Source organism: Pseudomonas vranovensis, assembly GCF_040438935.1.
Taxonomy (GTDB): Bacteria; Pseudomonadota; Gammaproteobacteria; order Pseudomonadales; family Pseudomonadaceae; genus Aquipseudomonas; species Aquipseudomonas vranovensis.
The window spans coordinates 288,409-519,094 of sequence record NZ_CP159259.1 but is presented as its reverse complement, the minus strand read 5'-3'; the positions used below and the strand labels follow the sequence as shown (position 1 = coordinate 519,094).

Here is a 230,686-nt window from a genome sequence, read left to right as displayed (position 1 = left end):
TCACAACCAACCCCCACGCGCAGCCGTGTTGCACGAGATCATTCGCTACCAGGGTGACCAGGAACTGGAACGTACGATCGCCGCCCTTTGGTGGTCGGCGCTGGCGGCGGGATTGAGCATGGGCCTGTCGATGATGGCCATGGGACTTTTCTATGCACGCCTGCCCGAAGGAGACAGCAGCCAAGTGATTGCCAGCCTGGGCTACAGCGCCGGGTTTCTCGCGGTAATCCTGGCCCGCCAGCAACTGTTCACCGAAAACACCCTGACCGCCGTGCTGCCAGTCATGACCGACCCTACGCTGAACAATCTCGGACGTCTGCTGCGCTTATGGACCGTGGTGCTGTTCGGCAACCTCGCCGGTACCATACTGGTCTCCTACGTGATGCTATACCTGCCCATTTTCGACAGTAAGACCGACGCGGCCTTTCTCGACATCGGTCACAAGGTGATGGAGAACAATCTGCAGCAGATGTTTGCCAAAGGCATTATCTCGGGTTGGATGATCGCCACCATGGTCTGGATGATCCCCTCTATGGAGCACGCAAAAATCTGGATCATCCTGATGATCACCTACCTCATGGCGCTGGGTGACTTTACCCATATCGTCGTCGGCTCGGTGGAGGTCTCGTACCTGGCCTGGGCTGGAGAAGTCAGTTGGCCGGCCTTCTGGCTGGACTTCGCCGCCCCCACCCTCGTCGGCAACATTATCGGCGGCAGTTTCATCTTTGCGCTGATCAGCCATGCCCAGGTCCGCAGCGACAGCGGCAAGCCTCCCTCCCAGTTACCCGCCCTGGACAAGGACAAAAAACCGCGCCAACACCCACAGCGCTAGCGCGTTTCTACAAGTCCTTCATGGCCATGACCCGCTCGCCGGCACCTTCTTGTAGCTGACGCTGCAGTTTGGGTAGCCACCAGGCCGGGCCGCCATGGGGGTGTTCCAGACTCACCCGCTCGCCCATCTGGGGCGTGCTGAGCGGCACCTGCGCGGCATTGGCCAAAGCGAGGATGCGGTCGAAAGGTTCGTGCCAGCTGTGGGTGGACAGATCGAAAGTACCGTTGTGCACCGGCAGCAGCCAGCGCCCACCTAGGTCCTGGTGGGCCTGCAGGCTTTGTTCGGGCTGCATATGGACGTTGGGCCAGTCGCGGTTGTAGGCACCGGTTTCGATCAAGGTCACATCAAAAGGCCCATAGCGCTCGCCAATCTGCTTGAACCCGTCGAAGTACCCGGTATCGCCGCTGAAGAACAGCCGTAGGTTGTCATCAAGGATGACCCACGACGCCCATAGCCTGGTGTTACTGTCGAACAAACCGCGCCCGGAAAAGTGCTGTGCTGGCGTGGCCACGAAACGAATACCCTCGATCCGGGTTTCCTGCCACCAGTCCAACTGTTGCACCTTGGTTGCTGGCACCCCCCAATCGATCAGCAGGTCACCAACCCCCAGCGGCGAGATGAAGTACTCGGCACGGTCGGCCAGTTGCCGGATGGCGTGCTCATCGAGGTGATCATAGTGGTCATGGGAAAGGATCACTGCTGTCAACGGCGGCAGTTCATCGAGCGTGAGCGGCGGCTGGTGGAATCGTTGCGGCCCGGCCCATTGCACCGGCGAGGCGCGCTCGGCAAACACCGGGTCGGTGATAAAAAAACGTTCGCGCAGCTTGAGCAGTACCGTGGAATGCCCGAGCCGCCACACACTGCGATCAGGGGCTTCGAACAGTTGCTGGCGGCTCAAGGGCTGTACGGCAATCTCCACATCCGGGCGGGTATCCGCCGGCTTGCTGAGGAACAGAAACTTGAAACCGATGCGCAGCTTTTTGAGCGCACTGTCCTGGGGCAACTGACGCAGGTTGTGGTAGCGCCCATCCTGGCGTTGCGCCGGTTCACCAGCGTGCGGGGTCAGAGGGGCCATGAGCAGAAGCACTCCAAGGATGAGGGTAAGTTTCATGGTACCCCAAGGTGGATGCATCAACTATGAAATGGCCTGTAAGGCCATTTTTCAGTAGCGTGCGATTGTTCAACAATGTTCACCGCTTCTATGCGATAAACGGCGTCTCGGGACAGGCCAGCAACCATGATGGATAACAACAGCGGCAAGGGCCTTTCATTTGTAAGAAGGATATACCCACCGCGCATTATCGGCCTGGGCATCGGCATGCTCGGCGTAATGGCCGGTATCTCGACCCTGGACAAGCCTCAGTGGGTCTGGTGGTTGTTGCTGGCGAACGGGCTGCTCTGGCCGCACCTGGCGTATCAGCTTGCCCGACGCGCCCCGGTTCCCTATCACGCTGAATACCGCAACCTGCTGGCCGACTCGCTGATGGGGGGATTCTGGGCCGCGAACCTGCACTTCAATCCCCTGCCCAGCGTCACCATCCTCTCGATGATGGCGATGAACAATTTCGCTGCCGGTGGCCAACGCCTGTTTCTCAAGGGGTTGCTCGCCCAGTGCCTGGGTGCCGGCCTGTCTATATCGCTATTCGGTGCCGGACTTGAGCTGCAGGCGACCTCCCTGCAGGTTTACGCCTGCCTGCCCATGCTGACCCTCTACCCCATGGCGGTCGGCTGGGTCTGTTATCGCCTGGCCATGAAGCTGTCCGAGCACAAGCGCCGTCTCAGCGCCCTGAGCCGCACCGACAGCCTGACTGGCCTGCTCAATCACGGTGCATGGAAAGACCTGTTGCAACTGAAGTTCCAAATCTGCCAGCAACAGCGCTGTGGCGCTGTTATCGCGATCATCGACATCGACCACTTCAAATCCATCAATGACACCTACGGCCATGTCGTAGGCGACTGCGTGCTGAGCCAACTCAGCAGCGAACTCAAGCGCAATCTGCGTGAGCATGACCTGGCCGGTCGCTATGGTGGCGACGAGTTCTGCTTGATTCTGCCCGACACCAGCCTGGAACACGCCCGCCTGAGCATGGAGCGTCTGCGCGAACACGTCGGTAGCTACCGTAATCCGCAATTGCCGGCCCTGCGCATCAGCCTCAGCATCGGCCTTGCCAGCTATCACGAAAACCTGATCTCCCCGGAAGCCTGGTTGAACGAAGCCGACAAAGCTTTGTACACGGCGAAAAATAGCGGACGCGATCAAGTCAATTTTGCCCAGTTGGACCTCGCCCCCTTGAAGCTGGCCTATCCTGAGTGAACGTTCGCCCCTGCGGCACGGCCGCCAGGGTGCAACTCACCAAGGAGCAGCGCGTGTATGGACAGGATTGCCGAGGATTCACCGACCAGCCCACCCCCTCACCTGCAAACGCGCAAACTCATCGCCGGTATTGCTGTGCTGTTTGCCCTGGCCTGCTTGATTGCCCTCGGTGCCCTGTTCAACATTGCCCTCTCGTTGAACACCAGCGAACGTGAAAAAAGCAGTTTCTATGCACACAAGGCGCTCGAACAACGGCTTGAAGCGTCTCGGCAGTTTCTCTCCAGCTACGCGGTATGGGATGCCGCCTACGACCACCTCAATGGCGCCCCCGACCTGACCTGGGCTTATGAAGAGAAGAACGTCGGTGACTCGCTGTACACCGCCAGCGGATTTGAAGGGGTGTTTGTGGTCGATGACCAACACACCAAGTACGCCTTGCTCAAGGGCCAGCTCCGTCATGCCCCCGCCAGCACCTATATAGAAGAACCATTGGCCCCCATCATTGCCCAGGCGCGAAGCGTTGCCACCGAGCGACAGCAAACCACCCAGTATGTGCTGTTCAATGGCTGGCCGGCGGTAGTGGTGGCCGCCGCCATTCGCCCCGATGACGAGCAACTGAGCATTGATCCGCGCACCACCTCGGTGATGATGTTCGTCGACCAACTGACCCCCGAAAAACTCGACAATCTCGGCGCCGGGGCTGGCCTGAGTGGCATGCACATCGAAAAAGCAGGCGCCTTGGCAGACGATCAATCCAGCCTGGCACTGGGTGAAACCGGGTACCGCCTGGTGTGGGCCACGCCGCGTCCCGGCGACCAACTGCTCTGGGCTGTGCTGCCCCCCTTGCTGGGGGCAATGCTGGTACTGGGACTGCTGATGATCTACTTCTTTCGCTATGCATTGCGCACCGCTCGGGAAATCGACAGCTCCCTGCAAAGCCTGCAATCGAGCAATCTGGCCCTGGAGGCCAGCGAGCAGCGCTTTCGTGCGGTGGCCGAGGCCGCGTCGGACTGGATCTGGGAAACCGATAGTTTCCAGCGCCTGAGCTATCTTTCCCAGCGCTTCGTCACCGTGACTGGTTATAAGAGCGAAGACTGGCTGGGCCAACCGATCGATCAGTTGCTCAGTTGCGAGACCACCCCTCTGACGCTCTGGCTGGATAGCCAGGCTGAACCTGATCCGCAGCAGATGGCCAATCTTCGCTGCGCCTACCGCGATCAGAATGGACAGCTCTGTTTTTGTCGGGTCTCGGCGCGCTCGATCATGCTCGACGGCAAACTGGCCGGCTTTCGTGGTACCGCCAGCGATATTACGGATGAGGTGGCTGCCCATGCCCGTATCCAGCACTTGTCGATGCACGATGCGCTCACAGGCCTTGCCAACCGCAACAAGCTTTCGCGCTTTCTGGAACAGGCGCTGCTCAAGGGCCAGAAAGCCCCACCCTTGACGCTGTTGCTGTTGGACCTGGACAGCTTCAAGCCGATCAACGACTCGCTCGGCCATGCCGCCGGGGACGCCGTATTGCTGGAGGTTGCCGTGCGTCTGCGCGATTCGACCCGCGATGGAGACCTGGTAGCACGCCTGGGTGGCGACGAATTCGTCCTGGTGATGAACGGCATGGACAGCCGCAATGAAATCGACCGTTTCTGTGCCCGCATGATCGACAACCTGCACCAGCCAATCCACTACGAGGAACAGGCCCTGCATATCGGTGCAAGCCTTGGCGTCGCCCAGACTCGCTTGCAAGGCTTCGACGCCGATGAACTGATACGCTGCGCCGATATTGCTTTGTACCAGGCCAAGGCCGATGGCAAGAACACCTGGCGCTATTTCTCACCGGAGATGAACGAACAAATCCAGTACCGTCGACAACTGGAAAACGACTTGCGCAAGGCACTCAAGAACAATGAATTCGTCCTGCACTTTCAGCCACGCTATCGTCTGGAGACGCTGGAAATCGTCTCGGTCGAAGCCTTGGTACGCTGGCAGCATCCCATTGAGGGACTACTGGGCCCGGACACGTTCATTCCACTGGCCGAACAGACCGACCTCATTGTGCCGCTGGGCCGCTGGGTGCTGCGCGAAGCCTGCGAAACAGCACGCAACTGGCCAAATCATCTACTGGTGTCGGTCAACCTCTCGCCGGCGCAGTTCTCCCGCAGCGATGTGGTCAATGACGTCTACACCATCCTCGTCGAAACCGGCTTCCCGGCGCAGCGCCTGGAGCTGGAGATCACTGAGAACGTCATGCTCAACGATATCGAGGGCGCCCTGGGCACCATGACGGCGCTCAAGGAACTGGGCGTGCGCCTGAACATGGATGACTTCGGTACCGGCTATTCTTCGCTGGGCTACCTGCGCACCTATCCCTTCGACAGCATCAAGATCGACAAGCGCTTCATCGCGGGCCTGAGTACTGAAAGCAATGACCGCGCCGTGGTCCAGGCCATCATCAACCTGGGCAAGGCCATGGGCCTGACGGTCACCGCCGAAGGCGTGGAAACCGAGCAGCAACTCGAGGCCCTGGGCAAGGAAAAGTGCCATGAGGTCCAGGGCTACTACCTGAGCAAGCCGGTCGACAAACTGGCCTTCGAGCAACTGCTGCTCAACCACAACAGCAGCCGCTCCGGCGCCTCCTAGCTCGCCACCAGCCCCAGGCGCTTGCGTACCAGGATCAACAGGTTGCCGGCAACATCGTCAAAGCCCTTGTTCTGCGCGACGATCTGTACGCCCTCCAGCAGCAAGGTCAGTTCAAAGGCCGCCAGTTGCGGCGCCTCCAGACCACTTTCTTCACACAGGCGAATCAACCGCGCCGCTTGCCGACGCTTGTGTGCTTCGATCAATGTCCGAGCCGGGCTGTCGCAAATCGGCAGCTCTGCCAGGGTGTTGGTATAGGCGCAGCCGCGGTGCGACGACAGTACCGGTTCCTGCACCAGAAACTCGGCAAAGCCCAGAATCTGAAGCGCCGGCTGCCCGGCAAAGCGCTCGGCCAGATCGGCCCAAACACTGTCGTACTCCTCCATCAGCAACTGCAACCAGGCCAGCACCAGAACATCCTTGGATTCAAAGTGCCGATACACGGTCATCTTGGTGCTTTCAGCCTTGGCGGCAATGGCATCGACCGTGACGCGGCTGATGCCCTCATTGAAAAACAGCTCGTGGGCGGCGTCGAGGACACGCTCGCGAGGTGGCAGACGGGCGATTCGTTGCGAACGCATGGACAGGCTCCCGGTTGACTGCGATACCAATCGGTATCACTCTATACCCATGAGTATCTTTCGATACCAATCGGTATTCTATCGTCAACCGTCACAGTAGCGGGAGTCCAGGATGAAGGTTTCTGAGTACGTGCAATACGATGCCATTGGCCTGGCTGACCTGATTGCCCGGGGCCACGTCAGCAGCAATGAAGTCATCCAGGCGGCGCACCAGGCAATCGAGGCGGTCGAGCCCAGAGTCAATGCCCTCGCCGAGCACTGGCAGGATGAACCCCTCCCCGCTCGCAGCGACGGATCACTGCATGGCGTTCCCTTCCTGATAAAGGACCTGGCCATCAGCATGCAAGGGCGGCCCCATGAGTTCGGCAGCCGTCTGGCCCAAGGCACGTACAGCGAAGCGGACTCCTTTCTGATGCAGCGCTTTCGCCGCGCAGGCCTGGTCACCCTGGGCCGTACGACAACGCCGGAGCTGGCAATCAGCACCACCACCGAGTCACTACTTTGCGGCCCGACCCGCAACCCCTGGGACTTGAGCCGCAGCGCTGGTGGCTCCAGCGGCGGCTCGGCGGCGGCAGTCGCCAGCGGCATGGTCGCGGCGGCACACGCCACCGACGGTGGCGGTTCGATCCGGGTTCCGGCGGCGGCCTGTGGCTTGTTTGGCCTCAAGCCCAGCCGAGGCCTGATCTCCATGGGGCCTTATCTGGATGAGGCGTGGAATGGTCTGGCCGTCCAAGGTGTACTCAGCCGCTCGGTGCGTGACAGCGCGCTGCTGCTCGACTGCATGGCCGGGAACGAGCCCGGTGATCCCGTCCCGCTCCCTTCCTCCTCCGGTCACTACTTGAGCGCTGTTGCCCAGGCGCCCCAGTCGTTGCGCATCGCCGTGCAACAGCACCCGCTCAATGGCAAGCGCAGCAACGACGCAATGCTTCTGGCCCTGGACGCCTTGATTGCAACCCTGGAGGGGCTGGGCCATCACTGCGAGCTGATCGAGCCAGACATGGGAGTGGGTTGGGATGCGTTCGTGAAGATGAATGCCTGCTTCTGGGCCAGCAATACCGCGGCCTGGCTCGAAGCGCTGAGCAGCGAAACCGGTCGCCCGCTCAACTGCAACTGGCTGGAGCCCGCCACCCTGGCCGTGCATGAATACGGCAAAGCCTTGCGCGCCACAGATCTGTTGGTTGCCATGGACCAACGCAACCATGTCAGCCGAAACATGGCCGGCTTCTACCAGCGCTTTGACATGCTGCTCAGCCCCAGCCTTGCCGATTTCCCCCCCATGATCGGCGCCTACAACGCCGGGCAGGAACAACTTGACGGCCTCGGCTGGATGCACCGGGTGTTCGACCACTCGCCCTTCACTGCCTTGGCCAACATTTGCGGCACAGCGTCTATGTCGGTGCCGCTGTTCCAGGACCCGGCCAGCGGTTTGCCGATCGGCATGCAGTTCAGCGCTGGCGCAGCCGGTGAAGAGCTGCTGTTGAGCCTGGCCGGTCAACTGGAGCAGGTACTGCCCTGGGCCGCGAGGCGCCCAGCAGTGTGGGCGACCTAGAACAGCCCTTAGGCCCGCAGTTGTCGCTGCGCGGCAATCTCCGGCAAGTCGCTCCGGCGCAGGTACACCCGCAGGGGTTCACTAATGTTCAGACGCTCATCGACATTCTGCGCCAGGAGGATCTCGATGAGCGCTCGGCTCAAGGTCATGACGTCGCCGTTTCCGGTCTGCCAGACAAATTCGCTGCTGGGGGTGATGCTGTCATCGGCGACGTCCATGCCGAAGGCGTCTTCGCTGAAGCGCACAATGTGCTTGCCAAGCTTGCGGTGAAATCCGACGAAACCCTTGAGCTGGTCGGCAGCGGTGCAGATGTCCTGGGATGTGATATGCATGTCAAACCTCACTTTTGCATCCACAAGGATGCGGGGCGAAAGGGATTGGCACGCAGGGCGGGAGGGTAGCTCTCTAGCGGAGCGACTCGAAGGCCAAGGGTAATGGAAATTGTTCCGCTACGGTTACGGATTTTTCACCCGATACGGGGTTGATCGCTAGACTCAATCCACACCCTGTTATTGCACCGTGGATGATTCATGAGCACTGCCGTCACTTCCGATATCGCCACCATTGGTCGTATCAATGCCGTACCCGCCATCTTGCAGGTGATTTGCGAAACCACCGGGTTACGCTTTGCTGCAGTGGCCCGGGTTACAGAAACCCGCTGGACCGCCTGCGCAGTCCTCGACACCCTGGAGTTTGGCCTGAAGGTTGGCGGCGAGCTGGACCTGACTACCACGCTATGCCACGAAATACGCAGCAGTCACCAGACCATCGTGATCGACAAGGCCAGCGAGGACGAGCTCTATTGCAATCATCACACACCTCGCATCTACAAATTCGAGAGCTACATCTCAGTACCTGTGTTCCGCGCCGACGGCAGTTTCTTCGGCACCATCTGCGCCCTTGACCCATTGCCTGCAGCCCTCAAGGGCAGCGCCATCCAGCCGATGATGGAGTCTTTTGCACGGTTGCTGTCGATTCAGATCGAAAGTGAAGAAAACACTCAGAAGACCGAAGAGGCCCTGCAGAAGGAGCGCGCGACGGCTGAAGTCCGCGAACAGTTTATCGCGGTGCTGGGCCACGACCTGCGCAACCCGCTGTTCGCCATCACCGCCGGGGCGGAGCTGTTGACCCAGCGCCTGGAAGAAGAAAAGAGCCGGGCCATTGCCCAGCACATCCTCACCTGCGGTCGTCGCGCCACACAGTTGGTTCGCGACGTACTGGACTTTGCCCGCGGACGCCTGGGCAATGGCATTGTGGTCGCTATCAAGCCCTGCCCGGACCTGGCGGATGCACTCCAGCATGTCACCTCGGAGTTGCAGAGGGTTCACCCGCATCGGCAGATAATCCAGCACATCGGTGATCTCGACGGCATAGATTGCGATCGTGAACGGGTCTCCCAACTGCTTTCCAACCTGCTTGCCAATGCTCTGACCCACGGCGACGCGACGCAACCGGTGGACATCAGTGCACAGGTGCGTGATCGGGTTTTCGTGCTCGGCGTACACAACTTCGGCAAGCCTATTGCTGCCCCTGTGTTGGGGCAACTGTTCCAACCCTTCTCCCGTCCGATCAGCGATACCCCCCAAACCGGCCTGGGCCTTGGCCTGTACATTGCCAACCAGATCGCCCTGGCTCATGGTGGGCGCATGGAAGTGATCTCAAGCCAGGAGGCCGGAACCCTCTTCAGCTTCCGCTTGCCACTGGATCGAGTCGAGGCTCAAGCAAAGCTGCCAGCCAATCCATAAACGCGCGCAGCCGGGGCGACACGTGTTGTTGCCGGGCAAACAGCAACGACACCGGCAAAGATGGCGCAACATAATCCGCCAGCAGTGCCACCAGCTCACCCCGTTCCAGATAACCCTGCAACCCTGCCGCCGGGGCCTGGATCAGTCCGAGCCCGGCAAGGCAGGCGCTCTCGTAGGCCTCTGTGCTGTTGACAGTAATCGCTCCGGCCATGGGTTGAACCTGCAGGGTGCCCGACTGCAGGTATTCGAAGCCTGCACTGCGGCTGCCAAGGTTCCTCACGTAATGGATCAACTGGTGCCGATGCAGGTCGGCCAGGCAGGTCGGCGTGCCATGACGTTGCAGGTAACCCGGGCTTGCACAGTTGATCTGCGCCAGGCTGCCCAAGGGCCGGGCAATCAGGTCAAGGTCACTCAAGGTACCGATGCGCAGTACGCAGTCGAACCCTTCGCGCAACAAGTCGACCTGTCGATCCGTGCAACTGATCTCAAGCGCCACCCCCGGATGACGCGACATGAATATCGGCAAGTTGGGCAGCACGATGCGCCGTGCCATCAACGTCGGCAGGTCGACCCGCAAACGCCCGGTGAGCGTTGCTGTGTCGCTATGGAAAAGCCCCTCGATCTCGTCCATGCGCGACAACAGGTCTTTGCTACGCTCGTACAGGCGCAGGCCGTCCTGGGTCGCCTGCACCCGCCGCGTGGTGCGGTTGAGCAAGCGCGTACCGAGCAGTGTTTCAAGGGCTCGGATCTGTTCCGAAACCGTTGAACGCGGCAACCCCAGGTTCTCTCCGGCCAGCGTGAAGCTCGACAGCTCACTGACCCGGACAAAGGTTCGCAGCAACTCCAACTTGTTCATGGCCGCAGGCTCGATTGTTCGCTGATGCCGATCAGTATTTCCGAAATCTGCGGATTTATCTGCACCCGAGCGACCAATAGACTTTCCTCGACTTCTTCCTATACCGCTGCGAGGTTACAGAACATGACGCGCAAAATCGCATTGATTACCGGTGCCAGCCGGGGACTGGGTAAAAACACCGCAGTACACCTGGCCGCCCAGGGTATCGACATCATCGGCACCTACCACAGCAAGGCGCAGGAAGCCCAGGAACTGGTCCAGACTCTGGAGCAACAGGGCGTTCGCGCCGCCATGCTGCAACTGGACGTCAGCAACAGTGCAAGCTTTGCCGTATTTGTCGAACAGCTGCGCCACACCCTCGAATCGGCCTTCGGCCGCGAGCAGCTGGATTTTCTGGTGAACAATGCCGGCATCGGCATCAACGCTCCCTTTAGTGAAACCACTGAGACGCAGTTCGACCAGCTGTGCAATATCCAGCTAAAAGGCCCGTTCTTCCTTACCCAACAACTGCTCCCGCTGATTGCCGACCAGGGCCGGGTCGTGAATATCTCCACTGGGCTGACTCGCTTCGCTCTCCCTGGCTACGCCGCTTATGCCGTCATGAAGGGTGCCATGGAGGTACTGACCCGTTATCAGGCCAAGGAGCTGGGCGCGCGCGGGATCCGCGTCAACATCCTCGCACCCGGAGCCATCGAAACAGATTTTGGCGGTGGCGTGGTGCGCGACAACTCAGACGTCAACGACTTCATCGCCAGCAACACCGCCCTGGGACGGGTCGGCCTGCCGGACGACATCGGCGCTGCCATCGCCCTGTTGCTGAGCGATGGCGCAGGCTGGATCACCGGCCAACGGCTGGAAGTGTCCGGCGGCATGTTCCTCTGAGTCAGCGCTGGTCTTCATGCACCTGGACGCTGGCCGTCATGCCGGCGCTCAGCGGCATGTCCTCGGGAATCTGATCCAGCTTGATCCGCACAGGGATACGCTGTGCCAGGCGCACCCAGTTGAAGGTCGGCTCGACTTCGGCAAGCAACTGGCTGTCGGGATTGGTGTTTCGATCGGTGATCCCGCGACTGATGCTCTCGACATGTCCCTGCATGGGCTCTCCGGCGCTCATCAACCAGACCTTGACCGGGTCGCCGACGCGGATGCGCGGCAACTTGGTCTCTTCAAAATAGGCCTGAACATAGAAGGTCGAGTCGTCGATCAAGGCCATGACCGGCTGCCCGGCATTGACGAAGTTGCCCTCGGCCAAGCGCAAGTTGGTGATATGACCATCACGTGGCGCCTTGACCTGGCTGCGGGCCAGGTTGATGGCTGCTTCCGTGACTTCGGCCTGCGCTTCACGCAATTGGCCCCGGGCCACCGCGGCGTTGATCTGGGCGTTTTCACGTAACTCGGCGCTGATTGCCTGCGGCCCCAGGGCCAGGCGTCGGGAGGCTTCGTGTTCACGCAGGCGCAGTTGATGCTGGCGGGTCTCGGCCACGGCATTGGCCTTTTCAAGGGCGGCTTCAAAACGGTCGCGGTCGATCGACATGAGCAAGTCCCCCTTCTTTACCTGCTGGTTGTCCTGGACCTTGAGTTCGCGCACCCAGCCCGACACGTCGGGGGCGATGATCACCACGTCAGCGCGAATTTTCGCATCGCGGGTCCAGGGAGTGAGCATGTAGTACTGCCAGAGCTTCCAGCCGGCAAATACTGCCACTGCCACCAGGCACAGCGTCACTGCGATACGTACCAATGCACGCATGGTCCACACTCCTTACAAAGGCCCCAACCCGAGCGTTACCCCGGTCAAGACACAAACGAACAGCGCGCAATCGAACAAGGCTTCATGCCAGATCCATCGCCCCAACGGCGTCAGGCGCAACAGCAACCGCACCGCAGCGGTCACTGCCAACGCCAATACCACATAAATCAGAAACGGGCTGAGCAGTACGCCGCCCAATGCCCACTCACGCAAACCCATGGATTTCCTCCTGGCGTCGACACCATTTGCCCCAACTGCGCTGCAGCTGCAACACCGCGCCCACCGCCAGACGCAGTGGATCGCTGGGAGGCTGGCGTTGCAGGGCCTTGATAAACTGTTCGCTGGCCGCATCCAGGCGCTGACCCCGACCCGGTGCCGGCCCACGCGCCAACACCGCTTCCAATTGCTGCAGATACTCCCGCTCGGCAGCGGCCAGCGGCGCCTGGGCCACGGCCAGGCAATGGCGCAGGTGCAGCAGCTCATCACCGATATCCAATCCATGCACACCATCGTCCCAACGGCTGCGGTCCTGCTCCGGCAGCGCGGTGTAATGCCGTGCCAGTTGCAACAGGCGGTCGGCCATCCGGCCACCGAACCAGGTTTCGGCCCCGCGCAGATCCCGCCGGGTCAACCGCACCAGATCGTTCTGGGTGGCAGCCCGCAACCGCCGGCCATGCCACGCTGGGTTACGCAGCACCAGCAGCTTGAACGCCAGCACCGCAGCCCCCACACCGATCAACATGGCCTGGGCACTGTTGAGGAAGGTCGCCACCTCGAAGCTCATGGCGTTGAGCGGTGCCACCAGCACAATGAAGTGCAGGCAATACGAGGTGGCCGTGGCGCCGATGCGCGGATTGGCCATGCCCAACGCTCCAAAGAACAAAGGCACGCCCATGGCCATGCACAACATGGGAAAACCGTTCCACTGGGGCAACAGAATCTGCCCCACAAAAAACGCTACCGGGATTGCCAGCAGAATCCCGCGCAAAAAGCTCATGCCGATCTGCGCACCGTTCTCGCGGCTGGCGAACAAACTGCAGACGACACAGGTGAGCACCAACCCGCCTGGAGCCGCAGTCCAGGCAGTGGCCAGCCAGAAGCTGGCCATGGCCAGAAATGCAAGCGCACTGCGCGATCCGAACAACAATGCCAGCGGCACATCGCGGTGCGCGGCGAGGCTATCAGGTACATCCAGCGGTGCCTTGCCCTCTTCCACCGCGCGCAGCGCCAGGGTCGCCGCCATGGCGGTATCCAGCAGCAAGGTCAGGCGTGCCAGGCAATAGTGTTCGGCCGTATTGATGGTGTCATCGTGGGCCGCGTCCCAAACGCGCTGACGCAGCAACAGCAAACTCGCCTGGTCAGGTGTGGCCAGGGCGGCCCGGACCTCATCGAGCCAGGGTTGCAGGTGCAAGGTCTGGGCCTGGTCCAGTTGCTGCCACTGGCGACGCACCGAACGGGCAATGCGCAACAGCACCAGCAGCTTCTGACTCAAGCCCCGAATGGCCCGGCCCCGCTCCCGTCCCAGTCGCCCTTCAAACCAGGCGTGTTCGCGCTGGGCATCCACGGCAACGATACGTCCGAGAATCTCCAGAAGCCCTTTACGGGCCTGCTCCTCGCCCGTCAGGGTCGCACTGGCTGCCTGTAGACCATTGATCCAGGCCTGCCGCGCCTGCCCGCCCAATTGCTGCTCGACCCGCATTGGCCAGAGCAAGGCGCTGCTGGCCGTGGCACAGACAATGCCCAGGCAGATCTCGGTACAACGCGCCACGGCCTGGTCGAACACCAGCAGCGGATGGCTGATCGCCGGCAAGGCAATGATCGCCACGGTGTAGCCGGCCAGTACGAATGAATAAGACCAGGCGCTGCGCAGCAACGTCGAGCAAGCGGTACACAGTGCCAGCCACAAGGCCAGGGCCAGCAGGAACAACCAGGGCGTCTGGGCGAACAGTCCCATGAACACCACTGACATGATGGTGCCAACCAGGGTACCGAACAGCCGCGCCAAGCCCTTCTGCAGAACCATGCCCGACAGCGGTTGGGCAACGATGAAGGCGGTCATCAATGCCCACGCCGGTTGCTCAAGCCCCCAACGCAATGCCAGCCACAAGGCCAGGCCGCCACCGAGCACGGTCTTGAGGGCAAATTGCACTGCGAGTCTGTTCGGCGCCAGCAGGGCCTGCAACGTGATGGGCACGGGATGAACCTTGGAAAACGATGATCTAAAGATAGTCAGGATGGTGCGGAAAGGTTGAAGCTTAATAATTAGCTAGCTAACCATCAAGCTCTACAGGAGCGGGCTTGCCCCGCGATGCGATGGATGAGTGAAATCAGGCGAAATGACTATCGCGGGGCAAGCCCGTTCCTACAGGCAAAAAAATGGGCGACCGAAGTCGCCCTAAATGCCTTGCGTGCCCGTGAATCTGGAAGAATCAGCGCTGTTTGCGCTTGGTCGAGTCCTTCCAGATGAAAATTCCGAATCCAACGAAGAACAGCAACATCAGGCCGACCGTAATTACTCCAGCGATAACCACATTATCGAAGAACATGTCGGCCTCCATTTGCCTGCACCTGTCTGATGGGCTCAAGGTATCGAATGGACGGCGGGAAGAAATTGACCGAGGTCAATGGCACCCGGGGCCGGGCGCAGGAGGGGGGTGCAGGCTTGACCTGCATCAAGCTTTCAACGCTTCTTGGGTTTGCCCTTGGGCTTCTTCTTGACCTTGCCCAGTGGCATGGCCTGTTCAAACGCCTGGCGTACTTCATTCAGGCGTTTTTCATTGAGGTCGTGGACGCGTCGGGCGCGTTCGGCACCGAGGTCGATCAGGTTGTCATCTTGGCTCATGGTCTGGCTCAGGAAGCGGACGGTGATTCCATAATAATGAAGGCTGCAACCGGGTCTGACCAGTACGGGCGCATCGTTTCAGACTTCGATGTCCACCAGCTGGCCCTGACGGGGCTCATCATCGATCAATGGCGCGACCGGCACCGTGTTGTCGGCATTGACCTCATCGCCTGGTACAGGCTGATAATCCGCTTGCTCCCCATTCGGCTGATGCCGGCGCTGCTTGCGCTGTTGCTCCTCACGCAGCAGCAGCGCCGCTTGGTGCGGATCGCGGTGCTTGAGGTCGATGGCGCCGTCACTGGAACTCGGCTGGGCAGGCACCACTGGCTTGATATCCGGCGTCGGCTTGACCGGGTCCAGTTGCGACGTCACGGGGGCAGCACTGAGCGGAATGAGGGGCGGCAGCATGATGGTGATCTCCTGTCGCCAATGTGTCGGCCGCAGCGCGGTATTCTTGAGCCGATGGTGATGAATGTGGGCAGGCAGAGCGCACTGCCCTCAAGCGCCTAAGGTGCCGATCATCACCTTATGGAAACACATTGATTGATGTCAGCTACACACATAAGGCGTGGGCGACATGGGGTAGACAGCGCAGATTTTCTTACCGCTCGCCCATGTTGAGTTCATCGTCATCCCAAGCACCAGCGTATAGAATTTGCCCTGCGCGTCGACCACTGCATAAAATTCTTTTGATAACGCCTTGTCCACAAACATTTGCGCCGAGGTCATTCCTCGTGTGGGATTGAATGCAGAGACCTGGGTAACCCTGCCATCAGAAACCGCATTCTTCCACGCATCGTTGGCTTGCCGGGTGCCGTCCAGGACACGTGTCGATCCCGTACCAATATGACCTATATATCGAATGCCGTTCAGGTTGAACCTCGTGATCCAGCAACCCGACATTTTGCCTGTCAGAACATCATGGCCGGTATCACGGATGCACGTTACTTTACCGGGGACGTAAGGAAGCCACTTGAAGATCCTGTGCACATTGTCCTGGGCACCCTCATTCATTTCAATTGATCTAGGGCCTGTCCCCAGAAAACCTGAACGCACAGAAACACCGATATTATAAGAACTATTCACCGCCTCCAGAAAGTGCTCGGGAAAACTGGGGTTATCCGGCATGAAGTTATCCTGAAAATACTCCCCCGGCTTTTTAAGGTACCGACCCACCAACACTTTTTCAATCATACTTCACCGCCCTCAAATTGAGCTTATTTAATATTCTCTACGCCTGCCATCACCCCTTACACTCCATTGGTGCGGCGACGCAAAATAGAATTATCCGATCACTCAATCGTAAATATTCCAGCGACAGGTTGCAATGACGCACCTTGCTTGAATCTGCGCACTGCCTAGGTGACCAGGCATATGACCATCGTGCGCTGCAGCCTTTGAAGTACGGCCTTTCCCAGGGGGTTACGCGTTTGAAAATTGTAATTTTACTGCGACCAACACAGCGTATCCATAGGTATGCGAATTTATTAACCCACCTAAATGTAGAATTTTCCTACAGCCATTGTAGAACTATTCCCAAGCCTTTAACCCGATGGCATCACCCTCCCCTCAGCGTCACACCGACTTGCCCCCCCAACGCTGCAGAACAGCGTTCCATTTCGTCATCCGCAAGTTAATTAACCATACAGTATGATTAAAAAAGACCATTAAACAAACTTCGCGACGGACACATTGCCCGCAACCGGCGCCCACAAACAATAACGGCACGGTGCACTTGCGTCGCGTGCCTGTAAAGCTGCCGTTCATTGTTGATACGTGAATTATCGGTGGCGGCCTTGTCGGCCACCGCATAACGGCTGCCAAGCCTGAATGATTACGGGAAACTGTGGCTGTTGAGATCGCCGTCGCGAAACGCGCGCAAAGTGTCCGGGGGAAAGCCCTCAGGGACAATCAGCAGGTCGAAGTCCCCAAAAATGGCATTGATAAGGACCTCATCGTTTTATGGGGCCACAGGCTGAAATGCTAGACTCTTTGGTCTGAACAGCTCCTATCCGTTAAGATAGTCGGCTTTTTCATGGCGGGAGTAAGGCAGTATGGCGCAGCAGTATCAACCGGGGCAACGCTGGATCAGCGACAGCGAAGCCGAGCTAGGTCTAGGGACCGTTCTGGCACAGGACGGCCGCTTGTTGACCGTGCTCTACCCGGCCACTGGCGACACCCGCCAGTACTCCCTGCGCAATGCGCCCCTGACCCGGGTGCGCTTCTCGCCTGGCGACCAGATCACGCATTTCGAAGGCTGGAAACTGACTGTCCGCGAAGTCGACGATGTCGAGGGCCTGCTGGTCTACCACGGCCTCGATGCAGAGAATCAGGCCCGTACCTTGCCTGAAACCCAGCTATCGAACTTCATTCAGTTCCGCCTGGCCAGCGACCGTCTGTTCGCCGGACAGATCGACCCGCTGCCATGGTTCTCGCTGCGCTACAACACCCTGGAACATACCAGCCGCCAGTTGCAATCGTCGCTTTGGGGCCTGGGCGGCACACGCGCCCAGCCTATCGCTCACCAACTGCACATTGCCCGCGAAGTTGCGGACCGGATCGCCCCACGCGTATTGCTGGCCGACGAAGTAGGCCTGGGCAAAACCATTGAAGCGGGCCTGGTGATTCACCGCCAACTGCTGACCGGCCGCGCCAGCCGTGTGCTGATCCTGGTTCCCGAGAACCTGCAGCACCAGTGGCTGGTAGAGATGCGCCGCCGATTCAACCTGCAGGTTGCCCTGTTCGATGCCGAACGCTTCATCGAAAGCGACGCCAGCAACCCCTTCGAGGATGCCCAGTTGGCGCTGGTTGCCCTGGAGTGGCTGACCGAAGATGAAAAGGCTCAGGACGCATTGTTCGCAGCGGGCTGGGATTTGCTGGTTGTGGACGAAGCGCACCACCTGGTCTGGCATGAAGACCAGGTCAGCCCCGAGTACGGCCTGGTCGAGCAACTGGCCCAGGTCATCCCTGGCGTACTGCTACTAACTGCCACCCCCGAGCAGCTGGGCCAGGACAGCCACTTTGCCCGTCTACGCCTGCTCGATCCCAACCGTTTCCACGACCTGGCCGCCTTCCGCGCCGAGAGCGAGCACTATCGCCCGGTCGCCGAAGCCGTTCAGGAGCTGCTCGATGAAGGTCGCCTGTCGGACAAGGCGCACGCCACCATCCAGGGCTTCCTGGGTGCCGAAGGTGAGGCGTTGCTGGCTGCGGTCAGCGATGGCGACAGCCAGGCCAGCGCTCGGCTGATTCGCGAACTGCTCGACCGCCACGGTACCGGCCGCGTGCTGTTCCGTAACACCCGCGCCGCAGTCCAGGGCTTCCCGGAGCGCAACCTGCACCCGTATCCGCTGGCAAACCCGGACCAATATATGGAGCTACCGCTGGGCGAACACGCCGAGCTGTACCCGGAAGTAGCCTTCCAGGCCCAGGGCGAGATGGCCGATGACGAGCGCTGGTGGCGCTTCGACCCGCGCGTCGACTGGCTGATCGATACCCTGAAGATGCTCAAGCGGGTCAAGGTCCTGGTGATCTGCGCCCATGCCGAAACCGCCATGGACCTGGAAGACGCACTGCGCGTGCGCTCCGGCATCCCCGCAACGGTGTTTCATGAGGGTATGAGCATCCTGGAGCGCGATCGCGCCGCCGCCTACTTCGCTGACGAAGAGTTCGGCGCCCAGGTGCTGATCTGCTCCGAAATCGGCAGCGAAGGCCGCAACTTCCAGTTCTCCCATCACCTGGTGCTGTTCGACCTGCCGGCCCACCCGGACCTGCTCGAGCAGCGTATCGGCCGCTTGGACCGGATTGGCCAGAAGCACATCATCGAACTGCATGTGCCATACCTGCAGAACAGCCCGCAAGAGCGCCTGTTCCAATGGTACGACCAGGCATTGAATGCCTTCCTGGCCACCTGCCCGACTGGCAACGCCCTGCAGCATCAGTTCGGCCCACGCCTGCTGCCACTGCTTGAAAGCGGTGACGACGGCGAGTGGCAAGCACTGGTCGATGAAGCCCGTGCCGAGCGCGAGCGTCTGGAAGCCGAACTGCACAGCGGTCGCGACCGCTTGCTGGAGCTCAACTCCGGCGGTGCTGGTGAAGGCCAGGCGTTGGTCGAGGCGATCCTCGAGCAAGACGACCAGTTTGCCCTGCCGATCTATATGGAGACCCTGTTCGACGCGTTTGGCATCGACAGCGAAGACCACTCGGAAAACGCCCTGATCCTCAAGCCGAGTGAAAAAATGCTCGACGCCAGCTTCCCGCTGGGTGACGACGAAGGCGTGACCATCACCTACGACCGCAACCAGGCGCTGTCTCGTGAAGACATGCAATTCATCACCTGGGAGCACCCAATGGTGCAAGGCGGCATGGACCTGGTGCTGTCTGGCTCGATGGGCAACACCGCCGTGGCACTGATCAAGAACAAGGCGCTGAAGCCGGGTACCGTGCTGCTCGAACTGCTGTATGTCAGCGAAGTGGTGGCACCACGCGCCCTGCAACTGGGCCGTTACTTGCCACCGGCCGCGTTGCGCTGCCTGCTCGACACCAATGGCAACGACTTGGCTTCACGAGTGTCGTTCGAGACGCTCAATGACCAGCTCGAAAGCGTGCCCAAGGCCAGCGCCAACAAGTTCATCCAGGCCCAGCGCGATGTGCTGACGCCACGGATCAACAGCGGTGAAGCCAAGATCATGCCGCGCCACGCCGAGCGGGTTGCCGAGGCCCAACGTCGACTGGCTGCCGAAACCGACGAGGAACTGGCTCGTCTGACCGCCTTGCAAGCAGTGAACCCGAGCGTGCGCGACACCGAAATCGACGCCCTGCGCAAGCAACGCGAACAAGGCCTGGCAATGCTGGAAAAAGCCGCCCTGCGCCTTGAAGCGATTCGGGTGTTGGTCGCAGGTTAAACCTTGTTGACTTCATCGCCGGCGTTGCCGGTGATGAAGTCTGTCAGGCCTCTACCAGCTTCCCGGCCTCCTCTGCGCTCCCCAGCACCATCCCCTCCCGCATCCGCTGCGCATCACGACCGAAACACCGCGACGCCATCAGCAAAAACACCAGCGTCAGCATCAGTGCCACCGGAATCAAATACATTGCATCGTGCAGGCCTTCAGCCTTGAACGCCTCGCTCATCTGCACCTCCCCCGCTGCCAGCATGGCCGCCTGGGCGAAGTGATCCGACAACGCCCCCACCACCACCGGCCCCAACCCGCCGCCGAGCAGATACAGCCCGGCAAAGAACAAGGCCATGGCCGTGGCGCGCAGGCGTGGCTGCACCACATCCTGGATAGCCGTGTAGACGCAGGTATAAAAGTTGTAGGCAAACAACCACCCCACGCCGAACACTGCGACAAACAGACCGATATCGATACGCCCGGCATGCAGCGCCCAGGCCGTGGCCACGGTCGAAACCAGCATGCTGAAAGCGCCAAACAGCAACCGGCCAGTGGGAAAGCGTTGATGAACCTTGTCGGCGACCCACCCCCCCAGGGTCAATCCCACCAGCCCAGTCAGGCCGACGATCACGCCAGTGGCCACGGCCGCCTGCTGCAATGACAGCAAAAAATAGCGCTGCAGCATCGGCACCATGAAGGAGTTGCAGGCGTAGGTGGCGAAGTTGAAAGTCAGCCCTGCCAGCACCAGCCAGCAAAACGTCGGCACACTCAGCACCCGACGCAACGGCCGATCAACCGGCGCCTGCGAGATGGTCACCACTTCGGCAGCGCCACGGGCCGGTTCGCGAATCATGAACATGAACACCGCCAGCAGCAGCCCAGGCACCGCCGCGATAAAAAACGGCGCACGCCAGCTATCGAAAGCCTGGACCATCGCGCCGATGGTGAAGAACGCCAGCAACAGCCCCAAAGGCAGGCCAAGCATGAACAAGCCCATTGCCCGTGCGCGGCGCTCGGCGGGGAACAGGTCACCGATCAGCGAATTGGCCGCGGGGGCATAGCTGGCTTCACCAATCCCCACGCCCATGCGTACCAGCAGAAAGCTCCAAAAGCTGCCCACCATACCGTTGACCGCGGTCAGTCCGCTCCACACCGCCAGGCCCCAGCCCATGAGCTTGCTGCGCGATCCGTTATCGGCCATGCGCCCCAGCGGCAAACCAGCAATGGCATACACCAGCGTAAACGCGGTGCCGATCAGGCCGATCTGGAAGTCGCTCAGGTTCCACTCCAGGCGGATCGGCTCGATGATGATGGCGGGAATGGTGCGATCAAAGAAATTGAACAGGTTGGCCAGAAACAGCAGAAACAGGATGCGCCAGGCATTGTCCGCTTGAGTGGAGCGCTGCATCGATCAGTCCCTCGTTATTATTGTGTTCGGGGCGTTGCACATGCCGAACTGAATCTAGAGGGCCATCGTTTAACTGTCTGCCACCATTGACCAGGGTGATACCGGTTAATGGGAACGATTGGCAGCGTTAGAACGCATCGCTATGAATTCAATGCCCAAATGGTAGAAGTCAAAGTGCCATTAATCAGGATGGGTTAATTCCCGCTTTCTATACTGCAGCAGAACGGTCTCCAGACTCTTTTGGGGGACGAGTGAAAACTCGACAAAGAGGCATGCTATGGAGTGGCTGGGGCTACAGATGCTCGCCGAGCTGCCGGTAAGCAGTCAGATCCTTCTTGAGTGCAGGTACAACCCCTATCTGGTGACGCTTGCCCTGCTGGTCGCTGGCGCTGGCAGCTTCGCCACCCTGAGCATGGCTGAACGCCTGAACCCTGTAGACCAGCCCGCCGCCCAGCGACAATGGCGACTGCTGGGTGCCTGCTGCCTGGCCGGGGGTGTCTGGGCCCTGCATTTCATCAGCATGCTGGCCTTCCAGACCTCGATCGAGGTGCACTACGACTACGCCCTCACCGGGCTTTCACTGATGGTCATGTTGCTGGCCGGCTGGCTGGCCATGAACACGCTGGGGCATCGCAACTTGCGACCGCGTCATTTCCTGCAGGCATCCGTGTGCATCGGCCTGGGCATTTGCGCCATGCATTACATCGGCATGGCGGCCATGCGCTCCAACGCCCAGCAGTTCTATCGCCCGGACATGTTCATCACCTCTATTGCCGTGGCCATCGCTACCAGCCTGCTGGCCCTGGTGCTGGCGCGTTACTTTCGCTACGGCAGTGGCATGCTCCACCAACTGCTCAAGTACGGCGCCAGCCTGTTGATGGCCGGAGGCATTTTCGCCACGCACTTCACCGGCATGGCCGCCATGACCCTGGTCATTCCCAATGACGCCAGCGTTACCCTGGCGGCCGGCGACAACAGTCTGCAGTTGAGCCTGACCATTGCCTTCATCACCCTACTGATCAGTGCCAGCAGCATCAGCGCGGCGTTATCCGACCAGAAGCTGCAGGGCAAGGAGCATGACCTGCGCCGGGTCAACCTGTTGCTCAGTCAGTTGGATCAGGCCCGGGTATCGTTGCAGCAAGCGGCCCATTACGATGCCTTGACCAACCTGATCAACCGCCGCGGCTTCAACCAGGTTTTTGCCGAGCGACTGGTCGAACAAACCACCAACGAGGGCATGCTGGCGGTCATGTTCCTCGACATCGACCACTTCAAGCGCATCAACGACAGCCTTGGTCATGACGCTGGCGACGAACTGCTCAAGGTCATTGCCGGCTATATCAAGGCGGCGACCAGGAGCCAGGATGTAGTGGCGCGTTTTGGCGGTGACGAGTTCTGCATTCTCACCGCGCTACACAACCGGGACGAAGCCCGCCACCTGGCCCAGCGCATCATGCAGAAGATGAAAGAGCCTATCGACCTGGCCGGACGGCGCATGGTCATGACCACCAGTATCGGTATCAGCGTGTTCCCCGACGATGGCCGTACGTGCGAAGAACTGCTCAAGAATGCGGACCTGGCGCTGTATCAATCCAAAGGCTGTGGGCGCAACAACCTCAATTTCTTCAACAACACCCTCAAGGCCCGGGCCACCCTTGAGCTGCAACTGGAGGAAGAGCTGCGTGTTGCACTGCTCGAAGAGCGTGGGCTACGCATCCACTACCAACCGATTTTTGATCTGCACACCGGGCAAGTGGCAAAGCTCGAGGCGCTGGTTCGCTGGCAGCATCCGCAGCATGGCCTGCTCAGCCCGGAGCGTTTCATTGGTATTGCCGAAGCCAACGGTCTGATAACCGAGCTCGACCTCTGGGTGCTGCGCCATGCCTGCGAGGATCTGGCCCATTTGAGCCGCAATGGCTATAGCGGGCTGAAGGTTACCGTCAATTGTTCAGCCCTGACCCTGGGGCGCCAAGAGCTGGCCAGGGAGGTCGAAGATGCCCTGCAACACGTCGGCCTCGCCCCGAGGCAACTGGAGCTGGAAGTCACCGAAAATGCCCTGATGGGCAACATTCACAGCACCATTTCGATGCTCAAGGAAATCCGCGCCCTGGGAGTGTCGCTGTCGATCGATGACTTCGGCACGGGATACTCCTCCCTGGCCTACCTCAAGCGCCTGCCCCTGGACACCCTGAAGATCGATCGTTCGTTCATACAGGATGTGCCACGCAGCCGACAGGACATGGAAATCGTCCAGGCAATCATCATCATGGCCCATACCCTGCACCTGCAGGTGGTCACCGAAGGCGTGGAAACCCTGGAGCAGTACCAGTTCCTCGCCCAGCAAGGCTGCGATTTTGTCCAGGGTTACCTGCTCAGCCGCCCGGTACCACTGGGCGAGCTGCGGGCCATTTTCGGCAAGTTTGACCAGCGCGAGCCGGTGTTAGCCAGCTTCAATCCTTACGTCGGTACAGATCAATCAATGTCGCCGGATCTTTTTGCAGATAGCCCTGACTACCGTGCAAGCGCATCATCTGCGCGGCCAGGCCACTGAGGGGCGTCGCCGAGCCTTGCTCTCGGGAAAATTTCACTGCTGTGTCCAGATCCTTGAGCAACGTGCGCACGTGCCATTTGACCGGTTCAAAGCGGCTCTGGGCCATTTGCGGTGCCAGAATCTGCAAGGGCTTGGAATCGGCGAAGCCTCCGGCCAGGGCCTCGGCGATCAGGCTGGCGTCGACACCGGACTGTTCGGCCAACGCCACCACCTCAGCAATGACCAGGGCGTTGCACGCAACGATCATCTGGTTGCAGGCCTTGGTCACCTGCCCTGCCCCCACCGGCCCCATGTGCGTGACCCGCTGGCCCAGCGTCAGCAACACCGGGCGCACCCTTTCAAGGTCTGCCGCGTTGCCCCCTACCATAATTGCCAGGCTGCCTGCCTCAGCCCCCGGCGTACCACCGGACACAGGTGCATCCAGCCAGCTCATGCCACTGAGCGCGGCAAGCTCTGCTGCCATTTCCCGGGTCGCCGTCGGTTCCAGGCTGGAAAAGTCCACCAGCAACTGCCCGGCCTTGCCACCCTTGGCCACGCCTTCAGCGCCAAACACTACATCGCGCACCACAGCCGTATCGGCCAGGCACAGCAACACCATTTCGGTGTCCTGACACAACTCGGCCGGCGTCTCGACCTGGCGGGCGCCCGCCTTGACCAGCTCGGCACACTTGTCTGGCGAGCGGTTCCATACCGTCAGCCGATACCCCGCTGCCAACAATCGCCGACACATCGGCAATCCCATCAGGCCGATTCCGGCAAACCCCAGTGAAGGACGTGCAGTGCTCATGTACAGCTCCAGGCAGATTAAAGAAGTTGAGTGATTGGACGATTCAGTTGCAGGCGTGACAGGGAAACTCCTATATGGCTCTAGGGTAACCCCCTATCGCTCACGCCAAATACGCACTGATACAGTCGCGAAACTTTCCAAGTGATGGCCCTATGATATCCACTAGAGCAGCCATCCACCTGCAGGCAAATGGCGCAAAATGACCTCCAAGAATACTTCTGCCAACGCGGTTTCCGAGCTGACGTCATCCCTTCCCGCGCTCAGCAGTTCAGGGGCAAGCGAGTTCCATGCGCCACGGGCGCCCAACCCACAGCAGTACCTCTACTTCACCGAGACAGACATTCAGCGCATCCTCGACAACCTTGACGGCCTGCGCGACCTGGTGTTTCCACCCAGTGTTCATCTCGAAGACCAGAGCCAACTCCGTCTGGACCAGCAGTTTCCTTCGGTCTGCCTGATTGGCCTGGGCCGCTGTGGCTCGAACATCGCCTTGGATGTTGCAGAACTTGTATACAACGCCAGGACCTTCTACCTCAACGAATTCAATAATCAAGACCCTGTCGGTAGCGAACCCCGCTACAGCCCGGCGCGCTGGATCCGCAACAATCTGCGCCTGGTGCAGAACAAAGCCAGCAAACCAGTATTCCTGGTCGAACCGCTGGTCATGCTTGGCGATCTGGACAAGGACATTGCAGGGCGCATCCGCTTTTCGGGCAAGGGTGAAAAGAACAGCTTCATCCGTGACTACAGCAAAATGAAGATCATGGACCTCTCGGAAGTCCATGCCGGGGGCGCAGGTAACGCGCCAATCCTGGGCCAGTACCTGGCCAAGATCATCCTCAACAAGGAGACCCACCGATTCTCCAGCGCCGACTGGAAATTGATCCACTCCTACCTGATCGACTCCTGCGGGATCAAGGCCAACCAGTCGAGGTTGTACTTCTATATCTTCAGCGCCGGTGGCGGCACAGGATCGGGCATGGCCTCGGAGTTCGGTCTGGCCCAGCAATACTCGTACATGAACAAGACCTTCGACACCAAGCCTGCTGATGAGAACGACGGCAAAAGCGGGCACTCGTTCGTGTTCGAGCCAATCTTCACCAGTGGCATCTGCGTGCTGCCGAACATTTCCGATCACCGCAGTGAAATGTCGGAAGCACTGCACATCAACGCCGGTCGATTACTGTGCAAGTACCTGTCGGAGGAATGGGACTTCTCCTACAACTTCGATAACGAAGACAGCAGCGAAGCCAGCGTCATGGGCCGTATCCGCCCCTGGAACGCGATGATGCTGATCTCCAACGACATCATGCGCTATGCCGAAGAGAACGATGACGGCAACATCCAGAACATTGATGTCAATGCCATGGAGAAACACGCTAACCAGTACATCTCCCAGCAGATCTTCAACATTCTCACCGCCCAGGCGGTGACCACCGACTACGACCAGAACTACTTCCGCCGGGCAGGCATCGACCTGGGCGAAACCATCCGCCTGGACGCCAATGATCTGTTCATGAGCCTGGCGGGCCCGGTGGCCATCGCCTACGCAGAATCCGTGGTACCGGAGCGGACGGCCCCTGGGTCGGACAAATTCAAGGTGTTCGAGAAAGACCAGCCACCGCTGAACATCGATGACCTGTTCTTCCGTTCCATCGACCTGCCGCATTTCAACAAGGTGACCCAGGCTATCGAGGGCATCAGCCTGCTGCCCATCGAATCCAAGCGCTACCGTGCGGCACTGGAGCAGTACAAGGCCTCGGGCTATGACGCTGCAGCCTTGCATGACCTGCACTTTTTCAAGAATTGCTCGTCGGTGGTCTCGATTGTCTCGCTGCCAAAGGACTACAAGCTGTCATACATGGACTTGAACCGGCTCAAGACCCACCTCAACAGCCTGTTCCCCAACACCACCCTCAAGCGCTATGCCCTGGTCATCGGTGCATCGGCAAACCTGTCGTTGACCACCCTGATTGCCAAGAGCCCGTGCCTGTCGGACGACTTCCTGACCTTGATCGTGGCGTTCATCAAGCGCTGCTTTGCCCGCAATCCGTACCGTTTCGACGATACCCTGGACAATGCCATCCTCGAATTCATCACCAGTGAAGCCTTCGATGAAGGCCGCATCGATGAACTGCTCAATGAATACGAAAACCCGGCGAAGATTCTCGATACCAACTGGTACGCGATCAAGCCGATGTACGAGAAAAAATACCGCGAACTGATCAACGACAAGAGCAAGTTCGTCTCGATCAATGACATTCGCCTGTCACGGGAATGCGTGAAGAAAGCGGTGAAGTACCTGCGCGAAATCTTCCGCCATCGCATCGGCAAGACACGAGTGATTTCGTTGAACAGCCACACCGGGAAGGTCGATTACTGATAGACCGCATCGCGGGGCCAACCCGCTCCTGTCCGCCAGGAGCAGGCTGGCCCCGCGGTAAACTGTTACCTGCACCACGGACTGTTACCAACGGTCACCCCGCCTGAACAGTCTCGCGCACCAAAACCGCCTGCCTGTGCGTTTTCACGCACCAAATCAGGGCGCGCTTACTCAGGTTTCTTTACCTGAATCACGATGAACGGTGAAACCACGACTGCCCAGATCTCTGGATCGCGGCTCTGAAGGTCTAGCGCCTGCTCTGCAGTAACCGGGCCCACCGTGCCAGCATTACGCCATGCAGCCACGGTTTCGCTACGGTTCTCGGCCATTGCCTGTGCAACTTCAATCAGGTCCAGGGACGTGTCGACCCAAATCAGGTCACCTTTGGCCCAAAAACGCTCCAGGGCTTTCCACTCGATTACTGCCGTCTCGCCGAGCAGCTTGGCATAGAGGGTGCTTGGTTGATCAGTCATGGGTTCCTGCCTGAAATAATTCGACTACTGTGAGAAGTCGGTATTTTTGCAGAAAAACCCGGTTTCAAATAAATAATTGAGCGAAAACAACTGGAAAGCGGCAGTTTTCCGCGCGAATTTGGCTGGAAATAGCCGCTTTGCTGTACGTTTCTGTCAATTAAGCGACATGCTTCGAATTTGCCTCGGCGGGCCTGCTTTTCAAGCGACAAAGCGGCGCTCTACACTGTACCGGTACAGTTGCCAGGGCAAAATCGGGGCAATCCGGGACCGTGACGAGGCGTGGCCTCCCATGGAACCTGATCCGGTCCTCATGCGCTGGCCGCCAGGACTATAAAAATTACAACAGAATGAGTGGAGCATTATGAGTAAGGCTACTAAGCAGATTTCCAAGCTGTTTGCCGCAATGGTTCTGGCCGGGGTTGCCAGCCATTCGTTTGCAGCCGATACCATCAAGATCGGCATCGCCGGCCCGAAAACCGGCCCGGTCACTCAGTACGGCGACATGCAGTTCATTGGTGCCAAACAGGCCATCAAAGACATCAACGCCAAGGGCGGCGTCGGTGGCAAAATGCTTGAAGCCAAGGAATACGATGATGCGTGCGACCCTAAACAGGCCGTGGCAGTCGCCAACAAAGTGGTCAACGACGGCGTCAAGTTCGTAGTCGGCCACCTGTGCTCCAGCTCCACCCAACCGGCGTCCGACATCTATGAAGATGAAGGCGTGATCATGATCACCCCGGCTGCCACCAGCCCTGAAATCACCGCCCGTGGCTACAAGCTGATCTTCCGCACCATCGGCCTGGACAGCGCCCAGGGCCCGGCTGCCGGCAACTACATTGCCGATCATGTCAAACCCAAAGTGGTCGCGGTACTGCACGACAAACAGCAGTACGGTGAAGGCATCGCCACCGCGGTCAAGCAGACCCTGGAAGGCAAAGGCACCAAGGTTGCCGTCTTCGAAGGCCTGAACGCCGGTGACAAGGACTTCTCGTCCATCATCCAGAAGCTCAAGCAGAACAACGTCGACTTCGTCTACTACGGCGGCTACCACCCAGAGCTGGGCCTGATCCTGCGCCAGGCCAAGGAAAAAGGCCTGAACGCCAAGTTCATGGGCCCTGAAGGCGTCGGCAACGACTCCATCTCGCAAATCGCCCAGAACGCCTCCGAAGGCCTGCTGGTAACCCTGCCCAAGTCCTTCGACGCGGCCCCCGAGAACAAGGCCATCGTCGATGCCATCAAGGCAGACGGCAAAGATCCAAGCGGTCCGTTCGTGTTCCCGGCCTACTCCGCCGTTCAGCTGATCGCCGATGGCATCAAGGCCGCCGGTAGCAGCGACGACGCAGAAAAAGTCGCGGCAGAAATCCACAAAGGCACCTTCAAGACCCCGACTGGCGACCTGTCGTTCGACGACAAGGGCGACCTGAAAGACTTCAAATTCGTGGTCTACGAATGGCATTTCGGCAAACCTAAAACCGAAGTTTCTCCTCAGTAATCCCGTCTGACTACATGACTACTAAGCCCACTGTGCGAGCAGTGGGCTTTGTTTTACGAGGTTCATGGGCCTGATTCCCGCGATCCGGGAGCAGGTTCACCTGAAAATCTTAAAACCGTCACCAGCGGTTCGCTGACAGTGCCTGTGTCGAAGTGGCTCAAGACCACAAGACCGCGCCGGGGATACCCCCACCAGTGAAATGCGTACCAGGTTTTTAGGAGCGCTGTAATGCCTGAGATCTATCACTTCTTCCAACAGCTGGTTAATGGCCTGACCATTGGCAGCACCTATGCCTTGATAGCCATTGGCTACACAATGGTTTACGGCATCATTGGAATGATCAACTTCGCCCATGGCGAGGTCTACATGATTGGTTCCTACGTGGCCTTCATTGCCCTTGCCGGGCTGGCCATGATGGGTATCGATTCACTGCCGATACTGATGACCGTCGCCTTCGTCGCCACGATCTTCGTCACCAGTGCCTATGGCTACAGTATCGAACGGGTCGCCTACCGGCCGCTGCGCAACAGCAACCGGTTGATCCCACTGATTTCTGCCATTGGTATGTCGATTTTCCTGCAGAACACCGTATTGCTATCCCAGGACTCCAAGGACAAGTCCATCCCCAACCTGATCCCAGGGAGCATCTCCTTCGGACCGGGCGGCGCAGAGGAAGTGCTGATCTCCTACATGCAGATCCTGGTCTTCGTCGTCACCCTGGTGGCCATGACCGGACTGACCCTGTTCATCTCGCGTTCGCGTCTGGGCCGGGCCTGTCGGGCCTGCGCAGAAGACATCAAGATGGCCAACCTGCTTGGCATCAACACCAACAACATCATCGCCCTGACCTTCGTCATCGGCGCTGCCCTGGCAGCCGTGGCGGCCGTATTGCTGAGCATGCAGTACGGGGTGATCAACCCCAACGCCGGTTTCCTGGTAGGCCTGAAGGCATTTACCGCGGCGGTACTGGGTGGCATCGGCAGTATTCCGGGCGCCATGCTCGGCGGGCTGGTGCTGGGGGTGGCTGAAGCCTTTGGCGCCGACATCTTCGGTGACCAGTACAAGGACGTCGTAGCCTTCGGCCTTTTGGTTCTGGTGCTGTTGTTCCGTCCGACCGGCATTCTCGGCCGTCCGGAGGTTGAGAAAGTATGAACAAGAATCTCAAACAGGCGTTCTTCGCCGCCTTGCTGGTCTGGGCCGTGGCGTTTCCGGTGCTGGGCCTCAAGCTCAGCATCGATGGCATCCGACTGATCGTCCACAGCCAGGGGGCCTTCACCCTTACGATCATCGCCGTGTGTTCGGTGCTGATGTTCCTGCGGGTGCTGTTCGACAAACAGTGGAGCGCAGTGATGCGCACCCGCTCGGACCGCAAGCTGATCTCGCCGGCCGTGAGCAACTTCCTGACCCTGCCCAAGACCCAGCGCTGGATCATCCTGGGCCTCATCATGGTTGCGCTGGTGTGGCCGTTCTTCGGTTCGCGCGGCGCGGTCGACATCGCCACCCTGATCCTGATCTACGTGCTGCTGGGCCTGGGCCTGAACATCGTGGTGGGCCTGGCAGGGCTGCTCGACCTGGGCTATGTCGGCTTCTACGCCGTCGGCGCCTACAGCTATGCCCTGCTGTCGCACTACTTTGGCTGGGGCTTCTGGATCTGCCTGCCGATCGCCGGCATGATGGCGGCCACCTTCGGCTTCCTGCTCGGTTTCCCGGTACTGCGTCTGCGCGGTGACTACCTGGCCATCGTGACCCTCGGCTTCGGTGAGATCATCCGCCTGTTCCTGCGCAACCTCACCGGGTTGACCGGTGGCCCTAACGGCATCAGCAACATCGAGAAGCCGAGCTTCTTCGGCCTGACCTTCGAGCGCCGCGCGGCCGAGGGGATGCAGACCTTCCACGAGTTCTTCGGCCTGCCGTACAACTCGATCAACAAGGTCATCTTCCTCTACCTGGTTGCCCTGTTGCTGGCCTTGCTCGCGCTGTTCGTGATCAACCGCCTGCTGCGCATGCCGATCGGTCGCGCCTGGGAAGCACTGCGTGAAGACGAGATCGCCTGCCGCGCACTGGGCCTGAACCCAACCGTGATCAAGCTCTCGGCGTTCACCCTGGGTGCCTGCTTCGCCGGTTTCGCCGGGAGCTTCTTTGCAGCACGCCAGGGCCTGGTGACCCCGGAGTCGTTCACCTTCATCGAATCGGCGATCATCCTCGCCATCGTCGTGCTTGGCGGCATGGGCTCCCAGTTGGGCGTGATTCTCGCGGCCATCGTGATGATCCTGCTGCCCGAACTCATGCGTGAATTCAGCGAATACCGCATGCTGATGTTCGGGGCAATGATGGTGTTGATGATGATCTGGCGTCCGCAAGGCCTGCTGCCTATGCAACGTCCTCACATGGAGCTGCGTCGATGAGCCGCGAAATTCTGCAAGTCAGCGGCCTGAGCATGCGCTTCGGCGGCTTGTTGGCGGTCAACGGCGTGGCCCTGACCGTCAAGGAAAAGGAAGTGGTGGCCTTGATCGGCCCCAACGGGGCCGGCAAGACCACGGTATTCAACTGCCTGACCGGCTTCTACAAGCCGAGCGCTGGCACCATCCTGCTCGATGGGCAACCGATCCAGGGTTTGGCTGGTCACGAGATTGCGCGCAAGGGTGTGGTACGGACTTTCCAGAACGTGCGCCTGTTCAAGGACATGACCGCACTGGAAAACCTACTGATTGCCCAGCACCGCCACCTCAATACCAACTTCTTCGCTGGCCTGTTCAAGACGCCGTCGTTCCGTCGCAGCGAGCGCGAAGCCATGGATTACGCGCAGTTCTGGCTGGACAAGGTCAACCTCACCGAGTTTGCCAACCGTACCGCCGGGACCCTGGCCTACGGTCAGCAACGACGCCTGGAAATCGCCCGCTGCATGATGACCCGCCCGCGGATCCTCATGCTCGACGAGCCCGCCGCCGGCCTGAACCCGAAGGAAACCGAAGACCTCAAGGCCCTGATCAGCCTGTTGCGTGAAGAACACAACGTCACGGTGCTGCTGATCGAGCACGACATGAAACTGGTCATGAGCATCTCCGACCATATCGTGGTCATCAACCAGGGCACGCCCCTGGCTGACGGAACGCCGGAACAGATCCGTGACAACCCTGAAGTGATCAAAGCCTACCTGGGGGAAGCGTAAATGCTGCAGTTTGAAAACGTTTCCACCTTCTACGGCAAGATCCAGGCGCTGCACAGCGTCAATGTCGAGATCCGCCAGGGCGAGATCGTCACGTTGATCGGTGCCAACGGCGCGGGCAAATCCACCTTGCTGATGACCCTCTGTGGCTCGCCCCAGGCCCACAGCGGCAGCATCAAGTACCTGGGTGAAGAGCTGGTCGGCCAACCGTCCTCGCACATCATGCGCAAGAGCATTGCCGTGGTACCCGAAGGACGCCGGGTGTTCGCCCGCCTGACGGTGGAAGAAAACCTGGCCATGGGTGGCTTTTTTACCGACAAGGGCGACTTCCAGGAACAGATGGATAAAGTCCTGCACCTGTTCCCGCGCCTGAAGGAGCGTTTCACCCAGCGTGGCGGCACCATGTCCGGCGGCGAGCAGCAGATGCTGGCCATCGGCCGGGCGCTGATGAGCAAACCCAAGCTGCTGTTGCTTGACGAACCGTCACTGGGCCTGGCGCCGATCATCATCCAGCAGATCTTCGACATCATCGAACAACTGCGCCGTGATGGCGTAACGGTGTTCCTGGTTGAGCAGAACGCCAACCAGGCCTTGAAGATCGCCGACCGTGCCTATGTACTGGAAAACGGCCGGGTGGTGATGCAAGGCACGGGGGAATCCCTGCTGACCGACCCGAAAGTGCGCGACGCCTACCTGGGCGGTTGACCCGCTGTTGGAGCGGGCTTGTGCCGCGATAGCAAGGTGACTGATCAATTGTTATCGCGGGGCAAGCCCGCTCCTACGTTTTTGAACCAGTGCAACAGGTAGTCGGCCAGCACCTGGACCCGCTTGGGCATCGCCCCTTGATAGGGATGCACAAGGAACAGTGGCACGCTGCGCGTCTGATAGTCATGCAGTAGCCAGAGCAATCGCCCTTCTGCCAGTTCCCCATGCACCATGTAGGAAGGCAATCTGGCAATCCCCGCCCCCAGCAACGCGGCTTTCTTCAGCAAGCTGTAGTGATTGCTGGCGAAACTGCCAGCAACTTGCACCCGCACCAGTTCGTGATGCTGGTGATACAACCATTCCTCGCGACCACTGTAGTGACTGTTGAGCAAGCAGCGATGGCTGCTCAACTGCGCAGGCGTGTACGGCTGCCCATGGCGCTCGACATAGGCCGGGCTGGCACAGGTCAGCTCCTGCATGGCCAGCACAGGTCGTGCAACCAGTCGTGCATCGTCCTGGACCTCGGTACGAATGGCCAGGTCGAAGCCGGCCGCCAGCAAGTCACGGTAGCCATTGTTCAATTCGAGTTCCACTTGAAGGTCGGGGTAGACCGAAGCGAACTCCAGTAGCAGCCCTTCAAAAAAGGTCTCCCCCAGCGACACCGGCACAGTGATGCGCACCGGGCCTGCCAGTTCGTCCCTGAGCATCGACAGGGTCTGGCGCGCACTGTCCATTTGACGCACCAGCGCCTGGGCCTGGGGCAACAACATGGCCCCCGCGGCAGTCAGGCTCAGGCGGCGAGTAGTGCGGTGCAACAGCTTGACCGAATAACTGGCCTCCAGCGCACGGATGCGCTTGGACAGCTGTCCTTTGCTCCACCCCAGTTGCTGCGCAGCCTGGGTGAAGCTGCCGGCTTCCATCAACACGGCAAAGGCCGCCAGATCGTCCAGGTCGCTCATGGATTGTTTCCAAATGAAAACCAAAGGTTGCCCATTAGCACGCTTATCTGCAGAAAAATCCACCCTAGACTTGAGCCTTCCCCTCACAACCTGCAAGGAACAGCTCCATGAAAATCCTGTTGATCGGCGCCAGCGGCACAATTGGTTCAGCGGTAGCCAAGGAACTGGAACAACGTCATCAAGTGGTTCGTATCGGTCGCAGCAGCGGTGACCACCAGGTGGATATCAGCGACAGCACATCGATTCGCCACCTGTTCGAGCAGACCGGTCGCTTCGATGCCCTGGTCTGCGCAGCCGGCAACGTGACGTTTGCCCCGCTGGCTGAAATGACCGAAGACCAGTTCGCCCTGGGCCTTGGCGACAAGCTCATGGGCCAGGTCAACCTGTTGCTGATTGGGCGGGAATTCATCAACGATGGTGGTTCGTTCACCTTCACCACCGGCGTCACCAGCCATGACCCCATCCGTACCGGTGCCTCGGCGAGCCTGGTGAACGGTGCCATCGATGCCTTCGTCAAGGCGGCGGCCATCGAATTGCCGCGCGGGTTGCGGGTCAACTCCATCAGCCCCAATGTGCTGGTCGAGGCGATGCCGGCCTACGCACCGTATTTTCGTGGGTTCAAACCCGTACCGGCAGCCGAGGTGGCACTGGCCTACGCCAAGAGCGTCGAAGGCCTGCAGACCGGCCAGACCTATCATGTCGGCTGAGGCCTTGTGATCGGCGTCCAGCCTGCGTAACGTGGCGGCACCTTTTGGTAGAGACTCTGGAGTTTGCTCGATGCGTGCCGCCCCTTCGCTATTGCTTGTCGCCTTGTTGCCGTTGTTTGCCGGCTGCCAGATGCTGGCCGATACACCGCAGGCCGCCTCAGGCGTTGGCATGACTCGGATGCAGGGCGAGTTGAGCGCACAAGGTGGCCAGTTGCTGTTCAAGCCCTGCACGGAAAACCGCCATTTTGCCGTGTTCGATGCAGGCAACACCGGCATCCTGCAGGAAGCAGCAGACCTGGCAGACGAGCCGGGTACGCTGTTCGCCGATATCAACGGCACGCTGTCTACCAGCCAGAAAACCGGCAACGACGGCCAATTGAACGTGCAACGGTTGTACCGGGTCGAGCACTCCAACAGTGCCTGCAGCGACCCCAACTTCAAGCGCCTGACCCTGCGGGCCAGCGGTCACGAACCAGACTGGAACCTCAAGGCCAGTGGCAAGGGCATGGTCCTGGACCGCCCCGGCCAGCCCTCCCTCGCGGTGCCTTACCTGGAAGAGCAACTGCCTGATGGCCGCTTCAGCCTCAGCACCGAAGCCAACGGCCAGCGCGTGGAACTCTGGGTAGCCCCACAACGCTGTGTCGATATTGCCACCGGTGGCGTGCAGCACTTGATGGCCGAGTTGCGCGTCGATGGCCAGACCCTGCGCGGCTGCGCTTATTACGGCGGCGCACGCAACGACTGATCATCGGCGCACGCGTTTCTCCTGCCTGCAACGGCGGCGAACAGCTTATACTTGGCGGTTTGTGTAAAGCCGCCGGCCGTTCATGGCCGGGATACTGGACCCTGCCATGTTACGAATCACCGAACTGAAGCTGCCACTGGATCATCCTGATGAAGCCCTGCGCGAGGCCATTGTGCAACGCCTGGGGATCAGCGACGAGCAGTTGCTGGACTTCACCCTGTTCAAGCGCAGCTATGACGCGCGCAAGAAGAACAGCGAACTGCTGTTCATCTACACCATCGACCTGAACGTCAGCAACGAAACCGAGCTGCTGGAGAAGTTCGCCGACGACCACAACATCAATGTCGCGCCGGACGTCAGCTACAAGGTGGTTGGCCAGGCACCTGCCGACCTGCAGGAACGCCCGATCGTGGTCGGCTTCGGACCGTGCGGGATCTTCGCCGGCCTGCTGCTGGCACAGATGGGCTTCAAGCCGATCATCCTCGAACGCGGCAAGGAAGTTCGCCAGCGCACCAAGGACACCTGGGGCCTGTGGCGCAAGAGCGTGCTCAACCCCGAGTCGAACGTGCAGTTCGGTGAAGGCGGCGCAGGCACCTTCTCCGACGGCAAGCTCTACAGCCAGATCAAAGACCCGCACCATCATGGTCGCAAGGTGCTGCACGAGTTCGTCAAGGCCGGGGCGCCAGAGGAGATCCTCTACGTCAACAAGCCACACATTGGTACCTTCCGCCTCACCGGCATGGTTGAGAACATGCGCCATGAGATCCACGCGCTGGGCGGCGAAGTACGCTTTGAACAGAAAGTCACCGACCTGCTGATGGACGATGGCCAACTCAATGGCGTGGTGCTGCAAAGCGGTGAACAACTGCACTCGCGCCATGTAGTGATGGCCCTGGGTCACAGCGCCCGCGACACCTTCCGCATGCTGCATGCCCGTGGCGTGTTCATGGAGGCCAAGCCGTTCTCCATCGGCTTTCGTATCGAGCACCCACAGTCGCTGATCGACCAGGCGCGCCTGGGCAAGTATGCCGGGCACCCGAAGCTGGGCGCGGCAGACTACAAGCTGGTTCACCACGCCAAGAACGGACGCTCCGTGTACAGTTTCTGCATGTGTCCGGGCGGCACTGTGGTGGCGGCCACCAGCGAGCCAGGCCGGGTAGTCACCAACGGCATGAGCCAGTACTCGCGCAACGAGCGCAATGCCAACTCGGGCATCGTCGTCGGTATCACTCCAGAGCAAGACTTCCCAGGCGGTCCACTGGCCGGTATCGAACTGCAGGAAAAACTCGAAGCCCACGCCTACGTGCTCGGTGGCAGCAACTACCAGGCACCGGCCCAACTGGTCGGCGACTTTGTCGCTGGCAGGCCGTCTACCGCCCTGGGCAGTGTCGAGCCATCGTACAAGCCCGGCGTCAACCTCGGCGACCTGGCTCCGAGCCTACCGGACTTTGCCATCGAAGCCATACGTGAGGCCTTGCCTGCCTTCGATCGGCAGATCAAAGGTTACAACCTGCACGATGCCGTGCTGACAGGCATTGAAACCCGCACGTCCTCACCGCTGCGCATCACCCGTGATGCAAACCTGCAGAGCCTCAACCTCAAGGGCCTGTTCCCGGCCGGTGAAGGTGCTGGCTATGCGGGTGGGATCCTCTCGGCGGGTGTTGACGGGATTCGCATTGCCGAGGCCGTGGCGCGCAGCATGCTGGGCCTGCAGCAGTAAGGCCACATCACGGGGCAAGCCCCATCGGTACAAACAATACCGGTGAGGCTTGCCCCACGATGATTTCAGATTCCTTCACACAAGATCGTCTCGGGCAACGCCTCGCCCCGCTCGACGCACGCCGTCACCGCCTCGATAACCTCCTGCAACTGATACCCCTGTTTCGTCAGCCAGTCCTGGTCGTAATAGCTGGTGGCATAGCGATCACCGCCATCACAGAGTATCGCCACGATCGAGCCCGCCTCCCCGGCAGTGCGCATCTGCCGTGCCGCGATCAACGCGCCAATCAGGTTGGTGCCGCTTGATCCACCCACTCGCCGCCCCAGACGCTTGGCGAGGTAGTGCATGGCTGCCAGCGACAGTGCATCCGGCACCTTGACCATCGCGTCGATGACATGAGGCAGGAACGATGCCTCTACCCGTGGACGGCCAATGCCTTCTATCCGTGAGCCGCAATCAAGCTGCAAGGAGCGATCACCGCTCTTGTAGCTGTCGAAAAATACCGAGCGCTCGGCATCGGCACACAGTACCCGGGTGGTGTGCTGGCGATAACGCACATAGCGCCCCAGGGTTGCCGTGGTGCCCCCCGTACCCGGGCTGGAAATCAGCCAGCTCGGCTCGGGATGGCGCTCGAAACGCATCTGGCTGTAGATCGACTCGGCAATATTGTTGTTGGCACGCCAGTCGGTGGCGCGCTCGGCGTAGGTGAACTGGTCCATGAAATGCCCACCACTTTCCCGCGCCAGGCGTTCGGATTCGGCATAGATCTGCGTCGGATCATCCACCAGGTGACTCTGGCCGCCATAGAAGGCGATCTGGGTGATCTTTTCCTGAGAGGTACTGGCGGGTACCACGGCAATGAAGGGCAAACCGAGCAAGCGCGCGAAGTAGGCTTCAGAAATCGCCGTCGAACCACTGGAGGCTTCGATCACAGGCGCACCGGGGCGCAACCAGCCATTGCACAAGGCGTAGAGAAACAACGAACGGGCCAGGCGATGCTTGAGGCTGCCCGTGGGATGACTGGACTCGTCCTTGAAATACAAGTCGACATCGGCAAACCCGGGCAGCGGCAGCGGGATCAGGTGGGTATCGGCACTGCGCTGAAAGTCAGCCTCGATGATACGGATGGCTTCGCGTGCCCAGAGTCGGTGATCAGTCATGGTCCAGTCCCCGAAAAGATCGAAATGCAGGCGATCATGGTAGGAAACCCCAGCGAAAGCCAACAGATACAGCCGCAGTAAATATTCCGATACAACTGCTAGGCTGCATGAGGCAAGATGGCCATCACTTATAACAAAAACGAATATATTTTTTGTTTTAAAGCATATCTTCTCACGGTAGGGTGTCGCCCTATTGAACCCTCAGGATGGAGATCACCCTTGCTGCGTAGCACTTTCACACGTTTCTTTCAGTTGGAAGCTGCCAGCGGTCTATTACTGATTGCTGCAGCTGCCCTGGCCCTGATCATCAACAACTCGCCGTTATCGTACCTGTACAACGGCCTGCTGGATGTCCCCGTGGTCGCCCAGATTGGCGCACTGAAAATCGCCAAGCCGTTGCTGCTGTGGATCAATGACGGCTTGATGGCGCTGTTCTTCCTGCTGATCGGCCTTGAGGTCAAGCGCGAGGTGGTCGAAGGTCACCTGTCCAAGCCGTCGCAGATCGTTCTGCCAGGGGCTGCTGCCATCGGCGGTATGGTCGTCCCGGCCCTGATCTACTGGTTCCTGAACAAGGACGACCCGAGCGCTACCGCTGGCTGGGCGATTCCAATGGCCACCGACATCGCCTTTGCCCTGGGTGTACTGGCCCTGCTGGGCAAGCGTGTACCCGTGTCACTGAAGCTGTTCCTGATGACCCTGGCCATCATTGATGACCTGGGTGCAATCGTTGTTATTGCCCTCTTCTATTCGGGCGAGTTGTCGAGCTTGTCGCTGATGCTGGCGGGTGCCTGCCTGCTGGCCCTGGTCGGCATGAACCGGATGGGAGTGGTCAAGCTGGGGCCTTACATGGTGATTGGCCTGATTCTCTGGGTCTGCGTGCTCAAGAGTGGTGTCCATGCCACCCTTGCCGGTGTCACCCTGGCCCTGTGTATCCCCTTGCGAACCCGCAATGCCGAACCCTCCCCCTTGTTGACGCTGGAGCACGCCCTGCACCCGTGGGTGGCCTACGGCATTCTGCCTTTGTTTGCCTTCGCCAACGCCGGTGTATCGCTGGCCGGCGTCACACTCGAAAGTTTCACCCACCACGTGCCGATGGGCATCGCCGTGGGCTTGTTGCTGGGCAAGACCCTCGGGGTATTCGGCCTGACCTGGCTGTCAGTCAAGCTGGGCATCGCCGCCCTCCCCGCCAATGCGAATTGGGGCCAGGTGCTGGGTGTGGCGATCCTGTGTGGTATCGGCTTCACCATGAGCCTGTTCGTAGGCTCGCTGGCGTTCGTGCCTGGCAGCAGCGATTACGCCGGTATGGACCGCATGGGTATTCTCACCGGCTCCATTCTCGCCGCGCTGATCGGCTACACCATCACCGCGCTGGCCAGCCGCAAAGCTTCCACCGCCTGAGCAAGAACAAGGCAATAAAAAACCCCGACCGGCATTGCCGAGTCGGGGTTTTTTATTGCTGTTCGGGTATCAGTGCGAAACCCGGCTGGTGCCATCGACGGTCATGATGCGCACACGCTCACCCACGCGGAAAATCTCGTTCTCCTGCACTGCCTGCACATAGGCTCGCATGCTGCCGTCGTCTTCACGTACGGTGATTTCCACACCCTGGGTGCGGGTCAGGCCCTCTTCAGCGGCCGAACCTGCAAGGCCACCGGCCACGGCACCGATGACAGCAGCAACGATGCTGCCGCGCCCGCCACCAATGGCACTACCGGCCACACCGCCGACAACGGCGCCGGCACCGCCACCGATTGGCGTCTTGGTGCCTTCGATCTTGACGGGCCGCAGGGATTCGATGGTGCCCATACGTACGGTCTGAACACGGCGGGCTTCGTCGCGCGAGTAGCTATCGCCGGTCAGGCTCGAGGCGCAGCCAGTGAGCAGCATCGACATCGTGGTGAAGCTGGCCAACAGCAAAACAGATTTACGCATAGGATGGTCTCCAAAAGTCAGGTGTTCATTAGACTCCGCGCGTTGACGACTGTCACGACCGATGCGGGGTAAAATTGCTTCCATTCAGCTTCCATACAGCCTGTGTCATCGATGCGGTCTGTAGAAACGTCTAGCGCAAGGATAGTCATGGATTACTTCATCGTCGTCGTCACGACCGTGGCAGGGCTGTATTTTCACTGGTGGTTGTATGTGCGCATCCGGCGCTGGATGGATCGCGACCTGGCGCTGTCGATGGCCGGTAAGGATGAGCGCAAGAAAGCCTACATGCTTGAATGCTTGGACAAAGCGCGCGCGCAAAAGGTCAAGCGCGCTGAGCTGGCGGCCTGGCTGGAACGCGAGGCCGCGGGATATACCGATTAAGGTGCCAGGCGCTCGCGCAGCCAGGCGCCATCTTGCAGGCGGTAATTGAGGCGGTCATGCAGGCGGCTGGCGCGCCCCTGCCAGAACTCGATGCGCTCGGGCAGCAAGCGGTAGCCACCCCAGTGTTCCGGACAATGCGGCTGCGTATCACTGAAGCGTTGCTCGGTGGCCTTGACCAGACCCTCGAGTTCCTCGCGACCCGCAATCACCCGACTCTGCGGTGATGCCCAGGCCCCCAGGCGGCTGCCCAACGGGCGCACCTGATAATACTCATCCGACTCCTTGGCACTGACCTTGACCACCTTGCCTTCGATGCGCACCTGACGCTCAAGGGCTGGCCAGAAGAAGGTCATGGCCGCATGGGGGTTGGCCAGCAGTTGCTGCCCCTTGGCGCTCTCGTAATTGGTGAAGAAGGTGAAGCCTTTGTCATCCAGGCCTTTGAGCAACAAGACCCGGCAGTGCGGGCGACCGTCAGCGTCGACCGTCGCCACGGTCATGGCATTGGCTTCTACCGGCGGCAGCTCGGTTTTCACCGCGTCGTCGAACCAGTGGCGAAACAACGCGAAGGGTTCGTCCGGGGCCTGAGCTTCTGCCAGGCCATCACGGGTGTAATCGCGGCGCATATCGGCCAGGGTCTGGGTCATTGCTGCGTTCCTTGACGATCAGTTGGTCTTCGCAGGGCTGGTGTTGGCGGCCACTTTTTTCGCTGTCGGTGCAGGCTTTTTAGCCGCAGGCTTGGCAACGGGGGCTTTCTTCTTTGCGGCAGCGGTCTTGGCCGGGGCTTTCTTGGCCGTGCTGGCTGCTTTCGCTGGTGCCTTGGACGCAGGTTTCACAGCCGCCTTGACCGGCGCCTTGGCATCCTGCACAGCGACCAGTGCTGCCGGGCTCGGGGTTGGCTGTTTGTACTTGGCGAGCAAGGCAATCATGGTGTTTTGTGGGGTCAGTACCAGTTCTACGCGACGGTTCAAGGCTCGGCCTTCAACACTGTCGTTGGCTGCACGAGGCATTTCCGAGCCCATGCCCCGCAAATTCAGACGATCACGTTCCAGACCGCTGAGACGGAAGATCGCGGCAATCGACTGCGCACGTTCCTGGCTGAGTTTCTGATTGAGCGCTGCGGCGCCGCTGGTGTCGGCATGGCCCAGGACCAGCACGGCGGTCTGTTTGTCGGTCTCGATGGCTTTGGCCACCCGGGTGATTGGCCCCAAGGTTACCGGCAGGAGCATGGCCGGGCGATCAGGATTGTAGGAAGAGTCCACCGGCACCGTGACCACCAGTACGTCTTCACGACGCTCGACTTCGAACTTGCTGTCCTTGATGGCCTCGCGCAGTCGCGGCTCGTAGCTGTCCAGCCAGGCCTGGGTGGCCTTGTGGTCGATCTTCGGCACGACAGGGGTGTTGTTCTTGGCGCTCTCGCCGAACGGCCACCACCAGCGGCTGGAGTTTTCCGACTTGGCATCGGCCTTGGCGACCTTTTCGGTTACCACTTCCTTCACTTCCTTGTCGGCGACCTTGTCCGAACCGAATGGCCACCAGTTGAGCCCGCCATCTACCGCGCCATTCTGAGAGTGCTGCGCGCAACCGGTCATGGCCAGGCACAGGGCGAGAGCTAAGGTTTTATGTGAAGACATCAGCGATACACCATGAAAATGAAAGAAATTCTGCTCAAAAGTGTTGAGCATTGGAATCCAGAATAGCCAAAGGGTTCAGGTAACACCGGGGTTAACCGATCAAAGGCAACTGCCCAAGACCCGTACCAGCTTCTGCGCTCGCGGGTCCATCAGTACATAAGGCCCCAGGGTATTGGTTACAAAACCGAAGGCGACATCGTGTTCAGGGTCGGCAAACCCGACCGACCCGCCCGCGCCTGGATGACCAAAGGCTTTGCTGCCCAGACCGAAGGTGGCATTGGCTACCGTCGGCTGGTCGAGCATGCAGCCCAGGCCGAAACGGGTGCGGGTCAACAGGGTTTTGTCATCACCCAGGCTGTGTTCGCGGGTCAGCTCATCCAGCAACTCGGACTCAAGCAGGCTGCCGTCGAGCAAGCCGGCATAGAACCCTGCCAGGCTGCGGGCATTGCCATGACCGTTGGCCGCAGGCTGCTGCATCCGCCGCCACTCGGGCTTATTGGTGCTGGTCAGCATCCCTGGCGGGTTGGTGAAGGCACGGGTAGACAGTGCCTCCGGCTCGCGCAGGGTAACCTGCAGCAAGCGCTGGGCCGCTTCATCGCCCATGTTGCCCTTGCCCCTGGCAATATGCGCCACCCGGTGGAACTGCTCATCGGCCAGGCCAATGTGAAAATCCAGGCCCAGGGGCCGTGCCGTGCGGGCAACAATGGACTCACCCGGCTCACGTCCGTCGGCGCGGCGAATCAACTCACCGATCAGCCAACCGTAGGTGATCGCCGCATAACCGTGAGCGCTCCCGGGTGTCCACCAGGGCGTTTCAGCGGCCAGGGTGTCGACCATGGTCTGCCAATCATAGAAGGACTCGGCACTCAACAACTGACGAATGGCCGGCAACCCGGCCTGGTGGCAGAGCAGCTGGCGCAAGGTGATCGCCTGCTTGCCGGCTTGGGCAAACTCTGGCCAGTAACGGGCAACCGGAGCGTCCAGCGACAGCTTGCCCTCACCTACCAATTGCAGGGCGGTAACCGCCGCAAAGGCCTTGGTGCAGGAAAACAGATTGGCGATGGTATCGCTATGCCAGGCCTCGGCACCGTCCTTGTCGGCGGTACCCGCCCAGAGATCAACGACCGTCTCGCCACCCACCTGGATACACAGCGCCGCACCACGTTCCTGAGGATCGTCGAACAACGCCGCGAAGGCTTCGCGCACTGCTTCGAACTTAAGCTCGTAATGACCCTGAATCTGCACCCAGCCGCTCCCGAATACACCAAAACCCAAAATGGCGTGCATTGTTTCAGCCTGCGGCGGATTTGGGAACAGACAGCGGTCAGGCAGTTGCCTGCCCAGAAAGCAGTGCGGCCCGGCGCACGCAGGTGCGCCGGGTCGACAAGCAGGGATTACGGGGCTGTTGCTGCCTTTTCGGGCGCTGCGAGCTTGCCGATCTGCGCCTGCGCCTGCAGGTTGCTTTTACGCACACTCTCGACAAAACCCTGGAACGGTACATCGGTAATGCCCACCAGGCCGAAGTGTCCGTTTTCCCCATCCAGCAAACGCCCGCTGGCCGGTTGATCCAGGTACTGGAACCAGTGCACCCCGACAATCGTTGGCTCAGCCAGTGCGGCCTTGACGAAGGCAGCATAGGAAGGCCCCCGCGCCTCCTCCTTGGCCACCTCCATCGGCCCTGGCCAGAACGGGCCGCGATCACGCGAGCCAAACTGGAACTCGGAGACCAGCACCGGCTTGTCCAGCGCATTGAGTTGGCTGAAATCGTAACCGTCCTGGGGCTTGGGTGTGTAGAAGTTGAAGCTCAGAACATCGCAGAACTCGGCACAGGCAGCCACCGCTTCCGGCGTACTGACCGCATAGCGCCCGCCCAGCAGCAAGTGATTGGGTGCATGCCACTTCAAGGAGTCGGATATGGTCTTGAAGTAGGTTTGGGCAAATACCTTCTGGAAGTATTTGAAGTCGGCCTCGATCTCCGGGTACTCCGGGCTTGGCAAGGGCGGCTCGAAACCTGGGTCTTCCATAAGTTCCCAGGCCGGCAGGTCGATACCCCAGGCCTTGGACAACCCCGCCTGGTTACGGTACTTGTCGCGCAACTGCTTGAGGAAGGCACGCTTGGCCGGCACATCGGTGGTCAGGCGCAGCGTCCCGTAGGCCAGGGCATAGCGCGCCTTGGGATCATCGCCCGGCGCGGCCCAGGCCAGTTCGTTGTCGGCGAAATAACCGATCAACCAGGGGTCGTCGCGGTGGTCTCGCGCGGCAATGGCTACCGCACGTTCCGTGGCCATGGCAAAGCGAGGGTCGAACGGGTCGGGCATACGGCCCCACCAATCCATGCCCGTGCTGATGCTGGTGTAGTCACCAACGATCGACAGCGGCAAGGTATAGGCGATGCGATCAGCCTGCCCCACGGCGGAATCGCTCCAGTTGCCCAGGGTGTTGAACCCCCAACCCTGCAGGCGATCAAGGGTATGACCCTGCCAGCGCTGCTTGTCCACGACTGACGCCGGGCAGTCCACTGCCGGCGCTGTGTCGGTTGCAGCAGCCGGGGTGCAGGCCTTGCCATGGGTGCGCTCAAGGTTGGCGGCATAGAAGTCGTACCAGCGCCCCTGGTTGAAACCGCGCCCGCTGGACGAGCCGTTGCCGTCGTTGTTGTCACCTTCACCATAGAACTGCGCCAGCGGCTCGCCCTCCTGTGGCAAGGTGGTGAACATCGACTCGCGCCCAGCCACATAGGTGCGCCCACCGTCGGGGGCGACCGCATTGACGCCCAGCGAATAGAACGGATGGCCCTCAGGAGTGACCAGGTACCATCGCCCGTCCTGCTTTTCGGTGCGGAAGAAACCCTTGGCCTCGAAGCGTACGCCGGTGGTCACGCCACCGAACTTGTCGTGGGGCAATTGGCTGCGCTCGGCCATCCAGCCCTTGAGTTGCTGCTGTTCGCGAGCCGCCGCTGCCTTGAGCTGGTCGTCGCTGACAATCTTTTCCGGCCAGCGCGCCCGGGTGGACTGGCCGTAGCCATCGATCAAGCCGGTATAGACGGCCTTTTGCACTTGCTCATCGTCCTGGGTTCCAACGCGCTCGATCATCAGGCTCTGGGCAACGTTGGGCTTGTTCATCGACAAGGTCACCGACACCACTTGCTTGAGGTCCACCTCGCCCGCGCTGCTGGTCAACAACCAACGCTGGCCTTCATGTACCCACGGCATCGGTGGCCCGGCACGCATGCCCTGGCTCAGCGCTGAGGTCGCCTTCAACGGCACCAACACCGTCTGCGCTGGGCCAGCCGGCAAGTCGATACGACTGGTGAGCGTCTTGCCGTCGCTACTCAGTACCGTGACATCTACCGTGAGTGGCCAGTCCATGCCGCTTTGCAGGCGCAAGGTCATGGCCGTAGCACTGGACCAGTCCCAGGCGCCCGATTGCGGGCTCAGTTTCAGGCTGGGCCGCTCGACGGGGTTGAATACCACCCGGCGCAATACCTCACCCTCGGCCGTCTGCTCTGCATTGTATTGCGGCAAACTGGCATCCTCGGTCGCCACATTGACCACGGCGGCCGGGCGCACGAAGCTGAACAGCGTCTGTTGCCCGGCCAGCAACGGGGTGCTGAACAACAGGGCGAAGACAGCGGGCAAGGTACGGCGAATCATAGGGCTGGAGCTCTCCTTGAGGGCCCTTGCGGGCCTTGAACTGAGTCATAGACAACGCCCCGGCGTATTTCTCTGCGGGGGTCAGGAAATTTCCCGTCGAAACGGCGGCAGAGCGTTGAGAATAGCTTTGCCGTAGCGCTGGGTGACGACGCGTCGATCCAGCAGGGTGATGGTGCCGCGATCCTCTTCGGTACGCAGCAGGCGACCGCAGGCCTGGATCAGACGCAACGAGGCGTCCGGCACGGCGATCTCCATGAACGGGTTGCCGCCACGCGCCTCGATCCACTCGGCCAGGGCAGCCTCGACCGGATCATCGGGCACCGCGAACGGAATCTTGGCAATCACCACATGCTCGCAATAGGCGCCTGGCAGGTCGACACCCTCGGCAAAACTGGCAAGGCCGAACAACACGCTGGTGTCACCGCCATCGACCCGCGCCTTGTGCTTGTTCAAGGTTTCCTGCTTGGACAGGTTGCCCTGAATGAACACTTGCTTGCGCCAGTCCCGGTCCAGGCCGTCGAACACGTCCTGCATCTGTTTGCGTGAAGAGAACAGCACCAGCGTACCGCGCGAGCCTTCGACCAGCGCCGGCAGGTCACGAATGATCGCTGCGGTATGGGCGGCGGCGTCCCGCGGATCGGCACGCAGGTCCGGCACCCGCAGAACACCTGCATCAGTATGATGGAACGGGCTGGGCACGACGCTGGTCACGGCGTCCTTGGGCAGGCCGGCACGCATGCGGAAGCGATCGAACTTACCCAGCGCCGTCAGCGTTGCCGAGGTCACCAACGCGCCATGGGCGACGTTCCAGAGGTTGCGGCGCAGCATCTCGGCCGCCAGGATCGGGCTGGCGTTGACCTCGATATCGAACAGCGCGCCACTCTCGGCCAGGGTCAGCCAGCGCGCCATGGGCGGGCTGTCTTCCGGGTCTTCGGCGGTGAAGGCGGTCCACAGCTCCCAGTTGCCCTGGGCACGCATCAGCAGACTGCCAAACAGCGGATACCACTCTTCAGCCTGATGGCTGGCAATGCCGATGCTCACCTCCGCATCCATGCCCTCCTTGAGCAAGTCGGTCAGGCGGGTGAACAGGTCGGTCAAGCGTGAGAAACCCTTCTTCAGCTCGATGCCCATCTCGCGCATATGCTCGGGCACTACCCCGCCCTCGAAGCGATGGCGCGGCCGTTCACGGCCTTCCATGTCTTCGCCGGGACGGAAGTCAGCCACCTGCTCACAGGCACTGAACATGAACTGCTGCTGGGCCTTGATCTCCCGGGCCAGCTCCGGCACCTGCTCGATCCACTTGCCCAGATCGCCCGGCAACGGGTGCTGGGCCAGCAGTTTGGTCAGGTTCTTGGCAGTCTGCTCCAGCCAATCGGCGGTGGAACGCAGGCGGGTGTAGTGGGCGAAATGGCCGATGGCCTTGTCGGGCAGGTGGTGGCCTTCGTCGAATACATAGATGGTATCGCGCGGATCAGGCAGCACCGCACCGCCGCCCAGGGCCAGGTCGGCCAGGACCATGTCGTGGTTGGTGACAATGACATCGACTTTGCCCATGCCTTCACGGGCCTTGTAGAAGGTGCACTGGCCGAAGTTAGGACAGTGGCGACCGGTACACTGGCTATGATCGGTGGTCAGCCGGGCCCAGTCCTGGTCTTCGAGGGCCTGGGGCCAGCTGTCGCGGTCACCGTCCCAACGGTTGCCGGCAAGCTTCTCGATCATGCTGGTGAACAGCTTCTGGCTGGCCTCGTCGACTTCGATCCTGAAGCCTTCCTCTTCGAACAACTGAGCGGTGGCCGATTGTGCATGGCCCTCCTGCAGCAACAGGTCGAGCTTGGACAGGCACAGGTAGCGGCCACGCCCCTTGGCCAGGGCGAAGCTGAAGTTCAGGCCGCTGTTGCGCATCAGGTCGGGCAGGTCCTTGAAAACGATCTGCTCCTGCAAGGCGACCGTCGCCGTGGCGATCACCAGGCGTTTGCCAGCGGCTTTGGCAGCGGGGATCGAAGCCAGGCTATAGGCGACCGTCTTGCCGGTACCGGTGCCGGCCTCGACCGCCACAATGGCGGGTTCACCAACACGGCGACCTTCGTCATCGCAGTCGATATTGCCAAGGACCTTTGCCACTTCGGCGATCATCAGGCGTTGGCCATAGCGAGGCTTGAGGCTCTTGGCTTCGAGAAAACGCGAATAGGCGCCCTGAATCGTGGTTTTGAGTTCGGTGCTGATCATGGTGTCGGGGCGCCCGGAGGGCTGGATAAATTTTCAGTGTTTCGATTGGGTCGCTATCATACCCCGCTATTGCCCTTTGCGCCGAATGGAGATCCCGATGGCCGCCTTTGCCCTTCCTTATAGCCTGCACGTCCTGGCCGCCCTGGTGTGGGTCGGCGGGATGTTCTTCGCCTGGTTGATCCTGCGGCCTGCGGCGGTTGCAGCCCTTGATGGCCCCGCTCGCCTGCGTTTATGGGCAGCAGTATTTCAGCGTTTTTTCGTGTGGGTCTGGGTGGCGATCGCTGTGCTGGTCATTAGCGGCGTGGGCATGCTGCACATGCGTTTTGCCGGCTTCGACGGGGCGCCACGCTATGTTCAGGTAATGATGGGCGGAGCGATCGCGATGATTGCGCTGTTCATTCGTATCCAGTCATTGCTGCTGCCGGAGCTGCGTAAAGCGGTCAAGGCAGAAGACTGGCCGACCGGTGCTACGGTTCTTGGGAAAATCCGCCGGGTGGTGGGTTTCAACCTGCTGCTGGGGATCGCCGTGGTCGTGGTCGCCACTGCCCGCCTGCCAATCTGACGGCGCCAGGAGCACCGGTGCGACGTCTCGACGTGCCCTGCGATTGCAATTGGACTGCAGGATTGCAATCGCGGGACAAGCCCGCTCCTACGGTTTAGCGTGGACGGGGGGCGGAATCGAAAGCACATGAAAGATCCCGACCAAGAGGATCTGCAACCGATCGAACCAGCGATGGCTGCGGTCACGCAGGCGGCCGTTATAGGCCAGCACTTCCAGTAGGTGCAGCCCCAACAATCCGATCCCGACGGCGCTGATCAGTTTGTTGAAGGGGAACGCCTGGGGAATCAGCAGATTCACCAGCACTACCCACCAGAACACCACCGTCAGCGCCTTGCCCAACCCCAAAAAAACCTTCATGGATGCCCCCTGCCATTAGTTCAGGTGCAGTTCCACCCTGCGGTTCTGTGCCCGCCCCTCCTCGGTGTTGTTGTCTGCAATCGGCTCGCTCTCACCCCGGCCCTGGCTGGTGACTTTAGCCGGAGACAACCCCTGGCTGATCAAGTACTCGGCAACGCTGCTGGCTCGCCGCTCGGAAAGCGTCTGGTTGTAAGCGTCAGCCCCCTGGCTGTCGGTGTGCCCGATCACTTTGACGCTGACCACGCTGGCGGCGTTCAGCTTGTTTGTCAGCGCCTGCAATTGCGTATGGGCGCTGCTGGTCAGTTCTGCAGAGTCGAATGCGAACATCACCGCGCCCTGGTCATTGAGGGTAATCACCTCGGGCACAGGGGCAGGCTCGGCTTTTTCGGCGACCGGATACTGTGGCAATGGGCAACCGTTATGGCTGACCGGAGTATTGGCCGGGGTATCCGGACAGTTATCACGGCGATCGAATACGCCGTCCTCATCTTCGTCACCGTCCTGGGCATAGCAGATCAGCCCACCGGCGATCGCGCCAGCGGCACCGGCCCCCGCGGCCCATGCAGAACTTTCAATAGCCCCCAGTCCACCGCCGACAAGTCCGCCGAGCAGGCTGCAGATTGGCCAGGTCCTTTGATTGAGTGGTGCGCTGCCATCACTGTGAGTAGCGCAACCGGAAAGCAGGCTTGCCGCCACCAGCACTGATACCGCGGCCTTGGAGAGAACACTCATGGGAATTGCTCCTGTGTCACCGGTCGCTACCGGTCACACAGGAGTAAAGACCGGCCCGCGGCACTTCTCAAGCCGCAGGCCGTCGCGCGTCAGCGCTCGATGCGAATTTCCACCCGCCGATTCATCGCCCGGCCTTCAGCGGTAGCGTTGTCCGCTTCCGGACGGCTCTCACCGGCGCCTTGAACCGAAACGAAACTGGCTTGCGGTACGCCGCTGCTCACCAGGTAATCGGTGACCGATTGGGCACGGCGTTCAGACAGTTTCTGGTTGTAGGCATCACGACCGACACTGTCGGTATGCCCGGTCACACTCAACCTGGCGCTTGCCGCTTCGTTTTTCAGGCGAGTCGCAATGGTGTTCAAGCGCTCCTTGTCGGCTGCGGTCAGTTTCGCCGAGTCGAATTCGAAGTGAACATCACGAATCACGATCACTTCTTCCTTGACCACTACTACTTCTTCAACCACGGCAGGCTCAGGTGGGCATCCATTGGCATCGACCTGAACGCCACGAGGCGTACCCGGACACTTGTCACGGCTGTCCGGTACACCATCACCATCTTCATCACCATCGCCATGGGCCCAGCAGTAACCTGCTGCCATACCCGCACCCAGCAAGGCCCCCCAGCCAGCCCAACTCGAGCTTTCTATAGCGCCCAAGGCTGCGCCGCCCACACCCCCGACCGCCGCGCATTTCGGCCAGTCGGTTTTTTGCAAACCTGCACAACCAGTCAACACGCTGGTAAGCAGAACCAGAGGTAAAGCTGTGCGTACTATGCTCATTTGTTGCATCTCCTGGGATTCGGTGCAAAACCGATGCTCATGGGAGTAAAGACCCGCCAATCCATCTCCGCCAGCAATAAGCCATGATGCCGCCATCAGTCACTATGCGCGGGGGCCCGGGACCGTTAGTCTTGACGCATCTGACCGAGGATTCCCGATGATTGACGGATTTTCCCAGCGCACGCCGCAACAGGCCCTGGCCGCGCTGCTTGAACGACATGCGCCACAGCGCCTGCTGCTGGTGGGTTCGCGCTTCCCTGCCCTGGAGGCCTTTGCCCAGGCCCACCCGCAGGTCGAGATCGCCCAGGCAGCCCCTGGACCGTTGCCCGCCGAGCTGGCGGCGCAACGCTTCGACCTGGCCCTGCTGGTCGATTGCCTGGAGCACCTGCCCAAGCGCAACGGCCTGCAATTGCTGGGCGGTATCCGCAATCTCAATGCCAGTCGCGTGGCCGTGCTGGCGGACCTCGAAGCCTGCCAGTGGCAAGACACCGACTTTTTCGCCCTGGCCCTGCAGGCCAATGAAAAATTTCAGCGTGGTGAACAGGTTCTGAGCCTGTTCACCTATGATCTACGTGAATACAAACAGGTACCGGACTGGCTCAACGCCAAGTTCTGGGCCAACCCGGAAAATTTTGGCAAGTACTGGTGGTGAAACAATGAGTGTCTCGGTTTGTCCCTGCGGCAGCGGTAACCTGCTCGACGCCTGTTGTGGACATTTCCATGCCGGCCAGCCGGCACCCGACGCGCAAGCCCTGATGCGCTCGCGCTACAGCGCCTACGTATTGGGATTGATCGACTACCTGGTAGCAACCACCCTGCCCGCGCAGCAGGCAGGACTGGATCGCGACAGCATCATGGCCTGGAGCACCCAGAGCACCTGGTTGGGCCTGGAGGTCGAAGGTGCCGAAGTGTTCGGCGGCCAGCCTGAACATGCCTTTGTCACCTTCACAGCGCGCTGGCACGACAATGATGGTGAACACAGTCACCGTGAGCGCTCGGCTTTCGTGCAAAACCACGGCCGCTGGTACTTCATCGACCCCACCGTAGGCCTCAAGGCCGGACGCAACGACCCCTGCCCCTGTGCCAGCGGGCAGAAATTCAAGAAATGCTGCTCCAGCTACCTGGGTAACTGAGGTTGATGGCCCGTCTGTTGTTGCTCAGCCTCCTGATACTGCAACTGACGGGCTGTGCCAGTTGGCTGGGCGATGATTACCGTGACCCCGAGGTCCACCTGGTCAAGGTCGAGGCGGTCAAGATGCGCCTGCTGGAGCAGGAGTTCGTTCTTCATGTGCGCGTCGACAACCCCAATGACGAGCGCCTGTTCATCCGCAGCCTGAGCTACACAGTGCACTTGAACGAACTGTTGCTGGCCGAGGGGGAATCGAGCTTGTGGCGCAGTGTGGGCGGGCACGCCCGGCGCACCTTCAAGATTCCGGTGCGCACCAACCTCTGGGCGCAGGTCAAGCCCCTGGCCAAACTGCTCAAGAATACCGATCAGCCGCTGCACTATCGTCTCGATGGCGAGCTCAGCAGCGGATTAATCTTCACCCGTGACCTGCACTTGTCGCGCAGTGGTGAGATAATTCCCGGCGATCTTTTACCGGAGTAACCCGCAATGACCCAACAACCCCATGTTCATGGCCCAGACTGCAACCACGATCATGATCATCACGACCATGACCACGGCCATGTTCACGGCCCGCACTGTAACCACGCCCCCCAGGAGCCAGTGCGCAATACCCTGAAGGACGTCGGTCGAAACGACCCATGCCCGTGCGGCAGCAACAAGAAATTCAAGAAGTGCCACGGGGCCTGATCACAGCCCTGTAACAGCGGTCGCCGCCTGTGGTATGCATAGGCGCGACCGCTGCGCGCCGGCGCAGCAGCCAGTCATTCGACGGAGCGTGCCATGATCGACCTGTATTACTGGACCACCCCCAACGGCCACAAGATCACCCTGTTTCTCGAAGAAACTGGCCTGGCCTACACGCTGCACCCGATCAATATCGGCAAAGGTGAACAGTTCGCCGCCGACTTCCTCAAGATCGCCCCCAACAACCGCATTCCTGCCATCGTCGATCACCAACCAATGGACGGCCAGCCGCCACTGTCACTGTTCGAGTCCGGGGCCATCCTTTTGTACCTGGCCGAGAAAACCGGCCGCTTCATTGCCCACGACCTGCGCGGCCGCCAGGAGACCCTGCAGTGGCTGTTCTGGCAAATGGGCGGCCTGGGCCCGATGGCCGGGCAAAATCATCACTTCAATCGCTTTGCCCCGGAAAAGATCCCCTATGCAATCAAGCGCTATGTGGATGAGACGGCTCGCCTGTACGGGGTGCTCAACAAACGCCTGATGGACAGACCGTTCGTCGCCGGGAACGAGTACAGCATCGCCGACATGGCGATCTATCCCTGGATCGTTTCGCACACCTGGCAAGGGCAGAACCTCGACGACTTCCCGGCCCTCAAGGAGTGGTTCGAGCGGATTCAGGCGCGTCCTGCCACCCAACGGGCCTATGCCCTGGTCGAGCAGGTCAACCCGCCGCAACCCTGACACCGCCGTGATCGACGCGAGGCTTTGAAAATAAAGGCTTCGCCCCCGCTTGCATGGTGTGGTCGGGCTCACTAACGTAGCGCCTTTTAGTCGCCACGCCCTGCAGGAGCCCATCCATGGCCGCGCCAGCCTTTCCCCCTTCCCCCCCCCCGGTTCGGCGTAGCCGCAGCGATGTTCGGCTTGCTTGCCCTGGGCGGCTGCCAGATGGGCGGCTATCGCGACAGCGTGCCACCGAGTACGGGTGTGCAGCCGCTCAAAGGCCTGGCGCAGAATGTCTCGGTGCGGCGCAATGCCCAAGGCATGCCGCTGATTGAAAGCAGCAACTTCCACGATGCCCTGTTCGCCCTGGGCTACGTACATGCCAGTGACCGCATCGGGCAAATGGTCGGCATGCGCCTGCTGGCCCAGGGTCGTCTGGCCGAGATGGCCGGCGCCGACGTGCTGGAGGTCGACCGCCTGATGCGCGCTGCCAACCTCAAGCAAACGGCCAACCAGCTCTACGCCGATGCTTCGCCTCGCCTCAAGCGCTTCTTTGAAGTCTATGCCCGCGGCGTCAACGCCTACCTGTTCCGTTACCGCGACCGCCTGCCAGCCCCCCTGGCCCAATATGGCTACCGCCCCGAGTACTGGAAACCGGAAGACTCGGCGCTGATCTTCTGCCTGTACAACTTCAGCCAGTCGGTCAACCTGCAGGAAGAACTGGCCGCCTTGACCCTGGCGCAGAAGGTCGGCAGCGACAAACTGCCCTGGCTGTTGCCCAGCTACCCTGACGAACCCTTGCCGATGGCCGAGGCCGACAAGCTCAAGGGCTTGAGCCTCTCCAGCCAATTGAGCGCCCTGGCACCACTGGCTGCGGCCAGTCAGCAACTGGCGGCCCTGAACCTGTTGGGTACGGCCGGCTCCAGCAACTGGGCCATAGCCCCGCAACGCAGCCGCAGCGGCAAGAGCCTGCTGGCCAGCGACACTCTCGGTGCCTGGGCCATGACCCCTGTGCAGATCCGTGCGCCCAAGTACCAGGCTGCCGGCGTCACCCTCGCCGGTCTGCCGCTGGTGCTCTCGGGTTACAACGGCAAGCTGGCCTGGAGCACCAGTGCAGTCATGGCCGATAATCAGGACCTGTTCCTGGAACGCCTCAAGCGCGAAGGCAGTCGTCTGATGTACCAGGCCGACGGCAAGTGGCTACCGACGCTGGCCCGCAATGAAACTTTCTTTATCAGGGGCCAGCGCCCGCAGCGTGAAACCCTGTTCGACACCCGCCACGGCGCCTTGCTCGGCAGCACACAGAACGCCAGCCTCGGTCTGGCCCTGCAAGTACCGCAGCTCAAGGGTGACATGAGCATGGATGCGTTCTTCAACCTGTCGCGGGCACAGAACGTCGAGCGAGCCTTCGACAACACCCGGGAGATCGGCGCCGCCGCGCTGAACTTCGTCTTTGCCGACGCCAGCAACATAGGCTGGCAAGTCAGCGGACGTTTCCCCAACCGCCGCGAAGGCCAGGGACTGTTGCCTTCACCAGGCTGGGACGGCCGCTACGACTGGGATGGCTACGCCGACCCGATGCTGCATCCCTACGATCAGGACCCACTGCAGGGCTGGCTCGGCAATGCCAATCAGCGCAGCGTGCCCAAAGGCTACGGCATGCAGTTGTCCAATAGCTGGTACTACCCCGAACGCGCCGAGCGTCTGGGGCAATTGGCGGGTAACGGCAAACACGACAGTCGTAGCCTGATTACCATGCAGAACGACCAGACTTCGCTGTTCGCCGGCAAGCTCAAGGCAATGTTCGAGGCACCGGGCATGGCGCAATCGCTCAAGCAGGCCATCGACAGCCTGCCCATCGACCAACGGGCCAAGGCCCGGGAAGCCTATACCCGTTTGATGGCGTTCGATGGCCGACTGAGCACCACCTCGGCCGATGCAACCTTGTATGAACTGTTCCTGCAGGAAAGCGCGAAGTTGACCTTCCTGGATGAACTGGGCCCGGAGTCCTCGGCCACCTGGCAGGCCTTTGTCGCAAATGCACGCCTGTCGTATTCGGCGCAGGCCGACCACCTGCTGGGCCGGGAAGACAGTCCTTTCTGGGACGATGTGCATACGGCGCAAAAAGAAGACAAACCTGCGATCCTCGCTCGTAGCCTGGCGGCTGCCGTCAACGCCGGCGAAGCGCAACTGGGTAACGACCGCCGCGCCTGGCAATGGGGCAAGCTGCACCAGTACCGCTGGCCTGCACCGACCTTCCATGGCCTGGGTGATGAAGTCAAACGTGGCCCGCAAGCCACCGGTGGCGATCACAGCACCCTGAACCTTGCTCCGTATGCCTGGGGCCAGGACTTCAACGCCCAATTGCCGCCGTCGCTGCGCATGGTGGTCGACTTCGGCCAGGTCGAACCGCTGCAACTGCAAACCAGCAGCGGGCAGTCCGGCAATCCGGCCAGTGCGTATTTCGCCGATGGCCTCGATGCCTGGTTCCAGGGCCGCTACATGAGCCTGCCCCTGCAACCGCAGAACTTCGACCGGGCCTACGGCAGCAAACGCCTGACCCTGGTACCGGGCAAGTAAACCTTACCTGCCCGCGCAGCCGGTGCAATGCCGGCTGCGCTGATCCATATCAACTGCCCCCGCCCGCAATTGCCTTACAACGAAACTGGGGCGAAGTTCGCCCCGGTTCTGCCTGATGATCTCTGAAAACGATTGCACACCTGCGCCCAAGGATCGCTCCAGGCCGGGTGAATAAAGGAATATTGCAATGGCTTGTGCCCTTTCACGTCTGGCGCTATACGCCGCGACGTTGTTGTTGATCCCAACCCTTCACGCCAGCGACGCAGCGCCGGCAACAACCCCACCTGAACCGGTCGACAACACCCAGCTCGAACGCGGCAAGTACGTGGCACAACTGGGCGACTGCATCGCCTGCCACACCGCCCCCAAGGGCCCACTCATGGCCGGTGGCCTGCAGTTGAAAACGCCCATGGGCATTATCTACTCCAGCAACATTACGCCCGACCCGGACACCGGCATTGGCCGCTACAGCTTCGAGCAGTTCGACACGGCCATGCGCGAGGGTGTGAGGGCGGACGGCACCCACCTCTATCCGGCCATGCCTTATCCGTCCTACGCAAAAATGACCGAAGAGGATATGCGCGCACTCTTTGCCTACCTGATGCACGACGTTCCACCGATCAGCCGCTCCAACCAGTCTGCCAACATGAGCTGGCCGTTCAACATGCGTTGGGGCCTGGCGTTCTGGAACTGGGCCTTCCTCGACACCCAGCCGTTTGAAGCCGACCCCGACCAGGACCCTGTGATCAATCGCGGGGCTTACCTGGTACAGGGCCTGGGACATTGCGGTGCCTGCCACACACCTCGGGGCATTGCCTTCCAGGAAAAAGCCCTGAGCGATGCCGGCAGCAGCGGCAAGCACTTTCTCGCCGGCGAAACCGTAGAGCACTGGCGTGCCTTGAGCCTGCGCAACTTGTGGACGGTACCGGACACCGTGCAATTGCTCAAAACCGGACAAAATCGCTTTGCCACCGTTTCGGGCAACATGGCTGAAGTCATCCATCACAGTACCCAGCACTTCAGCGATGCCGACCTCGTCGCCATCGCCAGCTACCTCAAATCCTTGCCGCCGGGAGAGCATGACTTGCCCATGCCGGCCGTAGCGCTGACACCGGCCATGCCGCCGGATGACCTGTACAGCAGCCGTGGCGGCCTGGGCTACACACAGTTCTGCAGCGACTGTCACCGCACCGACGGTGCAGGCGTCAAAGGCATGTTTCCACCGCTTGCCGGCAACCCCAGCGTGACCTCGAACGACCCGACTTCCTTGCTGCATATCACCCTCACCGGCTGGAAAACTGCGCAGACCGCAACCCACTCACGGGTCTACACCATGCCCGGCTTCGCTCGCCTGTCGGATCAGGAAATCGCCGAGATACTCACCTTCGTACGTGGGCACTGGGGCAACGACAGCCCGGCCGTCACCGCCCAGCAGGTGAAGAAACTGCGTGGCCAGCTCAACCCGCAAACGACTGATTCAACCGCGTTCCAGACGCCACGCCTGGCCGACCTGCTGGCAGCCCCGAACGCCGAGCAAGTCGTGCGCGGTATGCGCCTGCACCTGCAGACCAAGGCACTGTTGCCCGACAACGTCGGCAACGCCCTGAACTGCACAAGCTGCCACCTGAACGCCGGTACCGTGGCCGACGGCTCGCCCTTTGTCGGCGTGTCGGCCTTCTTCCCCGGCTACGCGCCGCGCGCCGGCAAAGTGATTACCCTGGAGGAACGTATCAACGGCTGCTTCCGTCGCTCCATGAACGGCACGCCGATCCCGCCTCAATCGGCCGACATGCAGGCCATGGTGGCGTACTTCGAGTGGATGAAGAACAACACCCAGCCTGGCGACAAGGTGGCCGGACGCGGTGTCGGCAAGATCGACCCGGCTATCAAGCCAGACCTCGCCAATGGCCAGCAGGTGTACGTCAAGCAATGCGCGGTATGTCACGGCAGCAATGGTGAAGGTCTGGCACGCGACGATGGCAGCCTGGTGTTCCCGCCATTGTGGGGAGAACAGTCGTTCAACATCGGTGCCGGCATGGCGCGCACCTACACGGCAGCGGCCTTCGTCAAACGCAACATGCCGATCGGCTTCCACGAACGCTTCCCGCTGGGCCAGGGCGGCTTGAGTGATCAGGAGGCGGTGGATGTCGCCGCGTGGTTCTCGCAACAGCCCCGGCCTGACTTCCCCGACAAGGCCAAGGACTGGCCCAACGGCGGCAAGCCGGTGGATGCTCGTTACTGATCCGTAGCAGCGGGCTCGCTCCGCGATGGCAATCTACCTGAACGATTGCTATCACGGGGCAAGCCCGCGCCTACAAGTAAGGGACTGCGCGCCTGGAAACTTTATGCTTATATCAACCTTTCCAGGACCGACTCACTAGGACCGTTATGCATCACTCGACCCACGACATTCTGGCGCCGGTTCCAGGCATCGCCCGCCAGATTCACAGCTTTCATTTCGGCCCACGAGGTGCCGGCAAAATTTATATCCAGGCATCACTGCACGCAGACGAGCTGCCCGGCATGCTGGTGGCCTGGCATCTCAAGCAGCGCCTGGCAGAGCTCGAAGCAAAGGGCATGCTGCGCCGCGAAATCGTATTGGTTCCGATTGCCAACCCGGTGGGCCTGGAGCAGGTACTGATGGACGTGCCGCTCGGCCGTTTCGAGCTGCAAAGCGGAGAAAACTTCAACCGCAACTTTGTCGACCTGAGCGACGCTATCGGTGATCAGATCGAGGCCCACTTGAGCCAGGATCCTGCGCACAACGTGGCCTTGATTCGCGAGTACCTGCGGCGCGCCCTGGATGCCCATCCTGCACACACGCCCCTGCAATCCCAGCGCCTGACACTGCAACGATTGGCCTGCGATGCGGAGATGGTGCTGGACCTGCACTGTGATTTCGACGCCGTCGCGCACCTGTACACCACGCCAGAGGCCTGGCCGCAGGTCGAACCCCTGGCGCGCTACCTCGGCACCCAGGCCAGCCTGCTGGCCACCGACTCGGGCGGGCAGTCGTTCGACGAGTGTTTCACCCTGGTCTGGTGGCAGCTGCACCAACGCTTTGGCAAACAGTTTCCCATTCCCCAGGGCAGCTTTTCGGTCACGGTCGAACTGCGTGGTCAGGGCGATGTGAACCACCCGCTGGCAAAACAGGACTGCACGGCGATTCTCGATTACCTGATGCATTACGGCGCTATCGAAGCCGAAGCTGCCCAGATGCCTGCGTTGCTCTACCCGGCAACGCCATTGGCAGGCGTCGAGCCGGTTGCAACGCCTTTGGGCGGGCTACTGGTGTTTCATGTCGAACCTGGCCAGTACCTGGAGGCAGGCCAGCTGATCGCAGAAGTGATTGACCCGCTCAATGACCGCGTGACACCGGTGAGCAATGCCCAGCCTGGCCTGCTGTACGCACGCTCACTGCGCCGCATGGCCACCGCGGGCATGGTCATCGCCCACGTTGCCGGTCGGCAGGCTTACCGCAGCGGCTATCTGCTATCGCCTTGAAGCGGTAAACCTGGAGCTCGGCTCAGGCCACAGGCGCGGGAGGCGGCTCGTCAGGCAGGGTCGGTTCGCCCGGCTCCATAGGCGGAACCTCACCGGGTTGCGGCGTCTCGGGGGTGTCTGGGTCAGGTTGACCAGGCACACCACCGGCGTGGGCGATGTGCGGATGCGGATGAGCCATCAACGACCAGGCCAGCACGCCGACATGGTTGGGCTGCAACACGGCCAGCTTGGCGCTGATGGTAGGGTCGAGTTTCATGGGGCAGCTCCTGGGTGAAGTGCGCCAGGCCTGTTGCCTGGCGAAACAGTTCACTGCATTGGAGTCTGCCTGCGGCAAGGAATTCCCTCGGCTTGTCGGCTCAGGTGCGTGGCAGGGTGACGCCGCGCTGGCCCTGGTACTTGCCGCCACGGTCCTTATAGGACACTTCACACTCTTCGTCGGATTCGAGGAACAGCATCTGGGCGACACCCTCGTTGGCGTAGATTTTCGCCGGCAAGGTGGTGGTGTTGGAGAACTCCAGGGTCACATGGCCTTCCCACTCCGGCTCCAGCGGGGTGACGTTGACGATGATGCCGCAGCGTGCATAGGTGCTTTTACCCAGGCAGATGGTCAGCACATTGCGCGGAATGCGGAAGTACTCGACGGTCCGGGCCAGGGCGAAGGAGTTGGGAGGGATGATGCAGACATCGCTCTTGACGTCGACAAAGCTGCCAGCGTCGAAATTCTTTGGATCGACGGTTGCCGAGTTGATGTTGGTGAAGACCTTGAACTCGTCGGCGCAGCGCACATCGTAGCCGTAGCTGGAAACACCGAAGGAGATCAGCCGGTTGTCGCTCTCACCGCGCACCTGGCGCTCGACGAACGGCTCGATCATGCCGTGTTCCTGCGCCATGCGGCGAATCCACTTGTCCGATTTGATGCTCATGGCGGGTGTCCTGAAGTAACGAGGTGAAGAAATTCTGTGGCGCATCTTACCGGGCCGGGCGCCGGGTTCAAAGTTTCATCCACTGCAAGGCAGCGAATCCCCGCCCGGCGGGGCTTGTAGCTAGCCCACCAACACCGTCAGTCATGATTTGCGCGAAAGCTGAACAAGACCATTGGCACGTTCTGGAAAAAGGGTTAAGGTGACGCCACTGTGCTGCACGTGTCACTGAGAATATCTACCTGATGCAAGATCTCGATCAACCCATCTTCATGAATTTTCTGCCTCTTTGCACTCAGTCTCGGCCAGGGCGTTTCCTGAGCCGTAGTTAACTTTGTCCAAGGAGACAGACCATGTCCAATCGCCAAACCGGTACCGTTAAGTGGTTCAACGATGAAAAAGGCTTCGGCTTCATCACCCCACAATCCGGTGACGACCTGTTCGTACACTTCAAAGCCATCAAGGCTGACGGCTTCAAGAGCCTGAAAGAAGGCCAGCAGGTTTCTTTCATCGCTACCCGCGGTCAGAAAGGCATGCAGGCTGAAGAAGTAGAAGTTATCTAACTTCCGCTTTACAGCTTGAAAAAAGCCCCGCCCTCAACAGGCGGGGCTTTTTTATGCCCGGTTTTTTTCGCCGGGCGAGCCCGCTCCTACGGTAGGAGCGGGCTCGCCCGGCGATGAGCCTCAATCCTCGCTGATGGTGATGCTCGGCATTGCCGGCGCAGCCGCTTCCTGCAATACAATCCGTGCGCCCACCTGGCGAGCCAACTCCTGGTATACCATGGCAATCTGGCTTTCCGGTTCGGCAATGGCTGTCGGCTTGCCGCTGTCAGCCTGTTCGCGAATCAGCATCGACAGCGGCAACGAGGCCAGCAGTTCAACGCCATATTGCGCCGCAAGCTTCTCGCCCCCACCCTCACCGAACAGATGCTCGGCATGACCACAGTTCGAGCAGATGTGGACCGCCATGTTCTCGACCACACCCAGCACCGGAATATTGACCTTGCGGAACATCTCGACCCCTTTCTTGGCATCTAGCAGCGCCAGGTCCTGGGGGGTGGTGACGATCACCGAACCTGCAACCGGCACTTTCTGCGCCAGGGTCAACTGGATGTCACCCGTGCCTGGCGGCATGTCGATCACCAGGTAGTCGAGGTTGTCCCAGGCGGTCTGGGTCACCAGTTGCAGCAAGGCACCGGACACCATCGGACCGCGCCAGACCATCGGCGTGTTGTCATCGGTCAGGAACGCCATCGACATTACTTCTACGCCATGGGCCTTGAGCGGCACGAACCACTTCTGGTCACGGATCTGCGGGCGAGTGCGCTCGGGTATACCGAACATCACACCCTGGCTCGGACCGTAGATGTCCGCATCCAGAATGCCCACGCGGGCGCCTTCACGCGCCAGCGCCAACGCCAGGTTAGCGGCGGTAGTGGATTTGCCCACCCCCCCCTTGCCCGAGGCCACGGCAATGATGTTCTTGACGTTGGCCAGGCCAGGAATCTGGGCCTGGGCCTTGTGCTCGGCAATCACGCAACTGATCTCGACCTTCGCTGCGGCGACGCCGTCGATACCCTCGACGGCCGTTTGCAGGACCTGGGCCCAGCCATTCTTGAACAGACCGGCGGCATAACCGAGCTGTAGCTGAACATTGACCCGGTCGCCCTGGATGTCGATGGCCTGCACACAACCGGCGCTGACCGGGTCCTGGTTCAGATAAGGGTCGGTGTACTGGCGAAGAACGGCTTCGACGGCTGCGCGAGTGACGGCACTCATGGAGACTCCCGTGATAAAGACTGAGTAAAACAGGCGACTATGCTAACCCGCGAAACATCCATAGATACGTACATGGGGTGAAATAAATTTCCCGGCGTTTTATAGTGGCCGATCACCGTTTCATCTCAAGTAGCCGAAAAAAGTAGCCGAGCCCCCATGTCCGAGCCCCGTCAGATTCTCGTCACCAGCGCCCTGCCCTATGCCAATGGTTCGATCCACCTTGGCCATATGCTCGAGTACATCCAGACAGACATGTGGGTGCGCTTTCAGAAGCATCGCGGCAACCAGTGCGTGTATGTCTGTGCAGACGACGCCCATGGGTCGGCCATCATGCTGCGCGCCGAGAAGGAGGGCATCACCCCGGAGCAACTGATTGCCGCCGTCCAGGCCGAGCACAGTGGGGATTTCGCCGACTTCCTGGTGGATTTCGACAATTTCCACTCGACCCACGCCGAAGAAAACCGCGAGCTGTCGAGCCAGATCTACCTCAAGCTGCGTGATGCCGGGCACATTGCCACCCGCTCGATCACCCAGTACTTCGACCCGGACAAGAAAATGTTCCTGGCCGACCGTTTCATCAAGGGCACCTGCCCCAAGTGTGCCGCCGACGACCAGTACGGCGACAACTGCGAAAAATGCGGTGCCACCTACGCGCCCACCGAGCTGAAGAACCCGAAGTCGGCGATTTCCGGTGCCACCCCGGTGCTCAAGGACTCCCAGCACTTCTTCTTCAAGCTGCCTGACTTCCAGGCCATGCTTCAACAGTGGACCCGCAGCGGCACCTTGCAAGACGCCGTGGCCAACAAGATCGCCGAGTGGCTGGATGCTGGCCTGCAGGAATGGGACATCTCCCGTGACGCCCCGTACTTCGGCTTCGAGATCCCTGACGAGCCCGGCAAGTACTTCTATGTCTGGCTGGATGCGCCGATCGGCTACATGGCCAGCTTCAAGAACCTGTGTGACCGCCGCCCGGAGCTGGACTTCGACGCGTTCTGGAACAAGGACTCCAAGGCCGAGCTCTACCACTTCATCGGCAAGGACATCGTCAACTTCCACGCCCTGTTCTGGCCTGCCATGCTCGAAGGCGCCGGCTACCGCAAGCCGACCGGCATCAACGTCCACGGCTACCTGACCGTCAACGGCTCGAAGATGTCCAAGTCGCGCGGCACGTTCATCAAGGCCCGTACCTACCTGGACCACCTGTCGCCGGAATACCTGCGCTACTACTACGCGGCCAAGCTTGGCCGTGGCGTCGATGACCTGGACCTGAACCTGGAAGACTTCGTCCAGAAGGTCAACTCCGACCTGGTCGGCAAGGTGGTCAACATCGCCAGCCGCTGCGCCGGTTTCATCCACAAGGGCAACGACGGCGTGATGGTCGACGGCGACGCCGCGCCAGAGCTGACCGAAGCCTTCCTCGCTGCAGCGCCAAGCATTGCCGAGGCCTATGAAGGCCGCGACTTTGCCCGTGCCATGCGCGAGATCATGGGCCTGGCCGACCGCGCCAATGCCTGGATCGCCGACAAGGCCCCGTGGTCGTTGGCCAAGCAGGAAGGCAAGCAGGACGAAGTCCAGGCCATCTGCGCCCAAGGCATCAACCTGTTCCGCCAACTGGTGATTTTCCTCAAGCCGGTACTGCCACTGCTGGCTGCCGACGCCGAGGCTTTCCTCAACGTGGCGCCACTGACCTGGGCCGATCACCAGACCCGCCTGACCAACCACAAGCTGAACCCGTTCAAGGCCCTGATGAGCCGCATCGACCCGGTCAAGGTCGAGGCCATGGTTGCCGCGTCCAAAGAAGACCTGGCCGCCAGCCAGACCAGCGTCGTGACCGGCAACGGCGAGCTGGCCAAAGACCCGCTGTCGGCGGAGATCGATTTCGACACCTTCGCGGCTGTCGACCTGCGTGTGGCGCTGATCCTCAAGGCTGAAGCCGTGGAAGGCGCCGACAAGCTGCTGCGCCTGACCCTGGATATCGGTGACGAGCAGCGCAACGTGTTCTCCGGCATCAAGTCGGCCTACCCGGACCCGGCCAAGCTCGAAGGTCGCCTGACCATGATGATCGCCAACCTCAAACCGCGCAAAATGCGCTTCGGCATCTCCGAAGGCATGGTGATGGCCGCAGGCCCGGGCGGCGAAGAGATCTACCTGCTCAGCCCCGACAGCGGTGCCAAGCCAGGCCAGCGCATCAAGTAAACCCCACGCCCCGGACGTTTGCGTCCGGGGCGTTCTCTTCCTCGCGTCATTGCCGGATAATGGCGAACAGCCCTGGCATTCGGCACTTCCATGAGCGAACTCATCCTGGCCCTGATCAGCGCCGCGCTGATCAACAACCTGGTCCTGCACCAGGCGCTGGCCATCGACCCGCTGCTGCAACCCTCGGTCGATAACGACCGACGCAGGGTACATGCCCTGGGCCTGGCAACCCTCGCGCTACTGGCACTTGCCACCTGCCTGGGCCAGCTTATCTACCGACTTGCCCTGCAACCCCTGCAGCTCGAGTACCTTCGCCTGTTCGTATTCCTGCCCCTGTGCGTAGTGCTGATCGAGCCATTGCTGGGGTTGTTGTCGCGCGCTCTGCCTGCCCTGCCCTTCGACGGCTTGATGCCGTTGCTGCTGGGCAATACAGGGCTCCTGGGATTGACCCTCCAGATCACTCAGGGTGGTTACGCAGTGATGCAGACGCTGGCTTGGGGCTTGGGTGGAGGGCTGGGCTTCTGGCTGGCGCTGAGCCTGTTCGACGACCTGCGCCAGCGTAGCGACCATAACGCAATACCCTTGGCCTTTCGCGGCCTGCCCATCGAGTTGATCGGGGCAGGCGTGATGGCCTTGGCGTTTCTCGGCTTCAATGGATTATTCACATCATGAGTCTGATTCAACGCATCGACGCCCTGCTGCCGCAAACCCAGTGCGGAAAGTGCGGCCACCCTGGCTGCAAGCCTTATGCAGAGGGGTTGGCCAAGGGCGAAGCGATCAATAAGTGTCCACCCGGTGGTAGCGAAACCATCGCTGCACTGGCCAGCCTGCTGCAGGTTCCGGTCATTGCCCTGGACCCTGAGCGCGGCACTGCGCCGGCGCAAGTCGCCTACATCCGCGAAGCAGAGTGCATTGGCTGCACCAAATGCATCCAGGCCTGTCCAGTGGATGCCATCGTCGGCGCAGCCAAACTGATGCACACGGTTATCAGCGCCGAATGCACCGGTTGCGACCTGTGCGTGGCACCTTGTCCGGTGGACTGCATTGACCTGCTGCCACTGACCGCTACCAGCAACATCGTGGCGATTGTCGGCGGGTTGGACCCTGACGCCGACACCCTGGCGACGCGTACCCGTAAACGCAACCAGGCTCGGCGCCGCTTCGAGCTGCGCAACAGCCGGCTGGAGCGCGAAGAGGCGCGCAAACAGGCAGAGCGCACGGCCCGTAGCCAGCGCACCGCGGCGCCAGGCACTGCCAGCCCCGGCGCGACAGCCGATGACCCGATCAAAGCCGCCATCGAGCGGGTCAAGGCGCAGAAGGCAGCCGCAGCCGATGCCGCCCTGAAACAAGCCAAGATTGCTGCCGCCATGAGCAGGGCCCAACTGAGCAAGGCACGGGCTGCCTTTGGCGCTACGCCAAACGATGCCCAGCAGGCCCAGCTGACTGAACTGGAGCAAGCGGCCGAACACGCCCAGGCACGTCTACACGCCCTGCAACCGGTCGCCGATCATGCCAGCCACTGACTCCAGCGATCGCCTGCGCAGCACGATGTCGCTGGTGCTGCTGGCGTGCATGCCGGGCGTGCTGACGTTGCTCTGGCAACATGGCTGGGGGATGCTGTTCAACCTTGTGTTGTGCGCAGGCTCGGCGCTGGCCAGCGAGGCCATTTCACTCAAGCTGCAACAACGCCCGGTGCGGTCTTCGCTCAATGACGGGAGCGCTCTGGTCAGCGCCTGCCTGCTGGCTGTTGCCTTGCCCGCCTATGCCCCCTGGTGGGTGCCGGTCATCGCCAGCGCCAGCGCCATTGCCCTGGGCAAGCAGCTTTACGGCGGCGTTGGCAGGAACCCGTTCAACCCGGCGATGCTCGGCTATGCCGTGGTGCTGCTCACCTTTGCACAGTCCATGACCCAGTGGCCCGGCGTACAGCTGCTGGACCTGGCCTCAAGCCTGCACTATGTGTTTGCCTGGAGCGGCACCGAACAACCCGACGCCTGGGCCCAGGCCACGGTCCTCGATGCCCTGCGCAACAACCGCAGCCTGACCCTGGACGAGCTGTTCGCCAGTCACCCTGGCTTTGGTCATTTCGGCGGCCAGGGCAGTGAGTGGGCCAACCTGGCGTTTCTGCTCGGTGGCTTGCTGTTACTGCAACGCAAGGTGTTCACCTGGCATGCACCGGTTGGCCTGCTGGCGAGCCTTTTCGTCATGAGCCTGGTGTTCTGGAATGGTTCGGGCTCAGACTCCAATGGCTCACCACTGCTGCATTTGCTCAGTGGCTCGACCATGCTGGCAGCATTTTTCATCGCCACCGAGCCGGTCTCCGGGCCCAAGTCAGCACAGGCCCGATTGATGTTCGGGATCGGAATTGGGGTATTGATCTACCTGATACGGACCTGGGGCAGCTACCCCGACGGCACCGCCTTTGCCGTGCTGTTGATGAACCTTTGTGTGCCGGCGCTCGAGCGCTGGGCCGAACGTCGGCAGGCGGTTCCCTCTTGAACCTGTCTGCAACAGGCAAGTGGATACTGCTGGTGCTCATTGCCGCATTGAGCATCGGCAGCGTCATCATCTGGCATCGCCTGGGCACTGATGCCATCGACCAGGCACAACAACAGCTCAAGGCGCAAACCTGGCTCAGCGTGCTGCCGCAAACTCTCTACGACAATCACCCCTTGCAGGCGCCCTTGGCACTGGACACCGCCCCCCTCGCCCACAGCCGGTTACTGGCAGGCTATCGCGCCACATTGGCGGGCCAGCCCAGCGCTGTGGTGCTGCACAGTCTGGCACAGGGGTATGGCGGCCCCCTTGAACTGCTGATCGCCATTGATTCACAAGGACGCCTGATCGGCAGCAAGGTACTGCGCCAGCAAGAGACGCCAGGCCTTGGCGCCGCCGTGGCAGCACCAGACAACCACTGGCTGCAGGGCTTTGTCGGGAACAGCCGGCAGACGACTCCCGACGCCGCCTGGTCGCTCAAGCGCGACAACGGTCAATTCGATCAGTTGGCGGGGGCTACCATCACCTCCCGCGCCGTCATTCATGCCGTGCACGACGCCTTGCGCTACTTCGACGAGCATCGGCAGGTGTTACTGGGAGAGCGCAGCAATGAATAAGCAATGGCTTGCCGCCGTAAGCCTGGCGCCGCTGCTGGGCGCCACTCAGACGCTACACAACGCTGGCGCCATTGCCGGCCTGAGTGTCCTGGTGATCACCCTGCACCACCTGGCAATGAGCCCACTGCACCGCTGGCTCGACGGCCCCGGCAGGCTGATTGCCAGCGTACTGCTATCGGCGGGGTTGACCACCTGCCTGGAGCTTGGGCTTCGTACCTGGGCCCTGCCGTTGTACCTGGCGCTTGGCCCTTATCCGGCACTGATCGCCGTACAATGCCTGGTGTTTGAACACGCCCGTGGCGACACCCAGACCTTGCGGCAATCAGCCATCGTGTTGCTCGGTTTTGCTGCCCTGGCCTTGGGCCTGGGTGCTGGCCGCGAGTTTCTGGCGCAATGGGCAGGAATTCGCCTGGCCGCCCTGCTGCCTGGGGCGCTGATATTGATGGGCCTGCTACTGGCCCTGTACAACCGGGTTTGCCATGGGCGAGCCCCCTTACGTCGTCAAGGAAACCTTTGACCCCATGAATGCTGCCAAACGCCTGGAAATCTTTCGCAGGCTGCACGAAGACAACCCTGAGCCCAAGACAGAACTGGCCTATACCACGCCGTTCGAGCTGCTGATCGCGGTGATTCTTTCAGCCCAGGCCACGGACGTCAGTGTCAACAAGGCCACGGCCAAGTTGTACCCTGTCGCCAACACCCCCGAAGCCATTCATGCGCTGGGGGTCGACGGACTGTCGGCGTACATCAAGACCATCGGGCTTTACAACAGCAAGGCCCGCAACGTTATCGAAACCTGTCGCCTGTTGATTGAAAAACACGCAAGCCAGGTGCCGGAAACCCGCGAAGCACTCGAAGCGCTGCCCGGCGTAGGCCGCAAGACTGCCAACGTGGTACTCAACACAGCGTTCCGGCAAGTGGCGATGGCAGTGGACACGCATATTTTCCGGGTCAGCAACCGTACAGGCATTGCGCCCGGCAAAACGGTGCTTGAAGTCGAGAAGGCATTGATGAAGTTCGTACCCAAGGCCTACCTGCTCGACGCACACCATTGGTTGATCCTGCACGGGCGCTATGTATGCCAGGCGCGCAAACCGCGCTGCGGTAGCTGCCGGATCGAGGACTTGTGCGAATACAAGCAGAAAACCTCTGACGATTGAGAAGATAGTGAAATATGTACCAGGTCGATTGAAAAAATCTTTTTTACCAGCTCAAGGATTCTCGCTATAAGGTGCGCCAATGGCCCTCTTGGCTTGGAGTGACTTATGAGCACCGATAAAGAAGACCTGGATGTAGATGAAGATTTCACGCCGGCAGAGGCCGATGACGTGGAACCCGTTGTTGAAGTGGCAAAGACCAACCTCAGCAAACGTCGCACCATCGACAATCTGCTGGAAGAACGTCGCTTGCAGAAGCAACTCGCCGAGTTCGACTTCGACCTCTGACGCCACGCCATCCTCGGTCCGGGTGACTCACCCGGACACTCGAGCATTCAGTACCCGCTCAAACACAAAAGCCTCCGCAAGGAGGCTTTGTCGTTCCTGGAGCGTCAGACCAGACCGTTGCGTTGAGCCAGCTCGATCAGGTCTACCAGTGACCGCGCATTGAGCTTGAGTAGCAGCCGGGTCTTGTAGGTACTGACCGTTTTGTTGCTCAAGAACATGCCGTCGGCAATTTCCTTGTTGGTTTTACCACGGGCCAATTGCTGCAACACCATCATCTCTCGCCCTGACAGTCGCTCTACCATGTCGGCCTCGGTCGCCCCGCCCAGGTTGGAACGTACAGAATGCAGCGCCTGGTTCGGAAAATAGCTGTAGCCGGACAGCACCGCCTTGATGGCACTGAGCAGTTCCGTCAGGTCCTGCTGCTTGCAAACATAGCCGGCAGCGCCGGCCTGCATGCAGCGCATTGAGAAATGCCCGGGAGCTTGCGACGTCAGTACGAGAACCTTGACCCCTGGACAGGTGGAGTTGAGCCGGGCGATGACCTCAAGACCATCGAGCTTGGGAATGCCGATATCCAGAATGACGATATCCGGGCCATGCTCGCGCGCCAGTTGCAGCGCATCTACACCATTGTCTGTCTCCGCGATGACCTCATAGCCATGTCGCTCCATCAACATGCGTACAGCCAGGCGAATGACAGGGTGATCATCCACGATCAGCACTTTATTCATGGGCAAATCCAATTGTTTGCTGTTCGATATTTTGTCCCCGCACAATAGCCTAGTTACAGGACAAACTGTATTACGCTAATAACAGATAAATGCATACAAAGACACAACCTACAAATGCGGCAGACAATTCCTACAGATGTAACTACCACACACGGCACCAGAGTAGAGCCGCCCGCGCCAGTAGAGATAAATCTCTAAACCACACAACAAGGTAGCAGCACTATATATAAGCACCCCATCAACAACGCGATAGCCGGCGCAGGAAAAATCAACTTCACACGTTTGATAAATACCAAACACAAACAGTTAACAACCTGCAGACTCCCTTTAAAGCACAATCATTTCCCCTGACAGAAACGCAACCCCCTACCCGGCGCGCACTGCCCATAGTACATAACCTTGAACTTGACTCAGTCGAAGGGAGCAAAGGCCATGAGCAGAAGCGAGCCGCGTAGCCCGTTGACGATCATCGCGATTTTCGCGGGCATTATTGAGGCGTCTGCGCTGGCCTCACTACCGTTCCTGGGGGAGGACAGCCAGGGAATCTATACATGGTTTCTAGTCGGCTTTCCTTTCTTCCTCACCGTGCTGTTCTTTCTTACCCTGAACTTCAATTACAAATCCCTGTGTTCGCCAGACCTGCTTGAGACAGCCACATCGACTCCGCCACTGGCGGACCCGGAAGATCCCTCTGCCGTCAAGTCACAACCCGTGAAGAAAAATACAGACATTGTTGAAAACCCTGCCAAGCACGCCCCGGAACCGGCCGAACGCAATGAAATACCAGCAACTACGGTCACCATCAGCTTGAAGGGTGCAGGCGCCCAGCAAAGGCTCGACGCCTTTGTTGCCCAGGCGCTGCGTGAGCCCGGAGGGCCTTGCGACACCTGGATAATCTGCAATCTGGAAGCCGGTACTCAAATCACCTTGGTGTCCCAAGTGATCAGCCAATAAAAAACCCCGGACCAGGCCGGGGTTCTTTTGGATCAAGGCGTCGTTCAGATCAACGAGCGGCCCTTGTTGGCGGCAATACGCATGCGCAGGGCGTTGAGCTTGATGAAGCCCGCTGCGTCGGCCTGGTTGTAAGCGCCGCCATCTTCTTCGAAGGTGGCGATGTTGGCGTCGAACAACGAGTCATCGGACTTGCGACCGGTAACGATCACATTGCCCTTGTACAGCTTCAGACGAACCACGCCGTTCACGTTGACCTGCGAGGCGTCGATCATCTGCTGCAGCATCAGACGCTCCGGGCTCCACCAGTAGCCGGTGTAGATCAGGCTGGCGTACTTGACCATCAGCTCATCCTTGAGGTGAGCCACTTCGCGGTCCAGGGTGATCGACTCGATCGCCCGGTGGGCGCGCAGCATGATGGTGCCGCCCGGGGTTTCGTAGCAACCACGGGACTTCATGCCGACATAACGGTTCTCGACGATGTCCAGGCGACCGATACCGTTCTCGCCGCCGATGCGGTTCAAGGTAGCCAGTACGGTGGCCGGAGTCATCTCGACGCCGTCCAGGGCGACGATGTCACCGTTGCGGTAGGTCAGTTCCAGGTAGGTTGGAACGTCTGGCGCGGTTTCTGGCGACTTGGTCCAGCGCCACATGTCTTCTTCGTGCTCGGTCCAGGTATCCTCCAGCACGCCGCCTTCATAGGAGATGTGCAGCAGGTTGGCGTCCATCGAGTACGGCGACTTCTTCTTGCCGTGGCGCTCGATCGGGATGCCGTGCTTCTCGGCATAGTCCATGAGCTTCTCGCGGGACAGCAGGTCCCACTCGCGCCATGGAGCAATGACCTTGACCCCTGGCTTGAGCGCATAGGCACCCAGTTCGAAACGCACCTGGTCGTTGCCCTTGCCGGTGGCGCCATGGGAAATGGCGTCGGCGCCGGTTTCGTTGGCGATTTCAATCAGGCGCTTGGCGATCAGCGGACGGGCGATGGAAGTACCCAGCAGGTACTCGCCTTCATAGACGGTGTTGGCGCGGAACATCGGGAACACGAAGTCTCGGACGAACTCTTCGCGCAGGTCATCGATGTAGATTTCCTTCACGCCCATGGCCTGAGCCTTGGCGCGGGCCGGTTCGACCTCTTCGCCCTGACCCAGGTCAGCGGTGAAAGTCACCACTTCACAGTTGTAGGTATCCTGCAGCCACTTGAGAATCACCGAAGTATCAAGGCCGCCGGAATACGCCAGTACGACCTTTTTTACGTCCGCCATGCCATCACTCCACGGGGTTGTACGGAAAGCCGTCGATTCTACCGGCCTTGCGGCAAAATTTACAGTGGGGCGACAGCTTGTGACGACAAAGCGACAGGAACTGTCGAGAGCGCGACGGACGGTCGCAGCTCAGGACTTGACCGAGGGCTTGGTGGTTTCGGCCTGGACTGCCGGCGCCTGGGTTGCCGCAGGCGTCTCGGATGCATTTTCCATCGGCTTTTCCACGGGCGCCACACGGTCCAGCTGGATGTTGACCCGACGGTTACGCGCCCGATTGGCCGAGGAATTGTTCTTGGCCAGTGGGTAGCGTTCGCCATGAAAGCGAACGGTCATTTGGTCTTCAGCAATACCATGAGCCTTGAAGTACTCCATGACTGCCAGCGCCCGGCGCCTTGAGAGGTCGCGATTGGTCAGGCGATTGCCACTGTTGTCCGAGTGACCGTCGAGTTCGATATGGTTGACCGTAGGGTCGGCCTTGATAAAGTCCAGGATTACGTCCAGACGGGCCTTGGCATCGACGTCCAGGTCAATGCCACCACCGGGAAAACCGACACGCGCCTGGCGCACCTGATCGAAATTCATGGGTAGCAGCTTGGCGGCGCACACCTGATAGTCGCCGTATGCCTTGCTGAATTTCACCGGCAACAGGCGCACTTCTATTGCCCGACCGGCTTCACCTGCATAATTGCGCACCACGGTACTGCGTCCGTCGAGCAAGCCGTTGATCAGGCGACTGGCCTGGCCCTGGGAGCTGATGAAGAGCACGCCGCTGCGGGCCATGCGCACCGCCCCCAGGTTGATATCCGCACGACCTGGCTGCCAGGGCGCGGCGGCTGCAAACAGGGTCGCGGAGCCGCTGCCCAGTGCGTTGGTGCTCGAACGCAATTGAAACGTGGCCTGCTCGCCGGCACGGCGCACGAATTCACCACTGCCGAAATCGGCAATCGGCTGGACCAGCCGGCACTCGAACTGATCGCCTTCGACCTTCCACTCGATATTCTCCAGACGGGTCTGGAACGTGAGTGCCGTCGCGGGCAAGCAGGCAAACACACTGAGCAAGGCAAGATAACGCTGGCGCACGGGAGGCTCCACAGATTTTCACGGTATACCTGCAGGCTATCGGTCAGGTGCGGCAAAACTTGATAGAAAGTGCTCGAACCCGGCTTTTCCGGTAGCATTCAGCTTGAGTTCGACCCGCCTGGAATCCCCAATGTCCGACCGCCTGACCCTCCTGCGTCCCGATGACTGGCACATCCATCTTCGCGATGGCGCCGTGCTGCCCCATACCGTCGGCGACGTTGCGCGCACCTTTGCCCGCGCAATCATCATGCCCAACCTGGTACCACCGGTACGCAATGCCGCCGAAGCCGGCGCCTATCGCGAGCGCATCCTCGCCGCCCGTCCGGCCGGCAGCCGCTTCGAGCCGCTGATGGTGCTGTACCTCACCGACCGTACCCAGCCCGAGGAAATCCGCGCGGCCAAGGCCAGCGGTTTCGTGCATGCCGCCAAGCTCTACCCGGCCGGTGCGACCACCAACTCCGACTCCGGTGTCACCAATGTCGATAACATTTTCGCCGCACTCGAGGCCATGGCCGAGGTCGGCATGCCACTGCTGGTACACGGTGAAGTGACCCGCGGCGAGGTCGACGTATTCGACCGCGAGAAACTGTTCATCGACGAACACATGCGCCGTATCGTCGAGCGATTCCCGACCTTGAAAGTGGTGTTCGAACACATCACCACCAGCGATGCCGTACAGTTCGTCAACGAGGCCCCGGTCAATGTTGGCGCGACCATCACGGCCCAGCACCTGCTGTACAACCGCAACCACATGCTGGTTGGCGGTATTCGCCCGCACTTCTACTGCCTGCCGATCCTCAAGCGCAACACCCACCAGGTGGCCTTGCTGGACGCCGCCACCAGCGGCAGCAGCAAGTTCTTCCTGGGCACCGACTCGGCACCGCACGCCCGTCACGCCAAGGAAGCGGCCTGCGGTTGCGCCGGCTGCTACACCGCCTATGCGGCGATCGAGCTGTACGCCGAAGCGTTCGAGCAACGCAACGCCCTCGACAAGCTCGAAGGCTTTGCCAGCAAGCATGGCCCCGACTTCTACGGCCTGGCGCGCAACACCGACACCATTACCCTGGTTCGCGAAAGCTGGACCGCCCCAAGCAGCTTGCCGTTCGGCGAGCAAACCGTTATCCCGCTGCGCGCCGGTGAGCAACTGCGCTGGCGCCTGCTGGAGGAAACTGCGTGAGTGAAGATCTGTACGATGACCAGGACGGTCCAAGTGGTGGCCCCCGTCACCCAATGGCGGAACGTTTTCGCGGTTACCTGCCGGTAGTAATCGATGTGGAGACCGGTGGCTTCAACAGCGCCACCGATGCCCTGCTGGAAATCGCCGCCGTGACCATCGGCATGGACGAGAAAGGATTCCTGTTCCCGGAGCACACCTACTTCTTCCGCGTCGAACCGTTTGAAGGGGCAAATATCGAGCAGGCGGCGCTGGAGTTCACCGGTATCAAGCTCGATCATCCGTTGCGCATGGCCGTGAGCGAAGAGTCGGCCCTGACCGACATCTTCCGTGGCGTGCGCAAGGCGCTGAAGGCCAATGGCTGCAAGCGGGCGATCCTGGTCGGGCACAACAGCAGCTTCGACCTGGGCTTCCTCAATGCTGCCGTGGCGCGCAACGACATGAAACGCAACCCGTTTCATCCGTTCTCGAGCTTCGACACCGCGACCCTCGCCGGCCTCGCCTACGGCCAGACCGTACTGGCCCGTGCGTGCCAGAGCGCCGACATCGATTTCGACGGGCGTGAAGCCCACTCGGCGCGCTACGACACCGAGAAGACCGCCGAGCTATTCTGCGGCATCGTCAATCGCTGGAAGGAAATGGGCGGCTGGCAAGACTTCAACGACTGAAGCCCACTCCTCGCGGCACAAAAAAAACCGGCCATTGAGGCCGGTTTTTTTGTGGCTCGCTATTACAGCTTGCCAGCGTTCTCGCTCAGGTATGCAGCAACGCCTTCAGGCGAAGCGGTCATGCCCTTGTCGCCTTTCTTCCAGTTGGCAGGGCAGACTTCGCCGTGCTCTTCGTGGAATTGCAGGGCGTCGACCAGACGCAGCAGCTCGTCCATGTTACGGCCCAGCGGCAGGTCGTTGATGATCTGCGAACGAACGACACCCTTGTCGTCGATCAGGAACGCGCCACGGAAAGCGACGCCGCCTTCGGACTCTACGTCGTAGGCCTTGGCGATTTCGTGCTTCATGTCGGCAGCCATGATGTACTGGACCTGACCGATGCCACCGGCATTGATCGGGGTGTTGCGCCAGGCGTTGTGGGTGAAGTGCGAGTCGATCGACACGGCGATCACTTCAACGTTGCGGTCGCGGAACTCGGACATGCGGTGATCCAGAGCGATCAGCTCGGACGGGCAGACGAAGGTGAAGTCCAGTGGGTAGAAGAACACCAGGCCGTACTTGCCCTTGATGGCCGAAGCCAGGTTGAAGCTGTCGACGATTTCGCCATTGCCCAGCACGGCTGGAACGGTGAAGTCCGGGGCTTGTTTGCCAACGAGTACGCTCATTCGATATCTCCTGATGGTTTGAAACACGTTGCCAGGCAAGCTCCAGCCGACCTGACCACGCAAAGACCGGCCATGATACACGGCCAGGCGCTGCACGCCGAATTTCAGGCAACCTGATTCGAATCCTGCCGTCGGTCGCCCTGGCACGTCTCGTTCCGAATGAGCTTTGACAAGCATTCTCATTAACATTAAGCTTCTTCGCATTGAGCCTTTACCAGTGATGGTCTGCCCTATGTATGTGTGTCTTTGTGTTGGTGTAACCGACGGACAGATCCGCGATGCGATCTATGAAGGATGCTGCAGCTACAAGGACGTCAGAGCCGCTACGAATGTGGCGAGCCAGTGCGGCAAATGCGCCTGCCTGGCCAAGCAGGTAGTGCGTGAAACCTTGACCGAATTGCAGGTCAGCCAGGCCGCACTGCCCTACCCTGTGGAATTTACCGCCGCGTAAAAACAGCCCATTTGAAGAACCGGACCCAGCGTCCGGTTTTTTTATGCCTTTAATTCAACAAGTTAGGGTTAAAACGCGGAACACAAACATTCTTATTCCGATTAATTTTCACTTATTATTCAATAACTTAGGTTTGACAGCCGAAGTTGCGAAGCTCAAACTCCTGCTTATAGGCACACTTACAGGGCAGGACCCCATCATGAAAGGCGACGTTAGCGTCATCCAGCATCTCAACAAGATCCTCGGAAACGAGCTGGTCGCAATCAACCAATACTTCCTGCATGCCCGCATGTATGAAGACTGGGGTCTGGAGAAGCTCGGCAAGCACGAATACAAAGAATCCATCGACGAAATGAAGCACGCTGACAAACTGATCAAGCGCATTCTGTTTCTCGAAGGCATTCCCAACGTCCAGGACCTGGGCAAGCTGCTGATTGGTGAACACACCAAGGAAATGCTCGAGTGCGACCTGAAGATCGAGCAAAAAGGCCTGGTGGACCTCAAGGCCGCCATCGCCCACTGTGAAACCGTTGGCGACTTCGGCAGCCGTGAAATGCTCGAAGACATCCTCGAGTCCGAGGAAGAGCACATCGACTGGCTGGAAACCCAGTTGAGCCTGATTGACAAGGTCGGCCTGGAAAACTACCTGCAGTCGCAGATGGGCGAATAAACCATCCCATAAAAAAAGCCCCGCAATGCGGGGCTTTTTTTTACCAAACCTGTACTCAGGCCTTGGCCACCTCAGCCTTGGCTGCAGCTTCCTTGATCAGGGTCTGCAGTTCGCCGTTGGCAAACATCTCGGCCATGATGTCGGAACCGCCGACCAGTTCACCGGCAACCCACAGCTGTGGGAAGGTCGGCCAGTTGGCATACTTTGGCAGGTTGGCGCGGATTTCCGGATTCTGCAGGATATCCACGTAAGCGAATTTCTCGCCACAACCCATCACGGCTTGCGCCGCCTTGGCCGAAAAACCGCACTGCGGGGCATTCGGCGAGCCTTTCATGTAAAGCAGAATGGTGTTGTTGGCAATCTGCTCTTTGATTGTTTCGATGATATCCATGAAGCACCTCGCGGCTGAACTTTCCGACCTGGTTGTCGGCACGGTGACGCATTGTATCGGAAAGCCAAGCATGACGCTCGGCCTTGCCGATATCAGGCCGCAACCACTTGCACCGGCACGCCATTGAGCGCCGCATTACCCGACACGGCATCGAGTTGACGCTCGTCTGTCAGGTCGTTGGCGCTGGCGCCCGGCTGATGCTGTGCAATCTCCATGCGCACGCCGGCACGGGCATGGCCAAAACCATGAGGCAGGCTTACCACCCCAGGCATCATGTCTGCGCAGGCCTGCACCTCGACCTCGATGCTGCCGACCCGTGAACTGACTCGGACCCGCTGTCCATCCTGCAACTGTCGGGTATTCAGGTCCTCGGGATTCATGAGCAACTGATGGCGCGGCTTGCCTTTCACCAGGCGGTGATAGTTGTGCATCCAGGAGTTGTTGCTGCGTACATGTCGGCGACCAATCAATAGCAGTTGCTCCGACGGCGCCGGTGGCAAGCCGGCAAAGCGTTGCAGGTCGATGAGAATCTCCGGCGGCGCCGCCTGGATGCGCTGGCTGGCCGTTTTCAAGCGCGTCGCCAGGTTAGGCTGCAGCGGCCCCAGATCAATGCCGTGAGGGTGCTGGTCAAGCGTGTCGACCGACAGATTGAACGGTGTGCCTTCACCATAGCGCCCGCCTCGCAAGCCGAAGTCGATCATCTGCGCGGGTGGCAAAGTGGGCTTCAAAGGCTTGTCGCTGAGCCTGGCGAACGCCTTGGCCAGACCGACAAAGATTTCCCAGTCGTGCAACGCACCTTCAGGTTTGGGCAGGATCGCCCGATTGAAGCGACTGACATTGCGCACGGCAAAAAGGTTGAACGTGGTGTCGTAGTGATCGTTCTCCAGTGCCGAGGTGGATGGCAGGATCAAATCTGCGTAACGGGTGGTTTCGTTGATGTAGAGGTCAATACTGAGCATGAACTCAAGTCCGTCAAGGGCACGCTCCAACTGCCGGCCGTTGGGAGTGGACAGCACCGGATTGCCAGCGACTGTCACCAAGGCGCGAACCTGTCCCTCACCCTCGCACAGCATCTCTTCGGCCAGTGCCGCCACCGGCAGTTCGCCACCGTATTCCGGCAAACCGGAAACCCGGCTCTGCCAGGCATTGAAGTGCCCGCCACTCGTGCTGGCCACCAAGTCGACCGCAGGTTGTGTACACAAGGCGCCGCCGACCCGGTCCAGGTTGCCACTGACCAGGTTGATCAGTTGCACCAGCCAGTGGCAGAGCGTGCCGAAGGCCTGGGTCGAAATGCCCATGCGCCCATAGCAGACTGCCTTGTCGGCGGCGGCAAAGTCCCGGGCCAGTTGGCGGATGACTGCAGCATCGACCCCACACAATGGCGCCATTGCTTCGGCCGTGAAGGGTGCAATCGCCTGGCGCACTTCATCTAGCCCGTCGACCGGCAGCACCGTCGGACGCTCCAGGCCTTCACTGAACACGGTATTGAGCAGCCCGCACAGCAATGCCGCATCGCCACCAGGCCGGATGAACACATGCTGGTCGGCCACGGCCGCGGTTTCACTGCGACGCGGGTCGACCACCACCAGTTTGCCGCCACGGGCCTGGATGGCTTTCAAGCGCTTCTCGACGTCTGGCACGGTCATGATGCTGCCATTGGACGCCAGCGGGTTGCCGCCCAGGATCAGCATGAAATCGGTATGGTCAATGTCCGGGATCGGCAACAACAGCCCATGGCCATACATCAGGTAGCTGGTCAGGTGATGCGGCAACTGGTCGACCGAAGTCGCCGAAAACCGATTGCGGGTCTTGAGCAAGCCGAGGAAGTAGTTGCTGTGGGTCATCAGCCCATAGTTGTGCACGCTGGGGTTGCCCTGGTACACCGCCACGGCATTCTGCCCGTGGGCCTGCTGGATGGCCCAGAGCTTGTGCGCCGCGAGTTCGAACGCTTCGTCCCAACTGATCGCCTGCCAACTTTCGCCCACGCGCTTGTGCGGCGCATGCAGGCGATCAGGGTCGTTCTGGATGTCTTGAAGGGCCACAGCCTTGGGGCAGATATGGCCTCGGCTGAAGCTGTCCAGAGGGTCACCCTTGATCGAACTGATCCGCGGCCCGGTGTCCGCTTCGTGGGTGATTTCGATGGTCAGGCCACAAATGGCTTCGCACAGGTGGCAGGCACGGTGATGCACGGTCTTGTTCATGAGCACCTCTTTCGGGTGTCTGGTGATGCGCCTGACTATGAGCCTGGGGTGCGGTGACCACCAGCGAGTTTTGCCCCGTGAATCTCGCACCATCAGGCGCAGCGATTAGCTCGGGTGTTTGCAAAGGCGCCAGCGGGCAGTGTAAAACCCTTACGCAGTAATAAAAAAATCAGCCGCCCAATGGGTTACGGCACTGGCTGCGCTACAGCCGGTGAACGCCCCACTTGGTATGACGCGACATTTAATTATAGTATTGCGTCTCCCCCTAATTCGTCGCCCCGTGCGGCTTTCGCCGCAGGTCACTTCCGTTGTTTCTGAAAACCGGCACTGTTGATCTGCGGTCTGTTGCAAAAGGTAGTCAAACATGAGCGCTAGGCACTTTCTCTCCCTGATGGATTTCACTCCCGACGAACTGCTGAGTGTGATCCGTCGAGGCATCGAGCTGAAGGACCTGCGTAACCGCGGCGTACTGTTCGAGCCCCTGAAGAACCGCGTGCTGGGCATGATTTTCGAGAAGTCCTCGACCCGCACCCGGCTGTCGTTCGAGGCAGGCATGATCCAGCTCGGTGGCCAGGCCATCTTCCTGTCCCCGCGCGACACCCAGCTGGGCCGTGGCGAGCCGATCGGCGACTGCGCCATCGTCATGTCGCGCATGCTCGACGCGGTGATGATCCGCACCTTTGCCCACAGCACCCTGACCGAATTCGCCGCCAACTCCCGTGTACCGGTGATAAACGGCCTGTCCGATGATCTGCACCCCTGCCAGCTGCTGGCCGACATGCAGACCTTCCTTGAACACCGCGGCTCGATCCAGGGCAAGACAGTGGCCTGGATCGGCGACGGCAACAACATGTGCAACAGCTATATAGAAGCTGCCCTCCAGTTCGACTTCCAGTTGCGCATCGCCTGCCCGGCCGAGTACGAGCCCAATCCGGAATTCGTGGCCAAGGCCGGTGACCGCGTGCAGATCTTCCGCGAGCCCAAGGATGCCGTGCAGGGTGCCCACCTGGTGAGCACCGATGTCTGGACTTCCATGGGCCAGGAAGAGGAAACTGCACGGCGTCTGGCCTTGTTCGCGCCTTACCAGGTAACCCGCGAACTGCTCGACCTGGCAGCACCCGATGCCCTGTTCATGCACTGCCTGCCCGCACACCGCGGCGAGGAGATCAGCCTGGACCTGCTCGACGACCCGCGTTCGGTCGCCTGGGACCAGGCCGAAAACCGCTTGCATGCACAGAAGGCGCTTCTCGAATTTCTTGTTGAACCGGCCTATCACCACGCATGAGTCAGCCTTTACTGCTTAACCTGCGCAACCTCGCCTGCGGCTATGGCGAGGCGCGCATCGTCCAGAACCTCAACCTGCACCTCAACGCAGGCGACATCGGTTGCCTGCTGGGTTCCTCGGGCTGCGGCAAGACCACCACCCTGCGTGCTATCGCGGGTTTCGAGCCTGTACACGAAGGCGAAATCCAGCTGGCGGGCGAAGTCATCTCCAAGGCCGGGTTCACCCTGGCACCGGAGAAGCGCCGTATCGGCATGGTGTTCCAGGACTACGCACTGTTTCCACACCTGACGGTGGCGGAGAATATTGCCTTCGGTATCGGCAAGCACCCGCAACAGCAGCAGGTGGTTGCAGAAATGCTTGAGCTGGTAAAGCTCGGCGGCCTTGGCAAACGCTACCCCCATGAGCTTTCCGGAGGCCAGCAACAACGCGTTGCCCTGGCCCGAGCCCTGGCGCCCGAGCCGCAATTGCTGCTGCTCGACGAGCCCTTCTCCAATCTCGACGTAGAGCTGCGCAGACGCCTGAGCCACGAGGTTCGCGACATTCTCAAGAGCCGCGGCACCAGCGCCATTCTGGTCACTCACGACCAGGAAGAGGCCTTTGCCGTCAGCGATCACGTCGGCGTCTTCAAAGAAGGTCGCCTGGAGCAGTGGGACACCCCCTACAACCTCTATCACGAGCCGCTGACCCCCTTCGTGGCCAGCTTCATCGGCCAGGGTTATTTCATTCGCGGCCAACTGACCAGCCCGGAATCGGTACGTACCGAGTTGGGCGAACTGCGAGGCAACCGCGCCTACACCTTTACCCCGGGGAGTGCGGTGGACGTGCTGCTGCGCCCGGACGACATCATTCATGCCCCGCACAGTGCCCTTAAGGCGCTGATCGTGGGCAAGAGCTTCCTCGGCGCCTCCACCTTGTATCGCCTGCAACTGTCCACCGGCAGCCAACTCGAGGCGATTTTCGCGAGCCATATCGACCACCAGGTCGGGGCAGAGGTCGGTATCGAAGTGGCGGCCGATCACCTGGTACTGTTTGCGGTACCAGGTAGCGTGGCGGCGCAGTTGCCGGTACCCGAGAACGGCGTTCGCCGGTACAGCTCGGCGGTTTGACAACGCCTTCGCGGGCGAGCCCGCTCCTAACGCAGGAGCGGGCTCGCCCCGCGGCTACCCACTCGGATTGTCAGCATACGGACGTCAGGCGCGGGCGATCTCGGCAAATGTCGCCTGGGTGTGTTCAGCCAGTACCCTCGAAGACAACTCCACTTCCAGCCCACGCCGGCCAGCGCTGACAAAAATGGTTTCAAACGTTTCGGCAGATTGATCAATGAAGGTACGCAGGCGTTTCTTCTGACCCAGCGGACTGATACCGCCCAATAGATAGCCGGTGGAACGCTGGGCTGCCGCCGGATCGGCCATCTCGCACTTCTTGACGCCTGCCGCGTGGGCAAGCCCCTTCAGATCAAGACTACCCACCACCGGCACAACGGCCACCAGCAGCTCGCCCTTTTCACTGCTGGCCAACAGCGTCTTGAACACCCGCGAAGGCTCAAGGTCGAGCTTCTCGGCAGCCTCCAAACCATAAGAGGCCGCTTTGGGGTCGTGTTCGTAGCTGTGGATACGATGTTCAGCGCGAACCTTTTTCAGCAGATCCAGGGCGGGGGTCATGCAAAGCTCCAAACAAAAAGTGAATGCCGTTTCGCTGGCTACTTTAGGACAAAAATCCGTGTCCCAGCCACCGCGTCATGTCTGCACGAGCGTTACGCACCCGGTGACATTTCAACACCATCAGCAAGACCAATAGTCAGTTTATGAATGCCTGTTCACTTTCGACCTTTGACATAAGCGTTTCTTGTCTATATTTTTTCGATTCTGAATATAGCCATGCCCCGATTAGGTGCATTTCTGCAGCCGACCCGACCGAAATGGGGATTTCTGTCGGGTTTTTGTCGAGCGCCCACCGCGTCTCACAACAACAAGAACCGAGGGAACGAATGACGACTGCTCAACGACAACCTACGCTGTCCAGCCAATGCATGGCCGAGTTTCTCGGCACCGCCCTGCTGATTTTCTTCGGTACCGGTTGCGTCGCTGCCCTCAAGGTGGCCGGCGCCAGCTTTGGCCTGTGGGAGATCAGCATCATCTGGGGTGTTGGCGTGAGCATGGCGATCTACCTGACCGCCGGGGTATCCGGCGCCCACCTGAACCCGGCGGTGAGCATTGCACTGTGCCTTTTTGCCGGTTTCGAGAAGCACAAACTGCCCTTCTACATCGTTGCCCAGATCGCCGGGGCCTTCTGCGCTGCCGCACTGGTCTATACGCTCTATAGCAACCTGTTCTTCGATTACGAACAAGCCCACGAAATGATCCGTGGCAGCCAGGCCAGCCTGGAGCTTGCCTCCGTTTTCTCGACGTACCCGCACCCGGCGCTGTCCACTGGCCAGGCCTTTCTGGTCGAAATGATAATCACCGCCGTGCTGATGGCGGTGATCATGGCCCTGACCGACGACAACAACGGCCTGCCCCGCGGCGCCATGGCCCCCTTGCTGATCGGCCTGCTGATCGCGGTGATCGGCAGCGCCATGGGCCCGCTGACCGGCTTTGCCATGAACCCGGCCCGGGATTTCGGTCCCAAGCTGATGACATTCCTCGCTGGATGGGGCGAAGTCGCCTTTACTGGCGGACGTGACATTCCCTATTTCCTGATTCCGATCTTTGCGCCGATCATAGGAGCGAGCCTTGGTGCCGCCCTGTATCGCGGCGTGATTGCTCGCAACCTGCCGGTTGCCCCGAGCGAGACCGCCCAGACCGACGCCAACCCTCAGGGCAAGACCCAGGCATCCTGATGCCGCCCCGGCGAGCCAGGCTCGCCCTGCCCTGATATCTACCTTATTTGAGTGCAAGGCCAACGTTATGACAGACAGCCAGAACAAGAACTACATCATTGCCCTGGACCAGGGCACGACCAGTTCGCGGGCCATCATTTTCGATCGCGATGCCAACGTGGTGGGCACCTCGCAGCGAGAATTCGCACAGCACTACCCGCAAGCTGGCTGGGTCGAACACGACCCGATGGAAATCTTCGCCACCCAGAGCGCGACCATGGTCGAGGCCCTGGCCCAGGCTGGCCTGAGCCATGACCAGGTGGCCGCCATCGGAATCACCAACCAACGTGAAACCACCGTGGTCTGGGACAAGGAAACCGGCCGCCCGGTGTACAACGCCATCGTCTGGCAGTGCCGACGCAGCACCGAGATCTGCGAGCAGCTCAAGCGCGACGGCCTGCAGGACTACATCCGCGAAACCACGGGCCTGGTCACCGACCCGTACTTCTCCGGCACCAAGCTCAAGTGGGTGCTGGACAACGTCGAGGGCGCCCGTGAGCGTGCCGAGCGTGGCGAACTGCTGTTCGGCACCGTCGACAGCTGGCTGATCTGGAAATTTTCCGGCGGCAAGGTGCATGTCACCGACTACACCAACGCCTCGCGCACCATGCTCTTCAACATCCATACCCTGGAATGGGATGAGAAGATGCTGCAGGTGCTGGATATTCCTCGGCAGATGCTGCCAGAAGTACGCAGCTCCTCCGAGGTCTATGGCCACACCAAGAGCGGCATTGCCATCGCAGGTATTGCCGGCGACCAGCAGGCCGCTTTATTCGGCCAGATGTGCGTAGAGCCGGGCCAGGCCAAGAACACTTATGGCACCGGTTGCTTCCTGCTGATGAACACCGGCGACAAGGCGGTGAAATCGTCCCACGGCCTGCTGACCACCATTGCCTGCGGCCCGCGCGGTGAAGTGGCCTATGCCCTGGAAGGTGCGGTGTTCAATGGCGGATCCACGGTGCAATGGCTGCGTGATGAACTGAAGATCGTCAACGACGCCCACGACACCGAATACTTCGCCAGCAAGGTCAAAGACAGCAACGGCGTTTACCTGGTACCAGCCTTCACCGGCCTAGGCGCGCCCTACTGGGACCCCTACGCCCGTGGCGCCCTGTTCGGCCTGACCCGTGGCGTGAAAGTCGACCACATCATTCGCGCCGCCCTGGAGTCGATTGCCTTCCAGACCCGCGATGTACTCGACGCCATGCAACAGGACTGCGGCCAGCGCCTGAGCGAACTGCGCGTGGATGGTGGCGCGGTCGCCAACAACTTCCTCATGCAGTTCCAGGCCGACATCCTCGGCACCTGTGTCGAGCGTCCGCAAATGCGTGAAACCACCGCCCTGGGTGCAGCCTACCTGGCCGGTCTTGCCTGTGGTTTCTGGAGTGGCCTGGACGAGTTGCGCGGCAAAGCGATCATCGAGCGCGAGTTCACCCCGCAGCTCGAAGAAGCGCAGAAAGAGAAGCTGTATGCCGGCTGGCTGAAGGCGGTGGACCGCACCCGGGACTGGGAGCCGCACGAGGACTGATTGACCGACAACGGCATCGCGGGGCAAGCCCGCTCCCACACGCTTGGTGGGAGCGGGCTTGCCCCGCGATGCTGGTCGTCAGCGAAATCCTGCGGCATCATGGCGCAATTTGCCCGGCTGCCCCAAAGGACCGCCCATGAACCTGCCCCCTCGCCAACAACAAATCCTCGAACTGGTCCGCGAACGCGGTTACGTCAGTATCGAAGAAATGGCGCAGCTATTTGTCGTTACCCCGCAAACCATCCGCCGTGATATCAACCAACTGGCCGAAGTGAACCTGCTACGCCGCTATCACGGTGGCGCAGCCTATGACTCCAGCATCGAAAACACCGCCTATGCCATGCGCGCCGATCAGATGCGCGACGAAAAGCAACGTATTGCTGAAGCCATCGCTGCACAGATCCCGGATCACGCCTCGCTGTTCATCAACATCGGTACCACCACCGAGTCCATTGCTCGCGCCCTGCTCAATCACAATCACCTGAAAATCATTACCAACAACCTGCATGTGGCCTCGATCCTCAGTGCCAAGGACGATTTCGAGGTGCTACTGGCAGGTGGCAATGTGCGTCGTGACGGGGGTGTGGTAGGCCAGGCCAGCGTCGATTTCATCAACCAGTTCAAAGTCGACTTTGCCCTGGTTGGCATCAGTGGTATCGACGAGGACGGCAGCCTGCTCGATTTTGACTACCAGGAAGTCCGGGTTTCCCAGGCGATCATCGCCAATGCCCGCCAGGTCATCCTCGCCGCCGACTCCAGCAAGTTCGGCCGCAATGCCATGGTACGCCTGGGGTCGATCAGCCTGATCGACTGCCTGGTGACCGACCAGGCTCCCGTGCCTGCACTCACCCAATTGCTCAACCAATACAAGATCCGCCTGGACGTGGTTTGAGCCCTTCAACGCTGCCGCCGCAATGGCGGCAGCAGCAATGTTCGTTATTTTTCATTTAATTGTCATCCGATCAGTATTTTCTATGGAAAGCGACTGGCAGCCAGCATTCTGTTGCGCTAGTATTTTCGCAAATGAACATTAATGTTCAAATTCGATGCTAGAAAGTTTTAAGGAAGCCGCCCGTGCCCCATCCCAGTCAGTCATCGCCTGCCCTTGCCGATCTCTATGACCTCGCCGTAATCGGTGGTGGCATCAATGGCGTGGGCATTGCCGCCGATGCAGCCGGACGCGGCCTGTCGGTGTTCCTTTGCGAAAAGGACGACCTTGCCAGCCACACGTCGTCCGCCAGCAGCAAGCTGATCCACGGCGGCCTGCGCTACCTGGAGCACTATGAGTTCCGCCTGGTACGCGAAGCCCTGGCCGAACGTGAGGTGCTGCTGGCCAAGGCACCGCATATCGTCAAGCCGATGCGTTTCGTGCTGCCACATCGCCCGCACCTGCGTCCAGCCTGGATGATTCGCGCCGGCCTGTTTCTCTATGACAACCTGGGCAAGCGCAAGCAACTGGGCGCTTCGCGCAGCCTGCGCTTTGGCCCGGGCAACCCGCTCAAGCCTGCTATCACCCGCGGTTTCGAGTATGCCGATTGCGCCGTTGATGACGCCCGACTCGTGGTGCTCAATGCCATGGCAGCCCGCGAGAAAGGTGCGCACATCCGTACCCGCACTCGTTGCGTCAATGCACGCCGGATCGATGGCGTGTGGCATGTGCAGTTGGAAAATGCCGACGGCAGCCTGCACTCGATCAAAGCCCGGGCGCTGGTCAATGCGGCCGGCCCATGGGTAGCCAAGTTCATTCAGGACGATCTCAAACTCGATGCGCCCTACGGCATTCGTCTGATCCAGGGCAGCCACCTGATCGTGCCCAAGCTCTACGAGGGCGAACATGCCTACATCCTGCAGAACGAAGACCAGCGGATCGTCTTCGCCATTCCATACCTGGAACGTTTCACCCTGATCGGCACCACCGACCGTGAGTACACCGGTGACCCGGCCAAAGTGGCGATCACCGAGGCAGAAACCGATTACCTGCTCAAGGTGGTCAATGCGCACTTCAATCACCCACTCAGCCGCGCCGACATCCTGCATACCTATGCCGGTGTTCGACCGCTGTGCAACGACGAATCCGACAACCCGTCGGCAGTGACCCGCGACTACACCCTGGCGCTCTCTGCCAGCACGGGTGAAGCGCCGCTGCTGTCGGTGTTCGGTGGCAAGTTGACCACCTACCGCAAGCTGGCTGAATCGGCCATGAGCGAGCTGGCGCCCTTCTTCACCCAGATGCGTGGCAGCTGGACCGCTACCGCTCCGCTGCCGGGTGGCGAAGCGATGACTACCCCACAAGCGCTGGCCGATGCAATCCTGGCACGCTGCGGCTGGCTGCCAGCCGAGATTGCCAAGCGTTGGGCGCTGACCTACGGCAGTCGCGTATGGCGCCTGCTCGAAGGCGTTCAAGGCCCCGAGGACCTTGGCGATGCCATCGGCGGCGGGCTGTTCACTCGCGAGGTGGATTACCTGCGCAGCGAAGAATGGGCCGTGAGCGCTGACGACATCCTCTGGCGCCGTACCAAGCTTGGGCTGTTCACCACGGCAAGCGAACAACAGGCACTGCGGGACTACCTGCAGCGCCTGGAACTGCATCGCGCCGCCTGATCGCACAGAACCTGTGGGACTCCCACAGGCGTGGCATTCGGTTTTCCGAATGCCACTCCCCGCCGCATTCGGCCAACCGGACGAATCACCCCATCAGGAAATCTTCAAAAAAGATTAATGCCCCGCTTTTTCAAGGCTTTATGATCAAAGTCAGGGCTTGGCACGAGTCATGCTCTACACTCAGTACCCGAATGCGCAAACCGCTTTATTGCAGTGTTCGCTGAACGAAGAGCCCGCCAACGGCTCCATAAAAAAAACAATGTCGAGGAAATTTTGATGCGTATCGTTCCCCACCTGTTGGGCGCAGCCATCACGGCTGCTGTGATCAGCATGCCAGTCACCGCTGCAGAGCTGACAGGCACCCTGAAGAAAATCAACGACTCCGGCACCATTACCCTGGGGCACCGCGACGCCTCCATTCCGTTCTCCTACATCGCCGACGCTTCGGGCAAACCCGTCGGTTACTCCCATGACATCCAGCTGGCAATCGTCGAGGCCCTGAAAAAGGACCTGAACAAGCCAGACCTGAAGGTCAAGTACAACCTCGTCACCTCCCAGACCCGCATTCCACTGGTACAGAACGGCACCGTTGACGTCGAGTGCGGCTCGACCACCAACAACGTCGAGCGCCAGCAGCAGGTCGACTTCTCGGTCGGTATCTTCGAGATCGGTACTCGCCTGCTGTCCAAGAAAGACTCCTCCTACAAGGACTTCCCAGACCTGGCTGGCAAGAACGTGGTCACCACTGCAGGCACCACGTCCGAGCGTATCCTCAAGTCGATGAACGCCGACAAGCAGATGAAGATGAACGTCATCTCTGCCAAGGACCATGGCGAATCCTTCCAGATGCTCGAATCCGGTCGTGCCGTTGCCTTCATGATGGACGACGCCCTGCTGGCTGGCGAAATGGCCAAGGCCAAGAAGCCGACCGACTGGGCCGTGACCGGTACCCCGCAATCCTATGAAATCTATGGCTGCATGGTCCGCAAGGGCGACGAGCCGTTCAAGAAGGCAGTCGATGACGCCATCATCGCGCTGTACAAGTCGGGCGAGATCAACAAGATCTACAACAAGTGGTTCCAGTCGCCAATCCCGCCAAAGGGCCTGAACCTGATGTTCCCAATGAGCGAAGAGCTCAAGGCGTTGATCGCCAATCCTACCGACAAAGCTGCAGACGAAAAGAAGTCCTGATCCCCAGCTAGTTAGTGTCTAACCTTTCATCCGAGGGCGTGCAGCGCCCTCGGATGCTCGAAGGTGCCCGTGAAACAACTGATCTGAGGGGAGATCCCGATGAATTACAACTGGGACTGGGGCGTATTCTTCAAGTCCACCGGCGTCGGTAGCGAAACCTACCTGGACTGGTACATCACCGGCCTGGGCTGGACCATCGGCATTGCCGTTGCAGCCTGGATCATCGCATTGCTGCTGGGTTCGGTACTCGGCGTCATGCGGACTGTCCCGAACCGTCTGGTATCGGGTATTGCCACGGCCTACGTGGAACTCTTTCGTAACGTACCGCTGCTGGTGCAGCTGTTCATCTGGTACTTCCTGGTGCCCGACCTGCTGCCAGAAGGCTTGCAGGAGTGGTTCAAGCAAGACCTCAACCCGACCACCTCGGCATTCATCAGCGTAGTGGTCTGCCTGGGCCTGTTCACCGCCGCCCGTGTCTGCGAACAAGTGCGTACCGGTATCCAGGCGCTGCCCCGCGGCCAGGAAGCCGCAGCCCGCGCCATGGGTTTCAGCCTGCCACAGATCTATTGGAACGTGCTGCTGCCGCAAGCCTACCGGATCATCATTCCGCCGCTGACCTCCGAATTCCTGAACGTGTTCAAGAACTCCTCGGTGGCCTCGCTGATCGGCCTGATGGAGTTGCTGGCGCAGACCAAGCAGACCGCCGAATTCTCGGCCAACCTGTTTGAAGCCTTCACCCTGGCGACCCTGATCTACTTCACCCTGAACATGGGCCTGATGCTGCTGATGCGCATGGTCGAGAAGAAAGTCGCCGTACCCGGCCTGATCTCCGTGGGGGGTAAATAATGGACTTCAGTGGAATCATTCCTGCCCTGCCGGGCCTGTGGAACGGCATGGTAATGACCCTGCAACTGATGGTCATGGGCGTGGTCGGTGGTATCGCGCTGGGTACCATGCTGGCACTGATGCGGCTGTCGTCGAGCAAGCTCCTGGCAAACCTTGCCGGTGCCTACGTCAACTACTTCCGCTCCATCCCGCTGCTGCTGGTCATCACCTGGTTCTACCTGGCGGTGCCGTTCGTGCTGCGCTGGATCACCGGCGAAGACACCCCGGTGGGGGCATTCACCTCCTGCGTCGTGGCCTTCATGATGTTCGAGGCGGCGTACTTCTGCGAAATCGTCCGTGCCGGTGTGCAGTCGATCTCCAAAGGCCAGATGGGCGCAGCCCAGGCCCTGGGCATGACCTACGGCCAGACCATGCGCCTGATCATCCTGCCCCAGGCGTTTCGCAAGATGACCCCGTTGCTGCTGCAGCAGAGCATCATCTTGTTCCAGGACACCTCGCTGGTCTACACCGTCGGCCTGGTGGACTTCCTCAACTCCGCACGTGCCAACGGCGACATCATCGGACGCTCGAACGAGTTCCTGGTCTTCGCCGGCATCGTGTACTTCGTCATCAGCTTCTCCGCTTCCTTCCTGGTCAAGCGTCTGCAGAAAAGGATAACCGTATGATTTCCATCAAGAACGTCAACAAGTGGTACGGCGACTTCCAGGTTCTGACCGACTGCAACACCGAGGTCAAAAAAGGTGAAGTGGTGGTGGTCTGCGGTCCGTCCGGTTCCGGCAAGTCGACACTGATCAAGTGCGTCAACGCTCTGGAGCCCTTCCAGAAGGGTGACATCGTCGTCGACGGCACCTCGATCGCCGACCCGAAAACAAACCTGCCCAAGCTGCGCTCGCGAGTCGGTATGGTGTTCCAGCACTTCGAACTGTTCCCGCACCTGACCATCACCGAAAACCTGACCATTGCCCAGCGCAAGGTACTGGGCCGCAGTGAAGCCGAAGCAACCAAGAAGGGCCTGGCCCTGCTTGAGCGCGTCGGCCTCAGCAACCAGGCAAAGAAACACCCGGGCCAACTCTCCGGTGGCCAGCAGCAACGCGTCGCGATTGCCCGCGCACTGGCCATGGACCCGATCGTCATGCTGTTCGACGAACCGACCTCGGCCCTCGACCCGGAAATGGTCAGCGAAGTACTGGACGTAATGGTCCAACTGGCCAACGAAGGCATGACCATGATGTGCGTGACCCACGAAATGGGCTTTGCTCGCAAGGTTGCCAACCGCGTCATTTTCATGGACAAGGGCAACATCATCGAGGACTGCACCAAGGAAGAGTTCTTCGGTGACCCGCACGCCCGTGATGAGCGTACCCAGCACTTCCTCAGCAAAATCCTGCAGCACTGAGGTGTTAACGCTGCCTGTCCGGCAAACGCCGGACAGGCAGCGCTGTTAGTTACAGGGCCACTGTGATGAAATGCGATCCCACGCTCTTTCGCCCAGCCAAGCCTGCCCTTGCCGTGAAACCCCGTTTGATCCGCCAACTGCTGATTCCGCCCCTGATCGTCCTGTTGATGATTGGCCTGGGCGTGGCTGGCTTCATGATCAGCGAACACAACGGCATCCGCACCTTGAGCGAATCCGGCGAGCGCCAGCTCGAGCTGCACGCACGCGGGGTCGAGAGCGAAATCAGCAAGTACACCTACCTGCCCAGCCTGCTGGAACTGGAAGACAGCGTCTCCAGCCTGCTGACCGAAACCGATGGCGAGAGTCGCCAGACGGTCAATGAATACCTCGAAGGCCTGAACCGGCGCAGCCGCAGCCGGGCTATCTTCGTGCTCGACACCACGGGCCGGGTGCAGGCCACCAGCAACTGGCGCGATGTCGACAGTTTCCTGGGTGAAGACCTGTCGTTCCGTGCCTATTTCCAGGATGCCGTGCGCGGCCAGCCCGGGCGTTTCTATGGCATTGGCAGCACCAATGGCGAGCCTGGCTACTACCTGGCCCATGGCCTGGAAGAACACGGCAAGATCATTGGCGTGGCGGTGATCAAGGTGCGCCTGGAGGCGATGGAAGAACGCTGGCAACGCGCACGCCTGGAGGCCTTCGTCAGCGACGAGAACGGCATCATCATCCTTTCCAGCGACCCGGCGCGGCGCCTCAAGTCAGTCCGCCCGCTGAGCCCGGAGACCAAGGAGCGCCTGGCCCGCAGCCTTCAGTATTACTGGTGGCCGCTCAACGAGCTGCAACCCTTGTCACGGGAAAAATACGCCGACGGCATCGAGAAGCTGAGCTTCCCGGCCAACGCCGAACTGGGGGATGGTAGCCACGAAGTGGCCTACCTGGCACAAACACGGCGGCTGAATGACACGCCCTGGCATTTCACCCTGCTCACACCGCTGCAAGACCTGCGCCGCGAGTCGACCATCCAGGGCATGCTGGTCGCCGTGGCGTTTGCCTTGCTGGCGATCCTGCTGATTGCCTGGAACGAGCGGCGCAAGGTGATCGCCACACGCCTGGCTGCCCGTGAAGCCCTGGAAGAAGCCAACAGCCAGTTGGAGCGCAAGATTACCGAGCGCACCGCCGACCTGCGGGCCAGCAACGAACGCCTCATCGGCCAGATCCGCGAACGGCGGCATGCCGAGCAAACCCTGCGCTACGCCCAGGACGAACTGGTCCAGGCCGGCAAGCTTGCAGCCATCGGCCAGATGTCCACCAGCATCGCCCATGAGCTGAACCAGCCATTGGCGGCCTTGCGCACCCTCTCGGGCAACACCGTGCGTTTCCTCGAGCGCGGAGCCCTGGAAACCGCCAGCACCAACCTGCGCACCATGAACGACTTGATCGACCGCATGGGCCGCATCACTGCCAGCCTGCGTTCATTTGCCCGGCGCGGCGACGACAGCGGCCAGGCATCGCTGGCCAAGGCCGTGGAGGCCTGCCTGCAGGTGCTGGGCAACCGCATTGCGGGGTGTCACCTGAAACTGCACAGCCACTTCGAAGACCAGCAACTGGCCATCGACCAGACGCGTCTCGAACAAATCCTGGTCAACCTGATCGGCAACGCGCTCGATGCCATGGCCGCCCAGCCCCTGCCCCAGCTCTGGCTGGAAGGCGAACTGCAGGGCGACAAATACCGCCTGCGGGTGCGCGACAACGGCCACGGCATCGATGACGAAGCGCGCAAGCACCTGTTCGAGCCCTTTTTCACCACCAAACCGGGAGAGCACGGCCTGGGCCTGGGACTGACCCTGTCCGCCAGCCTCGCGGCCGCGGCCAAGGGCAACCTGAGTGTCGAACACCCCGCCGGCGGCGGTACTGCGTTCGTCCTCACCCTGCCATTGGTCAATGCCCCCACAGAATCTGCCGAGTCCTTATGAACCAAGCGCCCCTTACCGTCCTGATTGTCGAAGACGACCCGCATGTGCTGCTCGGCTGCCAACAAGCCCTGGCGCTGGAAGACATCGCTTGCGAAGGTGTCGGCAGCGCCGAAGAGGCCCTGCAACGCATTGGTGATGACTTCGCCGGGATTGTGGTCAGTGATATTCGCCTGCCCGGCATTGATGGCCTGGAGCTGCTCGGTCGCCTCAAGGCACGCGACAGCAGCCTGCCGGTAGTGCTGATCACCGGTCACGGTGATATCGACATGGCCGTCGGCGCCATGCGTAATGGTGCCTACGACTTCATGGAAAAACCCTTCGCCCCGGAGCGCCTGGTCGAAGTGGTACGCCGCGCCCTGGAACAACGCGGGCTGTCGCGCGAAGTCTTCGCACTGCGCCGCCAACTGGCCGAGCAAAGCACCCTGGAAGGCCGGATCATCGGCCGTTCGCCGGTCATGCAGAACCTGCGCGAGTTGATTGCCAATGTGGCCGACACCTCCGCCAACGTGCTGATCGAAGGTGAAACCGGCACCGGCAAAGAGCTGGTTGCCCGTTGCCTGCACGAATTCAGCCGCCGCCAGGCGCAGCCGTTCGTGGCGCTGAATTGCGGCGGCCTACCGGAGAACCTGTTTGAAAGCGAGATCTTCGGTCACGAGGCCAATGCGTTCACCGGTGCCGGCAAGCGCCGCATCGGCAAGATCGAACATGCCAATGGCGGCACGCTGTTCCTCGATGAAGTCGAAAGCATGCCGATCAACCTGCAGATCAAACTGCTGCGGGTCCTGCAGGAACGCACCCTGGAACGCCTGGGGTCGAACCAGAGCATTCCCGTCGATTGCCGGGTGATCGCCGCGACCAAGTCCGACCTCGATGCACTGGGCCAAAACGGGCAGTTTCGCAGCGACCTGTATTACCGCCTGAACGTGGTCACCCTGGAACTGCCACCGCTGCGCGAACGCCGCGAAGACATCCTGCAATTGTTCGAGCATTTTCTGCAGCTGGCATCCCTGCGCTTCGATCGGGAAGCTCCGCAACTGGACAGCCAGACCCTGTCGCGGCTGATGGCCCACGACTGGCCGGGCAACGTGCGCGAGCTGCGCAACGTTGCCGAACGCTACGCCCTGGGCCTGCCGGCCTTCAAGAAAGCCGGTACCACCTCCAACCAGAGCCTGGGTTTTGCCGAGGCGGTCGAAGCGTTCGAGCGCAACCTGCTCAGCGACGCCTTGCAGCGCACCGGGGGCAACCTCAGCCAGGCCAGCCAGGAGTTGGGCATGGCCAAGACCACCCTCTTCGACAAAGTGAAAAAATATGGCCTGGGATAACCTGCCACACCAACAGGAACGCATGTGGACCTGATACTCAAAGCCTGCCTGGGCGCAGCCGTGGTGGTGATCCTTGCCGCGTTGGCCAAAACCCGCAACTACTACATTGCGGGATTGGTCCCGCTGTTCCCGACCTTCGCCCTGATTGCCCACTACATCGTCGGCAAGGGCCGTTCGCTTGACGACCTGAAGACCACCATTCTGTTCGGCATGTGGTCGATCATTCCGTATTTCGTTTACCTGGCAGCCCTGTACCTGCTGGTCGACCGCTTGCGCCTGGAGGCTTCACTGGCCCTGGCGGCAGTGGCCTGGCTGATCGCGGCGACCGTACTGGTCAGCCTCTGGGTGCGCCTGCACTAAAGCTGGGCCCAATGGCTCATGTCTTCGCGATGGGCCTTCAGGTACGGCAGCACGGCAGCCAGCAAGGGCGCCTTGAATTGCTCCTGGAAACGGTGCGCCAACCCCGGAATCAAGCGCAATTGGCTACCCCGGATATGGGCAGCCAGATGCACCCCATGCATGACGGGGAGCAACGGGTCGGCCGTGCCATGCACCACAAGGGTCGGCAGGCGCAGGTTGTCGAGCAGGTCGACACGGCTCGGCTCGGCGAGGATCGCCATGATCTGGCGCTTGACCCCCTCGGGGTTGAACGCCCGGTCATAGGCCTGCGCCGCCTGCTCCAGCAATGCCTGGCGATCATCCTTGACCTGGGGGCTGCCCAGCGCAGCCAGCAAGTCGGCCTGTTGCTCCAGTGCCACTTCGCGATTGGGCGCCCCGCGCCTGGCCAACAACTGCACCAGCGCAGGGCTCGGTGCCGGCAGGCCCACGGCGCCGGAACTGGACATGATCAACGTCAGGCTCTCCACCCGCTGCGGCGCCATTGCTGCCAGGTGCTGGGCGATCATGCCGCCCATGCTCACGCCAAGCACATGAAAACGCTCAACCCGCAGGGCATTCATCAGACCCAGGCCATCGTCGGCCATGTCGGTCAAGGTATACGGCGCGCCCACCGACAGGCCCAGCTTGTAGCGCAGCAATTCATAGGTGAGGTTGGCGTTCCGCGGCGCCTGGTTCCAGGACGACAGTCCAACGTCGCGGTTGTCATAGCGAATTACCCTGAAGCCCTGTTGGCACAAAGCGACCAGCACCTCATCCGGCCAGTGGATCAATTGCCCCCCCAGGCCCATGACCAACAACAAGGCAGGGTCCGAGTCACGTCCAATGCTCTGGTAGGCCAGGCTGACCTGCTCCAGGCGCGCCTGCTGCACCGGCGCGTTGACGTCACAACGCGCCGCCGTCGCGACTTGAGTGCATAAAATCAAGAAAAAGAACAAAAAAGCCCGCATGAGTGAAACACCAGAATGCAAATCCCCAGTAGAGCGCGAGTCTGATGAAATTCATTCAAGCGCGCTGCCACAGTTGCATGACAATTTGATGAATCTGGCCAAGCGGTCACCTCACTAACTATGTACCGCCTGCGCCACCAGGATCTGCCGCCCAATGGGATTGCCACTCTCGGCACTACCCCATTTCGGGAAGTCTTTTTATGCGCGCCCCATCTGAAACCCACGTACCGAATGTCCCTTCCCCGGTCGTATTGACCAGCGCCACCCCCTTCGACCTCGAGCGGTCGAACGACGCCACCCGACGCTGGACACACCATTTCGATACCTTCAATGACCTGCTTGCCCGCGCGCCGGGGGTGTACCAGGCGCTGCGCAGCGTGTTGCACAACCAGCTGAGCACTGACCCTGATATCACCGGCCTGCGGTTTCATGCTTCAGCCACGTTCATCAATCTCATCGCACTCGCAACCTTTACCCGCCACCACCCTCAAGCCCCCGCCGAACTGAATGCACAGGCCCAGGTCGTCGGCGTCGACGTCCAGCACCCGATCCTGAGGCTCTCTGCTACGCAACTACTGGACAAACTCGCCGCCCTGGATTTGCCGGCCATTGTCAGCCGGCAATGGCATGACTATTGGGCAGCGCGTGCCAAAGGTACGGCCGTCAGCCGACTCAGCCACGCCCGACACCACTATCAGGAATACGAGCGCGCAAGCCGGGACGCCACCCTGGCAAGGCGTGACGGCGATGAGCAGGCGCTCGGCCCGGGCAATGATGACCATGCCCCAGCAGGCTTTGACACCTTGTTCGAGAACCTTCTGCAGGCTCGGCTCCAAGCCCTGGAACACAATCCCGGCGACGACCTCCAAACGCATGCCGAGCTGGCCCTGGCCATCGTCCATCGAGTCGATGCCAGGCAATACAGCCCGAGCGTTCTGAGCACACCGCCGGCCCTCGAACACGAAGAAGACGAACCGCCCCCGGGCCGCTCGTTGTTCGACTTTGGCAGCCTGGATATCGACATGCCCTACGCCGTTCGTCGGCAACAGATCAACCTGCAGTACCAGCTGCTCACCGCCCTGAGCGACGACAAACTACAGGCGTTCAAGCGTGAGCACGCCGCACTGGAGGGGGTCTGTGCTGACGCCGAGCGGGCCATCGATCTGTACCTTCAGACATCACCCCTGCCCCCCGTCGCCAGTGAGGTGCTCCTCAAGGCCCACTATGAAGGCTTGCATGCCCATGCCCGCATCCAACACCTGCTGGGACAGATCAACGACGAACACCTGCGCTGGGTCGAGGGTCTGGTCGGCGCTCCTGAGTCCTTTCCACCAGCGGGTTCGGCAGTTATCGCCGCACATCCGCAACTGCACCTCAAAGGTATCAACACCGTCTTGCGCAACTGCGTGGTGATCACCCTGCGCGATCCGCAGCCATCATCGGGCCTGTTGCTGTACTGGCCTGGCGAATCGGGCGGACTGCTGCATTGCACCAATCTGGACGAACTGGCGCGCTGTTTCGACATTACCGACTCGAGCGATCAGTCATTGAACCTCGTCACGCTCAGCGGCAATGTACTGGCGCAGATCCTTGCGTATCACCTGGAGCGCGGTACACCTGAAGCCCTGCCCGTCGAGGCCACCAACGATGCGTGGGAGCGTGCGGCTGAAACACTGGCGCACGCCTGGACAGTGCCTCGCCACGCGGCCCGCGACTTTGCGTTCAAACAGTTGCAAGAGCAGGCGCACAGTGAAGCCTTGAGCGCGGTTTTTCCTTCTTGGCTGGTAAACCTGCAGGCACCTGATCGGCTTGCCCTCAAGACCAGCACACTCGACTACATCGCCGCCATGCGTCGCGCCCAGGCGCTGATCGCCCGCGACCTGCCCAACCGCCTTCTGTTCTGCCGCCAACACATCAGCGAATACCTGAAGCGGGACTTTCCCACTTACGATGGCAAACCGATTGGCCTGGACCTGCCGCAGAACACCGCCTGGAAAAAAGATTTCATCGCGGGCAGCGGTGCACCTGGCGTGCCGGTCAAACCAGTACTGGTAGCCAGCACGGAACGCGAAACCGTGAGGCTGGAAACCCTGCTGCTGGAGCACATCGACGATGAGGTAAAAGACCGCCTGCACTTCATGGCGTTGCGCCTGCAAACTGCCGACAAGGCGCTTGAGCAAACCTTGCGTGATCGCATCGACAAGGATTACCTGGTGAGCATGGCCAGCAAACTTGACCTTGCGCAGCAGTATGAAGAGAAGATCCGTGCTGCCTACGCGGGGATCGACGAAAGCCCCTTCGCTCGCGAGCTCCGTCGCGAGGTACTTGGCGATCCGCTGCGCCTGATGCTGAAGATGCACTGCGCCATGGCCACGGCCAAAGGCGATCTGGACGATAAGGCCCAGGTCATCCTGAATATCGCAATCGACGCCGACAACGCCGCAGCCTACAGACATGAAGGGCACGATATCCGTCTGATTCCCGCCATGCTCACCGCCGGTGGTGCCGATACAAACCTGCACGGCACGGTCCTTTCTGGCGTGACCTTTATCAGCGACCTGCACAGCGGCCTCACGTTACTGTATCGCCCTGAACACCCCACACGCCCTGTGCGCCAGTACCCCAGCCTCGAAGCAGCCCGCATCGACCTTTACCGGCTTGCCAAGCAAACCGGAGAAATCGAGTACCTCGCCGAACGTGCCTTGCAGGGTAATCCCGACGCACACCGCGCCCGACTGCGCGAGGCAATCAGGCTCAAGTTCGACGGCATCATTGGCCTTGGTACTGCCTGGCCCGCTACCACCTCACTTGCCCAGCACTTGCTGGATGCCCAACTGGGCCGAATGCTGGAGGCCCATCGCGCAACGTCGCGCTCGAACGACCAGCTATGGCTGGAAAATTTCGCTTACCAGAGCGGCATGGTGTTCAACCACATCAAGATGGCCCTCGGCTTTTTGCCTGTGATCGGCACCGTCATTGGCATCTATGACTTCTTCGAGGCCAGCGCCAACGCCGCCACTGCATTGATAAACGGCCAGATCGGCAGGGCACTGGACGAATTGGAGTACGCACTGTTGGCGTTCATTGACGCCGCGCTGGACCTACTGCCCGGTGCAATGGCCAACCCAACTGCAGCCTGCCAACTCACCCGCCAGCGTCAATTGCACAAGCTGCACGCCGGCCCTGCATCGGGTTTCAGGCCTGGGGCGGCGAGCGCCCGCCAGCGCCTGGCTCGTTTTGATGGCTATGAGTATCAAGTGCCACTGTCATTGGACGGGATTGAGCCAGGAACCCAAGGCAAATACCGCGGTATCTACCAGCACCCTGACGGCGATTTCATTCTGGTCGAGGATCGTCCCTGCCAAGTGCAGTGGCTCGAGACGGAGCACACCTGGCGCTTGCGTGGAACCCCGCTCAAGACCTGGAGAAAAAACATCGCGATGGATGAAAATGGCCAGTGGGATACCCACTTCGCCCTCTACGGAGTGCACCTGATGGGCGGTGGCGCGGGGGGTGGCCAGGTAATCGGACACCTGGCCGAGCGACTGGACCCCTACTGGCCGGCGGCAATTCGCGACCAGTTGCCACGCTTTCTGGTAGACAGCGCCCATCGGCGCCGGCGCATGCTGGAATCGCAATCCCTGGTGGACGAGCGTACGTTTCAAGCGTCTCTGCAACGCACGAACACTCAATACGAGACATTCGACAACGCCACGCCTGAGGCACAGATGGCTGCAATGCCTCAAATGAAACAACGCTTTCGTGCTGACATAGACGCGGCCAGAACGTCATACAGCGCTTGGGATGAACGGCTGAAAGCCGAAATACACGGCTTGAAACACACCTGCACGACCCAGAAATCACGTGTGGCCAGAGCCCTGTGCAACCGACTGATCGGTCTGATGGACCTGACAACGACCCAGGCCCAGCATCACCTGTACAACCAACTGGCAATCTCCTTGCAACTTGAGGACCTGACCGATCTGGTGGATCGAGCCCCACTGCTGCAGATAATGCGCATACACGCGCTCCACGTCATCGACTGCAAAGCACAACTGCTCGACCTGAAGAAAAAACTGGATCACTGGCTCCTGCTCACCAGCCCTCCCCCACAACCTTCGTTGAGACGAGACGCTGCAGTGTTCAAGAGCAAACTGACCGCCTTGAAAAAAAACCTGGTGGATGAAGACGCAACGTGGCAAAACACCGACCCGGACCCCGATCAATTCCTTGAAAAGGCGGCTGAAATACAGAGCCGATTCGAGGAAGGGCTACTCACCCTCGGCGAAGCCTTCCCGCCCGCGAAACAGTACCTGAGGGAAGTCAAAGATTTTGAGTTACTCAAACTGGCCGGTCAGCGCAGGGAACGTTACCTGAACCAAATTTATTTCGTTTTTCACAACACCCGCCACCTGATAGTCGCAGCGCAGAACTACACAAACACCTCTGTGTTGGCTGAGTTCTATATCAATCGACTGAGCACCATCGAAGACGACGTGCATCAGATGCACAGTACATTGCTCGGGCTACAGGAAGTGCCTACCAATGCAGCCCAGCGTCGTGAAATCCATTCCCAGGCCCGGCAAGTCTTCCGTCAATACAAGCTTGATCTGCAAAGCACCTATGCCAGTCTTCCGGAGCTGTTTGATGCGCCTTACTTGAAGCGGCTGTATGAACATCTCGACCTGCTCATCGACCAGGCCGACAAGTCCATTCAACGCCTGCCGGGGCAACGACGGGCAAAGCAAGGCACTCATACGCTTAAACTGTTTCAGGTCGAAAACGGCAACCTCTACATTGGCGACTACTTTCCGGCGGGAGGAACAACTGGCGAGCAGATTGTCGTGCACAACGCCGAGGGCGGCGCGGTCAGTACGTTCGAGCCTTCGGGGAAGCGTTGGAGAAAGCAGGCCGCGCGGCCAACGATTCGTCCACATGAACTGCGTGACCTCAAGCAGACGGCAAGTCAGCTGCTCGCAGACCTGGAAAACTTCCGTAACCGCACCCGTGGGTACATGGGGCCCAATACAGTGCCTGCTGACCTTGAAGACATCATGAATCTCAAGGCCGTGGAACTGGAGAGCTGCGCCGAACGACTCGAACTCCTTGGCGGCAGCCTCGCGGACACCGCCGACCTGCGAACCCAGGCTACACAACTGCGTCAGCAAGGTACCCAGTTACGAATCGACCAGATCAAGCTCAGTCATCGACCGAATGAAGGGCAGTTGATGTATCTGCACGAACGCCAGCAGATCGGTATCCAGGCAGTGGGAGAACGGCAGCGACTCAAAGATCGTGACTTTCTTCAAGAGTACGAGGTTCGCGACCTGACTGTGCCCAGCCGCCCCGTGATGTGGTATGCCCACTTTCATTACCGTGGCCTTGATACGCCGTTCGAGAACTTCAGTGCGGCGCATCTCAAGCGCCTTGAGGACCGCTATTTGCGTACCGACGAAGTCTGGCGAGGGTCGATCAGACACGATACAGCCAAGACGTATTTTGCGTCCCGCTAAGAAGCACCAACGGCGAACCCTTGGGTTCGCCGTTGTTTTTTTTACGCCAGTTCGCTGCGTAGCTGCCGCGCCGCGGCCACCATGTTCACCAGTGCGGCTTCTGTCTCCGGCCAGGCACGGGTCTTGAGGCCACAGTCGGGGTTGACCCACAGGCGTTCGGCCGGGATACGCCTGACCGCCTTGCTCATCAGCTTGACCATCTCTGTGGTATCCGGCACCCGCGGGGAATGGATGTCGTACACACCTGGGCCGATATCATTGGGGTATTCGAACGCTTCGAAGGCCTCCAACAGTTCCATGTCCGAACGCGAAGTCTCGATGGTGATCACGTCGGCATCCATGGCCGCGATGGCCTCGATCACATCATTGAACTCGCTGTAGCACATGTGGGTGTGGATCTGGGTTTCGTCGCGCACGCCACTTGAGCACAGGCGGAAGGCATGCACGGCCCAGTCCAGGTACTGCTGCCATTGTGCGCCGCGCAGGGGCAAGCCTTCGCGGAACGCCGCTTCATCGATCTGCACGATCTTGATTCCGGCCGCTTCCAGGTCTTGCACTTCGTCGCGAATGGCCAGGGCCAGTTGTTCGGCCTGGACCTTGCGCGACACATCCTCGCGTGGGAAGGACCACATCAGCATGGTCACCGGCCCCGTCAGCATGCCTTTCATGACCTTGCTGGTCAGGCCCTGGGCGTACTCTATCCAGGCCACGGTCATGGCCTGCGGACGGCTCAGGTCGCCGTAGATGATCGCAGGCTTCACGCAGCGCGAACCGTAGCTTTGCACCCAGCCGAAGCGGGTAAAGATGTAGCCGTCGAGCTGCTCGGCAAAGTACTCGACCATGTCGTTGCGCTCGGCCTCGCCGTGCACCAGTACATCCAGTCCCAGGCGCTCCTGTATCTGCACGGCATGGCGAATCTCGCTGTGCATGGCATCGGTGTAGTCATTGGCCGACAGCTTGCCTTGCTTGAATGCCTGCCGCGCCAGGCGGATGGCCGAGGTCTGCGGGAACGATCCAATCGTGGTGGTCGGGAACGCCGGCAGTTGCAAGCGCTGGCGCTGAGCGTCGATACGCTGGGTGAAGGGCGAGTGGCGCTGGCTGTCGGCGGCAGTAACCGCTGCCAGGCGAGCCTGGACCTGGGGCTTGTGAATACGGGGCGACTCGGCACGGCTTTTCTGTACCGCGCGACTGCTGGCCAGAGCGCTTTGCACCCGTGGCAGGTGCGGCGCATCCAGGGCCTTGGCCAGTACCGCGATCTCTTCGCATTTCTGCACGGCAAAGGCCAGCCAGCTTTTCAGCTCGGCATCCAGTTTGTCTTCGCGGGCCAGGTCTACCGGGCTGTGCAACAGCGAGCAGGAACCGGCGACCCACAAGTTGGCACCGAAACGCTGGCGGGCCTGCTGCAGTTGCTCGAGGGCCGTGTCGAGTTCGCAGCGCCAGACGTTACGCCCGTTGACCACACCCAGCGACAGCACTTTGTAGCTAGGCAGGCGGTCGAGCACTATCGGCAGTTGCTCCGGGGCCCGCACCAGGTCGACATGCAGACCATCCACCGGCAGGCCGACTGCCAGGCCAAGGTTGTCTTCCAAGCCGCTGAAATAAGTGGCGACCAGCTTCTTGAGTGGCGAGTACTGGAGAATGTGATAGGCACGCTCAAAGGCGTTTTTCCATGCCTGGGGCAGGTCCAGGCCGAGGATCGGCTCGTCGATCTGTACCCACTCCACGCCCTGGCGGGACAGACGGCTGAGGATTTCACCATAGACCGGCAGCAAGCGCTCCAGCAGGTCGAGCTTGTCGAACTCACCGCCCTTGGCCTTGCCCAGCCACAGGTAGGTCAGTGGGCCGATCAGCACCGGTTTTACCGTGTGACCCAGCGCCTGAGCTTCGGCGACTTCCTCGAACAGTTGTTCCCAACTGAGCAGGAAGCGCTGATCGGCGCTGAACTCCGGGACCAGGTAGTGGTAATTGGTGTCGAACCACTTGGTCAGCTCCTGGGCATATTGCGCCTGGCCGTGCTCACCGCCGCAGCAGCTCGTGGTCGCGCCACGGGCCATAGCGAACAGGGTATCCAGCGTCGGCAGGCCATTGCTGCCCAGGGTCTTGGCGAAACGCTCGGGGATTGCGCCAAAGGCCAGCGAGTGCGTCAGCACCTGGTCGTACCAGGCGAAGTCGCCCACCGGCAACAGGTCGATACCGGCGTCCTTCTGCAACTGCCAATGACGAGCACGCAGCTCACGGCCCACCGCGTGCAGACCGGCCAGGTCGAGGTCGCCTTTCCAGTAGGCCTCCTGGGCTTTTTTCAATTCGCGGTCAGCGCCAATGCGCGGAAATCCAAGGTTGTGGGCCAGTGCCATGACAATCGTGCTCCCTGTAAAAGATGGCGCCATTGTCGACAGCAAGACCATCATGAGACAAACTCAATAAATTCGTGTTCATCTCAAAATTTACTCATGGAGCACCCGGTGCTGGAAATTCGTCACCTGAAAACCCTGCATGCCCTGCGTGAAGCCGACAGCCTGGTTGAGGCCGCCGAACGCTTGCACCTGACCCAATCGGCGTTGTCCCACCAGTTCAAGGAACTGGAAGAGCGCCTGGGCATGCAATTATTCATGCGCAAGACCAAGCCGCTCCGCTTCACCAGCGCCGGCCTGCGCCTGCTGCAACTGGCCGACGCCACCCTGCCGCTGCTGCGCGGCGCCGAGCGGGACATCGCCCGCCTGGCCGGTGGCACTGCCGGGCGCCTGCACATGGCCATCGAATGCCATAGCTGCTTCCAGTGGCTGATGCCGACCATCGACCAGTTTCGCGACGCCTGGCCTGAGGTAGAGCTGGACCTGGCTTCGGGTTTTGCCTTCGCCCCGCTCCCCGCCCTGGCCCGCGGTGACCTGGACCTTGTGGTGACGTCCGACCCGCTGGAGCTGACCGGACTGACCTATGTACCGTTGTTCACCTACGAGGCCATGCTCGCGGTGGCCAACCAGCACCCGCTGGCAAGCAAGCCCTACATCGTGCCGGAGGACCTGGCCTGCGAGACACTGATCACCTACCCGGTGGAGCGTGACCGCCTGGATATCTTCACCCGTTTCCTGGAGCCTGCCGACGTGGAGCCGGCCCAGGTTCGCACAGCCGAGTTGACGGTGATGATGATGCAATTGGTCGCGAGCGGACGTGGCGTGTGCGGCATGCCGCACTGGGCATTGCACGAGTACAGCTCGCGCGGTTACGTCAAGGGCAAGCGCCTGGGCGACAAAGGCCTGTTCGCCACCCTCTATGCCGCGGTACGCACCGACATGCTCGATGCGCCGTACATGCGCGACTTTTTGCTGACCGCCAAGGACACCTCGTTCTCCACCCTCGACGGCGTCAGCGCTGTGCGTTGAGGCTCACGCCAGTTTGCGCTGCTCCTGTACCAGGCGCAGCGCAAGGCCCGCCAGCACGAAACCCATCACATAACGCTGTACCATCAACCACAACGGATAGCGGACGAACCAGGCCGACAGGCCGGCAGCGAACAAGGCGATCAACAGGTTCACCGAGAAACTCACGGTGATCTGGGTCAGCCCCAGCGTCAGGCTCTGAGCCAGCAACGAACCATGCTCCGGGGAGATGAACTGCGGCAGGATCGACAGGTAGAACATCGCCACCTTGGGGTTCAGCACACTGGTCAGAAAACCCATCATCACCAGCTTGGCCGGAGAATCCGGGCTCAGCTCACGCGCCTCGAACGGCGAACGCGCCCCAGGCTTCACCGCTTGCCAGGCCATCCAAAGCAGGTAGGCGGCGCCCGCCCACTTGAGCAGGTCGTAGCCCAGCGGTACCGCCATGAACAACGCCGTCAGCCCTACCGCCGCTGCCGTCATGTGTACCAGAAACCCGGCGACCACACCCACCAGCGAAGTGATCCCGGCCATGCGCCCCTGGCAGATCGAACGCGAAATCAGGTAGATCATGTTCGGCCCGGGGGTCAGGACCATCAGCAGCGCTGCACCGGTAAACAACAGCCATTCGTGGACGGGGATCATCAGCATTCCTTTGCAATGTCGGGTTCAGGCAGTTTGGCTAGTTAATCGCCGGTACAGGGGGAGAATCAGGTCCCGCGTCAATGGCGCCAACTCAAGGGTCAGTTGCTTGCGCGCCGATACCCACACCACCTCTTCGATCTCGGCAGCAGGCTCGACCGGCATCGCGGTATGTACCAGGAACAGCTCGGCCCTGACCTCGAAACCCGGCTCGTTGGCTGCTGGTGCGCTGAACTGGCCGAGGTACTCGGCATCTTGCTGGTCGATCTGCAGCCCCAGCTCTTCAAACAGCTCACGGGCCAGCGCACTGACCGGATGTTCATCAGCCTCGATCTTGCCACCGGGCTGCATGAAGGCCTGGGTACCGCGCTTGCGCACCAGCAGGGTGCGGCCCTGGGGGTCGAGCAGCAGGGCGGCGGCGATGCGGATGATTTTGCTCATGGAGGGTCTCGTGACGGAAAAAGCGCGCAAGGATCACATGTCGCCGCTGGCGGCACAATCCTGCGGGGCGCCTGACGAACGTACCTTGCAAGCTCGCCCGCTTGGCCGCATAAACAGACCATGAACCTGCCCGCACTCAAGCACCCGGAACTGGACGCCTTCCACCCTGCTGTCCGCACCTGGTTCCAGCGCCGCTTCCCGACCGTGACTGCCGCCCAGGCCCGGGCCTGGCCACTGATTCGTGACGGCCAGTCATTACTGGTGGCAGCCCCTACCGGCTCGGGCAAGACCCTCACGGCCTTCCTGGCAATCCTTGACGAACTGTTCCAGCAGGGCCTGGCCAAGGGCGAGTTGCCGGACCAGACCCAGGTGGTCTATGTCTCGCCGCTCAAGGCGCTGTCCAACGACATCCAGATCAACCTGCAAGCACCTCTGGCCGGCATCAACGAGGCCCTGGTCGAACACGGCCATGCCCCCCTGCAGATCCGCACGGCCGTGCGCAGCGGCGACACCCCGCAGAAAGAACGCACGGCCATGCGCCGTAAAGCGCCACATATCCTGGTCACCACACCCGAATCGCTGTATGTACTGCTCGGTTCCGACTCTGGCCGCCTGGGCCTTGCCAGTGTGCACACGGTGATCGTCGATGAGATCCATGCCCTGGCCGGCAACAAGCGCGGCAGCCATTTGAGCCTGAGCCTTGAACGCCTGCAGGCGCTGTGCGAACGCCCGCTGCGACGCATCGGCCTGTCGGCCACCCAGCGCCCGGTAGAGCGGGTTGCGGCGTTTCTGGTGGGCAAGGAACGTGACTGCGCCATTGTCGATATCGGTCACGCCCGGGCCCGCGACCTGGCCCTTGAGGTGCCGCCGGTGCCCTTGGGCGCGGTGATGGCGACCGATGTCTGGGAGCTGGTCTATGACCGCCTCGCGCAGCTTGCCCGGGAACACCGTACTACCCTGGTGTTCGTCAATACCCGGCGCCTGGCCGAACGCCTGACCCGCCACCTGAGCGAGCGCCTGGGCCAGCACGCAGTAGCCGCGCACCATGGCAGCCTGGCCAAAGAGCACCGCCTGGACGCCGAGCAGCGCCTCAAGCGGGGCGAGTTGCAGGTGCTGGTCGCTACCGCATCGCTTGAACTCGGGATCGATATTGGAGAAGTCGAGCTGGTCTGCCAGATGGGCTCGCCGGGCTCCATTGCGGCCTTTCTGCAGCGTGTCGGTCGCGCGGGGCATCAGGTCGACGGGACGCCCAAGGGACGCTTGTTTCCGCTCTCCAGGGACGACCTGATCGAGTGCGCGGCCCTGCTCGATTGCGTGCGGCGGGGCGAGCTGGACCTGCTGCACATTCCCCGGGCTCCGCTGGATGTATTGGCCCAGCAGATCGTGGCCGAAGTCAGCTGCCAGCCTTGGGATGAACAGGCGTTGTACCAGTGTCTGTGCCAGGCACTGCCCTACGCCGACCTGGACCAGGGCCACTACCAGGCCCTGCTGCGCATGCTTGCCGAAGGTTTCAATGGGCGCCAGGGGGTGCGCAGCGCCTACCTCCATCGCGATGCAGTCAACGCCAACCTGCGCGGCCGGCGCGGCAGCCAGCTGACCGCGCTGACCAGTGGCGGCACCATTCCCGACAATGCCGACTACGCCGTGCTGCTCGAACCCCAGGGGCTGAACATCGGCAGTGTCAATGAAGATTTCGCAGTGGAAAGCATCGCCGGCGACATCTTCCAGCTGGGCAACGCGTCATACCGCATTCTGCGGGTGGAGAGCGGTAAGGTACGGGTCGAGGACGCCCGGGGGCTGCCACCGAGCATTCCCTTCTGGCTGGGCGAGGCACCCGGTCGCAGCGATGAGCTGTCGTTCGGCGTGGCACGCCTGCAAGACGACATCGACCGACGCCTGGGGGAATCCGGTGGCCAACTGCAACCCCTGCTCGACTGGCTGCAGAGCGACATCGGCCTGGCCATGGACAGCGCCGAGCAACTGCTCGATTATCTGGCCCGCACGCGCGAGGTCCTGGGCGCTCTGCCCTCGCAGCAAACCCTGATCATGGAGCGCTTCTTCGACGAGTCCGGCGGGACCCAGTTGATCATTCACAGCCCCTTTGGCAGCCGGATCAACCGCGCCTGGGGCCTGGCGCTGCGCAAACGCTTTTGCCGCGCCTTCAACTTCGAACTGCAGGCCGCCGCCAGCGAAGACGCCATCGTGCTGTCACTGTCGGCCAGCCACAGCTTTGCCCTGGACGAGGTGTGGCGCTACCTGTCGAGCAACAATGCCGAGTCGATCCTGATCCAGGCCCTGCTCGACGCGCCGTTGTTCGGTGTGCGCTGGCGCTGGAACGCCGGTGTCGCCCTGGCCTTGCCGCGTTTTGTTGGCGGGCGCAAGGTGGCGCCACAGATCCAGCGGATGAAAAGCGAGGACCTGATTGCCGCCGTGTTCCCCGACCAGATCGCCTGCCTGGAAAACATCGTCGGCGAGCGGCAAATACCCGACCATCCGCTGGTGGAGCAAACCCTCGATGACTGCCTGCACGAGGCTATGGACAGCGAGGGCTGGCTGGCCTTGCTGCGGCGTATCGAACAAGGCCGGATCAGGTTGATCAGCCGGGACCTTCCCGCCCCGTCGCCCCTGGCGTCGGCCATTCTGAATGCTCGTCCCTATACCTTTCTCGACGATGCGCCGCTGGAGGAACGACGCACCCAGGCGGTGCTCAATCGGCGCTGGAACGAAGCGCAACGCAGTGATGACCTGGGTGCGCTGGACCCCGATGCCATCGCGGCGGTTGAAGCCGAAGCCTGGCCTGCGCCCACCCGCAGCGATGAAATGCATGAAGCGCTGATGAGCCTGGCTTGCATCAGCCACCGTGAAGTCGCGGCCAATCCCGGCTGGCAAACGTGGCTTGATGAACTGGCCGGCACAGGGCGAGCCTGTTCCCTGCAGGGACTGTGGCTTGCCAGGGAGCGCCTGACGCTGCTGCGTGCGCTGTACCCGCACGCAGCGTTGACACCGGATGTTCCGCCACTGCCCGGGTTTGATCAGCCCATGGATGCCGACACCGCCCTGGTCGAGCTGGTGCGCGCACGCCTGAGCGGCTTTGGCCCTCTGACCCTGGCGCAGATCGCCGCGCCCCTGCAATTGCCCATTGGCGCCCTCGAACAGGCACTGGCGCACCTGGAAGCCGAAGGCTATGTGATGCGCGGTTACTTCAGCCCCGGTAGCCAAGACCTGCAATGGTGCGAACGGCACTTGCTGGCGCGTATCCACCGCTACACGGTCAAGCGCCTGCGTCGGGAAATAGAACCGGTCAGCCTGCAGGACTTCATGCGTTTTCTGTTCGACTGGCAGCACCTGAGCACGGCCACGCGGCTACAAGGCCCCGCTGCGCTCAGTGAAGTGCTGGAACAGTTCGAGGGTTATGCCGCGGCGTCAAGTGCCTGGGAGGCCGATTTGTTGCCCACCCGTATCAAGGACTACAGCCCGATGTGGCTGGATGAAGCGTGCCGGGCAGGCAAGTTCGTGTGGGCGCGACTGGCGCCCGGCGCAGCGGCCACCACCTTGCGCAGCACGCCACTGGTGCTGTTGCCGCGTGCCCGCCTGGGGCTGTGGCGGACACTGAACCCAGCACAGGAGAGCAGCGAGCTGAGCCTGAAGGCACAAAGGGTACAGGCGGTACTGACTGACCACGGCGCCTTGTTCTTCGATGAACTGGTGCATGACGCCCACCTGCTGCCCAGCGAATTGGAAAACGCCCTGCAGGAGTTGGTGGCGGCCGGGTTGATCAGCGCCGACAGCTTTGCCGGCCTGCGGGCACTGATCACGCCGGCCAGCAAGCGCCAGGGGCGCAGCCACCGTCGTGGGCGCGGGCCTTCGTTCGGCGGTATGCAGGACGCCGGGCGCTGGGCCCTGCTGCGCAAGGCTGCGGCGCCCGATAACCGCGACGAAAGCCTGGAACACATCGCCCGTACCTTGCTACGCCGCTACGGCGTGATCTGCTGGCGATTGCTGGAGCGCGAGGCCGACTGGCTACCGAGCTGGCGCGAACTGCTGCGTTGTTACCACCGCCTGGAAGCCCGTGGCGAGATTCGAGGCGGGCGCTTCATCAGCGGCCTGGCCGGTGAGCAATTCGCCCTGCCCGAAGCGGTGGCGTTGCTGCGTGAGGTGCGCCGACGGCCGCTGGACGCCAGCCTGGTGGCGCTGAGCGCCAGTGACCCACTCAACCTGATCGGCACGCTGCTGCCTGGCACCAAGGTGCCGGCGCTCAGCAGCAATCGCCTGCTCTACCGCGACGGCGTGCCGGTGGCCAGCCTGATTGCCGGCACGGTTCACTTCGATGTTACGCTGGAGCTTGCCCAGCAGGGCGAGCTGCGCGACCGCTTGATCCGCGAACCCGGCCTATCGCTGTGAGAATGATTTTTACTCCAACTGATTGACGGCAAGGCTTCATGTTCATGGGCTGGCGCTGGTGCGTGCAACCGGGCTAAGGTCGGAAATTGTTCCAGGCCCCGAGCCTGACCGAGCCATCGAAAGGAACCTGCATGAGCCTGTCACTTCTGAGCCGCTATGCCTTTTTCGCCGCCTGTGTCCTGTTCACCCTGGCGAGCCTGCCCTTCCTGCACCATGAGTGGCTTTGGCCGTTCACCCTGGCGACCGCCATCCTCAGCCTGATCGGCCTGTTCGACCTGCTGCAAAGCCGCCACGCGGTACGGCGCAACTACCCGATCCTGGGCAATATCCGTTACCTGGTCGAAGGCATTCGCCCGGAAATCCGCCAATACCTGCTCGAATCCGACAGCGATGCCCTGCCGTTCTCCCGAGCCCAGCGCTCACTGGTGTATGCCCGGGCCAAGAAGGAAGCCTCGGACAAGCCCTTCGGCACCTTGATCGATGTGTACCAGTCGGGTTTTGAATTCATCGGCCACTCCATGCGCCCGGCGCCGTTGAGCGATCCGGCAGCCTTCCGGGTGATCGTCGGTGGCCCGCAATGCACCCAGCCCTACTCGGCTTCGGTGTTCAACATCTCGGCCATGAGCTTCGGCTCGCTCAGCGCCAATGCCATTCGCGCCCTCAACCAGGGGGCCAAACTGGGCAATTTCGCCCATGACACTGGGGAGGGCAGCATCAGCCCCTACCACCGTGAGCATGGCGGCGACCTGACCTGGGAGCTGGGCAGTGGTTACTTTGGTTGCCGCACCTCCGATGGCCGATTCGACCCCGAGCGCTTTGCCGAACAAGCCCGCAGCCCGCAAGTGCGAATGATCGAAATCAAGATGAGCCAGGGTGCAAAGCCCGGCCATGGCGGCATCCTGCCCAAGCACAAGGTCACCCGCGAGATTGCCGAGACCCGCGGCGTGATGATGGGCGAAGACTGCATTTCGCCGTCGCGCCACAGCGCCTTCTCCACCCCTATCGAGATGATGCAGTTCATTGCCCAGTTGCGTGAGCTATCGGGCGGCAAGCCGGTGGGCTTCAAGTTCTGCCTGGGTCACCCGTGGGAATTCATGGGCATCGCCAAGGCCATGCTGGAAACCGGCATCCTGCCGGACTTCATCGTTATCGACGGCAAGGAAGGCGGCACCGGCGCGGCACCGGTGGAGTTCACCGACCACATCGGCGTCCCCCTGCGTGAAGGCCTGCTATTCGTTCACAACACCCTGGTGGGCTTGAACCTGCGTGACAAGATCAAGTTGGGCGCCAGCGGCAAGATCGTCAGTGCCTTCGACATCGCCAGCGTGCTGGCCATCGGTGCCGACTGGGCCAACTCGGCGCGCGGCTTCATGTTCGCCATCGGCTGCATCCAGTCCCAGAGCTGCCACACCAACAAGTGCCCCACCGGCGTCGCCACCCAGGATGCCCTGCGCCAGCGCGCCCTGGTGGTGCCGGACAAAGCCCAGCGGGTGTTCAACTTCCACCACAGCACCCTCAAGGCCCTGGCCGAAATGCTCGCCGCTGCCGGTCTCGATCACCCCTCCCAACTGGAAGCCAAGCACTTGGTGCGACGCGTGTCGGCCACCGAGATCAAATTGTTCTCGCAGATGCACGTATTCCTCAAGCCCGGCGAATTGCTCAGCGGGCAGATCAGTGGCGAGTTCTATTCGAGAATGTGGGCGATGGCCCGGGCCGACAGTTTCGAGCCCAACAGCGAGGTTGCAGCCTGAGTGTTTCGCGGGGCAAGTCGAGACGTTGCCCCGCGATGTTTCACATCAGGACGCGGTACGCGCCAGTTGCGCGTTGTCGGCCTTTGGCGACAGCTTGAACACGTAGTAAAGCACGGTGAGCATCACCAGGAACGCCGGGCCGATGTACAAGGCCACACGGGTTTCCTCGAAGTAGGCCATCAGGCCAACCACCAGGATCAGGAATGCCAGCGCCAGGTACGAGCTCAGGGGCCACAGCCACATGCGATATTTCAGGGCCTTGCGCTCGGCAGTGGACAGGCCGGCACGGAACTTGAGCTGCGCCAGCAGGATCATCACCCAGGTCCAGATCGCACCGAAGGTAGCGATTGCCGTCACCCAGACGAAGACCTTCTCCGGCACCAGGTAGTTGGCCAGCACGCCCAGCAGCAGAGCGGCGATGGACAGCAGCAAGGCATTGCGCGGCACGCCGTTGCTCGAGGTACGGGCAAAGGTGGCCGGGGCCTGGCCGTTCTGCGCCAGGCTATAAAGCATGCGCCCGGTGCTGAAGATACCGCCGTTGCACGACGACAGCGCCGCGGTGATCACCACGAAGTTGATGATGCCGGCTGCAGTCTTGATGCCCAGACGCTCGAAGGTCATCACGAACGGGCTGCCCTGGCTGCCGATTTCGTTCCACGGGTAGATCGACAGGATCACGAACAGCGCGCCCACATAGAACAGCAGGATGCGCCAGAACACCGAGCCGATGGCCTGGGGAATGGTCTTTTGCGGGTTGCGTGCTTCGCCGGCGGTCAGGCCGATCATTTCTACGCCCAGGTAGGCGAACATCACCATCTGCAGCGACATCAACACACCGGTCACGCCGTTCGGCATGAAGCCACCATTGCTCCACAGGTTGGAAATCCCCATGGCCACACCGTCGTTACCGAAGCCGAAGGCGATGATACCGATGCCGCCCAGTACCATGGCAATGATGGTGACGATCTTGATCAAGGCAAACCAGAACTCGAACTCACCGAATGCCTTGACCGCGATCAGGTTGATCGCGCCCATGCTGCCCAGGGCCGCCAGGGCCCAGATCCAGCGGGGTACATCAGGGAACCAGATACCCATGTAGATCGCCACTGCGGTGATTTCCGCCACGCAGGTCACCAGCCACAGGAACCAATAGTTCCAGCCGGTCAGAAAGCCCGCCAGCGGGCCGAGGTAGTCTTGGGCGTAACGGCTGAAGGAGCCTGCAACCGGGTTGTGTACCGCCATCTCACCGAGGGCACGCATGATCACCAGGATCGCCAGGCCACCGATGATATAAGACAGCATGATTGCCGGACCGGCCATTTCGATGGCCTTGGCCGAGCCCAGGAACAGGCCGACACCGATACAGGCGCCCAGCGCCATCAGGCGAATGTGTCGCTCGCCGAGTTCTCGCTTGAGTGGGCCGCCCTGGGCGGTCTCACCGTGAGAGGGATGGTTGCCGACTGGCATAGAAATACAACCTCATTTTGTTATTGGATATAGACCGTTCGTGCAGGCCTGGTACCGCCGATAGGCGAGTACGCTGCCTTGCCGGGCGCCACCTTGTGAGCGGCCCCGTCTACCGATGCGCGAGGCGCCGGTAGTGCGAAAGGGGCGAGCAGTATAGAAAGGCCCAAACAGGGCTTTTCACTATAAAAAGCACGATATTTGGCGAGAACTCTCGGCAATAACCGTATCAATGCAGGGGTATTCCCCGTTCCTTTTCCAGCACCGTAAAAAGGGCGGCTAACATAGCACCAAAACCGGGCATTACAACCTTCCACCAAAGGCGCATGCCTGCGCCTTTCCAGGTCATGCCTTGCAGGCTCTACAAATTTTTCACCAAACCCGCTCACCGTCTAAGCTTCAGGCAAGCAAGACGAAAATAAGTAGCCGGGCTGAAAACTATGGGCGCATTGTGGCAATCGGAACCAACCAGTAAGGAAGCTCCCCCTGAATCTCTAGAAGAATCACCATTGCCGAAAAGCCCTCGCCAACGTCATTTGTGGTGGAGGCTGATCTGGCTGGTGCTGCTGCTCAGCCTGATCGCCCTTGGACTGGCCATCACCAATGAAATGCACACTTCGCGGATGCAGTCACGCGAACTGAGCCAGCTCGCCTCGACCCTGACCTACTCCCTGCAACCGGGGCCCAGCGATGCGATCATCTACCCCGGCGACGGGCCGTTCGACCAGCGCCTGGGCTACAGCGCCCTGGGCGATTTCCTGCCACGCCTGCTCAAGCGCGATTATGTAATCAGTGAGCAGGTGCATTTTTCGCCAGCATTGATGAACTACACCGAGCACGGCTTCTTCGTGCCCTACAAGGAAAAGATCCAGACCGGCCTGTCGATCACCGACTGCAAGGGTGACGTGCTCTACCAGTACCACTACCCGCAGTACCTGTACCCGGACTTCAACTCGATCCCGCCGGTGATCGTCAACAGCCTGCTGTTCATCGAGAACCGTGACCTGCTCGACCCCAATGATCCCTACGCCAACCCGGCGGTGGACTGGCCACGCTTTGCCAAGGCAGCCTACAGCCAGGTGGCCAAGTACTTGGCCCTGCCCGGCCAATCCGCCGGCGGCAGCACCCTGGCCACCCAGTTGGAAAAATACCGTCACTCGCCCGACGGCCTCACCGTGTCGGGCAGCGAGAAAATCCGCCAGATGATTTCCGCCAGCGTGCGCGCCTACCAGGGGGGCCCTGAGACCCTCGAGGCCCGCCAGCGCATCGTGCGTGACTACCTCAACAGCGTGCCGCTCTCGGCGGTGCCCGGCCATGGTGAAGTGCATGGCATGGCGGAGGGCCTGCGGGTCTGGTACGGCGCCGATTTTGCCCAGGTCAACGAGATCCTGGCCTCGACCGCTACCGACCCTCAAAGCATGGCGGCGCGGGGCCTGGCGCTGCGTCAGGTGCTGTCGTTGATGATCGCCCAGCGCCGGCCTTCGCACTTTCTATCCAAAGGTCGCAACGAGCTGGCCGAACTGACCGACAGCCACATCCGCGTCCTGGCGGCCAGCAATATTGTCGACCGCCCATTGGCCGATGCCGCACTGGCCAGCAAGGCCACCTTCCGCGACTGGGTGGCCCAACCCACCATCGTGCCCATCGTCACCAACAAGGGCATCAGTGTGGCCCGCAGCCGTTTGTCCCTGGCCCTGGCCCGGCCGCTCTACGACCTCGACCGCCTCGACCTGTCGGCCACCAGTACCTTGCAATCGGACCTGCAAGGGCAAGTCAGCCAGTACCTCAAGGACCTCGCCGACCCGGCCTTTGCCGAAAAGGTCGGCCTGTTCGGTGAACGCCTGTTGACGCCCACCAGCACCACCCAGGTCCGCTACAGCTTCACCTTGCTCGAACGTACCGCCAATGGTTCGCGGGTACGGGTGCAGACCGACAGCACGGACCAGCCTTTCGACATCAACGAAGGCAGCAAGCTGGAGCTGGGCTCCACCGCCAAGCTGCGGGTGCTGACCAGCTACCTGGAAATCATTGCCGAGCTGCACGACAAGTATGCCAATACCCCCGCCGCAGACCTGAAGAAGGTCGAAGTTGCAGAACTGGACTTCATCACCCGCTGGGCAATCGACTACCTGATCCAGAACAAGGACCGCAACATCGAGGCGATGCTGGATGCGGCGCTCAACCGTAAATATTCGGCAAGCCCGGGCGAGGCGTTCTTCACCGGTGGCGGCATGCATGTGTTCAACAACTTTCGCAAGGAAGACAACGGCCGTATCCCCACCCTCAAGGACGCGCTGCGCGAGTCGATCAACCTGCCCTTCATTCGCCTGATGCGTGATCTGGTGCGCTACAGCACCTACCAGACGCCCGGCAACAGCGTTGCGCTGCTCAGGGACGATGCCGAGCCACGGCGCCAGGAGTACCTGGCGCGCTTTGCCGACAAGGAAGGTACTGACTACCTGCGCAGGTTCTGGAAAAAATACCAGCGCAAGACCTCGCAGCAACGCCTGGACACCTTCCTCGACAGCCTGCGGATCACCCCGATCCGCCTGGCCGCCGTACACCGTTACCTGTTCCCCGAAGCCGACCAGGCCACTTTCAATGCCTTCGTCCAGGCGCACCTGAAAAAGGACCGGCTGGACAACAAGCGTGCGCCCAGCAAGCAAGACACGGTAACCGAGAAACGCCTGGACGACATGTACTACGCCTACGGTCCCGGCAAGTTCGACCTGCCAGACCAGGGCTTTGTCGCCAAGGTCCATCCGCTGGACCTGTGGCTGCTGGGCTACCTCCTCAAGAACCCCAGCGCGAGCTTCCAGGATGCGGTGCAAGCCAGCCAGTTCGAGCGTCAGGAAGTCTACGGCTGGCTGTTCAAGAGCAAGCACAAGGGCGCTCGCGACAGCCGTATCCGTACCCTGGTGGAGATCGAAGCCTTCCTTGATATCCACCGGCGCTGGAAGCGAGTCGGCTACCCGTTCGATCACCTCGTGCCGTCGCTGGCCACCGCCATCGGGAGCTCCGGCGACCGTCCGGCAGCCTTGGCCGAACTGGTCGGCATCATTCAGAACGACGGTATCCGCCTGCCGGTCCTGCGTATCGACACCCTGCACTTTGCCGCCGACACGCCTTACGAAACCCGCCTCGCCGGAGACCCCGACCTGGGCCAGCGGGTGCTGTCGGTAGAAGTCGCCCGCGCCCTGCGCGGGGCCCTTTCGCAAGTCGTCGACGCCGGGACCGCACGCCGGGTGTCCGGTAGCTTCAAGCTAAACGACGGTACGCCCATGGTCATGGGTGGCAAGACCGGTACCGGCGACAACCGCCTCGAAAGCTGGGGCGCCGGAGGCCGTTTGCTTGGGTCCAAGGCCATCAACCGCACCGCGACCTTCGTGTTCTTCCTCGGCGATAACCACTTTGGCACCCTCACCGCCTTCGTACCGGGCCGGGCCGCCGAGTCCTTCAAGTTCACCTCGGCACTGCCGGTACAGGTGCTCAAGGGCATGGCGCCGATCCTGACGCCCTACCTGCAACCGGGCAGCCACACGCTGTGCAAGGCACCACAAGTGGCCCAGAAGTAAACCGATTCAACTTGCCTGGGCGCATTGATTGCGCCCGGGTTCTCTTCTGCCCGCCGACATCATGAGAAATATTCTCAATCTCAACGCTTGCCTAAAGATATATCTTGAGTAATATCTGAAGATACATCTAACGCAATCGGAGATTCCCATGCGTGACCATCACCCCCACCGTGACCACGGCGATCGCCATGACGGATTTGAACGCCGCCATGGCCGCGGCGATCGCGGCCCGCGCGTATTCGCCCCCGGCGACCTGAAACTGCTGCTGTTGTCGATGCTGGCCGAGCAGCCCTGCCACGGCTACGACCTGATCCGCCAGATCGAAACCCTGTTTGGCGGCAACTACAGCCCAAGCCCCGGCGTGATCTACCCCACCCTGACCTTTCTCGAAGAGAGCGAACTGATCGTCGGCCAGGTCCATGGCAGCAAGAAGCTCTACAGCGTCACCCCTGCCGGGGTCACGGCCCTGGCCGAGCAGGCTGTCGCCCTGGACGGCGTGCGCATGCGCATCGAGGTCAGCAAGCGCTCACTGTTCGGCCACGATCGCCCAGCAGAGATCCACGAAGCGGTACACAACCTGCGTCATGCCCTGCAGATGCACAGTGGCCGCTGGAACCCCGAAGAAATCGAGCGGGTGCGTACCCTGCTCAACAACACTGCCAAGGCCATCGTTGCAGGACCGGCCACGGCACCTACGGAGAAGTCCCAATGAGTGGCAGCGAAAACACCGCGATCCATCGCGTGAACCACGAAATCAAACACCGCCGCCTGGATGTGCTGAAGGTCATCGACCTGACCCCGCGCATGCGTCGCATCACCGTCGGTGGGCCACAACTGCAAGGCTTTACCAGCGTGGGCAGCGACGATCACATCAAACTGCTGTTCGCCACTTCGCCAGAAGACCAGGTGGCGCTGGACAACCTCGACTTCGGCCGTGACACCTGGCGCCCAACGATGCGCGAGTACACCCCGCGGCGTATCGACCTGGCAGCCGGCGAACTGGATATCGACTTCGTGCTGCACGGCGATGGCCCTGCCTCCACCTGGGCTGCCCAGGCAGAAGTCGGTCAGGTCCTGAACATTGCCGGCCCGCGTGCGTCGATGGTGGTGCCGGATATCTTCGACAGCTACCTGTTGATCGGTGACGAAACGGCGATTCCTGCCATTGCCCGGCGACTGGAAGAACTGCCAGCCACACGCAAGGTGCTGGCGGTGATCGAGATTGAAGATGCGCAGGAGCAACAACCCCTGGCGAGCAAGGCACAGGTAGAAGTGATCTGGGTGCAGCGTCATCAACGGGAGCTGCTTGACGTCGTGAAAGCGCTGAAGCTGCCAGAAGGTCAGCTGTACACCTGGGTCGCGCTGGAGAAGAGCCTGACCCGCCAGGCCAAGCGCTTGTTGATCGACGAGAAAGGCGTGAAGGAAAACCTGATCAAAGCCGCCGCCTACTGGCGCCTTGATCCGAACGACGACGCGTAATACGGCACCATCAGGGTTGCGTCCTGGCCTTGGCCAGGCGCCCGCCCTGCCAATGATCCAGGCCCAGGATCAGCAGGCCGATGGTGATGAAACCCAGCAGTATCGCCAGGGCGTTGATCAATACCTGCCCATAGCCAAGGGTCGCCACATCGATAAAGGGATAGGGATAGACACCTATCGAATGGCCGCGCAGCAGTGCATAGGCAAAATAACCCGCCGGATACAGCAACCAGGCCAGCAAGTGCTTCAAGCGCAGGTTGCCTTTCTCGACGCAGCACCACCAATAGACCACGAACAGCAACGGCATGATGTCGTGCAGCAGTTCATCGGCCACCCACTGCCAGCCTTGCGGATGCCACAAGTGGCGCAACAACAGGCTATAGGCCAGGCCAACCAGGACAATGCTGGCAGCAATGCCGCCAGTGACACCCGGTGCGAGAAAGAACCGCCGCGAAGCCGACGCCCTGCCAAACGCGGCCTGCGTGAGCACCACCGCAACCAGGGTATTGCTCAGCACGGTGAAGTAACTGAAGAAATTCACAAGGCCGCCGATCAGGCTGGCCTGCTCCTGCCAGCGCACCAGCAATACCAAGTACATCTGGATCGCCAGCGCACTCCAACCCAGGCAGGCAGCCAGGCCGACAGCTCGCCTCGCCCATGGCATGGATCAACGACCGCGCTGCAGCTTCAGGTACAGGCGTTCGACTTTTTCCCTCGCCCAAGGCGTTTTACGCAAAAACGTCAGGCTCGACTTGATGCTTGGGTCGCTCTTGAAGCAGCGGATATCGATGCGCTGGGCCAGCCCTTCCCATTGGTAGTGCTCGACCAGCTTGGTGAGGATCTGCTCCAGCGTCACGCCATGCAGCGGATTGGGGTTGGCAGTGGACATTGCTGTGCTCCAGTGGATCAAAGGTGCGCACCTTAGCTCAGTCTTCAGTCGTTTACACGCAAGAGCAGCGGTGCGACGTCTCGACCTGCCCCGCGTCAGTGCCAATGCGGCAGTTGCAAGGAGTATGGCTGATCACGGGGCAAGCCTGCGCCAACGGGGGTTTTCCCATAGAGCAGAAAGCAATGTTATATTGTAACAACACTATAACACTGCCAAGGACTCCTCTCCCCCATGCGCCTCTCCCCCCTTGCCGCCGCCCTCTGGCTCGTCTCTCCCTTGAGCCTGGCGGTCGAGCTTCAAACCCAGGTCATCACCGCCAACCCGCTGGGCACAGGTGAACTGGCCGCGCCCACCAGCGTGCTAGAAGGCGACGACCTGACCCTGCAGCAAAAGGGCAGCCTCGGCCAGACCCTGAGCAACCAGCCCGGCGTTTCCTCCACCTGGTTCGGCCCCGGCGCCAGCCGTCCGATCATTCGTGGCCTGGACGGCGACCGTATCCGTATCTTGCGCAACGGTGTTGGAGCCCTCGATGCCTCGTCGCTGTCGTATGACCACGCCGTGCCACTGGACCCTGCCACCGTGGATCGCATCGAAATTGTCCGCGGCCCGGCCGCCCTGCTCTATGGCGGCGACGCCATTGGCGGCGTAGTCAACAGTTTCGACAACCGCATCCCCACCGCCCCGATCGATGGCATCCAGGGTGCGGGCGAACTGCGCTACGGCGGCGCCGACACCACCCGCAGCAGTGCCGGCAAGCTTGAAGCCGGTGACGGCCGCTTTGCCCTGCACCTGGACGCCAACAGCCGGCAGTTCAACGACCTGCGCATTCCCGGCTACGCGCACAGTTCCCAAGTACGCGATGCAGACGACCCGGGCAGTCGCAACAAACTGGAGAACAGCAATGGCCGCCAGGAGGGGGGGGCCGCGGGCGGTGCCTACCACTGGGATCATGGCTATGCGGGGCTTTCCTTCAGCCGCTACGACTCGAACTACGGCTCGGTGGCCGAGCCCGGCGTACGCCTGGACATGCAGCAGGATCACTACGGCTTCGCCTCTGAACTGCGGGATCTGGAAGGCCCTTTCAGTTCGCTGAAATTCGATGTCGGCTACACCGATTACCAGCACCGCGAACTGGAGGGTGGCGAGGTCCATACCACGTTCAAGAACAAAGGCTACGAAGCGCGGGTCGAGGCCCGCCATCAGCCCCTGGGCCCGGTAGAGGGCGTGATTGGCGCACAGGTCAGCCGCAACGAGTTCTCTGCCCTGGGCGAAGAAGCCTTCGTGCCGCAGACCGATACAGACACCCTGGCGCTGTTCATGCTCGAACAGTGGCAAGCCAGCGAACGCCTGAACCTGAGCCTGGGCGGACGACTGGAACACACGCGAGTGGATCCGGACAGCCAGGGCAGCGAGCGCTTCGCCCACGCCGGCAGCGCTGCCAGTTTCACTGCCGCCAGCCTGTCGTCCGGCGCTGTCTATGAGTTGACGCCAGTCTGGTCGCTGGCTGCCACCCTGGGCTACACCGAACGCGCCCCGACCTTCTACGAGCTGTACGCCAACGGTGCCCACGTCGCCACCGGCACCTATGAGGTGGGAGACCCGAACCTGAGCAAGGAGAAAGCGATCTCCAGCGACCTGGCCCTGCGCTTTGACAACGGCGTGCACAAAGGCAGCGTCGGGATGTTCTACAGCCACTTCCGCAATTACATCGGGCTGCTGGCCAGCGGCAACCTGCGCGAAGGCCATGACCATGACCACGGCGATGAAGGCCACGATCACGACCATGATCACGACCACGCAGGAGACGTGCCCGAGTACCTGTACCGTGGTGTACGGGCGCGCTTCTACGGCATCGAGGCCCAGGACCGCTGGCAACTGGTGCAGAACCGCTATGGCAGCTTCGCCCTGGAGTTGTCGGGCGATTACACCCGGGCCAAGAACCTCGACAGCGGCGAAGACCTGCCACGTATCGCCCCACTGCGTTTGAACAGCGGTTTGCTCTGGGAGCTGGATCGCTGGCAGGCGCGGGTCGATGTACAACACGCCAGTGCCCAGCACAAAAAGCCTGCCAACGAGACCAGCACCGATGGCTACACCACCCTGGGTGCCAGCGTGGGATATCGCTTCGAGGTCGGCCAGAGCCAGTGGCTGGCCTTCGTACGTGCTGAAAACCTCAGCGACCAGACCGTGCGCTACGCCAGTTCCATCCTGCGCGACATCGCCCCGGCGCCGGGACGCAGCGTAGAAGTAGGCCTGCGCACTACCTTCTGACCCCTTTACTGGAGACGAAAATGCTATGCAGCCGCTGCCGCCAGGCTGCGATCGGCTGCGTAGCAGTCGCCCATAGGTCAAGCGGCCGCTTTGCACCGATCGCAGCCTGGCGGCAGCGGCTACACCCTTCCGGCAACGGTTCCTTTTGCCGATATGACTTTTTTTCTTACAAATTCAGCTATATCCTCCCCGCCGCAAGCTGAACCGCTTCAGTCATTTCCCCTGCAGCCTTATCGCCGACGATCCCCAGGACGCGGCTGACTTGCCGTTTTTCAATCATCAAAAGATAGCGCTATCTCATGCCTCAGTTTGATCGTATCCGCTTTTCCCCCGCCACCCGGACGCTGCTTTCGGGTCTGGCCATTGCCAGCCTGGCCCCTTGTGCCCAGGCCACAGCGATGTTCGCCAGCAACTCGCCATGGATGCTTGGCGATTGGGGCGGCACCCGCACGGAGCTGGCTGAACGCGGCTACGACTTCACCCTCGGCTACACCGGCGAGATGGGCGCCAACCTCGACGGCGGCTATGACGACGACCAGACCGCCCGCTACAGCGGCCAGTTCGCCCTGGGCACGCACCTGGACCTGCAAAAAATCCTCGGCTGGCACGATGCCGAGTTCCAGCTGACCGTCACCCAGCGCCATGGCGACAACATCAGCAATGACCGCATCAACGACCCCCGGGTAGGCGGTTTTACCTCGGCCCAGGAAATCTGGGGCCGTGGTCAGACCTGGCGGCTGACGCAGATGTGGGTCAAGCAGAAATACTTCGACGGCGCCCTGGATGTGAAATTCGGCCGCTTCGGCCAGGGCGAAGACTTCAACAGCTTCCCTTGCGACTTCCAGAACCTGGCCTTCTGCGGCTCCCAGGTAGGCAACTGGGTGGGTGACATCTGGTACAACTGGCCCGTCAGCCAGTGGGCGCTGCGGGTCAAGTACAACCTCACCCCCGAGCTGTACGCGCAGATTGGCGCCTATGAGCAGAACCCCTCCAACCTTGACCGCGGCAACGGCTTCAAGCTCAGCGGCAGCGGCACCCAGGGTGCGGTGATTCCGGTGGAACTGGTCTGGAGCCCGGCGGTCAACGGCCTGAAAGGGGAATATCGAGCCGGTTACTACTACAGTAATGCCAAGGCAACTGATGTCTACAAGGACAGCAACGACCAACCGGCAGCACTGAGCGGCCAGGCTTATCGCAGCAGTTCGAGCAAGCACGGCTTCTGGCTCGGTGCCCAGCAGCAGGTGACGTCGCAAGCGTCCGACCACTCCCGTGGCCTGAGCGTGTTTGCCAACGCCACGCTGCACGACAAGAAGACCAATGCCATCGACAACTATGTTCAGGCAGGTGTTGTGTACAAGGGGCCCTTCGATGCCCGCGCCAAGGACGACATCGGTTTCGCCCTCGCCCGCGTGCACGTCAACCCTGCCTACCGCAAGAATGCCCAGGCCATCAACGAGGCCTCGGGCATCACCGATTTCGACAATCCCGCCTACCGCCCGGTGCAGGACACCGAGTACAGCGCCGAGCTGTACTACGGCATACACCTGGCCGACTGGCTCACCGTGCGCCCGAACCTGCAGTACATCCGTCATCCCGGTGGCGTGAACCAGGTCGATGACGCGCTGATCGGCGGGATCAAGATCCAGAGCAGCTTCTAAACAGATAATTGACTGAACCGGGCCCTGGCCTGACCCCTTTTGACCTAACGGAGAACACACGATGAGCACTGATGGTGCCTTGAGTAGAACCCGCTGGCTGCCGCGCCTGATCGGCGTGCTGTTGCTGCTGATGGGCCTGGCCCTGCTGGCCGGTGGCATCAAGCTGAGCCAGCTCGGCGGCTCGCTGTATTACTTGATCGCCGGTATCGGCTTTGCCCTGTCCGGCGTCCTGCTGCTGGCGCTGCGCCGCAATGCTCTGGGCCTTTACGGCCTGGTGCTGCTGGGCAGCACCCTGTGGGCATTGTGGGAAGTCGGCCTGGACTGGTGGCAACTGGTACCGCGCCTGGCCCTGTGGTTCGCCCTGGGCGTGGTGTTGCTGCTGCCGTGGGCGCGTCGCCCGCTGGCCGGCAACCCATCGAAAGTCAACACCGGTCTGCTCGGCCTGGCCGTGGTGCTGTCTGGCGCCACCGCCGTGGCCAGCCAGTTCACCAACCCGGGTGAAATCAAGGGCGAGCTGGGCCGCGACACCACCGAGTTCGCCAGCAATGCACCGCAGATGCCGGACGGCGAGTGGCAGGCCTATGGCCGCACCGAGTACGGCGATCGCTACTCGCCGCTGCGCCAGATCACCCCGCACAACGTACACAAGCTTGAAGAAGCCTGGCGCATTCGTACCGGTGACCTGCCGACCGCCAATGACCCGGTGGAGCTGACCAACCAGAACACTCCGCTCAAGGTCAACGGCATGCTCTATGCCTGCACCGCCCACAGCAAAGTGCTGGCCCTGGATCCGGACACCGGTGCCGAGATCTGGCGCTTCGATCCGCAGATCAAGAGCCCGGTAGGCTTCAAGGGCTTCGCCCACATGACTTGCCGTGGTGTGTCGTACTACGACGAGAACAACTACGTCAGCGTCGACGGCAGCCCGGCGCCGAAAATCAGCGATGCCGGCCAGGCCGTTGCCCGCGCCTGCCCGCGTCGCCTGTACCTGCCCACCGCCGACGCCCGCCTGATCGCCCTGAACGCCGACACCGGCAAGGTCTGCGAAGGCTTCGGCAACCAGGGTGTGATCGACCTGACCACCGGCATCGGCCCCTTTACCGCCGGCGGTTACTACTCCACCTCGCCTGCGGCGATCACCCGCGAACTGGTGATCATCGGCGGCCATGTCACCGATAACGAGTCGACCAACGAGCCGTCTGGCGTCATCCGCGCCTACGATGTACACGACGGCCGCCTGGTGTGGAACTGGGACAGCAACAACCCGGACGAAACCGCGCCGCTGGCACCGGGCAAGACCTACAGCCGCAACTCGGCGAACATGTGGTCGCTGGCCAGTGTCGACGAAAAACTCGGCATGGTGTATCTGCCCCTGGGCAACCAGACCCCTGACCAGTGGGGCGCCGACCGCACCCCGGGCGCCGAGAAGTTCAGCGCCGGCATCGTTGCCCTGGACCTGAGCAACGGCAAGGTGCGCTGGAACTACCAGTTCACCCACCACGACCTGTGGGACATGGACGTCGGCAGCCAGCCAACGCTGATTGACCTGAAGTCCGACGATGGCGTGAAACCTGCACTGATCGCACCGACCAAACAGGGCAGCCTGTACGTGCTGGACCGTCGCGACGGCACCCCGATCGTGCCGATCCGCGAAATCCCGGCCCCGCAAGGCGCCGTCGAAGGCGACCACACGGCCCCCACCCAGGCCCGCTCGGATCTCAACCTGCTGGGCCCGGACCTGACCGAACAAGCCATGTGGGGCGCCAGCCCGTTCGACCAGATGCTCTGCCGCATCCAGTTCCGCGAGCTTCGCTACGAAGGCCAGTACACCCCGCCGTCGATCCAGGGCAGCCTGGTCTACCCGGGCAACGTGGGCGTGTTCAACTGGGGCAGTGTTTCGGTCGACCCGGTGCGTCAGATGATGTTCACCAGCCCCAACTACATGGCGTTCGTGTCGAAGATGGTGCCGCGCGCCGAAGTGGCTGCCGGCAGCAAGCGTGAAAGCGAAACCAGCGGTGTGCAACCGAACACCGGCGCACCGTATGCGGTGATCATGCACCCGTTCATGTCGCCCCTGGGCGTACCGTGCCAGGCCCCTGCCTGGGGCTATGTGGCCGGCATCGACCTGCTGAGTAAAAAAGTGGTGTGGAAGCACAAGAACGGCACCAGCCGTGACAGCTCGCCCATCCCGATCGGCCTGCCAATTGGCGTGCCGAGCATGGGCGGCTCCATCGTCACTGCGGGTGGCCTGGGCTTCTTGAGCGGCACCCTGGACCAGTACCTGCGTGCCTATGACACCAATACCGGCAAGGAGCTGTGGAAAGCGCGCCTGCCGGCAGGTGGCCAGGCAACCCCGATGACCTACACCGGCAAGGACGGCAAGCAGTACGTCCTGGTGACTGCCGGGGGGCACGGCTCGCTGGGCACCAAGATGGGCGATTACGTGATCGCTTACAAGTTGGCTGAGTAAACCGGTTATCGCGGGGCAAGCCCGCTCCTACGGCGTAGGAGCGGGCTTGCCCCGCGATGATCCCCCACCCATTGAAACCTCCCCCAACCTGCCCCATCTAAGCACCATAGTCATTGACGCAGGTGCCCCATGAGCGACCAGCAGGATCTACCCGAACACCCCGCAGAAGATGCCGAAGTCGAGCATCTCGAAGCCTCCGAACATACCGGTCGGCACCTGGCCCTGCCCGGCCAGCAGTTGCCCGACAAGGTCTACATCATCCCGATCCACAACCGCCCGTTCTTCCCCGCGCAAGTACTGCCGGTGATCGTCAACGAAGAACCCTGGGCTGAAACCCTGGATCTGGTCGCCAAGAACCCTCACCACTCCCTGGCCCTGTTCTTCATGGACACCCCGCCAGAAGATCACCGCCATTTCGACACCTCGGCCCTGCCGCTGTACGGCACTCTGGTCAAGGTGCATCACGCCAGCCGCGAGAACGGCAAGCTGCAATTCGTCGCCCAGGGCCTGACCCGGGTCCGTATCCGTACCTGGCTCAAGCACCATCGCCCACCGTACCTGGTCGAAGTCGAATACCCGCACCAGCCCACCGAGCCGACCGACGAGGTCAAGGCCTATGGCATGGCCCTGATCAACGCGATCAAGGAGCTGCTGCCGCTCAACCCGCTATACAGCGAAGAGCTGAAGAACTACCTCAATCGCTTCAGCCCCAACGACCCGTCGCCGCTGACCGACTTCGCCGCAGCGCTGACCTCCGCTACCGGTACTCAGCTGCAGGAAGTGCTCGACTGCGTGCCGATCCTCAAGCGCATGGAAAAAGTTCTGCCGATGCTGCGCAAGGAGGTCGAGGTCGCCCGCCTGCAGAACGAGATCTCTGCCGAAGTGAACCGCCAGATCGGTGAGCACCAGCGCGAATTCTTCCTCAAGGAACAACTCAAGGTCATCCAGCAGGAGCTTGGCCTGACCAAGGACGACCGCAGTGCCGACCTTGAGCAGTTCGAACAGCGCCTGCAAGGCAAGACATTGCCTGCGACCAGTAAAAAACGCATCGATGAAGAGATGGGCAAGCTGGCGATCCTGGAAACCGGCTCGCCCGAGTACGCCGTTACCCGTAACTACCTGGACTGGGCCACTGCCCTGCCCTGGGGGGTGTACGGCAAGGACAAGCTCGACCTCAAACATGCGCGCAAGGTGCTCGACCAGCACCATGCCGGGCTCGATGACATCAAGGACAGGATCCTCGAGTTCCTCGCCGTCGGTGCCTGGAAAGGCGAGATCAGCGGCTCCATCGTGTTGCTGGTGGGTCCGCCGGGCGTGGGCAAGACCAGCATTGGCAAATCCATCGCCGAGTCCCTGGGACGACCGTTCTACCGCTTCAGCGTGGGCGGTATGCGCGACGAGGCCGAAATCAAGGGCCATCGGCGTACCTACATCGGCGCCCAGCCGGGCAAGCTGGTGCAGGCGCTCAAGGAGGTCGAGGTGATGAACCCGGTCATCATGCTCGACGAGATCGACAAGATGGGCCAGAGCTATCAGGGCGACCCCGCCTCCGCACTGCTCGAAACCCTCGACCCGGAGCAGAACGTCGACTTCCTCGACCATTACCTGGACCTGCGCCTGGACCTGTCCAAAGTATTGTTCGTGTGTACCGCCAACACCCTGGACTCGATCCCGGGCCCGCTGCTCGACCGTATGGAAGTCATTCGCCTGTCCGGCTACATCACCGAAGAAAAGCTGGCCATTGCCAAGCGTCACCTGTGGCCCAAGCAATTGAACAAGGCGGGTGTGGCCAAATCCAGCCTGAGCATCAGTGACAGCGCCCTGCGCCTTGTGATCGAGGGCTATGCCCGCGAAGCCGGCGTGCGCCAGTTGGAGAAACAACTGGGCAAGTTGATACGCAAGGCCGTGGTGCAGTTGCTCGAAGACCCGACGAAAAAAATCAAGATCGGCCCCAAGGACCTCGAAGCCTCACTGGGCATGCCGGTGTTCCGTGCCGAACAGGTGCTGGCGGGCAAGGGCGTGATCACGGGCCTGGCCTGGACCAGCATGGGCGGCGCCACCTTGCCGATCGAGGCCACCCGTATCCACACCCTCAACCGCGGTTTCAAGCTGACCGGCAAGCTGGGCGATGTGATGAAGGAGTCGGCCGAGATCGCCTACAGCTACGTCAGTGCCAACTCGAAGAAGTTCGGTGGCGACCCGACCTTCTTCAACCAGGCCTTCATCCACTTGCACGTACCGGAAGGCGCGACGCCCAAGGATGGCCCCAGCGCCGGGGTCACCATGGCCAGCGCCCTGCTGTCACTGGCCCGCGACCAGGCGCCGAAAAAAGGCGTGGCCATGACCGGCGAGCTGACCTTGACCGGCCAGGTCCTGCCGATTGGCGGTGTCCGGGAGAAAGTGATCGCGGCGCGTCGGCAGAAGATCTACGAATTGATCCTGCCGGAAGCCAACCGTGGCGACTTCGAAGAACTGCCGGACTATCTCAAGGAAGGCCTGAGCGTGCATTTCGCCAAGCGCTTCAGCGATGTCGCCAAGGTGTTGTTCTAAAACCTGCCGGCGCGGGCCTGCACCGCGCCGGCAACCTTTTCTTCGGTTATGCTGCGCCTTCGTCGACCAACCGGAGCCACCATGACTGCCGTCCGACTTCTCGTTCCCCTGAGCCTTGCCTTGCTCACCGCCTGTGCCCAGCAGCCCCGCCACAGCATCGCCCTGGACGACCAGGCTGATTGCCCGATGCAGTTGCAGACCGGCCAACAGCTCACCCTGACCCTGCCCAGCAACCCCAGCACCGGCTACCGCTGGCTGGTACAGAACCCGGCCAACAGTATCCTGCGCAGTCTCGGCCCCGAGGTGTACAGCCATCCGGAAGATGCCGGCGTGGTTGGCAGCGCCGGGCAGTCGGTGTGGCGCTACCAGGCCCAGGCCGCAGGCGAAGGCCACCTGATCCTGGTCTACCAGCAACCCTGGGCACCGGAAGTTCATCCGGTAAAGACCTTCGACTGTGCAATCACGGTGAAGTAAGCCGCGCTGGTCAGCCAGGCCATGCAACTATCGGCCAGTTTGGCTAAAATGCCGGCCCTTTACCGTACAACGCCTGGATTGCCCCCGTGAGCAAAGAACCCGACCGCCTATTCGCCCAGCCGCTTGGCCAGGTGCCCGACTTCGCCTTCAACGAAGATGTGGTGCGGGTGTTCCCGGACATGATCAAGCGCTCGGTGCCCGGTTACCCGACCATTGTCGAGAACCTCGGCGTGCTCGCCGCCCAGTTCGCCCAGCCGAACACGGCGCTCTACGACCTGGGCAGCTCGCTCGGCGCGGTCACCCAGGCCCTGCGCCGGCATGTGCGCAGCGACGGTTGCCGGGTCATTGCCGTGGACAACTCCGCCGCCATGGTCGAGCGCTGCCGCCAGTACCTCACCGCCCAGGACTCGATGTTCCAGGAGCTGCTGCCTGTAGACGTCATCGAGGGCGATATCCTCGCCCTGGAATTTCAGCCCGCCTCGGTGGTGGCCTTGAACTTCACCCTGCAGTTCATTGCCCCCGAGCAGCGCCTGGCCCTGCTCGGCCGTATTCGCCAGTCGCTGCGGCCCGGTGGCGCGCTGATCCTTTCGGAAAAGCTGCGCTTCAATGACACCGAGGAGCATGGCCTGCTCACCGACCTGCACGTGGCCTTCAAGCGCGCCAATGGCTACAGCGAACTGGAGATTGCCCAGAAACGCAGTGCCATCGAAAACGTGATGAAGCCCGACAGCCTCGAAGAGCACCGCGAGCGTTTGCTGGAGGCCGGTTTCTCCAAGGTCGTGCCCTGGTTCCAATGCCTTAACTTTGCCTCGTTGATTGCCCTGCCATGATTGATCTGTCTCCCCTGGTCCGCCGTCTGGCGGGCACCCCCCTGGCGCAATGGTCGCAAGGCCTGCAAGCGCAACTCGACGCCAAGATGGAGAAAGGCCACGGCGACCTGGAACGCTGGCAGAACGCCCTGGATGCCCTGCCCGCCCTGATACCCAGCCAGGTCGATCTGGTCAATGGCTTGAACCTCGATTGCGACTGCGATCCGGACACCCGCGAGCGCATGCGCCAGGCATTGATGGGCTTGTCGCCTTGGCGCAAGGGGCCGTTCGACCTGTTCGGTGTACACGTCGATACCGAATGGCGCTCGGACTGGAAATGGTCTCGGGTTGCCCCGCACCTGGACCTCGTGGGCAAGCGCATTCTGGATGTCGGTTGCGGCAACGGCTACTACCAGTGGCGCATGCTCGGTGCCGGCGCCGACAGCGTGATTGGTGTCGACCCCAACTGGCTGTTCTTCTGCCAGTTCCAGGCCGTTCAACGCTACCTGCCCGAATTGCCCGCCTGGCACCTGCCCTTCGCCCTGGAGGACCTGCCCGCCAACCTCGAAGGCTTCGACACCGTGTTTTCCATGGGCGTGTTCTACCACCGCCGTTCACCCATCGAGCATCTGCTGGCGCTCAAGGACTGCCTGGTCAAGGGTGGCGAACTGGTCCTCGAAACCCTGGTGGTCGAGGGTGATGAGCATCAAGTACTGGTACCTGAAGACCGTTACGCCCAGATGCGCAACGTCTGGTTCCTGCCCTCGGTGCCGGCGCTGGAGCGCTGGTTGCGCCGTGCAGGTTTCAGCGATGTGCGCTGTGTGGACGTCAGCGTCACCAGCATCGAGGAACAGCGCAGCACCGACTGGATGCGCTACCAGTCATTGAGCGACTTCCTCGACCCGGCCGACCACAGCCGCACCATCGAGGGCCTGCCGGCACCGCGCCGCGCAGTGCTGGTGGCGCGCAAATAAAAAAGGCGCCCGCAAGAGGCGCCAACGTTCACCTTTTCCGTTGGAGCGGGGAGCTTCAAAGGTGAATAGGGCTTACTTTTTCACGACCTTTTCCTGCACCGCCTCGCGGTCCTTGGATGACGCCACGGCCTGATCCTTCTGGCCGTGGACTTGCTCCTGGCTGAGGCGGAAGTTCTCCCAGAACTGCTTCGAGCGCTCGGCGCCGCCTTCGGCCAGTGCGGCGCTGCTACCCAGGGCCAGAACGCCCATCAGCACATACTTGATCAGGCTCATGTTGCTCACCTCGTGATTGAATTTCAGAACAGTTCAATCTTACGGAGGGCAAGCTAACGGCAAGGTGAGGCGGACATTACAGTGCTGCAAGAAACGCTCTACAACAGCGTCAGGGGGTACTCGACAATCAAGCGCACCTCGTCCAGGTCCGACTCGAACGCCGTGGCCCGCGTCGTGGCCTGGCGTACCCGCAGTGACAGGTCCTTGAAAGTGCCACCCTGCACCACGTACTTGGCCTCGATATCCCGCTCCCAGCGCTTCTGGTCATCCAGCGGGTTGCCCTCGGCGTCACGGCGCATGTACACCGCGTTGGCATCGGAATAGTCGATACCGCTGCCGCGTCCGTAGCGAGTCATGAAGGTCAGCCCCGGCACGCCGTAGCCGGCCATGTCCAGGTCGTAGCGCAGCATCCAGGAGCGCTCCTTGGGCGAGTTGAAGTCGCTGTACTGGATCGAGTTGTCCAGGTAGATCGAGTCGGACTGGCGCAGGTAGTCGAAGTCATCGTCGCCCTGGTTGCGCTGGTGAGACACCGCCAGGGTATGGGCGCCATAGGTGAGCCCGGCGCGAACACTCCAGATATCGTTGTCGAATGCGCCTAGCAGTTGCTTGCCTTCATCCCTGGCCTTGTAGTAGTTGGCGCTGGTGAAGCCGGTGAGCGTTTCGCTGATCGGGTAGCTGTAGCTGGCGCCGGCGTAGTACTGGTCCCAGGCATCCTTGAGGCGACTGCTGTAGAGGGTCAGGCTCAGGTTGTCGGTGGCCTGGTAATCGCCACCGAAATACCCGAGCCAGGGTGAGTCGACCGGGCCGGCATAGAAGGTCGAGAAACCATCGCGGTTGTTGCTCGACAGCGGCTGGCTCATCGCGTGCAAGCGTCCGCCCTGCACGTTCAGCCCCTCGAAGGTAGCGTTTTCCACGGTCCAGCCAGTGAAGCTCTCCGGTAACAGCCGCGAGTCGCCAAAGTGGACCACGGGGGTGGCCGGGAAGACATCGCCGTATTTGATCTGGGTATCGAACAGGCGGGCCTTGAGGGCGCCGCCCAGCTTGCTGAAGTTGCTTGCCATATGGCCGTCACTGTCGACCGGGAGCATGTCGAACGAGCTGCGCCCGCCGCTGCGGCCATCACCGCTGTCGAACTTGAGCGCCAGCATGGCATGGACATCCAGGCCGAAACCGACGGTACCCTGGGTGTAGCCCGATTCGAAGCGAGCGATAAATGCCTGCGCCCAGGCTTCGGCATAGCCGGCCTTGCCGGTGGGTGACTGCTCGCCTTTGCGATAATCGCGATTGAAGTAAAAATTGCGGCTGAGCACGCTCAGGCTGCTGTCTTCGATAAAGCCTTCGGGCTGCGTGGCTGCCTGGCTGACGGTACAACTGGCCAAGGCCAGCATGCCGGTGACACAGGCTGTGGTTTTATTCCCCATCTTCAACTCCTGATTGTTGGCAGTACGACGCACGACGGCCGCTGATGCGGCCGCCGTGGGTATCCTGACAAGGGCTGAATAACCCGAAGATGAGCGTGGAATTACAGTTTCGTCACCTCACCGAGGTCCTCTTCTTCATCCTTGCGATGAGCGCGGTAATAGAGCGCCGGGAGCACCAGCAGGGTCAGCGCGGTGGACGACAGGATCCCGCCGATCACCACGGTTGCCAGGGGCCGCTGCACCTCGGCGCCGGTGCCGGTGGCCAGGGCCATGGGGATAAAGCCCAATGAAGCGACCAGCGCGGTCATCAACACCGGCCTCAACCGCGTCAGTGCGCCCTCATCGATGGCCTTGCGCAACGAGTACCCCTGTTCGCGCAGGCCGCGGATAAACGCAATCATCACCAGGCCGTTGAGTACCGCCACACCCGACAGGGCAATGAACCCGACCCCTGCCGAAATCGACAGCGGAATATCGCGCAGCCAGAGCGCCACCACGCCACCCGTCAGGGCAAAGGGAATACCGGTGAACACCAGCAAGCCGTCCTTGAGGTTGTTGAACATCATGAACAACAGGCCGAACACCAGCAGCAGCGCCACTGGCACCACCACCTGGAGGCGCTGCGCGGCCGACTGCAATTGCTCGAACTGCCCGCCCCAGCGAATCCAGTAACCCGCCGGAATACTGACCTGGCTGTCGATACGCGTACCAGCCTCTTTCACGAACGAGCCGATATCACGGCCACGCACGTTGACACTGACCACCACCAGGCGCTTGCCGTCCTCGCGACTGATCTGGTTGGGGCCCTGGACCAACTGCAGGCTGGCGACATCGGCCAGAGTGATAAAGCCGATCTGGCCATTGTCGGCGGCGCCGGCCGGCACCGGGATCAACAGCTGCGACAGGCCGTCGATGTCGGTGCGCAAGTTGTCGGCCAGGCGCACCACCATGTCGAAACGGCGGTCGCCCTCGTACAGCGTCCCGGCCTGACGACCGCCCACGGCCACGGCAATGGTGTCCTGTACATCGCCAACATTGAGCCCGTAGCGCGCCGCCTTGTCGCGGTCTACATCGATGGTCAGCACCGGCAGGCCGGAAGTCTGTTCGACCTTGACCTCCGAGGCTCCCGGTACCGCCTGCAACGCCGTGGCAATCTGCGCGGCGGTGCGGTTGAGCTGGCCCATGTCATCGCCAAAGACCTTCACCGCCACATCACTGCGCACCCCGGAAATCAGCTCGTTGAAACGCAGCTGGATGGGTTGCGACAACTCGTAGTTACTGCCCGGTATCCGCGCACTGGCACGCTGAATATCGGCGATCAGTTGCTCGCGCGACTTGCCCGGGTCAGGCCATTGGTCTTGCGGCTTGAGCATCACATAGCTGTCGGAAATATTCGGCGGCATCGGGTCGGAGGCAATTTCGGCAGTGCCGGTGCGGGCGAACACTCGCTCCACCTCCGGCACCTGGCTCAGCACGCTCTGCTCAAGGCGTTGCTGCATCGCCACCGACTGACTGAGGCTGGTACCGGGCACGCGCAAGGCCTGCAGGGCGAAATCGCCCTCGCTCAGGCTCGGCACGAACTCGCTGCCCATGCGGCTGGCCAATACGCCGGACAACAGCACCATCACCCCCGCCAAGGTGAACGCCAGGGTTCGATGGCCCATCACCCAGTGCAGCAGCGGTGCATAACCACGCTTGGCACTGCGCATCAGCAGGTTTTCGTCTTCCTTGACCTTGCCGGTGACAAACAGGGCAATGGCCGCGGGCACGAAGGTCACCGACAACAACATGGCGCCGAGCAAGGCCATCACCACGGTGAAGGCCATGGGGTGGAACATCTTGCCCTCGACACCGCTGAGGGCAAAGATCGGCAGGTACACCACCATGATGATCAGTTGCCCGTAGATCAGAGGGCGGCGCGCTTCGCGGGCGGCATTGAACACTTCATGGAAACGCTCGGAGCGGGTCAACAGTCGACCATGATGCTGCTGGGCATGGGCCAGGCGACGAATCGCGTTCTCGACGATCACCACCGCCCCATCGACGATAATGCCGAAGTCCAGTGCGCCCAGGCTCATCAGGTTGGCGCTGACCTTGTTGCTGAACATCCCCGTGAAGGTGAACAGCATCGACAACGGAATGATCATGGCGGTGATCAACGCAGCGCGGATATTGCCCAGGAACAGGAACAGAATCACGATCACCAGAATCGCGCCTTCGATGAGGTTCTTCTTCACCGTGGCGATGGCCTTGTCGACCAGGTTGGTGCGGTCGTACACCGTCACCGCGCTGACGCCAGCGGGCAGCGAGCGGTTGATTTCCACCAGCTTCTGCGCCACCGCCTGGGACACCGTGCGGCTGTTCTCGCCAATCAGCATGAATACCGTGCCGAGTACCACTTCGCGGCCATTCTCGGTGGCCGCGCCGCTGCGCAGTTCACGGCCGATACCGACCTCAGCGACATTGCGCACCCGGATCGGCGTTCCGTCGATGTTGGCCAGCACGATGTTGGCGATGTCCTCGATACCGGCCAGTTGGCCCGGTGCACGAATCAGCAGTTGCTCGCCCCGGCGCTCGATGTAGCCGGCACCGACGTTGGCGTTGTTGCGCTCGAGGGCCGTGAGTAAATCACCCAGGGTCAGCTTGTAGGACGCCAGCCGCTTCGGGTCGGGCGCAATCTGGTACTCCTTGGCAAAACCGCCAATGGTGTTGATCTCGGCCACGCCACGCACGTTGCGCAGTTGCGGCTTGATGATCCAGTCCTGAATCTCGCGCAGGTCGGTGGGCGTGTAGGGGCTGCCGTCGGCCTTGCGCGCATCGTCGGAGGCTTCCACGGTCCACAGGAAGATCTCGCCCAGCCCCGTGGAGATCGGCCCCATGGCAGCATGTACACCGTCAGGCAACTGACCGCGGGCTTGCTGCAGGCGCTCGTTGACCAGTTGGCGGGCAAAGAACAGGTCGGTGCCTTCCTCGAAAATCACCGTGACCTGCGACAGCCCGGAGCGCGACAGCGAACGGGTCTGTTCAAGGCCCGGCAGGCCGGCCATGGCGGTCTCGATGGCAAAGGTGATGCGCTGCTCGGTTTCCAGTGGCGAGAAGCCCGCGGCCTGGGTGTTGATCTGCACCTGGACGTTGGTGATATCCGGCACGGCGTCGATTGGCAGCTTCTGGTAGCTGGCCACACCCAGCCCCGCCATCAGCAGCACCGCCAGCAGCACCATCAGGCGCTGCTCGATGGCAAATTGAATAAGGCGTTCAAACATGAGGGGTACTCGCGCAGGTCAGTGGGCGTGCTCGGCGCTGGCTTTGCCCAGCTCCGACTTGAGGACGAAACTGCCCGCTGCCGCGACCTGCTGGCCGACCTGCAAGCCCTTGCGGACTTCGACATAGCCATTGGCGCTGGCACCCAGTTCTACCGGCTGGGCGACAAAACCTTCATCCGTGCGGACGAACACCGTGGATTGTTCTTCAAGGGTCTGGATGGCCTGGTCCGGCACGCTCAGCGCAGCCGCAAAGGTTTCGGTCGGCACCTGCACCGCCACGAACAAGCCCGGGCGCCAGGCGCCACGCGGGTTGTCGAGGGTAACGCGCACGCTGGCCGTACGGGTCTGCTCACCGAGCAGGCTGCCGACATGGCTGATGCGCCCCTCGACCTGCTCGCCCAGCTCACTGGCGACGATGTTCACTGGCATGCCGCTGCGCACCTTGCCCAGGTCCCGTGGCGCCACCCCAAATGTTGCCCAGACCCGCGACAGGTCGGACAGGGTAAAGGCCGCGCTGGTCTCGTTGACCACCTCGCCCGGCACCAGGTGTTTCTCGACGATCTGCCCGGCAAACGGCGCGCGCAGTTCGTAGCGGTTACCGCCCGCCAGCACCGTGGTGCCGCTCAGCGCGCTGATTTTCTGCCGGGCATTGGCCTGGGCAATCTCGGCCTCTTGCAGGGCCTGACGGGCTTGCAGGTAGTCCTGCTCGGCAGAAATACCTTCCTGCCACAGGTCTTTCTCGCGCTGATAGGTACTGCGCGCCAGCTCCAGCCTCCGCTGGCTGGCGGCCAACTCGCTGCGCTGTTCGGAAATCTGCGGGCTGGCGATGACGGCCAGCAGGTCGCCGGCCTTGACCTGCTGGCCAAGCACCACCGCTACCGACTCGACCACCCCGGCGGCCCTGGGCACCATATGGGCGGTACGGTCTTCATCGAATCGGATCTCGCCGGGCAGCGACAGGGTGCGCTGCAACTGCCGTGGGCCGACGGAGGCCAGTTCGATGCCAGCCAGGTCGATCTGCTCCTGGCTGAGGGCGATTGCGCCCTCTTCTTCCTCGTGGCCCTTTTCGCCACCTGCGGACTCGCCATGCCCGCCCTCGCCGTGTTCGTCTTCGGCATGGCCCGATTCAGCCTCGGCGTGATCGTGGGCCGATGCTGACGCCTCAAGCGCAGGGCCACCCTGACGTGCCAGCAGCACACCCAGCCCCAGGCCCAGCAACAAAGCTGCGACCAGCAGCGTCGTGGACTTCTTGTTCATGCAGACTCCTTAGCACTCACCGCCCGGGCGGCAACAATCAAAAGATGGGAAAAGGCGATCAGCGACCGGCCAGGCTCAAGTCGCCATAAATGCGCTCCAGACGCACCCGCGCATCACTGCGCTGAGCCTGGGCCTGCAAGTACTGCAAGCGCGCCGCAACCAGGGTGCGCTGGGCATCGAGCACATCCAGAAAGGCGAACTTGCCGCGTTCGAAACCGCGGGTTGCCGCGTCCAGCGCCTGCTGCGCCGAAGGCAGGATCGAGCGATCGAACGACTGCACTTCCTGCTCTGCTGTCCCCCACTGCGCCAGGACCTGGATCACTTCACTGCGCAAGCGCAGCTCGGCGCCATTGCGCTGGTCGCGGGCCTGATCGGCGCGGCGGGCGGCCGACAGCACGTTGCCCTGGTTACGGTCGAACAGCGGAATCGGCACCGACACGCCAACCACATTGATGCGCTCGCGGTCGGTTTCGCTGTACTGGCTACCGACACTCACCGTCAGGTCGGGGATGCGCTGCGTGCGCGCCAGGTCCAACGCAGCTTCGCGCTGATCGATCTGCAGCCGGGCCAGGCGCAAGTCGGGCGTGTGCTCCAGGCGTTCAAGCAATTGGTTGCGGCCGGGCACGACCGCGTCGTTGTCATCCAGGCCTTCGACCCGGCTGAAGCGGGCCATCGGCGCGCCCGTGACGGCGGCCAATTGCTGGTAGGCGACGGTCAGCGTCTGTTCGGCACGGGCTTTTTCCAAGCGGATTTCAGACACCTGCACCTGGGCACGGGTGGCCTCCACCGGCGAAGCGCTGCCGGCCTTGACCCGCCCCTGCACCACTTGCAGGCCGCGCTCGCTCAGTTGCAGGGATTGCTCGGCCAGCTGCAGGCCTTCCTGAGCCTGCACGGCGGCCTGGAATGCACCGATCACCTCGGCTCGCAGCACATTGCGCTGGCGTTCAAGTTCAAGTGCTGCGAGCTCGGCGTCCCGACCAGCCACGTTCAGGCGTGCACCGCGCTTGCCGCCCAGCTCGAACAACTGGCTGACACTGACGGTGGTGGTCTGCGAGCCGTTGCGGGTGTCTTCCATCTCCCACCCCACCTCCGGGTTGGGGAGCACACCGGCCTGGCGCCGCTGGCCTTCGGCAATGTCGATTTCCCAACGCGCCGCCGCCAGCTCAGGGTTGTTGGCCTGGGCCGTCTGCAGGGCATAGTCGAGGGTCATTACGTTGTCTTGGGGCGACGCCAGTGCCAGCGAGGGCAAGGCCAGCAGCACCAGCACCAGCAGCATGCGGCCGCGGCCTGCGCCGGGCCGGTCCAGGGAGAAAAGCATGGCAGGCTCCTGCGCCTTTTTCGGAGCCCGCACTGTAGTAATCGGGGTTTATCCCCAAGATGACTCGAAAATTACAAATCTGTTATCCAGCCAACGATGCCAGACAGATGACTTAGTATCCGCCGCTCGACGCCTTTTCAGCCCTTGACCTTACAGCTGCTTCAGGGTTGAGAATCACCGCCTTTTACACCACCGAGTCATCCCATGCGTTTACTGATCATCGAGGACGAGCTTCGTACCGCCGACTACCTGCAACAGGGACTGAGCGAAAACGGTTACATCGTCGATTGCGCCCACACCGGGGCCGACGGCCTGCACCTGGCCCGCCAGCAGGCATACGACCTGATCATTCTTGACGTCAACCTGCCCGAGCTCGACGGCTGGACTGTTCTGCAACGCCTGCGTGCCGACTCCAGCACGCGCATCATGATGCTCACGGCCCATGGCAGGCTGTCGGACCGGGTCAAGGGCCTTGACCTGGGCGCTGACGACTATCTGCTCAAACCGTTCGAATTTCCCGAGTTGCTCGCCCGTATCCGCAGCCTGCTGCGCCGCAACGACCAGGCGCTGCAGCCGAGCACCCTGAAGGTCGCCGACCTTGAACTGGACCCGGGTCGTCATCGCGCCTACCGCAGCGGCCAGCGCATCGACCTGACCGCCAAGGAGTTCGCCCTGCTGCATCTGCTGATGCGCCAGAGCGGCGAAGTGCTGTCGCGCACTCAGATCATTTCGCTGGTATGGGACATGAACTTCGATTGCGACACCAACGTAGTGGAAGTCTCGATCCGTCGCTTGCGCGCCAAGATCGACGACCCGTTCGACGACAAGCTGATCCATACCCTGCGCGGCGTCGGCTACGTGCTAGAGGCCCGCGAATGAGACCCGCACGGCTGTCGCTGCGCCTGGGCCTGAGCGTGATCCTGATGGGCGCGGCCTTGGTGCTGCTGCTGGCCTGCCTGGCGGTGCTGGCCCTGGACCACGAACTGGACAGCCGGGCGCGCAAGAGCCTGATGGCAAAGATGAGCCAGATCGAACACAGCTTGAGCATCGACCTCAAGGCCGATGACTTGCAGTCCCGCGCCCACCCGTTGCTGGATGTAGTCATGGGCCATGACAACCTGAGCCTGAGCGTGATCGCCCTGACTGGCCGGCATTCAGCTTTGCTGACCTTGGGGCCGGGGCTTGAGGCTGACCGGCTACTGCGCATCCACAGCGACCAACACCTGACCTTCAGCCAATGGCAGGACAGCAACGACGATCAACTGCTCACCGCCTCGCGCTTGATGCGTCTGCAGGACGGCACCGAAGTGCGGGTGCTGCTCACCGTCAATCGCGCCGATGACAACAGCCTGCTGCAGGCCTACCTGCGCTCGACGCTGTGGACCTTGCCGCTGCTGCTGCTGTTGATCGGCTTTGTCGCCTGGAAACTGGTGCAACGCGGCCTGACGCCATTGCGCCGGTTTCGTCGGATCGCCGAGCAGGTGTCGGCCCAGCAACTGACCTTGCGCCTGCCTGAAACGGGATTGCCGCAGGAGCTCAGTGACCTGGCCGGCAGCATGAATGTGATGCTCGACCGCATCGACGGCGGTGTGCAGCGGCTGTCGCAGTTCTCCGACGACCTGGCCCACGAACTGCGTACCCCGATCAGCAACCTGATGGGCAAGGCCCAGGTAACCCTGGCTCGGGAGCGGCCGGTCGAGCAGTACAAGGAGGTACTGGAAACCAGCATCGAAGAGCTGACCCGCCTGAACCGAATCATCACCGACATGCTGTTTCTCGCCCAGGTCAGCCAGCCACAGGCCCAAGTGCCGCTCAAACCGGTGAGCCTGGCCGATGAGGTCACGCGGGTGAGCGAGCTGTTCGAGTTCAGTGCCGAGCAAAAACACATCGTCCTGCGCCAGCAGGGCTGGGGGACGGTCATGGCCGATCGCTTGATGGTGCAGCGGGCGCTGTCCAACCTGCTGAGCAATGCCATCCGCCACAGCCCCTCGGGGCACGCGGTCGATATTGGCATCGAACGCTGTGGTGATGCGGTTTGTCTGTGGGTCGAGAATCAGGGGCCCGGGATTGCCCAGGAGCATCTGCCGCACTTGTTCGAGCGCTTCTATCGCGCAGGCTCAGGGCGTTCGCGGCTCGAAGGCGGGACGGGGCTGGGGTTGGCGATCGTGAAGTCGATCATGCAGGTGCATCGAGGAGAGGTAGAGGTACGCAGCGAAGTGAATGGCAAGACGCGGTTCAGCCTGGTGTTCCCGGACTGAACCGCTCCTGCCTGGCGACCGCTACACGGTCGACCGCAGCCTTCGTAGCCGCTGGCGTCAGCCTGTGATCGGCCGCAAAGCGGTCGTGGCTCGAAGGGTCAGCTACGGCTGGCGGCCATGATCAGCGCTTTCATCTCGGCGACGGCCGACTTGAAGCCGACGAACAGCGCATGGGCCACCAGCGCATGACCGATGTTCAGCTCGTTGATGCCCTTGATCGCCGCAACCGCTTCAACGTTGTGGTAGTGCAGGCCGTGACCGGCATTGACGATCAGGCCCTGGGCCAGGCCAAAGGCCACGCCGTCGGCAACGCGCTTGAGTTCTTCGGCCACCTCGGTCGGGGTTTCGGCATCGGCATAACGACCGGTATGCAACTCAATGGCCGGGGCGCCCACACGGCGCGACGCTTCGATCTGGCGCTCGTCGGCGTCGATGAACAGGGACACTTCCGAGCCGATGCGCGACAGACGCTCAACAGCCACCTTGATCCGCGCTTCCTGGCCAGCCACGTCCAGGCCACCTTCGGTGGTCAGCTCCTGACGGGTTTCCGGTACCAGGCAGATGTGCGCCGGGCGAATTCGCTCGGCGAATGCCATCATTTCTTCGGTCACGCCCATCTCGAAGTTCATGCGCGTCTGCAACACGTCCTTGAGCACCAGCACGTCGCGCTCCTGGATATGCCGGCGGTCTTCGCGCAGGTGAACGGTGATGCCATCGGCGCCCGCCTCTTCGGCATCCAGCGCGGCCTTGACCGGGTCCGGGTAACGCGTGCCACGCGCCTGGCGCAGGGTCGCCACGTGGTCGATGTTCACGCCAAGCAGCATGCGGTTGCTTTGAGTCACGAAGAGGCTCTCCTGAAAATTGAGCCTCACAGCATACGACGTGCTTAACGCTTGCGAAACAGTTCGCGACTGACCAGCGGCCGACCGCCCAGGTGAACCGCCAGCGCCTGGCGCATCAAGCGCTTGGCGGCGCCCAGGGCGCCAGGTACCTCCCAGTCGGCATTGGCCATGGCCGCAAGCTCTGCACCGGTGAACAAACCGGGTTGCAGCAGGTAGACCCGTTCAAGCCCGGCATCCACCTGCAAGCGGTACAGGCCATCAATGGCCAGTGGCTCCCCGTTGACGTCCTGGTCCAGGGCAAAGCCGTAGCCCAGCTCATCCAGCAGGCGCCATTCAAAGGCGCGCAGCAGCGGCTCCAGCGGCCGCCCGGTCCCCAGGGCCTGCAAGGTAGCTGCATAGTGCTCGAACACCACCGGGTGAGGATCTTCGGCGGGCAGCAGGCGGATCAGCAATTCGTTGAGGTACAGGCCGCTGAACAACGCGTCGCCATGCAGCCAGGCCGCCGTGCCAACGCTGTCCAGGCGCCCGACGGTCTTGAGCTCGCCACGACCGCGCAATTCCACTTCAAGGGGGACGAAAGGACGTACCTGGCTGCCACCTTTGCCACGGGCACGGCGCATCACTGCGCGCAGGCGCCCTTGCGGGGTGAGGAAATCAACCAGCGCACTGGTTTCACGGTAGGCCCGGCTGTGCAGCACGTAGGCCGGTTGGCCAACTGGCAGATCCATGAGCGGCGCTTCGAAAGAGGTTCGACCCGGCAGCGGACGCTACCGGGCCTGAAGGGATCAGAGGTCGCCGTAGCCCAGCGAACGCAGCGCGCGCTCGTCGTCGGACCAGCCACCCTTGACCTTGACCCAGAGGTTGAGCATGACCTTGGCGTCGAACAGCACTTCCATATCCTTGCGCGCCTCGGAGCCGATGCGCTTGATGCGCTCGCCCTTGTCGCCAATGATGATCTTCTTCTGGCCGTCACGCTCGACCAGGATCAGCGCATGGATATGCAGGATCTTGCCCTGCTGCTTGAACTCCTCGATCTCGACGGTGATCTGGTACGGCAGCTCCGCACCCAACTGGCGCATGATCTTTTCGCGCACCAGTTCAGCAGCGAGGAAGCGGCTGCTGCGGTCGGTGATCTGGTCTTCCGGGAAGAAGTGGTCGTTTTCCGGCAGGTGCTTGGCGATCAAGCCTTCCAGCGCTTCGAGGTTGTGCCCCTGCTGTGCGGAAATCGGCACGATCTCGGCGTTCGGCAGTTGCTCCTGCAGCCACTGCAGGTGCGGGATCAGGTCGGCTTTCTCTTCGATCCGGTCGGTCTTGTTGATCGCCAGGATCACCGGGCCCTGCACATACTGCACACGCTCCAGCACCAGTTGGTCTTCGTCGGTCCACTTGGTGCGGTCGACCACGAAAATCACCACGTCGACGTCCTTGAGAGCAGCCGAGGCGGTTTTGTTCATGTAGCGGTTGAGCGCCTTCTCGTTGCTCTTGTGCATACCCGGGGTATCGACGTAAATCGCCTGGATATCACCCTCGGTCTTGATACCCAGCATGTTGTGGCGGGTAGTCTGCGGCTTGCGCGAGGTGATCGCCAGCTTCTGGCCGAGGATATGGTTGAGCAGGGTCGATTTGCCCACGTTCGGGCGGCCGACAATGGCAACATAGCCGCAGCGGGTAGTATTCGTATCAGTCATTGCCATTCTCCACGCCCAGGGCGATCAGTGCTGCAGCGGCCGCCACTTGCTCGGCGATACGCCGGCTAACACCTTGCCCTCGGCTTTTTTCAGTCAAAAGGGTCACTTCGCATTCGACGAAAAACGTCCGGCAATGGGGTTCACCTTGAATATCCACCACTTCGTATCGCGGCAGTTCGCAGGCCCGCGACTGCAGGAATTCCTGCAGACGGGTTTTCGGATCTTTGTTGGTATCGACCAGGGTCAGGCTCTCGAACTCACCGGTCAGCCAGGCCAGCACGCGCTCGCGGGCGGTCTGCATGTCTGAGTCCAGATAGATGGCGCCAATCAACGCCTCGAGGGCGTCGGCCAGGATCGACTCGCGGCGGAAACCACCGCTTTTAAGCTCGCCGGAACCCAGGCGCAGGTACTCGCCCAGGTCGAAGCCACGGGCCAGCACAGCCAGGGTCTCGCCCTTGACCAGGCGTGCACGCAAGCGTGACAGCTGGCCTTCGCGCGCCTGGGGGAAGCGCTCGAACAGCGCCTCGCCGGCGACGAAGTTGAGGATCGCATCGCCGAGAAACTCGAGGCGTTCATTGTTGCGACCGGCAAAACTGCGGTGCGTGAGGGCCAGCAGCATCAGCTCCTGGTTCTTGAAGGTGTAGCCGAGCTGGCGCTCGAGGCGGCTCAAGGAAACGCTCACAGTGTACCCACGCGCTGTTCGTGGTCGAGGTAAAGGCCAGGCGCCTGGGCGCAAGGCTCGCACATTTGTTCGTACAGGGCCGCCATCGGGGCCGCTGCCGTCGGATTCAACGCTTTGTTCAAATCAACATCCTGAAAGACAGTTTGGCTCATGCCCACCGGCGCCGGCGGCCCAGTTGGATCGGTCGATCCCTGAACAAGCCTATGCCAGAAATGCATTCGGCGCTGTCCCAGGACAGCGCCGTTGTGGTGTTACTTGATCAGGCCCACCCGCGAAAGGTTCGGGAAGTGGCTGAGTTTGGGCTCTGGCCAGCTCATCCAGACCGCGAAGGCCTTGCCGACGATATTCTGGTCCGGGACCATGCCATGCAGCGCCTTGGGAATATTGGGGTCATCCCAGTAACGGCTGTCGTTGGAGTTGTCGCGGTTGTCGCCCATCATGAAGTAGTGACCGGCCGGGACTGTCCATTGCTGGTCAGGCGGCATGCGGTAACGGCTCATTTCCTTGCGGATCAGGTGTTCGGCTTCGCCGAGCTTTTCCTTGTACAGCTCGGCGCTGCCCAAGGTTCCTGGCTCGGTGCCGACCAGTTGTTCGGCAATCGGCTGACCGTTGACGAACAGCTTCTTGTCACTGGTGTAGCGGATCTGGTCGCCCGGCAGGCCAACCACACGCTTGATGTAGTTGACGTTCGGGTCGCTCGGATAGCGGAACACCATCACGTCGCCACGCTGTGGATCACCGATCTCGATGACCTTCTTGTCGATCACCGGTAGGCGAATCCCGTAGGAGAACTTGTTCACCAGGATGAAATCGCCCACTTCCAGGGTCGGCTTCATCGATCCCGATGGGATCTGGAAAGGCTCGACCAGGAACGAACGCAGCACCAGGACGATGAACAGCACCGGGAAGAACGACTTGCCGTACTCGACCAGCAACGGTTCCTTGTTCAACTGCTCGACCACTGCCATTTCGGGCTGGCGAACGCTGCCCTGATAGTTGGCGATCGCCGAACGCCGGCGAGGCGCCAGGAACAGCAGATCGACCAGGGCCAACAGACCGCAGACGGCAACGGCGATGACTAGCAACAGCGGGAAATTTAGCGACATAGGACCTAACTATCCAACCTGAGCACGGCGAGGAAGGCTTCTTGTGGAATTTCCACGTTACCGACCTGTTTCATGCGTTTCTTACCGGCCTTCTGCTTTTCCAAAAGCTTGCGCTTACGGCTCACGTCACCACCGTAGCATTTGGCCAGCACGTTCTTTCTGAGCGCCTTGACAGTGGTTCGCGCCACAATCTGCCCGCCAATGGCGGCCTGGATTGCCACGTCGAACATCTGCCGAGGAATCAGTTCCTTCATCTTCTCGGTCAATGCGCGGCCCTTGTAGTGCGCATTGTCGCGGTGAACGATCAGCGCCAGCGCGTCGACCTTGTCACCGTTGATCAGTACATCGAGCTTGACCAGATTGGCCGACTGGTAGCGGTCGAAATGGTAGTCCAGCGAAGCATAGCCGCGGCTGGTGGACTTCAGGCGATCGAAGAAGTCCAGTACCACTTCGTTCATTGGCAGGTCATAGCGCACCTGTACCTGCGAACCGAGGAACTGCATGTCGCGCTGTACGCCGCGCTTCTCGATGCACAAGGTAATGACGTTGCCCAGGTGCTCTTGAGGCACGAGGATGGTGGCGGCGACAATCGGCTCGCGGAAGTCTTCGACCGCAGACACATCCGGCAGCTTCGACGGGTTGTCGACATAGATGGTCTCGCCGGTCTTGAGCTTGACCTCGAAGATTACGCTTGGCGCAGTGGTGATCAGGTCCAGGTCGTATTCGCGCTCCAGGCGCTCCTGGATGATTTCCATGTGCAGCATGCCAAGGAAGCCGCAACGGAAGCCGAAGCCCAGTGCATCGGAGCTTTCCGGCTGGTACTGCAGCGACGAGTCGTTCAGGGTCAGCTTCTGCAATGCATCACGAAAATCTTCGAAATCATCGGAACTGACCGGGAACAGACCGGCATAAACTTGTGGTTGAATACGTTTGAAACCTGGCAGCACCTCGACCTCGGGGGTCGAGTTCAGGGTCAGGGTATCGCCCACTGGCGCCCCGTGAATATCCTTGATGCTGGCGATGATGAAGCCTACTTCACCGGCTTTCAGGTCTGCCGTCTGGGTGTGCTTGGGGGTGAATACACCGACGCTGTCGACCAGGTGCACCTTGCCGGTGGACTTGACCAGGATCTTGTCACCCTTCTTCACCCGGCCGTGACGCACACGCACCAGGGACACGACGCCCAGGTAATTGTCGAACCAGGAGTCGATGATCAGCGCCTGCAGGGGCGCTTCGATGTCACCGGTCGGTGCAGGGATGGTATGCACCAGACGCTCGAGCACCTCGTCCACGCCCATGCCGCTCTTGGCACTGCAAGCCACGGCGTCGGTGGCGTCGATGCCGATGATCTTCTCGATCTCGTCCTTGACCTTGTCTGGATCTGCCTGGGGCAGGTCCATCTTGTTGAGTACCGGCATGACCTCGAGGCCCTGCTCGATAGCGGTGTAGCAGTTGGCGACCGACTGGGCCTCTACGCCCTGGCCGGCATCGACCACCAGCAGCGCGCCTTCGCAGGCTGCCAGCGAGCGGCTGACTTCGTAGGTGAAGTCAACGTGGCCGGGGGTGTCAATGAAGTTCAGCTGGTAGGTTTTGCCGTCCTGCGCCTTGTAGTGCAGGGTGACACTGTGGGCCTTGATGGTGATACCGCGCTCACGCTCCAGGTCCATGGAATCGAGTACCTGGGCTTCCATCTCACGCGCGGTCAAGCCGCCGCACATCTGGATGAAACGGTCCGCCAGGGTCGACTTGCCATGGTCAATGTGGGCGATGATGGAGAAATTGCGGATATGACTCAAATCACTCACGGGTCAACACTCAAAAAGGCTGCGGGACGAACGCCCACCGAAAAATAGCCGGGAATTGTACCTGAAGCTGAAGGGATATGGGAGATTCCGTATTGCCCTTCGCGACTGCAGGAACAGGCTTGCCCCAGGATAAATGGACACCCCTACGAAAAAAGGCGGCTTACGCCGCCCTTCTCCGTTCAGTTCAGCTTATTCAGCCAGCTTGAAGGTAATGAAGCTTGCACGCCCCTGACGCAGTACGCGCATCGACACCGAACGGTTCTTCGGCAGTTCCTTGGCGATTTCGGTGAACTGCTTGGCGGTCAGGATCGCCTGGTTGTTCAGGTGGCTGATGACATCGCCTGGACGCAGGCCAATCAAGGCCGCAGGACCGTCCTGAACTTCCTTGATCACGACGCCGCCCTTGAGTTCCAAGGTCTTTTTCTGCTCGGCGGTCAGGTCGGAAACCGACACACCCAAGCGGTTGCTGCTGCGCTCGACACCGCCGGTAGCGCTGGTGGTGATCTCGGCGTCATCGTCCGGCAGTGCGCCGATGGTGACGTCCAGGTTCTGGCGCTTGCCATTGCGGATGATCTCAAGCTTGGCCTTGGCGCCGTCTTTCAGGCCACCGACCAGGTGCGGCAGGTCGGCCGACATGACGATCGGCTGACCGTTCATGCTCAAGATCACGTCACCCACTTGCAGGCCGCCCTTGGCTGCCGGGCCATCTTCCAGTACCTGGGCTACCAGGGCACCGGAAGGCTTGTCCAGACCAAAGGATTCAGCCAGGTCCTTGTTGACCTCCTGGATCACCACGCCAAGCCAGCCGCGGCTGACCTTGCCGTCCTTCTTCAGCTGGTTGGAGACATCCAGCGCCACGTCGATCGGGATGGCGAACGACAGTCCCATGAAACCACCGGAACGGGTGAAGATCTGCGAGTTGATACCCACCACCTCACCGTTCATGTTGAACAGTGGACCACCGGAGTTACCGGGGTTGATCGCAACGTCAGTCTGGATGAACGGCACATAGGTGTCGTTGGGCAGGGTACGACCCTTGGCGCTGACGATACCTTTGGTCACCGAATGGTCGAAACCGAACGGCGAGCCGATCGCCAACACCCACTCCCCCACTTTCAGCTTGCTGGAATCGCCCAGTTTGACGGTTGGCAGGTTCTTGCCTTCGACTTTGAGCAGGGCCACGTCGGTGCGCGGGTCGGTGCCGACCAGCTTGGCTTGCAGTTCGCTGCGGTCGGACAGACGGACGATGATTTCGTCAGCGTCGGCCACCACATGGTTGTTGGTCAGTACATAGCCATCGTCGGAGATGATGAAGCCCGAGCCCAGGGATTGCGCTTCACGCTGGCGATCACCGCGCGGCGAGCGCGGGGCCTGAGGCATGTTGCGCTCGAAAAACTCGCGAAACATCGGCGGCAGACCTTCAAGGTCTGGCATCTGGCTCTGTGCGTACTTGCGATCCGGCAGCTTCTGCTTTGTCGAGATGTTCACAACAGCCGGCGATGCCTGCTCGACCAGGGTCGTGAAGTCCGGCAAAGCTTCGGCCTGGGCAGTGACCACCTGACCGAGCATGAACACGGCGGCGAACAACGATAGGTAGGTTTTCAAGCGTGGTATTGACATACGGCTCCCGTCACATCGAGCGTGGTTAGCAGTAGGGCCCTGCAAACGCAGGAAAGGCCAGACCCCGAAAGGACTGACCTATAGAAAAAATCTGGAATTTTTGCAAACTGCAAAGCTTGCGAATCATGTCAGCCAAGCAATCCTCAAACGGTCAGCGCACCTGCTGTTCATTTTTGAGCCTGGGTGTCCTGGGATCGCATCGACAAGGCAATCCGTTCAGCCGTACCGATCGGGATTTCGCCCACCACGGTCACCATGACTTCACCCTTGGGCGTGGTCAGGCGCCGGGATACGGCAACCGTAGGGCCCAACTGGGTACGGATGTCCGCAGCCGAACCGGTACCCAATGCTTCGACAAAGACCGAAAAACGCGCCAGGCCATCATCGTACATCAGGTTACTGACAGTGTTCTTGCCTTGCGGGTCCTTGTGGATCGAACTATCGATGAGCTCGAAACCGGGAGGCAGCCAGTCGGAACGCCAGCCAGTGGCCGGTTGTGTTGCTTGCTCGGCCACCTGAGTGACCGGTTTGCACAGATCGCTCGCCTTGAGCTCGTCGTCGGTCGGCGCCTGGGCGGTTTGCAGTCGGGTGAACTGGAATCGCTCCAGCAAGCGTCCCTTGTCATCGAGCATCAGCGACTTCAAAGGCAAGCCGGTCTGTCGATCCAGGTGCAGCTCGAACGCATAGCGATGTTGATCTCGAGGGCTGAGGGTGACAATCACCGCTTCACGGTCTGCCACCCGGGATTTGCCGGCGACCCCAAGGTCGTACCAACTCATCAACTTCAGAGGATCGAGTACTCGCGCCGTGGACTCTGGCGAGTTGCTCACGCCCGGCACCAAGGTTCCGCTCACGCACTGGGTATGCCCGTCGACACGCACGACTTCCTGGGCCGAGCCATCGAGCTGCAACAATCGCTCGCTGACCTTGCCGTCCTGGACACGATGCCAGATGTCGTGGGTGGAAAAGCTGCCGTTACGCTCGTAAACGAAAGTGCCTTGATAACTCTGCTGTTGCTCGGCTTGTGCCAGTTTCTTGAGCCAGTCGCTCGCTTGCGGCGAGGAGTTGGCAGCGAGGGCCGGCAGTGAAAGCCAGCCACCCAACAACAGCGGTATGAGAGGTAGCGCGCGCATGATCCTCCTTACTCAGCGATTTTCCAGGCTTGCCGCACGGGCATAAGGCAGAGCGCTCTCGGTTCCTTTGAGTGCTGCTTCCTGAGCATGCTGGCGCAGATAGCCGGGCAGACGCTGGTCGTGCCAGCCGGATTGCCCCTGCAGGACGCCGTTGGCCATAGGGCCTGGCTGCTCTGCACTTTCACTATAGCCTGCCAGCACGGCAGGGCCTTGAACCTGTGGCACGCTCAGTCCCTGCTGGGCAGGTTGCTGGGCAGCCAGCTGGGCGCCGCTGATCTCGTCCTGGTTGTACAGGCGTACACCGGCCAGCACGGCAACAGTGACCGAAGCCGCCACCGCCAGGCGACCCAGGCTGCGCCATGGGCCACGGTTGACCTTGACTGGCGTGGCTTCGTCGGCCAACGCTGCAGACACAGCAGCGGCGATATCCAGTTGTGGCAGCACCAGTTCCTTGTGCATCGCCGCACGAGCAACCTGGTAACGCGACCAGGTGGCACGGGTTTCGGCGTCGTCGACGGCGTTCAATACCCGACGTAATTCCAGTTCGTCCGCTTCGTTATCCATCACCGCGGACAGCGATTCCTGCAAAGCTTCACGACTCATGGCGGTTCCTCTCTTGGCTGTCGCCGCTGTCTCAGGTTTCCTGCAACAACGGCTGCAGGGCTTTGTCTATGGCCTCCCGAGCGCGGAAGATTCGAGAGCGCACGGTACCCACCGGACACTGCATGACGCTCGCAATGTCCTCGTAACTCAGACCATCGAATTCACGTAAAGTTAACGCCGTACGTAAATCTTCTGGCAGTTGCTGAATAGTCCGATGGACGGTGCCTTCGATCTCATCCCGCAACAACGCGCGCTCTGGAGACTCAAGATCCTTGAGGCCGTGGTCGCCGTCGTAGAACTCCGCATCCTCGGAGCTCACATCGCTGTCTGGTGGCCGCCGACCGCGAGACACCAGATAGTTCTTTGCCGTGTTGATGGCAATGCGGTACAGCCAGGTGTAGAAGGCACTGTCGCCGCGAAAATTACCAAGCGCCCGGTAAGCTTTGATGAAAGCTTCCTGCGCCACGTCCTGCGCTTCATGGGTGTCGTGTACAAAACGCACGATCAACCCGAGAATCTTGTGCTGATACTTCAGCACCAACAGATCGAACGCTCGCCTGTCGCCACGCTGCACGCGCTCGACAAGCTGCTGATCCTCTTCCTGGGTTAGCATGAACACTCCTCGGTGATCTTGAAGGAGCGTTGCATCAAGCATCGTTCAGGCTTGCAACCATAGACTCGGGCTTTGCGCAAAAGTTCTCCCCTCCAAGCAAGTTTCCTGCGGCCCTTGGTCGGCTCGCACGAAAAACGCAGCACGGTCACGGCCGGCTGCGTCGATAATCGGGTCTCGAATACGCCGACAGCGCCGAGTGACCAGCTACTGCCATGCGTCGCCGCGGCATTGTGGCGTGCGGGCAACCTTCTATGGATATCCACACAGCATGGAAAGTTCCAAAAAAGGCGTCAACGACACGCAGTCGCCATTGGAAATCAGGGCCTTGGGGCTGCTATAAAGGCAACCGGTCCAGATTCACGATAGTTTCACAATGCCATACGCGCCTGACTATTGTGCCGATCCCCCCCTTCAGATACTAGTGTCCTGACATGAGCCAACAATTCCAACATGATGTCCTCGTGATCGGCAGCGGCGCTGCTGGTCTGAGCCTGGCGCTGACCCTCCCCGACCACCTGCGCATTGCCGTACTCAGCAAGGGCGACCTGTCAAACGGTTCGACCTTCTGGGCCCAGGGCGGGGTCGCGGCAGTGCTGGATGACACCGACACGGTGCAATCCCACGTCGAGGACACGCTCAATGCAGGCGGCGGACTGTGCCATGAAGATGCAGTGCGCTTCACCGTTGAGCATAGCCGCGAGTCGATCCAATGGTTGATCGATCAGGGCGTACCTTTTACCCGTGATGAACATGCCAGTGTCGACGATGGCGGTTTCGAGTTTCACCTGACCCGCGAAGGTGGCCACAGTCACCGGCGTATCATTCATGCCGCCGACGCCACCGGCGCTGCAATCTTCACTACCCTGCTCAGCCAGGCACGCCAGCGTCCGAACATCGAGCTTTTGGAGCAGCGGGTGGCGGTCGACCTGATCACCGAGCGGCGCCTGGGCAAGGACGGCGACCGTTGCCTGGGCGCTTATGTGCTCAACCGCAACACCGGCGAAGTCGACACCTACGGCGCACGCTTCACCGTGCTGGCCACGGGCGGCGCCGCCAAGGTCTACCTGTACACCAGCAACCCCGACGGGGCCTGTGGCGATGGCATCGCCATGGCCTGGCGCGCCGGCTGCCGTGTGGCCAACCTCGAGTTCAACCAGTTCCACCCCACCTGCCTGTACCACCCCCAGGCCAAGAGCTTCCTGATCACCGAGGCCCTGCGCGGCGAAGGCGCCCTGCTGCGGCTGCCCAACGGCGAACGCTTCATGCCGCGCTTCGACCCGCGTGAAGAGCTGGCACCGCGCGATGTCGTTGCCCGCGCCATCGACCACGAGATGAAGCGCCTGGGCGTGGACTGCGTGTACCTTGATATCAGCCACAAGCCGGCCGACTTCATCAAGAGCCACTTCCCCACCGTGTATGAACGCTGCCTGACTTTCGGCATCGACATCACCCGCCAGCCGATCCCGGTGGTACCTGCAGCCCACTACACCTGTGGCGGGGTGATGGTGGACGATCATGGCCATACCGACGTGCCCGGCCTCTACGCCATCGGTGAAACCAGCTTCACCGGCTTGCACGGCGCCAATCGGATGGCCAGCAACTCGCTGCTCGAATGTTTCGTCTACGGCCGTGCCGCAGCCACCGACATCGAGGCGCACCTGGACCAGATTGCAATGCCCAGGGCGCTGCCCTGCTGGGACGCAAGCCAGGTCACCGATTCGGATGAAGACGTGATCATTGCGCACAACTGGGATGAGCTGCGGCGATTCATGTGGGATTACGTGGGGATCGTGCGTACCAGCAAGCGCCTGCAGCGCGCCGAACACCGGGTGCGTCTGCTGCTGGACGAAATCGACGAGTTCTACAGCAACTACAAGGTCAGCCGCGACCTGATCGAGCTGCGCAACCTGGCCCAGGTAGCCGAACTGATGATCCGCAGCGCCATGCAACGCAAGGAAAGCCGCGGCCTGCACTACACCCTGGATTACCCCGGCATGCTGCCCGAGGCCCACGACACTATTCTGCAGCCATCCACCTACGCCGACTGAACTTCAGCCTTACACGCAAGCGCCGGTGCTGTGCCGGCTCCAATGCGTCACGGGCGATGCACAGACCTTCGCTCAGGTAGCCCCCCTTGCGGCGGTAGCGCAGCACAATCAAACCCGGCAGCGCCAGGCTGTCGGGGCGCAATTGGACCGACTGCCAGCCCAGGGCAAGGCTGAACAGCTCCCAACCATCAGGCTTTCGGCGCAATCCGGTAACGGCTCGGGGATGAAAGAGCAGAATTCGCCGGGGAATCATCCAGCCCGCATGCAGCAAGCAACACACACTCCCCAGCAGCTTCGCCCACCACGGCAACTGCAGAAGGCTCAGCGCCAGCAAGGCCAGCAGCAGGCTGGCCAGGTAGGCCGCCAGCAAGGCCCGGGAGCCTTGCCAGCGACACTCGAACCGATCACTTGGGCTGGACACGGTCCAGAATGATGCGAACCATGCGCTGCAGCTCCGGATCTTCGGACTCGCTGCGTTCCATGAACCACCCAAACATGTCCTGGTCTTCGCAGCTCAGCAAGCGCTTGTACAGGTCACGATCTTCCTGGCTCAGGGTCGGATAGACGTCCTTGCTGAAAGGGACCAGCAGTACGTCGAGCTCGAGCATGCCACGGCGGCTGTGCCAAAAGAGCCGGTTGAGTTCAGTTTGTTCGACCATGAAGCCCTCCTAAAATAGGCCGCCAGTATACAGAGGCCGCGCCCGAGGGACACGAGACGTTGGTCCGGACCTGTGAGCAAATAATGACAGAGGGCAGCACTCAACTACCTATTTTGCCGACAGCGCTCTATCATGGGACCCAGTCTTACTACCCTGCGATGACCCATGGCCGATTCTGCTTTTTTCTGCACCCTTTCCCACGAAGGCGTCCTCGCCGTCCGCGGCTCGGACGCCGGCAAATTCCTGCAAGGCCAACTGACCTGCAACCTCAATTACCTCAATGACAGCACCAGCAGCCTGGGCGCACGCTGCATGGTCAAGGGCCGCATGCAGTCGAGCTTTCGCATCCTGTCCGAGGCCGATGGCTTTGTACTGGCCATGACCCGCGAGCTGCTCGAGCCACAATTGGCCGACCTGAAAAAGTACGCGGTATTTTCCAAGGCCAAACTGACCGACGACAGCGATGCCTGGGTACGCTTCGGCCTGAACGACGGTGACGCCGCCCTGCAGGCGCTGGGACTGGGGGTGCCGGCGCAGGTCGACGGAATAACGCGCCACGACGGCTTGATTGCCGTTGTCGTGTCCACCGGGCGCATCGAGCTCTGGGTCCCTGCCCAGCAGGCAGCGGCGGTGCAGGCACAACTGGCCGCGCACCTTCCAGAAGGCACGCTCAACGATTGGCTGCTCGGACAGATTCGCGCCGGCATCGGCCAGGTCATGGCCCAGACCCGCGAACAGTTCATCCCGCAGATGATCAACCTGCAGGCTGTCGGTGGCGTCAGCTTCAAGAAAGGCTGCTACACCGGCCAGGAAATCGTCGCGCGCATGCAGTACCTGGGCAAGCTCAAGCGTCGCCAGTACCGTGTGGCCCTGGCCAGCGACCAACTGCCAGAGCCTGGCACCGAGATTTTCTCGCCTACTCACAACTCTTCGGTCGGTGAGGTGGTGCTGGCTGCCCGCGCCGCTGAAGGCTGCGAGCTGCTGGCGGTACTGACTGCCGACGCAGTCGAAGACAACAACCTGCACCTGGGCAGCGCCGACGGTCCCGACCTGACGCTGCTGTCGCTCCCCTACGCGCTGGATCGTGACCGCGAGATCCAGCGCTGAGTCACCCCTGCCCCGGCACTTGCCTACCGGGGCATTTCTTGAATTGCGTTAGAGAATCACCATGAACAAGCTGGCCGAGATGGTCCAGGCCCAGTTGCTGGCCGCCATCGACAACGATGACCTGGTGCTGCCGACCTTGCCGGAGGTAGCCTTGAGTATCCGCGAGGCCGCAGAAGACACCGAGATCAGCGTCAGCACCCTGAGCAAAGTCATTGGCCGCGACGCCGCGTTGTCGGCGCGCCTGATCAAAGTAGTGAACAGTCCGCTGCTGCGCGCCACCGTTGAAGTGACCGACCTGCAGACGGCCATCACCCGCCTGGGCATCAACTACAGCTGCAACCTGGCTATCGGTCTAGTCATCGAGCAGATCTTCCATGCCCGGTCCGAGGTAGTGGAGCGAAAAATGCGTGAAGTCTGGGCCACCAGCCTGGAGGTGGCGGGCATCAGTTACGAACTTTGCCTGCGACACACCCAGCTCAAGCCGGATCAAGGCGCCCTGGCCGGCCTGGTTCACCAGATTGGTGTATTGCCGATTCTGATTTACGCCGAAGAGCACAACGAACTGTTGTCCGACCCCGTGTGCCTGAACTACGTGATCGACCAGATCCATCCAGCCTTGGGCGACAAGATTCTCGGCACCTGGGAGTTTCCCGAGCAACTGGTCAAGTTGCCCGGGCGCGTCCAGGACCTGGACCGCTGCAGCGACCGGGTCGACTACGTGGACATCGTCCAGATCGCTCGGGCCCTGAGCCTGGGAACCAGCAAAACCCGCCCCCTGGCCGCCTTGCCGGCCTACCGGCACCTGGGCCTGCCCACCGGCACTGAGCTGGTCGCCAACGATTTGCTCAATGCCCGCAGCATGTTCCGTTAGTCAACGGTAAAACTGACCCGTACCTTCAAGCCGCCCCGCTCGCCGTCATGCAGGCTGATCTGAGCCAGGTGCGCGCGGCAGATCTCGCCGACAATGGCCAGGCCCAGGCCCGTGCCTTGGGCACTACGCCGATAGAAACGCTCGAACACCCGCTCGCGTTCGCTTTCGGGAATGCCAGGGCCGTCGTCCTCGACTTCCAGAATGCCCGGTGCGCTCACGCGCAAGATCACATTGCCGTCCTTGGGGGTATGTGCCAGGGCGTTGTCCACCAGGTTGCTGAGCAATTCGTTGAGCAAGGTAGGTTCTCCGCGCACATGCACGGACTCCTCGGCTTCCAGCGCCAAGGCAACGCCCCGGGCATGGGCCAGCGGCGCCATGGCCATGCCCAGCTCGCGGGCCAGCTGGCTCAGGTCAAGCACTTGCGCGCCCCCCTCGGCAATGGCCCGCGCACCATTCTCCACCCGTGCAAGCGACAGCAACTGATTGGCCAGGTGGGTCAGGCGATCAGTGCCCTGGGCGGCAGACTCCAGGGTGTCACGCCAGACCTGCGGCTCGCTGGAGCGTAGCCCCAGTTCAACGCGGGCCTTGAGGGCCGCCAGTGGAGTACGCAACTCGTGAGCGGCTTCGGCAATGAACTGGGCCTGGCGCTCGAACTGCCCGCGCAGGCGTTCGGTGAAATGGTTCAAGGCCCGCACCAGCGGACTCAACTCACGCTGAACTTCGACCAATGGCAATGCCCGCAGATCGTCGGGCTGACGTTCTTCCACGGCGCGGCGCAAGCGCTCGAGCGGACGTAGCGCGGCGCTGACCGCGAACCACACCATCATCAATGCACCCAGCGCCAGCATCCCCAGGCGCAACAGGGTGTCGGCCATCAGTCCGCGCGCCATGCGCACGCGCGCTTCTTCAGTCTCGGCCACACGGATCTCGGCCATGCCGTTCATGTTCGGTTCGCTGACGGGTTTGAGCAGGCTCACCACCCGCACATCCTGGCCCAGGTAGCGGGCGTCGTAGAAGCGCGCCAAGGCCGGGTAGTCGTCGGTGCGCGGAGTGCCCGGCGGCGGCGGCGGCAAGTTCTCGTAGCCTGAGATCAGACGCTGGTGAATATCGTTGACCTGGTAGTAGATACGCCCGGCACTGTCATAGGCGAAGGTGTCCAGTGCGACGTAGGGCACATCGGCGCTGAGCGTGCCATCACGCTGGGACAAGCCCGCAGCGATGGTGCGGGCCGACGCCAGCAAGGTACGGTCGTAGGCGGTGTCGGCAGCCTCCCGGCCGTTCCAGTAGGCACTCAGGCCGCTGGCCAGCATCAGCACCACCAGCAGAATCGCCAGGTTCCAGACCAGCCGCCCGCGCAGGCTGCCGCTATCAAGCATCGCGGTGCTCGAGCAGGTAACCGAGCCCCCTGAAGGTGACAATGGCCACGGCATGCCCATCGAGCTTCTTGCGCAAACGATGGACGTAGATCTCGATGGCATCGGCGCTGGCTTCTTCATCCAGGCCGAAGACCTGAGCCGCCAGTTGCTCTTTGCTCATCACTCGCCCCGGGCGGGCGATCATGGCCTCCAGCACGGCCTGCTCGCGGGAGGTCAGGGTCAGTAGCTCATCGCCCAGGGTGAAGCGCCGGGTATCCAGGTCGTACACCAGCGGACCACAGCGTTGCTGGCGCTCACCGCCGAGCACGCTGCGGCGCAGCAAGGCCTTGACCCGTGCCTCGAGCTCGGTCAGTTCGAATGGCTTGGCCAGGTAGTCATCGGCGCCCAGGTTCAGGCCGTGGACCCGGTCCTTTACGTCGCTGCGCGCTGTCAGCATCAGCACCGGCAGGGTCTTGCCGCGGGCGCGCAAGCGCGCCAGCACTTCGAAGCCGTCCATGCGCGGCAGCCCCACATCGAGCACGGCCACCGCGTATTCCTCACTGGCCAGGGCCAGGTCGGCGGCCACGCCATCGTGCAGCACATCAACGGTCAAGCCGGTGCTCTTGAGGGCCTGGGCCACGCTTTCTGCCAACTGCAGATGATCTTCGACGAGCAGCACACGCATCGATTTCTCCCCGGTTGCGTCACGGTCAATGGCGCGGAGTGTACAGCCGACAGCCCGCCTGTGAAGCCTTCGCAACGATGAAAAGCTGCTGAAAGGTTAGCGAAAGGTTCAGCCCCTAGCATCCTCTCACGGCTCACTCTGCTTGCCGTACAACCGAGCCTTCAGGCTCGAACTAATAAGAACAATAACGGAGTTACTCGACCATGCTGTCCACGCAGCCTCAGGCGTATTCGCCTATCCGTCGCTTGCCTTCCCGCCAGACCGCAGTTGCCAGCGCCCTCGCCCTTGCCGGCGTCGCCCCGCTCAGCCAGGCCGCCTTCTTCGAAGACAGCAAGGCCACCTTCGAAACCCGCAACATGTACTTCAACCGCGACTTTCGCGACGGCACCAGTGCCCAGCAATCCAAGCGTGACGAGTGGGCCCAGGGCTTCATGCTCAATTTCGAGTCAGGCTACACCGACGGCACCGTAGGCTTTGGCCTCGACGCCCTGGGGATGCTCGGAATCAAGCTCGACTCCAGCCCCGACCGCACCGGCAGCGGCCTGCTTCCGACCCACGATGACGGGCGCGCCGCCGACGAGTACTCCAAGCTCGGCCTGACCGGCAAAGTGAAGATCTCGGAAACCGAATTGAAAGTCGGCACCCTGATGCCGGAACTGCCCACCCTGCAACCCAACGACGGCCGCATCCTGCCGCAGACCTTCGAGGGCGGCTTGCTGACTTCCGGCGAAATCAAGAACTTGACCTTCACCGGCGGACGCCTGGAAAAAGCCAAGGACCGCGACAGCACCGACAACCAGGACATTGCCCTGAACAACAAGAACGGTCGATTTCTAGGCACTGTTGCCGGCAACCATTTCGACATGGCCGGCCTGGACTACAAGTTCACCGACAAGATCACCGGCAGCTACCACTGGGCCCAGCTCGATGATGTCTACCGCCAGCACTTCGTCGGCATGATCGCCAGCCAGCCGTGGGGGCCCGGCACCTTCGGCGCCGATTTGCGCATGGCCTTCAGCGATGACCAGGGCCAGGCCCGTGGCGGCAACATCGACAACACTGCGCTCAACGGCATGCTCAGCTACAGCGTCATCGGCCACAAATTCAGTGCCGGATACCAACACCTCTCCGGCGACACGGCCTTCCCCTACGTCGACGGTGCCGATCCGTACCTGGTCAACTTCGTCCAGATCAACGACTTCGCCGGCGCCGACGAACGCTCCTGGCAAGCTCGCTACGACTATGACTTCGCCAAACTGGGCATTCCCGGCCTGACCTTCATGACCCGTTACATCAATGGCGATAATGTCAGCCTGGCCGATGGTGGCGAGGGCAAAGAGTGGGAACGCAACACCGAGTTCAAGTATGTGGTGCAAAGTGGCGCCCTGAAAAACGTCGCCGTGCGCCTGCGCAACGCCACCTTCCGTTCCAACTTCGCCCGCGATGCCGACGAAGTGCGACTGCTGGTGAGTTACAGCCTTGCGCTGTGGTAGTCCCCGATAACAATAATGCCAACGGAGATAGACGATGACCTTTTCACTACGCCGTATTGCCCTTGCCACTGCCTGCCTGATGGTGACCGGCCACGCCCTGGCGGCCGAACCCAAGCGCCCTGAATGCATTGCCCCCGCCTCGCCTGGCGGCGGCTTCGACCTGACCTGCAAACTGGTGCAAAGCGCCCTGGTCAACGAGAAGATCCTCAGCAAACCCATGCGCGTGACCTACATGCCCGGCGGTGTCGGTGCAGTAGCCTACAACGCCGTAGTGGCCCAACGCCCGGCCGATGCCGGCACCCTGGTGGCCTGGTCGAGCGGTTCGCTGCTGAACCTGGCCCAGGGCAAATTCGGTCGTTTCGATGAGAACGCCGTGCGTTGGCTGGCCGCCGTCGGCACCAGCTACGGCGCTATTGCAGTGAAAAGCGACTCACCATACAAAACCCTCGATGATCTGGTCGCCGCGCTGAAAAAAGACCCGAGCAAAGTGGTGATCGGCTCCGGCGGTACGGTCGGCAGCCAGGACTGGATGCAGACGGCACTGATCGCCAAGGCCGCCGGCATCAACCCGCGCGACCTGCGCTATGTCGCCCTCGAAGGCGGCGGCGAAATCGCCACCGCGTTGCTCGGTGGGCACATCCAGGTGGGCAGTACCGATATTTCCGACTCCATGCCACACATCCAGAGTGGCGACATGCGCCTGCTCGCGGTGTTTGCCGAAAACCGCCTCGACGAACCGGAAATGAAAGACATTCCGACCGCCAAGGAACAGGGCTACGACATCGTCTGGCCGGTAGTGCGCGGCTTCTACATGGGGCCGAAGGTCACCGACGAAGAGTACGACTGGTGGAAAGCCTCATTCGACAAGCTGCTGGCTTCCGACGATTTCGCCCAACTGCGCGACCAGCGCGAACTGTTCCCCTTCGCCATGACCGGCGCCGAGCTGGACACCTATGTGAAGAAACAGGTGGCCGACTATAAGGCCCTGGCCAAGGAATTCGGGCTGATTCAGTAAGCTTGCAACCCTCCTAAAGAGCATCACGGGGCAAGCTCGCTCCTACAGTAGGAGCGGGGTTGCCCTGCGAATAGAGGATTCCCCCAATGATCCTGCAACGCGTCTTCGCTTTGACGCTGCTGGCCGCCTGTGTGGCGCTGGCAGTCATGGCGTGGCCCTACCAGGCCGCGTTTTCCTACGAACCGGTCGGCCCTCGCGCCTTCCCCCTGTTGATGCTCGGCCTGATGGGCGTCGGTCTGCTGTACCTGGCCATTCGCCCTACCGCCATCGTGCGCAAGGACGACGACCCGGAGCTTGACCGCGAAACCCTGTGCAAGGTCGGCTTGTGTGTCTTGCTGCTGCTGGTGTTCGCCTCCACGTTCGAGTCGCTGGGCTTCATTGTCAGCAGCATCCTGATCGGTGTGCCGATGGCCCGCTTGTACGGCGGTCGCTGGCTGCCCAGTGCGGTCATCATCAGCCTGATGAGCCTCGCCCTGTACTGGCTGTTCGACCGCGTGATGGAAGTTCCACTGCCCCTTGGCCTGCTTGACGTTCTGGAGAACTGACATGGATACCCTTGGATATCTCGGCCAGGGCTTCGGCGTTGCGCTGAGCCCCTACAACCTGGTCACGGCCTTGTGCGGCACCCTGATCGGTACCGTGGTCGGCCTGCTGCCGGGCCTGGGCCCGATCAACGGCGTCGCCTTGTTGATCCCCATCGCTTTTGCCCTGGGGCTGCCGCCGGAGTCCGCGCTGATCCTGCTGGCGGCGGTGTACCTGGGCTGTGAATACGGCGGACGGATCAGCTCGATTCTGCTCAACATCCCCGGCGAAGCCTCCACGGTAATGACCACCCTCGATGGTTACCCCATGGCCCGCAAAGGCCTGGCGGGCGTGGCCCTGTCGCTGTCGGCATGGAGTTCGTTCATCGGCGCGTTCATCGCCACCTGCGGCATGGTGCTGTTTGCCCCGTTGCTGGCCAAGTGGGCGATTGCCTTCGGGCCCGCTGAATACTTCGTGCTGATGGTCTTCGCCATTATCTGCCTGGCCGGCATGGCCGGGGACAAACCGCTCAAGACCTTTATCGCCGCATTGATCGGCCTGTTCCTGTCGGGTGTGGGCATCGACGCCAACAGTGGTGTGTATCGCTTTACCGGTGACAGCGTCCACCTGGCCGACGGCATCCAGTTCGTCGTGCTGGTACTGGGCCTGTTCTCCATCAGTGAAATCCTGCTGCTGCTGGAAAAGACCCACCACGGCCACCAAGCGGTAAAAGCCACCGGGCGCATGATGTTCAACCTCAAGGAGGCGGCCTCGGTGTTCCTGGTGAACATTCGCTGCGGCGTCCTGGGCTTCATCATGGGCGTGTTGCCTGGCGCCGGTGCGACCCTGGCCAGTGCCGTGGCTTACATGACCGAAAAGAAACTGGCAGGTGCCAGCGGCAAGTTTGGCCAGGGTGACAAGCGTGGCCTGGCCGCACCGGAGACGGCCATTGGCGCTTCCTGCTGCGGCGCCCTGGTGCCGATGCTGACCCTCGGAGTTCCAGGCTCAGGTACCACTGCAGTGATGATCGGCGCCCTGACCCTCTACAACATCACCCCCGGCCCACTGTTGTTCCAACAGCAACCCGACATCGTCTGGGGCCTGATCGCCTCGCTGTTCATCGCCAACGTGATGCTGCTGATCCTGAACATTCCGATGGTGCGTATCTTCACCCGGATTCTCTCGGTGCCCAACTGGACCCTGGTGCCGGTGATCGCCATCATCACCGCGATCGGTGTGTACGCGGTGCATGCCACTACCTTCGACCTGTTCCTGATGATCGCCATCGGCATCTTCGGCTACATCCTGCGCAAGCTGGACTTCCCGCTGTCGCCGCTGCTGCTCGGCTTCATCCTCGGCGGCCTGATGGAACAGAACCTGCGCCGGGCGTTGTCGATTTCCAATGGTGGCCTGGAGATTCTCTGGTCCAGCCCAATCAGCATGACGGTCTGGGCGCTGACTGGCCTCATGGTGATCCTGCCGTTCGTGCGCATCTGGCGTAAACGCAGCCTCCAGCGTCGTGCCCTGGCCGATGTCTGATGGGCCATTGAAGCTGTATTGGGTCACTGGCCTGGTCGGCCTGGCTGGCGGATATCTCGCCAGCCTCATCGGCTGGCCGCTGCCGTGGATGGTCGGCTCGTTGCTGGCGATCATCCTCGTGCGCTGCCTGACGCCCTGGCAATTGACCGAGATTCCTGGTGGGCGAAAATGTGGCCAGTGGATCATTGGTATCGGCATCGGCCTGCACTTCACCCCGGCGGTGATCGAACAGGTGGCCAGCAACTTTGGCCTGATCTTCTGCGGAGCGCTGATTACCAGTGTCTCCAGCCTGGTCGGTATCTGGCTGTTGCGCCGTACCGGTGAAGACCGCGCCACCGCGTTCTTTGCCAGCATGCCGGGTGGTTCCGGGGAGATGGTCAACCTCGGCGCGCGCAACGGTGCGGTGCTCAGTCGGGTCGCTGCGGCCCAGAGCCTGCGAGTGCTGGCGGTGGTGCTGTGCGTGCCGGCGGTGTTCAAGTACTTGCTCGGCGATGGCGTGGCGATCACCCATGCCGGCAGTGTCAATTGGGGCTGGCTGGCAGTGATTTGCCCGTTGGGCATCTTGCTGGCAATGGTCTGGCAACGCATGAAACAACCCAACCCCTGGTTGTTCGGCCCGCTGCTGGTGGCCGCGGTGAGCAGTGTCGGCGCCGACTTGCAGATTGCCCTGCCCGATGGCGCCAGCCAGATCGGCCAGTGGTTGATAGGTAGCGGCCTGGGGTGTCACTTCAATCGTGCGTTCTTTCGGCGGGCACCGTCGTTCCTGGGCCGGACCCTGGTGGCCACGGCCCTGAGCATGCTGATCGCCGCCGCTGCTGCCTGGATCCTGAGCAACCTGACCCAGTTGGACCTGCGTTCGTTGACCCTGGGCATGATGCCCGGCGGTATTGCGGAAATGAGCCTGACGGCCGAAACCCTGCAACTGTCCGTTCCCTTGGTAACTGCGCTGCAGGTGATGCGCTTGCTGTTTGTGCTGTTCTTGGCCGAACCCTTGTTCCGCCACTGGCATGCCGAGCGCAGCACCCTGCCGGACTGACACAAAAAAAGGAAGCCTCGGCTTCCTTTTGTCTATCCCGCAACCCTCACAACGGCGGCAACGCCCATTCCACCGCTGCCAAACCGTGCTGCTCGAGAAACTTGTTGGTACGGCTGAAGTGCCCGCATCCCAAGAAGCCGCGATAGGCCGACAACGGTGACGGGTGTACCGACTTGAGCACCAGGTGTTTGGTGGCATCAATGAGCTTGGCCTTGCTCTGGGCATGGGCACCCCAAAGCAGGAACACCGTATTGGGCTGGTGCTCGCTGACGACCTCGATGACCCGATCGGTAAAGAACTCCCAACCTTTCTTGGCATGCGAGGCAGCATTGGCTCGCTCCACCGTCATGGTGGTGTTGAGCAGCAACACGCCCTGCTCCGCCCAACTTTGCAGGTACCCGTGCTTGGGAATCTCGATATTCAGGTCGCGCTGCAGCTCTTTGTAGATGTTGACCAGCGACGGCGGTGTCGGAATACCTGGCTGTACCGAGAAGCACAGACCGTGCGCCTGGCCTGGGCCGTGATAAGGATCCTGACCGAGGATGACCACCTTCACCTGGTCCAGCGGCGTGGAGTTGAGTGCGTTGAAAATCATCGGGCCAGGGGGGTAGATCTCTTTGCCGGCCGCATACTCCTGGCGTAGAAACTCGCGCAGTTGCTGCATGTAGGGCTGGTCGAACTCGGCGCGCAGCGCTTCTTTCCAGCTGGGTTCGAGTTTGATGCGATCGTCGTCAGTCATGGGGCCATCCGTAAACAATGGCGCGACACTAGGAAAGCTGCCGGTGCTTGTCAATCGTTCCGACCGGCGACCGGCACAATCACCAGCAGCGACCATACTTGTGCGGATCAGATGAGTGAGGCCGCCCATGCTTGTACAGTGCGAAGAACAGACCGGCGTCGATGGTGCCCGTCTCGGCATCGTCACCCTCAACAGCGAGAAAGCCCTCAATGCCCTGTCGCTGCCGATGATCGAGGTGATCGACCAGCAATTGGCCGAGTGGGCCGACAATCCGGACATTGTCTGCGTACTCCTGCGCGGCGCCGGGCCCAGGGCCTTTTGTGCCGGTGGCGATGTGCGCAGCCTGGTACAGGCATGTCGTGATCATCCCGGCGAGGTTCCACCGCTGGCCGCGCGTTTTTTTGCCGCTGAGTATCGCCTGGACTACCGTCTGCATACGTACCCGAAACCCTTGTTGTGCTGGGGGCATGGTCATGTGCTCGGCGGCGGCATGGGATTGCTCCAGGGCGCCCGTGTGCGCATCGTCACCCCCAGCAGCCGCCTGGCCATGCCGGAGATCAGCATCGGCCTGTACCCGGATGTCGGCGCCAGTTGGTTTCTCGCCCGCATGCCCGGCAAGCTCGGCCTGTTCCTGGGCTTGACCGGCGCCCCCCTCAATGCCCGCGATGCGCTGGACCTGGACCTGGCCGATCGCCTGTTGGGGGAAAACCAGCAGGAAGAACTGATCGACGACCTGCTGCAGTTGAACTGGCAGGAACAGACCGCACTGCAACTGAACAGCCTGCTCAAAGCCCAGCAACAGCGCGCCCGGACCGACATGCCCGAAGCCCAGTGGCTGCCCCGTCGGGAAAAAATCGATGCGTTGCTCGATGTCGCCGATCCGGTCTGTGCCTGGCGGGCGATCGTGCAACTGCGCAACAGCAGCGACCCACTGTTGGCCAAGGCCGCGCAAACCTTGCAGGAAGGCTGCCCGCTGACGGCGCACCTGGTCTGGGAGCAGATTCAGCGCGCACGGCACCTGTCACTGGCCCAGGTATTCCAGATGGAATACGCCATGAGCTTGAACTGCTGCCGGCATCCGGAGTTCAGCGAAGGTGTGCGGGCGCGCCTGATCGACAAGGACCAGAAGCCGCGCTGGCACTGGCCGGACATTACCAAGGTGCCAGCACCGGTCATCGCCGCGCACTTTGCCAAAGTATGGGAAGGCCGCCATCCACTGGCAGACCTGATCTGAACTACCTAGCGATGCCACTTGCGGTCATAGCGACCGTCGCGGTTGCGATCATGGCGTGAGGGGGCTTGCCGGTAACGGTCATACCCACGGCCCGGATAGGACTTGTAGTAATGCTCTGGCGCCGAACGGTAATAGTGCGGCGTGGAGCGGTAATAGTGGGGAGGTGGGCGGTAGTACTGCGGCGGAGCCGAGTAATAGCGCTGCTGCGGCACGACATAATAGCCGCGGTTGTAGGGATAGGCTGGCCGGGAGTAACCCGGATAACCATAACGGTCGGCGGTGTAGATCTCGGTGCGGTGGTAGTAACCATTTCCTCCATAAGGGACACACGCGGCGGTCAGCGAACTCAGCACTGCAATCAGCAAAAGTCGGCGATACATGGCGGCCTCCCGGACCGCTGAACTGCCCATCCCAGCGGCGCTGGTCGGCGTCGATCGGCAAGCGTTCATCGACACAGATTAAGACCGTGCAAAGCTGATCCGGTGCCCGCCCTGCAATAATTTGAAACAACGCCGATAACCTCAAACTTTGTCCAGTTATTTTCCGGCCACACCACTAGAATGAACGCCACTGGCCTAGATCAAGGGAATGTCATGCCGTCTCGCTCCGCCCTGTTTTCGCAGCGCTCGCTGATACTGACCTTGCTGCTGTTGCTTGGCTGCGGCTTTCTGGCCACCTCCCTGATCAGTTATTTCGCCTCACGCAGCGCTATTCGCGACAGCATCGTCAACACCGAACTGCCGCTGACCTCCGATACCGTGTATTCCGAGATCCAGAAGGACCTGGTTCGGCCGATCCTGATTTCCTCGATGATGGCCCACGATACCTTCCTGCGTGACTGGGCCCTTGAAGGTGAACACGATCCGCAGCAACTGTCCCGCTACCTGAACGAGATCATGGGCCAATACCGGGCCTACACCGCCTTTTTTGTCTCCAGCCGCACGGGTAACTACTACCAGGCGCAAAAAGGCGTACTCAAAAAGATCGACCCGAACGAACCCCGTGACGCCTGGTACGGGCGTGTTCTGAAAATGGACGAGCCCTACGAAATCAACGTCGACCTGGACATGGCCAACCAGGACCGGCTCACGGTGTTCATCAACTACCGCATGTTCGACTACGACGGCAACTTCATCGGTGTCACCGGTATCGGGCTCACGGTCGAAGCGGTGGTGCGCCTGATCGACGACTACCAGCAGCGCTACCAGCGCCAGGTATTCTTCGTCGATCCCCAAGGGCGTGTGGTACTCACCGGTTCCAATGGCGGCCCCCATGGCGCGCGGACCGGCCAGTCACTGCGCGAACTGGGCGGGTTGCGCGATCTGCTGAAGCAAATGCCAGTGCCGGTCAGCGGCAGCCATGAGTACCGCAATGACGCAGGTCGCAGCCACTTTCTCAACATCCGCCTGGTGCCTGAACTGAACTGGTACCTGTTCGTCGACAAACGCGAAGATGGCGCACTGGACAACGTGCGTCAGTCGCTCTACCTGAACCTGGCGATCTGCACCATCATTGGCCTGGTGGTGCTGTCGCTGCTCAATGCCATGGTCAAACGCCATCAAGAAAGCATCGAAGCCCTGGCGACGCTCGACAGCCTGACCGGCCTGCCCAACCGTCGAGGCTTCGACCTGCTGGCAGCGCAGGCCCTGCAGGAGTCCCGGCGTGAGCCCAATCCATTGGTGGCGCTGTTGATCGACCTGGATCACTTCAAGGCACTCAACGACACCCACGGTCACCTGGCCGGCGATGAAGTACTGCGCCAATTTGCCCAGGTGCTGGAGAACTGCCTGCGCCAGGCAGACATCATCTGCCGCTGGGGCGGCGAAGAGTTCATCGTCCTGCTCAAGGACACCGACGGCGCGCGCGCCCGGGAAATCGCCGAAAAGATCCGTCAGCGTACCGAGGAGCTGGCCTTCAACTTCGCCGGCAAACCGATCAGACTGACCACCAGCATCGGCTTGAGCACCCTGCAGCGCGAAGATACCCTGGACAGCCTGATCGCCCGCGCCGACCATGCGCTGTACCGTGCCAAACAAAGCGGACGCAATCGCGTCTGCACAGAGATGCCCAGGTCCGACAATGAGTGATCCCCAACGCTGCCCTGCCTGCGGCGCCAGCAATCGCTGCAGCCTCGCCGACCCGCGTACTGCCGCCAAGGCCTGCTGGTGCTACAGCGTCAGCATCGACCCCAAGGTGCTTGAAGCCTTGCCCGCCGAGCTACGCAACAAGGCCTGCCTGTGCCCCGCCTGCGCCCAGGTACTGGAACAACTGGACGCAGCAAAAGCAGCCAGCGACCGTTAAACTGCCACGCCCAGCCCCCGGCCTTGTATGCGTCTCGATCGTTTCCTCAGCAACCTGCCCTGCTTCAACCGCCAACAAGTACGCCTGTTACTGGTGGAGCGGCGCGTGCGTGTGGACGGCTATTGCGTGAGCGACCCGCGCCTGGAAGTACGCGACTTCAGCCGCATCGAAGTAGACGACCAATTGTTGCAGGCCGGGCGCCCGGCCCGTTACCTGATGCTGCACAAGCCCCAGGGTTGCGTCAGCGCCACTCAGGACCCGGAACACCCCACCGTGCTGGACCTGATCGACGAAGCGAACAAGCACGAGCTGCACATAGCCGGGCGCCTGGACTACAACACTACGGGCCTGATGCTGCTGACCAACGATGGCCAATGGTCGCGGCGACTGACCCAACCGAAAACCAAACTGCCCAAGGTCTACTACGTAGAGACCGAGCAAGTGATCGAACCCCGTTACATCGACACCTTTGCCCAGGGCTTGTACTTCGCCTTTGAAGACCTCACCACCCTGCCCGCCGAACTGACCCTCATTGGTCCGCGCAGTGCCCGCCTGAGCATCGTTGAAGGCCGCTATCACCAGGTCAAGCGCATGTTCGGCCACTTCGACAACAAGGTGCTGCGCCTGCACCGCGAGCGCATGGGCCCACTCACCCTCGATCCAGGCTTGCGCCCGGGCGAGTACCGGGCGCTCTATCCCGAAGAAATCCAGGCGATCTGAGCCGGCGACCGCTTGGCGGAAAAATTCCGTCAATTGCCCCAAAGGCACTTGCGGGTTGGTTCGCTGCCTGCTTGAATCCAATCGTCGGTCTGCATGTGACTTACCAGTCACGCCCGTAGTCCAAGACACCTTTTTGCTGGCTACCGATGCCTCGATGCACTGGAGTCCGGCAGATTGCCCACCTAGAACAATACCCGTCGACCAGGCATTAGCGGATCGACAAGGGCCCTCGGTTTCTCTTCAAGGCGTATGCCTACCTGTCATAAAGAACGCGCATCCTTGCATGTGCGAACACCCTTTTTGCGCCAGGAGTCGACGACATGAGGCCAGAAATTGCTGTGCTTGATATACAAGGTCAGTATCGGGTTTACACGGAGTTCTATCGCGCAGATGCCGCCGAGAAGACGATCATCCTGATCAATGGATCATTGGCCACCACGGCCTCCTTCGCCCAGACGGTGCGCAGCCTGCATCCACAATTCAACGTCGTGCTCTACGATCAGCCCTACGCCGGCAAGTCCAAGGCGCACAACCGCCACGAGCGGCTGCTGACCAAGGAAACGGAAGGGCAGATCCTGCTGGAGCTTATCGATCACTTCGCCGCCGACCACGTCATGTCGTTCTCCTGGGGCGGCGCCTGCACCTTGCTGGCCCTGGCGCACAAGCCGCGGCGCATTCAGAAGGCCGTGGTCAGTTCGTTCTCGCCGGTGATCAACGAACCAATGCGCGACTACCTGGAAAAGGGCTGCCAGTACCTCAGCGCCTGCGACCGCTACAACGTCGGCAACCTGGTCAACGACACCATCGGCAAACACCTGCCGTCGCTATTCAAGCGCTTCAACTACCGGCACGTGAGCAGCCTGGATAACCACGAGTACGCGCAGATGCACTTTCACATCAACCAGGTGCTCGACCACGACCTGAACAACGCACTGCGCTCGGCCCGTGTGATCGACATCCCGGTACTGTTCATGAACGGTGAGTGGGACGAATACACCACCATCGATGACGCCCGGCAGTTCAGCCAGCACGTGCGCAACAGCCACTTCAGCGAAATCCGTGCTGCCGGCCACTTCCTGGACATGGAACACAAAGCAGCCTGCAATCAGACTCGCGATGCCTTGCTGGGTTTCCTCAAGCCGGCAGCCGTGCGTGAACCTCGTGTCCGTTACCAGTACGGCCAGGAGCACCATGCACTGGCGATCTGAAACCCCTGGACGGCGGTAGCGCAGCCTCCTGCATCAGCGGCCCGTTGGGGCAGAAGGAAGATGCAAGACCTTGCGCTACCCGCCACCGATCACCGCCTTTATTTCCAGGCAAGGCTTCAAATCGCAGTGCGCTTCTGGTACAACGTCTGGCCTGAAAGCGGGTGTCGTATAATGGCATTACTCCAGCTTCCCAAGCTGATAACGAGGGTTCGATTCCCTTCACCCGCTCCAGTTTCCCCACGGTTTCAGCACACCTGAAACGCAGGCTTACCTCTCTGGCGAGCCACCTGTCTCCGGCCCAAGGCCAATCCCCTCCCCACTCTGTTGATTACCCTCCTGTCCCGACATACCCGTCTCGGGCTGAACAACGCTGTCTTTTGATCTGGCGCGCTGCTACGTCGGACCAAGGTGCGCTTTAATGTCCGATACCGCGCTTTCCCGCCACGTCGCGAAACACTCGAAAGGACCCGTTCATGTTTCTCTCCCGCTGGCTTCCGGGCCTTTCCAATCTGCTCCATTACCGCCGCGAGTGGTTTCATGCCGACCTGCAGGCCGGTCTGTCGGTGGCGGCAATCCAGATTCCAATTGCCATCGCTTATGCGCAGATCGTCGGACTGCCGCCGCAATACGGCCTGTACGCCTGCATCCTGCCAATGATGGTCTATGCCCTGATCGGCAGTTCACGGCAGCTGATGGTCGGCCCTGATGCGGCCACCTGCGCCATGGTTGCCGGTGCCATTGCGCCACTGGCCATGGGCGATCCACAGCGGCTGGCGCAACTGTCGGTGATTATCACGGTGCTGGTGGGGTTGATGTTGATCGGTGCGGGGGTGGCACGCGCTGGTTTTATCGCGAGCTTCTTCTCTCGGCCCATCCTGATCGGCTACTTGAACGGTATCGGCTTGAGCCTGCTGGCCGGGCAACTGGGCAAAGTGCTGGGATTTCGCATCGAGGGCGATGGTTTCATCCTGAGCCTGATCAACCTGCTGCAACGCCTCGGCGAAATCAAGTGGATGACCCTGAGCATCGGCCTTGCCGGGCTGGCCTTGCTGATCTGGCTCCCCCGACGCTACCCGCGCCTGCCCTCAGCATTGGTGACCGTAGTGTTGGCGACCCTGGTCGTCGGGTTGTTCGGTCTGGATCGCTATGGGGTGGCGGTGCTTGGCCCGGTGCCGGCCGGTATCCCGCAACTGGCCTGGCCACAAACCAACCTCGCGGAAATGAAGAGCCTGCTGCGTGACGCCCTGGGTATCGCCACGGTGAGTTTTTGCAGCGCCATGCTCACCGCGCGCAGTTTCGCCGCCCGCCACGGCTATGCGATCAACGCCAACCATGAATTCCTGGCCCTTGGGGTGACCAACATCGCCGCCGGGGTTTCCCAGGGGTTTGCCATCAGCGGTGCCGATTCGCGCACCGCCGTCAACGACATGGTCGGCGGTAAAAGCCAACTGGTGGGGATTATCGCCGCCCTGGTGATTGCCATGATCCTGCTGTTCTTCACCGCACCCATGGCCTGGATTCCGCAGGCGGCCTTGGGGGCGGTGCTGCTGATGGCCGGCTGGGGCCTGATCGATGTGAAATCCCTGGGGCGGATCTACAAGCTCAGCCGCTTCGAGTTCTGGCTGTGTGTACTGACCACCATCGGCGTGCTGGGTGTCGGCGTGCTGCCAGGCATCATCATCGCCGTGACATTGGCCATCCTGCGCCTGCTCTACAGCATCTACCAGCCTACCGATGCAGTACTGGGCTGGGTGCCGGGTATCGAAGGCCAGGTCGACATTCGTCGGCACAAGGATGCGCGCACGGTGCAAGGGCTGGTGGTGTATCGCTTTGACGATGCGATCCTGTTCTTCAATGCCGACTACTTCAAAATGCGCCTTCTGGAAGCAGTGCAGCGTGAAGACGAACCGCGGGCGGTGCTGTTCGACGCCGAGGCGGTCAGTTCCATTGATGTGAGTGGCATATCGGCATTGCGGGAGGTGCGCGACACCCTCCACGCACGTGGCATTCACTTCGGTATCGCCCGGGCCCAGGGGCGCTTCCTGCGCATGTTGGTGCGCTCAGGAATTGCCCGCGAGATGGAAGACGGCATGCTGTTCGGCTCGGTGCGCTCGGGGATACGGGCGTATCGGGTGTGGCGCAACCGGATGCGCAAGGAATGATCGCGGGGCAAGCCCGCTCCTACTGGTAGGAGCAGGCTTGCCCCGCGATGCGATCCCCTCAGGAACGCGGCATCAGCCCTGGCAATGCATGCATCAGGGCGTTGATGGCAAAGCCGATGAACATCACCCCGCAAGCACGGGTGATCCACAGTTCATAGCGGGTGTAGAGGGTGCGCACATGACGGGCGCCAACAATGGCGATGAGGATCACATATGCCAGCAGGCCGCCCAGAAAACTCAAGGCAATCAGCGCCGGCAGCATCGACCACTCCAGGGTTTCGGCGCGGCTGGAGATCAGCGCTGTGAAGGTCGCCACTGCCACCGGATAGGCCTTGGGGTTGGTCAGGCCGAAGACGATGCCATGCCAGAACGGCTTGCGCACCGGCCCTTGCTCGCCATTGCCGTTGCCCGGGCGGCTGCGCAGGGCACGAAAGCCCAGCCAGAACAGGTAGAGACCACTGACCAATCCGAGGATGTCGAACACCGAGCTGCCAATCTGCCGGGCACCGACGATCGCCACCAGCGCCGTGCTGCACCAGAGCACATCACCCAGCAGGTGCCCGCAGAGAAACCCGGCCCCGGCCTTGCGCCCGCGGGAGGCGCCAATGCCCAATACTGCGAGCACACCCGGGCCCGGGGTGATGCCATAGATAAATCCGGAGGCCAGCACGGCAAGCAGCAGCGAAAAGGTCATGGGCAAGTGAATCCTGAGCGATTGCCAAAGCGCGGAGTCTACGGTAGGCGCAGGCGCCAGACCAGATCATCAATAGCCGTTGGCGTCGAGAATCTGCGCCTCGCCAAGAGGCAATGAGCGAGAGAAATAGCGCAGCAATTGACCGCTGCGGTTGGTGAAGATGCCATCGACCCCCGCCGCCAGCACCTTGTCGAAATCCACCGTCTCATCGACGGTGTACACATGCACCAGCAAGCCCTTGTCGTGAGTCATGCGGTTCATCCACGGCTGCACCAGGTCGGCATAACTCTGCGCGCCGCCCGCCGTGCGTGCCGCAGACGGTCCGGTGCCGATAGCGCCCGCCGCTTTGGCGTAATCGAGCCAGCGCTCGAACTCGGCCTTGCTGCTGGGTTGCTGGCGGGCATAGAACGCGGCCTTGTCGGTCTCGCCCGACTCGACAAAGGTCTGCCCCGAGGCCGACGCCATGCCACCCTTGCCGACCCACAACAGCAGCACCTTGGGTACCTGCGGCATGTGCTGGTGCAGCAGCGCCAGGCTGTTGCGGTCAAAACTCTGCAGTACCACCCGGCCGGGTTTGTCCAGCCAGCCACGGGCCTGCAACGTCGCCTTCAGGTCCGCCTCGATACCGGGGAACAGGCTTGGCACCTTGGTCTCGATGTACAGCCCGGGACGACGCTGCGAATTGCCCTGGGCAATGTCCATCACCTCGTCGAGGGTGAGTATCTGCTGGCCGTTGAAACGCTCACGGGCGCGTTCGGGGTAGGCCTGGTTGAACCAGCTGCCGGCATCCAGCGACTTGAGCTCAGCCAGGGTGAAGGCGCTCACCGGGCTGTTCCGGCGTTCGGGAAAGCGCTGGGCCACATCGCTGGTGCGTTGCAGGTCATCATCGTGTACCGCCACCAGCACACCGTCCCGGGTGCGCTGCAGGTCCAGCTCCAGATAGTCGGCGCCCAGCTCCCGGGCCAGCACATAGGCTGGGGCCGTGGATTCCGGAGCATCGAACGAAGCGCCGCGATGAGCGATCACCGCCGGATACGGGATACCCTGCCTGGCCGCCAGCTCACTGCCCTGCCCCGCGTCGACCAGCCCGGCCAGCGGCAGCACCGCCAGACAGCACCAGCGACGCACGCTCTTACCCCTCATGAGCATTCCTCTTCATTGATCGCGAACCCAGCATAGTCGCCGAGCCTGATGACAAGGGTGTTGCGTGCTAAAGTCGCGCCGATCGAAACACATGCCGAACAGAGAACCTCATGCCCCACGCCGACCTCGACGCCAGCCTTCACCTCTGGCCAGACCTGAACCGCGCACACCCCAGCACCAGCCTGCTGCTGGGCAATGGTGCCAGTCGTGCGCTGTGGCGACCCTTTACCTATTTTTCGCTGTTCGAAGAAGCCCAGCGGGTGCGGCACAAGCCTCTGAACCTGACCGACCAGGCCCTGTTCAAGTCCCTGGGCACCGAACTGTTCGAGCCGGTGCTCAGTGCCCTGAACGCCACAGTGCGCATCAATGCCGCCCTGGCCGTCAGCTCGTCGGCGCCGCTGAATCGCTACTACACCATCAAGGAAGCGCTGATCCACGCCGTGCGCAGCGTGCATGTTCCCTGGCGGTTGCTGCCGATCAACACCCTGCAACGCCTCAATGCCGAGCTGCGCACCTACCAGAGCGTCTATTCGAGCAACTACGACCTGCTCTGCCACTGGGCAGCCAGCCAGGCGCCGGAAGGCTTCCAGCCGTTGTTCGATGAAGAGGGCCACTTCGATATCCGTCAGACCCGTCGCCCCGGCACCCGCCTGCTGTACCTGCACGGCGGCCTGCACCTGCTCAAGCAACCCGACGGCAGCACTCGTCAACGCAGCGCCAGCGATGGTCAATTGCTCGATGGCTTTGCAGTGAACACCCCGGGTGACGTGCCGTTGTTCGTCAACGAAGGCAGCAGCGACGACAAACTCAAGGCCATCCGCAGCTCCGACTACCTGAGCTGGTGCCTGGGCGAACTGGCGGTGCATCAGGGCGGGCTATGCCTGTTCGGCCAGCACCTGGACAACAGCGACCGACACCTCCTGCAAGCCATCAAGCAGGCACGCCCGACGCACCTGGCGATTGCCATACGGCCCTTGAGCGAGGCTTCGATCATCAGCCAGAAGCAGCACTTCACCCAACGCTTTGCAGACACGCCTGGGCTGGCCCTGCATTTCTTCGACGCCACCAGCCACCCACTGGGCGCCACAGACCTGGAAGTCCCCGTTCCGGTAACAACACGCAAGCGGCGTTGAGCCGATACGATTTACCCATAGCAAATGACAATTATTCTCGATACCATTCGCAACTTTCCGCCCTGCGCGTTCCTGGAAAGTTTGCATGCAACGCCCCAAACCCGACCCCATAGCCCATGACACTTGTCGTGGGTTCTATGCCGACATCCTGCACTTTTTGCGCAAGCGCACCGACAATGCCAGCGATGCCGCCGACATGACCCAGGACGTGTTCACCCAATGGTTGGGGTATCGGGATCGCGCCCGCGTGGAGCAGCCTCGGGCGTTCCTGTTTCAGGTGGCGCGTAACCTGTTGAGCGATCACTGGCGCCGGCAGAAGGTACGCCACACCGTGCTTGAAGAAAGCACCGCGGCCGATGAGCAGGCGCCAGCCGACACCCGCAGCGATCCGCTTCACCACGTCCAGCACCAGCAACGCCTGGACCAGCTCAAACAGGTACTCGCCGAGCTCTCGCCGCGCCGCCGCGAAGCCCTTATGCTGCACCGTTTCGAAGGTTTGACGCAGGCACAGATCAGTGAACGCATGGGCATTTCGGTGAGCATGGTGGAAAAACACATTGCCGCAGCCCTGCTGCAGTGCAAGCAACGCCTGGACAGTGAAAACGGCATGGAGCAGCCAGAATGAACCCCACTCTCGGCACCGAAAAGCCTTCGGTCGATGCCCAGGCTTCCAGCTGGTTTTCCCATAACCGCAACAACCCTTCGCGCGAGGCCCGCAAGGCGTTTGCACAGTGGATGCAGCATCCCGAACATGCTCGCGCCTACACCCAGTTCGAACAGCTATGGGATGACCTCGCCGAACTCACGCAGATGAACCCGCCCGTGCCCCTCGTGCCACGCAAGGCCCGGCACTGGCGCCCGGCACTGGCGACTGCCGCGGCACTGTTGTGTGCCTTGCTGGTGGGCAACCTGGGTGGGGTACCTGGTCACTCCAGGCAGACCGTGGCGGTCAACAGCGAACCCCAGACCCTGACGCTGCCCGACGGCAGTCAAATGAACGTCAACGCCCACACGCGCCTGCGCATCGAGTTCGACGCCGAGCGCCGGCTGATTCACCTGGATCAGGGACAGCTGTTCATCGACGTCGCCGCCGACAAGGAGCGCCCGCTGTTCGTCGATGCCGGCAGCGCCGTGGTGCGCGTGGTCGGCACCGCCTTCGACCTGCGCCGCGGCCAGCGGGAGCTGGTGCTGAGCGTGGCCCACGGCCAGGTTGCCCTCGACACGCCGGGCGAGGCACACGACCCGGCCCTGCTCGGCGCACGCCAGCGCGCCATCTACGATCCTGCCCGCGGCAGCCTCAGCGTGCAGACCGTAAGCGATGAGGACGTTGCCGACTGGCGCAACGGCCACGTGACCTTTCGCAACCGCAAGTTGAGCAGCCTGATCGATGAGATTTCGCTCTACCGCCCAGCTGCGATCGTGTTGGCCGACCCTGCCCTGGGCCAATACAAGGTCTCGGGCAACTTCGACGTAAACGACCCCGACGCCCTGCTCAACGCCTTGCCGGCGCTGCTACAGGTCAAGACCGTAACCCTGGCCGACGGACGCCTGCAGATCGAGCGCAAATAAAAAGCTGAGAATATTTTTCATTCGCATATGAGGATTTTGCGCAACACCACGTCTTCCTCCCGTCTGCGTCGTCATTGCAGGCCTTTTTGGCTTTTGCCGTACTGGGGGATTTCATGTTGTCTGCGTTTCGTTCGTTCACACCGTTGTCTGCCCGTCCATCGCTGCTGGCAGCCTGCCTGGCCCTGAGCCTGCAGGCCGAGGCGGCGCCGGTGGCGCTCAACCTGCCGTCACAGTCGCTGGCCGCCTCGCTGAGCCAGTTGGCCCAGCAGGCCAAGGTGCAATTGCTGTTCGACGAAACGTTGCTGCGCAGTGTGCAGGCCCCGGCACTCAAGGGTGCTTTCGAGGCCGAGGACGCCATCGCCCAACTGCTGCGCAACAGCCGCTTCGCCGTGGTCAAGGTCGGCAGCACCTATGTGGTACGCCTGCGCGAAGACGACCCGACCGCCGACAACGGTATCCAACTCGGCGCCTTGAGCATCGTTGGCGATGGCCAGCAAGTGGACCCGAGCACCGTCGGCCGCTCGACCCTGACCCAGGAAGAGATCGACCGCTACCAACCCAGCAACATTCCCAGCGTGCTCTCAACCCTGCCCGGTGTGAACATGGGCGGTTCGGCCAAGCCCGGCGGCCAGACCATCAACATCTGGGGCCTGGGTGACGCCGAAGACGTGCCGATGACCGTCGACGGCGCCACCAAGAGCGGCTTTGAGCGTTATCAACAGGGCACCGTGTTCATCGAGCCGGAGCTGATCAAGAGCATCGAGGTCGAAAAGGGCCCGCACTCGATCTACACCGGCAACGGCGGCTTTGGCGGCAGCGTCAACATGACCACCAAGGATGCCCCGGACCTGTTGCAGGAAGGCCGCAACAGCGGCGCCATGGTCAAGTACGGTTATGCCAGCAACGACCATCAGCAAGTCTACAGCTCGGCCCTGTTCGGCCGCACCGACGATGGCCGCATGGATGCCCTGGTCTACCTGACCAAGCGCGACGGCGACGACATGAAACTGGCCGGCACCCTGCCCGACCCCGAGAACGATTACCCGATCAACCCCAAGCGCCTGCCCAACAGTGCCCTGGACCTGGACGGCGCGTTACTCAAGTTCAATTTGCACCTGACCGACGAGCACAGCCTGGGGTTTTCCTGGTCGCGCTCGGAAAGCGAACGTTGGGCACCGTTCTCGTCCACGTCCTACCCGACGCCGCCGACTCAGTCCGACATCGACAAGTACGGCTACGAAAACGCCCTCAAGCGCTTTTTGGCCAATCGCACTACCACCGACACCACCTGGTCGACCACCTACAAGTACCAACCCATCGAAAACCCGCTGGTAGACCTGCAGGTGAAGTACTCGGTGTCGGATACCGAGCAGACCGACGAGCGTGACGAAACTGCGTTCTTCCAGCCGGCCACCGGCGGGCGCAAGATGGACACCGAGTACACCGACCAGATGCTCGACGTGCGCAACACCAGCCTGTTTTCTACCGGCCCGCTGGAACATGCGCTCTCTGCAGGTTTCCAAGTGCGCCGCCACGAGCGCGACACGCAGATGTGGATGCCGGGCAAAACCTATGACGTCCCCAAATACAACTACGGTCGCTATCAGCCGTACTTCATGCCCAGTGGCAGCGTCGACAGCCAGGGCTACTTCATCCAGGACGCCATCACCCTCGGTGAAGTGACCATCACGCCGTCCCTGCGTTACGACCACGTCGCCAACAAGGGCAAGGAAAACCAGGCGCCGTACTACAACGATCCGAAGATGGGCCACGACTACAGCGAGAAAACCTACAGCGGCTGGTCGCCGCGCCTGTCGGTGTTCTGGAAGGCCAGTGAGCAGACGGCATTCTTCGCCGACTACAGCAAGACCTGGCGCGCCCCAGTGCTGGATGAACAATACGAAGTCCAGGGCATCGGCAGCCGCACCGCCAGCAGCCGCAACCTGGACCCCGAGCGCATCACCGCCCTGCGCGCCGGCAACATCACCAACCTGTCCGACGTCTTCACCGACCGAGACAGTGTGCAGATCCGCACCACCCTGTTTCGCAACGAGATCAAGGACGAGATTTTCAAGGCCACCGGCATCGGTTGCCCGGAGCAACTGGTCACTGGCGAGAGCATTTCCAAGTCCTGCGGTGGGGGCTTGATGTCCAACTACCGCAACATCAAGAGCGTGACCATCAAGGGTTTCGAGGTTGAAAGCTTCTACGACTCGACCTACCTGTTCGGCTCGGTGTCGTACTCGTGGATCACCGGCCGCCATGAAGGGGCCTACACCAACCCCTGGGGGCCAGACGTATGGGCCAAGGACATTCCCGCGCCGAAGTGGATCACCACCCTGGGTGTGAAGATCCCCAGCTGGGATGCCAAGGTGGGTTGGCAGGCGCAGTTCGTGCGCAAGACCGACCGCCTGCCCAGCGACAACTACCGCGAAGGCCCGGGCAGTGCCCTGGGTGACCGCTACTACGACCACTACGCAAACGATGACTACGAGATCCACGGCCTGTTCGCCAACTGGAAGCCCCGGCAGCCATACCTCAAGGGCACCGAGGTCAACTTCACCGTCGACAACCTATTCGACAATGACTATCGCTCCGAACTCAGCGGTGAATACGCTTACAGCCAGGGTCGCAACGCCAAGGTCAGCATCACTCGTTTCTTTTAGGCAGCGCGAACTGTACGGATGAACTTGTGACCAACTGTAACAAGATCATCGGCGTCGCCTGTGGCTCAATGGAACCACTTACCCGCCACAGGCGTTTGCCATGTCCAGCCGCGAAAACACCGGGATGGCCCTTGGGCTTCTCGGTGTCATTATCTTCAGCCTGACCCTGCCCATGACCCGCATCGTCGTGCAGGAACTGCACCCCCTGCTCAACGGCCTTGGGCGCGCCCTGCTGGCGGCGATTCCGGCGGCGGCGCTGCTGCTGTGGCGGCGGGAAAAGTGGCCGACCTGGCAGCAGATCAAGGGCCTGAGCCTGGTAGCGCTGGGCGTGATCCTTGGCTTTCCGGTGTTGTCGGCCTGGGCCATGCAGAGCGTACCGGCCTCCCATGGCGCCCTGGTCAACGGCCTGCAACCGCTGTGCGTGGCCTTCTATGCGGCGTGGCTGTCCCATGAACGCCCGTCAAAAGCCTTCTGGGCCTGCGCGGCACTGGGCAGTGCGCTGGTGTTGGTGTACGCAGTCATCATGGGCGCAGGACAGATCCAGGCCGGCGACCTGCTGATGTTGGCGGCAATTGCCGTCGGCGGCCTGGGGTATGCCGAAGGCGGCAGGCTGGCGCGGGAGATGGGTGGTTGGCAGGTGATCTGCTGGGCGCTGGTGCTGTCGGCGCCGCTGTTGCTTGGGCCGGTGGTGTACTTGGCCTTGCAGCATCAAGGGCCAGTGAGTGCCAAGGCCTGGGGGGCGTTTGGCTATGTGTCGCTGTTCTCGCAGTTCATTGGCTTCTTTGCCTGGTATGCGGGGCTGGCGCTGGGCGGGATTGCGCGGGTAAGCCAGATCCAGTTGCTGCAGATCTTCTTCACCATCGCCTTTTCGGCGCTGTTCTTTGGTGAACAGGTCGAGCCGATTACCTGGGTGTTTGCGGCGGGCGTGATCGGCACCGTGGTGCTGGGGCGCAAGACCCGTGTGTACCCGGCAGCGCAGACCACCTGACAGCACCGACACTGTAGCCACTGCCGCCAGGCTGCGATCGGTTGCGTAGCAGTCACTCACTGGCCAAGGTTGTGGCCGCTTCGCGCCCAATCGCAGCCTGGCGGCAGCGGCTACAAAACAACTCAGGTCCGAGCGTCGATCAAGCCATCGGCCTGCAACAACGTCTCCAGGCAATGCTCCCTGACGCCATAGAATTCCTTCAACTGCTGGATCTTTTCCAGCAACGCCGCCGAGTCCACCGGCGCCTTGCGCTTCACCGCCAGGATCATCTTGTTCTTGTTGGTGTGCTCAAGGGAGATGAACTCAAACACCTTGGTCTCGTAGCCACAGGCTTCCAGGTACAGCGCACGCAGGCTGTCGGTGAGCATTTCGGCCTGCTGGCCCAGGTGCAGGCCGTATTGCAGCATCGGCTTGAGCAACCCCGGGGTTTGCAATTGTGGGCGGACCTGTTTGTGGCAGCACGGCGAACACATGATGATGGCCGCGCCACAGCGGATGCCGGTGTGAATCGCATAGTCGGTGGCGATGTCACATGCATGCAAGGCGATCATCACCTCGATGGCACTGGGCACCACACTGCGCACATCGCCGCACTCGAACACCAGCCCCGGATGCTCCAGGCGCGCGGCGGCGGCGTTGCACAGCTCGACCATGTCCTGGCGCAATTCGACGCCGGTGACCTGGGCCTCACGCTGCAGGCTGTTGCGCAGGTAGTCGTGGATGGCGAAGGTCAGGTACCCCTTGCCCGAGCCAAAATCCGCCACACGCAGCGGCTGATCCGCCGCCAGCGGCGCTGAAGCCAGCGCGTGAGAAAACACCTCGATGAACTTGTTGATCTGCTTCCACTTGCGCGACATCGACGGAATCAGCGCCTGCTGCTTGTCGGTCACGCCCAGGTCGTGGAGAAACGGCCGGCTCAGTTCCAGGTAGCGCTTTTTCTCCCGGTCGTGCTCGCCTGCCGGGGCCTGCAGCGCTTGCTGCACAGCCTTGCTGTGGAGCATCGGCTTGCCCTTCTTGCTGAACTCCAATTGCGCCTCGTCGCTCAGGCTCAGCAGGTGCGCATTGCGAAATGAACCCGGCAGCAGCTCGGCCACCAGCGCCAGGGCTTCATCATTGGGCAAGTTGCGGGTGATGTCGCGGGTCTTGTAGCGGTAGACCAGTGACAGGCAAGCCTCGCCCTTGACCGTCAGCGGCTTGGCGATGATCCGCTGCAGGGCTTCGTCGGTGCCGACATGGCGCGCCAGCACCAGCTTGATCAGGGCATTCTGTTGCAGGCTGGTGGCGAGCAGGCTCAGAAACTGCGCACGGGCATCCGGCGCGGCCTGGGCGGTAGAGGTATCGGACATCGGGGGTGGGTGCCTCGGGTTGCGGAGGGAGCGGCTAGGCGCAATGGCAGGCATTTTACGTGGATGACCGGCCCGCGCCCAGCTTTTGTCGATCAGCGTTCCTGGCTCAGGCCAGCACCACTAGGCGGTTGGGCAGTTCGTTGCGCTCATGAGTCAGGGGCACATGCTGGCTGAGCAGCTCGCCACAGGCTTCGATGCAACTGACAAAACCCTGCACGGTCTGGCCCTGGCGCACCTGCTCGGTAAAGCGCTTGACGATACCTTCCCACACCTCGTTGTCCAGGTGCCGGGAGATGCCCTCATCCACCAGGATCTCGACGTAGCGCTCAGCCTCGCTGACAAAAATCAGCACCCCGGTACTGCCCACCGTATGGTGCAGGTTCTGTTCGAGGAACTGTCGCCGGGCGAGGTTGGAGGCGCGCCAGTGGCGCACGGAACGTGGGATCAGGCGGGTGGTGAGGCTAGGGATGCGAAACAGCAGGCACAGCGCAAGAAAGGTCAGCCACTGCACAGTCAACAGGCTGTTAACGCTGAACCCGCCAGTGAGGTAGAACAACAGGCCCGGCACCAGCAAAGCGAGCAGGCTGGCCCAGAGCAACGGGATATAGGCATAGTCGTCGGCGCGACTGGCCAGCACCGTGACCAGCTCCGCGTCGGTGTGCCGCTCGACCTGGGCGATTGCCTCGGCGACCTGGCGCTGTTCGTGTTCACTGAGCAAAGTCATACGCAGGTGTTCTCCTTGATTATTGTTCTACCAGCCACCGGAGGACCCGCCACCGCCGAAGCCACCGCCGCCACCACCGAAGCCGCCACCACCTCCCCCGCGGCCGCCACCAAGACCGCCAAAACCACCGCCGAATCCGCCGCCCATGCCGCCCCGACCGCCACGGCCACTGCCGCCAAGGCCCATGGACTGCAAGGCAAAGACGATCACGATCAGCATGATGAACAGGCCTATGGACCAACCAGGCGCCTCTTCCCCGCCACCACCGCCCTGGGCCCGTGACGGCTCGGCCAGCGGATTGCCGCCCAGTACCTGGAGGATGGCCGCCGTTCCCTGGACGATACCCAGGCTGAACTCCCCGCGCCTGAACGCCGGGGTGATGATGCCGTTGATGATGACGGACGCCTGGGCGTCGGTCAGGCGCTCTTCCAGGCCATAACCGACTTCGATGCGCAGCTTGCGCGCCTTGGGAGCGACGATCAACAGCGCACCGTTGTCCTTGCCCTTCTGGCCGATGCCCCAATGACGCCCCAACTGATAACCGAAGTCTTCAATGGGCAAGCCCTGCAGGTCATCGACCGTCACCACCACGACCTGTTCCGTGGTGGCCTGTTCGTGGGCCGTCAGCATGCGTTCGAGCTGACTGCGGCTCCCGGCATCGAGCAGGCCCGCATTGTCGACCACGCGCCCCGTCAGGGCCGGAAAAGTGGGATCGGCCCGCAGCGGCGTGACGACGAACAGCGCCAGCAGCAGCGCCAGATGCACCAGGCGCATCAGAATTTCACTTCAGGGGCTTTGTCGGCGTCGCTGGCAGTGGCCTCGAAATTCTCCCGCAGCGGCAGGCTGCTGTACATAACGGTGTGCCACAACCGGCCCGGGAAGGTGCGGATCTCGGTGTTGTAGCGCTGCACGGCGGCGATGAAATCCTTGCGCGCCACGGCAATACGGTTTTCGGTGCCTTCGAGTTGCGACTGCAGGGCCAGGAAGTTCTGGTTCGACTTGAGGTCCGGGTAGCGTTCGGACACCACCATCAACCGGCTCAGCGCCCCGGTCAGCTGCGACTGCGCCTGCTGGAACTGCTGCAGCTTCTGCGGATCGTCCAGGGTGCTGGCATCGACCTGGATCGAAGTCGCCTTGGCCCGCGCTTCGATGACCGCGGTCAGGGTTTCCTGCTCCTGCTTGGCATAGCCTTTGACTGTTTCAACCAGGTTGGGAATCAGGTCGGCACGGCGCTGGTACTGGTTCTGTACCTGGGCCCAGGCCGCCTTGACCTGTTCGTCGTAGTTGGGAATGTTGTTGATCCCGCAACCGGACACAAGGCTTGCGAGCATCAGCAACAGCCCCACCCTGATGCCCTTGAACTGGATTACCTGCATAGTGGCCTTGCTCCTTGATCAGCGTGAGTCATCGTACTTGAGGCATAATCCGTCACCGCCGCTGGATCGTAATGGCCCGATCGGCTAAAAGATGCCCCAGCAAACTACAACAATAGCCGCTTCCCCAACTTCGGCCGGGCAGTATTACCGTGAACACTGCCGCAAGCCTCGAGAACTGAATTCAATGAACAAGCTGTGTTTGCTGGGCCTTCTTGTCAGCCTGGCCAGTCAGTCGGCGTTTGCCGATACCCCTGCCGCGCCACTGAAGAACAAACAGGCGTTCATCGCCGACCTCATGCAGCAGATGACCCTGGACGAAAAGATCGGCCAGTTGCGCCTGATCAGCATCGGCCCGGAAATGCCCCGCGAGATGATCCGCAAGGAGATCGCCGCCGGGCGCATAGGCGGCACGTTCAACTCGATCACCCGCGCCGAAAACCGTCCGATGCAGGACGCGGCGGGCCGTAGCCGCCTGAAGATCCCGATGTTCTTCGCCTACGACGTGATCCACGGCCACCGCACCATTTTCCCGATCAGCCTGGCCCTGGCGTCGAGCTGGGATATGGACGCAATCGCCAAGGTCGGCCGGGTTTCTGCACTGGAAGCGGCTTCCGACGGCATCGACATGACCTTCGCACCGATGGTCGACATTGCCCGTGACCCGCGCTGGGGCCGTACCAGTGAAGGTTTCGGTGAAGACACCTACCTGGTCTCGCGCATCTCCAAGGTGATGGTCGAGTCGTTCCAGGGCAAAAGCCCGGCAGAGCCCACCAGCCTGATGGCCAGCGTCAAGCACTTCGCCCTGTATGGTGCAGTGGAAGGCGGGCGCGACTACAACACCGTCGACATGAGCCCGACCAAGATGTTCAACGACTACCTGCCCCCCTACCGCGCGGCCATCGACGCCGGCGCCGGTGGCGTGATGGTTGCCCTGAACTCGATCAACGGCGTACCGGCCACCTCCAACACCTGGCTGATGAACGATCTGCTGCGCAAGGACTGGGGCTTCAAAGGCGTGACCGTCAGCGATCACGGCGCGATCACCGAGCTGGTGCGTCATGGCGTGGCCCGCGACGGTCGCGAAGCCGCCAAACTGGCGATCAAGGCCGGCATCGACCTGAGCATGAACGACTCGCTGTACGGCGAGGAACTGGCCAGCCTGCTCAAGGCCGGTGAAATCGACCAGGCCGACATCGACAACGCCGTGCGTGAAGTGCTCGGTGCCAAGTACGACATGGGCCTGTTCGCCGACCCGTACCGCCGCATCGGCGTGGCCAGCGAAGACCCGGCCGACACCTACGCCGACAGCCGCCTGCACCGCGCCGAAGCCCGTGATGTGGCCCGCCGCAGCCTGGTGCTGCTGGAAAACCGCGAGCAGACCCTGCCGTTGGAAAAAGCGGGCACCATCGCCTTGGTGGGCCCGCTGGCCGACGCCCCCATCGACATGATGGGCAGTTGGGCCGCCGCCGGGCGTCCGGCCCAGTCGGTGACCGTGCGCGAAGGCATGCGCCAGGTGCTGGGCGACAAGGCCAAGGTGATCTACGCCAAGGGCTCCAATGTCACACACGACAAGGCCATCCTCGATTACCTGAATTTCCTCAACTTCGATGCCCCGGAAATCGTCGACGACCCACGTCCTGCCGCCGTGTTGATCGACGAAGCGGTCAAGGCTGCCAAGCAGTCGGATGTGGTCGTGGCTGTGGTTGGCGAATCGCGTGGCATGTCCCACGAGTCCTCCAGCCGTACCTCCCTGGAAATCCCGGCGGCCCAACGCGAACTGATCAAGGCCCTGAAGGCCACCGGCAAGCCGCTGGTGCTGGTGCTGATGAATGGCCGTCCGCTGTCGCTGACCTGGGAGCGTGAGCAAGCCGACGCCATCCTCGAGACCTGGTTCAGCGGTACCGAGGGCGGCAACGCCATCGCCGATGTCCTGTTCGGCGACTACAACCCCTCGGGCAAGCTGGCGATCACCTTCCCGCGCTCGGTCGGGCAGATCCCGATGTACTACAACCACCTGAGCATTGGCCGCCCCTTCACCCCGGGCAAGCCTGGCAACTACACTTCGCAGTACTTCGAGGAGCCCAATGGCCCGCTGTACCCCTTCGGCTACGGCCTGAGCTACAGCGACTTCAGCCTGTCGGCGCTGACCCTGTCGAGCAAGACCCTGAAGAAAGGCCAGACCCTCGAAGCCAGCATCCAGGTGAGGAACACCGGCAAACGTGACGGCGAAACCGTGGTGCAGTTGTATGTGCAAGACATCGCCGCCTCCATGAGCCGCCCGGTCAAGGAGCTGAAGAACTTCCAGAAGGTCATGCTCAAGGCTGGCGAAGAACGCACCGTGCGCTTCACCCTCAGTGAAGATGACCTGAAGTTCTACAACACCCAGTTGCAATGGGCAGCCGAGCCTGGCGAGTTCAACGTCCAGGTCGGGCTGGACTCTCAAGCCGTGCAGCAACAACGTTTCGAACTGCTGTAAACCGTTGCCACGCTCCAAGGGAAGGCCAGGAGGCCTTCCCGAACCGCCGGGACTTGCACCATGCCTTATTCCTTTCGCGCCCTGCGTCTGGGGCTGATCGTTTTATTCATTCTCGCAGGCACCCTGTTCACGGCTGGCTGGGCCATGCACCACGCCAAGCGCCAGTCGATGGTCGACGATGCCGGGCGCGCCAGCCAGCAACTGAGCCTGTACGCCACCTCGCTGCATACCTTGATCGAACGCTACCGCGCCTTGCCCGCCGTGCTGGCCCTGGACCCGGAGCTGATCAGCGCCCTCAAGGGCCCGGTCGAGGGCCCGGTGCAGGACGCCTTGAACCGCAAGCTTGAACGCATCAACGGTGCGGCCAATTCCTCGACCCTGGAGCTGCTCGACCGCACCGGCCTGGCAGTGGCAGCCAGTAACTGGCGCTTGCCCAGCACATACGTCGGCTCCAACTACGGCTTTCGCCCCTACTTCAAGCAGACCCGCAGCCAAGGCAGCGGGCGCTTTTATGCCGTGGGCGTGACCAGTGGCGTGCCAGGGTACTTTCTATCCAGCGCGGTGATGGATGAAAACAGCCGCTTTCTCGGCGCCATGGTGGTCAAGCTGGAATTCCCGGAGCTTGAGCGCGAATGGCGCCAGGGCAACGACATCCTGCTGGTCAGCGATGCCCGCGGGATCATTTTCATCGCCAACCAGGACGGCTGGCGCTATCGCGAACTCAAGCCCTTGAGCAGCGCCGACCACGCCGAACTTGCCGCTACCCGCCAGTACGACAAGCAACCTCTGGTGCCGCTGCAGCATCAGGTGCTCAGCCGCTTCAACGAGCACAGCACCCTGACCCGCGTGCAAGGGCCTGGAGGCAGCACCGAATACCTGTGGGAAAGCCTGCCACTGGAAGCCGAGGGCTGGACCCTGCACCTGCTGCGCAAGCCGCAGGTGAGCGACGACGGTCGCAATGCAGCCCTCGCTGCGGCGGCGGTGTGGCTGAGCCTGGTGTTCGCCCTGTTGTTCATCAGCCAGCGGCTGCGCCTGGCCCGCCTGCGCCAGCGCAGCCGCGAAGAGCTCAAGCGCCTGGTCGAGGAACGTACCCGCGACTTGCGCACGGCCCAGGAAGGTCTGGTGCAATCGGCCAAGCTTGCCGCCCTCGGGCAGATGTCGGCGGCCCTGGCCCATGAAATCAACCAGCCGCTGACCACCCAGCGCATGCAACTGGCGACCTTGCGCCTGCTGCTCGACAACCAGCGCTATGACGAAGCTCGCCAGGCCCTGGAGCCACTGGAGCAAATGCTCACACGCATGGCAGCACTCACCGGCCACCTGAAAACTTTCGCCCGCAATAGCCCCAGCGGCCTGCGCGAGCGCCTGGACCTGGCCACCGTGGTCGACCAGTCGTTGCAGTTGCTCGATGCGCGCATTCGTGCCGAACAGGTGGACGTGGCCCTGTACCTGGCCCGCCCGGCCTGGGTCCGCGGCGATGCGATCCGCCTTGAGCAGGTGCTGATCAACCTGATGCGCAATGCCCTGGATGCCATGGTCGGCAAAAGCTACAAACGTCTGGAGATCCGCATCGAAGCCCAGGACGAGCAGTGGCGCCTGAGTGTGCTCGACAGTGGCGGTGGTATCCCCGCCGAACATTTGACCAAGGTCTTCGACCCGTTCTTCACCACCAAGCCTGTAGGTGAAGGCCTGGGCCTGGGCCTGGCGATATCCTATGGCATCATTCATGAAGCCGGCGGGCGCCTGACGGTGGAGAACCAACCCGGCGGCGCTTGCTTCAGCCTTACCCTGCCCTGCGATCCGGAGACTTGATGTTCAATTCGGTTATGGTTGTCGATGATGAAGCCAGCATCCGTACTGCCGTGGAGCAGTGGCTGAGCCTGTCGGGCTTCGACGTACAGTTGTTCAGCCGTGCCGAAGACTGCCTCAAGCAACTGCCTGGGCACTTTCCCGGTGTCATCCTGAGTGATGTGCGCATGCCGGGCATGGACGGGTTGCAGCTACTTGAGCAACTTCAGGCGCGCGATCCCGATCTGCCGGTAATCCTCCTGACTGGCCATGGCGACGTGCCCATGGCAGTCGAGGCCATGCGCAATGGCGCCTATGACTTTCTGGAAAAGCCCTTCAGCCCGGAAAGCCTGTTGGGCAGCCTGCGTCGCGCCCTGGAAAAGCGCCAGCTGATCCTGGACAACCGCCGCCTGCACGAGCAGGCCGACTTCAAGGCGCGCCTGGAACTGAACCTGCTGGGCATGTCCCAGGGTATGCAACAGCTGCGTCGGCAAGTGCTGGACTTGGCCAGCCTGCCGGTCAATGTGCTGATCCGTGGCGAAACCGGCAGCGGCAAGGAACAGGTCGCGCGCTGCCTGCATGACTTCGGGCCGCGGGCCGGCAAGCCCTTCGTCGCGCTGAACTGCGCCGCAATCCCTGAGCAGTTGTTCGAGGCAGAGCTGTTCGGCCACGAGAGCGGCGCCTTCACCGGCGCCCAGGGCAAGCGCATCGGCAAGCTTGAATACGCCAATGGCGGTACGGTGTTTCTCGATGAAATCGAGAGCATGCCCCTGGCTCAGCAGGCCAAGCTGCTGCGTGTACTGCAAGAGCAGAAGCTTGAGCGCCTGGGCGCCAACCAGAGCATCAGCGTTGATCTGCGCATCATCGCCGCGACCAAGCCCGACCTGCTCGAGGAAGCCCGCGCCGGGCGCTTTCGCGAAGACCTTGCCTACCGCCTTAACGTCGCCGAGCTGCGCCTGGCGCCACTGCGCGAGCGGCGCGAAGACATTCCCCTGCTGTTCGAGCACTTTGCCCGCAACGCCGCCGAACGTGTGGGCCGTACCGCACCCTTGCTCAGCGCGGCGCACCTGGGTCGACTGCTGAGCCACGACTGGCCCGGCAACGTGCGCGAGCTTGCCAACGCCGCCGAGCGCCACGCGCTGGGCCTGGGTGACCCGGTCATTACGGTCGAGTCCGGCCAGTCATTGGCCGCCCAGCAGGAAGCCTTCGAGGCCCAGTGCCTGCGTGCAGCCCTGGGCCGGCACAAGGGCGAGATCAAGGCGGTGATGGAAGAGCTGCAGATTCCCCGGCGTACCCTCAACGAGAAAATGCAGCGCCATGGCCTGCAGCGGGAAGACTTCCTCGCCCCCAACTGACCCCAATGAGCGGAATATTGCCTATCGACCGCCGGACAATAGGCGGATTTCCGCTCATCTATTTGCGCAAACCCTTCTAGAACGGGCCTCCTGAACCTGGCACAGCTCCTGCTATAGCCCTGCCAGGCTGCGTTTCGGCGCGCTCCACAAAAACAACTAGAAGGTTCCGTCAATGGATAACTCCTCTACCCTGCCTGCTGGGGCGGCTATTGCGCCTGCCGCAGAAAAAACCACTCGTAGCCGTCTCAAGTCGATCTTCAGTGGTTCGATCGGCAACATGGTCGAGTGGTACGACTGGTACGTCTACGCCGCGTTTTCCCTGTACTTCGCCAAGGCCTTCTTCCCGGCCGGCGACACCACCGCACAGCTCCTGAACACCGCCGCGATTTTCGCCGTGGGCTTTTTGATGCGCCCGATCGGCGGCTGGCTGATGGGTATCTACGCCGACCGCAAGGGCCGCAAGGCTGCCCTGATGGCTTCGGTGCTGCTGATGTGCGCGGGTTCGCTGGTCATTGCCCTGACTCCGGGCTACGAAACGATTGGTGTGGCGGCCCCTGTCCTGCTGGTGGTCGCGCGCCTGATGCAAGGCCTGTCGGTTGGCGGTGAATACGGCACCTCGGCCACCTACCTCAGCGAAATGGCCACCAAGGAACGTCGCGGCTTTTTCTCAAGCTTCCAGTACGTCACCCTGATCTCCGGCCAGCTCATCGCCCTGGCGGTCTTGATCATCCTCCAGCAGACCCTGACCACCGAGCAGCTGTATGCCTGGGGCTGGCGCGTACCGTTCGTGATCGGAGCCCTGTGCGCGGTCGTGGCCCTGTACCTGCGTCGCGGGATGGAAGAAACCGCCTCCTTCACCAAGAAGGAAAAGTCCAAGGAAAGCCTGATGCGCACCCTGATGCGCCATCCGAAGGAACTGGCAACCGTGGTCGGCCTGACCATGGGCGGTACCCTGGCGTTCTACACCTACACCACTTACATGCAGAAGTACCTGGTGAACACGGTGGGCATGAGCATCAGCGACTCGACCACCATTTCGGCGGCGACGCTGTTCCTGTTCATGTGCCTACAACCGATTATCGGCACCCTGTCCGACAAGATCGGCCGTCGCCCGATCCTGATCGCCTTCGGCGTACTGGGCACCTTGTTCACCGTACCGATCCTGACCACCCTGCACACCATCCAGAGCTGGTGGGGCGCGTTCTTCCTGATCATGGCGGCGCTGATCATCGTCAGCGGCTACACCTCGATCAACGCCGTGGTCAAAGCCGAACTGTTCCCGACCGAGATCCGCGCCCTGGGCGTCGGCCTGCCCTACGCACTGACCGTGTCGATCTTCGGCGGTACCGCCGAGTACGTGGCGCTGTGGTTCAAGAGCGTCGGCATGGAGACTGGCTTCTACTGGTACGTGACCGCGTGTATCGCCTGTTCACTGCTGGTGTACCTGTTCATGAAGGACACCCAGAAGCACTCGCGCATTACCACTGACTGAAGCCTCGGCCAAACCCGGTAGCCAAAAGGGGCGTCCAGCAATGGACGCCCCTTTTTCGTTTAACGGGTAATTAATCCGGGGGGTTCATTGTAAGGATGTGAATCGCGGCAAGCCCGCTCCTACCCGGTAGGAGCGGGCTTGCCGCGCGCTCAAATATCGAACAATACGATTGTTATGCGTAATTTTTTGCGCTTTTTAATCAATTTAATCGGCGTAGCATTGAACCCATAGAAACAAACAACCCCACACCACCCCGGAGCAACCACCATGAAAAGCAAACTGATCCTGACCTTGGCCTTCTCGGTACTGGCTGCCAACGCTTTCGCCGAAGACGGTTTCGACCGCACCAACGCCCACAGCTTCAGTGCTATTCAGAGCCAATCGGCTACGTATGCAGAAGATGGTTTCGATCGCACAGGTGCTGCCAAATTCGCTGAAGACGGCTTCGATCGCACCGGCGCCGCCAAATTCGCCGAAGACGGTTTTGACCGCACTGGCGGTGCCCGCTTCGCTGAAGATGGCTTCGATCGCACCCAGGCCCACCGCATCAGTTAAGCCCTGATGTGAAGCAGTCAGCCCGGCTTCGGCCGGGCTTAATCGTTTTCAGCCAGGCAAAGCCTTGGCACACTAGGCGCTTTCTCACAGGAAAGGCCTTACGGCCAGCGCAGATGTACTACTACGAACCCGCAAAAGGCCATGGCCTGCCCCACGACCCTTTCAATGCCATCGTCGGCCCACGTCCCATCGGCTGGATCTCGTCCCAGGATGCCGAAGGCCGGCTGAACCTCGCGCCCTACAGCTTCTTTAACGCCTTCAACTACATTCCACCGATCATCGGCTTCTCCAGCGTCGGGCGCAAAGACAGCCTGAACAACATCGAGAAGACCGGTGAGTTCGCCTGGAACTTGGCCACGCGCCCGCTGGCCGAGGCCATGAATCAGAGCTGCGCCGCCGTTTCGCCCGAGGTCGATGAGTTCACCTTGAGTGGCCTGACCCCCGTGGCGTCCAAGGTCATTGCCGTACCCCGGGTGCAGGAAAGCCCAGTGTCGTTCGAGTGCAAGGTCACCCAGATCATCCAACTGCAACGGGCAGACCAGGTGCTGGTGCCAAGCTGGTTGATCCTGGGTGAAGTAGTAGCGGTGCATATTGCCGAGCATCTGCTCAAGGACGGTATATACGATACCGCCGCGGCGCAGCCGATCCTGCGGGGGGGTGGTCCTGCGGATTACTTCGAGCTGGGCAACCTGTTCAAGATGGCCCGCCCGCAAGTCAACGGCTGATTACCAGATCAGCTCGGCCTCGTCGCTGACGCCCTGCAGGCGCTCCAGCTCGGCGCAGGCCGCTTCGTCGGCGGCCAGGGCGGTCTTGAAGGTCTGCCCCTCAAGCACCTTGTGAAAGCGCGGTGCGCCGGTGGCGCCCAGGCCTTTGACGGCGATTGCTGCGTTGTATCCTTCTTCACCGCGGACGGCTGCCGAAACGGCTTCAAACTGCGAAAACTCTTTACGTGCCATGTGCCTCAGATCCACATCGATTGCCTGAAACCGCCATTCTAACCCGCAGACGGCTCACCAAAGGTATGCAGGTCGAGACTGGCGACCACCTGGGCCTGAACCAGTTCGCCGAACAGGTCCAGTGTTGGCGAGGCAAAGTAGCCGCTCATCGCCTGGTGATCGCGCCAGAAACCGCTCAACAGCCACAGATCGGCATCGGCCTGGGACTGTTGCAGGTTGAAGTGCAGGCACCCCGGCGCCTGTCTCGACGGTTCCAGCAGTTGGCGCAAGCGCTCGCCCAGTTCCACTGAACGACCGCTGCTGGCCCGGATGAAAGCAAGGTGGGTGACCAAATGCGACGAGGTCATGAGCATGTCTCCTAGAGCAGCCAGTTGTTATTGCCAGGCTGCACAGGTTAGGCGACGCCTCGCGCGTGCCGTTAGGCCATTCCTGTCGCGCGATTGCCTGATCCTGCGCGCGGCAGGATCAGGCAAGCAGACGACAGCATCCGGCTAGCGTCACTGCTTGCACAAACCTATGCTGCACAGGTTCTAATCCGGAATCGCCGCCATGAACACTGCCACCCCTGACCGCCAGATCCTCGATCCTGCCCTGGAGCAGCAACGCCAGGAGCTGGCTGATCTGGTACGTCGTCACGCACCGCGCGCCGCCAACGTCGAATCGGCAATTGAAGACTTGTACGTGGTGCAATACACCGAAAGCGTGCGTTCGATGCCGGCCCTGGCCGAGCCCGCCCTGTGCATCCTGGCCCATGGCAGCAAAGAGATTTGCCTGGGCGATGAGCGCTACGTCTACGACCCGTTGCACTACATGGTGCTGTCGGTGGCATTGCCGATCAGTGGCGTATTGCTGGAGGCCAGCCCGGAGAACCCGAGCCTTGGCGTGCGGATGAACATTGATCCGGCACAGATCAACAACCTGATCGCCGAGGCCGGCCCGATGGGCGTGCCCGGCACTCCCATCGGGCCGGGGCTTGTATGTGGAGCGTACCGACCCGCAGTTGCTCGATGCCTTGCTGCGCTTGATCCGCCTGCTGGATACGCCCAAGGATATCGCGGTGCTGGCGCCGCTGATTCGCCGCGAAATTCTTTACCGCCTGTTGCGCGGGCCGCAGGGTTACCGGCTGTATGAGATTGCCATGTCCAACAGCCAGACCCATCGGGTGTGCCAGGCCATCGAATGGCTGAACCAGCATTTTCATCGCCCGCTGCGCATCGACGACCTGGCCCGGGAAGTGAACCTGAGCAGCTCGACCCTGCACCACCGCTTCAAGGCGGTCACCTCCATGAGCCCGCTGCAGTACCAGAAACAGCTGCGCCTGCAAGAGGCGCGGCGGTTGATGCTCAACGATGGCCTGGAAGCGGCGGTGGCCGGGTATCGGGTGGGGTACGAGAGCCCGTCGCAGTTCAGCCGCGAGTACAGCCGGCTGTACGGCGCGCCGCCAGTACGCGACCTGGCGCGCCTGCGCAGCACCCTGTAGGAGCGGCGGTGCGACGTCTCGACTTGCCCCGCGAAGGGCCGGCACATCCAACCCATCTGCTACGACCTGGCATTCGCTATCGCGGGGCAAGCCCGCTCCTACAGTGCGAACCGCTTAAACCGCCCTCACCACATGCTTGATCTCCTGGAACGCGCTCAGCCCCCAAGGCCCAAGCTCCCGCCCGATGCTGCTCTGCTTGTAACCACCCCAGGCCGTCTGCGGGAAGATCACCTGCGGTGCGTTGATCCACACAAGCCCCGCCTGCAAGGCATTGGCCACACGCTCGGCGGCCACCAGATCGTTGCTGATCACACTGGCCACCAGGCCAAATTCGCTGTCATTGGCCAGGGCAACAGCCTCGGCTTCATTGGCAACCGGCCGCACACAAAGCACCGGGCCAAAGATCTCCTGGCGCCACAGTGCGCTGTCCAGCGGCACATCGGTGAACACCGTAGGGCTGATGAAATAGCCGCAGGGTAGATCCAGCGGACGCGCGCCACCGCACAGCAACCGGGCACCGGACTCCAGGCCCGCCGCGATATGCCCTTGCACGCGCTGGTACTGCAACGCGTTCACCAGAGGACCCATTTCATGTTCGCCCGTGAACGGCTCACCGACCCTGATCATCTCGGTACGCGTTTTCAAACGGGCGATAAAATCCGGGTACAAGGCCTCGGCGACCAGCACCCGGCTGGTCGCCGAGCACATTTGCCCAGCGTTGAAAAAGCCGCCCAGGCAAGCCAGTTCAACCGCCAGTTCAAGGTCGGCCTCCGCCAGCACCAGCAATGAGGATTTGCCGCCCAGTTCCAGGCTCACGCCCTTGATGGTTTCAGCGGCGCGTTGCATCACCTGCACCCCTACCGCGTTGCTGCCGGTAAACGAAATCTTCGCGATGCGCGGGTCCGCCGCCAGCGGTACACCTACGGCGATACCGGTGCCACACACCAAGTTGAACACGCCCTCCGGCAAACCGGCCTCGGCAATGATGCCCGCCAGCTCCAACTCTGCCAGCGGGGTGACTTCCGACGGCTTGAGTACCACACAGCAGCCAGCTGCCAAGGCAGGCGCCAGCTTCCAGGCGGTGGTGACCATGGGGAAGTTCCACGGCACGATCAGCCCCACGACACCGCAAGGCTCGCGCCGCAGGCGGGCGACAAAGTCATCGCTGGGCAGTGCCACCGCGCTGTCCTGTCCGGCATCCAGACCATCGGCCAGTTCGGCGTAGTAGCGGAAGGTGGCGATCACATCGTCGACATCCATCTGCGCTTCGGCCTGCGGTTTGCCATTGTTGCTGGCCTGCAGAAACACCAATCGCTCACGGCGTTGCTCGACACCCTCGGCGATGGTCCGCAACACCTTGGCGCGCTCGGCGCCGCTGCTGCCCGACCAGGCACCGAAAGCTGCCCAAGCCGCCGCCGTGGCGCGATCCACGGCGGCCCCATCTCCGCCATGCACTTCAGCCAGCAACTGCTCGTTGCTCGGATTGATCACCATCAGCGGATGCGACCCGTGTTGCCATACACCGTCAATGAAAAGGCCTGGCAGCTTCATCATGCTTGCACCGCCTGCTGCCACTGCTGCTGGTTGATTTCGATCAGGCTCGGCCCCTTGCGGTCGCAAGCCTGGCGCAGCGCTTCACGCAACGACTCGACGCCCGCCACAGTCTCGGCTGCGCAGCCCAGCGCCTTGGCGACACCAATGAAGTCCGGGGTATGAATGTCCACGCCCACCGGTTCAATGGCGCGGTTGACCATGTACTTCTTGATTTCCTCGTAGCCCTGGTTGTTCCACAGCAGCACGATCAGTGGCACCTGTGCTTCGGTGGCACTGGCCAGCTCAGGCAGGGTGAACTGCAGGCCGCCATCGCCGATCAGGCAGACCACCGGCGCTCGCTCATTGATAGCTTCGGCACTGCCCAGCCAGGCCCCCATGGCCGCCGGCAAGGCATAACCCAGGGTGCCGTAACCGGTCGAGGCATTGAACCAGCGACGTGGCTGGTCCATGTCCAGGGTCAGGTTGCCGGTGTAGACCGGCTGGGTCGAGTCGCCGATCAGGATCGCGCCCGGCAGGGTGTCGAGCAGCGTCTTGAGCATGCGCGTCTGGCTGTGCATCGGCAGGTCCCAGTCTGCCAGCAGCGTTGCACGCAGGCGCTCGGCACGACTGGCGCCCCATTCATTGCCGCGCACTGGCGCCGGCAGTTCGGCCAGGGCCACCAGCAAGGCCTGGGTCGCGACCGTGGCGTCGGCCACCAGGGCAATTTCTGGTGGGTAGTTGCGCACCGTCTGGTCTGGGTCGATATCGATACGCAGCAAACGGCCAGGTATTTCGAAACCGCCCTTGAAGGTGACGTCGTAATCGGTTTCACCAAGCTCGGTACCGATTGCCAGCACCACGTCCGCCTCGGCCACCAGGGCACGCGTGGCCACCAGCGACTGGGTCGAGCCGATTTGCAGCGGATGGCTCGAAGGCAGCACACCCTTGGCGTTGATGGTCAAGGCCACCGGTGCCTGCAGGTACTCGGCCAGACGGGTCAGCGCCGAGCTGGCGTCAATGGCGCCGCCACCGGCCAGGATCAGCGGTCGACGTGCGCCAGCCAGCAAGGCCGCCATTTGCGCTACCGGAGCCGGTGCGGCGCCTGCACGGGCAACGCGTACCGGTGCGCAGGCCAGCAGGTGGTCAGCGTCTTCGACAAGTACATCCAGGGGAATCTCGATATGCACCGGACGCGGCCGGGCACCGTCGAATACGGCGAAGGCGCGGGCCAGCACCATGGGCAGGTCATCGGCGCTCATCAGCGTATGCGAGAAGGCCGCGACACCGGCCACCATGCTGCCCTGGGCCGGCAGCTCGTGCAGCTTGCCGCGCCCGCCACCCAGTGCATTGCGCGACTGCACGCTGGAAATCACCAGCATCGGGATCGAGTCGGCGTAGGCCTGGCCCATGGCGGTGGTGATGTTGGTCATGCCAGGACCGGTAATGATGAAGCACACACCCGGCTTGCCACGGGTGCGGGCATAACCGTCAGCCATGAATCCTGCACCTTGCTCATGGCGCGGGGTGATATGCCGGATGGAAGATCGCGCCAACCCCCGGTAGAGTTCGACGGTATGCACGCCGGGAATTCCGAAGACATGGTCCACGCCATAGCCTTCAAGGAGTTTGACCAGTACTTCGCCGCAAGTCGCCATGTTCGTGTGCCTGTCGTTGTGCTGAAAACAGGCTTTATTGGACCGCCGCAACGCTACCGGCACAATGCATAAAAGCTCATACTAGCCATGTCTACAGATCATGGCTGACTCCCAATGAAACGCCTCCCGCCCCTGCCCGCCCTGCACACCTTCCTGGTCACTGCCCAGTGCTGCAACTTCACCCGCGCAGCACAACTGCTGCACATTACTCAGGGGGCCGTCAGCCGCCAGATCGCCGGGCTCGAAGATCACCTCGGCTATGCCCTGTTCCTGCGCCAGGCGCGCGGCTTGAGCCTGACCCGTGAAGGCCAGGACTGGCTGCCACGGGTCCAGCAGGTGTTCGCACTGATCGAGGAAGGCGTGCAGCAGGTCGGCGTGCGCAGCGCTACCTTGCAGCTCAAGGCGCCCACTTGCGTAATGCGCTGGCTGTTGCCACGGCTGATGGAGTGGCAAGCGTTACGCCCGGAGGTACCGGTGGAACTGACCACCACGGTGCAGCATGGTGTGGATTTTCGGCGGGAAGTGTTCGATGCCGCCGTGGTGTATGGCGCGGCGCCCAATCATGGCTTGCACAAGATGAAGCTGTTCGATGAGCAACTGACGCCGGTGTGTGCGCCGCAATTGCTGGCTGGCCCCCTGCCCTTGGGGCAGCTGGCGGACCTGGAGCAGCATATGTTGCTGCACCCGACACGCGATCAGCACGACTGGAACGTCTGGCTCGGTGCAGCCGGTGCTCACCTGGCTGGACATGGCAAGAACCAGCATTTCGAGACCCTGGACATGGCCATGTCCATGGCCTCGCAGGGCACCGGCGTAGCGATTGGTGACTGGTCGCTGATTGGTGATGACCTGCGCTGTGGGCGGCTTGTGACGCCCTTCCCGCTAAAAGTGTGTACGGGGCAGGCCTACTACCTGGTCCGCCCGCAAGGCTCGGCGTCGCCGGCCCTGCAGGAATTGCTCGACTGGCTGTGTGAGCAGGCCGCTGTGGGAGCGGGCTTGCCCTACGAGGCGCTGTGACAGGTTAAACGCTATCGCGGGGCAAGCCCGCTCCCACAGCCGCTCCTACCGTGAAACGCTGGCGCGAATGGGCTGGCTTTTCCACCTCATCGAGCATGGCGATGGCGTAGTCGGCAAAACTGATCCAGCTCTTGCCGTCGGCCCCCATCAGCAAGTGGTCCTTGCCGGTGTTGTAGTTGCCGGTGCGTGGCCCTTCAACGAACTCGGCCGAGGGTGACAGAAAGGTCCAGTCCAGCTCCTTTTCCTGACGCAAGGTGTCGAGGTAATGCCCACCAGCAGTGGCTTCGGCCTTGTAGGCTTCAGGGAAATCCGGGCTATCAATGACCTTGTGCCCCGACGGCAACAACAGGCTACCCGCCCCGCCCACCACCAGCAGGCGCTTGACCCCGGCCTTCTTCACCGGTTCGATGATTGCCTGGGGCTTGATGCTGGAAAAATGCGCCGCACTGAGCACCACGTCATGCCCAGCCAGCGCCTGCTCCAGCCCCACGGCATCGCTGACATCCAGCGCCACGGTCTTCACCCCTTCACGGCCCTGCAGTTTCGACGGATCACGGGCGATGGCAGTGACACGGTGACCACGACGCAGCGCTTCTTCCAACAATTGGCTGCCGGCACGCCCGGTCGCCCCGATGATTGCGATGTTGCTCATGAAACACCTCCAGTCAGAATTGAATGTTGCCTACCACTTCATCTCGCCCTTGGCGACCTTGGCGCTGAGCTCCAGCGAGCTCGCTTCACCCAGGTCCGGGTAGCGCTTTTTCATTGCTGCAATCAACTCGGCGGCATTGCCGGCCTTGGCGGATTCTTGGTCGAACGCGCGGATGTAGCTGGCGGTGAAGTGCACCGCTTCAAGCGACTCGCCGGGCTGTCCCAGATAGTGTCCCGGCACCACCACCTGCGGTTTGAGCTGTTCTATGCGCGCAAGGGTCGCCAGCCAGTCCTTGTGCGACTGCACCGTCTGGGTGTCGGCCATCCACACGTGAAGGTTCTGCGCGACCACCACACCGCCGACAACCGCCTTGATCGAGGGAATCCAGACGAAGCTGCGATCCGGCTGTGGGCCATCGAGACCGATCACTTCCAACTGTTGCCCTTCAAGCGCCAGTCGATTGCCATCCATCACGTCCGGCACCACTAGCCTGGTCGGTTTGTCGGCTCCCATCTGCGGGCCCCAGTACGCCAGCTTGGCGTTCATGGTTTGCTTGATGTGCGCCACCGTTGCCGCCGAAGACACGACCCTGGCTTGAGGATAGGCGTCGGTCAGGGTCTGCAAGCCGAAGTAATAGTCCGGATCGCCATGGCTGACATAGATGGTGGTCAGTTGCTTGCCGCTGGCCTGCAGCCTGGCCAGAACTTGCTCCGCCTGGGCTTTGCCGAACTGGGCATCGACAAGAATGGCGTCGTGCTTGCCACTGACGATCACCGAGCTGACCGGGAACAAGGCATCCGTACCCGGGTTATAGACATCCAGTTGCAGCAGCTGCCCGGCAGCATTGGCCTGAGCCAACGCACCCAAGGTGGCGAAAGCCAGCAGCAAGCGGCGAAAGGAGAATGAACGACGCATCAGGCAATTCCTGTGGGTGGGCTTGAGCAACAGCTTAGTTGCACGAACCGATACAAAAAATGCGATGCTTTGACATAGTTTATTTCTGAAATCGGGCAAATCATGGATCGTCTGACCGCAATGCGGGTCTTCGTCAGCGTGGTGGACCTGGGCAGCCAATCGGCGGCGGCTGAGCATCTGGACCTTTCACGGCCCGTGGTTTCGCGCTATCTGGCAGAGCTTGAAGACTGGGTCGGGGCCCGCCTGATGCAGCGCACCACCCGCCGCCTGAGCCTGACCGCCGCCGGCCAGGAAACCTTGCCGCGCTGCCGGCAGATGCTGGAACTGGCGGGCGACCTGCAAGCCGCAGTGAGCGCGCCAAATGATGCCCCGCGGGGCGAGTTGCGCATCAGTGTCAGCACTTCGTTTGGCCAGGCGCAATTGATGGATGCACTGGCCGACTACGTCAAACGCTACCCTGGGGTGAAGATCGACCTGCAGATGCTCGATCGCACGGTCAACCTGGTGGACGAACGCATCGATCTGGCCATCCGCACCAGCAACGACCTTGATCCCAACCTGATCGCCCGCCGCCTGAGCGTCTGCCGCTCGGTGATCTGCGCCTCCCCTGCCTACCTGCGCGAACACCCGGTTCCAGAGCAGGTCCAGGACCTTGCCCGGCACAATTGCCTGACCCACTCCTACTTCGGCCGCAGCCTCTGGCATTTCGACGTGGAAGGCGAAGTGGTGTCGGTGCCGGTGCAGGGCAACATCAGCGCCAACGAGGCCATGACGCTGCAGCGTGCGGCGCTGGCCAGCGCCGGCATTGCCATGCTGCCCACCTATCAGACCGCCGCCGCCCTGCGTAGTGGCGAACTGGTTCTCTTGCTGCCCAAGGCCCGCCCGCAGGAACTGAACCTGACCGCCGTCTACACCTCCCGCAAGCACATGCCGGCCACCTTGCGCAGCATGCTCGACTTTCTCTCCGAGCGTTTTACCGCCGAGCCGGAATGGGACCGCGATCTGCTCTAGACCGGGCACTGCTGGCAAAGCTGGCCTATGCTTTCAATAGCACCTGTGTGCTGTTGAAAGAGGTGAGCATCATGGGCCTCAAATCCAGAAAATGCGCCGTGGTCTTTGCCATCGTCTCGGTGGTCGGGCTCTACTCCGCAGCCGCCTATCGCGTCGAACAGGCTCGCCATCAGCCAAATTCGGCAGCCAGTTGCAGCCTCGCCCATTGCGTGCCGCACACCGCAACCCTGAGCGCCCTGAGGTAACACCGGGGCAGACGCTTAGCAAGCTATCGAGTACACTGGCCAGCACTCACTTCCACAGCAATGAGCCTGTGGAACAACCCTGCCTTCAGAGCTGGCCTGTGACGCAACTCAATACCCCGCAACCCCTCCTGCGCAGTGTGCTTGTCGCCCTGATGCTGGCGATTTTCCTTGGCGCGCTGGACCAGACTATCGTCGCCGTGTCGATGCCGGCGATCTCCGCGCAATTCAACGATGTCGGCCTCCTGGCCTGGGTGATCTCTGGCTACATGGTCGCGATGACCGTGGCCGTGCCGATCTATGGCAAGCTCGGTGACCTGTATGGCAGGCGGCGGATGATCCTCACCGGTACCGCGCTGTTCACCCTGGCGTCGCTGTTCTGCGCAGTTGCCCAGAACATGGAGCAACTGGTGCTGGCGCGGGTACTGCAAGGGATTGGTGCCGGCGGCATGGTTTCGGTCAGCCAGGCAATCATCGGCGACTTCGTGCCGCCACGGGAGCGCGGTCGCTACCAGGGTTATTTCAGCAGCATGTATGCGCTTGCCAGTGTCACGGGCCCGGTATTGGGCGGGTATTTGACCGAGTACCTGTCATGGCGCGGGGTGTTCTGGTTGAACCTGCCGCTGGGCCTGGTGGCTTGGTGGGTGACCCGACGTGCGCTGCGAACCCTGGTGGTGCCGCAAGGTCGGGCGCGGGTCGACTACGTTGGCGCCGCCCTGCTGATTTTTGGTCTGAGCAGTTTGCTGCTGGGCATCACCCTGATCGGTCAGGGCCACCCCTGGTACTCCTCACAAGTGGCGAGCCTGCTGCTCTGCGCCCTGCTCGGCCTTTCTGTATTCGTGCTTCACGAACGCCGTGCGCCCGAGCCTTTGCTGCCACTGAAGTTGTTCTCCAACCCCGTCGCCACCCTGTGCTGGTGCACCATTTTCTTCACCAGTTTCCAGGCCATCTCCCTGACGATGCTGATGCCGCTGCGCTACCAGAGCATTACCGGCGCAGGCGCCGACAGCGCGGCCCTGCACCTGCTACCGCTGGCCATCGGCTTGCCGATCGGTGCCTATTGCGGGGGGCGCCTCACCAGTTTCACCGGTCGCTTCAAACCACAGATACTGGGGGGTGCGTTGATGATGCCATTTGCCATTGTCGGCATGGCGTTCACGCCCCCCCAAGCCGCCTGGCTCAGTGGCCTGTTCATGATCCTGACCGGAATTGCCTCGGGCTTGCAGTTCCCCACCTCGCTGGTGGCGACCCAGAGCGCGGTGGAGCCGCGGGATATCGGCGTGGCCACCAGCACCACCAACCTGTTCCGCTCACTGGGCGGTGCCATGGGCGTGGCATGCATGTCGGCACTGTTGCTGGCGATGTTGCAGGATGGCGGCCTGAGCCTGGCTGGGGATGCACTGCTCGGCAGCCTCAAGGCGGGCGAGCCGAGCCTGCAGATACAGGAAGAGCTGACGATGACGTTCCGCAATCTGTTGCTCGGCAGTGCAATGGTCTCGCTGCTCGGGCTGGCAGCGGCATTGGCGTTACCGGATAGGCAATTGCGAGGTCGCCAGTAGGAAATGAGTGAAGGCCGTGGAAACAATTCATCACAAACCTTCACAAAGTGTCATTTGCGCAAGGAAGGACTCAAGCGCAGCATATCCAGCCCAGTATCGACCCACTGCTCCGCTTCACCCAAGAGGTCGAAACTTTCCGGCAGCAACAGCCAGCGGCGAATCAGGCCATCAATATAGAAGTAGATCGCCATCGCCGCACGATCCGGATCTACATCGGCGGGCAGTTGCCCGCGCTTCACTGCATTGCCCAGCGACAACGCGATATGGGCATGACATTCCACCGTCGAGGTCTGCCGTTGCTGGCGAATCTCGCACATATCGTCGGTGAACTCGCACTTGTGATGCAGAATTTCATTGATTCGCCGGGTTTTCGGGTCAAGCACCATCTGGTGCATCAGCTGGACCAGCAACTTGCGCATGCAGCCAAGCGGATCAAGCTCCTCTTCGCTTTCACTGGCCCGGGCAAGGGCGTCGAGCGGCTCGTGCAGGCTGTCGAGCATGGCTTCGACCAGCTCGGCCTTGTCGTTGAAATGCCAATAGATGGCACCACGGGTAACGCCGGCAAGCTTGGCGATATCCGCCAATGTGGTTCGCGCGACGCCGCGCTTGTAGAAGGCCTTTTCCGCAGCTTCGAGAATCTGGGCGCGGGTTTCCTGGGCTTCTTCTTTGGTTCGACGGACCATGGCAGTACGACCTCATCAAAACCCGGGGACATGCACGAGCACCCGGGGGCTGAGCCGGATCAACTTTTTACAGGTTGTTACCGGTTAAATTCTGGGCTTGCGACGACATGGGGCATCGCCTGCAAGGTATTTACAAACAACCATGAATGTAAGTATATTCCTTAGCAAGCTATTTATCCACACGACAACTTTTTTTCTATTCGCATCCTTTCCATTTATTCTTGAGCGTCTTCAGCTCTTGCGACCCGAGGATCTTCATGCAATTCAAGCCAGCTGTTACCGCTCTGGTATCCGCCGTCGCCCTGGCAACACTGCTCAGCGGCTGTAAAAAGGAAGAGGCCGCGCCAGAAGCGCAAACTCCTCAGGTCGGCGTCGTCACCCTGCAAACCCAAGCCTATACCCTCACCTCCGATCTTCCGGGGCGTACCACTGCCTACCGGATCGCCGAAGTGCGTCCGCAGGTCAATGGCATCATCCTCAAGCGCCTGTTCAAGGAAGGCACCGAGGTCAAGGAGGGCCAGCAGCTCTACCAGATCGACCCTTCGGTGTACGAAGCGACCCTGGCCAGCGCCCAGGCCAACCTGCAATCGACCCGTTCGCTGTCCGAGCGCTACAAGCAGCTGGTGGCCGAACAGGCGGTCAGCCGCCAGGAATACGACGACGCACAAGCCAAACGTTTGCAGGCTGAAGCCTCACTGCGCAGCGCCCAGATCGACCTGCGCTACACCAAGGTCCTGGCGCCACTGAGCGGCCGTATCGGTCGCTCCGCAGTTACCGAAGGCGCACTGGTGAACAACGGCCAGGCCGATGCCATGGCGGTGATCCAGCAGCTTGACCCGATCTATGTAGACGTCACCCAGTCTTCGGCCGAGCTGCTCAAGCTGCGCCGTGAACTGGAAAGCGGCCAGTTGCAGAAAGTCGGTGAAAACGCCGCCAAGGTCACCTTGACCCTGGAAGATGGCAGCACCTACCGCCAGGAAGGTCGCCTGGAGTTCTCCGAAGTGTCGGTCGACCCGACCACCGGTTCCGTGACCCTGCGCGCCGTGTTCCCGAACCCCGAGCACAACCTGCTGCCGGGCATGTTCGTCCACGCGCGACTGAAAGCCGGTGTCAACGCCCAGGCGATCCTCGCCCCGCAACAAGGCGTGACCCGCGACCTGAAGGGCCAGCCAACCGCCTTGATCGTCAACCAGCAGAACAAGGTCGAGCTGCGCCAGCTCAAGGCCACGCGTACCGTCGGTAGCGACTGGCTGATCACCGAAGGCCTGAACGCCGGTGACCGGGTGATCACCGAAGGCTTGCAGTTCGTCAAGCCAGGTGTCGAGGTCAAGGTCAGCGAAGCCACCAACGTCAAGCCTGCTCAGCCAACCCAGGCCAATGCAAAGACTGCAGGGGCCAAAGGGGAGTAAACCATGTCGAGATTTTTTATCGATCGCCCGATCTTTGCTTGGGTGATCGCCTTGGTGATCATGCTGGTCGGCGCCTTGTCGATCCTGAAGTTGCCGATCAACCAGTACCCCAGCATTGCTCCGCCGGCCATCGCCATTGCCGTGACCTATCCGGGCGCCTCGGCGCAGACCGTGCAGGACACTGTGGTACAGGTGATCGAGCAGCAGCTCAACGGTATCGACAACTTGCGTTATGTATCGTCGGAAAGTAACTCCGACGGCAGCATGACCATCACCGCGACCTTCGAGCAGGGGACCAACCCCGACACCGCCCAGGTCCAGGTGCAGAACAAGCTGAACCTGGCCACCCCGCTGCTGCCGCAAGAAGTACAGCAGCAGGGTATCCGCGTGACCAAGGCAGTGAAGAACTTCCTGCTGGTGATCGGCCTGGTATCCGAAGACGGCAGCATGTCCAAGGACGACCTGGCCAACTACATCGTGTCTAACATGCAGGACCCGATCTCGCGTACCGCGGGTGTCGGTGACTTCCAGGTCTTCGGTGCCCAGTACGCGATGCGGATCTGGCTCGATCCGGCCAAGCTGAACAAGTTCCAGCTGACTCCGGTCGATGTACGCACCGCCGTGGCGGCGCAGAACGTCCAGGTGTCGTCCGGTCAGCTCGGCGGCCTGCCTGCCCTGCCCGGCCAGCAACTGAACGCCACCATCATCGGCAAGACCCGTCTGCAGACCGCCGAGCAGTTCGAAAAGATCCTGCTCAAGGTCAACCGCGACGGCTCGCAAGTGCGCCTGAAGGATGTCGCCACTGTAGCGCTTGGCGGTGAAAACTACGCCGTCAGCGCCCAGTTCAACGGCAAGCCGGCGTCGGGTCTGGCGGTCAAGCTGGCAACCGGGGCCAACGCCCTGGACACCGCCAAAGCCCTGCGCAAGACCATCAGTGACCTCGAGCCCTTCTTCCCTGAAGGCATGAAAGCGGTGTTCCCGTACGACACCACGCCAGTGGTAACCGAGTCGATCAGCGGAGTAATCCACACCCTGATCGAAGCGATCGTGCTGGTGTTCCTGGTGATGTACCTGTTCCTGCAGAACTTCCGCGCCACCATCATCACCACCATGACCGTGCCTGTGGTACTGCTCGGCACCTTCGGCATCCTGGCCGCGGCGGGCTTCAGTATCAACACCCTGACCATGTTCGGCATGGTGCTGGCGATCGGCTTGCTGGTGGACGATGCCATCGTCGTGGTGGAGAACGTCGAGCGGGTAATGGCCGAAGAAGGCCTGTCACCCAAGGAAGCGACGAAGAAATCCATGGGCCAGATCCAGGGCGCCCTGGTCGGTATCGCCCTGGTACTGTCGGCAGTACTGCTGCCGATGGCGTTCTTCGGCGGCTCCACCGGGGTGATCTACAAGCAGTTCTCGATCACCATCGTGTCGGCCATGGCCCTGTCGGTGATCGTTGCGCTGATCTTCACCCCGGCCCTGTGCGCCACCATGCTCAAGCCGATTCCGAAGGGTGAGCATGGCACGCCCAAGCGCGGCTTCTTCGGCTGGTTCAACCGCAACTTCGACCGCAGCGTCAAAAGCTACGAGCGTGGCGTGGGCAACATCCTGCGTCACAAGGCACCGTACCTGCTGGCCTACTTGCTGATCATGGTCGGCATGATCTGGCTGTTCATGCGCATCCCTACCGCGTTCCTTCCCGAGGAAGACCAGGGCGTACTCTTCGCCCAGGTGCAGACCCCGGCCGGCTCCAGTGCCGAGCGGACCCAAGTGGTGATCGATGAAATGCGTGCCTACCTGCTCGACAAGGAAGCCGATACCGTGGCCTCCGTGTTCACCGTGAACGGCTTCAACTTCGCCGGCCGCGGCCAGAGCTCGGGCATGGCCTTCATCATGCTCAAACCGTGGGGCGAGCGTTCTGCCGAGAACAACGTGTTCAACCTGGCCGCCCGTGCCCAGCAGCACTTCTTCAGCTTCCGCGACGCGATGGTGTTTGCCTTTGCCCCGCCTGCGGTACTGGAACTGGGTAACGCCACCGGTTTCGACGTATTCCTGCAAGACCGTGCCGGTGTCGGCCACGACAAGCTGATGGAAGCGCGCAACCAGTTCCTCGGCCTGGCCGCTCAAAGCAAGATCCTCTCGGCAGTACGTCCGAACGGCCTGAACGATGAACCGCAGTACCAGCTGACCGTCGACGACGAACGCGCCAGTGCCCTGGGCGTGACCATTGCCGACATCAACAACACCCTGTCGATTGCCCTGGGTGCCAGCTACGTCAACGACTTCATCGACCGCGGTCGGGTCAAGAAGGTGTACATCCAGGGTGAGCCCGGCTCACGCATGAGCCCGGAAGACCTGCAGAAGTGGTACGTGCGCAACGCTGCCGGCGAGATGGTGCCGTTCTCCTCCTTCGCCACCGGCGAGTGGATCTACGGTGCACCGAAGCTGTCGCGTTACAACGGTGTAGAAGCCATGGAAATCCTCGGTGCGCCAGCCCCTGGCTACAGTACCGGTGAAGCCATGCTCGAAGTCGAGCGTATCGCCGCGCAATTGCCGGCGGGTATCGGCTACTCGTGGACCGGCCTGTCGTACGAGGAGCGCCTGTCGGGCTCCCAGGCGCCGGCGCTGTATGCCTTGTCGCTGCTGATGGTGTTCCTGTGTCTGGCGGCGCTGTATGAAAGCTGGTCGATTCCGATCGCGGTCATGCTCGTGGTACCGCTGGGGATCATCGGTGCCCTGCTGGCTACCAGCCTGCGTGGCCTGTCCAACGACGTGTACTTCCAGGTGGGGCTGTTGACCACCATTGGTCTGGCGGCGAAGAACGCGATTCTGATCGTGGAATTTGCCAAGGAACTGCACGAGCAGGGCCGCAGCCTGATCGATGCGGCCATCGAAGCCTGCCGGATGCGTCTGCGGCCGATCATCATGACCTCGCTGGCGTTCATCCTGGGCGTGGTACCGTTGGCTATCTCCAGCGGTGCGGGCTCGGGCAGCCAGCATGCGATCGGTACCGGGGTAATCGGCGGCATGCTGACCGCCACCGTACTGGCCATCTTCTGGGTACCGCTGTTCTTCGTTACCGTGTCGTCACTGTTCGGCAGCAAAAAGCCGGAAGAAGACGCCACACCTGAAACTCCACGCTATGAGGCTGGGCAATGAGTAAGTCCCTGTTGTCCCTGGCGGTAACCGCTTTCATTCTTGGCGGCTGCTCGCTGATCCCTGACTACCAGACCCCGGACTCGCCGGTGGCCGCGCAGTGGCCGCAAGGCCCTGCCTATTCGCCGACCGAGTCGGCGGATGTGGCTGCCGCCGAGCAGGGCTGGCGTCAGTTCTTCCATGACCCGGCGCTGCAGCAGTTGATCCAGACCTCGCTGGTCAACAACCGCGACCTTCGGGTCGCGGCACTGAACATCGATGCCTACCGGGCGCAGTACCGCATCCAGCGGGCCGACCTGTTCCCGGCAGTCAGCGCCAACGGCAGTGGCAGCCGCCAGCGGATGCCGGCCAACCTGTCGCAGACCGGTGATTCCGAGATCACCAGCCAGTACTCGGCCACCCTCGGGGTGAGCGCCTACGAGCTGGACCTGTTCGGCCGGGTACGCAGCCTTACCGAGCAGCAACTGGAAATCTACCTGTCCAGCGAAGAGGCCCGGCGCTCTACCCAGATCAGCCTGGTGGCCAGCGTGGCCAACGCCTACTTCACTTGGCAGGCCGACCAGGCCCTGCTCAAGCTGACCGAAGACACCCTAAAGACCTACGAGGAAAGCTATGCGCTGACCTTGCGCAGCAACGAAGTGGGTGTGGCTTCTGCCCTGGACTTGAGCCAGGCGCGTACCTCGGTTGAAGGTGCCCGGGTCAAACTGGCCCAGTACCAGCGCCTGGTCGCCCAGGACCTGAACAGCCTGACCGTGCTGGTCGGTACCGGCCTGCCGGCCGACCTGCCTGCTGCGCGCAGCCTCGACAGCGATGTACTGGCTGAAGTACCTGCCGGCATGCCGTCCGAGGTACTGCAACGTCGTCCGGACATCCAGGAAGCCGAGCATCTGCTCAAGGCCGCCAACGCCAACATCGGTGCGGCCCGTGCAGCGTTCTTCCCGAGCATCAGCCTGACTGCCAACGCCGGGACCCTGAGCCCGGACATGGACGGGCTGTTCAAGGGCGGTTCGGGCACCTGGTTGTTCCAGCCGCAGATCAACCTGCCGATCTTCAACGCCGGTGCCCTGCGCGCCAGCCTTGACTACTCGAAGATCCAGAAGGACATCAACGTCGCGAAGTACGAGAAAACCATCCAGACCGCCTTCCAGGAAGTCTCCGATGGCCTCGCCGCGCGCAAGACCTTCAACGATCAGCTGCAGGCCCAACGCGACCTGGTCGCCGCCAACCAGGACTACTACCGCCTGGCCGAGCGTCGCTACCGCATTGGTGTCGACAGCAACCTGACCTTCCTCGACGCCCAGCGTCAGCTGTTCAACACCCAGCAGGCGTTGATCAGCGATCGTCTGTCGCAGCTGGTCAGCGAGGTCAACCTGTACAAGGCCCTCGGCGGCGGCTGGTACGAGCAGACCGGTCAGGCGCAGCAGCAGGCAGCAGTCGATACGCCAAAAGGCTGATTCTGGCTTGTGGTTCAGGAGCCCACCCTTGCGGTGGGCTTTTTTATGTCTTCGCAAGGCAAGCCCGCCCCCACAGGAGCGAACGTGCCTCGCGATGTTTCCAAAACTAACCAACCAGTTAGTGTTCGATTATCGCCCAACTCCGGCTGTAACGAATTGATTCACCCCCGCCCGCCACCGCACCATCCTTTCGCAGCTACTCCTACGTTTCTACCCCAAGATCGTTGCCCGGCCTGTGACCGTTAACCGTCACAGCGGATGGCTTCGGCTTACATAAAAACAAGAGACACAGACAACATGACTGCACTCCCACCCGCACGACACCTGCTTCCCGGCTTGCTGGCCATGACTTGCGCCCTGCCCGTCTTCGCGGCCGACGGTGGTTTTGTCGAAGACGCCAAGGCCAGCCTCAACCTGCGCAACTTCTACATCAACCGCAATTTCGTCGACCCCGCCAACCCTCAGGGCAAGGCCGAGGAATGGACCCAGAGCTTCATCCTCGATGCCCGCTCCGGCTTCACCCAGGGCGTGGTCGGCTTCGGCGTGGATGTACTGGGCTTGTACTCGGTCAAGCTCGATGGCGGCCGGGGCACGGCTAACACCAACCTGCTGCCGGTACATGACGACGGTCGCCCGGCCGATGACTTCGGCCGCCTGGGCGTGGCGCTCAAGGCCAAGGTATCGAACACCGAGCTGAAGGTGGGTGAATGGATGCCGGTGCTACCAATCCTGCGCTCGGACGACGGCCGCTCGCTGCCACAGACTTTCCGCGGCGGGCAGATCACCTCCCAGGAAATCGCCGGCCTGACCCTGTATGCCGGCCAGTTCCGCGGCAACAGCCCGCGCAACGATGCGAGCATGGAAGACATGTCGATGAACGGCCGGGCGGCCTTCACGTCCGACCGGTTCAACTTTGCCGGCGGCGAATACAGCTTCAACGACAAGCGCACGCAGATCGGCCTGTGGAATGCCGAGCTCAAAGACATCTACAACCAGCAGTTCATCAACCTGATCCACACCCAGCCGCTGGGCGACTGGACCCTGGGCGCCAACCTTGGCTACTTCCTTGGCAAGGAAGACGGCGCAGCCCGCGCAGGCGACCTCGACAACCGCACCGCCTCGGCGCTGCTCTCGGCCCGCTATGGCGCCAGCACCTTCTACGTCGGCCTGCAGAAAGTCAGCGGCGACGACGCTTGGATGCGGGTCAACGGTACCAGCGGCGGTACCCTGGCCAACGACAGCTACAACTCGAGCTTCGACAACGCCCAGGAGCGCTCGTGGCAGGTGCGTTACGACTTCAACTTTGCCGGGGTTGGCGTGCCGGGCCTGACCTTGATGAACCGCTACATCAGCGGTGACAACGTGCACACCGGCGCGATCACCGATGGCAAGGAATGGGCGCGGGAGTCAGAGCTGGCCTATGTGATCCAGTCCGGCGCCCTGAAGAACCTCTCGTTCAAATGGCGCAACTCGACCATGCGCCGGGACTACAGCAGCAACGCCTTTGATGAGAACCGCCTCATCGTCAGCTATCCGATCAGCATTCTGTGAAACCATCGCGGGGCAAGTCTCGACTTGCCCCGCAATCGCTATCAGACCCCGCGCGTCGTCCGGCTCCGCTGCCCAGTCACGCCCACCGGGACATCCCCTTGCAAGGTCACCCGACGCACCACCCGCCCCTGGGTGCCATAGTCATCCACCGCGTAATGCTGGGTGGCGCGGTTGTCCCAGATCGCCACGTCACCGGCCTGCCACCGCCAGCGCACGGTGTTCTCCAGGCGGGTAACGTGGCTTTGCAGAAGGCTGAACAGGTGAGTGGAATCGAACTGCGAGTAGCCCTTCAGGCGCTTGACGAAGTGGCCCAGCAGCAGGGTTTTCTCACCACTGACCGGGTGTACCCGCACCACAGGGTGTTCAGTTTCATACACCGTGGAGGTGAAGATTCGGCGATAGCTCTCCTGCTGCTCCAGGGTGACATTCGGCTTGGCCGCCGCGTAGTCGTACTCGTTGCTGTGTACCGCCCACAGCTGATCGGCCAGTGCCTGCAATTCGGCAGGCAAGTCCTGATAGGCCGTCGCCGTGTTGGCCCATACGGTGTCGCCACCCGACTCGGGCGCCACCACCGAACGCAGGATCGAAGCCTTGGGATAGGCATCCACGAAGGTCACATCGGTGTGCCAGGAGTTGGCCCGGCGCCCTTCACCGCCGTCCAGCTCCAGCAGGAAACGGGTGCCTTCGCGCACCGGCACGGTGGGGTGGGCAATCGGCTCGCCGAGCAAGTGGGCAAAGGCTTCCTGCCCCTGGTCATCGAGGTGATGCTGGGCGCGGAAGAAGATGACCTTGTGCTGTACCAGCGCGGCCTGGATGGCCTCGATCACGGCAGGTTCAAGGTCGGCGCTCAACTGCACCCCACGGATCTCGGCACCGATGCGTCCGGCGACCGGGTGGATGTCCAGCGCGTGGCTGACGGGTGCTACGGCGCGTGCGGCATTGCTCATGGTATGACCCTCGTCTGGCTGCTTTGCGAATAGTGCCGATGGAACACTTGCGCTATCTATATGCAAATAAGCTCTAACAAATTTGCAAGTGCTTCATTGACGGAATAAGAGCTTGCATTTAAAACCTGAGCCTTCGTGGCGGCAAATACCTTCGCCGTATTTTTGGAATGCCGGGAAAGCATATGGATCTTCGCCAACTGCGTTACTTCATCGCCCTCAACGAACACCGCAGTTTTGTCCGCGCGGCCGACGCCATGGGCATCACCCAGCCAGCCTTCAGCCGCAGCATCCAAGGCCTGGAGCAAGAGTTCGGATGTGTACTGGTGGATCGCGGCAACAAGGACCTGCGCCCGACCCCGGAAGGCCAGGTGGTACTGCAGCACGCCTTGCGCCTGGTGCAGGGCGCAGCCTTGCTCAACAGCGAAGTCCTGCAGATGACCAAACTCGACGCCGGCGAATTGCACTTCGGCTGCGGCCCGGCACCTGCCGAGCATCTGGTGCCCCGGGCGCTGGCGCAGTTTCTCGACGCCCACCCCAAGGTGCGTACCAGCCTTGAAGTCGATAACTGGGAAAAGCTCAGCCGAGCCTTGAACCGTGAGGAAATCGAGTTCTTCGTCGCGGACATCCGCCAGTTCGAGGCCGACCCCAACTTCCACACCTTGCCGCTGAGCCCCCGTCGCGGGCTGTTTTTCTGCCGGCCGGGGCATCCCTTGCTGGCCAAGGACAGCCTGTCGACCAACGACATGTTCGACTACCCCTTGGCCACCACGCTGATCCCGCCCGGCGTGCGCAAGCTCCTGGCCAATCTCAGCGGCAAGACTGACTTCACTGCGCAACTGCAAACCGAGCACCTGCCAACCCTTGTACGCCGGGTATTAGGCAGTGATGCCATCGGTATTGGTACCGAGGAAGCCTTTGCCGACGACATCCAGCAGGGTCGCCTGATACGCCTGCACTGGCGCAACCTGCCGGCCAACCTGGATAGCCTCAACGCCCGCTGCGGCATTGTCAGCCGCAGCGGTTATCGCCTGTCGCCAGCAGCGAAGGCCATGATCGACACCCTGATCAGCCTCGATCAGCAGCCAGCGCTGCAGGTGCTGGCCGGATAGCCTGGGGCGCCAGCCACTGGGCAACTTTGAACGGCTTGCGGATCAAGCGTTGCTCGGCGGCCAGGTCGATCGATGCCTGCAACTGATCGAGGAACGGCTGGTCCAGGCTCGAGCGGAAGGTGTGCTTGAGTGGCTCATCCTGCAAGTCACGCTCGAGGATCACTTTCGGATAACTCGCCAACCCTGATACCAGCTGGATATAGGCCTCTTTGTTGGCCTCGTGGCTCAACCATTGCACAGCCTGCTGCTGGGCATCGAGCAGGCGCTGGACCAGCTCGGGATGCGCATCGACAAAGGCGCCCGCCCCCACCAGCACCGCCTGGATGCTGCCGGCACCGCCCAGGTCGCGGGTGTTGAGCGGCAGATCGGCAAGGCCGCGGGCCTGCAGGGCCGTCAACCCCGACAGCCCCCAGGTGGCATCGATCTGCCGGGCGGCCAGGGCGGCGACGGCCGCGTTGAAGTCCAGGTTGATCACCTTCAGGTCCTTCTCGCTCAAGCCCTGGCTGGCCAGGGCAGCATCGAACGACAGCTGGCTGGCAGTGCCACGGAAGATCGCCACGCGCTTGCCCTTGAGATCCTGCAAGGTCTTGATGTCACTGCCGGGCACCACGCCCAGGTAGTGCTTGATGCCGCGCCCGGTAGCCGACAAAAGGCGGGTATCGACGCCATTGGCCTTGCCGATGATGGCGGCCAGATCGCCCAGGTAGGCAAAGTCCACCTGGCCGTTGGCGAAGGCTTCGTTGATCACCGGGCCCGCGCCCTTGAAGTAGTTCCACTGGATGGTGATGCCGTCGGCAGCAAAGGCCTTTTCCAGCAACTGCTGGTTGCGCAGCACATCACTGATTCCGCCCCCCGAATTTTGCGTACCCGCACTCAGGTCCGGCACGGCAATGCGGATTTCCCGCACGGCACTGGCCTGGGCCAGCGGCGGTAGCCATCCGACCACGGCAGCCAGGGCGGGGGCGGCAAACAGACTGAAAACACGGTTGATCGACAGGTTCATGGCACGCGCTCCTTGTAGTGGTACGGCCACGCTAACCACATCCTGAAGCTGCAAATAAATACTATTAAATTACAATTTAATAATTAATTAGCATAAGAGGGCTGCCACGGGGCTTGCGCCCAACCATGCCTGTGGCACACGAAAAATATGCTTCAAATGCATTGGATACGGCGCTTTCCAGCTGTTTTAAATGCACATTCTTATGAGTTATTCGCATTGATATTGATAATTGTATACCTGAAAGGAATATACAAATTTCAATCCACGGAGGTCCGCCATGGCCCGAGCATCATTATCCAGCCCCTCGTTGAGCACACCTGCTCCGCCACCGAGCGGGGCCGGCACATGGCCCTGGGCGCGGCTGCAGGCCTGGTACCTGCCATTGGGGCTGGCGCTGCTATGGTGGCTGGCCAGCCGCAACCACTGGATGAGCGAGCAGATACTGCCTGCGCCCAGCCTGGTCTGGCAGAGCGCACTGGAGCTGGCCCATGGCGAACTCTGGTCACACCTGGCAATCAGCCTGCAACGCTTACTGCTCGGCCTGGTGGCTGGGGTCACCAGCGGTGCGGTGCTGGGTGCCTGGCTGGGTTTCAGCCGCCGCGCCGAGCGCCTGGTAATGCCTACTTTCAACGCCCTGGCACAGATCCCGACCCTCGCCTGGGTGCCGCTGTTCATGGTGTTGTTCGGCATTGGCGAGCTGCTCAAGCTAGTGGTGCTGGTCAAAGCGATCATCGTCCCAGTCACTCTGCATACCCTAGTTGGCGTGCGTGACGCCCAGCCGCGCCTGCGTGAGGCGGCGGCAGTGCTCAGGCTGCCAGGACCTCTGCTGATCACCCGGCTGATCCTGCCGGCGGCCTTGCCCGCCTTTCTTGCCGGAGTACGCCTGGCGCTGGCCACCGGCTGGTCCTCGTTGCTGGCAGTCGAGCTGCTCGCCTCCAGTGAAGGCATCGGCTACCTGATGGTTTGGGCGCGCCAGCTGTTCATGCTCGATATCGTCTTCGTCTGCATCGTGGTGATCGGGCTGCTTGGCTATGCCATGGACCGTGGCCTGGGCTGGTTGGATCGGCGCCTGGTGCATTGGCCGCATCCGCCCGGGGCGCAACTGCGAGGGCAACAGCTGCAAGGCGCGGAGCGGCTGCATGCGCTGGTGCTACCCCTGGGGTTGTTGCTGCTCTGGCAGTTGGCCAACCAATTGCAGTGGGTTGATGCACAGATCCTGGTCGCCCCCTGGCAAGTGCTGACCACCGCCTGGTACGGCGTGCTCGACGGCTCGCTCAGCTCAGCCCTGGTGGTCAGCGTCGGCCGCGCCCTGGGCGGGTTGCTGCTGGGCGGCGGCCTGGGCTTTGTCCTGGGCCTGTGGCTGGGGTTGTCGCACCCTGCCGAACGCGTGCTCGGCCCTACCCTGGCCGGGGTTCGGCAGATCGCAATCTTTGCCTGGGTGCCGTTGCTCACCGCCTGGTTCGGTCTGGGCGAGCTGGCCAAGTGGGTATTTGTCGGGCTGGCCGCCTTCTTCCCCCTGTTCATCGCTACCCAGCGCAGTGTCGCCAACCGCTCCGCGCAACTGGATGAGGCCGCCCGGGTGCTGCACCTGAACCTGCGCCAGCGCTTGCTGCAGCTGGTGCTGCCAGGGGCGGCACCGGGGATTTTCGCCGGCCTGCGCGTGGGCTTGATCTATGCCTGGCTCGGCACCATCGGCGCCGAATACTTCATGCCCTCCGGTGGCGGCATCGGCAGCCTGATGATCGGCGCCCAGCAGTTGTTGCGCATGGACTTGATCATGGCCGGGATGCTTCTGGTCGGCCTCACCGGCGCACTGTTGGGCGCCCTCGGACAACACATCGAATCGCGTGCCACACGCTGGAGACGAGCATGAACGCCATTGCCCATCCTTTGGTCAGCTTCAATCAGGTCGGTAAACACTTTGCGGTGGCCGGCGGCGAGCTGGAAGCCATCCGCGACTTCAACCTGCAGATCGCCGACGGCGAGTTCGTCGCCATCGTCGGCGCCAGCGGCTGTGGCAAATCCACCCTGCTGCGCCTATTGATCGGCCTGGACAGCGACTACCAGGGGCAGATCCTGATCGACGGCCAGCCGCTGACCGGCATCGGTCGCGAGCGCGGCATCGTATTCCAGGAGCATCGCCTGTTTCCCTGGCTGACGGTGCGGGAAAACATCGCCCTGGGCCTGGTCAACGAACCCTTGAGCACAGCGCAGCGTGAACAACGCATTACCCACTACATCGCCCTGGTCGGGCTTGAGGACTTCAGCCAGGCCTACCCGCACCAACTCTCTGGCGGCATGGCCCAACGGGTGGCGATTGCCCGTGGCCTGGTGGCCAGCCCGCGCATCCTGCTGCTCGACGAACCCTTCGGCGCCCTCGATGCCCTGACCCGCCAGCAGATGCAGGAAGAGCTGCTGGCGATCCGCGAACGGGCGCGTATCACCACCCTGCTGGTGACCCACGACGTCGAGGAAGCACTGTTCCTGGCCGATCGCGTGGTGGTACTCGAACCGCGCCCCGGCCGCATCAAGCAGATCCACAGCATCGACCTGCCCCACCCGCGCCAGCGCTCAAGCCTGGCATTCCATCGCCTGCGCGAAGCACTGCTGCACCAACTCACCGCCGACGACCGCTACCTGCCGGCCGCGCCGGTCCAGATCCACAACCTGCCCCTCTCCTACCTTGCCTACTGAGAACCGACCATGAGCCAACGCCCCAACTTTCTGGTCATCGTTGCCGATGACCTGGGATTCTCCGACCTCGGCGCCTTCGGTGGCGAAATCGCCACGCCGAACCTCGATGCCCTGGCCAACGCCGGCCTGCGCCTGACTGACTTCCATACCGCGCCGACCTGCTCGCCAACCCGTTCGATGCTGCTCACCGGCACCGACCACCATATCGCCGGCATCGGTACCATGGCCGAAGCCCTGACCCCGGAGCTAATCGGCAAGCCCGGCTACGAAGGCCATCTGAACGACCGTGTGGTGGCCCTCCCGGAACTGCTGCGCGAAGCCGGCTACCAGACGCTGATGAGCGGCAAGTGGCACCTGGGCCTGAAAGCGGAACTGGCGCCCCATGCGCGCGGCTTCGAACGATCCTTTGCCCTGCTGCCGGGCGCGGCCAACCACTACGGCTTCGAGCCGACCTACGACGAGCAGACCCCGCGCCTGCTCAAGTCCACGCCTGCGCTGTACATCGAAGACGAAACCTTCGTCGAGCAACTGCCCGAAGGGTTCTATTCCTCGGACGCCTTCGGCGACAAGCTGCTCGAGTACCTCAAGGAGCGCGACCAAAGCCGGCCGTTCTTCGCCTACCTGCCCTTCTCGGCTCCGCACTGGCCACTGCAGGCGCCAGCCGAGGTGGTCGCTCGCTACAAGGGGCGCTATAACGCCGGCCCCGAAGTGCTGCGTCAGGAACGCCTGGAAAAACTCCGCCAACTGGGCCTGATCGCTGCCGACACGCGCGCCCACCCGGTCGACAACCACTGGCAAAGCCTCAACGACGAACAGCGTCAGCGATCGGCACGCTCGATGGAGGTCTACGCGGCCATGGTCGAGCGCATGGACTGGAACATCGGCCGGGTACTGGACTATTTGCGCAACCAGGGCCAGTTGGACAACACCCTGGTGCTGTTCATGTCCGACAACGGTGCCGAAGGGGCGCTGCTCGAAGCCTTCCCCAAGTTCGGCCCGCACCTGGCCAGCTACCTGGACCAGCACTACGACAACAGCCTGGAGAACATCGGTCGCGCCAACTCCTACGTCTGGTATGGCCCGCAGTGGGCGCAGGCGGCCACGGCGCCTTCGCGGCTGTTCAAGGCCTTCACCAGCGAAGGGGGGATTCGGGTACCGGCACTGGTGCATTACCCGGCCCTGGCGCGCCAAGGGCAGATCAGCCATCAGTTCAGCACGGTGATGGACATTACCCCGACCCTGCTGGACCTCGCCGGTGTACGTCACCCCGGGAAACGCTGGCGTGGTCGTGACGTTGCCCCATTGCGCGGCAAATCGTGGCTGGGCTACCTGTCGGGTGAAACCGAGCAGGTGCATGACGAAAACACCGTGACCGGCTGGGAGCTGTTCGGCCGCCGGGCCATTCGCCAGGGCCAATGGAAGGCCGTGTACATTCCCGGCCCGGTGGGGCCGGCCACCTGGCAACTGTATGATCTGGCCAGAGACCCGGGCGAAATCGACGACCTGGCGCAGGCCCAACCGGCCAAGCTGCAAGCGCTGCTGGGCGAGTGGCAGAAATACGTCGAAGAAACCGGAGTGATCCTCAGCGAGTCACCGTTCCAGCCGGACTAGCTGGCAGGCTATCCTGAGGGGAGTGAGGCCTGCCCACTCCCAACAGGAGGAACAATAATGAAAACCCTGGTCGAACACCTCAGCCAATACGCCGCCTACCACCGGGATACACGCAACATCGTCACCCACTTTGTCGGTATCCCGATGATCGTGGTGGCGGTCACGGTGCTGCTGTCGCGCCCAGGGGTCGCCATCGCGGGCATGTGGCTGTCGCCCGCCTTGCTGCTGGCATTGGCATCGGCCTGGTTTTACCTGCGCCTGGACCAACGCTTCGGCCTGATCATGGCCTTGCTGCTGGGCTTGTGCCTGTGGGCCGGGCAGGCCCTGGCCGTGCAGAGCACGCTGGTGTGGCTCAGTGCGGGGCTCGGATTGTTTGTGGTGGGCTGGGTGATCCAGTTTGTAGGGCATTACTACGAAGGGCGCAAACCGGCCTTTGTCGATGATGTCAGCGGGCTGATCATCGGGCCGTTGTTCGTGGTGGCGGAACTGGCATTCTTGCTGGGGCTGTGCCCTGAATTGAAGCAGGCTGTGGAGCGCAATGCCGGGCCTGTGGTTTGACAGCCCGCGCCTACCAGCCGGTAGGCGCGGGCCTGCCCCGCGATGGCCTCAGCCCCGCGACTCAACCCCCAACTCATCCCACACCGACTCCGCCAGGTGGAAGGTGGCATTGGCCGCCGGAATACCGCAGTAGATTGCGCTCTGCATCAGCACTTCCTTGATCTCTTCGCGGGTTACGCCGTTGTTGGCGGCCGCGCGCAAGTGCAGCTTGAGCTCCTCGTTGCGGTTCATGCCGATCAGCATGGCGATGGTGATCAGGCTGCGCGTATGCCGCGACAAACCCGGGCGGGTCCAGATATCGCCCCAGGCATGACGGGTGATCATCTCCTGGAACTCACCGTTGAACGCGGTGAGGTTGCTCAGGCTGCGATCGACATGGGCATCGCCCAGTACCGCACGACGCACCTTCATACCCTCTTCGTAGCGTTGTTTCTCGTCCACGGGATGCTCCTCAGCGGGCCAGCAGAAAGTCGATCACACGGCGGCTGAACGGCTCGCCCACTTCGACGTTGGACAAGTGCGCGGCATGGAATTCAGCGTACTCGGCACCCTCCACGTTCTCCTGGATGAACAGCCCGCCCGACGGCGGCGTGACCGCGTCATGACTGCCCGACACCACCAGCAACGGCACCTTGATTTCGCCCAGTTGATCGCGAAAATCGGCATCGCGCACTGCACCGCAGTTGGCCGCATAGCCTTCTGGCGAGGTGGCGGCGAGCATGTCGGTGATGCGTTTGGCCTGATCCGGATTGGTCGAGGAATAGCCCGGGGTGAACCAGCGCTCGATCGAGGCATCGCGCAAACCGACCATCGCCGCCTGGCGATCACGCAGGACCATTTCAATACGCGGGTTCCAGGTATCTGGCGAGCCGATCTTGGCGGCGGTGTTGCAAACGACCAGGCGATTCAAGCGCTCGCCGGCATTGATGCCCAGCCACTGACCGATCAGCCCGCCCATGGACAAGCCGCAGAAATGCGCGCGTTCGATCTTCAGCGCGTCGAGCAGCGCCAGTACGTCCTGGCCCAGTTGCTCGATGCTGTACGGTCCATCGGTCACCAGCGAACCGCCATGGCCACGGGTGTCGTAGCGCAGCACACGAAAGTGCGCGGTAAAGGCCGGCACCTGGGTGTCCCACATGTGCAGGTCGGTGCCCAGCGAGTTGGACAGCACCAGCACCGGCGCGCCTTCAGGCCCGTCGAGTTGGTAGTTGAGTGCGCCATCGGCGAGTTGTACCTGTGCCACTGCAGCCTCCTTCAGGCATTGAAACGGTGATGTTCGGCCAGCGCCCGCTCGACCCAGGCGCGAGCCTGGCCAAGGTAGTGGGCGGGGTCGAGCAGACGATCGAGTTCGTCGGGTGAAAGTTCGGCGCTCACCTGTGGGTCGTCGCCGAGCACGGCGCGCAGGTGTCGCTGCTCGGCCACTGCGCGCTTGCAGCAGCGTTCCAGCAAATGATGGGCGCTGTCGCGGCCCAGGCGTTGAGCCAAAACGATGCTCACCGCTTCGGCCAGCACCAGGCCCTGGGTCAGGTCGAGGTTCTGGCGCATGCGTTCGGCATCCACCTGCAGGCCATCGGCGATGATCTGCGCCTGGCGCAACGCACCGGAAACCAGGCAGCAGATTTCCGGCAGGGTCTCCCATTCGGCATGCCACAAGCCCAGGCTGCGCTCGTGCTCCTGAGGCATGGCGGCAAACATCGTCGACACCAGCCCCGGCACTCGCGTGGCAGCGCCGATCAATACGGCAGCGCCCACCGGGTTGCGCTTGTGCGGCATGGTCGAGGATCCGCCCTTGCCCGGTGCAGACGGTTCGAACACTTCCGCCGCTTCTGTCTGCATCAGCAGGCTGATGTCGCGACCCAGCTTGCCCAAGCTGCCGGCGATCAGGCCCAGCACCGAGGCGAACTCCACCAGGCGGTCGCGCTGGGTGTGCCAGGGTTGCTCGGGCAGTTGCAGGTCCAGTTGCTGGGCCAGGGCTTCGGCCACCGGCAGCGCTTTGTCACCCAGTGCCGCCAGGGTGCCGGAGGCGCCGCCGAACTGCAGTGTCAGCAAGCGTGGCTTGAGCTCCTGCAAACGCTGGCGGTGACGGGTCAAGGCGCCCAGCCAGCCAGCGATCTTCATGCCCAGGGTGACTGGCGTTGCATGCTGCAACCAGGTACGTCCGGCCAACGGTGTATCGGCATGGGCCTGGGCCTGATGCGCCAGGGCGTCGGCCAGGCGCTGCAAGTCGTCTTCAATCAGGCCCAGGGCCGCACGCAGTTGCAGGACCAACCCGGTGTCCATCGCATCCTGGCTGGTGGCGCCCAAGTGTACATAGCGCTCGGCCTCGGGCACTCCGCTGGCGATCACCTTGCCCAGTGCCTTGACCAGCGGGATGGCCGAGTTGCCGGCAATGCCGATGGCCTCGGCCAGCGCGGCATAGTCATAGTGCTCGGCCTGGCAGGCGGCCTCGATGGGTGCCACCGCAACCTGCGGAATCACCCCCACGGCCGCTTCGGCCCGGGCCAGGGCAGCCTCGAAATCGAGCATGCCCTGCACCCGGCCTCGGTCACTGAATACTTCACGCATGGCGACTGCGGTGAAGTAGGCATCGAACAGCTGATTGCCCGGTCGCGGGTTCATCTACAAGTCCTTCAACAGGTCAATGGTCGTGGTGCAGGTAGGCTGCCTGTTTCGGCAAGCGCAGGCTGAACAGGAAGGCGATCGCCATCATGGCGGTAACGTACCAGTAAAAAGTGTTTTCCAGGCCCATGGATTTCAACCCCAGCGCCACGTATTCAGCCGAACCGCCAAACACGGCGTTGGCCACCGCATAGGCCAGGCCTACGCCCAGCGCGCGCACCTGCGGCGGGAACATCTCGGCTTTGACCAGGCCACTGATGGAGGTATAGAAACTGACGATGCACAGCGCCAGGGTGATCAGCACGAAGGCCAGGAACGGGCTGGTGACGGTCTTCAGGGTCATGAGGATCGGCACCGTGCACAAGGTGCCCAGGGCGCCGAACCAGAGCATCGAATTACGCCGGCCAATACGGTCGGAGAGCATGCCGAACAGCGGCTGCATGCACATGTACAGGAACAGCGCGCCGGTCATGATGAAGCTGGCGGTCTTGGCGCTCATGCCAGCGGTGTTCACCAGGTACTTCTGCATGTAGGTGGTGAACGTGTAGAAAATCAGCGAACCGCCAGCGGTGTAGCCAAGCACGGTGATAAAGGCTGCCGTGTGGTTGCGGAACAGCCCGCTGATGCTGCCGGCCTCTTTGTCGTTACGGGTTTCTGCGCTGCTGGTTTCTTCCAGCGAACGGCGCAGCAGCAGTGAGATCACGGCGGCCACAGCGCCAACCACGAACGGAATGCGCCAGCCCCAGGCGCGCAGTTCATCTTCGCTGAGCAACTGTTGGAGGATTACCACCACCAGTACCGCCAGCAACTGACCGCCGATCAGGGTCACATACTGGAACGAGGCGAAGAAACCGCGCTGGCCGCGCAGGGCCACTTCACTCATGTAGGTCGCCGTGGTGCCGTATTCGCCGCCCACCGACAGGCCCTGGAACAGGCGCGCCAGCAACAGCAGGGCCGGCGCCCAGGCACCGATCGAGGCGTAGGTCGGCAGGCAGGCGATGACCAGAGAGCCGGCGCACATCATCAGCACCGAGATCATCATCGAATTCTTGCGGCCATGACGGTCGGCCACGCGACCGAACAACCAGCCACCAATGGGGCGCATCGGAAAGCCGGCTGCGAATACCCCGGCGGTGTTGAGCAGTTGCACCGTCGGATCGTCGGAGGGGAAGAACGCCGGGGCAAAGTAGATGGCACAGAAGGCATAGACGTAGAAGTCGAACCATTCCACAAGATTGCCCGAGGAGGCGCCGACGATGGCGAAGATGCGCTTACTGCGTTCCTCACCGGTGTAATAGGCTGAAGTCATGACAGTTCACTCTTGGAGGGTTACTGGAGTCTAGACACAACCAGTAACACTCTTGTTCCACAAGCAATCACCCCGGACCCACGACCCTGCGTGGGGGCCGCCTGTCCGGGGTCATTGGTTTACACCCGCTCGATAGCCAGGGCCAGGCCCTGCCCTACACCTACACACATGGTCGCCAGGCCCTTGCGCCCACCCGACTGCTCCAATTGGTGCAAAGCCGTGAGGATCAAGCGTGCACCGCTCATGCCCAGCGGGTGACCCAAGGCGATGGCACCGCCGTTCGGATTGACCTGCGGTGCATCATCGGCCAGGCCCAGTTCGCGTAGCACAGCCAGGCCCTGGCTGGCGAAGGCTTCGTTGAGTTCGATGACATCGAAATCACTGACGGCCACGCCCAGGCGCTCGGTCAGCTTGCGCACCGCAGGCACCGGGCCGATGCCCATGACGCGCGGGGCGACGCCGGCGCTGGCCATGCCCAGAACCCGGGCCCGAGGGGTCAGGCCGTGCTTTTTCACCGCTTCGGCCGACGCCAGGATCAGGGCGGCGGCACCGTCGTTGACGCCCGAGGCGTTGCCGGCCGTGACCGTTTTGTCCGGGCCGTTGACCGGCTTGAGACGGGTCAGTGCTTCGAGGGTAGTGTCCGCACGTGGGTGCTCGTCCTGCTCGACGATGGTCTCGCCTTTTTTATGGGCGATACGCACCGGCACGATCTCTTCGGCAAAGAAGCCTGCGGCCTGGGCAGCGGCAGTGCGTTGCTGGCTGCGCAGGGCGAAGGCATCCTGGTCGGCGCGGGAGACCTTGTAGTCGTCGGCAACGTTGTCGGCGGTCTGCGGCATGGCATCGACGCCGTACTGGGCTTTCATCAACGGGTTGATGAAGCGCCAGCCGATGGTGGTGTCTTCCAGTTTCATGTTGCGTGAATAGGCGCTGTCAGCCTTGCCCATGACAAACGGGGCACGGGACATCGACTCGACACCGCCGGCAATCGCCAGCTCCATCTCGCCGCTGGCAATGGCGCGAAACGCGGTGCCCACCGCATCCATGCCGGAGGCGCAGAGACGGTTGAGGGTCACGCCCGGTACGCTGTCCGGCAGGCCGGCCAGCAGCAGTGCCATGCGGGCGACGTTGCGGTTGTCTTCACCGGCCTGGTTGGCGCAGCCGAGAAACACTTCGTCCAGCTGATCCCATTGCACCTGCGGGTTGCGCTCGATCAGGGCCTTGATCGGCACGGCCGCCAGGTCGTCGGCGCGCACACCGGCCAGGGCACCGCCAAAGCGGCCGATGGGGGTGCGGATGGCATCGCAGATAAATACGTCACGCATCAGGCTTCTCCTGGCGCTTGGCCGTGGGCGGCGGCAGTGCGCGCTTCCAGGTCACGCAGGGCGGTAAGCTCGACTTCGCTTGGTTCGACAGTGGTGGCCACATCGTCAGCGAAACGAATGGCCCAACCGGTGGCGGCAATAATCTGCTCGCGGGTCACGCCCGGGTGAATCGAAGTCACCACGAACTCGTGGGTGCCGGCTTCCGGCTCCATGATGCACAAGTCGGTGATAATGCCGACCGGCCCCTCGCCTGGCAGGCCCAGGCGTTTGCGCGAATCGCCGCCCTCGCCGTGGCCGACCGAAGTAATGAAGTCGAGCTTGTCGACAAAAGCGCGATTGGACTGCTTGAGGATGATCAGCACCTGCTTGGCGGAACCGGCGATTTCCGGCGCGCCACCGGCACCTGGCAGGCGCACTTTTGGCTGGTGGTAGTCACCCACCACGGTGGTGTTGATGTTGCCGAAGCGGTCGACCTGGGCTGCGCCGAGGAAGCCCACGTCGATCCGGCCACCCTGCAGCCAATAGCGGAAGATTTCGCCGGTCGGCACCACGGTGTCGGCGGTTTCGGCCAGCTCGCCGTCACCGATCGACAGCGGTAGTACGCTCGGCTTGGCACCGATCGGGCCGGATTCGTAGATCAGCACCACGTCGGGCGACGAGGTCAGGCGGGCCAGGTTCGCGGCCTTGGAAGGCAGGCCGATGCCCACGAAGCACACTGCACCATTGCGCAGACGACGGGCTGCGGCGACGGTCATCATTTCATTGGTGGAGTAGCTCATTGTGCAGCCTCCGAAGCGCTGGCCAGTTTTGCCTTGAATTCGTTGAAGTCGGCGGTGCCGCGAATGTATTCGTCGATCCAGGCGGTGAAGGTCTCACGGTTGCGAGCAATCGGGTCCCAGGCCTGGTAGAAACGGTTGTCACGCTCGTAGTAGCCATGGGCGTAGGACGGGTGAGCACCGCCTGGTACCAGGCATACCGCCGACAGTGCCCAGGTAGGCAGTACACAGGCGTTCATCGGCGCGTTCAGGTCGTCGACGATTTCCTCGACGGTCACGATGCAGCGTTTGGCTGCCAGGGCCGCTTCCTTCTGTACACCCAGGATGCCCCAGAGCAGTACGTTGCCCTTGCGGTCAGCCTTCTGTGCGTGGATCACGGTGACATCCGGGCGAACCGAAGGGACGGCGGCCAGGACTTCACCAGTGAAGGGGCAGGTAACGCTCTTGATCAGCGGGTTGACCTTGGGCAGATCGGAGCCTGCGTAGGCACGCAGTACCGCGAACGGCAAGCCCGAAGCGCCAGCGACGTAGGCGTTGGCCAGGTCGGCGTGGCTGTGCTCTTCGATTTCCATGGCTTGCGGCCACTGCTTCTCGACAGCATCGCGCAGACGGTGCAGGGAGCCGACACCCGGGTTGCCGCCCCAGGAGAAGATCAGCTTGCGAGCACAACCGGAGCCGATGAGCTGGTCGTAAATCAGGTCAGGCGTCATGCGTACCAGGGTCAGCTCTTTCTTGCCCTGACGAATGATTTCATGCCCGGCGGCGGTTGGAATCAAGTGGGTGAAGCCTTCGAGGGCGACGCTGTCACCGTCGTGGACGAACTGCTTCACGGCGTCGTGGAGCGAGAGGATTTCAGCCATTGCAGACTCCTGGATATGCTGAGTCGAGGTCGGTGTGCAAGGCGCCTTGGGTGGCGCCGGTATGAATTCAGATTACGGTGGGGCTTTGGCAGGCACAATCCGATAATCGACTAACCGTTCGATTATCGAACAAGTTGTATGACCCGCTCCTACGTGGCGTCGGCGTGGCTGACTACGCCCTTGATGATCACTGCCACGGTGGCAACGCCTGCCGGGATCACCAGCGCGGTGAGCACCTGCTCGAAGTTCCAGCCCAGGCCCAGCAAGGTGGCGCCCATCCAGGCACCGAGGATGGCGCCGAAGCGACCGATGCCCAGCATCCACGAAACACCCGTGGCCCGGCCTTGGGTCGGATAAAAACGCGCAGCCAGCGATGGCATGGCCGACTGCGCACCGTTCACGCACATGCCGGCAATCAGCACCAGGGTCGCCAGCAAGGTGATGTTGCCGAGGCTCTGCCCGACCGCGTAGGCAAACACCCCGGCCAACAGATAGAAAGTGCCAATAACCTTGTGCGGGTTGTAACGGTCCATTGCCCAGCCCACGGCAACGGCACTGAGTACTCCGCCGAACTGGAACAGAGCACCAATGAAGGCAGCCTGTTCCATGCTCGCGCCGCTGTCGCGCATCAGGGTCGGCAGCCAACTGGTCAGCAGGTACACGATCACCAGGCCCATGAAGTAGGTCAGCCACAGCAGCAACGTGCCGACGCTGTAGGTACCCGAGAAGATCACCGCAAACACGTTGCGCGCCTTGACGGTTTTCTGTTCCGGCACGCTGAAACTCGACGCCTGGCCGACAATGGAAGGCTCGATAGGGGCTAGGGTCTTGCGCACTTTGTCGGTGCCGCGGTTACGCACCACCAGGTAGCGTGCCGACTCGGGCAACCAGAACAGCAGTACCACGGCCAGGATCAGCGGCAGCACACCACCGATCAGCAGCAGGCTGTGCCAGCCGAAGGTCGGGATCAGCTTGGCCGAGATGAAGCCGCCACCGGCCATCCCCAGGTTGAAGCCGCAGAACATGCTGGTCACCAGCAGCGACTTGTGCCGCTCAGGCGTGTATTCGGACAGCAGCGTCGTGGCATTGGGCATGCCTGCGCCCAGGCCCAGGCCGGTCAGAAAACGCAGCACCAGCAACTGGTCGACGTTGGTGCTGTAGGCCGATGCCAGGCTGAAGGCGCCGAACAGTACAACCGCCCCCACCAACACCACTTTGCGGCCAAAGCGGTCAGCCAGTGGCCCGGAGCCCAGGGCGCCGAACACCATGCCGATCAGCGCGGCGCTCATCACCGGGCCCAGGCTTGCGCGATCAATACCCCAGTCCTGTGACAGCGCTGGCGCAATAAAGCCCATTGCCGCCGTGTCCAGGCCATCAAGGAAAACAATCAGAAAACACAGGATCACCACCCGCCACTGATAGCGCGACAGCGGTTGTTGATTGATGAAGAACTGCACATCAAGGCAGTTTCCAACAGCAGCGTGGGGACTGTTCATTATTTTTATCCAGTAGGAGCGCGCAGGTGTGCGGGTGCGCGCGTGAACGGCACAGACGGAGAGGATCGGTTAGGCGTACGGGTCAGCCGCGCGGCGCGTACTGAAACGGCTGCAGGCGGTGCCTGGATGGGATATCAGTCATGGGGGCATTCGCCTCTCGCTCATTATTATGGGCGGTCAGGGCAGGCTGACCGATGCGAGCGACATTAATAAGACGCCGGAATCGGCGCAATTCGATAAACGCATCTGTGTGCGTTTATCGAACAGGAAGTGCAGTGTCAGGCAAACAGCTGGGCACTCAAGTCACGGCTGGCCGCGAGCATGATGGGCAAGAAACGTTGCTCGAGCTCGGTGCGGCTGACCCGGCCCGCGTGGGTGCTGACGTTCAGCGCAGCCAGCACCTGACCGGAGGCATCGTAGACCGGTACAGCTATAGAGCGCAGGCCCTGCTCCAGCTCCTGGTCGACCACGCACCAGCCCTGTTGGCGGACCTGCTGCAGACATTCAAGCAATGCTACCGGGTCATGAATGGTACGGCTGGTCTTGGCTTGCAGGTCGGCATGCTCCAGGTATTCATGCAAGGTGGCATCGTCCAGGGCCGCCAACAGGATTCGCCCCATCGACGTGCAATAGGCCGGCAGCCGTCCCCCCACCGAAAGGTCGACCGAAATCAGGCGCTGCACCGTCGCCGAGCGGGCAATGTAAAGAATGTCGTCGCCTTCGAGGGTGGCCATGTTGCAGGCCTCGTGCAACTGGTCGCTCATGCGGTCCAGGTACGGCTGCGCCGACACCGCCAGCGGCGTCGACGATAAATAGGCATGCCCCAGGGTCAGCACTTTGGGCAATAACGAATACGTACGCCCGTCGGTGGTGGCGTAACCCAGCTTTATCAAGGTGTGCAGGCAACGGCGCACGGCGGCGCGGGGAATTTCGGTGCGGTGGCTGATCTGCGCGATGGTCAGGTGGCGCTTGCGCTCCTGGAACGCCTGGACCACAGCCAGCCCTCGGGCCAGCGACGTCATGAAGTCGGGGTCACCGGTGAAGGCCTGGATACGCTTGGCCGGCGAAGCGACGATGGGGGGTGCCAGCGACGCAAACGAACTGCGCACCTGATCGTTCAACCCGGGCCCTTTGGGCGGTATTTCTTCTGTCATGGTTCACCTCGGCAACACGGTCACTGGGGCGATTATCGAACCAACGACCGATAATCGCAATTGACCGCCACCCTCAATTGCTTATACCTTTCTACCGCCACCATGTGGCTTCTTGGAGAGACTGGTCAGGTACCCACCGTAGAAGTCCCAGGCACGGCCTTGCCCACGAAGCGAGGCCGTTTTTTTCTCCTTCGGTTTTCGCCTCACCTGCCCCTGAAGAAATTGCCCCGGCCGAACCTCGATACCGATGTAACAAACACGGTGGGGTCGCCGTCATAAGCAAACAGCGAATACCGATTGACTTCGTTATGTAACGTGCGAGCTATAATAAAGTGCTGTGCCCACTCGCCGGCAGGTGGTCTTCGGATCCAAGCCGCGCCTGACTGAACTCACTGGGTGCAGGGCAGGTGCAATTACCGCAAGGTTGAATACATCAGTATTCTTCCTGCATGCATACTCTGAACCTACTGTTGCTGCGACAGTTATGCCGCTCTGGCAGCGTAGCCGTGTGCAAGTTGTGCTGTTGCGCAGCTTTTACGCGTTAACGCCAGAGTTTATTCACAACCAACAGGTAGCACTGTGACGAAAGACGAACTGCGCGCGGAACTTGAGCGCCAGGAACAACGTTACAAGGAAGTTTACGGCGGAGAGGTCACCACTTACGCCGCCCAGCCCGACCCTGAACGCAAGCCTTGGCGCAAACGCGCAAGCATCCTCGACCAGGCGTTTGCCCAGGAACTGCAGAAAATAGAAAAAGAACTCAAGACCGACGAAGGCTAGCCACTCGAAGGGTCGCTGCCGCCTGCCGGGTGCGGGCGGCCGAGGGTGCGCGTGGTCGAAATTCTCAAGGCCGATCGTTACGCGACCTACAGCGACTGGTAACGTAATCTCACAAATTTAATACAGTTGTTTGAATTTTTCATTACAGCCAACCAACAACGTAAACCCTTAAATTTTCTGGATTTTTACCGATTTTAGAGGGGTTTTTCCTGATCGTTCCCGACACTTTAACCCGAGGGACAGCGTCGCAACGGCGTAAACCGGTCGGCAGCAAGTGCATCGATTAACAGGCTTTTCTGGCATAATCGCGCCCCCTTATGACCGGGTCAGAAAACCTTCATGATCGATTTATTCAGCGGACTTGATGCCTGGGTACTGGTGAGCTTGCTGCTCGCTTTGACCTTCGTACTCGCCTTCGAGTTCATTAATGGCTTTCATGACACCGCCAACGCGGTAGCTACAGTCATTTATACCAAAGCCATGCCGCCTCACCTGGCGGTGTTCTTCTCCGGGGTGTTCAACTTCCTCGGCGTTCTGCTCGGCGGTGTCGGGGTGGCCTATGCCATCGTTCACCTGTTGCCGGTAGAGCTGCTGATCAATGTGAACACAGGCCACGGCCTGGCCATGGTCTTCTCCCTGCTGGCCGCAGCCATCGCCTGGAACCTGGGTACCTGGTACTTCGGAATTCCGGCGTCCAGCTCTCATACCCTGATCGGTTCGATCCTCGGTGTAGGCCTTGCCAACGCCCTGATCAGCGACATTCCATTGGGTGACGGGGTCAACTGGCAGAAAGCTATCGATATCGGCATGTCCCTGGTGCTCTCGCCCATGGCCGGTTTTGCCGTGGCAGCCCTGGTGTTGCTGGGCCTGAAATGGTGGCGCCCGCTGTCGAAGATGCACAAGACGCCTGAACAGCGCCGCAAACTCGACGATAAAAAGCACCCGCCGTTCTGGAACCGTCTGGTTCTGGTGATCTCGGCCATGGCGGTCAGCTTCGTGCATGGCTCCAACGATGGCCAGAAAGGCATCGGCCTGATCATGCTGGTGCTCATCGGTATCGTTCCTGCGCAGTTCGTCCTGGACCTCAACAGCACCACCTACCAGATCGAGCGTACCCGCGACGCCACCCTGCACCTGAGCCAGTTCTACCAGCGCAACGAAGCTACCCTGGGTGAGTTCCTGGCCCTGGGCAAAGCTCAGGATGGCGACCTGCCGGAGCAGTTCAGTTGCAACCCGCAGCAGACCGAGCCGACCATCAACGCCTTGCTGCACTCGCTCAAGGGCGTGACCGAGTACCGTTCGCTGACGCCTGAAAAGCGCATCGAAGTGCGTCGCTACCTGCTCTGCCTGGACGACACGGCCAAGAAGGTAGGCAAGCTGCCGGGCCTGCAGGCACGTGAAAAGGCTGACCTGGACAAACTGCGCAAGGACCTGACCGCCACCACCGAATACGCCCCATTCTGGGTGATCATCGCCGTTGCCCTGGCCCTGGGCCTGGGTACCATGGTTGGTTGGAAGCGCGTGGTACTGACCATCGGTGAGAAGATCGGCAAGCAGGGCATGACCTATGCCCAGGGCATGTCGGCACAGATCACCGCGGCGTGTGCCATCGGCATGGCCAACATCTTCAGCCTGCCAGTGTCGACCACCCACGTATTGTCGTCGGGCGTGGCCGGTACCATGGTCGCGAACAAAAGCGGCCTGCAAGGCGGCACCGTGCGCACCATCCTGCTGGCCTGGGTACTGACCCTGCCGGCAACCGTGGGTCTGTCGGCAGCCTTGTTCTGGTTGGCGACCAAGTTCATCGTCTGAACTGTCCCGCATTGAAAAAGGCGCCTTCAAGGCGCCTTTTTCATGCCTGCGATTCAGCGCTTCTTGCTGCCGCCCAGCAACGACCCCATCAAGCCACGCACCAGCTGACGACCAAACTGGTTGGCGGCCTGACGCACCGCCGACTTGATCGCTTGCCCCGCGGCACTCTGCAGGAACTCACCGGCTTTGTCGGCCAGGCTCTCCTCTGCGGCAGCCGGCGCTTGCCCGGGTGTCGGTGCTTCGCCCTTTCGCGCGGTGAGCATTTCGTAGGCCGACTCACGGTCAACGGGTTTGTCGTAGCGCCCGCCCAGCGCAGAGGATGCAACCAACGCGGTGCGTTCGGCGGCGCTCAAGGGTCCGATCCGTGACTGCGGCGGCGCGATCAGCACCCGTTGGACCATGCCCGGCGTGCCTTTTTCCTGCAGGGTGCCCACCAGCGCTTCACCGATGCCAAGCTCGGTCAGCACACTCAAGGTGTCGAACGCAGGGTTGGGACGAAAACCCTCTGCCACGGCCCTCAACGACTTCTGCTCCTTGGCGGTGAACGCCCGCAGGCCATGCTGGACACGCAGGCCCAACTGCGCCAGGACATCATCAGGCAGGTCACTCGGCGACTGGGTGACGAAGTACACCCCGACACCTTTGGAACGGATCAGCCGCACCACCTGCTCCAGCCGGTCCTGCAAGGCCTTGGGCGTGCCGTTGAACAACAGGTGCGCTTCATCGAAGAACAATGCCAGCAATGGTTTGTCGGCATCGCCGCGCTCGGGCAGTTGCTCGAACAGTTCGGCCAGCAGCCACAGCAGGAAGGTCGCATATACCTTCGGCGCCTCATGCACCAGGCGGCTGGCATCCAGCAGGTGAATGCGCCCGCGACCATCGGCATCCGGGCGCAGGATATCTTCCAACTGCAGCGCCGGTTCGCCAAACAGCGCTTCGGCGCCCTGCTGCTCGAGGGTGGCCAGGCGCCGCAACAGCGCCTGGCTGGAGCCGGTCGTCATCAGCGCACTGTCTTCGCCCAGCAACTGCGGGTTGTCCTTCAGATGTGCCAGCAGTGCCTTGAGATCCTTGATATCAAGCAGCAGCAGACCTTCACGGTCGGCCACCTTGAAGGCGGCATAGAGCGCAGCCTGCTGGGAGTCGCTCAGTTCCAACAGGTTGCCCAGCAGCAGCGGGCCCATTTCACTGAGGGTGGTGCGCAAGGGATGGCCGGATTGGCCGTGGATATCCCACAGACTGACCGGGTATGCCTGCGGCCGGTGCTCGAGCCAGGGCATCCCGGCAATACGCTCGGCCACCTTGCCCTGCGGATTGCCCACGGCGCCCAGGCCACACAGGTCGCCTTTGACGTCGGCGGCGAACACCGCCACGCCGGCATCGCTGAAGGCCTCGGCCATGTGCTGCAGGGTCACGGTCTTGCCAGTGCCGGTGGCGCCAGCGATCAACCCATGGCGGTTGGCCAGGCGCATGGCCTGGGACACCGGTTGACCGGCAAGATCCGCGCCGAGCATGAACTGCGAAGAGTCAGGCATGTATTTTTACCCTCTGTTTAAGCTTTGGCTCGAAGCGG

The 230,686-nt window shown here is 61.7% G+C and carries 200 protein-coding genes, 1 tRNA gene and 2 pseudogenes (1 of these 203 cut by a window edge); 114 read left to right on the top strand and 89 right to left on the bottom strand.

Going from position 1 to position 230,686, the window contains the following annotated elements:
* Positions 1-832, top strand: the 3' portion of a protein-coding gene (locus tag ABVN19_RS02405; protein ID WP_028943547.1) for a formate/nitrite transporter family protein. Its footprint begins 62 nt before the window's first position; the window shows 832 of its 894 coding nt (coding positions 63-894); the start codon falls outside the window, past its left edge; its stop codon occupies positions 830-832.
* A gap of 7 nt (positions 833-839) precedes the next feature.
* Here the strand turns inward: ABVN19_RS02405 and ABVN19_RS02400 are convergent, their stop codons facing one another.
* Positions 840-1,943 (bottom strand): MBL fold metallo-hydrolase, encoded by a 1,104-nt coding sequence (locus ABVN19_RS02400; RefSeq protein WP_105642198.1) that lies wholly within the window; start codon positions 1,941-1,943, stop codon positions 840-842.
* A 126-nt stretch (positions 1,944-2,069) separates the two neighbouring features.
* Here ABVN19_RS02400 and ABVN19_RS02395 point away from each other — a divergent pair, with 126 nt between their 5' ends.
* Together ABVN19_RS02395 and ABVN19_RS02390 are read left to right on the top strand one after the other, a co-directional pair.
* Positions 2,070-3,146: a diguanylate cyclase gene (locus ABVN19_RS02395; protein WP_084167953.1), complete on the top strand. Its 1,077-nt coding sequence runs from the start codon at positions 2,070-2,072 to the stop codon at positions 3,144-3,146.
* 57 nt (positions 3,147-3,203) lie between these two features.
* A complete protein-coding gene (locus ABVN19_RS02390; RefSeq protein WP_105642199.1) occupies positions 3,204-5,786 on the top strand; it encodes an EAL domain-containing protein in 2,583 nt (860 codons plus the stop codon).
* On the opposite strand, the gene ABVN19_RS02385 is transcribed toward ABVN19_RS02390, so the two are convergent.
* The gene (locus ABVN19_RS02385; RefSeq protein WP_105642200.1) at positions 5,783-6,364 is read right to left on the bottom strand and encodes a TetR/AcrR family transcriptional regulator; all 582 of its coding nucleotides are present in this window, start codon (positions 6,362-6,364) and stop codon (positions 5,783-5,785) included. The two genes, ABVN19_RS02390 and ABVN19_RS02385, sit on opposite strands and share 4 nt — an antisense overlap.
* Before the next feature lie 112 nt (positions 6,365-6,476).
* Here ABVN19_RS02385 and ABVN19_RS02380 point away from each other — a divergent pair, with 112 nt between their 5' ends.
* Positions 6,477-7,913, top strand: coding sequence for an amidase (locus tag ABVN19_RS02380; protein WP_105642201.1), 1,437 nt, complete (start codon positions 6,477-6,479; stop codon positions 7,911-7,913).
* Between the two features lie 8 nt (positions 7,914-7,921).
* Here ABVN19_RS02380 and ABVN19_RS02375 read toward each other — a convergent pair whose 3' ends face one another.
* Positions 7,922-8,245, bottom strand: coding sequence for a DUF2025 family protein (locus ABVN19_RS02375; RefSeq protein ID WP_028943541.1), 324 nt, complete (start codon positions 8,243-8,245; stop codon positions 7,922-7,924).
* Positions 8,246-8,443: 198 nt separating this feature from the next.
* Between ABVN19_RS02375 and ABVN19_RS02370 the strand changes: the two genes are divergently transcribed.
* Positions 8,444-9,658, top strand: coding sequence for an ATP-binding protein (locus tag ABVN19_RS02370; RefSeq protein ID WP_028943540.1), 1,215 nt, complete (start codon positions 8,444-8,446; stop codon positions 9,656-9,658).
* Here the strand turns inward: ABVN19_RS02370 and ABVN19_RS02365 are convergent.
* A complete protein-coding gene (locus ABVN19_RS02365) occupies positions 9,597-10,514 on the bottom strand; it encodes a LysR family transcriptional regulator (protein ID WP_105642202.1) in 918 nt (305 codons plus the stop codon). The genes ABVN19_RS02370 and ABVN19_RS02365 overlap by 62 nt on opposite strands.
* A 123-nt stretch (positions 10,515-10,637) precedes the next feature.
* Between ABVN19_RS02365 and ABVN19_RS02360 the strand changes: the two genes are divergently transcribed.
* Positions 10,638-11,396, top strand: coding sequence for an SDR family oxidoreductase (locus ABVN19_RS02360; protein ID WP_028943538.1), 759 nt, complete (start codon positions 10,638-10,640; stop codon positions 11,394-11,396).
* Between the two features lies 1 nt (position 11,397).
* Here the strand turns inward: ABVN19_RS02360 and ABVN19_RS02355 are convergent, their stop codons facing one another.
* From ABVN19_RS02355 to ABVN19_RS02325, 7 genes are all read right to left on the bottom strand, one after another.
* A complete protein-coding gene (locus ABVN19_RS02355) occupies positions 11,398-12,261 on the bottom strand; it encodes an HlyD family secretion protein (RefSeq protein WP_105642203.1) in 864 nt (287 codons plus the stop codon).
* Between the two features lie 12 nt (positions 12,262-12,273).
* A complete protein-coding gene (locus tag ABVN19_RS02350) occupies positions 12,274-12,480 on the bottom strand; it encodes a DUF1656 domain-containing protein (protein ID WP_028943536.1) in 207 nt (68 codons plus the stop codon).
* The gene (locus ABVN19_RS02345) at positions 12,467-14,455 is read right to left on the bottom strand and encodes an FUSC family protein (protein ID WP_028943535.1); all 1,989 of its coding nucleotides are present in this window, start codon (positions 14,453-14,455) and stop codon (positions 12,467-12,469) included. Before ABVN19_RS02345 ends, ABVN19_RS02350 begins: the two co-directional genes overlap by 14 nt.
* 235 nt (positions 14,456-14,690) lie before the next feature.
* Positions 14,691-14,807: a cytochrome c oxidase subunit CcoM gene (gene ccoM / locus ABVN19_RS02340; RefSeq protein WP_028943534.1), complete on the bottom strand. Its 117-nt coding sequence runs from the start codon at positions 14,805-14,807 to the stop codon at positions 14,691-14,693.
* A 134-nt stretch (positions 14,808-14,941) separates the two neighbouring features.
* Positions 14,942-15,103 (bottom strand): hypothetical protein, encoded by a 162-nt coding sequence (locus ABVN19_RS02335; protein WP_165957326.1) that lies wholly within the window; start codon positions 15,101-15,103, stop codon positions 14,942-14,944.
* A gap of 78 nt (positions 15,104-15,181) precedes the next feature.
* Positions 15,182-15,511: a hypothetical protein gene (locus tag ABVN19_RS02330; RefSeq protein ID WP_028943533.1), complete on the bottom strand. Its 330-nt coding sequence runs from the start codon at positions 15,509-15,511 to the stop codon at positions 15,182-15,184.
* 141 nt (positions 15,512-15,652) lie between these two features.
* Positions 15,653-16,297 (bottom strand): hypothetical protein, encoded by a 645-nt coding sequence (locus ABVN19_RS02325; RefSeq protein ID WP_028943532.1) that lies wholly within the window; start codon positions 16,295-16,297, stop codon positions 15,653-15,655.
* Between the two features lie 860 nt (positions 16,298-17,157).
* On the opposite strand from ABVN19_RS02325, the gene rapA reads away from it, so the two are divergent.
* Positions 17,158-20,004 (top strand): RNA polymerase-associated protein RapA, encoded by a 2,847-nt coding sequence (gene rapA, locus ABVN19_RS02320; protein WP_028943531.1) that lies wholly within the window; start codon positions 17,158-17,160, stop codon positions 20,002-20,004.
* Between the two features lie 43 nt (positions 20,005-20,047).
* Here the strand turns inward: rapA and ABVN19_RS02315 are convergent, their stop codons facing one another.
* Positions 20,048-21,400, bottom strand: a complete 1,353-nt coding sequence (locus tag ABVN19_RS02315; protein WP_105642204.1) for an MFS transporter — start codon at positions 21,398-21,400, stop codon at positions 20,048-20,050.
* A gap of 277 nt (positions 21,401-21,677) precedes the next feature.
* Between ABVN19_RS02315 and ABVN19_RS02310 the strand changes: the two genes are divergently transcribed.
* Positions 21,678-23,951 carry an EAL domain-containing protein gene (locus ABVN19_RS02310; protein WP_105642205.1) on the top strand — a complete coding sequence of 758 codons (2,274 nt, stop codon included), beginning with the start codon at positions 21,678-21,680 and terminating at the stop codon, positions 23,949-23,951.
* On the opposite strand, the gene ABVN19_RS02305 is transcribed toward ABVN19_RS02310, so the two are convergent.
* Complete coding sequence (locus tag ABVN19_RS02305; protein ID WP_028943528.1) at positions 23,851-24,738, bottom strand: NAD(P)-dependent oxidoreductase; 888 nt, start codon at positions 24,736-24,738, stop codon at positions 23,851-23,853. The genes ABVN19_RS02310 and ABVN19_RS02305 overlap by 101 nt on opposite strands.
* Positions 24,739-24,937: 199 nt before the next feature.
* On the opposite strand from ABVN19_RS02305, the gene ABVN19_RS02300 reads away from it, so the two are divergent.
* Positions 24,938-27,121 carry a hypothetical protein gene (locus ABVN19_RS02300; protein ID WP_105642206.1) on the top strand — a complete coding sequence of 728 codons (2,184 nt, stop codon included), beginning with the start codon at positions 24,938-24,940 and terminating at the stop codon, positions 27,119-27,121.
* Between the two features lie 167 nt (positions 27,122-27,288).
* Here ABVN19_RS02300 and ABVN19_RS02295 read toward each other — a convergent pair whose 3' ends face one another.
* Complete coding sequence (locus tag ABVN19_RS02295) at positions 27,289-27,594, bottom strand: DUF2288 domain-containing protein (RefSeq protein WP_028943526.1); 306 nt, start codon at positions 27,592-27,594, stop codon at positions 27,289-27,291.
* A gap of 361 nt (positions 27,595-27,955) precedes the next feature.
* On the opposite strand from ABVN19_RS02295, the gene ABVN19_RS02290 reads away from it, so the two are divergent.
* The 5 genes from ABVN19_RS02290 (at position 27,956) to ABVN19_RS02270 (ending at position 32,957) form a co-directional block, all read left to right on the top strand.
* On the top strand, positions 27,956-29,086 hold the full coding sequence (locus ABVN19_RS02290) for a branched-chain amino acid ABC transporter substrate-binding protein (protein WP_028943525.1): 1,131 nt from the start codon (positions 27,956-27,958) through the stop codon (positions 29,084-29,086).
* A gap of 228 nt (positions 29,087-29,314) precedes the next feature.
* A complete protein-coding gene (livH, locus tag ABVN19_RS02285) occupies positions 29,315-30,238 on the top strand; it encodes a high-affinity branched-chain amino acid ABC transporter permease LivH (RefSeq protein ID WP_028943524.1) in 924 nt (307 codons plus the stop codon).
* Complete coding sequence (locus ABVN19_RS02280) at positions 30,235-31,491, top strand: high-affinity branched-chain amino acid ABC transporter permease LivM (protein ID WP_028943523.1); 1,257 nt, start codon at positions 30,235-30,237, stop codon at positions 31,489-31,491. The genes livH and ABVN19_RS02280 overlap by 4 nt, the downstream gene beginning before the upstream one ends.
* Positions 31,488-32,255: a high-affinity branched-chain amino acid ABC transporter ATP-binding protein LivG gene (livG, locus tag ABVN19_RS02275; protein WP_028943522.1), complete on the top strand. Its 768-nt coding sequence runs from the start codon at positions 31,488-31,490 to the stop codon at positions 32,253-32,255. Before ABVN19_RS02280 ends, livG begins: the two co-directional genes overlap by 4 nt.
* Positions 32,256-32,957, top strand: a complete 702-nt coding sequence (locus ABVN19_RS02270; RefSeq protein ID WP_028943521.1) for an ABC transporter ATP-binding protein — start codon at positions 32,256-32,258, stop codon at positions 32,955-32,957.
* Positions 32,958-33,001: 44 nt separating this feature from the next.
* On the opposite strand, the gene ABVN19_RS02265 is transcribed toward ABVN19_RS02270, so the two are convergent.
* A complete protein-coding gene (locus tag ABVN19_RS02265; protein WP_105642207.1) occupies positions 33,002-33,916 on the bottom strand; it encodes a LysR family transcriptional regulator in 915 nt (304 codons plus the stop codon).
* Positions 33,917-34,023: 107 nt separating this feature from the next.
* Here ABVN19_RS02265 and ABVN19_RS02260 point away from each other — a divergent pair, with 107 nt between their 5' ends.
* From ABVN19_RS02260 to ABVN19_RS02250, 3 genes are all read left to right on the top strand, one after another.
* Complete coding sequence (locus tag ABVN19_RS02260) at positions 34,024-34,623, top strand: short chain dehydrogenase (RefSeq protein ID WP_028943520.1); 600 nt, start codon at positions 34,024-34,026, stop codon at positions 34,621-34,623.
* 70 nt (positions 34,624-34,693) lie between these two features.
* On the top strand, positions 34,694-35,368 hold the full coding sequence (locus tag ABVN19_RS02255; protein ID WP_028943519.1) for a membrane protein: 675 nt from the start codon (positions 34,694-34,696) through the stop codon (positions 35,366-35,368).
* A 106-nt stretch (positions 35,369-35,474) separates the two neighbouring features.
* Complete coding sequence (locus tag ABVN19_RS02250) at positions 35,475-37,088, top strand: NAD(P)/FAD-dependent oxidoreductase (RefSeq protein WP_105642208.1); 1,614 nt, start codon at positions 35,475-35,477, stop codon at positions 37,086-37,088.
* A gap of 65 nt (positions 37,089-37,153) precedes the next feature.
* On the opposite strand, the gene ABVN19_RS02245 is transcribed toward ABVN19_RS02250, so the two are convergent.
* The gene (locus ABVN19_RS02245) at positions 37,154-38,248 is read right to left on the bottom strand and encodes a PLP-dependent cysteine synthase family protein (protein ID WP_028943517.1); all 1,095 of its coding nucleotides are present in this window, start codon (positions 38,246-38,248) and stop codon (positions 37,154-37,156) included.
* A gap of 219 nt (positions 38,249-38,467) precedes the next feature.
* Between ABVN19_RS02245 and nhaA the strand changes: the two genes are divergently transcribed.
* On the top strand, positions 38,468-39,646 hold the full coding sequence (gene nhaA, locus ABVN19_RS02240; RefSeq protein ID WP_036989704.1) for a Na+/H+ antiporter NhaA: 1,179 nt from the start codon (positions 38,468-38,470) through the stop codon (positions 39,644-39,646).
* 69 nt (positions 39,647-39,715) lie between these two features.
* Here the strand turns inward: nhaA and ABVN19_RS02235 are convergent, their stop codons facing one another.
* Positions 39,716-40,180 carry a glycine zipper 2TM domain-containing protein gene (locus tag ABVN19_RS02235; protein WP_028943515.1) on the bottom strand — a complete coding sequence of 155 codons (465 nt, stop codon included), beginning with the start codon at positions 40,178-40,180 and terminating at the stop codon, positions 39,716-39,718.
* A gap of 147 nt (positions 40,181-40,327) precedes the next feature.
* Between ABVN19_RS02235 and ABVN19_RS02230 the strand changes: the two genes are divergently transcribed.
* Positions 40,328-40,561: a hypothetical protein gene (locus tag ABVN19_RS02230; RefSeq protein WP_028943514.1), complete on the top strand. Its 234-nt coding sequence runs from the start codon at positions 40,328-40,330 to the stop codon at positions 40,559-40,561.
* On the opposite strand, the gene pdxH is transcribed toward ABVN19_RS02230, so the two are convergent.
* The 5 genes from pdxH to dinG all read right to left on the bottom strand — a co-directional run bounded on the left by pdxH (position 40,558) and on the right by dinG (position 48,068).
* Positions 40,558-41,205 (bottom strand): pyridoxamine 5'-phosphate oxidase, encoded by a 648-nt coding sequence (gene pdxH / locus ABVN19_RS02225; protein WP_028943513.1) that lies wholly within the window; start codon positions 41,203-41,205, stop codon positions 40,558-40,560. The two genes, ABVN19_RS02230 and pdxH, sit on opposite strands and share 4 nt — an antisense overlap.
* A gap of 18 nt (positions 41,206-41,223) precedes the next feature.
* The gene (locus ABVN19_RS02220; protein WP_028943512.1) at positions 41,224-42,192 is read right to left on the bottom strand and encodes an OmpA family protein; all 969 of its coding nucleotides are present in this window, start codon (positions 42,190-42,192) and stop codon (positions 41,224-41,226) included.
* A 99-nt stretch (positions 42,193-42,291) separates the two neighbouring features.
* Complete coding sequence (locus ABVN19_RS02215) at positions 42,292-43,437, bottom strand: EstA family serine hydrolase (RefSeq protein WP_028943511.1); 1,146 nt, start codon at positions 43,435-43,437, stop codon at positions 42,292-42,294.
* Between the two features lie 149 nt (positions 43,438-43,586).
* Positions 43,587-45,842, bottom strand: a complete 2,256-nt coding sequence (locus ABVN19_RS02210; protein WP_028943510.1) for a beta-agarase — start codon at positions 45,840-45,842, stop codon at positions 43,587-43,589.
* A gap of 81 nt (positions 45,843-45,923) precedes the next feature.
* Entirely contained in the window at positions 45,924-48,068 is a 2,145-nt protein-coding gene (gene dinG, locus ABVN19_RS02205; protein ID WP_028943509.1) for an ATP-dependent DNA helicase DinG, read from the bottom strand.
* A gap of 97 nt (positions 48,069-48,165) precedes the next feature.
* On the opposite strand from dinG, the gene ABVN19_RS02200 reads away from it, so the two are divergent.
* A complete protein-coding gene (locus tag ABVN19_RS02200) occupies positions 48,166-48,630 on the top strand; it encodes a CopD family protein (RefSeq protein ID WP_028943508.1) in 465 nt (154 codons plus the stop codon).
* 87 nt (positions 48,631-48,717) lie between these two features.
* Here ABVN19_RS02200 and ABVN19_RS02195 read toward each other — a convergent pair whose 3' ends face one another.
* The 3 genes from ABVN19_RS02195 to ABVN19_RS02185 all read right to left on the bottom strand — a co-directional run bounded on the left by ABVN19_RS02195 (position 48,718) and on the right by ABVN19_RS02185 (position 50,498).
* The gene (locus ABVN19_RS02195) at positions 48,718-48,987 is read right to left on the bottom strand and encodes a DUF1145 domain-containing protein (protein WP_028943507.1); all 270 of its coding nucleotides are present in this window, start codon (positions 48,985-48,987) and stop codon (positions 48,718-48,720) included.
* A gap of 15 nt (positions 48,988-49,002) precedes the next feature.
* On the bottom strand, positions 49,003-49,719 hold the full coding sequence (locus ABVN19_RS02190; RefSeq protein ID WP_028943506.1) for an OmpA family protein: 717 nt from the start codon (positions 49,717-49,719) through the stop codon (positions 49,003-49,005).
* A gap of 89 nt (positions 49,720-49,808) precedes the next feature.
* Positions 49,809-50,498, bottom strand: coding sequence for an OmpA family protein (locus ABVN19_RS02185; protein ID WP_028943505.1), 690 nt, complete (start codon positions 50,496-50,498; stop codon positions 49,809-49,811).
* Between the two features lie 157 nt (positions 50,499-50,655).
* On the opposite strand from ABVN19_RS02185, the gene ABVN19_RS02180 reads away from it, so the two are divergent.
* The 8 genes and pseudogenes from ABVN19_RS02180 (at position 50,656) to ABVN19_RS02145 (ending at position 59,115) form a co-directional block, all read left to right on the top strand.
* Positions 50,656-51,150 carry a DUF6231 family protein gene (locus tag ABVN19_RS02180; RefSeq protein ID WP_028943504.1) on the top strand — a complete coding sequence of 165 codons (495 nt, stop codon included), beginning with the start codon at positions 50,656-50,658 and terminating at the stop codon, positions 51,148-51,150.
* A gap of 4 nt (positions 51,151-51,154) precedes the next feature.
* Entirely contained in the window at positions 51,155-51,631 is a 477-nt protein-coding gene (locus ABVN19_RS02175) for a YchJ family protein (RefSeq protein ID WP_028943503.1), read from the top strand.
* A 5-nt stretch (positions 51,632-51,636) separates the two neighbouring features.
* Complete coding sequence (locus ABVN19_RS02170; protein ID WP_036989702.1) at positions 51,637-52,107, top strand: LEA type 2 family protein; 471 nt, start codon at positions 51,637-51,639, stop codon at positions 52,105-52,107.
* A 6-nt stretch (positions 52,108-52,113) separates the two neighbouring features.
* Positions 52,114-52,314: an SEC-C metal-binding domain-containing protein gene (locus ABVN19_RS02165; RefSeq protein WP_036989700.1), complete on the top strand. Its 201-nt coding sequence runs from the start codon at positions 52,114-52,116 to the stop codon at positions 52,312-52,314.
* 93 nt (positions 52,315-52,407) lie between these two features.
* A complete protein-coding gene (locus tag ABVN19_RS02160) occupies positions 52,408-53,052 on the top strand; it encodes a glutathione binding-like protein (protein ID WP_028943501.1) in 645 nt (214 codons plus the stop codon).
* A 116-nt stretch (positions 53,053-53,168) separates the two neighbouring features.
* Positions 53,169-55,611 (top strand): annotated as a pseudogene (locus ABVN19_RS02155) (penicillin acylase family protein).
* Positions 55,612-55,798: 187 nt separating this feature from the next.
* Positions 55,799-57,853, top strand: a complete 2,055-nt coding sequence (locus ABVN19_RS02150) for a c-type cytochrome (RefSeq protein WP_105642210.1) — start codon at positions 55,799-55,801, stop codon at positions 57,851-57,853.
* 146 nt (positions 57,854-57,999) lie between these two features.
* Positions 58,000-59,115: a succinylglutamate desuccinylase/aspartoacylase family protein gene (locus ABVN19_RS02145; RefSeq protein ID WP_028943498.1), complete on the top strand. Its 1,116-nt coding sequence runs from the start codon at positions 58,000-58,002 to the stop codon at positions 59,113-59,115.
* A 22-nt stretch (positions 59,116-59,137) separates the two neighbouring features.
* On the opposite strand, the gene ABVN19_RS02140 is transcribed toward ABVN19_RS02145, so the two are convergent.
* Both ABVN19_RS02140 and dcd read right to left on the bottom strand, forming a co-directional pair.
* On the bottom strand, positions 59,138-59,371 hold the full coding sequence (locus tag ABVN19_RS02140) for a hypothetical protein (protein ID WP_028943497.1): 234 nt from the start codon (positions 59,369-59,371) through the stop codon (positions 59,138-59,140).
* Between the two features lie 100 nt (positions 59,372-59,471).
* Positions 59,472-60,038: a dCTP deaminase gene (gene dcd, locus ABVN19_RS02135; protein ID WP_028943496.1), complete on the bottom strand. Its 567-nt coding sequence runs from the start codon at positions 60,036-60,038 to the stop codon at positions 59,472-59,474.
* Positions 60,039-60,388: 350 nt separating this feature from the next.
* Here dcd and ABVN19_RS02130 point away from each other — a divergent pair, with 350 nt between their 5' ends.
* Complete coding sequence (locus ABVN19_RS02130) at positions 60,389-60,598, top strand: cold-shock protein (RefSeq protein ID WP_028943495.1); 210 nt, start codon at positions 60,389-60,391, stop codon at positions 60,596-60,598.
* 120 nt (positions 60,599-60,718) lie between these two features.
* Here the strand turns inward: ABVN19_RS02130 and apbC are convergent, their stop codons facing one another.
* Positions 60,719-61,813 (bottom strand): iron-sulfur cluster carrier protein ApbC, encoded by a 1,095-nt coding sequence (gene apbC / locus ABVN19_RS02125; RefSeq protein ID WP_028943494.1) that lies wholly within the window; start codon positions 61,811-61,813, stop codon positions 60,719-60,721.
* A 156-nt stretch (positions 61,814-61,969) separates the two neighbouring features.
* On the opposite strand from apbC, the gene metG reads away from it, so the two are divergent.
* From metG to ABVN19_RS02085, 8 genes and pseudogenes are all read left to right on the top strand, one after another.
* Positions 61,970-64,009 carry a methionine--tRNA ligase gene (metG, locus tag ABVN19_RS02120; RefSeq protein ID WP_028943493.1) on the top strand — a complete coding sequence of 680 codons (2,040 nt, stop codon included), beginning with the start codon at positions 61,970-61,972 and terminating at the stop codon, positions 64,007-64,009.
* Positions 64,010-64,099: 90 nt separating this feature from the next.
* Entirely contained in the window at positions 64,100-64,681 is a 582-nt protein-coding gene (locus ABVN19_RS02115; RefSeq protein ID WP_028943492.1) for an Rnf-Nqr domain containing protein, read from the top strand.
* Positions 64,678-65,484, top strand: a pseudogene (gene rsxB, locus ABVN19_RS02110) (electron transport complex subunit RsxB); the annotation flags it as partial. The gene ABVN19_RS02115 and the pseudogene rsxB, both read left to right, overlap by 4 nt.
* Before the next feature lie 34 nt (positions 65,485-65,518).
* Entirely contained in the window at positions 65,519-66,505 is a 987-nt protein-coding gene (locus tag ABVN19_RS02105) for an RnfABCDGE type electron transport complex subunit D (RefSeq protein ID WP_028943490.1), read from the top strand.
* Entirely contained in the window at positions 66,502-67,119 is a 618-nt protein-coding gene (locus tag ABVN19_RS02100; protein ID WP_105642212.1) for an RnfABCDGE type electron transport complex subunit G, read from the top strand. Before ABVN19_RS02105 ends, ABVN19_RS02100 begins: the two co-directional genes overlap by 4 nt.
* Positions 67,112-67,636 (top strand): Rnf-Nqr domain containing protein, encoded by a 525-nt coding sequence (locus ABVN19_RS02095; RefSeq protein WP_105642213.1) that lies wholly within the window; start codon positions 67,112-67,114, stop codon positions 67,634-67,636. The genes ABVN19_RS02100 and ABVN19_RS02095 overlap by 8 nt, the downstream gene beginning before the upstream one ends.
* A gap of 4 nt (positions 67,637-67,640) precedes the next feature.
* Entirely contained in the window at positions 67,641-68,279 is a 639-nt protein-coding gene (gene nth, locus ABVN19_RS02090; RefSeq protein ID WP_028943487.1) for an endonuclease III, read from the top strand.
* Between the two features lie 105 nt (positions 68,280-68,384).
* On the top strand, positions 68,385-68,564 hold the full coding sequence (locus tag ABVN19_RS02085; RefSeq protein WP_028943486.1) for a hypothetical protein: 180 nt from the start codon (positions 68,385-68,387) through the stop codon (positions 68,562-68,564).
* A 104-nt stretch (positions 68,565-68,668) separates the two neighbouring features.
* Here ABVN19_RS02085 and ABVN19_RS02080 read toward each other — a convergent pair whose 3' ends face one another.
* A complete protein-coding gene (locus ABVN19_RS02080) occupies positions 68,669-69,295 on the bottom strand; it encodes a response regulator transcription factor (protein ID WP_028943485.1) in 627 nt (208 codons plus the stop codon).
* Between the two features lie 432 nt (positions 69,296-69,727).
* Between ABVN19_RS02080 and ABVN19_RS02075 the strand changes: the two genes are divergently transcribed.
* Positions 69,728-70,249 carry a hypothetical protein gene (locus ABVN19_RS02075; RefSeq protein WP_105642214.1) on the top strand — a complete coding sequence of 174 codons (522 nt, stop codon included), beginning with the start codon at positions 69,728-69,730 and terminating at the stop codon, positions 70,247-70,249.
* A 44-nt stretch (positions 70,250-70,293) separates the two neighbouring features.
* Here the strand turns inward: ABVN19_RS02075 and ABVN19_RS02070 are convergent, their stop codons facing one another.
* Together ABVN19_RS02070 and ABVN19_RS02065 are read right to left on the bottom strand one after the other, a co-directional pair.
* Positions 70,294-71,511 carry an argininosuccinate synthase gene (locus ABVN19_RS02070; protein WP_028943483.1) on the bottom strand — a complete coding sequence of 406 codons (1,218 nt, stop codon included), beginning with the start codon at positions 71,509-71,511 and terminating at the stop codon, positions 70,294-70,296.
* Positions 71,512-71,640: 129 nt separating this feature from the next.
* Positions 71,641-72,591: an OmpA family protein gene (locus ABVN19_RS02065; protein WP_036989697.1), complete on the bottom strand. Its 951-nt coding sequence runs from the start codon at positions 72,589-72,591 to the stop codon at positions 71,641-71,643.
* Positions 72,592-72,721: 130 nt separating this feature from the next.
* Here ABVN19_RS02065 and pyrC point away from each other — a divergent pair, with 130 nt between their 5' ends.
* Together pyrC and rnt are read left to right on the top strand one after the other, a co-directional pair.
* Positions 72,722-73,768 (top strand): dihydroorotase, encoded by a 1,047-nt coding sequence (gene pyrC, locus ABVN19_RS02060; RefSeq protein WP_105642215.1) that lies wholly within the window; start codon positions 72,722-72,724, stop codon positions 73,766-73,768.
* Positions 73,765-74,433, top strand: coding sequence for a ribonuclease T (gene rnt, locus ABVN19_RS02055; protein ID WP_028943481.1), 669 nt, complete (start codon positions 73,765-73,767; stop codon positions 74,431-74,433). Before pyrC ends, rnt begins: the two co-directional genes overlap by 4 nt.
* A gap of 62 nt (positions 74,434-74,495) precedes the next feature.
* Here rnt and ABVN19_RS02050 read toward each other — a convergent pair whose 3' ends face one another.
* A complete protein-coding gene (locus ABVN19_RS02050) occupies positions 74,496-75,098 on the bottom strand; it encodes a peroxiredoxin (protein ID WP_028943480.1) in 603 nt (200 codons plus the stop codon).
* Positions 75,099-75,330: 232 nt separating this feature from the next.
* Here ABVN19_RS02050 and ABVN19_RS02045 point away from each other — a divergent pair, with 232 nt between their 5' ends.
* Positions 75,331-75,549, top strand: a complete 219-nt coding sequence (locus ABVN19_RS02045; protein ID WP_028943479.1) for a bacterioferritin-associated ferredoxin — start codon at positions 75,331-75,333, stop codon at positions 75,547-75,549.
* Positions 75,550-75,748: 199 nt separating this feature from the next.
* On the top strand, positions 75,749-76,219 hold the full coding sequence (gene bfr, locus ABVN19_RS02040; RefSeq protein ID WP_028943478.1) for a bacterioferritin: 471 nt from the start codon (positions 75,749-75,751) through the stop codon (positions 76,217-76,219).
* A 55-nt stretch (positions 76,220-76,274) separates the two neighbouring features.
* Here bfr and grxD read toward each other — a convergent pair whose 3' ends face one another.
* Together grxD and ABVN19_RS02030 are read right to left on the bottom strand one after the other, a co-directional pair.
* Positions 76,275-76,610, bottom strand: a complete 336-nt coding sequence (grxD, locus tag ABVN19_RS02035; protein WP_105642216.1) for a Grx4 family monothiol glutaredoxin — start codon at positions 76,608-76,610, stop codon at positions 76,275-76,277.
* Positions 76,611-76,702: 92 nt separating this feature from the next.
* Complete coding sequence (locus ABVN19_RS02030; RefSeq protein ID WP_105642217.1) at positions 76,703-78,811, bottom strand: molybdopterin oxidoreductase family protein; 2,109 nt, start codon at positions 78,809-78,811, stop codon at positions 76,703-76,705.
* Between the two features lie 364 nt (positions 78,812-79,175).
* Here ABVN19_RS02030 and argF point away from each other — a divergent pair, with 364 nt between their 5' ends.
* Together argF and ABVN19_RS02020 are read left to right on the top strand one after the other, a co-directional pair.
* Positions 79,176-80,096 (top strand): ornithine carbamoyltransferase, encoded by a 921-nt coding sequence (gene argF / locus ABVN19_RS02025; protein ID WP_028943475.1) that lies wholly within the window; start codon positions 79,176-79,178, stop codon positions 80,094-80,096.
* Positions 80,093-81,202 carry an ABC transporter ATP-binding protein gene (locus ABVN19_RS02020; RefSeq protein WP_028943474.1) on the top strand — a complete coding sequence of 370 codons (1,110 nt, stop codon included), beginning with the start codon at positions 80,093-80,095 and terminating at the stop codon, positions 81,200-81,202. Before argF ends, ABVN19_RS02020 begins: the two co-directional genes overlap by 4 nt.
* 84 nt (positions 81,203-81,286) lie before the next feature.
* Here ABVN19_RS02020 and ybaK read toward each other — a convergent pair whose 3' ends face one another.
* Positions 81,287-81,757, bottom strand: coding sequence for a Cys-tRNA(Pro) deacylase (gene ybaK / locus ABVN19_RS02015; protein ID WP_028943473.1), 471 nt, complete (start codon positions 81,755-81,757; stop codon positions 81,287-81,289).
* A gap of 326 nt (positions 81,758-82,083) precedes the next feature.
* Here ybaK and ABVN19_RS02010 point away from each other — a divergent pair, with 326 nt between their 5' ends.
* The 11 genes from ABVN19_RS02010 (at position 82,084) to ABVN19_RS01960 (ending at position 94,191) form a co-directional block, all read left to right on the top strand.
* Positions 82,084-82,935 (top strand): MIP/aquaporin family protein, encoded by an 852-nt coding sequence (locus tag ABVN19_RS02010; protein WP_028943472.1) that lies wholly within the window; start codon positions 82,084-82,086, stop codon positions 82,933-82,935.
* Between the two features lie 67 nt (positions 82,936-83,002).
* Positions 83,003-84,502 carry a glycerol kinase GlpK gene (gene glpK / locus ABVN19_RS02005; protein ID WP_105642218.1) on the top strand — a complete coding sequence of 500 codons (1,500 nt, stop codon included), beginning with the start codon at positions 83,003-83,005 and terminating at the stop codon, positions 84,500-84,502.
* Between the two features lie 136 nt (positions 84,503-84,638).
* Positions 84,639-85,394, top strand: a complete 756-nt coding sequence (locus ABVN19_RS02000; RefSeq protein WP_028943470.1) for a DeoR/GlpR family transcriptional regulator — start codon at positions 84,639-84,641, stop codon at positions 85,392-85,394.
* Positions 85,395-85,576: 182 nt separating this feature from the next.
* Positions 85,577-87,103, top strand: coding sequence for a glycerol-3-phosphate dehydrogenase (glpD, locus tag ABVN19_RS01995; protein ID WP_105642219.1), 1,527 nt, complete (start codon positions 85,577-85,579; stop codon positions 87,101-87,103).
* A gap of 276 nt (positions 87,104-87,379) precedes the next feature.
* Entirely contained in the window at positions 87,380-88,294 is a 915-nt protein-coding gene (locus ABVN19_RS01990) for a glutamate/aspartate ABC transporter substrate-binding protein (RefSeq protein ID WP_028943468.1), read from the top strand.
* Positions 88,295-88,393: 99 nt separating this feature from the next.
* Positions 88,394-89,140 (top strand): amino acid ABC transporter permease, encoded by a 747-nt coding sequence (locus tag ABVN19_RS01985; RefSeq protein ID WP_028943467.1) that lies wholly within the window; start codon positions 88,394-88,396, stop codon positions 89,138-89,140.
* Positions 89,137-89,805, top strand: a complete 669-nt coding sequence (locus ABVN19_RS01980; protein WP_028943466.1) for an ABC transporter permease subunit — start codon at positions 89,137-89,139, stop codon at positions 89,803-89,805. The genes ABVN19_RS01985 and ABVN19_RS01980 overlap by 4 nt, the downstream gene beginning before the upstream one ends.
* Positions 89,802-90,536, top strand: coding sequence for an amino acid ABC transporter ATP-binding protein (locus ABVN19_RS01975; RefSeq protein WP_028943465.1), 735 nt, complete (start codon positions 89,802-89,804; stop codon positions 90,534-90,536). The genes ABVN19_RS01980 and ABVN19_RS01975 overlap by 4 nt, the downstream gene beginning before the upstream one ends.
* Before the next feature lie 65 nt (positions 90,537-90,601).
* Positions 90,602-92,509 carry an ATP-binding protein gene (locus ABVN19_RS01970; RefSeq protein WP_105642220.1) on the top strand — a complete coding sequence of 636 codons (1,908 nt, stop codon included), beginning with the start codon at positions 90,602-90,604 and terminating at the stop codon, positions 92,507-92,509.
* Entirely contained in the window at positions 92,506-93,831 is a 1,326-nt protein-coding gene (locus tag ABVN19_RS01965; RefSeq protein WP_028943463.1) for a sigma-54 dependent transcriptional regulator, read from the top strand. The genes ABVN19_RS01970 and ABVN19_RS01965 overlap by 4 nt, the downstream gene beginning before the upstream one ends.
* Positions 93,832-93,864: 33 nt before the next feature.
* Positions 93,865-94,191: a GlpM family protein gene (locus tag ABVN19_RS01960; protein WP_167332105.1), complete on the top strand. Its 327-nt coding sequence runs from the start codon at positions 93,865-93,867 to the stop codon at positions 94,189-94,191.
* Here the strand turns inward: ABVN19_RS01960 and ABVN19_RS01955 are convergent.
* Positions 94,188-95,177 (bottom strand): alpha/beta hydrolase, encoded by a 990-nt coding sequence (locus tag ABVN19_RS01955; protein ID WP_028943461.1) that lies wholly within the window; start codon positions 95,175-95,177, stop codon positions 94,188-94,190. The genes ABVN19_RS01960 and ABVN19_RS01955 overlap by 4 nt on opposite strands.
* A gap of 200 nt (positions 95,178-95,377) precedes the next feature.
* Here ABVN19_RS01955 and ABVN19_RS01950 point away from each other — a divergent pair, with 200 nt between their 5' ends.
* Positions 95,378-100,690, top strand: a complete 5,313-nt coding sequence (locus tag ABVN19_RS01950) for a hypothetical protein (protein ID WP_105642221.1) — start codon at positions 95,378-95,380, stop codon at positions 100,688-100,690.
* A gap of 41 nt (positions 100,691-100,731) precedes the next feature.
* On the opposite strand, the gene metE is transcribed toward ABVN19_RS01950, so the two are convergent.
* Positions 100,732-103,044 carry a 5-methyltetrahydropteroyltriglutamate--homocysteine S-methyltransferase gene (gene metE / locus ABVN19_RS01945; protein WP_028943459.1) on the bottom strand — a complete coding sequence of 771 codons (2,313 nt, stop codon included), beginning with the start codon at positions 103,042-103,044 and terminating at the stop codon, positions 100,732-100,734.
* A gap of 108 nt (positions 103,045-103,152) precedes the next feature.
* Between metE and metR the strand changes: the two genes are divergently transcribed.
* Positions 103,153-104,070, top strand: coding sequence for a transcriptional regulator MetR (metR, locus tag ABVN19_RS01940; RefSeq protein WP_028943458.1), 918 nt, complete (start codon positions 103,153-103,155; stop codon positions 104,068-104,070).
* Between the two features lie 3 nt (positions 104,071-104,073).
* On the opposite strand, the gene ABVN19_RS01935 is transcribed toward metR, so the two are convergent.
* Together ABVN19_RS01935 and ABVN19_RS01930 are read right to left on the bottom strand one after the other, a co-directional pair.
* Positions 104,074-104,712 carry a LysE family translocator gene (locus ABVN19_RS01935; RefSeq protein WP_028943457.1) on the bottom strand — a complete coding sequence of 213 codons (639 nt, stop codon included), beginning with the start codon at positions 104,710-104,712 and terminating at the stop codon, positions 104,074-104,076.
* A gap of 24 nt (positions 104,713-104,736) precedes the next feature.
* Entirely contained in the window at positions 104,737-105,150 is a 414-nt protein-coding gene (locus ABVN19_RS01930) for an NUDIX domain-containing protein (protein ID WP_028943456.1), read from the bottom strand.
* A gap of 120 nt (positions 105,151-105,270) precedes the next feature.
* Here ABVN19_RS01930 and ABVN19_RS01925 point away from each other — a divergent pair, with 120 nt between their 5' ends.
* Together ABVN19_RS01925 and ABVN19_RS01920 are read left to right on the top strand one after the other, a co-directional pair.
* Positions 105,271-109,551 carry a crosslink repair DNA glycosylase YcaQ family protein gene (locus ABVN19_RS01925; RefSeq protein ID WP_105642222.1) on the top strand — a complete coding sequence of 1,427 codons (4,281 nt, stop codon included), beginning with the start codon at positions 105,271-105,273 and terminating at the stop codon, positions 109,549-109,551.
* A gap of 131 nt (positions 109,552-109,682) precedes the next feature.
* Positions 109,683-111,302: an FMN-binding glutamate synthase family protein gene (locus tag ABVN19_RS01920; protein ID WP_028943454.1), complete on the top strand. Its 1,620-nt coding sequence runs from the start codon at positions 109,683-109,685 to the stop codon at positions 111,300-111,302.
* 45 nt (positions 111,303-111,347) lie between these two features.
* Here the strand turns inward: ABVN19_RS01920 and ABVN19_RS01915 are convergent, their stop codons facing one another.
* Positions 111,348-112,769, bottom strand: a complete 1,422-nt coding sequence (locus ABVN19_RS01915; RefSeq protein ID WP_028943453.1) for an amino acid permease — start codon at positions 112,767-112,769, stop codon at positions 111,348-111,350.
* 437 nt (positions 112,770-113,206) lie between these two features.
* Here ABVN19_RS01915 and ABVN19_RS01910 point away from each other — a divergent pair, with 437 nt between their 5' ends.
* The 3 genes from ABVN19_RS01910 (at position 113,207) to ABVN19_RS01900 (ending at position 117,820) form a co-directional block, all read left to right on the top strand.
* Positions 113,207-116,341 (top strand): transglycosylase domain-containing protein, encoded by a 3,135-nt coding sequence (locus ABVN19_RS01910; protein ID WP_105642223.1) that lies wholly within the window; start codon positions 113,207-113,209, stop codon positions 116,339-116,341.
* Positions 116,342-116,489: 148 nt separating this feature from the next.
* Complete coding sequence (locus ABVN19_RS01905; RefSeq protein WP_028943451.1) at positions 116,490-117,053, top strand: PadR family transcriptional regulator; 564 nt, start codon at positions 116,490-116,492, stop codon at positions 117,051-117,053.
* Positions 117,050-117,820: a siderophore-interacting protein gene (locus tag ABVN19_RS01900; RefSeq protein ID WP_028943450.1), complete on the top strand. Its 771-nt coding sequence runs from the start codon at positions 117,050-117,052 to the stop codon at positions 117,818-117,820. The genes ABVN19_RS01905 and ABVN19_RS01900 overlap by 4 nt, the downstream gene beginning before the upstream one ends.
* Before the next feature lie 10 nt (positions 117,821-117,830).
* On the opposite strand, the gene ABVN19_RS01895 is transcribed toward ABVN19_RS01900, so the two are convergent.
* Positions 117,831-118,484 (bottom strand): Pr6Pr family membrane protein, encoded by a 654-nt coding sequence (locus ABVN19_RS01895; protein ID WP_028943449.1) that lies wholly within the window; start codon positions 118,482-118,484, stop codon positions 117,831-117,833.
* 3 nt (positions 118,485-118,487) lie between these two features.
* Entirely contained in the window at positions 118,488-118,709 is a 222-nt protein-coding gene (locus tag ABVN19_RS01890) for a VF530 family protein (RefSeq protein ID WP_028943448.1), read from the bottom strand.
* Between the two features lie 231 nt (positions 118,710-118,940).
* Here ABVN19_RS01890 and ABVN19_RS01885 point away from each other — a divergent pair, with 231 nt between their 5' ends.
* The 7 genes from ABVN19_RS01885 to cmoB all read left to right on the top strand — a co-directional run bounded on the left by ABVN19_RS01885 (position 118,941) and on the right by cmoB (position 129,915).
* Positions 118,941-120,980 carry a TonB-dependent receptor gene (locus ABVN19_RS01885; protein WP_105642224.1) on the top strand — a complete coding sequence of 680 codons (2,040 nt, stop codon included), beginning with the start codon at positions 118,941-118,943 and terminating at the stop codon, positions 120,978-120,980.
* Between the two features lie 299 nt (positions 120,981-121,279).
* Entirely contained in the window at positions 121,280-122,638 is a 1,359-nt protein-coding gene (locus ABVN19_RS01880) for a carbohydrate porin (RefSeq protein ID WP_105642225.1), read from the top strand.
* Positions 122,639-122,699: 61 nt separating this feature from the next.
* Entirely contained in the window at positions 122,700-125,108 is a 2,409-nt protein-coding gene (locus ABVN19_RS01875; protein WP_028943445.1) for a glucose/quinate/shikimate family membrane-bound PQQ-dependent dehydrogenase, read from the top strand.
* Positions 125,109-125,237: 129 nt separating this feature from the next.
* A complete protein-coding gene (gene lon, locus ABVN19_RS01870; protein WP_105642226.1) occupies positions 125,238-127,658 on the top strand; it encodes an endopeptidase La in 2,421 nt (806 codons plus the stop codon).
* An 81-nt stretch (positions 127,659-127,739) separates the two neighbouring features.
* The gene (locus ABVN19_RS01865; RefSeq protein ID WP_028943443.1) at positions 127,740-128,132 is read left to right on the top strand and encodes a protease inhibitor I42 family protein; all 393 of its coding nucleotides are present in this window, start codon (positions 127,740-127,742) and stop codon (positions 128,130-128,132) included.
* An 86-nt stretch (positions 128,133-128,218) separates the two neighbouring features.
* A complete protein-coding gene (gene cmoA / locus ABVN19_RS01860) occupies positions 128,219-128,962 on the top strand; it encodes a carboxy-S-adenosyl-L-methionine synthase CmoA (protein WP_105642227.1) in 744 nt (247 codons plus the stop codon).
* The gene (gene cmoB, locus ABVN19_RS01855) at positions 128,959-129,915 is read left to right on the top strand and encodes a tRNA 5-methoxyuridine(34)/uridine 5-oxyacetic acid(34) synthase CmoB (protein ID WP_028943441.1); all 957 of its coding nucleotides are present in this window, start codon (positions 128,959-128,961) and stop codon (positions 129,913-129,915) included. Before cmoA ends, cmoB begins: the two co-directional genes overlap by 4 nt.
* Positions 129,916-129,987: 72 nt before the next feature.
* Here cmoB and ABVN19_RS01850 read toward each other — a convergent pair whose 3' ends face one another.
* The 5 genes from ABVN19_RS01850 to ABVN19_RS01830 all read right to left on the bottom strand — a co-directional run bounded on the left by ABVN19_RS01850 (position 129,988) and on the right by ABVN19_RS01830 (position 137,447).
* A complete protein-coding gene (locus tag ABVN19_RS01850; RefSeq protein WP_028943440.1) occupies positions 129,988-130,188 on the bottom strand; it encodes a hypothetical protein in 201 nt (66 codons plus the stop codon).
* 98 nt (positions 130,189-130,286) lie between these two features.
* Positions 130,287-131,576 carry an OprD family porin gene (locus ABVN19_RS01845; protein ID WP_256585886.1) on the bottom strand — a complete coding sequence of 430 codons (1,290 nt, stop codon included), beginning with the start codon at positions 131,574-131,576 and terminating at the stop codon, positions 130,287-130,289.
* Between the two features lie 134 nt (positions 131,577-131,710).
* Entirely contained in the window at positions 131,711-134,872 is a 3,162-nt protein-coding gene (locus tag ABVN19_RS01840) for a CusA/CzcA family heavy metal efflux RND transporter (protein ID WP_105642229.1), read from the bottom strand.
* Positions 134,873-134,890: 18 nt separating this feature from the next.
* The gene (locus ABVN19_RS01835) at positions 134,891-136,129 is read right to left on the bottom strand and encodes an efflux RND transporter periplasmic adaptor subunit (RefSeq protein WP_028943437.1); all 1,239 of its coding nucleotides are present in this window, start codon (positions 136,127-136,129) and stop codon (positions 134,891-134,893) included.
* Between the two features lie 58 nt (positions 136,130-136,187).
* Positions 136,188-137,447: a TolC family protein gene (locus ABVN19_RS01830; protein ID WP_105642230.1), complete on the bottom strand. Its 1,260-nt coding sequence runs from the start codon at positions 137,445-137,447 to the stop codon at positions 136,188-136,190.
* A gap of 204 nt (positions 137,448-137,651) precedes the next feature.
* Here ABVN19_RS01830 and ABVN19_RS01825 point away from each other — a divergent pair, with 204 nt between their 5' ends.
* Complete coding sequence (locus ABVN19_RS01825) at positions 137,652-138,326, top strand: heavy metal response regulator transcription factor (protein WP_028943435.1); 675 nt, start codon at positions 137,652-137,654, stop codon at positions 138,324-138,326.
* Positions 138,323-139,705 (top strand): heavy metal sensor histidine kinase, encoded by a 1,383-nt coding sequence (locus ABVN19_RS01820; RefSeq protein ID WP_105642231.1) that lies wholly within the window; start codon positions 138,323-138,325, stop codon positions 139,703-139,705. Before ABVN19_RS01825 ends, ABVN19_RS01820 begins: the two co-directional genes overlap by 4 nt.
* A gap of 98 nt (positions 139,706-139,803) precedes the next feature.
* Here ABVN19_RS01820 and pdxJ read toward each other — a convergent pair whose 3' ends face one another.
* From pdxJ to rpoE, 11 genes are all read right to left on the bottom strand, one after another.
* Positions 139,804-140,547 (bottom strand): pyridoxine 5'-phosphate synthase, encoded by a 744-nt coding sequence (pdxJ, locus tag ABVN19_RS01815; RefSeq protein ID WP_105642232.1) that lies wholly within the window; start codon positions 140,545-140,547, stop codon positions 139,804-139,806.
* Between the two features lie 44 nt (positions 140,548-140,591).
* The gene (recO, locus tag ABVN19_RS01810; protein WP_028943432.1) at positions 140,592-141,275 is read right to left on the bottom strand and encodes a DNA repair protein RecO; all 684 of its coding nucleotides are present in this window, start codon (positions 141,273-141,275) and stop codon (positions 140,592-140,594) included.
* 57 nt (positions 141,276-141,332) lie between these two features.
* Complete coding sequence (gene era / locus ABVN19_RS01805; protein WP_028943431.1) at positions 141,333-142,235, bottom strand: GTPase Era; 903 nt, start codon at positions 142,233-142,235, stop codon at positions 141,333-141,335.
* Positions 142,228-142,917, bottom strand: a complete 690-nt coding sequence (rnc, locus tag ABVN19_RS01800; RefSeq protein WP_028943430.1) for a ribonuclease III — start codon at positions 142,915-142,917, stop codon at positions 142,228-142,230. The genes era and rnc overlap by 8 nt, the downstream gene beginning before the upstream one ends.
* The gene (locus tag ABVN19_RS01795; protein ID WP_256585885.1) at positions 142,914-143,039 is read right to left on the bottom strand and encodes a hypothetical protein; all 126 of its coding nucleotides are present in this window, start codon (positions 143,037-143,039) and stop codon (positions 142,914-142,916) included. The genes rnc and ABVN19_RS01795 overlap by 4 nt, the downstream gene beginning before the upstream one ends.
* A gap of 129 nt (positions 143,040-143,168) precedes the next feature.
* Entirely contained in the window at positions 143,169-144,023 is an 855-nt protein-coding gene (gene lepB / locus ABVN19_RS01790) for a signal peptidase I (RefSeq protein WP_028943429.1), read from the bottom strand.
* Positions 144,024-144,028: 5 nt separating this feature from the next.
* Complete coding sequence (lepA, locus tag ABVN19_RS01785; protein ID WP_028943428.1) at positions 144,029-145,828, bottom strand: translation elongation factor 4; 1,800 nt, start codon at positions 145,826-145,828, stop codon at positions 144,029-144,031.
* A 189-nt stretch (positions 145,829-146,017) separates the two neighbouring features.
* Positions 146,018-147,397: a DegQ family serine endoprotease gene (locus ABVN19_RS01780; RefSeq protein ID WP_167332104.1), complete on the bottom strand. Its 1,380-nt coding sequence runs from the start codon at positions 147,395-147,397 to the stop codon at positions 146,018-146,020.
* A 218-nt stretch (positions 147,398-147,615) separates the two neighbouring features.
* Complete coding sequence (locus tag ABVN19_RS01775; RefSeq protein ID WP_028943426.1) at positions 147,616-148,581, bottom strand: MucB/RseB C-terminal domain-containing protein; 966 nt, start codon at positions 148,579-148,581, stop codon at positions 147,616-147,618.
* Positions 148,582-148,593: 12 nt separating this feature from the next.
* Positions 148,594-149,184: an RseA family anti-sigma factor gene (locus ABVN19_RS01770; protein WP_028943425.1), complete on the bottom strand. Its 591-nt coding sequence runs from the start codon at positions 149,182-149,184 to the stop codon at positions 148,594-148,596.
* A 31-nt stretch (positions 149,185-149,215) separates the two neighbouring features.
* A complete protein-coding gene (rpoE, locus tag ABVN19_RS01765) occupies positions 149,216-149,797 on the bottom strand; it encodes an RNA polymerase sigma factor RpoE (protein WP_010220971.1) in 582 nt (193 codons plus the stop codon).
* A 431-nt stretch (positions 149,798-150,228) separates the two neighbouring features.
* On the opposite strand from rpoE, the gene nadB reads away from it, so the two are divergent.
* Positions 150,229-151,845, top strand: coding sequence for an L-aspartate oxidase (gene nadB, locus ABVN19_RS01760; RefSeq protein ID WP_028943424.1), 1,617 nt, complete (start codon positions 150,229-150,231; stop codon positions 151,843-151,845).
* Here the strand turns inward: nadB and ABVN19_RS01755 are convergent.
* Together ABVN19_RS01755 and ABVN19_RS01750 are read right to left on the bottom strand one after the other, a co-directional pair.
* A complete protein-coding gene (locus ABVN19_RS01755) occupies positions 151,814-152,266 on the bottom strand; it encodes a protein YgfX (protein ID WP_028943423.1) in 453 nt (150 codons plus the stop codon). The two genes, nadB and ABVN19_RS01755, sit on opposite strands and share 32 nt — an antisense overlap.
* Positions 152,250-152,504: a succinate dehydrogenase assembly factor 2 gene (locus tag ABVN19_RS01750; RefSeq protein WP_028943422.1), complete on the bottom strand. Its 255-nt coding sequence runs from the start codon at positions 152,502-152,504 to the stop codon at positions 152,250-152,252. The genes ABVN19_RS01755 and ABVN19_RS01750 overlap by 17 nt, the downstream gene beginning before the upstream one ends.
* Before the next feature lie 165 nt (positions 152,505-152,669).
* Between ABVN19_RS01750 and ABVN19_RS01745 the strand changes: the two genes are divergently transcribed.
* Together ABVN19_RS01745 and ABVN19_RS01740 are read left to right on the top strand one after the other, a co-directional pair.
* Positions 152,670-153,611 carry a folate-binding protein YgfZ gene (locus ABVN19_RS01745; RefSeq protein ID WP_028943421.1) on the top strand — a complete coding sequence of 314 codons (942 nt, stop codon included), beginning with the start codon at positions 152,670-152,672 and terminating at the stop codon, positions 153,609-153,611.
* Between the two features lie 61 nt (positions 153,612-153,672).
* Entirely contained in the window at positions 153,673-154,482 is an 810-nt protein-coding gene (locus ABVN19_RS01740; protein ID WP_028943420.1) for an HDOD domain-containing protein, read from the top strand.
* Here ABVN19_RS01740 and ABVN19_RS01735 read toward each other — a convergent pair.
* Together ABVN19_RS01735 and ABVN19_RS01730 are read right to left on the bottom strand one after the other, a co-directional pair.
* A complete protein-coding gene (locus tag ABVN19_RS01735; protein ID WP_028943419.1) occupies positions 154,479-155,858 on the bottom strand; it encodes a sensor histidine kinase in 1,380 nt (459 codons plus the stop codon). The two genes, ABVN19_RS01740 and ABVN19_RS01735, sit on opposite strands and share 4 nt — an antisense overlap.
* Positions 155,851-156,522, bottom strand: coding sequence for a response regulator (locus tag ABVN19_RS01730; RefSeq protein ID WP_028943418.1), 672 nt, complete (start codon positions 156,520-156,522; stop codon positions 155,851-155,853). Before ABVN19_RS01730 ends, ABVN19_RS01735 begins: the two co-directional genes overlap by 8 nt.
* A 203-nt stretch (positions 156,523-156,725) precedes the next feature.
* Here ABVN19_RS01730 and ABVN19_RS01725 point away from each other — a divergent pair, with 203 nt between their 5' ends.
* From ABVN19_RS01725 to ABVN19_RS01705, 5 genes are all read left to right on the top strand, one after another.
* Positions 156,726-158,015 carry an OprD family porin gene (locus ABVN19_RS01725; RefSeq protein ID WP_028943417.1) on the top strand — a complete coding sequence of 430 codons (1,290 nt, stop codon included), beginning with the start codon at positions 156,726-156,728 and terminating at the stop codon, positions 158,013-158,015.
* A 34-nt stretch (positions 158,016-158,049) separates the two neighbouring features.
* Positions 158,050-159,030 (top strand): tripartite tricarboxylate transporter substrate binding protein, encoded by a 981-nt coding sequence (locus ABVN19_RS01720; protein WP_028943416.1) that lies wholly within the window; start codon positions 158,050-158,052, stop codon positions 159,028-159,030.
* An 86-nt stretch (positions 159,031-159,116) separates the two neighbouring features.
* Positions 159,117-159,575, top strand: coding sequence for a tripartite tricarboxylate transporter TctB family protein (locus tag ABVN19_RS01715; protein WP_028943415.1), 459 nt, complete (start codon positions 159,117-159,119; stop codon positions 159,573-159,575).
* A gap of 1 nt (position 159,576) precedes the next feature.
* Complete coding sequence (locus ABVN19_RS01710; protein ID WP_028943414.1) at positions 159,577-161,091, top strand: tripartite tricarboxylate transporter permease; 1,515 nt, start codon at positions 159,577-159,579, stop codon at positions 161,089-161,091.
* On the top strand, positions 161,084-162,127 hold the full coding sequence (locus ABVN19_RS01705) for an AbrB family transcriptional regulator (protein ID WP_105642233.1): 1,044 nt from the start codon (positions 161,084-161,086) through the stop codon (positions 162,125-162,127). The genes ABVN19_RS01710 and ABVN19_RS01705 overlap by 8 nt, the downstream gene beginning before the upstream one ends.
* A 46-nt stretch (positions 162,128-162,173) precedes the next feature.
* On the opposite strand, the gene ung is transcribed toward ABVN19_RS01705, so the two are convergent.
* Positions 162,174-162,866, bottom strand: a complete 693-nt coding sequence (gene ung, locus ABVN19_RS01700; RefSeq protein ID WP_028943412.1) for a uracil-DNA glycosylase — start codon at positions 162,864-162,866, stop codon at positions 162,174-162,176.
* Positions 162,867-162,993: 127 nt separating this feature from the next.
* Here ung and ABVN19_RS01695 point away from each other — a divergent pair, with 127 nt between their 5' ends.
* Entirely contained in the window at positions 162,994-164,100 is a 1,107-nt protein-coding gene (locus ABVN19_RS01695; protein WP_105642234.1) for an enoyl-CoA hydratase/isomerase family protein, read from the top strand.
* A gap of 5 nt (positions 164,101-164,105) precedes the next feature.
* On the opposite strand, the gene ABVN19_RS01690 is transcribed toward ABVN19_RS01695, so the two are convergent.
* A complete protein-coding gene (locus ABVN19_RS01690; RefSeq protein WP_084167952.1) occupies positions 164,106-164,480 on the bottom strand; it encodes a hypothetical protein in 375 nt (124 codons plus the stop codon).
* 213 nt (positions 164,481-164,693) lie between these two features.
* Here ABVN19_RS01690 and ABVN19_RS01685 point away from each other — a divergent pair, with 213 nt between their 5' ends.
* The 6 genes from ABVN19_RS01685 to ABVN19_RS01660 all read left to right on the top strand — a co-directional run bounded on the left by ABVN19_RS01685 (position 164,694) and on the right by ABVN19_RS01660 (position 170,491).
* Positions 164,694-166,187, top strand: a complete 1,494-nt coding sequence (locus ABVN19_RS01685; protein WP_105642235.1) for a sensor domain-containing diguanylate cyclase — start codon at positions 164,694-164,696, stop codon at positions 166,185-166,187.
* On the top strand, positions 166,180-166,401 hold the full coding sequence (locus ABVN19_RS01680; RefSeq protein ID WP_028943409.1) for a cysteine-rich CWC family protein: 222 nt from the start codon (positions 166,180-166,182) through the stop codon (positions 166,399-166,401). The genes ABVN19_RS01685 and ABVN19_RS01680 overlap by 8 nt, the downstream gene beginning before the upstream one ends.
* 27 nt (positions 166,402-166,428) lie before the next feature.
* On the top strand, positions 166,429-167,121 hold the full coding sequence (locus ABVN19_RS01675) for a 16S rRNA pseudouridine(516) synthase (protein WP_105642236.1): 693 nt from the start codon (positions 166,429-166,431) through the stop codon (positions 167,119-167,121).
* Positions 167,122-167,441: 320 nt separating this feature from the next.
* Positions 167,442-168,329 carry an alpha/beta hydrolase gene (locus tag ABVN19_RS01670; protein WP_105642237.1) on the top strand — a complete coding sequence of 296 codons (888 nt, stop codon included), beginning with the start codon at positions 167,442-167,444 and terminating at the stop codon, positions 168,327-168,329.
* A 157-nt stretch (positions 168,330-168,486) separates the two neighbouring features.
* Positions 168,487-168,560: transfer RNA gene (locus ABVN19_RS01665), tRNA-Gly, on the top strand.
* Positions 168,561-168,802: 242 nt separating this feature from the next.
* Positions 168,803-170,491 (top strand): SulP family inorganic anion transporter, encoded by a 1,689-nt coding sequence (locus ABVN19_RS01660; protein WP_105642238.1) that lies wholly within the window; start codon positions 168,803-168,805, stop codon positions 170,489-170,491.
* Between the two features lie 58 nt (positions 170,492-170,549).
* On the opposite strand, the gene ABVN19_RS01655 is transcribed toward ABVN19_RS01660, so the two are convergent.
* Positions 170,550-171,185 carry a LysE family translocator gene (locus tag ABVN19_RS01655; RefSeq protein ID WP_028943405.1) on the bottom strand — a complete coding sequence of 212 codons (636 nt, stop codon included), beginning with the start codon at positions 171,183-171,185 and terminating at the stop codon, positions 170,550-170,552.
* 69 nt (positions 171,186-171,254) lie between these two features.
* A complete protein-coding gene (locus ABVN19_RS01650; protein WP_084167951.1) occupies positions 171,255-172,334 on the bottom strand; it encodes a glycerophosphodiester phosphodiesterase in 1,080 nt (359 codons plus the stop codon).
* Between the two features lie 104 nt (positions 172,335-172,438).
* Here ABVN19_RS01650 and ABVN19_RS01645 point away from each other — a divergent pair, with 104 nt between their 5' ends.
* The 5 genes from ABVN19_RS01645 (at position 172,439) to ABVN19_RS01625 (ending at position 178,684) form a co-directional block, all read left to right on the top strand.
* On the top strand, positions 172,439-173,461 hold the full coding sequence (locus ABVN19_RS01645) for a DUF4917 family protein (RefSeq protein WP_105642239.1): 1,023 nt from the start codon (positions 172,439-172,441) through the stop codon (positions 173,459-173,461).
* An 85-nt stretch (positions 173,462-173,546) separates the two neighbouring features.
* Positions 173,547-174,086 carry a sigma-70 family RNA polymerase sigma factor gene (locus ABVN19_RS01640; protein WP_105642240.1) on the top strand — a complete coding sequence of 180 codons (540 nt, stop codon included), beginning with the start codon at positions 173,547-173,549 and terminating at the stop codon, positions 174,084-174,086.
* Positions 174,083-175,030, top strand: coding sequence for a FecR domain-containing protein (locus tag ABVN19_RS01635; protein WP_105642241.1), 948 nt, complete (start codon positions 174,083-174,085; stop codon positions 175,028-175,030). Before ABVN19_RS01640 ends, ABVN19_RS01635 begins: the two co-directional genes overlap by 4 nt.
* 113 nt (positions 175,031-175,143) lie before the next feature.
* On the top strand, positions 175,144-177,696 hold the full coding sequence (locus tag ABVN19_RS01630) for a TonB-dependent receptor (protein WP_105642244.1): 2,553 nt from the start codon (positions 175,144-175,146) through the stop codon (positions 177,694-177,696).
* Between the two features lie 100 nt (positions 177,697-177,796).
* Positions 177,797-178,684 (top strand): DMT family transporter, encoded by an 888-nt coding sequence (locus ABVN19_RS01625; RefSeq protein ID WP_105642242.1) that lies wholly within the window; start codon positions 177,797-177,799, stop codon positions 178,682-178,684.
* A gap of 122 nt (positions 178,685-178,806) precedes the next feature.
* On the opposite strand, the gene ABVN19_RS01620 is transcribed toward ABVN19_RS01625, so the two are convergent.
* The 4 genes from ABVN19_RS01620 to ABVN19_RS01605 all read right to left on the bottom strand — a co-directional run bounded on the left by ABVN19_RS01620 (position 178,807) and on the right by ABVN19_RS01605 (position 182,130).
* Positions 178,807-180,030 carry an SAM-dependent methyltransferase gene (locus ABVN19_RS01620; RefSeq protein WP_028943398.1) on the bottom strand — a complete coding sequence of 408 codons (1,224 nt, stop codon included), beginning with the start codon at positions 180,028-180,030 and terminating at the stop codon, positions 178,807-178,809.
* 106 nt (positions 180,031-180,136) lie between these two features.
* Complete coding sequence (locus ABVN19_RS01615) at positions 180,137-180,754, bottom strand: TPM domain-containing protein (protein ID WP_105642243.1); 618 nt, start codon at positions 180,752-180,754, stop codon at positions 180,137-180,139.
* 27 nt (positions 180,755-180,781) lie between these two features.
* The gene (locus tag ABVN19_RS01610; RefSeq protein WP_264652561.1) at positions 180,782-181,528 is read right to left on the bottom strand and encodes a TPM domain-containing protein; all 747 of its coding nucleotides are present in this window, start codon (positions 181,526-181,528) and stop codon (positions 180,782-180,784) included.
* Entirely contained in the window at positions 181,528-182,130 is a 603-nt protein-coding gene (locus ABVN19_RS01605) for a LemA family protein (RefSeq protein WP_036989687.1), read from the bottom strand. Before ABVN19_RS01605 ends, ABVN19_RS01610 begins: the two co-directional genes overlap by 1 nt.
* A gap of 184 nt (positions 182,131-182,314) precedes the next feature.
* On the opposite strand from ABVN19_RS01605, the gene bglX reads away from it, so the two are divergent.
* The 6 genes from bglX (at position 182,315) to ABVN19_RS01575 (ending at position 190,521) form a co-directional block, all read left to right on the top strand.
* Positions 182,315-184,606 carry a beta-glucosidase BglX gene (gene bglX, locus ABVN19_RS01600; RefSeq protein WP_028943394.1) on the top strand — a complete coding sequence of 764 codons (2,292 nt, stop codon included), beginning with the start codon at positions 182,315-182,317 and terminating at the stop codon, positions 184,604-184,606.
* A 60-nt stretch (positions 184,607-184,666) separates the two neighbouring features.
* Complete coding sequence (locus tag ABVN19_RS01595; RefSeq protein ID WP_105641946.1) at positions 184,667-186,418, top strand: ATP-binding protein; 1,752 nt, start codon at positions 184,667-184,669, stop codon at positions 186,416-186,418.
* A complete protein-coding gene (locus ABVN19_RS01590) occupies positions 186,418-187,749 on the top strand; it encodes a sigma-54 dependent transcriptional regulator (protein WP_028943392.1) in 1,332 nt (443 codons plus the stop codon). The genes ABVN19_RS01595 and ABVN19_RS01590 overlap by 1 nt, the downstream gene beginning before the upstream one ends.
* 172 nt (positions 187,750-187,921) lie before the next feature.
* Positions 187,922-189,241 carry an MFS transporter gene (locus ABVN19_RS01585; protein ID WP_105641945.1) on the top strand — a complete coding sequence of 440 codons (1,320 nt, stop codon included), beginning with the start codon at positions 187,922-187,924 and terminating at the stop codon, positions 189,239-189,241.
* Positions 189,242-189,508: 267 nt separating this feature from the next.
* Positions 189,509-189,796: a hypothetical protein gene (locus ABVN19_RS01580; protein WP_028943390.1), complete on the top strand. Its 288-nt coding sequence runs from the start codon at positions 189,509-189,511 to the stop codon at positions 189,794-189,796.
* Positions 189,797-189,909: 113 nt separating this feature from the next.
* Positions 189,910-190,521: a flavin reductase family protein gene (locus tag ABVN19_RS01575; RefSeq protein ID WP_028943389.1), complete on the top strand. Its 612-nt coding sequence runs from the start codon at positions 189,910-189,912 to the stop codon at positions 190,519-190,521.
* Here ABVN19_RS01575 and ABVN19_RS01570 read toward each other — a convergent pair whose 3' ends face one another.
* Together ABVN19_RS01570 and ABVN19_RS01565 are read right to left on the bottom strand one after the other, a co-directional pair.
* Complete coding sequence (locus tag ABVN19_RS01570) at positions 190,522-190,752, bottom strand: hypothetical protein (RefSeq protein ID WP_028943388.1); 231 nt, start codon at positions 190,750-190,752, stop codon at positions 190,522-190,524.
* Between the two features lie 38 nt (positions 190,753-190,790).
* Positions 190,791-191,099 (bottom strand): antibiotic biosynthesis monooxygenase family protein, encoded by a 309-nt coding sequence (locus ABVN19_RS01565; RefSeq protein WP_028943387.1) that lies wholly within the window; start codon positions 191,097-191,099, stop codon positions 190,791-190,793.
* Positions 191,100-191,301: 202 nt separating this feature from the next.
* Here ABVN19_RS01565 and ABVN19_RS01560 point away from each other — a divergent pair, with 202 nt between their 5' ends.
* Both ABVN19_RS01560 and ABVN19_RS01555 read left to right on the top strand, forming a co-directional pair.
* On the top strand, positions 191,302-191,883 hold the full coding sequence (locus ABVN19_RS01560) for an AraC family transcriptional regulator (RefSeq protein WP_353632787.1): 582 nt from the start codon (positions 191,302-191,304) through the stop codon (positions 191,881-191,883).
* Positions 191,810-192,232, top strand: coding sequence for a helix-turn-helix domain-containing protein (locus ABVN19_RS01555; RefSeq protein WP_353632786.1), 423 nt, complete (start codon positions 191,810-191,812; stop codon positions 192,230-192,232). Before ABVN19_RS01560 ends, ABVN19_RS01555 begins: the two co-directional genes overlap by 74 nt.
* A gap of 114 nt (positions 192,233-192,346) precedes the next feature.
* Here ABVN19_RS01555 and ABVN19_RS01550 read toward each other — a convergent pair whose 3' ends face one another.
* Both ABVN19_RS01550 and ABVN19_RS01545 read right to left on the bottom strand, forming a co-directional pair.
* Positions 192,347-193,783: an aldehyde dehydrogenase family protein gene (locus ABVN19_RS01550; protein ID WP_028943385.1), complete on the bottom strand. Its 1,437-nt coding sequence runs from the start codon at positions 193,781-193,783 to the stop codon at positions 192,347-192,349.
* Entirely contained in the window at positions 193,783-195,420 is a 1,638-nt protein-coding gene (locus ABVN19_RS01545; RefSeq protein WP_105641943.1) for a 5-guanidino-2-oxopentanoate decarboxylase, read from the bottom strand. Before ABVN19_RS01545 ends, ABVN19_RS01550 begins: the two co-directional genes overlap by 1 nt.
* Positions 195,421-195,534: 114 nt before the next feature.
* Here ABVN19_RS01545 and ABVN19_RS01540 point away from each other — a divergent pair, with 114 nt between their 5' ends.
* Positions 195,535-196,437 carry a LysR substrate-binding domain-containing protein gene (locus ABVN19_RS01540; protein ID WP_028943383.1) on the top strand — a complete coding sequence of 301 codons (903 nt, stop codon included), beginning with the start codon at positions 195,535-195,537 and terminating at the stop codon, positions 196,435-196,437.
* Positions 196,438-196,441: 4 nt separating this feature from the next.
* Here ABVN19_RS01540 and ABVN19_RS01535 read toward each other — a convergent pair whose 3' ends face one another.
* Positions 196,442-197,089 (bottom strand): NAD(P)-dependent oxidoreductase, encoded by a 648-nt coding sequence (locus ABVN19_RS01535; protein WP_051270504.1) that lies wholly within the window; start codon positions 197,087-197,089, stop codon positions 196,442-196,444.
* 30 nt (positions 197,090-197,119) lie between these two features.
* The gene (locus ABVN19_RS01530) at positions 197,120-198,004 is read right to left on the bottom strand and encodes an MBL fold metallo-hydrolase (RefSeq protein ID WP_105641942.1); all 885 of its coding nucleotides are present in this window, start codon (positions 198,002-198,004) and stop codon (positions 197,120-197,122) included.
* Between the two features lie 102 nt (positions 198,005-198,106).
* Here ABVN19_RS01530 and ABVN19_RS01525 point away from each other — a divergent pair, with 102 nt between their 5' ends.
* The 3 genes from ABVN19_RS01525 to ABVN19_RS01515 all read left to right on the top strand — a co-directional run bounded on the left by ABVN19_RS01525 (position 198,107) and on the right by ABVN19_RS01515 (position 200,816).
* Positions 198,107-199,015, top strand: a complete 909-nt coding sequence (locus tag ABVN19_RS01525; protein ID WP_353632785.1) for a LysR family transcriptional regulator — start codon at positions 198,107-198,109, stop codon at positions 199,013-199,015.
* 71 nt (positions 199,016-199,086) lie between these two features.
* Positions 199,087-199,260 (top strand): hypothetical protein, encoded by a 174-nt coding sequence (locus tag ABVN19_RS01520; protein ID WP_167332102.1) that lies wholly within the window; start codon positions 199,087-199,089, stop codon positions 199,258-199,260.
* Between the two features lie 98 nt (positions 199,261-199,358).
* Positions 199,359-200,816 (top strand): MDR family MFS transporter, encoded by a 1,458-nt coding sequence (locus tag ABVN19_RS01515; protein ID WP_028943380.1) that lies wholly within the window; start codon positions 199,359-199,361, stop codon positions 200,814-200,816.
* A 50-nt stretch (positions 200,817-200,866) separates the two neighbouring features.
* Here ABVN19_RS01515 and ABVN19_RS01510 read toward each other — a convergent pair whose 3' ends face one another.
* Positions 200,867-201,499, bottom strand: coding sequence for a TetR family transcriptional regulator (locus tag ABVN19_RS01510; RefSeq protein WP_028943379.1), 633 nt, complete (start codon positions 201,497-201,499; stop codon positions 200,867-200,869).
* Between the two features lie 257 nt (positions 201,500-201,756).
* On the opposite strand from ABVN19_RS01510, the gene ABVN19_RS01505 reads away from it, so the two are divergent.
* From ABVN19_RS01505 to ABVN19_RS01490, 4 genes are all read left to right on the top strand, one after another.
* Complete coding sequence (locus ABVN19_RS01505) at positions 201,757-202,908, top strand: efflux RND transporter periplasmic adaptor subunit (protein WP_105641940.1); 1,152 nt, start codon at positions 201,757-201,759, stop codon at positions 202,906-202,908.
* A gap of 3 nt (positions 202,909-202,911) precedes the next feature.
* Positions 202,912-206,064, top strand: a complete 3,153-nt coding sequence (locus ABVN19_RS01500; protein WP_028943377.1) for an efflux RND transporter permease subunit — start codon at positions 202,912-202,914, stop codon at positions 206,062-206,064.
* Positions 206,061-207,515: an AdeC/AdeK/OprM family multidrug efflux complex outer membrane factor gene (gene adeC / locus ABVN19_RS01495; RefSeq protein WP_028943376.1), complete on the top strand. Its 1,455-nt coding sequence runs from the start codon at positions 206,061-206,063 to the stop codon at positions 207,513-207,515. Before ABVN19_RS01500 ends, adeC begins: the two co-directional genes overlap by 4 nt.
* A 297-nt stretch (positions 207,516-207,812) precedes the next feature.
* A complete protein-coding gene (locus tag ABVN19_RS01490; protein WP_105641939.1) occupies positions 207,813-209,066 on the top strand; it encodes an OprD family porin in 1,254 nt (417 codons plus the stop codon).
* Between the two features lie 41 nt (positions 209,067-209,107).
* On the opposite strand, the gene ABVN19_RS01485 is transcribed toward ABVN19_RS01490, so the two are convergent.
* Positions 209,108-210,013, bottom strand: a complete 906-nt coding sequence (locus ABVN19_RS01485; protein ID WP_028943374.1) for a TauD/TfdA family dioxygenase — start codon at positions 210,011-210,013, stop codon at positions 209,108-209,110.
* Positions 210,014-210,195: 182 nt separating this feature from the next.
* Between ABVN19_RS01485 and ABVN19_RS01480 the strand changes: the two genes are divergently transcribed.
* Complete coding sequence (locus ABVN19_RS01480; RefSeq protein WP_028943373.1) at positions 210,196-211,122, top strand: LysR family transcriptional regulator; 927 nt, start codon at positions 210,196-210,198, stop codon at positions 211,120-211,122.
* On the opposite strand, the gene ABVN19_RS01475 is transcribed toward ABVN19_RS01480, so the two are convergent.
* Positions 211,079-212,125 carry an ABC transporter substrate-binding protein gene (locus ABVN19_RS01475; protein WP_028943372.1) on the bottom strand — a complete coding sequence of 349 codons (1,047 nt, stop codon included), beginning with the start codon at positions 212,123-212,125 and terminating at the stop codon, positions 211,079-211,081. The two genes, ABVN19_RS01480 and ABVN19_RS01475, sit on opposite strands and share 44 nt — an antisense overlap.
* Before the next feature lie 277 nt (positions 212,126-212,402).
* Here ABVN19_RS01475 and ABVN19_RS01470 point away from each other — a divergent pair, with 277 nt between their 5' ends.
* The 4 genes from ABVN19_RS01470 to ABVN19_RS01455 are packed head-to-tail and all read left to right on the top strand — an operon-like array spanning position 212,403 to position 216,988.
* A complete protein-coding gene (locus tag ABVN19_RS01470) occupies positions 212,403-213,998 on the top strand; it encodes an ABC transporter permease subunit (protein WP_028943371.1) in 1,596 nt (531 codons plus the stop codon).
* Positions 213,995-214,819, top strand: a complete 825-nt coding sequence (locus tag ABVN19_RS01465) for an ABC transporter ATP-binding protein (protein ID WP_105641938.1) — start codon at positions 213,995-213,997, stop codon at positions 214,817-214,819. Before ABVN19_RS01470 ends, ABVN19_RS01465 begins: the two co-directional genes overlap by 4 nt.
* 9 nt (positions 214,820-214,828) lie before the next feature.
* Positions 214,829-216,430 (top strand): arylsulfatase, encoded by a 1,602-nt coding sequence (locus ABVN19_RS01460; protein ID WP_353632784.1) that lies wholly within the window; start codon positions 214,829-214,831, stop codon positions 216,428-216,430.
* Between the two features lie 57 nt (positions 216,431-216,487).
* Positions 216,488-216,988, top strand: a complete 501-nt coding sequence (locus ABVN19_RS01455) for an Mpo1-like protein (RefSeq protein ID WP_105641936.1) — start codon at positions 216,488-216,490, stop codon at positions 216,986-216,988.
* 48 nt (positions 216,989-217,036) lie between these two features.
* On the opposite strand, the gene pcaC is transcribed toward ABVN19_RS01455, so the two are convergent.
* From pcaC to pcaR, 9 genes are all read right to left on the bottom strand, one after another.
* The gene (gene pcaC / locus ABVN19_RS01450) at positions 217,037-217,429 is read right to left on the bottom strand and encodes a 4-carboxymuconolactone decarboxylase (RefSeq protein WP_028943367.1); all 393 of its coding nucleotides are present in this window, start codon (positions 217,427-217,429) and stop codon (positions 217,037-217,039) included.
* Positions 217,430-217,439: 10 nt separating this feature from the next.
* Positions 217,440-218,231 (bottom strand): 3-oxoadipate enol-lactonase, encoded by a 792-nt coding sequence (pcaD, locus tag ABVN19_RS01445; RefSeq protein WP_028943366.1) that lies wholly within the window; start codon positions 218,229-218,231, stop codon positions 217,440-217,442.
* 11 nt (positions 218,232-218,242) lie between these two features.
* Positions 218,243-219,607: a 3-carboxy-cis,cis-muconate cycloisomerase gene (locus ABVN19_RS01440; protein WP_028943365.1), complete on the bottom strand. Its 1,365-nt coding sequence runs from the start codon at positions 219,605-219,607 to the stop codon at positions 218,243-218,245.
* Between the two features lie 19 nt (positions 219,608-219,626).
* Complete coding sequence (locus ABVN19_RS01435) at positions 219,627-220,916, bottom strand: MFS family transporter (protein WP_353632783.1); 1,290 nt, start codon at positions 220,914-220,916, stop codon at positions 219,627-219,629.
* 119 nt (positions 220,917-221,035) lie between these two features.
* A complete protein-coding gene (gene pcaF / locus ABVN19_RS01430; RefSeq protein ID WP_177431060.1) occupies positions 221,036-222,241 on the bottom strand; it encodes a 3-oxoadipyl-CoA thiolase in 1,206 nt (401 codons plus the stop codon).
* A complete protein-coding gene (locus ABVN19_RS01425; RefSeq protein WP_028943362.1) occupies positions 222,238-223,017 on the bottom strand; it encodes a CoA-transferase subunit beta in 780 nt (259 codons plus the stop codon). Before ABVN19_RS01425 ends, pcaF begins: the two co-directional genes overlap by 4 nt.
* Positions 223,014-223,874: a CoA transferase subunit A gene (locus tag ABVN19_RS01420; protein WP_028943361.1), complete on the bottom strand. Its 861-nt coding sequence runs from the start codon at positions 223,872-223,874 to the stop codon at positions 223,014-223,016. Before ABVN19_RS01420 ends, ABVN19_RS01425 begins: the two co-directional genes overlap by 4 nt.
* A gap of 149 nt (positions 223,875-224,023) precedes the next feature.
* Positions 224,024-225,370, bottom strand: a complete 1,347-nt coding sequence (locus ABVN19_RS01415; protein WP_028943360.1) for an MFS transporter — start codon at positions 225,368-225,370, stop codon at positions 224,024-224,026.
* Positions 225,371-225,648: 278 nt separating this feature from the next.
* Positions 225,649-226,524: a pca regulon transcriptional regulator PcaR gene (gene pcaR / locus ABVN19_RS01410; RefSeq protein WP_177431057.1), complete on the bottom strand. Its 876-nt coding sequence runs from the start codon at positions 226,522-226,524 to the stop codon at positions 225,649-225,651.
* A 579-nt stretch (positions 226,525-227,103) separates the two neighbouring features.
* Here pcaR and ABVN19_RS01405 point away from each other — a divergent pair.
* Positions 227,104-227,304: a hypothetical protein gene (locus tag ABVN19_RS01405; protein ID WP_028943358.1), complete on the top strand. Its 201-nt coding sequence runs from the start codon at positions 227,104-227,106 to the stop codon at positions 227,302-227,304.
* 339 nt (positions 227,305-227,643) lie between these two features.
* On the top strand, positions 227,644-229,116 hold the full coding sequence (locus ABVN19_RS01400; RefSeq protein ID WP_028943357.1) for an inorganic phosphate transporter: 1,473 nt from the start codon (positions 227,644-227,646) through the stop codon (positions 229,114-229,116).
* A gap of 53 nt (positions 229,117-229,169) precedes the next feature.
* On the opposite strand, the gene ABVN19_RS01395 is transcribed toward ABVN19_RS01400, so the two are convergent.
* Positions 229,170-230,648, bottom strand: a complete 1,479-nt coding sequence (locus ABVN19_RS01395) for a helicase HerA-like domain-containing protein (RefSeq protein ID WP_028943356.1) — start codon at positions 230,646-230,648, stop codon at positions 229,170-229,172.
* Positions 230,649-230,686 lie beyond the last annotated feature (38 nt).

Coding starts and splice junctions, on each gene's coding strand:
- ABVN19_RS01955 (WP_028943461.1), bottom strand. CDS start 95,177: ATGCGGGCTTTTTTGTTCTTTTTCTTGATTTTATGCACTCAAGTCGCG.
- ABVN19_RS02000 (WP_028943470.1), top strand. CDS start 84,639: ATGAACCTGCCCCCTCGCCAACAACAAATCCTCGAACTGGTCCGCGAA.
- ABVN19_RS02140 (WP_028943497.1), bottom strand. CDS start 59,371: ATGAAACTCGACCCTACCATCAGCGCCAAGCTGGCCGTGTTGCAGCCC.
- pdxH (WP_028943513.1), bottom strand. CDS start 41,205: ATGACCCAGACCCTGGCCGATATGCGCCGCGATTACACCCGTGATGGC.
- ABVN19_RS02180 (WP_028943504.1), top strand. CDS start 50,656: ATGATTGACGGATTTTCCCAGCGCACGCCGCAACAGGCCCTGGCCGCG.
- ABVN19_RS01710 (WP_028943414.1), top strand. CDS start 159,577: ATGGATACCCTTGGATATCTCGGCCAGGGCTTCGGCGTTGCGCTGAGC.
- ABVN19_RS02250 (WP_105642208.1), top strand. CDS start 35,475: ATGTTACGAATCACCGAACTGAAGCTGCCACTGGATCATCCTGATGAA.
- pcaR (WP_177431057.1), bottom strand. CDS start 226,524: ATGACAGAAGAAATACCGCCCAAAGGGCCCGGGTTGAACGATCAGGTG.
- dinG (WP_028943509.1), bottom strand. CDS start 48,068: ATGATCAGCACCGAACTCAAAACCACGATTCAGGGCGCCTATTCGCGT.
- ABVN19_RS02265 (WP_105642207.1), bottom strand. CDS start 33,916: ATGAGCGACCTGGACGATCTGGCGGCCTTTGCCGTGTTGATGGAAGCC.
- ABVN19_RS01530 (WP_105641942.1), bottom strand. CDS start 198,004: ATGCGTCGTTCATTCTCCTTTCGCCGCTTGCTGCTGGCTTTCGCCACC.
- ABVN19_RS02150 (WP_105642210.1), top strand. CDS start 55,799: ATGGCTTGTGCCCTTTCACGTCTGGCGCTATACGCCGCGACGTTGTTG.
- ABVN19_RS02010 (WP_028943472.1), top strand. CDS start 82,084: ATGACGACTGCTCAACGACAACCTACGCTGTCCAGCCAATGCATGGCC.
- bglX (WP_028943394.1), top strand. CDS start 182,315: ATGAACAAGCTGTGTTTGCTGGGCCTTCTTGTCAGCCTGGCCAGTCAG.
- ABVN19_RS01685 (WP_105642235.1), top strand. CDS start 164,694: ATGCCGTCTCGCTCCGCCCTGTTTTCGCAGCGCTCGCTGATACTGACC.
- ABVN19_RS01770 (WP_028943425.1), bottom strand. CDS start 149,184: ATGAGTCGTGAAGCTTTGCAGGAATCGCTGTCCGCGGTGATGGATAAC.
- ABVN19_RS01570 (WP_028943388.1), bottom strand. CDS start 190,752: ATGGCACGTAAAGAGTTTTCGCAGTTTGAAGCCGTTTCGGCAGCCGTC.
- ABVN19_RS01675 (WP_105642236.1), top strand. CDS start 166,429: ATGCGTCTCGATCGTTTCCTCAGCAACCTGCCCTGCTTCAACCGCCAA.
- ABVN19_RS01595 (WP_105641946.1), top strand. CDS start 184,667: ATGCCTTATTCCTTTCGCGCCCTGCGTCTGGGGCTGATCGTTTTATTC.
- ABVN19_RS02070 (WP_028943483.1), bottom strand. CDS start 71,511: ATGGCGGACGTAAAAAAGGTCGTACTGGCGTATTCCGGCGGCCTTGAT.
- lepB (WP_028943429.1), bottom strand. CDS start 144,023: ATGTCGCTAAATTTCCCGCTGTTGCTAGTCATCGCCGTTGCCGTCTGC.
- ABVN19_RS01435 (WP_353632783.1), bottom strand. CDS start 220,916: ATGACTTCAGCCTATTACACCGGTGAGGAACGCAGTAAGCGCATCTTC.
- ABVN19_RS02370 (WP_028943540.1), top strand. CDS start 8,444: ATGAGCACTGCCGTCACTTCCGATATCGCCACCATTGGTCGTATCAAT.
- ABVN19_RS01820 (WP_105642231.1), top strand. CDS start 138,323: ATGAGACCCGCACGGCTGTCGCTGCGCCTGGGCCTGAGCGTGATCCTG.
- nadB (WP_028943424.1), top strand. CDS start 150,229: ATGAGCCAACAATTCCAACATGATGTCCTCGTGATCGGCAGCGGCGCT.
- ABVN19_RS02145 (WP_028943498.1), top strand. CDS start 58,000: ATGCATCACTCGACCCACGACATTCTGGCGCCGGTTCCAGGCATCGCC.
- metG (WP_028943493.1), top strand. CDS start 61,970: ATGTCCGAGCCCCGTCAGATTCTCGTCACCAGCGCCCTGCCCTATGCC.
- ABVN19_RS01705 (WP_105642233.1), top strand. CDS start 161,084: ATGTCTGATGGGCCATTGAAGCTGTATTGGGTCACTGGCCTGGTCGGC.
- ABVN19_RS01545 (WP_105641943.1), bottom strand. CDS start 195,420: ATGGCGACTTGCGGCGAAGTACTGGTCAAACTCCTTGAAGGCTATGGC.
- ABVN19_RS01875 (WP_028943445.1), top strand. CDS start 122,700: ATGAGCACTGATGGTGCCTTGAGTAGAACCCGCTGGCTGCCGCGCCTG.
- ABVN19_RS02185 (WP_028943505.1), bottom strand. CDS start 50,498: ATGAGCATAGTACGCACAGCTTTACCTCTGGTTCTGCTTACCAGCGTG.
- ABVN19_RS01965 (WP_028943463.1), top strand. CDS start 92,506: ATGAACCAAGCGCCCCTTACCGTCCTGATTGTCGAAGACGACCCGCAT.
- ABVN19_RS01550 (WP_028943385.1), bottom strand. CDS start 193,783: ATGAAGCTGCCAGGCCTTTTCATTGACGGTGTATGGCAACACGGGTCG.
- ABVN19_RS01635 (WP_105642241.1), top strand. CDS start 174,083: ATGAACCCCACTCTCGGCACCGAAAAGCCTTCGGTCGATGCCCAGGCT.
- adeC (WP_028943376.1), top strand. CDS start 206,061: ATGAGTAAGTCCCTGTTGTCCCTGGCGGTAACCGCTTTCATTCTTGGC.
- ABVN19_RS02080 (WP_028943485.1), bottom strand. CDS start 69,295: ATGAATAAAGTGCTGATCGTGGATGATCACCCTGTCATTCGCCTGGCT.
- ABVN19_RS02290 (WP_028943525.1), top strand. CDS start 27,956: ATGAGTAAGGCTACTAAGCAGATTTCCAAGCTGTTTGCCGCAATGGTT.
- ABVN19_RS02325 (WP_028943532.1), bottom strand. CDS start 16,297: ATGATTGAAAAAGTGTTGGTGGGTCGGTACCTTAAAAAGCCGGGGGAG.
- ABVN19_RS01400 (WP_028943357.1), top strand. CDS start 227,644: ATGATCGATTTATTCAGCGGACTTGATGCCTGGGTACTGGTGAGCTTG.
- ABVN19_RS01455 (WP_105641936.1), top strand. CDS start 216,488: ATGAAAACCCTGGTCGAACACCTCAGCCAATACGCCGCCTACCACCGG.
- ABVN19_RS01440 (WP_028943365.1), bottom strand. CDS start 219,607: ATGAACCCGCGACCGGGCAATCAGCTGTTCGATGCCTACTTCACCGCA.
- ABVN19_RS02095 (WP_105642213.1), top strand. CDS start 67,112: ATGAATAAGCAATGGCTTGCCGCCGTAAGCCTGGCGCCGCTGCTGGGC.
- ABVN19_RS02045 (WP_028943479.1), top strand. CDS start 75,331: ATGTATGTGTGTCTTTGTGTTGGTGTAACCGACGGACAGATCCGCGAT.
- ABVN19_RS02260 (WP_028943520.1), top strand. CDS start 34,024: ATGAAAATCCTGTTGATCGGCGCCAGCGGCACAATTGGTTCAGCGGTA.
- cmoB (WP_028943441.1), top strand. CDS start 128,959: ATGATTGATCTGTCTCCCCTGGTCCGCCGTCTGGCGGGCACCCCCCTG.
- ABVN19_RS02230 (WP_028943514.1), top strand. CDS start 40,328: ATGGATTACTTCATCGTCGTCGTCACGACCGTGGCAGGGCTGTATTTT.
- ABVN19_RS02400 (WP_105642198.1), bottom strand. CDS start 1,943: ATGAAACTTACCCTCATCCTTGGAGTGCTTCTGCTCATGGCCCCTCTG.
- ABVN19_RS01625 (WP_105642242.1), top strand. CDS start 177,797: ATGTCCAGCCGCGAAAACACCGGGATGGCCCTTGGGCTTCTCGGTGTC.
- ABVN19_RS01425 (WP_028943362.1), bottom strand. CDS start 223,017: ATGAGCTACTCCACCAATGAAATGATGACCGTCGCCGCAGCCCGTCGT.
- ABVN19_RS01985 (WP_028943467.1), top strand. CDS start 88,394: ATGAATTACAACTGGGACTGGGGCGTATTCTTCAAGTCCACCGGCGTC.
- ABVN19_RS01835 (WP_028943437.1), bottom strand. CDS start 136,129: ATGAACAAGAAGTCCACGACGCTGCTGGTCGCAGCTTTGTTGCTGGGC.
- ABVN19_RS01660 (WP_105642238.1), top strand. CDS start 168,803: ATGTTTCTCTCCCGCTGGCTTCCGGGCCTTTCCAATCTGCTCCATTAC.
- ABVN19_RS02220 (WP_028943512.1), bottom strand. CDS start 42,192: ATGTCTTCACATAAAACCTTAGCTCTCGCCCTGTGCCTGGCCATGACC.
- ABVN19_RS01865 (WP_028943443.1), top strand. CDS start 127,740: ATGACTGCCGTCCGACTTCTCGTTCCCCTGAGCCTTGCCTTGCTCACC.
- ABVN19_RS01850 (WP_028943440.1), bottom strand. CDS start 130,188: ATGAGCCTGATCAAGTATGTGCTGATGGGCGTTCTGGCCCTGGGTAGC.
- ABVN19_RS02315 (WP_105642204.1), bottom strand. CDS start 21,400: ATGCAGCGCTCCACTCAAGCGGACAATGCCTGGCGCATCCTGTTTCTG.
- ABVN19_RS02050 (WP_028943480.1), bottom strand. CDS start 75,098: ATGAGCGTACTCGTTGGCAAACAAGCCCCGGACTTCACCGTTCCAGCC.
- ABVN19_RS02355 (WP_105642203.1), bottom strand. CDS start 12,261: ATGCGTGCATTGGTACGTATCGCAGTGACGCTGTGCCTGGTGGCAGTG.
- ABVN19_RS01730 (WP_028943418.1), bottom strand. CDS start 156,522: ATGCGTGTGCTGCTCGTCGAAGATCATCTGCAGTTGGCAGAAAGCGTG.
- ABVN19_RS02210 (WP_028943510.1), bottom strand. CDS start 45,842: ATGATTCGCCGTACCTTGCCCGCTGTCTTCGCCCTGTTGTTCAGCACC.
- ABVN19_RS01590 (WP_028943392.1), top strand. CDS start 186,418: ATGTTCAATTCGGTTATGGTTGTCGATGATGAAGCCAGCATCCGTACT.
- ABVN19_RS01475 (WP_028943372.1), bottom strand. CDS start 212,125: ATGAACCTGTCGATCAACCGTGTTTTCAGTCTGTTTGCCGCCCCCGCC.
- ABVN19_RS01910 (WP_105642223.1), top strand. CDS start 113,207: ATGGGCGCATTGTGGCAATCGGAACCAACCAGTAAGGAAGCTCCCCCT.
- ABVN19_RS01890 (WP_028943448.1), bottom strand. CDS start 118,709: ATGTCCACTGCCAACCCCAATCCGCTGCATGGCGTGACGCTGGAGCAG.
- ung (WP_028943412.1), bottom strand. CDS start 162,866: ATGACTGACGACGATCGCATCAAACTCGAACCCAGCTGGAAAGAAGCG.
- livG (WP_028943522.1), top strand. CDS start 31,488: ATGAGCCGCGAAATTCTGCAAGTCAGCGGCCTGAGCATGCGCTTCGGC.
- ABVN19_RS02160 (WP_028943501.1), top strand. CDS start 52,408: ATGATCGACCTGTATTACTGGACCACCCCCAACGGCCACAAGATCACC.
- ABVN19_RS01615 (WP_105642243.1), bottom strand. CDS start 180,754: ATGACTTTGCTCAGTGAACACGAACAGCGCCAGGTCGCCGAGGCAATC.
- ABVN19_RS01715 (WP_028943415.1), top strand. CDS start 159,117: ATGATCCTGCAACGCGTCTTCGCTTTGACGCTGCTGGCCGCCTGTGTG.
- ABVN19_RS02395 (WP_084167953.1), top strand. CDS start 2,070: ATGATGGATAACAACAGCGGCAAGGGCCTTTCATTTGTAAGAAGGATA.
- ABVN19_RS01610 (WP_264652561.1), bottom strand. CDS start 181,528: ATGCGCCTGGTGCATCTGGCGCTGCTGCTGGCGCTGTTCGTCGTCACG.
- ABVN19_RS02380 (WP_105642201.1), top strand. CDS start 6,477: ATGAAGGTTTCTGAGTACGTGCAATACGATGCCATTGGCCTGGCTGAC.
- dcd (WP_028943496.1), bottom strand. CDS start 60,038: ATGAGCATCAAATCGGACAAGTGGATTCGCCGCATGGCGCAGGAACAC.
- ABVN19_RS01725 (WP_028943417.1), top strand. CDS start 156,726: ATGCTGTCCACGCAGCCTCAGGCGTATTCGCCTATCCGTCGCTTGCCT.
- ABVN19_RS01745 (WP_028943421.1), top strand. CDS start 152,670: ATGGCCGATTCTGCTTTTTTCTGCACCCTTTCCCACGAAGGCGTCCTC.
- ABVN19_RS01575 (WP_028943389.1), top strand. CDS start 189,910: ATGTACTACTACGAACCCGCAAAAGGCCATGGCCTGCCCCACGACCCT.
- ABVN19_RS01840 (WP_105642229.1), bottom strand. CDS start 134,872: ATGTTTGAACGCCTTATTCAATTTGCCATCGAGCAGCGCCTGATGGTG.
- lon (WP_105642226.1), top strand. CDS start 125,238: ATGAGCGACCAGCAGGATCTACCCGAACACCCCGCAGAAGATGCCGAA.
- ABVN19_RS01740 (WP_028943420.1), top strand. CDS start 153,673: ATGAACAAGCTGGCCGAGATGGTCCAGGCCCAGTTGCTGGCCGCCATC.
- grxD (WP_105642216.1), bottom strand. CDS start 76,610: ATGGATATCATCGAAACAATCAAAGAGCAGATTGCCAACAACACCATT.
- nth (WP_028943487.1), top strand. CDS start 67,641: ATGAATGCTGCCAAACGCCTGGAAATCTTTCGCAGGCTGCACGAAGAC.
- ABVN19_RS01920 (WP_028943454.1), top strand. CDS start 109,683: ATGAGCCTGTCACTTCTGAGCCGCTATGCCTTTTTCGCCGCCTGTGTC.
- livH (WP_028943524.1), top strand. CDS start 29,315: ATGCCTGAGATCTATCACTTCTTCCAACAGCTGGTTAATGGCCTGACC.
- ABVN19_RS01970 (WP_105642220.1), top strand. CDS start 90,602: ATGAAATGCGATCCCACGCTCTTTCGCCCAGCCAAGCCTGCCCTTGCC.
- ABVN19_RS01990 (WP_028943468.1), top strand. CDS start 87,380: ATGCGTATCGTTCCCCACCTGTTGGGCGCAGCCATCACGGCTGCTGTG.
- ABVN19_RS02295 (WP_028943526.1), bottom strand. CDS start 27,594: ATGACTGATCAACCAAGCACCCTCTATGCCAAGCTGCTCGGCGAGACG.
- ABVN19_RS01520 (WP_167332102.1), top strand. CDS start 199,087: ATGGGCCTCAAATCCAGAAAATGCGCCGTGGTCTTTGCCATCGTCTCG.
- ABVN19_RS02020 (WP_028943474.1), top strand. CDS start 80,093: ATGAGTCAGCCTTTACTGCTTAACCTGCGCAACCTCGCCTGCGGCTAT.
- ABVN19_RS01695 (WP_105642234.1), top strand. CDS start 162,994: ATGCTTGTACAGTGCGAAGAACAGACCGGCGTCGATGGTGCCCGTCTC.
- ABVN19_RS01645 (WP_105642239.1), top strand. CDS start 172,439: ATGCCCCACGCCGACCTCGACGCCAGCCTTCACCTCTGGCCAGACCTG.
- ABVN19_RS01650 (WP_084167951.1), bottom strand. CDS start 172,334: ATGCTCATGAGGGGTAAGAGCGTGCGTCGCTGGTGCTGTCTGGCGGTG.
- ABVN19_RS01780 (WP_167332104.1), bottom strand. CDS start 147,397: ATGCTCGGTCAGGTGGTCACTGCCCAGGCCGAAGCTTTGCCGGACTTC.
- ABVN19_RS02115 (WP_028943492.1), top strand. CDS start 64,100: ATGAGCGAACTCATCCTGGCCCTGATCAGCGCCGCGCTGATCAACAAC.
- ABVN19_RS01880 (WP_105642225.1), top strand. CDS start 121,280: ATGCCTCAGTTTGATCGTATCCGCTTTTCCCCCGCCACCCGGACGCTG.
- ABVN19_RS02390 (WP_105642199.1), top strand. CDS start 3,204: ATGGACAGGATTGCCGAGGATTCACCGACCAGCCCACCCCCTCACCTG.
- ABVN19_RS01845 (WP_256585886.1), bottom strand. CDS start 131,576: ATGCTGGCCTTGGCCAGTTGTACCGTCAGCCAGGCAGCCACGCAGCCC.
- ABVN19_RS02235 (WP_028943515.1), bottom strand. CDS start 40,180: ATGCGTAAATCTGTTTTGCTGTTGGCCAGCTTCACCACGATGTCGATG.
- ybaK (WP_028943473.1), bottom strand. CDS start 81,757: ATGACCCCCGCCCTGGATCTGCTGAAAAAGGTTCGCGCTGAACATCGT.
- ABVN19_RS01605 (WP_036989687.1), bottom strand. CDS start 182,130: ATGCAGGTAATCCAGTTCAAGGGCATCAGGGTGGGGCTGTTGCTGATG.
- ABVN19_RS02030 (WP_105642217.1), bottom strand. CDS start 78,811: ATGAACAAGACCGTGCATCACCGTGCCTGCCACCTGTGCGAAGCCATT.
- rpoE (WP_010220971.1), bottom strand. CDS start 149,797: ATGCTAACCCAGGAAGAGGATCAGCAGCTTGTCGAGCGCGTGCAGCGT.
- ABVN19_RS01900 (WP_028943450.1), top strand. CDS start 117,050: ATGAGTGGCAGCGAAAACACCGCGATCCATCGCGTGAACCACGAAATC.
- ABVN19_RS01485 (WP_028943374.1), bottom strand. CDS start 210,013: ATGAGCAATGCCGCACGCGCCGTAGCACCCGTCAGCCACGCGCTGGAC.
- ABVN19_RS02130 (WP_028943495.1), top strand. CDS start 60,389: ATGTCCAATCGCCAAACCGGTACCGTTAAGTGGTTCAACGATGAAAAA.
- ABVN19_RS01630 (WP_105642244.1), top strand. CDS start 175,144: ATGTTGTCTGCGTTTCGTTCGTTCACACCGTTGTCTGCCCGTCCATCG.
- ABVN19_RS01415 (WP_028943360.1), bottom strand. CDS start 225,370: ATGAACAGTCCCCACGCTGCTGTTGGAAACTGCCTTGATGTGCAGTTC.
- ABVN19_RS02365 (WP_105642202.1), bottom strand. CDS start 10,514: ATGAACAAGTTGGAGTTGCTGCGAACCTTTGTCCGGGTCAGTGAGCTG.
- pyrC (WP_105642215.1), top strand. CDS start 72,722: ATGTCCGACCGCCTGACCCTCCTGCGTCCCGATGACTGGCACATCCAT.
- ABVN19_RS02270 (WP_028943521.1), top strand. CDS start 32,256: ATGCTGCAGTTTGAAAACGTTTCCACCTTCTACGGCAAGATCCAGGCG.
- ABVN19_RS01560 (WP_353632787.1), top strand. CDS start 191,302: ATGAACACTGCCACCCCTGACCGCCAGATCCTCGATCCTGCCCTGGAG.
- ABVN19_RS02195 (WP_028943507.1), bottom strand. CDS start 48,987: ATGAAGGTTTTTTTGGGGTTGGGCAAGGCGCTGACGGTGGTGTTCTGG.
- apbC (WP_028943494.1), bottom strand. CDS start 61,813: ATGAGTGCCGTCACTCGCGCAGCCGTCGAAGCCGTTCTTCGCCAGTAC.
- ABVN19_RS01460 (WP_353632784.1), top strand. CDS start 214,829: ATGAGCCAACGCCCCAACTTTCTGGTCATCGTTGCCGATGACCTGGGA.
- ABVN19_RS02085 (WP_028943486.1), top strand. CDS start 68,385: ATGAGCACCGATAAAGAAGACCTGGATGTAGATGAAGATTTCACGCCG.
- ABVN19_RS02165 (WP_036989700.1), top strand. CDS start 52,114: ATGACCCAACAACCCCATGTTCATGGCCCAGACTGCAACCACGATCAT.
- ABVN19_RS02360 (WP_028943538.1), top strand. CDS start 10,638: ATGACGCGCAAAATCGCATTGATTACCGGTGCCAGCCGGGGACTGGGT.
- ABVN19_RS01735 (WP_028943419.1), bottom strand. CDS start 155,858: ATGCTTGATAGCGGCAGCCTGCGCGGGCGGCTGGTCTGGAACCTGGCG.
- ABVN19_RS01565 (WP_028943387.1), bottom strand. CDS start 191,099: ATGACCTCGTCGCATTTGGTCACCCACCTTGCTTTCATCCGGGCCAGC.
- ABVN19_RS01540 (WP_028943383.1), top strand. CDS start 195,535: ATGAAACGCCTCCCGCCCCTGCCCGCCCTGCACACCTTCCTGGTCACT.
- ABVN19_RS01775 (WP_028943426.1), bottom strand. CDS start 148,581: ATGCGCGCGCTACCTCTCATACCGCTGTTGTTGGGTGGCTGGCTTTCA.
- ABVN19_RS01670 (WP_105642237.1), top strand. CDS start 167,442: ATGAGGCCAGAAATTGCTGTGCTTGATATACAAGGTCAGTATCGGGTT.
- recO (WP_028943432.1), bottom strand. CDS start 141,275: ATGGATCTGCCAGTTGGCCAACCGGCCTACGTGCTGCACAGCCGGGCC.
- ABVN19_RS01470 (WP_028943371.1), top strand. CDS start 212,403: ATGGCCCGAGCATCATTATCCAGCCCCTCGTTGAGCACACCTGCTCCG.
- ABVN19_RS01505 (WP_105641940.1), top strand. CDS start 201,757: ATGCAATTCAAGCCAGCTGTTACCGCTCTGGTATCCGCCGTCGCCCTG.
- ABVN19_RS01720 (WP_028943416.1), top strand. CDS start 158,050: ATGACCTTTTCACTACGCCGTATTGCCCTTGCCACTGCCTGCCTGATG.
- ABVN19_RS01750 (WP_028943422.1), bottom strand. CDS start 152,504: ATGGTCGAACAAACTGAACTCAACCGGCTCTTTTGGCACAGCCGCCGT.
- ABVN19_RS02105 (WP_028943490.1), top strand. CDS start 65,519: ATGCCAGCCACTGACTCCAGCGATCGCCTGCGCAGCACGATGTCGCTG.
- argF (WP_028943475.1), top strand. CDS start 79,176: ATGAGCGCTAGGCACTTTCTCTCCCTGATGGATTTCACTCCCGACGAA.
- ABVN19_RS02300 (WP_105642206.1), top strand. CDS start 24,938: ATGACCTCCAAGAATACTTCTGCCAACGCGGTTTCCGAGCTGACGTCA.
- ABVN19_RS01525 (WP_353632785.1), top strand. CDS start 198,107: ATGGATCGTCTGACCGCAATGCGGGTCTTCGTCAGCGTGGTGGACCTG.
- ABVN19_RS01420 (WP_028943361.1), bottom strand. CDS start 223,874: ATGGCTGAAATCCTCTCGCTCCACGACGCCGTGAAGCAGTTCGTCCAC.
- ABVN19_RS01465 (WP_105641938.1), top strand. CDS start 213,995: ATGAACGCCATTGCCCATCCTTTGGTCAGCTTCAATCAGGTCGGTAAA.
- ABVN19_RS02190 (WP_028943506.1), bottom strand. CDS start 49,719: ATGAGTGTTCTCTCCAAGGCCGCGGTATCAGTGCTGGTGGCGGCAAGC.
- ABVN19_RS01905 (WP_028943451.1), top strand. CDS start 116,490: ATGCGTGACCATCACCCCCACCGTGACCACGGCGATCGCCATGACGGA.
- ABVN19_RS02310 (WP_105642205.1), top strand. CDS start 21,678: ATGGAGTGGCTGGGGCTACAGATGCTCGCCGAGCTGCCGGTAAGCAGT.
- era (WP_028943431.1), bottom strand. CDS start 142,235: ATGACTGATACGAATACTACCCGCTGCGGCTATGTTGCCATTGTCGGC.
- ABVN19_RS02305 (WP_028943528.1), bottom strand. CDS start 24,738: ATGAGCACTGCACGTCCTTCACTGGGGTTTGCCGGAATCGGCCTGATG.
- ABVN19_RS02385 (WP_105642200.1), bottom strand. CDS start 6,364: ATGCGTTCGCAACGAATCGCCCGTCTGCCACCTCGCGAGCGTGTCCTC.
- ABVN19_RS02200 (WP_028943508.1), top strand. CDS start 48,166: ATGGCCGCCTTTGCCCTTCCTTATAGCCTGCACGTCCTGGCCGCCCTG.
- ABVN19_RS01830 (WP_105642230.1), bottom strand. CDS start 137,447: ATGCTTTTCTCCCTGGACCGGCCCGGCGCAGGCCGCGGCCGCATGCTG.
- ABVN19_RS02330 (WP_028943533.1), bottom strand. CDS start 15,511: ATGCTGCCGCCCCTCATTCCGCTCAGTGCTGCCCCCGTGACGTCGCAA.
- ABVN19_RS02255 (WP_028943519.1), top strand. CDS start 34,694: ATGCGTGCCGCCCCTTCGCTATTGCTTGTCGCCTTGTTGCCGTTGTTT.
- ABVN19_RS01510 (WP_028943379.1), bottom strand. CDS start 201,499: ATGGTCCGTCGAACCAAAGAAGAAGCCCAGGAAACCCGCGCCCAGATT.
- ABVN19_RS02350 (WP_028943536.1), bottom strand. CDS start 12,480: ATGGGTTTGCGTGAGTGGGCATTGGGCGGCGTACTGCTCAGCCCGTTT.
- ABVN19_RS01930 (WP_028943456.1), bottom strand. CDS start 105,150: ATGAGCAAAATCATCCGCATCGCCGCCGCCCTGCTGCTCGACCCCCAG.
- ABVN19_RS01620 (WP_028943398.1), bottom strand. CDS start 180,030: ATGTCCGATACCTCTACCGCCCAGGCCGCGCCGGATGCCCGTGCGCAG.
- ABVN19_RS01825 (WP_028943435.1), top strand. CDS start 137,652: ATGCGTTTACTGATCATCGAGGACGAGCTTCGTACCGCCGACTACCTG.
- ABVN19_RS01925 (WP_105642222.1), top strand. CDS start 105,271: ATGAACCTGCCCGCACTCAAGCACCCGGAACTGGACGCCTTCCACCCT.
- ABVN19_RS01950 (WP_105642221.1), top strand. CDS start 95,378: ATGCGCGCCCCATCTGAAACCCACGTACCGAATGTCCCTTCCCCGGTC.
- ABVN19_RS01655 (WP_028943405.1), bottom strand. CDS start 171,185: ATGACCTTTTCGCTGCTGCTTGCCGTGCTGGCCTCCGGATTTATCTAT.
- ABVN19_RS01500 (WP_028943377.1), top strand. CDS start 202,912: ATGTCGAGATTTTTTATCGATCGCCCGATCTTTGCTTGGGTGATCGCC.
- rapA (WP_028943531.1), top strand. CDS start 17,158: ATGGCGCAGCAGTATCAACCGGGGCAACGCTGGATCAGCGACAGCGAA.
- ABVN19_RS02075 (WP_105642214.1), top strand. CDS start 69,728: ATGAGCAGAAGCGAGCCGCGTAGCCCGTTGACGATCATCGCGATTTTC.
- ABVN19_RS01975 (WP_028943465.1), top strand. CDS start 89,802: ATGATTTCCATCAAGAACGTCAACAAGTGGTACGGCGACTTCCAGGTT.
- ABVN19_RS01490 (WP_105641939.1), top strand. CDS start 207,813: ATGACTGCACTCCCACCCGCACGACACCTGCTTCCCGGCTTGCTGGCC.
- ABVN19_RS01680 (WP_028943409.1), top strand. CDS start 166,180: ATGAGTGATCCCCAACGCTGCCCTGCCTGCGGCGCCAGCAATCGCTGC.
- ABVN19_RS01580 (WP_028943390.1), top strand. CDS start 189,509: ATGAAAAGCAAACTGATCCTGACCTTGGCCTTCTCGGTACTGGCTGCC.
- ABVN19_RS01640 (WP_105642240.1), top strand. CDS start 173,547: ATGCAACGCCCCAAACCCGACCCCATAGCCCATGACACTTGTCGTGGG.
- ABVN19_RS01395 (WP_028943356.1), bottom strand. CDS start 230,648: ATGCCTGACTCTTCGCAGTTCATGCTCGGCGCGGATCTTGCCGGTCAA.
- bfr (WP_028943478.1), top strand. CDS start 75,749: ATGAAAGGCGACGTTAGCGTCATCCAGCATCTCAACAAGATCCTCGGA.
- metE (WP_028943459.1), bottom strand. CDS start 103,044: ATGGCACTGGCCCACAACCTTGGATTTCCGCGCATTGGCGCTGACCGC.
- ABVN19_RS01915 (WP_028943453.1), bottom strand. CDS start 112,769: ATGCCAGTCGGCAACCATCCCTCTCACGGTGAGACCGCCCAGGGCGGC.
- ABVN19_RS01690 (WP_084167952.1), bottom strand. CDS start 164,480: ATGTATCGCCGACTTTTGCTGATTGCAGTGCTGAGTTCGCTGACCGCC.
- ABVN19_RS01535 (WP_051270504.1), bottom strand. CDS start 197,089: ATGAGCAACATCGCAATCATCGGGGCGACCGGGCGTGCCGGCAGCCAA.
- ABVN19_RS02175 (WP_028943503.1), top strand. CDS start 51,155: ATGAGTGTCTCGGTTTGTCCCTGCGGCAGCGGTAACCTGCTCGACGCC.
- glpK (WP_105642218.1), top strand. CDS start 83,003: ATGACAGACAGCCAGAACAAGAACTACATCATTGCCCTGGACCAGGGC.
- ABVN19_RS02280 (WP_028943523.1), top strand. CDS start 30,235: ATGAACAAGAATCTCAAACAGGCGTTCTTCGCCGCCTTGCTGGTCTGG.
- ABVN19_RS02375 (WP_028943541.1), bottom strand. CDS start 8,245: ATGCATATCACATCCCAGGACATCTGCACCGCTGCCGACCAGCTCAAG.
- ABVN19_RS02170 (WP_036989702.1), top strand. CDS start 51,637: ATGGCCCGTCTGTTGTTGCTCAGCCTCCTGATACTGCAACTGACGGGC.
- ABVN19_RS01585 (WP_105641945.1), top strand. CDS start 187,922: ATGGATAACTCCTCTACCCTGCCTGCTGGGGCGGCTATTGCGCCTGCC.
- ABVN19_RS01480 (WP_028943373.1), top strand. CDS start 210,196: ATGGATCTTCGCCAACTGCGTTACTTCATCGCCCTCAACGAACACCGC.
- ccoM (WP_028943534.1), bottom strand. CDS start 14,807: ATGTTCTTCGATAATGTGGTTATCGCTGGAGTAATTACGGTCGGCCTG.
- ABVN19_RS01895 (WP_028943449.1), bottom strand. CDS start 118,484: ATGCCATGGGCGAGGCGAGCTGTCGGCCTGGCTGCCTGCCTGGGTTGG.
- ABVN19_RS01935 (WP_028943457.1), bottom strand. CDS start 104,712: ATGATCCCCGTCCACGAATGGCTGTTGTTTACCGGTGCAGCGCTGCTG.
- ABVN19_RS02245 (WP_028943517.1), bottom strand. CDS start 38,248: ATGACTGATCACCGACTCTGGGCACGCGAAGCCATCCGTATCATCGAG.
- ABVN19_RS01885 (WP_105642224.1), top strand. CDS start 118,941: ATGCGCCTCTCCCCCCTTGCCGCCGCCCTCTGGCTCGTCTCTCCCTTG.
- ABVN19_RS02335 (WP_165957326.1), bottom strand. CDS start 15,103: ATGAGCCAAGATGACAACCTGATCGACCTCGGTGCCGAACGCGCCCGA.